Origin of the sequence: Streptomyces sp. NPDC058308, from assembly GCF_042880275.1 — a bacterium.
GTDB lineage: Bacteria > Actinomycetota > Actinomycetes > Streptomycetales > Streptomycetaceae > Streptomyces.
In genome coordinates this window covers 14572-185086 of sequence record NZ_JBHVZA010000019.1, presented here as the reverse complement: position 1 = coordinate 185086, position 170515 = coordinate 14572, and the positions used below count along the sequence as shown (strand labels likewise).

130 protein-coding genes, 11 pseudogenes and 1 riboswitch are annotated in these 170515 nt (G+C 69.7%); of the genes and pseudogenes, 70 read left to right on the top strand and 71 right to left on the bottom strand.

Annotated elements, in window-relative coordinates; all coding sequences use genetic code 11:
- Positions 1–626: 626 nt before the first annotated feature.
- Entirely contained in the window at positions 627–1187 is a 561-nt protein-coding gene (locus ACFVYL_RS25295) for a cysteine hydrolase family protein (protein WP_389719674.1), read from the bottom strand.
- A 137-nt stretch (positions 1188–1324) separates the two neighbouring features.
- Positions 1325–1774: a carboxymuconolactone decarboxylase family protein gene (locus ACFVYL_RS25290; RefSeq protein ID WP_389719672.1), complete on the bottom strand. Its 450-nt coding sequence runs from the start codon at positions 1772–1774 to the stop codon at positions 1325–1327.
- Between the two features lie 82 nt (positions 1775–1856).
- On the opposite strand from ACFVYL_RS25290, the gene ACFVYL_RS25285 reads away from it, so the two are divergent.
- A complete protein-coding gene (locus ACFVYL_RS25285; protein WP_389719671.1) occupies positions 1857–2750 on the top strand; it encodes a sigma-70 family RNA polymerase sigma factor in 894 nt (297 codons plus the stop codon).
- Positions 2747–3286, top strand: a complete 540-nt coding sequence (locus ACFVYL_RS25280; RefSeq protein WP_389719670.1) for an ankyrin repeat domain-containing protein — start codon at positions 2747–2749, stop codon at positions 3284–3286. The genes ACFVYL_RS25285 and ACFVYL_RS25280 overlap by 4 nt, the downstream gene beginning before the upstream one ends.
- A 158-nt stretch (positions 3287–3444) precedes the next feature.
- Here the strand turns inward: ACFVYL_RS25280 and ACFVYL_RS25275 are convergent, their stop codons facing one another.
- Positions 3445–4029 carry a TetR/AcrR family transcriptional regulator gene (locus ACFVYL_RS25275; protein WP_389719669.1) on the bottom strand — a complete coding sequence of 195 codons (585 nt, stop codon included), beginning with the start codon at positions 4027–4029 and terminating at the stop codon, positions 3445–3447.
- Positions 4030–4248: 219 nt separating this feature from the next.
- On the opposite strand from ACFVYL_RS25275, the gene ACFVYL_RS25270 reads away from it, so the two are divergent.
- Positions 4249–5187: an alpha/beta fold hydrolase gene (locus tag ACFVYL_RS25270; protein ID WP_389719667.1), complete on the top strand. Its 939-nt coding sequence runs from the start codon at positions 4249–4251 to the stop codon at positions 5185–5187.
- 142 nt (positions 5188–5329) lie between these two features.
- Here ACFVYL_RS25270 and ACFVYL_RS25265 read toward each other — a convergent pair whose 3' ends face one another.
- Entirely contained in the window at positions 5330–5710 is a 381-nt protein-coding gene (locus ACFVYL_RS25265) for a MerR family transcriptional regulator (RefSeq protein ID WP_389719665.1), read from the bottom strand.
- 210 nt (positions 5711–5920) lie between these two features.
- Between ACFVYL_RS25265 and ACFVYL_RS25260 the strand changes: the two genes are divergently transcribed.
- The gene (locus ACFVYL_RS25260) at positions 5921–6862 is read left to right on the top strand and encodes an alpha/beta hydrolase family protein (protein ID WP_389719663.1); all 942 of its coding nucleotides are present in this window, start codon (positions 5921–5923) and stop codon (positions 6860–6862) included.
- A 160-nt stretch (positions 6863–7022) separates the two neighbouring features.
- Here ACFVYL_RS25260 and ACFVYL_RS25255 read toward each other — a convergent pair whose 3' ends face one another.
- The 5 genes from ACFVYL_RS25255 to ACFVYL_RS25235 form a co-directional block, all read right to left on the bottom strand.
- The gene (locus tag ACFVYL_RS25255) at positions 7023–7433 is read right to left on the bottom strand and encodes a DUF6010 family protein (protein WP_389719662.1); all 411 of its coding nucleotides are present in this window, start codon (positions 7431–7433) and stop codon (positions 7023–7025) included.
- The gene (locus ACFVYL_RS25250; RefSeq protein WP_389719661.1) at positions 7430–7726 is read right to left on the bottom strand and encodes a DUF3817 domain-containing protein; all 297 of its coding nucleotides are present in this window, start codon (positions 7724–7726) and stop codon (positions 7430–7432) included. The genes ACFVYL_RS25255 and ACFVYL_RS25250 overlap by 4 nt, the downstream gene beginning before the upstream one ends.
- A 2-nt stretch (positions 7727–7728) precedes the next feature.
- A complete protein-coding gene (locus ACFVYL_RS25245; protein ID WP_389719659.1) occupies positions 7729–8229 on the bottom strand; it encodes a hypothetical protein in 501 nt (166 codons plus the stop codon).
- Positions 8226–8543, bottom strand: coding sequence for a hypothetical protein (locus tag ACFVYL_RS25240; protein ID WP_389719658.1), 318 nt, complete (start codon positions 8541–8543; stop codon positions 8226–8228). Before ACFVYL_RS25240 ends, ACFVYL_RS25245 begins: the two co-directional genes overlap by 4 nt.
- A gap of 78 nt (positions 8544–8621) precedes the next feature.
- The gene (locus ACFVYL_RS25235) at positions 8622–9311 is read right to left on the bottom strand and encodes a DJ-1/PfpI family protein (protein ID WP_389719656.1); all 690 of its coding nucleotides are present in this window, start codon (positions 9309–9311) and stop codon (positions 8622–8624) included.
- Between the two features lie 196 nt (positions 9312–9507).
- On the opposite strand from ACFVYL_RS25235, the gene ACFVYL_RS25230 reads away from it, so the two are divergent.
- Positions 9508–10446: a GlxA family transcriptional regulator gene (locus ACFVYL_RS25230; protein WP_389719655.1), complete on the top strand. Its 939-nt coding sequence runs from the start codon at positions 9508–9510 to the stop codon at positions 10444–10446.
- Here the strand turns inward: ACFVYL_RS25230 and ACFVYL_RS25225 are convergent.
- Both ACFVYL_RS25225 and ACFVYL_RS25220 read right to left on the bottom strand, forming a co-directional pair.
- Positions 10439–11392: pseudogene (locus tag ACFVYL_RS25225) on the bottom strand (APC family permease); the annotation flags it as partial. The gene ACFVYL_RS25230 and the pseudogene ACFVYL_RS25225 sit on opposite strands and share 8 nt — an antisense overlap.
- Complete coding sequence (locus ACFVYL_RS25220; RefSeq protein ID WP_389719653.1) at positions 11385–13232, bottom strand: APC family permease; 1848 nt, start codon at positions 13230–13232, stop codon at positions 11385–11387. The gene ACFVYL_RS25220 and the pseudogene ACFVYL_RS25225, both read right to left, overlap by 8 nt.
- A 486-nt stretch (positions 13233–13718) precedes the next feature.
- Here ACFVYL_RS25220 and ACFVYL_RS25215 point away from each other — a divergent pair, with 486 nt between their 5' ends.
- The gene (locus ACFVYL_RS25215) at positions 13719–17648 is read left to right on the top strand and encodes an ATP-binding protein (RefSeq protein ID WP_389719651.1); all 3930 of its coding nucleotides are present in this window, start codon (positions 13719–13721) and stop codon (positions 17646–17648) included.
- Between the two features lie 288 nt (positions 17649–17936).
- On the top strand, positions 17937–19460 hold the full coding sequence (locus ACFVYL_RS25210; RefSeq protein ID WP_389719687.1) for a chitinase: 1524 nt from the start codon (positions 17937–17939) through the stop codon (positions 19458–19460).
- Between the two features lie 136 nt (positions 19461–19596).
- On the opposite strand, the gene ACFVYL_RS25205 is transcribed toward ACFVYL_RS25210, so the two are convergent.
- Both ACFVYL_RS25205 and ACFVYL_RS25200 read right to left on the bottom strand, forming a co-directional pair.
- Positions 19597–20478, bottom strand: coding sequence for a methyltransferase domain-containing protein (locus ACFVYL_RS25205; RefSeq protein WP_389719649.1), 882 nt, complete (start codon positions 20476–20478; stop codon positions 19597–19599).
- A gap of 119 nt (positions 20479–20597) precedes the next feature.
- Positions 20598–21731 carry a tryptophan dimethylallyltransferase family protein gene (locus tag ACFVYL_RS25200; protein ID WP_389719647.1) on the bottom strand — a complete coding sequence of 378 codons (1134 nt, stop codon included), beginning with the start codon at positions 21729–21731 and terminating at the stop codon, positions 20598–20600.
- 793 nt (positions 21732–22524) lie between these two features.
- Between ACFVYL_RS25200 and ACFVYL_RS25195 the strand changes: the two genes are divergently transcribed.
- The 3 genes from ACFVYL_RS25195 to ACFVYL_RS25185 all read left to right on the top strand — a co-directional run bounded on the left by ACFVYL_RS25195 (position 22525) and on the right by ACFVYL_RS25185 (position 31690).
- Positions 22525–30165: an amino acid adenylation domain-containing protein gene (locus ACFVYL_RS25195; RefSeq protein WP_389719646.1), complete on the top strand. Its 7641-nt coding sequence runs from the start codon at positions 22525–22527 to the stop codon at positions 30163–30165.
- A gap of 101 nt (positions 30166–30266) precedes the next feature.
- The gene (locus tag ACFVYL_RS25190) at positions 30267–30497 is read left to right on the top strand and encodes an MbtH family protein (RefSeq protein ID WP_389719645.1); all 231 of its coding nucleotides are present in this window, start codon (positions 30267–30269) and stop codon (positions 30495–30497) included.
- Positions 30494–31690: a cytochrome P450 gene (locus ACFVYL_RS25185; protein ID WP_389719643.1), complete on the top strand. Its 1197-nt coding sequence runs from the start codon at positions 30494–30496 to the stop codon at positions 31688–31690. Before ACFVYL_RS25190 ends, ACFVYL_RS25185 begins: the two co-directional genes overlap by 4 nt.
- Before the next feature lie 124 nt (positions 31691–31814).
- Here ACFVYL_RS25185 and ACFVYL_RS25180 read toward each other — a convergent pair whose 3' ends face one another.
- Together ACFVYL_RS25180 and ACFVYL_RS25175 are read right to left on the bottom strand one after the other, a co-directional pair.
- A complete protein-coding gene (locus ACFVYL_RS25180) occupies positions 31815–32831 on the bottom strand; it encodes an aldo/keto reductase family protein (protein WP_389719642.1) in 1017 nt (338 codons plus the stop codon).
- Positions 32832–33007: 176 nt separating this feature from the next.
- Complete coding sequence (locus tag ACFVYL_RS25175; protein WP_389719640.1) at positions 33008–36121, bottom strand: BTAD domain-containing putative transcriptional regulator; 3114 nt, start codon at positions 36119–36121, stop codon at positions 33008–33010.
- Between the two features lie 229 nt (positions 36122–36350).
- On the opposite strand from ACFVYL_RS25175, the gene ACFVYL_RS25170 reads away from it, so the two are divergent.
- The 4 genes from ACFVYL_RS25170 to thpR all read left to right on the top strand — a co-directional run bounded on the left by ACFVYL_RS25170 (position 36351) and on the right by thpR (position 42488).
- Complete coding sequence (locus tag ACFVYL_RS25170; protein WP_389719638.1) at positions 36351–37190, top strand: hypothetical protein; 840 nt, start codon at positions 36351–36353, stop codon at positions 37188–37190.
- A 16-nt stretch (positions 37191–37206) separates the two neighbouring features.
- Positions 37207–39522: a PQQ-binding-like beta-propeller repeat protein gene (locus ACFVYL_RS25165; RefSeq protein ID WP_389719636.1), complete on the top strand. Its 2316-nt coding sequence runs from the start codon at positions 37207–37209 to the stop codon at positions 39520–39522.
- 2 nt (positions 39523–39524) lie between these two features.
- On the top strand, positions 39525–41723 hold the full coding sequence (locus ACFVYL_RS25160) for a PQQ-binding-like beta-propeller repeat protein (RefSeq protein WP_389719686.1): 2199 nt from the start codon (positions 39525–39527) through the stop codon (positions 41721–41723).
- A 159-nt stretch (positions 41724–41882) separates the two neighbouring features.
- Positions 41883–42488, top strand: coding sequence for an RNA 2',3'-cyclic phosphodiesterase (thpR, locus tag ACFVYL_RS25155; protein ID WP_389719634.1), 606 nt, complete (start codon positions 41883–41885; stop codon positions 42486–42488).
- Positions 42489–42535: 47 nt separating this feature from the next.
- Here thpR and ACFVYL_RS25150 read toward each other — a convergent pair whose 3' ends face one another.
- The 3 genes from ACFVYL_RS25150 to ACFVYL_RS25140 form a co-directional block, all read right to left on the bottom strand.
- Positions 42536–43600 (bottom strand): helix-turn-helix domain-containing protein, encoded by a 1065-nt coding sequence (locus tag ACFVYL_RS25150; protein WP_389719633.1) that lies wholly within the window; start codon positions 43598–43600, stop codon positions 42536–42538.
- Between the two features lie 445 nt (positions 43601–44045).
- Positions 44046–44618: an RNA polymerase sigma factor gene (locus tag ACFVYL_RS25145; RefSeq protein WP_389719631.1), complete on the bottom strand. Its 573-nt coding sequence runs from the start codon at positions 44616–44618 to the stop codon at positions 44046–44048.
- A gap of 378 nt (positions 44619–44996) precedes the next feature.
- The gene (locus ACFVYL_RS25140; RefSeq protein ID WP_389719629.1) at positions 44997–45380 is read right to left on the bottom strand and encodes a hypothetical protein; all 384 of its coding nucleotides are present in this window, start codon (positions 45378–45380) and stop codon (positions 44997–44999) included.
- Between the two features lie 666 nt (positions 45381–46046).
- Positions 46047–46209, top strand: a riboswitch (cyclic di-AMP (ydaO/yuaA leader).
- A gap of 4 nt (positions 46210–46213) precedes the next feature.
- Here ACFVYL_RS25140 and ACFVYL_RS25135 point away from each other — a divergent pair.
- Positions 46214–46978 (top strand): transglycosylase SLT domain-containing protein, encoded by a 765-nt coding sequence (locus tag ACFVYL_RS25135; protein WP_389719627.1) that lies wholly within the window; start codon positions 46214–46216, stop codon positions 46976–46978.
- A gap of 68 nt (positions 46979–47046) precedes the next feature.
- Here the strand turns inward: ACFVYL_RS25135 and ACFVYL_RS25130 are convergent, their stop codons facing one another.
- Positions 47047–47823 carry an alpha/beta fold hydrolase gene (locus ACFVYL_RS25130; RefSeq protein WP_389719626.1) on the bottom strand — a complete coding sequence of 259 codons (777 nt, stop codon included), beginning with the start codon at positions 47821–47823 and terminating at the stop codon, positions 47047–47049.
- Positions 47824–47935: 112 nt separating this feature from the next.
- Between ACFVYL_RS25130 and ACFVYL_RS25125 the strand changes: the two genes are divergently transcribed.
- A complete protein-coding gene (locus ACFVYL_RS25125; RefSeq protein WP_389719624.1) occupies positions 47936–48844 on the top strand; it encodes a helix-turn-helix domain-containing protein in 909 nt (302 codons plus the stop codon).
- Between the two features lie 83 nt (positions 48845–48927).
- Here the strand turns inward: ACFVYL_RS25125 and ACFVYL_RS25120 are convergent, their stop codons facing one another.
- A complete protein-coding gene (locus ACFVYL_RS25120) occupies positions 48928–49542 on the bottom strand; it encodes a TetR/AcrR family transcriptional regulator (protein ID WP_389719622.1) in 615 nt (204 codons plus the stop codon).
- A 109-nt stretch (positions 49543–49651) separates the two neighbouring features.
- Here ACFVYL_RS25120 and ACFVYL_RS25115 point away from each other — a divergent pair, with 109 nt between their 5' ends.
- Positions 49652–49912, top strand: coding sequence for a hypothetical protein (locus ACFVYL_RS25115; RefSeq protein WP_389719620.1), 261 nt, complete (start codon positions 49652–49654; stop codon positions 49910–49912).
- A gap of 42 nt (positions 49913–49954) precedes the next feature.
- Positions 49955–50272 (top strand): annotated as a pseudogene (locus ACFVYL_RS25110) (transposase family protein); the annotation flags it as partial.
- 19 nt (positions 50273–50291) lie between these two features.
- On the opposite strand, the gene ACFVYL_RS25105 reads toward ACFVYL_RS25110, so the two are convergent.
- Complete coding sequence (locus ACFVYL_RS25105; RefSeq protein ID WP_389719618.1) at positions 50292–50540, bottom strand: SCO4226 family nickel-binding protein; 249 nt, start codon at positions 50538–50540, stop codon at positions 50292–50294.
- A 278-nt stretch (positions 50541–50818) separates the two neighbouring features.
- On the opposite strand from ACFVYL_RS25105, the gene ACFVYL_RS25100 reads away from it, so the two are divergent.
- The 9 genes and pseudogenes from ACFVYL_RS25100 to ACFVYL_RS25060 all read left to right on the top strand — a co-directional run bounded on the left by ACFVYL_RS25100 (position 50819) and on the right by ACFVYL_RS25060 (position 58680).
- Positions 50819–51517, top strand: a complete 699-nt coding sequence (locus ACFVYL_RS25100; RefSeq protein ID WP_389719617.1) for an HNH endonuclease family protein — start codon at positions 50819–50821, stop codon at positions 51515–51517.
- A 74-nt stretch (positions 51518–51591) separates the two neighbouring features.
- Positions 51592–52185 carry a TetR/AcrR family transcriptional regulator gene (locus ACFVYL_RS25095; protein WP_389719616.1) on the top strand — a complete coding sequence of 198 codons (594 nt, stop codon included), beginning with the start codon at positions 51592–51594 and terminating at the stop codon, positions 52183–52185.
- Positions 52186–52226: 41 nt separating this feature from the next.
- Positions 52227–53084 carry an alpha/beta fold hydrolase gene (locus tag ACFVYL_RS25090; protein ID WP_389719685.1) on the top strand — a complete coding sequence of 286 codons (858 nt, stop codon included), beginning with the start codon at positions 52227–52229 and terminating at the stop codon, positions 53082–53084.
- 1 nt (position 53085) lies between these two features.
- Complete coding sequence (locus ACFVYL_RS25085) at positions 53086–53589, top strand: VOC family protein (protein ID WP_389719614.1); 504 nt, start codon at positions 53086–53088, stop codon at positions 53587–53589.
- 430 nt (positions 53590–54019) lie between these two features.
- A pseudogene (locus ACFVYL_RS25080) lies at positions 54020–54540 on the top strand (IS5 family transposase); the annotation flags it as partial.
- Between the two features lie 11 nt (positions 54541–54551).
- Positions 54552–55103, top strand: a complete 552-nt coding sequence (locus tag ACFVYL_RS25075; RefSeq protein WP_389719613.1) for a hypothetical protein — start codon at positions 54552–54554, stop codon at positions 55101–55103.
- A gap of 108 nt (positions 55104–55211) precedes the next feature.
- Positions 55212–56004 (top strand): annotated as a pseudogene (locus tag ACFVYL_RS25070) (IS5 family transposase); the annotation flags it as partial.
- Between the two features lie 142 nt (positions 56005–56146).
- A complete protein-coding gene (locus ACFVYL_RS25065) occupies positions 56147–56632 on the top strand; it encodes a hypothetical protein (RefSeq protein WP_389719611.1) in 486 nt (161 codons plus the stop codon).
- 269 nt (positions 56633–56901) lie between these two features.
- On the top strand, positions 56902–58680 hold the full coding sequence (locus ACFVYL_RS25060) for a hypothetical protein (protein WP_389719610.1): 1779 nt from the start codon (positions 56902–56904) through the stop codon (positions 58678–58680).
- A 46-nt stretch (positions 58681–58726) separates the two neighbouring features.
- Here ACFVYL_RS25060 and ACFVYL_RS25055 read toward each other — a convergent pair whose 3' ends face one another.
- Positions 58727–59371 carry an SMI1/KNR4 family protein gene (locus ACFVYL_RS25055; protein WP_389719608.1) on the bottom strand — a complete coding sequence of 215 codons (645 nt, stop codon included), beginning with the start codon at positions 59369–59371 and terminating at the stop codon, positions 58727–58729.
- Positions 59372–59491: 120 nt separating this feature from the next.
- Here ACFVYL_RS25055 and ACFVYL_RS25050 point away from each other — a divergent pair, with 120 nt between their 5' ends.
- A complete protein-coding gene (locus tag ACFVYL_RS25050; protein WP_389719606.1) occupies positions 59492–59629 on the top strand; it encodes a hypothetical protein in 138 nt (45 codons plus the stop codon).
- A 13-nt stretch (positions 59630–59642) separates the two neighbouring features.
- Here the strand turns inward: ACFVYL_RS25050 and ACFVYL_RS25045 are convergent, their stop codons facing one another.
- The 3 genes from ACFVYL_RS25045 to ACFVYL_RS25035 form a co-directional block, all read right to left on the bottom strand.
- Positions 59643–60335, bottom strand: coding sequence for a VOC family protein (locus tag ACFVYL_RS25045; protein ID WP_389719604.1), 693 nt, complete (start codon positions 60333–60335; stop codon positions 59643–59645).
- Positions 60336–60359: 24 nt separating this feature from the next.
- Positions 60360–61838, bottom strand: coding sequence for a carboxylesterase/lipase family protein (locus ACFVYL_RS25040; RefSeq protein WP_389719602.1), 1479 nt, complete (start codon positions 61836–61838; stop codon positions 60360–60362).
- A gap of 86 nt (positions 61839–61924) precedes the next feature.
- Positions 61925–62830, bottom strand: coding sequence for an MBL fold metallo-hydrolase (locus ACFVYL_RS25035; protein ID WP_389719600.1), 906 nt, complete (start codon positions 62828–62830; stop codon positions 61925–61927).
- Between the two features lie 229 nt (positions 62831–63059).
- Here ACFVYL_RS25035 and ACFVYL_RS25030 point away from each other — a divergent pair, with 229 nt between their 5' ends.
- The gene (locus tag ACFVYL_RS25030) at positions 63060–63995 is read left to right on the top strand and encodes a helix-turn-helix transcriptional regulator (protein WP_389719598.1); all 936 of its coding nucleotides are present in this window, start codon (positions 63060–63062) and stop codon (positions 63993–63995) included.
- A gap of 396 nt (positions 63996–64391) precedes the next feature.
- Complete coding sequence (locus ACFVYL_RS25025) at positions 64392–65681, top strand: MalY/PatB family protein (protein ID WP_389719597.1); 1290 nt, start codon at positions 64392–64394, stop codon at positions 65679–65681.
- 69 nt (positions 65682–65750) lie between these two features.
- On the opposite strand, the gene ACFVYL_RS25020 is transcribed toward ACFVYL_RS25025, so the two are convergent.
- The gene (locus ACFVYL_RS25020; RefSeq protein ID WP_389719595.1) at positions 65751–66500 is read right to left on the bottom strand and encodes a GNAT family N-acetyltransferase; all 750 of its coding nucleotides are present in this window, start codon (positions 66498–66500) and stop codon (positions 65751–65753) included.
- 746 nt (positions 66501–67246) lie between these two features.
- Here ACFVYL_RS25020 and ACFVYL_RS25015 point away from each other — a divergent pair.
- Together ACFVYL_RS25015 and ACFVYL_RS25010 are read left to right on the top strand one after the other, a co-directional pair.
- The gene (locus ACFVYL_RS25015) at positions 67247–69109 is read left to right on the top strand and encodes an ABC transporter ATP-binding protein (protein WP_389719684.1); all 1863 of its coding nucleotides are present in this window, start codon (positions 67247–67249) and stop codon (positions 69107–69109) included.
- A gap of 14 nt (positions 69110–69123) precedes the next feature.
- Positions 69124–69423 (top strand): hypothetical protein, encoded by a 300-nt coding sequence (locus ACFVYL_RS25010; protein WP_389719594.1) that lies wholly within the window; start codon positions 69124–69126, stop codon positions 69421–69423.
- A gap of 46 nt (positions 69424–69469) precedes the next feature.
- Here ACFVYL_RS25010 and ACFVYL_RS25005 read toward each other — a convergent pair whose 3' ends face one another.
- The gene (locus ACFVYL_RS25005) at positions 69470–70402 is read right to left on the bottom strand and encodes a LysR family transcriptional regulator (RefSeq protein ID WP_389719592.1); all 933 of its coding nucleotides are present in this window, start codon (positions 70400–70402) and stop codon (positions 69470–69472) included.
- A 763-nt stretch (positions 70403–71165) separates the two neighbouring features.
- Positions 71166–72668 carry an MFS transporter gene (locus ACFVYL_RS25000; RefSeq protein ID WP_389719590.1) on the bottom strand — a complete coding sequence of 501 codons (1503 nt, stop codon included), beginning with the start codon at positions 72666–72668 and terminating at the stop codon, positions 71166–71168.
- 116 nt (positions 72669–72784) lie between these two features.
- Between ACFVYL_RS25000 and ACFVYL_RS24995 the strand changes: the two genes are divergently transcribed.
- The gene (locus tag ACFVYL_RS24995) at positions 72785–73309 is read left to right on the top strand and encodes a MarR family winged helix-turn-helix transcriptional regulator (RefSeq protein WP_389719588.1); all 525 of its coding nucleotides are present in this window, start codon (positions 72785–72787) and stop codon (positions 73307–73309) included.
- A 111-nt stretch (positions 73310–73420) separates the two neighbouring features.
- On the opposite strand, the gene ACFVYL_RS24990 is transcribed toward ACFVYL_RS24995, so the two are convergent.
- From ACFVYL_RS24990 to ACFVYL_RS24980, 3 genes are all read right to left on the bottom strand, one after another.
- Positions 73421–74008, bottom strand: coding sequence for a hypothetical protein (locus tag ACFVYL_RS24990; RefSeq protein ID WP_389719587.1), 588 nt, complete (start codon positions 74006–74008; stop codon positions 73421–73423).
- A 269-nt stretch (positions 74009–74277) separates the two neighbouring features.
- Positions 74278–75894 carry a hypothetical protein gene (locus ACFVYL_RS24985; protein WP_389719586.1) on the bottom strand — a complete coding sequence of 539 codons (1617 nt, stop codon included), beginning with the start codon at positions 75892–75894 and terminating at the stop codon, positions 74278–74280.
- Between the two features lie 405 nt (positions 75895–76299).
- Positions 76300–77064 (bottom strand): aminoglycoside adenylyltransferase family protein, encoded by a 765-nt coding sequence (locus ACFVYL_RS24980; RefSeq protein WP_389719585.1) that lies wholly within the window; start codon positions 77062–77064, stop codon positions 76300–76302.
- 213 nt (positions 77065–77277) lie between these two features.
- Here ACFVYL_RS24980 and ACFVYL_RS24975 point away from each other — a divergent pair, with 213 nt between their 5' ends.
- Positions 77278–77535: a hypothetical protein gene (locus ACFVYL_RS24975; RefSeq protein WP_389719584.1), complete on the top strand. Its 258-nt coding sequence runs from the start codon at positions 77278–77280 to the stop codon at positions 77533–77535.
- A 127-nt stretch (positions 77536–77662) separates the two neighbouring features.
- On the opposite strand, the gene ACFVYL_RS24970 is transcribed toward ACFVYL_RS24975, so the two are convergent.
- Positions 77663–78592: an NADP-dependent oxidoreductase gene (locus tag ACFVYL_RS24970; RefSeq protein WP_389719582.1), complete on the bottom strand. Its 930-nt coding sequence runs from the start codon at positions 78590–78592 to the stop codon at positions 77663–77665.
- A 90-nt stretch (positions 78593–78682) separates the two neighbouring features.
- Between ACFVYL_RS24970 and ACFVYL_RS24965 the strand changes: the two genes are divergently transcribed.
- On the top strand, positions 78683–79066 hold the full coding sequence (locus ACFVYL_RS24965) for a winged helix-turn-helix transcriptional regulator (RefSeq protein WP_389719580.1): 384 nt from the start codon (positions 78683–78685) through the stop codon (positions 79064–79066).
- A 478-nt stretch (positions 79067–79544) separates the two neighbouring features.
- Here ACFVYL_RS24965 and ACFVYL_RS24960 read toward each other — a convergent pair whose 3' ends face one another.
- Positions 79545–79688 carry a hypothetical protein gene (locus ACFVYL_RS24960; RefSeq protein WP_389719579.1) on the bottom strand — a complete coding sequence of 48 codons (144 nt, stop codon included), beginning with the start codon at positions 79686–79688 and terminating at the stop codon, positions 79545–79547.
- A gap of 204 nt (positions 79689–79892) precedes the next feature.
- Here ACFVYL_RS24960 and ACFVYL_RS24955 point away from each other — a divergent pair, with 204 nt between their 5' ends.
- Both ACFVYL_RS24955 and ACFVYL_RS24950 read left to right on the top strand, forming a co-directional pair.
- Positions 79893–83156, top strand: a complete 3264-nt coding sequence (locus ACFVYL_RS24955; protein WP_389719577.1) for a thiopeptide-type bacteriocin biosynthesis protein — start codon at positions 79893–79895, stop codon at positions 83154–83156.
- Positions 83153–84448 (top strand): lanthionine synthetase C family protein, encoded by a 1296-nt coding sequence (locus tag ACFVYL_RS24950; protein ID WP_389719575.1) that lies wholly within the window; start codon positions 83153–83155, stop codon positions 84446–84448. Before ACFVYL_RS24955 ends, ACFVYL_RS24950 begins: the two co-directional genes overlap by 4 nt.
- A 74-nt stretch (positions 84449–84522) precedes the next feature.
- On the opposite strand, the gene ACFVYL_RS24945 is transcribed toward ACFVYL_RS24950, so the two are convergent.
- From ACFVYL_RS24945 to ACFVYL_RS24930, 4 genes and pseudogenes are all read right to left on the bottom strand, one after another.
- Positions 84523–87276 carry a fumarate reductase/succinate dehydrogenase flavoprotein subunit gene (locus ACFVYL_RS24945; protein WP_389719574.1) on the bottom strand — a complete coding sequence of 918 codons (2754 nt, stop codon included), beginning with the start codon at positions 87274–87276 and terminating at the stop codon, positions 84523–84525.
- Between the two features lie 30 nt (positions 87277–87306).
- Positions 87307–88077, bottom strand: coding sequence for an ABC transporter ATP-binding protein (locus ACFVYL_RS24940; protein ID WP_389719573.1), 771 nt, complete (start codon positions 88075–88077; stop codon positions 87307–87309).
- Positions 88074–88934, bottom strand: coding sequence for an ABC transporter permease (locus ACFVYL_RS24935; protein WP_389719571.1), 861 nt, complete (start codon positions 88932–88934; stop codon positions 88074–88076). The genes ACFVYL_RS24940 and ACFVYL_RS24935 overlap by 4 nt, the downstream gene beginning before the upstream one ends.
- Positions 88931–90226 (bottom strand): annotated as a pseudogene (locus tag ACFVYL_RS24930) (ABC transporter substrate-binding protein). Before ACFVYL_RS24930 ends, ACFVYL_RS24935 begins: the two are co-directional and overlap by 4 nt.
- On the opposite strand from ACFVYL_RS24930, the gene ACFVYL_RS24925 reads away from it, so the two are divergent.
- Positions 90123–90410 (top strand): hypothetical protein, encoded by a 288-nt coding sequence (locus ACFVYL_RS24925; RefSeq protein ID WP_389719689.1) that lies wholly within the window; start codon positions 90123–90125, stop codon positions 90408–90410. The pseudogene ACFVYL_RS24930 and the gene ACFVYL_RS24925 overlap by 104 nt on opposite strands.
- On the opposite strand, the gene ACFVYL_RS24920 is transcribed toward ACFVYL_RS24925, so the two are convergent.
- From ACFVYL_RS24920 to ACFVYL_RS24905, 4 genes are all read right to left on the bottom strand, one after another.
- Positions 90403–90630, bottom strand: coding sequence for a ferredoxin family protein (locus ACFVYL_RS24920; RefSeq protein ID WP_055563275.1), 228 nt, complete (start codon positions 90628–90630; stop codon positions 90403–90405). The genes ACFVYL_RS24925 and ACFVYL_RS24920 overlap by 8 nt on opposite strands.
- A gap of 43 nt (positions 90631–90673) precedes the next feature.
- Positions 90674–91441 carry a GntR family transcriptional regulator gene (locus ACFVYL_RS24915; RefSeq protein ID WP_389719570.1) on the bottom strand — a complete coding sequence of 256 codons (768 nt, stop codon included), beginning with the start codon at positions 91439–91441 and terminating at the stop codon, positions 90674–90676.
- 479 nt (positions 91442–91920) lie between these two features.
- A complete protein-coding gene (locus ACFVYL_RS24910; protein ID WP_389719568.1) occupies positions 91921–93213 on the bottom strand; it encodes an MFS transporter in 1293 nt (430 codons plus the stop codon).
- A 360-nt stretch (positions 93214–93573) separates the two neighbouring features.
- Positions 93574–93987, bottom strand: a complete 414-nt coding sequence (locus tag ACFVYL_RS24905) for a hypothetical protein (protein WP_389719567.1) — start codon at positions 93985–93987, stop codon at positions 93574–93576.
- Between ACFVYL_RS24905 and ACFVYL_RS24900 the strand changes: the two genes are divergently transcribed.
- On the top strand, positions 93968–94555 hold the full coding sequence (locus ACFVYL_RS24900) for a hypothetical protein (RefSeq protein WP_389719688.1): 588 nt from the start codon (positions 93968–93970) through the stop codon (positions 94553–94555). The two genes, ACFVYL_RS24905 and ACFVYL_RS24900, sit on opposite strands and share 20 nt — an antisense overlap.
- A 161-nt stretch (positions 94556–94716) precedes the next feature.
- Here ACFVYL_RS24900 and ACFVYL_RS24895 read toward each other — a convergent pair whose 3' ends face one another.
- The 3 genes from ACFVYL_RS24895 to ACFVYL_RS24885 form a co-directional block, all read right to left on the bottom strand.
- Positions 94717–95163 (bottom strand): DUF2267 domain-containing protein, encoded by a 447-nt coding sequence (locus ACFVYL_RS24895; RefSeq protein ID WP_389719565.1) that lies wholly within the window; start codon positions 95161–95163, stop codon positions 94717–94719.
- A 77-nt stretch (positions 95164–95240) separates the two neighbouring features.
- Positions 95241–95636 carry a DUF2267 domain-containing protein gene (locus tag ACFVYL_RS24890; RefSeq protein ID WP_389719563.1) on the bottom strand — a complete coding sequence of 132 codons (396 nt, stop codon included), beginning with the start codon at positions 95634–95636 and terminating at the stop codon, positions 95241–95243.
- A gap of 103 nt (positions 95637–95739) precedes the next feature.
- A complete protein-coding gene (locus ACFVYL_RS24885; protein ID WP_389719562.1) occupies positions 95740–96171 on the bottom strand; it encodes an Hsp20/alpha crystallin family protein in 432 nt (143 codons plus the stop codon).
- Between the two features lie 127 nt (positions 96172–96298).
- Between ACFVYL_RS24885 and ACFVYL_RS24880 the strand changes: the two genes are divergently transcribed.
- Positions 96299–96940: a type III effector protein gene (locus ACFVYL_RS24880; protein ID WP_389719561.1), complete on the top strand. Its 642-nt coding sequence runs from the start codon at positions 96299–96301 to the stop codon at positions 96938–96940.
- Between the two features lie 659 nt (positions 96941–97599).
- Here the strand turns inward: ACFVYL_RS24880 and ACFVYL_RS24875 are convergent.
- Positions 97600–97908 (bottom strand): hypothetical protein, encoded by a 309-nt coding sequence (locus ACFVYL_RS24875; protein WP_389719559.1) that lies wholly within the window; start codon positions 97906–97908, stop codon positions 97600–97602.
- Between the two features lie 482 nt (positions 97909–98390).
- On the opposite strand from ACFVYL_RS24875, the gene ACFVYL_RS24870 reads away from it, so the two are divergent.
- Entirely contained in the window at positions 98391–98822 is a 432-nt protein-coding gene (locus ACFVYL_RS24870; protein ID WP_389719557.1) for a hypothetical protein, read from the top strand.
- A 254-nt stretch (positions 98823–99076) separates the two neighbouring features.
- On the opposite strand, the gene ACFVYL_RS24865 is transcribed toward ACFVYL_RS24870, so the two are convergent.
- Both ACFVYL_RS24865 and ACFVYL_RS24860 read right to left on the bottom strand, forming a co-directional pair.
- Positions 99077–100150, bottom strand: coding sequence for an alpha/beta hydrolase family protein (locus tag ACFVYL_RS24865; protein ID WP_389719555.1), 1074 nt, complete (start codon positions 100148–100150; stop codon positions 99077–99079).
- 64 nt (positions 100151–100214) lie between these two features.
- Positions 100215–100493: a hypothetical protein gene (locus ACFVYL_RS24860; RefSeq protein ID WP_389719554.1), complete on the bottom strand. Its 279-nt coding sequence runs from the start codon at positions 100491–100493 to the stop codon at positions 100215–100217.
- Between the two features lie 245 nt (positions 100494–100738).
- Between ACFVYL_RS24860 and ACFVYL_RS24855 the strand changes: the two are divergent.
- Positions 100739–101167 (top strand): annotated as a pseudogene (locus ACFVYL_RS24855) (ATP-binding protein); the annotation flags it as partial.
- Between the two features lie 91 nt (positions 101168–101258).
- Entirely contained in the window at positions 101259–101654 is a 396-nt protein-coding gene (locus ACFVYL_RS24850; RefSeq protein WP_389719553.1) for a hypothetical protein, read from the top strand.
- Positions 101655–101661: 7 nt separating this feature from the next.
- Here the strand turns inward: ACFVYL_RS24850 and ACFVYL_RS24845 are convergent, their stop codons facing one another.
- The 3 genes and pseudogenes from ACFVYL_RS24845 to ACFVYL_RS24835 form a co-directional block, all read right to left on the bottom strand.
- Positions 101662–103161 (bottom strand): integrase, encoded by a 1500-nt coding sequence (locus ACFVYL_RS24845; RefSeq protein WP_389719552.1) that lies wholly within the window; start codon positions 103159–103161, stop codon positions 101662–101664.
- A 150-nt stretch (positions 103162–103311) separates the two neighbouring features.
- Positions 103312–103626, bottom strand: a complete 315-nt coding sequence (locus ACFVYL_RS24840; protein WP_389719550.1) for a helix-turn-helix domain-containing protein — start codon at positions 103624–103626, stop codon at positions 103312–103314.
- 137 nt (positions 103627–103763) lie between these two features.
- Positions 103764–103934, bottom strand: a pseudogene (locus ACFVYL_RS24835) (site-specific integrase); the annotation flags it as partial.
- A gap of 894 nt (positions 103935–104828) precedes the next feature.
- Here ACFVYL_RS24835 and ACFVYL_RS24830 point away from each other — a divergent pair.
- The 5 genes and pseudogenes from ACFVYL_RS24830 to ACFVYL_RS24810 all read left to right on the top strand — a co-directional run.
- Positions 104829–104990, top strand: a pseudogene (locus tag ACFVYL_RS24830) (ATP-binding protein); the annotation flags it as partial.
- Positions 104991–105940: 950 nt separating this feature from the next.
- On the top strand, positions 105941–106255 hold the full coding sequence (locus tag ACFVYL_RS24825) for an STAS domain-containing protein (protein ID WP_389719548.1): 315 nt from the start codon (positions 105941–105943) through the stop codon (positions 106253–106255).
- 1155 nt (positions 106256–107410) lie between these two features.
- Complete coding sequence (locus ACFVYL_RS24820; protein ID WP_389719546.1) at positions 107411–108943, top strand: GMC family oxidoreductase; 1533 nt, start codon at positions 107411–107413, stop codon at positions 108941–108943.
- Positions 108944–109753: 810 nt separating this feature from the next.
- The gene (locus ACFVYL_RS24815; protein ID WP_389719544.1) at positions 109754–111379 is read left to right on the top strand and encodes a hypothetical protein; all 1626 of its coding nucleotides are present in this window, start codon (positions 109754–109756) and stop codon (positions 111377–111379) included.
- Between the two features lie 132 nt (positions 111380–111511).
- Complete coding sequence (locus ACFVYL_RS24810; RefSeq protein ID WP_389719543.1) at positions 111512–113425, top strand: flavin monoamine oxidase family protein; 1914 nt, start codon at positions 111512–111514, stop codon at positions 113423–113425.
- A gap of 113 nt (positions 113426–113538) precedes the next feature.
- On the opposite strand, the gene ACFVYL_RS24805 is transcribed toward ACFVYL_RS24810, so the two are convergent.
- The 4 genes and pseudogenes from ACFVYL_RS24805 to ACFVYL_RS24790 form a co-directional block, all read right to left on the bottom strand.
- Entirely contained in the window at positions 113539–114465 is a 927-nt protein-coding gene (locus tag ACFVYL_RS24805; protein WP_389719542.1) for a hypothetical protein, read from the bottom strand.
- A gap of 592 nt (positions 114466–115057) precedes the next feature.
- Complete coding sequence (locus ACFVYL_RS24800; RefSeq protein WP_389719540.1) at positions 115058–115873, bottom strand: SDR family NAD(P)-dependent oxidoreductase; 816 nt, start codon at positions 115871–115873, stop codon at positions 115058–115060.
- 218 nt (positions 115874–116091) lie between these two features.
- Positions 116092–116410: pseudogene (locus tag ACFVYL_RS24795) on the bottom strand (winged helix-turn-helix transcriptional regulator).
- A gap of 46 nt (positions 116411–116456) precedes the next feature.
- Positions 116457–116564: pseudogene (locus tag ACFVYL_RS24790) on the bottom strand (IS5/IS1182 family transposase); the annotation flags it as partial.
- A 211-nt stretch (positions 116565–116775) separates the two neighbouring features.
- Here ACFVYL_RS24790 and ACFVYL_RS24785 point away from each other — a divergent pair.
- On the top strand, positions 116776–117516 hold the full coding sequence (locus tag ACFVYL_RS24785; protein WP_389719538.1) for an SDR family oxidoreductase: 741 nt from the start codon (positions 116776–116778) through the stop codon (positions 117514–117516).
- Positions 117517–117735: 219 nt separating this feature from the next.
- On the opposite strand, the gene ACFVYL_RS24780 is transcribed toward ACFVYL_RS24785, so the two are convergent.
- The 6 genes from ACFVYL_RS24780 to ACFVYL_RS24755 are packed head-to-tail and all read right to left on the bottom strand — an operon-like array spanning position 117736 to position 124121.
- A complete protein-coding gene (locus ACFVYL_RS24780; protein ID WP_389719536.1) occupies positions 117736–118365 on the bottom strand; it encodes an isoprenylcysteine carboxyl methyltransferase family protein in 630 nt (209 codons plus the stop codon).
- 55 nt (positions 118366–118420) lie between these two features.
- Positions 118421–119353, bottom strand: coding sequence for an acyl-ACP desaturase (locus tag ACFVYL_RS24775; protein WP_389719535.1), 933 nt, complete (start codon positions 119351–119353; stop codon positions 118421–118423).
- A gap of 59 nt (positions 119354–119412) precedes the next feature.
- A complete protein-coding gene (locus tag ACFVYL_RS24770) occupies positions 119413–120525 on the bottom strand; it encodes a type III polyketide synthase (protein WP_389719534.1) in 1113 nt (370 codons plus the stop codon).
- Between the two features lie 5 nt (positions 120526–120530).
- Complete coding sequence (locus ACFVYL_RS24765) at positions 120531–122690, bottom strand: MMPL family transporter (RefSeq protein WP_389719533.1); 2160 nt, start codon at positions 122688–122690, stop codon at positions 120531–120533.
- Positions 122690–123913 (bottom strand): beta-ketoacyl-[acyl-carrier-protein] synthase family protein, encoded by a 1224-nt coding sequence (locus tag ACFVYL_RS24760; protein WP_389719683.1) that lies wholly within the window; start codon positions 123911–123913, stop codon positions 122690–122692. Before ACFVYL_RS24760 ends, ACFVYL_RS24765 begins: the two co-directional genes overlap by 1 nt.
- Positions 123903–124121: an acyl carrier protein gene (locus tag ACFVYL_RS24755; RefSeq protein WP_389719531.1), complete on the bottom strand. Its 219-nt coding sequence runs from the start codon at positions 124119–124121 to the stop codon at positions 123903–123905. Before ACFVYL_RS24755 ends, ACFVYL_RS24760 begins: the two co-directional genes overlap by 11 nt.
- A 290-nt stretch (positions 124122–124411) precedes the next feature.
- Between ACFVYL_RS24755 and ACFVYL_RS24750 the strand changes: the two genes are divergently transcribed.
- A complete protein-coding gene (locus ACFVYL_RS24750; RefSeq protein WP_389719529.1) occupies positions 124412–124543 on the top strand; it encodes a hypothetical protein in 132 nt (43 codons plus the stop codon).
- Between the two features lie 85 nt (positions 124544–124628).
- Here ACFVYL_RS24750 and ACFVYL_RS24745 read toward each other — a convergent pair whose 3' ends face one another.
- The 6 genes from ACFVYL_RS24745 to ACFVYL_RS24720 form a co-directional block, all read right to left on the bottom strand.
- Positions 124629–125651 carry a cation diffusion facilitator family transporter gene (locus ACFVYL_RS24745; protein WP_389719527.1) on the bottom strand — a complete coding sequence of 341 codons (1023 nt, stop codon included), beginning with the start codon at positions 125649–125651 and terminating at the stop codon, positions 124629–124631.
- A 109-nt stretch (positions 125652–125760) separates the two neighbouring features.
- Complete coding sequence (locus tag ACFVYL_RS24740) at positions 125761–127443, bottom strand: ABC transporter family substrate-binding protein (protein WP_389719525.1); 1683 nt, start codon at positions 127441–127443, stop codon at positions 125761–125763.
- A gap of 70 nt (positions 127444–127513) precedes the next feature.
- Positions 127514–129682 carry a dipeptide ABC transporter ATP-binding protein gene (locus tag ACFVYL_RS24735; RefSeq protein ID WP_389719523.1) on the bottom strand — a complete coding sequence of 723 codons (2169 nt, stop codon included), beginning with the start codon at positions 129680–129682 and terminating at the stop codon, positions 127514–127516.
- The gene (locus tag ACFVYL_RS24730; RefSeq protein ID WP_389719522.1) at positions 129679–130584 is read right to left on the bottom strand and encodes an ABC transporter permease; all 906 of its coding nucleotides are present in this window, start codon (positions 130582–130584) and stop codon (positions 129679–129681) included. The genes ACFVYL_RS24735 and ACFVYL_RS24730 overlap by 4 nt, the downstream gene beginning before the upstream one ends.
- A gap of 1 nt (position 130585) precedes the next feature.
- Positions 130586–131554 carry an ABC transporter permease gene (locus ACFVYL_RS24725; protein WP_389719681.1) on the bottom strand — a complete coding sequence of 323 codons (969 nt, stop codon included), beginning with the start codon at positions 131552–131554 and terminating at the stop codon, positions 130586–130588.
- Between the two features lie 335 nt (positions 131555–131889).
- Positions 131890–132099, bottom strand: a complete 210-nt coding sequence (locus tag ACFVYL_RS24720) for a hypothetical protein (RefSeq protein ID WP_389719520.1) — start codon at positions 132097–132099, stop codon at positions 131890–131892.
- A gap of 386 nt (positions 132100–132485) precedes the next feature.
- Here ACFVYL_RS24720 and abc-f point away from each other — a divergent pair, with 386 nt between their 5' ends.
- The 6 genes and pseudogenes from abc-f (at position 132486) to ACFVYL_RS24690 (ending at position 139875) form a co-directional block, all read left to right on the top strand.
- Entirely contained in the window at positions 132486–134120 is a 1635-nt protein-coding gene (abc-f, locus tag ACFVYL_RS24715; protein WP_389719519.1) for a ribosomal protection-like ABC-F family protein, read from the top strand.
- A gap of 77 nt (positions 134121–134197) precedes the next feature.
- Positions 134198–135668: pseudogene (locus ACFVYL_RS24710) on the top strand (ATP-binding cassette domain-containing protein).
- A gap of 273 nt (positions 135669–135941) precedes the next feature.
- Positions 135942–136451 (top strand): hypothetical protein, encoded by a 510-nt coding sequence (locus tag ACFVYL_RS24705; RefSeq protein ID WP_389719517.1) that lies wholly within the window; start codon positions 135942–135944, stop codon positions 136449–136451.
- A gap of 87 nt (positions 136452–136538) precedes the next feature.
- The gene (locus ACFVYL_RS24700) at positions 136539–137342 is read left to right on the top strand and encodes an endonuclease/exonuclease/phosphatase family protein (protein WP_389719680.1); all 804 of its coding nucleotides are present in this window, start codon (positions 136539–136541) and stop codon (positions 137340–137342) included.
- A gap of 320 nt (positions 137343–137662) precedes the next feature.
- Positions 137663–138811 carry a S1 family peptidase gene (locus ACFVYL_RS24695; RefSeq protein WP_389719678.1) on the top strand — a complete coding sequence of 383 codons (1149 nt, stop codon included), beginning with the start codon at positions 137663–137665 and terminating at the stop codon, positions 138809–138811.
- Between the two features lie 155 nt (positions 138812–138966).
- Positions 138967–139875 carry a helix-turn-helix domain-containing protein gene (locus ACFVYL_RS24690; protein ID WP_389719516.1) on the top strand — a complete coding sequence of 303 codons (909 nt, stop codon included), beginning with the start codon at positions 138967–138969 and terminating at the stop codon, positions 139873–139875.
- 1 nt (position 139876) lies between these two features.
- Here the strand turns inward: ACFVYL_RS24690 and ACFVYL_RS24685 are convergent, their stop codons facing one another.
- A complete protein-coding gene (locus ACFVYL_RS24685; protein WP_389719514.1) occupies positions 139877–141265 on the bottom strand; it encodes an AMP-binding protein in 1389 nt (462 codons plus the stop codon).
- Positions 141266–141580: 315 nt separating this feature from the next.
- Between ACFVYL_RS24685 and ACFVYL_RS24680 the strand changes: the two genes are divergently transcribed.
- Complete coding sequence (locus ACFVYL_RS24680; protein WP_389719513.1) at positions 141581–142051, top strand: DIP1984 family protein; 471 nt, start codon at positions 141581–141583, stop codon at positions 142049–142051.
- A 481-nt stretch (positions 142052–142532) separates the two neighbouring features.
- On the opposite strand, the gene ACFVYL_RS24675 is transcribed toward ACFVYL_RS24680, so the two are convergent.
- Complete coding sequence (locus tag ACFVYL_RS24675) at positions 142533–143042, bottom strand: MarR family winged helix-turn-helix transcriptional regulator (protein WP_389719676.1); 510 nt, start codon at positions 143040–143042, stop codon at positions 142533–142535.
- Between the two features lie 285 nt (positions 143043–143327).
- Between ACFVYL_RS24675 and ACFVYL_RS24670 the strand changes: the two genes are divergently transcribed.
- From ACFVYL_RS24670 to ACFVYL_RS24660, 3 genes are all read left to right on the top strand, one after another.
- Positions 143328–144080, top strand: coding sequence for an SDR family NAD(P)-dependent oxidoreductase (locus ACFVYL_RS24670; protein WP_389719511.1), 753 nt, complete (start codon positions 143328–143330; stop codon positions 144078–144080).
- Between the two features lie 174 nt (positions 144081–144254).
- Positions 144255–144770, top strand: coding sequence for a lytic polysaccharide monooxygenase auxiliary activity family 9 protein (locus ACFVYL_RS24665; RefSeq protein WP_389719509.1), 516 nt, complete (start codon positions 144255–144257; stop codon positions 144768–144770).
- 223 nt (positions 144771–144993) lie between these two features.
- Positions 144994–145809 (top strand): SAM-dependent methyltransferase, encoded by an 816-nt coding sequence (locus tag ACFVYL_RS24660; RefSeq protein ID WP_389719507.1) that lies wholly within the window; start codon positions 144994–144996, stop codon positions 145807–145809.
- A gap of 19 nt (positions 145810–145828) precedes the next feature.
- Here ACFVYL_RS24660 and ACFVYL_RS24655 read toward each other — a convergent pair whose 3' ends face one another.
- On the bottom strand, positions 145829–146254 hold the full coding sequence (locus tag ACFVYL_RS24655) for a pyridoxamine 5'-phosphate oxidase family protein (RefSeq protein ID WP_389719505.1): 426 nt from the start codon (positions 146252–146254) through the stop codon (positions 145829–145831).
- 549 nt (positions 146255–146803) lie between these two features.
- Between ACFVYL_RS24655 and ACFVYL_RS24650 the strand changes: the two genes are divergently transcribed.
- Both ACFVYL_RS24650 and ACFVYL_RS24645 read left to right on the top strand, forming a co-directional pair.
- On the top strand, positions 146804–150523 hold the full coding sequence (locus ACFVYL_RS24650; protein WP_389719503.1) for a hypothetical protein: 3720 nt from the start codon (positions 146804–146806) through the stop codon (positions 150521–150523).
- A gap of 1 nt (position 150524) precedes the next feature.
- Complete coding sequence (locus ACFVYL_RS24645) at positions 150525–154667, top strand: hypothetical protein (RefSeq protein WP_389719502.1); 4143 nt, start codon at positions 150525–150527, stop codon at positions 154665–154667.
- A 118-nt stretch (positions 154668–154785) separates the two neighbouring features.
- Here the strand turns inward: ACFVYL_RS24645 and ACFVYL_RS24640 are convergent, their stop codons facing one another.
- Positions 154786–155520 (bottom strand): response regulator, encoded by a 735-nt coding sequence (locus tag ACFVYL_RS24640; protein ID WP_389719500.1) that lies wholly within the window; start codon positions 155518–155520, stop codon positions 154786–154788.
- Positions 155517–156674, bottom strand: a complete 1158-nt coding sequence (locus ACFVYL_RS24635; RefSeq protein ID WP_389719498.1) for a sensor histidine kinase — start codon at positions 156672–156674, stop codon at positions 155517–155519. The genes ACFVYL_RS24640 and ACFVYL_RS24635 overlap by 4 nt, the downstream gene beginning before the upstream one ends.
- A gap of 395 nt (positions 156675–157069) precedes the next feature.
- Between ACFVYL_RS24635 and ACFVYL_RS24630 the strand changes: the two genes are divergently transcribed.
- The 8 genes from ACFVYL_RS24630 (at position 157070) to murJ (ending at position 170377) form a co-directional block, all read left to right on the top strand.
- Positions 157070–157405: a DUF4190 domain-containing protein gene (locus ACFVYL_RS24630; protein WP_389719497.1), complete on the top strand. Its 336-nt coding sequence runs from the start codon at positions 157070–157072 to the stop codon at positions 157403–157405.
- A 54-nt stretch (positions 157406–157459) separates the two neighbouring features.
- Positions 157460–159172 (top strand): alpha/beta hydrolase, encoded by a 1713-nt coding sequence (locus tag ACFVYL_RS24625; RefSeq protein ID WP_389719495.1) that lies wholly within the window; start codon positions 157460–157462, stop codon positions 159170–159172.
- A gap of 139 nt (positions 159173–159311) precedes the next feature.
- Entirely contained in the window at positions 159312–160022 is a 711-nt protein-coding gene (locus ACFVYL_RS24620) for a restriction endonuclease (protein ID WP_389719675.1), read from the top strand.
- A gap of 147 nt (positions 160023–160169) precedes the next feature.
- Complete coding sequence (locus tag ACFVYL_RS24615; protein WP_389719493.1) at positions 160170–161813, top strand: TIGR02677 family protein; 1644 nt, start codon at positions 160170–160172, stop codon at positions 161811–161813.
- Positions 161810–163135: a TIGR02678 family protein gene (locus ACFVYL_RS24610; RefSeq protein WP_389719492.1), complete on the top strand. Its 1326-nt coding sequence runs from the start codon at positions 161810–161812 to the stop codon at positions 163133–163135. The genes ACFVYL_RS24615 and ACFVYL_RS24610 overlap by 4 nt, the downstream gene beginning before the upstream one ends.
- Complete coding sequence (locus ACFVYL_RS24605) at positions 163132–167370, top strand: TIGR02680 family protein (protein WP_389719490.1); 4239 nt, start codon at positions 163132–163134, stop codon at positions 167368–167370. The genes ACFVYL_RS24610 and ACFVYL_RS24605 overlap by 4 nt, the downstream gene beginning before the upstream one ends.
- Positions 167367–168665, top strand: coding sequence for a TIGR02679 family protein (locus ACFVYL_RS24600; RefSeq protein ID WP_389719488.1), 1299 nt, complete (start codon positions 167367–167369; stop codon positions 168663–168665). Before ACFVYL_RS24605 ends, ACFVYL_RS24600 begins: the two co-directional genes overlap by 4 nt.
- A gap of 23 nt (positions 168666–168688) precedes the next feature.
- On the top strand, positions 168689–170377 hold the full coding sequence (murJ, locus tag ACFVYL_RS24595) for a murein biosynthesis integral membrane protein MurJ (protein WP_389719486.1): 1689 nt from the start codon (positions 168689–168691) through the stop codon (positions 170375–170377).
- Positions 170378–170515 lie beyond the last annotated feature (138 nt).

The window sequence follows — 170515 nt, the reverse complement described above, 5'->3', positions numbered from 1 at the left end:
AGATTCCCCCCGCCCTGTCAATAGAAAACCGCGTAGCTGGTTTCTAGCCGCCCCCCACCCCCCCTCCGCCACCCCACCCCCCACCCCTCCAGACACCCTCAAGAAAACCCCACACCACACCACCCAACCCCCGGCCCGCACCCCGCACCCCGCACCCCGCACCCCCCAACGAACCAACCCCGCACACCCCACCCACCCCACCAAAACAGCGACAAACACCCACTCCAACCCGAAATAACACACAACCAAACACCCCACACCAGAGGACCAAGACCGGGGCGCCAGAGGTACGGAGCACATGAGGTGTAGGGGCAAGCCGGGACAGCGACAGATGGGAGCCAAGCAAGCTGCGCCAGGCGCGGGAGAGGTGGGGGCGAGGTCGGGCAGAGACCGACAGAGGCGAACCAAGCCGCGCGGGGCGCAGGAGCCGGGCACCGGAAGCAGCCAGGGAGCGCAGACGGCCAGAGGGCAGAGACGGCAGAGGGTGGACCGCGCGAGGCATCAGACCACCGGGGCCCCTGGACACACTCGAAGAGGACCGAAGGCCCAGAGCACAGAGCCGGGGACGTCAAAGACAGAGAAACCCGGGAAGCATGGCAAGCCTTGCAGGGGCAGAACGAAACGGCCTATTGCGCCGCGCTCGCCATGAGCCAGTCCTCGACAGTCACCACGTCCGCCCACTGCGGGAACAACCGCTCAATGAGCACCTGATGCAGCTCTGGATCGGTGTCCAGACAAGCGTCGGAGAGAACGGTGAGGCCGAAGTCCATATCGTTCGCCTGACAGAGCGTGGACAGCACCACAGCGCTCGTCGCAATTCCGGTGAGCACGAGGCTGTCGATACCACGCGCCCGCAGCACCACATCCAGGTCACTGCCCGAGAAGGCACTCGCACGCCTCTTGGTGACCACCACCTCGCCCGGCCGGGGCGCGATGTCGGGGTGGATCTCAGTGCCGGGGGCGCCCTCCACATAGAGGCCGGCTCGCGCGATGGCAGCCAGAGCTTTATTGCGTGTACCAACTTCCGGAAAACCGGGGCGCAGTCCGATGACGACGTAGATCACGGGGATCTTGGCTGACCGGGCGCCATCGATCGCCCTCCGAAGGCGTGGCAGGTATCCCGAACCGTCGTCGGCGATGTCCACGATGGCCTGTTGAACGTCCATCACGAGAAGGGCACTGTTCATATCGCCTCCAAGAAGGAAGTCGGTTAGGGGTTCGAAGTGGCCGGGTTCGAAGTGGCCAAGTTCGCCACTCCCGGAGGGTGCGTGCGCGGGCGCGGGCACAACGATGACGCACCCGCGCCCGCCCAACTCACCAGGTCTTACCAGGTCTTTCCAGCCTGCTCCCTGATCGTACGGTTGATGCGGTTGAAGAAGTTGGTCATCGCGATCTCCAGGATGATCGCGCCCAGTTGCTCCTCGGAGAAGTGATCGGCGGCCGAGTCCCAGACCTCGTCGGTCACCCCCGGCGCACCGTCCTGGATCCGGGTGGCGGCCTCCGTCAACTCCAGTGCCGCCCTCTCCTCCTCCGTGAAGAAGGGTGTCTCGCGCCACGCAACCACGTTGTGCAGCCGCTCATCGGTCTCCCCGGCCTTCTTCGCCGCATCGATCGAGGCGAAGACGCACGGGCTGCAACCGTTGATCTGGCTGGCCCGCAGGTGGATCAGCGACAGCAGGCGCTGGTCGACGCCGCCGGCGTGAATCGCCTTGTAGAGGTGCTGTATCGCAGTGGTCAGGTCGGGGTTCATCGCGCTCTTCATACGTGCTTCCATCGGTCCGCTCCTTCATCGGTTACCTGCGCCCTTCCGGGCTCGTCATCACCCATGACGGAGCGGATCCGAGGAAGGTAACAACATGTCCCACACCAGCCCCACGAGCACGAGCCCGAGCCCGACGACCGAGGCGTTCGAGTCCCAGCGGGGGCGGCTGCTCGCGGTCGCCCATCGCGTGCTCGGGTCACACGCCGATGCCGAGGACGTGGTTCAGGAGGCATGGCTACGTCTCTCCCGCCAGGACGCGGCGACCATCGACAACCTCGCCGGCTGGTTGACCACGGTGGTCGGTCGGATCAGCCTCGACGTCCTGCGATCGCGCCGGGCCCGCCCCGAGGCGTCCTATGATGACCAGTTGCCCGAGCTCGTCGTGACCCTCGACGATGGCCCGGCTCCCGAGGACGACGCGGTCCTCGCGGACTCCGTGGGGCTGGCGCTCCTGATCGTCCTCGACTCGCTCGGGCCGAGCGAGCGCCTGGCGTTCGTGCTGCACGACCTGTTCGCGGTGCCGTTCGACGAGATCGGCAAGATCCTCGGCAAATCCACCGCCGCCGCCAAGATGCTCGCGAGCCGTGCGCGCAGGAAGGTTCAGGCAAACGAGAGGCCCGCAGGCGTCGAGCAGGAGCAACGCCAGGTGGTCCAAGCGTTCCTGGAGGCGGCACGCTGCGGCGACTTCGAGGGATTGCTGCGGGTTCTCGACCCCGCGGTGAAACTGACCGTCGACACCCCTGCCGGTGAAGTCGTCATCCTCGGAGCCACCGAAGTCGCCGCCGGCGCACAACTGGCGGCCGGTGCAGCCACACAGGGGCGGGCGGCCATCGTCAACGGGCTGCCGGGGGTCATCTCCTGGCACGACAACGGCACCCCACTGTCGGTCCTCGCGTTCAACGTCATCGACGGCCGAATCGCCGCCATCACAGCCGTGGTCGACCCGGCCAAACTCGCGCTCATGGCCCTCTACAGGATGAGCCAGTGAACGTGGCGGACCGCCTGGTGCGGGCTGCGAGTGACGGTGATGCCGGACTGGTGAAACAGCTGCTCGAGACAGGCGTTGTCGCTGCCGACACGCAGAGCAGCGATCAGTGCACAGGGCTGGATCAGGCGGTACGTCGAGGGCACGCCGGTGTCGTGAGCGCCCTCGTCGAGGCTGGTGCGGATCCGGAGCAGAGGGTGGGAACGTATCGTGAGACCACACCTCTGTGCCTGGCGGCGGTCCACGGGCACACCTTGGTGGTGAAGTGTCTCCTCGATGCCGGCGTCCACGCCGATGCCCGGAACGGAATGGGCCACCTGCCATTGGTCCTTGCGGCCACGGCCGGCCAGGAAGGACACATGTCGACCGTGGACCTGTTGCTGGACCATGGCGCCGACATCGACGCGGAGATGCGAAACCGGACGGCCCTCGGCTGGGCAGCCGGATTCGGACAGGCGAACATGGTGCGGCATCTGCTCGACCGCGGCGCCAGTTCGCCGCCGCGCCAGGCAGAGCGTAGGTGTGTTCCGGGCCGGTGAGGGTCTCGTTCACCTTCCGTAGAGACCGGCACGTGTCGGAGATCGTCCGGTCGCTCAACGCCGCGTCGTCATCGTGGCGCAGTCGGCCCTGGCCCTGGCCCTGGCCCTGGCCCTGGCCCTGGCCCTGGCCCTGGCACCATACGGCCTCATCAGATTCGTTACGCGTGCAGCACCTGCGACAGCGCGTCGACGCTCACGCCCACGATGGCCAGGAGTTGCGCCTGGCTCGCCCCGGCCCTGCTCATGACGGCGAGCGACTGGTTCACGGCCGCCACGTGCAGGGCGAAGGCCTCAGCGTTCTGGTCGGTCAGTTGGGCAGCCTTCAGTGCGGTGCGCAGGCGCTGGCACTGGAGGCCGAGGGCCTGCTTGGCGTGTGCTGCGACGCTCGGACTCAGCACTGGAATTGCCATGGCTGACTGGGCGATCAGGCAGCCGTCAGGCAGTTCGGGATCGGCGATGCGTTCAAGGGTGACGTCGAAGAACGCACGAACAGCGGCAACGGGTTCCGAGGCCGCACACGACAGGGCGGCGTCGTATTTCTCGCCGTAGCGCGCGGCGTAGAGATCCAGGCAGCGCAGGAAGAGCTTGTCCTTGTCGCCGAGGGAGGAGTAGATGGAACTGCGGTTCAGGCCGGTTGCCCGGGACAAGTCGTCCAGTGAGGTGTCGGCGTAGCCGTCGCACCAGAACTGGATCATCGCGGCGTCGAGCACCTTGTCCATGTCGAACTGCTTCTTGCCTGCCACGCGGGCACTTCCTTGCCGATGTGTCGATGGTTCGCACTGTGTTGTGCACCATTCTATCTTGAACTGGTCAGTTCACGATGTGCTAGCTTGCAAGGGTGGTCATGGCCGCCAGGCATACCGTGCACTTCGCGACCACGCGAGACACACACCTCATGGTCCCGGTCACCGCCGTCGGCTGCACCGCCCCAACCACCCACCTGACACCGACGGAGGATCCCCGTGACCAGCCCGGCAACCAGCACTCCGCAGGCCTTCGAGAGCAACCCCGTCCGCGATCTGCCCCTGCAGCACCTGGCCGGATTCACTCACCGCTGGGTCGACGCGGACGGTGTCCGCCTTCATGCCGTCGAAGGCGGGCGGCCGAGCGGTCCGACCGTCGTCCTGCTCGCCGGCTTTCCGCAAACCTGGTGGGCCTGGCGAAAGGTGATGCCCGGCCTCGCCGACCGGTTCCACGTCATCGCGATCGACCTGCCGGGTCAGGGCCACTCCGAGCGTCCGGAGCACAGCTACGACACGCACACGGTCGCCGCGCACGTCCACACCGCCGTGCAGGCTCTCGGCGTCTCGACTTACTCCCTGGTCGCCCACGACATCGGCGCCTGGGTCGCCTTCTCCCTCGCCCTCACCTTCGAGAGCAACCTGCGCGGAGTCGCTCTGCTCGACGCCGGGATACCCGGCATCACTCTCCCGGAGGCCATTCCCACCGATCCCGAACGAGCTTGGAAAACCTGGCACTTCGCGTTCCACATCGTGCCCGATCTGCCCGAGACGCTGCTCGCCGGCCGCGAACGCGAGTACGTCGGCTGGTTCCTGAAGATGAAGGCCCTGTCTCCCGACACGTTCGACGACGCCGAGATCGACCACTACGCGGCGGCCGTAGCCGTCGACGGCGGCCTGCGCGCTTCCCTCGCGTACTACCGGGACGCCGCCGAGTCAGCGCGCAAGAACCGCGAGGCGCTCAAGCAGCGGCGCCTGACCCTGCCCGTCCTCGGAATCTCCAGCAGCCACGGCTCCGTTCCGGACATGGCCGCCTCCATCAGCCCATGGGCTGACAACACCACCCGAATCATCGTGCCAAACGCTGGACACTTCATCCCCGACGAGCAACCCGAAGCCATCGCTGCCGCGATAACAGACTTCATCGCCGCCGACGACTGACACTCGTCGAACCGACCCGACCGCGCCGCCCAAGGCCGCGCGAAACTCGCACCACTCAGACCACGAAGCCTGACTGCTGACTGCCGCACTCGTTTCCCCGGTGCCCACCGCTGAACGTGTGCCGGCCAGTGAGCCGCCTGCCCTAGGCGGGGGTCGACTGTCGGCAGGAAGTGCCGGTGAGCATGTTGCTGGTGGCGGCGGCGATCACCGAGTCGAGCCGGTCCCGGGTGTGTGTGAGGTCGATGAGGCGCTGCTCGACATGCTCGCGCTCCGCTGCCAACCCCTTGAGCAGGGCGGGCGTGGCGCGGCCGGCGATGACGCTCGGCATGAGCTCGACGATCGTCTTGCTGGGCAGCCCGGCGGCGTAAAGCTGCTGGATCATCTGGACCTGGCCGACCGCGCTTTCGGAGTAGTGGCGCTGGCCTCTGGGGCTGCGCTCGGCGTCGAGCAGATCCTGCTCCTCGTAGTAGCGCAGGGCCCGGACACTGACACCGGTCCGGGCTGCGAGTTCTCCGATGCGCATCTCGTCTCCTGTGTGGCACCCACCACGAAGCTTGCCTCTGACGTCGACGTCAGGTTTTAGCGTAATCGACGTGCGCCTCATCGGGGGGACTCTCTGCCGGTGCCTCTCCTGGCGCACAAGGGCCCGAACGAAAGGAGCGTGCGCAACGCAGCCGCCGTCTCCGGACGGCCTGACCCGATCACACGCACCACGCCTGGAAGAAGCATCCGCATGACCCCGTACAAGGCGACCGGCCTCACCGGCCCCCCGTCCGCCCCGGCCGTGTCCGTCAAACCCGTCGTGCTGCTCGCGCCGCAGCGCGGTGAGGACCTGCACGTGCGTGTCTCCGCACCAGCCACCGGCACCAACCTGCCGATCGTGCTGTTCGCGCACGGATTCGGCTCGAACCTGGACGGCTACGCACCGCTCGTCGACCACTGGGCCTCCCATGGCTTCGTGGTGATCCAGGCGACACACCTCGACTCCAGGCGCTTCAACGTGACCGCGGATGACCCCCGCAAACCTCACATGTGGCGCTACCGCGTGCAGGACATGAAGCAGATCCTCGACGAACTCGACCGCCTGGAGGCATCCGTGCCCGGCCTGCCCGGCCGGATGGACCACAGTCGCATCGTCGCGGCCGGACACTCCTTCGGCGGCCAGACCGCGGGCATCCTCGTGGGGCTGCGCGTCATGGATCCGACAACCGGCATGGCGCAGGACATGTCCGACTCTCGGGTCATGGCCAGCATCCAACTGGCCACGGCGGGCCGGGGCGGCGACGACCTGACCCCTTTCGCCATCGAGAACGTTCCCTGGCTGCGGGGCCAGGACTTCTCCCATATCACCGCACCTGGACTCGTCGTCGCCGGTGACGAGGACGATCTCCCACTCTCCACGCGGGGCCCGTCCTGGACGGCCGACCCGTACACCCTCAGCCGGAACGACAAGAACCTGCTGACGGTCTACGGCGGCCAGCACTCCCTCGGCGGCATCTCCGGCTACGAGGCGGCGGAAACCACCGACGAAAATCCTGGTCGCGTCGCCCTCGTCCAACAAGTCACTCTCGCCTACCTGCGCCACATCACCGGCACCGATCACACCGACTGGGAAAGGGCGCAGACCTCCCTCGCCGGTGACTCCCACCCGCTGGGACGACTGGAATCGAAGTAGCCTCCTGCGTCGAACCCGGTTCCCCACCCGCCCTCGAAGCAGAGGTCGGGCTCGGCTCGATGAGGGTCCATTAATCGTTGAGGACCTTGGCGGGAGCAGGAATGTATCCGTGCGGGTCTTCCGGACTCTCGTCCGTGCGGCCGAGCCTGCGAAGCCCGCGTCAGGAGTGGGCGCGGCCGGGCCTGAACCAGCGACCCACGAGCGCGACCGGCGAAGGTCCTCCGCGGAAGCACCACAGGGCGATGACGGGGTCACAGATGGCGCAAGCCATGGATGTGTTGTGTGCGAACGGCAGGATCGGATTGCCCTTGAGCCAGTGGGCCACGTCCCACACGGTGTGCAGCAGCCAGCCGATGCCGATGAAGGTCCAGGACTCCAGTCCCCGGTAGGCGACGTACGCCGTGAGTGCGACGAACGGCAGCTCCCACGGGCCGAATCCACCCCCGCTGAGGTAGGCGGCACCTGCCCCCGCCACCATGATCGCGTTGAAGCGGCGCCGGTGCGGTTCCTTGATCAGGGACATCACCAGGCAGTAGACGATGCCGACGATGATCGGCGACACGTAGATCATGGCTGGATGGCCTCCTTCCGTTGGTTCGGGCCTGGACCGGCCGGACTGAGCCGCCGCAGTGCGAGCAGCCCGCCGGCTCCGGGGACGGCGGCGAGGGCTCTGGCGACGGTCGTTGCCTCGTCCAGCCGCCAGGTCGCGATCACGACGAACAGGTAGGCGCTGCCGTGAGTGGGGCCCATCAAGGACGAGATGGGCTTGAGGTGGACGGTGAACAGGTTGGCCAGCATGACGATCAGCGAGAGCAGCTCGGCGTGGGCGGCAACGCGCAGATGGCGCGGAGATCGCAGGTGCATGGTCACACCCCCGTGGTCGAGCCGGGACGGATGATCATCAGTACGGTGACTGCCGCCCACAGCAGGTTGAAGATGCCGGTGAGCATGGCGAGACGTCCCGGTGTCAAGGGAGTTGGCGATGACGACGGCGCGGCGGAACTCGCCCTCTCGGCCAGGGCGCGGTCCTGAGCGGGCAGGATCAGCAGAACCAGGAGACCGGCGGCGGCCGCGGTCAACAGGATCGAGGTGATGAGCCAGGTGTCGTCGAGGACGCCGAGACTGCTGGCTGTGGCGAAGCCGAAGAGGGGAACGGCGATGCCGATGCCCGCGTAGACCCGGCAGATGCGGTGCAGTGTCCGCAGGGTCGTTCGGGCGTCGCCGTCGCCGCCATCGCGATCGCCATCGCCATCGCCATCGCCGAGGGCGCGGCGGAGCGTCGAGGGGAACATGCTCGCGGCGACGGTGACCGGGCCGACGGCGACTATGGCGGCCAGGACGTGCAGCGACAGAAGAAGTTTGGTCACGCCCGGCGCTCCGGGGCGGGCCGGCGCTCGCCGGTGACCTTCGAGGACGGAAGGTGGCCGGCCTTGGAGGTGCCCTGGAGGGTGTCACCGTCGACCGTCACGTCGAACGCCAGGTTCAGCCGTACGGGCTTGGTGATGGCCTGTTTCCAGGTGAGCCGGTCGCCGTCGAGGGTGATGTCGCTGAGCGGTACTTCCTCGCCCGCTCCGTGTGCGGTGCCGGTCAGGGCGCCGCCCTGCTCACGGAGTTCGACCACGGCCTTGATCTTGCCGATGGGGGTGGAGATGGACACGTTCCAGGTGCCTTCGACCGACATGCTGATGTTCGTCCTGACTGTGCGCTGTGCACTGTGCATGGGATGTGGTGAGCGGCTGACTTGCGAAGCGCCGGGCGTTCAGAGGGTGGCGGGCGTCGGGCCCTGGGCGCGCCAGACGGTGCCGCGCCGCTCGTGGGCGAAGAGGTCCTCGACGGCGTGCGCGACGCGGGGGCCCACCTCGCGTTCCAGCAGGTACAGGGCCAGATCGAGCCCGGAACTGACGGCGGCGCCGGTGACCAGGTCTCCGTCGTCCACGATGCGGGCGCGGACCGCGTGGGCGCCGGTGGCGTCCAGCATGTCGAGGCCCAGGTGGTGGGTGGTGGCGTGCCGTCCCTCCAGCAGTCCCGCCAGGGCGAGTACGAGCGAGCCGCCGCAGACGGTGGCGACGGTGATGTCCGGGTCGTCCATTGCCTGCTTGAGGAGGGCGGGGAGCTCGGTGTTCAGCGTGCGGCCCAGCAAGACCGGGATGAACTCGTCCTGCTTCCAGTCTCCGGAGCCCGCCTCGTCTTCCGGAACCTCGCCGGGTTCGCCTGTGCGGCCGGAGGCGCCGGGCACCAGAAGCACGTCCGCGCGCTCTAGGTCCAGCGTACTGGTGGCGCGCAGTGTCAGTCCGCCGGTGCCGCTGATCACCTCACGGGGGCCCTCCGCGGAGACCATCTCGACGGTCACCGCGCCGTCCGACGCCGAGCCGCCGGCGTACAGCACCTCGTAGGGGGCGATGGCATCGAGCGAGTCGAAGCCTTCGAACAGGACAACCTGGATGTGCATGGACGTTCCTTCGGGGTCGATCTCCAGCGGACGCTCCGAAGTCAACCGGCTGTCACGGTGATCGCCCAGTGGCACTAGTGACAGGTTTCGACGGGAAATCGCCAAGACCTTACGGAGGGCTCAGAACTGCAGCGAGACGGAGCTGCCCGGGTCCCGGGCCGGAGCCATCAAGTCGGCGGGGAGGTAGGTTCTGGCCATGCACACCATCGCCGTTCTCGCGCTGGATCAGGTGATCCCGTTCGACCTGTCCACGCCGATCGAGGCCTTCTCCCGGACCCGCCTGCCCGACGGGCGGGCCGGCTATCAGGTCCGCGTGTGCGCCGAGCGTGACGAGATCGATGCCGGAGCCTTCGCTCTGCGTGCTCCCTGGGGTCTGGAGGGCCTCCAGGGCGCGGACACGATCATCGTCCCGGGCGTCGCCGATGTCGCTGCCCCACTCCCTGCCGCCGTGCGTGACGCGCTGCGGTCCGCCGCTGCCGACGGCACGCGAGTCGCCTCCATTTGCACAGGCACCTTCCCCCTGGCTGCCACCGGACTCCTCGACGGGCTGCGCGTCACGACCCACTGGCGTGCGGCCGGGCTCCTGGCCGCCGCCCACCCGGACATCGACGTCGACCCGGACGTCCTCTACGTCGACAACGGCCAGTTCCTCACCTCGGCCGGCGCGGCCGCCGGCATGGACTTGTGCCTGCACATGGTCCGCCGCGACTACGGCTCGGCCGTCGCCGCCGACGCCGCCCGCCTGTCGGTCATGCCCCTCGAACGGGAGGGCGGGCAGGCGCAGTTCATCGTCCACGACCACGCTCCCACGCCGCACGGCTCCGAGCTGGAGGCGCTGCTCGCCTGGCTACGGGAGAACCTGGCCCGCGACCTCACCCTCGCCGACATCGCCGAGCAGGCCGGGACCAGCACCCGAACCCTGATCCGGCGCTTCAGCGACCAGACCGGCGCCACCCCGCTCCAATGGCTCCACCGGGCCCGCGTCCGCCAGGCACAGCACCTCCTCGAAACCACGGAGCACTCCGTCGAACGCATCGGCAGTCAGGTCGGCTTCGGCTCATCGACCACCTTCCGTGACCGCTTCAAACGCACTACCGGCGTCAGTCCGCAGACCTACCGACGCACGTTCAGCTGAACCAGGAGTTGCTCATCCTGCCCCTCCGCACGCCGTACACGGCAGCGCCGAGTACGAGGACGGCAGCGCCGGAGATCACGGAGGCCACGGGCAGGGCGAAGGCGAGGGCCCCGCACCCGGCAAGGCCGACGACCGGAATGAGGCGGGGCGGCCGGCCCTCTCCAGGAGTCAGGGTCCACGCGGCTGCGTTGGCCACGGCGTAGTAGGCCAGGACTCCGAAGGACGAGAAGCCGATCGCGCCCCGTACATCAACCGTCGCGGCCAGGACGGCGACCACCGCACCGACTACCAGTCCGGCACGGTGGGGAACCTGGAAACGGGGGTGGACCGACGCCGGCGCGTGCAGCAGGTGACGATCGCGGGCCATGGCCAAGGTGGTGCGCGAGACCCCCAGGATCAGTGCGAGAAGCGACCCGAGCGCCGCGACGGCCGCCCCGACACGCACCATCGGGGCCAGCCCCGGGACGCCGGCGGCCCGCACGGCCTCGGCGAGCGGCGCGGCACTCTGGCCAAGGCGCTCCGGCCCCAGCACCACGAGCGCGCCCACGGCGACTGCCGTATAGACGACGAGGGTGATGCCCAGCGCGAGAGGGATCGCGAGGGGAATGGTGCGTGCGGGGTCTCGGACCTCTTCGCCGAGCGTGGCAATCCTGGCGTAACCGGCGAAGGCGAAGAACAGCAGGCCGGCTGCCTGGAGCATCCCGCCGACGGTCATGTCCCCCTCGATGCGCAGGCGCGCGACGTCGGCGGTGTCACTGGTCAGGTAGGCGGCCACCACGGCGGCCAGGACCGCGAGAACAGCAGCGACGATGACGCGGGTCAGCCGTGCGGACTTCTGCACACCGCTGTAGTTGAGGGCGGTCAGCGCCACCACGGCGGCGACCGCAACGGCGTCCGTGTCCTGCAGACCACTGGGACGAGTCCCCACGCGAAGGGCCCTAGCAGGATCCGAGCCGGAACCTCAGCCTGCAGACCACGGCGTCCGTGTCCCGTCGTACGGCGTGGGCGACGACCGCGCCCCGCTGGTTCTGCAACAGCCGCTGCCACAGCCGCTCCGGCTCCGCTTCCGGGATGAGGACCGTGATCCGGGTGTCCGGCTCGGCCGCGCGCAGCCCGCCGATGTACGCGGTGAGGGGCTTGCCGAGCGAGCGCCTCTCGGAGGGGATCCGGACCAGGGGCACACCCGGGTTCCACAGTGCCCAGTCACGTTCGAGGGCCTCGGTGGCCGCCAGGTCCTCGGCGTCCAGGTGGCAGACGGTGAGGGCGCGAACGTCGTCGCCGAGGGATACGGCAGCGGTGAGGGCCTCGCTGGTGAGCCGGGTGAGCGAGGAGACCGGGACCAGTACGAGCGAGCGCTCGCGGTGCGGAGGGGCGGGGATCCGGCCGACGCCCAGGCGTTCCCCGATCCGTCCGTACGCGCGGTGCACGGTCTCGAAGGCGAGGACGAGGACGGGCAGGGCGATGACGATCAGCCAGGCCCCGTCATGGAACTTGGTGGCGGTGACGACCACCGCGGAGGCACCCGTCAGTACGGCGCCGAAACCATTGAGCAGCGCCTTCGCGACCCACTGGCTGCCGCGCTCCCGACGCCAGTGCAGGACCATCCCGATCTGGGCGATCGTGAAGCCGACGAAGACGCCGATCGCGAAGAGCGGGACGAGCGTGTTCGTGTCCCCACCGGAGAACACCAGCAGGCCGGCGGAGACCAGCGCGAGCCAGACGACGCCGTGCCGGTGGACCTGACGGTCGGCCTTGAGGCCGAAGACGTGCGGGACGTAGTTGTCCCGGGCCAGAAGCCTCAGCAGGACGGGCAGGCCGCCGAAGGAGGTGTTCGCGGAGAGCGCCAGCAGCACCATCGTCGCGAACTGCACGACGTAGAAAGCCCAGTTGTCTCCCAGCGAGGCGTCGGCGAGCTGCGCGAGAACGGTCACGTCCTCCACCGGCTGGATACCGAAACGGGAGATCAGCGCCGACAGGCCGATCAGCATCACGCCGAGCAGGGCGCCGAGCGCGACCTCCGCACGCATCGCCCGCCGGGCGGCGGGGGCCCGGAAGGACGGCACCGCGTTGGCGATGGCCTCGACGCCGGTGAGCGCCGAGCAGCCGGACGCGAACGCCTTAAGGAGCAGGAGCGCACCGACGGTGGTGGCCTGGTCGGCGAGCACCGGGGCGTGTCCGGCGGAGGCCTCGGTGGAGACGGGCGCCTCGCGGAAGAGGCCGACGCCTATCACGACGAGGATCGCGCCGACGAACACGGCGGTGGGGACGATGAAGGCGCGGGCCGAGTCGACGATGCCGCGCAGGTTCACGGCCGTGATCAGGGCGAGGACGCCGACACAGATCCACAGCCGGTCGCTGTGGAGGTCCGGGAAGGCGGAGGTGAGAGCGGCGACGCCGGCCGTGACGGCGACAGCCACGTTGAGCACGTAGTCGAGGACGAGCGATCCCGCCGCGACGAGGCTGGTGCGGCGGCCGAGGTGCGCCCTGGCGACGGCGTAGGAGCCGCCGCCGTCCGGGAACGCGGCGATGACCTGCCGGTAGGAGGCAACGAGTACCGCGAGCAGACCGGCGATGGCGAGCGTGACCGGCAGCGTGAAGCCGAGCCCGTGGCCACCGGCGGCGGCCAGGACGAGGACGATCGCCTCTGGGCCGTACGCGACCGAGGCCATCGCGTCGAGCGAGAGCGCGGCGAGTCCGGAGACGGCCGTCAGCTTGTGCCGTGCGCCGGTATCAGGAGGCTCCTCGGTTCCTGATACGGCGTCGTTCTCGATGGTCGGAGCGGTCATGCGGGCGAACTCCTTCAGGCTCGTGTCCGCTCAGCGTGCGTCCAGGTCGGGCAGCTTCCGCCGCTCCTGGCGGGTTCTTTGCGCCCGAGCGGCATCTCTTCACGCGTTTCTGACGGGGCATGTGGTGAGGGAGCGCCGACCGGTGCCGAACGGACGTGCCTGCAGGGGCGGACGGGGGCGAGGGAAGTGAACACGAACCCCTCACGTCAGAAGGGGTCGCTGCGCCCGCCGACTCCTTCATGCCCTCGACGATCCGCTCCAGGAAGGTCCCGGTCCTGACCAGCCCCTGCGCCAACGGCGCTGTCACCCACTGCGGCCAGGGCCGCAAATGACTCACTCAACCCCAAATACCGTTCCTCGCAGCACAGTTGAACAGGGGCCACCACTCGACACTCCAGGGAATCACGCGCACCGCCGCGGCGCAGACTTCTACACTGACCGCACCGTCGCAGAGGCACGAGCCAGGGCAGGGGCAGGGGACGAGCGGTGCACGGTGAGACGTGGAACTCGGTACGCGGTGCGACGGTCGGCCGGCTCGTCCAGGCGCACACCGTCATCCTCCAGGACGGCCGACACGACGACCCCGCCCTCTCCCCCGCCCCGGCCGACCCCTGGGTCGACCTGGCCACCAACTCCACGGTGTGGCACCACGTTTCGGGAGAGCGCGACGCGGACTTCTTCCGGCAGCACGTCACGGACGTCGTCGCGGTGCTGGCCCAGCTGCGGGACGCGGCACGACTCGAACCGGCCGCCGACCCCTGGCGGGACGACAACCAGGCGTGGCGCTTCATCGAGGTCCTGGAGCAGCTGCTCGGCGAGCCCGCCGCCGCACGGCCGCTGGACCTGTTTCCGGCGGAGGCGGCCCTGCTCGTCCTCGTCCCGTTCCTCCACCGGGTGCAGTACCTGCGGCTGACGGCCTCGCTCGCCCCAGCCGTCGATCCGACCCGCCTGAGACCGGCCCGCCCGGAGCCGACCCGCCTGGAGCCGACCCACCTCGGGCGGACAGAAAGGGCCGACCTGGCGCGGTCCGGGTTCGAGGCGTTCGCCGAGAGCCACGACCTGCTGGTCGAGCGCGGCCGGCGGCACACCGACGCGGCCGGCCCCATCGGCTGGTGGCTGTTCCACCGCTGGCTCACCCGGCGGGAGGACGTGTCCGACCCCGCTGTCGCGAGCGGGCTCCTGCGGGACATCGGCGCGCCCGCGGAATCCCTGGGCCAGGTGCTCCACCCCCGTCGCGTAGCCCGGCTGCTGCACGGACTGCGCATCGGTCCCGGTGTCTGCGACCCCGAGCACCTCGGTGCCCTCCCCGTGGACGACGTGGTCCGGGTCGCCCGCGGAGGCCTGCAGCGCGTCCGGGACCAGCGGTTGGGCCTCCTCCTCGCGCTGGCGCATGGGATGAGTCGCGAGATCACGGCGCTGCCCCAGCTCGTGGTGGAGCACGTCGGGATTCCGTTTCCCGTGGACCCTGCGGAGGTCCGGCAGACCCTGGCCGCTTCCCGGTGGGGCGGCTCGCCCGAGCATCCGGTACTCCTGGCGGAGTGCCGGCACGAAGCAGTCGTCGAGGGGCTGCGCGCGTATGTGGCGCACGTGGATGGGCTGTTGGCCACCGTCCGCCACACCGTTCACGAACGTGTCAACCAGCCCTTTCCGTCCCTGCCGGCCCGCCTCTCCGCCGACGGAGTGCTCCCGGCGGAGGGTGTCTTCAGCGGCTGGGCCGCCTTCCGCTTCGACGAGCGCCGCGTGCGCGACCACTTCACGGGAATCCAGCTCTACAAAGAACCCGACCTCGCCGTGCGCGAGCTGTACCAGAACGCTCTGGACGCCTGCCGCTACCGCCGGGCCCGCACTCAGTACCTGGACCGGACCGGCCGTGCGTCCTACGCCTACCAGGGCCGCATCGACATGGAGCAGGACACGGACGCGGCGGGCCGCGCGTATGTCGAGTGCCGTGACAACGGGGTCGGCATGGGGGAGCAGCAGCTCCGTGGTGTCTTCAGCGAGGGGGGATCGCAGTTCGTCCGCGAGCACCACTTCACGGCGGAACGCGCACGGTGGGCGGGGCTCCGGCCGCCCGTGGAGTTCCATGCGAACAGCCGGTTCGGCATCGGCGTGCTCAGCTACTTCATGCTCGCCGACGAGATCCGCGTACGGACGTGCCGGATGGATTCCGAAGGCCGGCTCGGGCCGCTTCTGGAGGCCCGGATCTGCGGTCCGGAGCATCTGTTCCGCATCGTCCGACTACGGGAGCGCGGAGAGGAGGCCGGCACGCAGGTCCGGCTGTATCTGCGGCAACGGCAGAGCGAACGGCCCTGGTCGTGCGTCAACGCCCTGGAACGCGTCCTGGGCCTCGCCGAGTTCCCGACCGAGGCGGTGCACGGCTCCCGGCGGGCACGGTGGGAGGAACAGCGCCTCAGGCCCCGGAAGGCGCCTGCTCGCGAGCAGTACGGAATCGACGCGCACGGCGCGCTGGTGCCGTGGCGTGAAGCTCCCGAGGGTGTGCAGGTGATCTGGTGCGAGCACGGCGGCGGAATCCTGGTCGACGGCCTGGTCGTTCAGCCCGGCGTCCGCCGCGGAGTGCTGTCGGAAGGCGCCGGCGGACTGACGGGTGCGGTGGTCAACCTGACCGGGATCCGGTCGCCCCAGCAGCTCTCCGCCGACCGGCGCACACTCCTCGACGACGTGAGCGATGAGCTCCGCGACGTGCTCGAACAGGCCGTGCCCGCGCTGATGGCGGCGGACGGGCCGCTGCCCGGCTACGCGTGGCTCTGCCGGACAGCCGATCGCAGCATGATGCTGGGCGATCTGTTGACGGCCGCCGCTGTCGAGGCCGCACGACCCATGGAGTTCAAGAACCGGAGCCTCGAAGTCGCGCGGACGGGGTGCTTCCTGGCCGACCCCAAAGTCCTCCCGGAGCTCTTCGGAGGACGGCGCGGCGGCGATCCGTGGACGCACGACCCGTGGAAGAGCCCTGTCGGACATGCGCCCGACGGCGTTCTGCTGTGGCGCCTGCTCGCCCACCGCCCCAACGCCCTCTTGGCCCAGTTGGAGGAGGCGTGCCCCGACATCGCCGAGGTGACGTCCGTACTGCCGGCCCTGCCCTCGGACAGGGACCTGCTGACCGCCTCCTTCGGTGACGGCGACGATCTGTACTGGGGCTGGTCCTCGGACGTCGAGTTCATCACGAACCACCTGAACGACATGTCCGAGGCCACGGGCACACCCCTGCCCGGTCTGGTGCGCCGGGCCAGGCAGTTGGGCGCCCTGCCGCCTCGCAGAACGGCCACCTTCAATGAGCTGATGGGGCAGTCGCGGGATTCCTCGGACGTCCGGTCCCTGGCCGCCGAGTGGCGTGACCACGGCATTCACGTACCGGAGACGTACATCGAACCGGCTGCCGCAGGACGGCTCGACCCCTTGCTGCGACGCTGCCTGGGAGAGGAGGCGGGCGTCAGCGGCTGGGTGGATCCGGCGGAGGTCGTCCCGGCCGGTCATCTCGCGAAGGCGGCCCTGCTCCTCGACCTCCCGGTGAGCGAGATCTGTGCGCGCCTCGCCGCATACGGGTTTCGTGTCGATGCCGCGGGGCTGCCGGAGCGGCCGAGAGCCGATGTGGCCGTTCTGCTCAGTCTGCGCGCGGACGGCCGGTGGCCCTGGCTGAGTCGCTCGAAGAAGGTGCCGCCCGGGCAGGTGCTCGCCGCCGCTCGGGCGTTGCAGTGTCCACCGGGCGCGGTCAGGGACCGGCTGAAAGGACTGGGCTTCGTCCCGCCCGTCGTGTGGCCCGGGGACACACCTGCCGATGACATCGTGGTGCTGGTCAGAGAGAGGCGCGGGGCGCTGTTCCCGGACGAGCCGGTCGCCTACGACCACGTCTTCGACGTGGCGCAGCGTCTGAACCGGCCGCTGTGGCGAGTAGCCGACCGCCTGCGCGCCTACGGGTTCGACGTTCCCCTGCGGCCACCGCGCCACTTCGACCTCCTGGACGAGCAGTTGCTGTGTCTCGACGTGGCGGAGAACCCTCTCGAATGGACCGGGGTCACCACCGCCGACGCCATGCCGTTCGCTCATGTACTGGCGGCGGCCCGCGACATGCCCGAGCACCACTCTGTCCTGGTGGAACGGCTCATCGGCTACGGCCTCGCGGTCTCCTGCCCTGATCTGCCGGAGGGCCTCACCTTCACCAAGGCCGTCGAACTGCTGAGGATCAGCGAGGACAGCGGCCTGTTCCTGAGCTGCGACTGCGACATCAGTCTGCATGATCTCATCGAGAAGGCGGAGGTCATGAGGGTGTCGGTCGCCCGGGTGGCCCGCTGGCTGCGCGAGCTCGGCCTCGACGTCCCCGATCTCGGGCTGCTCCTCCGGGAGGCCCTGGCCGGAGTCCCTCGATCGCTCGAAGGCGCCGATGGTCCGCCCGGGATATGACACACAGGCGCTGGCGCTGAGAGCGCCGGGATCAGCGGATTCGGCGACAACTGGTACGGCGGTCCGCCACAGCAGGGGCTGACGGGATCCGGGTCCGAGGTGCCTGTCTGACCAGCACCCCCACGGCGCGCGGTTTCGTGCGCGACCGTCCGGAGGCGGAGAGCATCTCGAATTGGTCTAGGCCTTACTTGGTTCAGACCATTGACATGCCTCTGATCACCGGGCTATTCCGTAAGCACCTCCCGTGCGTCACACCTGAGTTGACGCCTCTACACCTCTTGGATGGCCATGAGACGTATGCGCTCCCTCCGTGCCACTCTCACCGCGGCGGCCACCGCGGTGGCCGCTCTGGGCCTGACCGCGGTCTCGGGCGCCCCCGCCCAGGCCGCGACCCCGCTCCCCGCCCATGTCTTCGCCCCCTACTTCGAGTCGTGGACGGGCGAGAGCCCCGCCGCCCTCAGCGCCCAGTCCGGGGCCAAACACCTGACGATGGCGTTCCTCCAGACCGCGTCGAAGGGCTCCTGCACCGTCTACTGGAACGGCGACACCTCGCTGCCCGTCGCCGCGTCGTCCTTCGGCGCCGACATCAAGACCATCCAGGGACGCGGCGGGGACGTCATCCCGTCCTTCGGCGGCTACACGGCGGACACCACCGGGACCGAGATCGCCGACAGCTGTACGGACGTCGACCAGATCGCCGCCGTCTACCAGAAGGTCATCACGACCTACGACATCCCCCGGCTCGACATGGACATCGAGGTCGACGCGCTGGACAACACCGCAGGCATCGACCGGCGGAACAAGGCGATCAAGAAGGTCCAGGACTGGGCCGCCGCGAACGGCCGCAAGCTGGAGATCTCGTACACCCTGCCGACGACGACCCACGGCCTCGCGTCCAGTGGTCTCGCCGTGCTGAAGAACGCCGTGGCCAACGGCGCGCGGGTCGACGTCGCCAACCTCATGACGTTCGACTACTACGACAACGCCTCCCACGACATGGCGCAGGACACCAAGACCGCCGCCCAGGGCCTCTACGACCAGCTCGCCAAGCTCTACCCGGGCAAGAGCCCGGCCCAGCTCTGGAGCATGATCGGCATCACCGAGATGCCCGGCGTCGACGACTTCGGACCGGCCGAGACGTTCACCCTCGCCAATGCCAGGGAGGTCTACGACTGGGCGGTCACCAAGGGGATCAACATGATCTCCTTCTGGGCGCTCCAGCGCGACAACGGCGGCTGCCCCGGCGGCCCCGCGGCGGACAACTGCTCCGGCATCGAGCAGAACACCTGGGACTTCTCCCGCATCTTCGCGCCCTTCACCAGCGGCGGCACGGTCCCGAGCGACGACTTCTCGCTCACGGCGACCCCGGCCTCGGCGACGGTCAAGGCGGGCAGTTCAGCCAGTGCCACGGTGAAGACCTCGGTGACCTCGGGCAGCGCCCAGACCGTGAAGCTCACCGTCAGCGGCGCCCCGGCCGGCGTCACCGCCTCCCTCGACCCCGCCTCGGTGACGGCCGGCGGAACGTCGACGCTCACGCTCAGCACGACCACGGCGGCCGTCAACGGCACGTACAAGCTGGTGGTCAGCGGCGCGAGCCCGTCCGCCGCGCACTCGGCGACGTACTCCCTGACCATCACCGGCGGCAACGGCAACCAGTGCACGGCGGCGCCCTGGGCCTCGGGCACGGTCTACACCGGTGGCCAGCAGGTCTCGCACAAGGGCCACAACTGGAAGGCCAAGTGGTGGACGACGGGCGAGGAGCCCGGCACCACCGGAGAGTGGGGCGTCTGGCAGGACCTCGGCGCCTGCTGAGTCTCCCTCGTGAACTCGCCCGCCCCTGTTCCGCCGAAGCGAGGGAGAGGCCGGGGCGGGCAGTTCACCTCTTGCCTCTCCACCCCCGTGCCCGCAGCCACTCCCTCACTCCCGTCACGTCACTCCCGTCACCGCCTCACTTGCGGAGCAGCAGCAGGAAGAAGCGGATCTTCTCCCGGACGAGTGCACGGACGCCCGGCAGGGCCGCGGCCATCAGTCCGGCGAACTCGGGGCCGAACCGTTCGCTCATCTCCTGGCTCCGGTCACGGAAGACGAGCTCCATCACGTCCATGCTCAGGGCGAGGTTGGCCGTCAGGTCCTTGAGCTCCAGGGTGTGGAATCCCGCCTCCTCGACCAGGGCGAAGAACTCCGGCATGCGCAGAGGGAGGTTGCTGGCGAGGACCTGATCGTAGAGAGCGGTGTCCGCCTCGGTCGGCTCGGCGGTCAGCACGGCTTCCAGGACCAGGAGTTCACCCCCGGGCCTGAGCACGCGCCATGCCTCTTTGAGGGCCTTGGCCCGGTCCATGTGCCCGATGCTCTCCACGGCCCAGGCGCCGTCGAACGACTCGTCGTCATAAGGGAGGCAGGTGGCGTCCGCGACCTCGAAGGTGAGTCGTCCGGAACCCGCGGCGCCCGCAGTCTCTGCCGCCAGCCGTACCGCGCGGTCGATCTGTTCCTTGCTCACGGAGATGCCCGTGACGTGCGCCCCGGTCAGCTCCGCGAGGCGGCCGGCCGGGCGGCCCGGGCCGCAGCCGATGTCCAGGAAGCGCTGCCCGGGCCTGAGGTGGAGCACGCTGATCAAGTAGTCCGTGTACCGGTCCTGCGCTTCGGACGACAGGGTCACCAGATCCAGTCCGGCCGGGGGCGGCGCGTCCGGGGGCACCCAGAGCCCACAGTGCAGACTGTCCCCGATGGTCTGGTGGTAGACATCGCCGAACTGGTCGTACCAGGCGCCGACTTGCTTTGGATCGATCGGATCGGCCTGCTGTGCCATGGTGCCGGAGTTCTCTTGTGACACGTGTCCTCCTGATGCGGAATCCGACGTGGAACCGGACGGTTCGGCGGGCGTGGCCGTGCGAGGCCGGGGCGGTGAGTGGTGGTCGGTGGGCGGAACTCTCGGACGGGGCGGCCCGTGCGTCAGGCCGGGCGGTACGTTCCCGGCGCGAGGTAGACCGCGAAGCGCGGGGCCGGGCCACCGCGGTAGGAGAGGAAGTTCTGGGTCACCGACTCCCCCAGCGGGGCATCGGTCAGGGCCTGGAGAGCGGCGGTGTAGGGCGCCGGATCCACGTTCTCCTCGCACATGAAGGCCGCGACCCGGTCGTGCGCGGCCGCGTCGTCACCGTGCACCGGGATCAGCGGCACGTACAGCGTCGCGCTCGGCACGTCTTCGGCGGAGCTGAAGCCCCAGCAGGTGACCGGCGGCTTCGCCCACCCTGGTCCACCGCTCCCGGTGACGCGTTCGAGCGCGCGGGTGAAGGAGCCGGGTGTGTGATCGCGTGCCACGGCGGACTGGGCGTCGATGGCATCGGCGGTCACCCCTGTGTGTGCGAGGTAGACCTTGCAGCGCGCCTCATCGGCATCGGAGAGGTCCAGGGCGAGTGCGGCCGGCTCGTGCGCGACGCCGTGGACGCCGCCCAAGTGGTCGGCGAGGGCGCGCCAGGGGCGTTCGAGGCCCAGCCGGGTCATGGCCTCTTCGGTACGGGCGACGGCCTGTTCGCGGCCGGCGACGGCGGGGTTGAGGTAGATCTTGTAGAGCGGGTGCCCGCCACGCCAGGCGACGCCGTGGGAGAGGGCGAAGTATCCGCGGGGGTCGGGGTCGGTGAAGAGGTCCTCGACGGCGAGGAAGCGCTCGATCGAGACGCCCGGGCGGCCCACGAGGCCACGGGTGAAAGCCCTGCCGTCTTCCTGGCGGGCCCGCGCGGTACCGGGGTGGCTCGGAGGTTCGAGCGACAGTCGCAGTTCGCTCCCGCCGTCGGCCCAGGCGACCGAGACTTCGAACGGCATGCCGTCGATGGCGACCCAGCACGCGCGCTCGGGCGGCTCCCCCGCGGGGAGCCCGCCCCAGGCCCCGAACAGCTCGCGGACCAGGGCGAGTCGTGACCGCCCTTCGCTCTCGCTCGCGCCGAGCACCTCACTCCCGCGCCGGATCTTGTCGCACGCGATGTCGGCGTAGCTGTCGGTCGGTCGGTACCTCCGGGACGCGAAGCACACGGGCCGTCCCACCATCTCGGCGGCGACGCCCGTGTCCGGTGTGAGAGCAGCGGCTTCCATGACTCCCCCTGCACAAGTAGGCACAAGTAGCGGGTGCAAACGATCGAATCGTCTCACTCGATGATCGCTCGTCACCGGTGTCCGGCGAGATCCGTGCCGCCATCGGATATGAAGTACGCATATTCCAGCCACGATCCGCAGACTCCGGAAACGCCCCTGTGCAGGGCGGGCCACGGACGTCACATCTGACCGCCCTCCGTCGCCGGTCGAGCACACACGGTCGCACCTGCGGTTACCGGGAGTCGCAGCGGCCCGCCCGAGCGCGCGCCGAGAACGGCCTGAAGGATTCACCCCGGATCCACCTTTCGAGTCATGGCCGCCCACTGTCACGTCGATGAAGCCGCACTCCAGCGCCCGGTCAGAAGCCACACGCGACGCGCCCGCGATTCCCCGCAGCGGCGCCGCGCACGCCGGAACCGGCGCGGACATTTCCTACGAACCACCCGCCGCAACCGCATTCTGGCCAATCTCCAGAACGCTCGTCCGGTGGATCGCCTCACGACAGCGTGCCGCGCTCCGGCGTCACACCCGGGGGCGACGCCCCGACGGAACCGCCCCAAAACCGAGCGCACCTGCGGATTGACCACGCAGGTGCACACGAACGACCAGCGAGCCACAAGAACGGCCGAATTGAGCACGACACTGATCGACATCGCAACGTTCTGCGACATGATCGCTACGCATCGTTGAATGATGCCTTCACCAGACGACCGAGCGCGCTCTTCCCCCCGTACGGCCGACCGGCAAGTCTGCTCCGCCGTGCGCCGGGAAGCCCGCGCAGAGGAGTTGACGCGTGTCCGCCCAGCACCACTCCCGCTTGCCCCGGCCCCCGGCCGGCACTCCGCGCCCCGACGTCCGCCCCGGGCGTGCCGACCCACTCGACTCCGACGCGCCGCCGGCGACGCTCCCGGAAGCCTTCGCGCGACAGGCCGAGTCGTCCCCCGACGCGACCGCGCTGATCAGCGACGCCGAGGCGGCCACGGCCCTGACGTACCGTGAACTAGACGCTCGCTCAACCGACTTGGCGCTGCACCTCGCCGCGGAGGGCATCGGCCCTTGCACCACCGTGGCGGTCCTGATGGAGCGCTCGGTCACGCTCGTGGTGACTCTGCTCGCCATCGTCAAGTCCGGTGCCTGCTATGTGCCGTTGGACGCGCGCCAACCCGCGTCGCGGCTGCGGTGGATGGTCGAAGAGACCGGAGCCCGCGTGATCCTGACGGACACGGCGCGTCCCGAGGTGGAGTTCGGCGACGGGCCGCGGATGCTGCCGGTGCCCCTCGGCGCGCCGGACGGGATGTCGGACGGGCCATCGGATGCGCCAGAAGAACCCCTGCCCCCGGGTGCACCGGCCGCCGAACCGCGGCAGCTCGCCTACGTGATGTTCACCTCCGGGTCCACCGGTACGCCCAAGGGCGTGGCGGTGACCCACGAGAACGTCGTGGGGCTCGCCCGGGACCCGGCCTGGCTGAGCGGCGCCCAGGAACGGGTCCTGCTGCACTCCCCGCACGCCTTCGACGCGTCCACCTACGAAATGTGGGTGCCGCTGCTGAATGGCGGGACCGTGGTCGTCGCGCCTCCGGGCGAGCTCGACGCCCGCGGCATCGCATCGGCCGTCTCGGCTGCCGGCGTCACCGGACTGTGGGTGACCGCCGGGCTCTTCGCCGTCCTCGCCGAGGAGAATCCGCGGTGTTTTCGCGGCGTCCGCGAAGTGTGGACCGGCGGGGACGCGGTCTCTCCCGCAGCGGTCCGCCGGGTCCTGCGCGCTTGCCCCGGCACGGCGGTCGTCAACGGCTACGGCCCCACGGAGACGACGACGTTCGCCACCTGTCACCGGGTCACCGAGGCCGATTCCCCGGGCTCTGTGGTGCCCATCGGCGCCGCCATGTCGGGCATGCGAACCGTGGTCCTCGACCAGCGGTTGCGCCCGGTGCCGCCGGGTGAGGTCGGCGAGTTGTACGTCGGCGGCTCGGGCCTCGCGCGTGGCTACTGGAACCGGCCGGGCCCGACCGCCGAACGGTTCGTCGCCGACCCCCTGGGAGAACCCGGCGCCCGGCTCTTCCGCACCGGTGACCTGGTGCGCGTCGGGCCGGACGGACTTCTGGAGTTCGTCGGCCGGAGCGACGACCAGGTGAAGATCCGCGGCTTCCGTGTCGAGCCCGGCGAAGTGGAAGCCGTCCTCTCTGAGCACCCGGACGTCGCCCGGGCCGCAGTCGTCACCAGGGAGGACCGGCCCGGGCACAAACGGCTGATCGGCTATGTCGTCCCCGCCCACGCGGCCGGATCCGGGCCGGGCACGTCCACCGTGGATTCGGTGAGCGAGTGGCAGGGGATCTACGACTCGCTCTACAGCGGCGCCGGCCGGGCCCGCTTCGGCGAGGACTTCTCCGGCTGGCACAGCAGTTACGACGAGAAGCCCATCCCACAGGAGCAGATGCGGGAGTGGCGCGACGCAACCGTGGCACGCGTCCGCGAACTGAACCCGCGGCGGGTGCTCGAGATCGGTGTGGGCACCGGGCTGCTGATGTCCCGGCTCGCGCCGCAGTGTGACGCCTACTGGGGGACCGATCTCTCCGGCCAGGTCATCGAGGCACTGACCGGCCTGGTGCGTCGCGACGCCTCGCTCGTGGACCGGATCGAGCTGCGCACCCAGGCGGCCGACGACGTCAGCGGTCTGCCCGTCGGCTACTTCGACACCATCGTCATCAACTCCGTCACCCAGTACTTCCCTGATGCCCCCTACCTCGTGGACGTCCTGGCCAAGGCCCTCACGCTGCTCGTCCCCGGCGGATCCGTCTTCGTCGGCGACATACGCAACCTGCGTCTCCTGCGCACCTTCCACACCGACGTCCACCTGCGCCGCCCGGACCTGCCGGCGCACCCCGACGCGCTGCGCGCGGCCGTCGAACACGGCATGGTGCGGGAGAAGGAACTCCTGGTCGACCCGGCGTTCTTCGCCGAACTCGCGGGCTGTGTCCCCGGCATCGGCGGCAGCGAGGTGCGGGTGAAACGCGGACGGTACGTCAACGAACTGTCCCGCTACCGCTACGACGCCGTCCTGCGGAAGGCGGGAAGCGGGTCCGAACCCGGCGGGTCCGAACCCGGCCCTCCCGCGCCGTCCGCCGTGGCGGTGGAGGAGCTGCGGTGGGGTCAGGACGTCGCGGACCTCGCATCGCTCGCCGCCCGCATCGGCGCCGGGCCGCCCGGCGACATCCGCCTCACCGGCCTGCCCGACGATCGGATGGCACCGGTCACCGCGGCGGTACGGGCCCTGCGGGCGCCGGACGGTGCGGCCGCCCCGGACCAGGTCCACTCACTGACCGGGCGGGACGACGCCGAGTCCCTCGCACTGGAGCAGGTGCACGAACTCGCCGCCGCGTCGGGGCTGCGGGCCTCGGCCATCTGGTCCACCGACGGCGACGGCGTCCTGGACGTCCTGCTGACCCGTCGTCCGCCCGGCGCTCCCGGCATCGCCCCCGCGCCGACCGGCAGGGGCCCCGCCTCGCTGGTCAACGCCCCGGCCGCCCTGCGGGACACCGGCGCCCTCGTCTCCTCGGTCAGCGCCTTCCTGCGCGAGCGGTTACCCGAGTACCTGGTCCCGGCCGCGACCGTCGTCCTCCAGACCCTGCCCCTGACACCGCACGGCAAGGTGGACCGCCGCCGGCTGCCGGAGCCGGACATCCGCTCCGAGCCGGACGGTCGGCCGGCCCGTGACCCGCTCGAAGAACTGCTGTGCGGGCTGTTCGCCAACATCCTCGGAGTCTCCAGGGTCACCATCGACGACAACTTCTTCGCACTCGGCGGCCACTCGCTGTCCGCCACGCGCCTCAGCTCCCGGCTGCGGTCGACGCTCGGCCTCGAACTGCCGGTGCGCAGCGTTTTCGAAGCACCGACCGTCGCCGGCCTGGCCGAGGCAGTACGCCAGGCCTCGGCGGGCGACCGGCCCCCGATGCGACCCATGAAGCGCCCCGAGTGGATGCCGCTGTCCTTCGCACAGCGCCGCCTGTGGTTCCTCGACCGGCTGCAGGGTCCGAGCGCGACGTACAACGTCCCTCTCGTCCTCGAACTGCGGGGCGAACTGGACCGAACCGCGCTCGAGGCGGCGCTCGGCGATGTGCTGGAGCGCCACGAGAGCCTGCGGACGGTCTTCCCCGAGACGGCCGGCGTCCCCCGCCAGCTCGTCCTGGACGGCGCGGCCGCCCGGCCTGCGCTGCACCTGGGCACGGTGACACCCGCGGAGCTCGACGCGGCGGTGGCCTCGGCGGTGCGCCGCCCGTTCGACCTGTCGAGCGAAGTTCCGGTCAGGGCGCACCTGTTGACCGTGGCCCCGGCCCATCACGTCCTGGCGTTGGCCGTCCACCACATCGCCTGCGACGGATGGTCCCTCGCCCCTCTGTGGCAGGACCTCGCCACCGCATACGCCGCGCGCCGTCGCGATGAGGCCGGGGGGAGGACCGAACCCTTGCCGGTCCAGTACGCGGACTACACGCTGTGGCAGCGTCAGCTTCTGGGCGACGCGGACGACCCGGAGAGTCCGGCCGCCCGCCAGCTCGCCTACTGGACCGACGCCCTGACCGGGCTGCCCGAGTGCACCGAACTCCCCCTGGACCGGCCCCGCCCGCACGCCGCGTCCCACCGCGGCGACACCCTGCACTTCACCGTGGACGCCGGTCTGCACCGGCGGATCGCGGACCTCGCCGGACGGTGCGGGGCGAGCCCCTTCATGGTGGTGCACGCCACGCTCGCCGCCTTGCTGAGCAAACTGGGCGCGGGCCACGACATAGCGATCGGCACCCCGGTCGCGGGCCGCACGGATCATGCCCTGGACGGCCTCGTGGGGTTCTTCGTCAACACGTTGGTCCTGCGCACGGACACCTCGGGCAACCCCGCTTTCCGGGATCTGCTCGCCCGGGTGCGGGAGACCGATCTCGCCGCGTACGCCCATCAGGACCTGCCGTTCGACCGCCTCGTGGACGCCCTCGCCCCGGCGCGCGGGACCGCCCACCATCCCCTGTTCCAGGCGATGCTCGCCCTCCAGAACGCCCCGCGGACCACACCGGAGCTGCCGGGGCTGACCGTCCGGGAACGCGCGGTGGGCACCGGCGCCTGCCGCTTCGACCTCTCCCTGAGCCTGCGCGAGTTCCATGGCTCCGACCAGCGCCCGCAGGGCATGGAAGGGGTGGCGGAGTACAGCACCGACCTGTTCGACCGGGACAGCGTGGCGCGTCTGGTCCAGCGGTTCCTGCGCTTCCTCGACGCGGTCACCGCGGACCCCGGGCAGCGGATCGGGACACTCGACGTGGTACTCGACGACGAGCGGGAGAGGCTCCTCGCACAGGGGCGCGACCGGCTGCGGGACGTGCCGCGACTGCCCCTGCCCGATCTGTTCGAGGCACAGGTCGAGCGGACTCCGGGGGCGACGGCCCTGCTCTTCGACCACGGCGCGGACCCCGTACGGAAGGTGACGTACCGTCAGCTCAATGCGCGGGCGAACCGGCTCGCCCGCCATCTCATCGGCTGCGGCGTCGGTCCCGAGCAGTACGTGGCCATCGCGCTGCCCCGTTCGGTCGACGCGATCGTCGCCACCCTCGCCGTCCTGAAGGCGGGAGGCGCGTATCTGCCGCTCGACGCGCACCATCCGGCGGCGCGGCTGCGGCTCATGCTGGAGGACGTCCGTCCCACGCTGCTCCTCACCGACTCCCGCACCTCGCTCCCCCTGCCGGATGGTCCCGGCTCCCCCGGGCCGCGTCGTGTCGTCCTGGACCGGGCCGAGACCCGGCACGCCGTCGCCCTGTGCCGGGAGACCGACGTCACCGACGGCGAGCGGGTCCGCCCACTGACGGACACGAGCCCCGCCTACGCCATCTACACCTCCGGATCCACCGGCCGCCCCAAGGGCGTGGTCGTGACCCACTCCGGCTTCTCCGGTGTCGTCGAGGCACAGGTGCGCCGGTTCGGGGTGACGGCGTCGAGCCGGATCCTCCAGTTCGCGTCGCACAGCTTCGACGGAGCCGTGTGGGAGCTGTGCGGCGGGCTCCTGACCGGTGCCACGCTGGTCATGGCCCCGACGGAACTCATGGCGCCCGGGCCCGGACTGGCCGCGCTCGTCGAGCGGCTCGGCGTCACCCACGCGACGCTGCCCCCGGCCGCGCTGACCGTGATGGAGCCCGCCCAACTGGCCTCCCTGTCGTCACTGATCGTCTCCGGTGAGGCGTCGACCGGGGAGACGGTCCGGCGCTGGTCGGCAGGCCGCCGCTTCATCAACGGCTACGGACCGACCGAGACCACCGTGTGCGCCACGCTCAGTTCCCCGCTCTCCGGCGGCACAACGCCGCCGATCGGCACACCCACGGTGGGCGCGAGCACGTACGTCCTCGACTCCGACCTGCGTCTCGTGCCGCCCGGCATCCCCGGCGAGCTGCACGTGTCCGGAGCGGGCCTGGCCCGCGGCTATCTGGGCAGGCCGGGGCTGACGGCCGACCGTTTCGTCGCCGACCCCTTCGGCGCCCCCGGCTCCCGGATGTACCGCACGGGCGACATCGTGCGCTGGAACGGCGACGGCGAGCTGGAGTACCTGGGCCGCGCCGACGGGCAGGTCAAGATCCGGGGGTTCCGGGTCGAGCCGGGCGAGGTCGAGGCCGCCCTGAGCACCCACCCGAGCGTGGCACAGGCCGTGGTGGTCCCCCGCACGGACGGCCACGGCGCCACCTGCCTCGCCGGATACGTCGTCCCCGCCGGGCGCCTGGCGGACCCGACCGGCCTGGAGCTCCGCTCCCACCTGGCCGCCCTGCTGCCCGACCACATGGTCCCGGCCTCGCTGACGATCCTCGACGCACTGCCGCTCGCGGCGACGGGCAAGGTGGACCGGGCCGCGCTCCCCGCGCCGGACTTCACGACGGTGTCGGCGGGCCGGGCGCCGCGCAATCCGCGTGAGCGCGTGCTGTGCGAGCTGTACGCCGAGGTGCTGAACGTCCCGCGGGTCACCATCGACGACAGCTTCTTCGCCCTGGGCGGGCACTCCCTGCTCGTGACGCGGGTGATCAGCGGGGTCCGCCGACGCCTCGGCGTGGAGCTGCCCGTCCGTACCCTCTTCGAGCGGCAGTCGGTGGCCGCGCTCCTGGAGGCCGTCGACGGGCTCGCCCCGTCAGGGCACAAGGACCGGACGGACAAGGACGGGACGGGTACGTTCACGTCCGGCCCGGCACCGGCCGAACTGGCGGCGGACGCCGTGCTCGACCCGCGGATCACCGTCGGGCCCCGGCGAGAAGAGCCGGCCGGCGGCGCCACGGAACACGAGAACGTCCTGCTGACCGGCGCGACGGGCTTCCTCGGCTCCTTCCTCCTGCACGAACTGCTCGACCGCACGAGCGCCGACGTCCACTGCCTGGTCCGCGCGGAAGACACCGAGCAGGCCGCCGCGCGCATCCGGCGGAGCCTGGTGGAGTACGGGCTCTGGAACGAGTTCACCCGCGGCCGGATCGTGCCCGTGCCCGGCGATCTCGACAAGCCTCTGCTCGGACTCTCCCCCGAGCGCTTCGACGCCCTGGCGGACCTGGTCGACGTCGTCTATCACAATGGCGCGCGGGTCAACGCGGTCGAACCGTACGCCCGGCTGCGCGCGTCGAACGTGTCCGGCACCCAGGAGGTGCTCCGGCTGGCAGCCCGCTCGGTGCCGGTGCCGGTCCACCACGTCTCGACCGCCGCGGTCTCCGTGAGCGCCGACGGCGGCGTCCCGAGCCCCGATCCCGTGCCCGAGTCCCATCGCGTGGGCGCTCAAGCCCTCATGCCGGGGGGCTACACGGCCAGCAAATGGGCGGCCGAGCAGCTCGTGTGGCAGGCGGCCGAGCGCGGACTCCCGGTGAGCGTGTACCGGTTCGGCCGGGTCAGCGGTGACTCGGTGAGCGGGGCCGGCTCCAGCAAGGACGTGCTCTGGCAGCTCGTGCGGGCCATGCTCGTCATCGGGGCCGCGCCCCGCCCGGCCGATCAGGACGCCCCGCCGCCCGTGGTCGACCTGATGCCCGTGGACCACGCGGCCGCCGCCCTCGTCCACCTCTCGCGCCGTCGTGAAAGCCTCGGTCTCGCGCACCATCTCACGTGCCCCGAGCCCCTTCCCTTTGACACCGTCCTGGGCCATCTGCGGGCGTACGGCTACCACTTGGACACCATGGACCCGGACGATTGGACCGAGAGGCTGCGCCGGCGGGCGGACACCGAGGCCGACCGGGCGGACGGCGCGGGACTGCTCGACGCGGCCGTCCTGCTCACTGACACCTTGCCCGCCCTGTCCCGCCTGGGTCAGATCCGCCTCGACCGGACCAACACCCTGGCCGGTCTCGCGGACTCGGGGCCCGCTTTCCCCGCCCTTGATGGCGCGCTCATCCGTGCCTACGCCGACCACTTCGTCGCATCCGGTTTCTTCCCGCCGCCCGCTCGCTGAGCACCACCGACAGGCGGCGGGGGCCCGGCGCCTCCACGCCGTCGCCGCAGTTCCCGCATCCCTGCTCCACTCATCCGGTCACCCACGGAAAGGCACACAGCATGATCAACCCCTGGGACGACACCGAGGGCACCTTCTCGGTGCTGGTCAACGACGAGGGACAGCACTCCTTATGGCCGTCCTTCACCTCCGTGCCCGCAGGGTGGACGACGGTCCACGGCCCCGCCTCCCACCAGGAGTGCCTCGCCTACGTGGAGGAGAACTGGACCGATCTACGGCCCAAGAGCCTCGTCGAGCACTACAACCGGTGGTCGGAGGTGCGATCCGCATGAGCGACCGGCAGGCACTGCGCAACTACCCCTTCAGCGAGGCGGTCGCCCTGGAGGTGGATCCGCTGTACGAGAAGCTGCGCGAGGAAGAACCCGTGGTCCGGGTCGGCTGCCCCTTCGGCGAGGACTCCTGGCTGGTCACCACGCACGCGGACATGAAGACGATCCTCGGCGATCCCCGCTTCAGCCGTGCGCTGGCGGCAGAGCACGACGAGTCCCGGCTCACCCCGCTGCCCATCCACACCAGCATCCTGGGCATGGACTCCCCCGACCACACGCGGCTGCGCCGCCTGCTGGCCAAGGTCTTCACCACGCGCCGCGTCGAGCTGTTGCGGCCCCGGATCGAAGGGGAGGCGCACCGGCTGATCGACGCGCTCGTGGCCCAGGGGCCGCCCGGTGACCTCATGGAAGGCTTCGCGGTGCCCTTCGCCGGCACGGTCGTGTGCGATCTGCTCGGCGTCCCGTTCGAGGACCGCGAGCAGTTCCGCGGCTGGCTGGACGCCTTCTCCGCCACGACCGTGATGACGGAGGAGGAGATCGAGGCGGACACCGAGCGGCTGCACGGCTACATCGCGGAGTTGATGGTCAGCCGCCGTGCACGGCCGCAGGACGACCTGGTCAGCGCCATGGTCAAGGCCAGTGACGAGGAGGACAGGCTCTCCGAGCAGGAACTGGTGGAGCTGGCGAGCGTCTTGCTGATCGCCGGGCACGAGACGGTCTCGTCGCAGCTCATCGACTCCCTGTACGTGCTCTTCGACCACCCCGAGCAGCTGGACCGGCTGAGGAGTCGGACCGAACTGATCCCGCGGGCCATCGAGGAGTTGCTGCGTTATGTGCCCCTGATCTCCCACGTCACCTTCGCGCGCTACGCCACCGTGGACGTCGAACTGAGCGGGACGCTGGTCCGCGCCGGCGAGTCCGTGCTCCCCGCCATACCCTCGGCCAACCGGGACGAGTCCGTCTTCGAGAACGCGGACCGGTTCGACATCGACCGGGAGCGCAATCCCCATCTGGGATTCGGCCACGGAATCCACCGTTGTCTGGGTGCGCCGCTGGCCCGTCTGGAAATGCAGGTGGCGTTGGAGGCGCTTTTCGCCCGGCTCCCGGAGATGCGGTGCGCCGTTCCGCTGGGTGCGCTGGGGTGGAAGGACGGAATGCAGGTACGGAGCCTGCTGCAGTTGCCGGTGGCCTGGTGAATTCCCGGTAATTCCAACGGACTTACGGAAGGGCCGTCCCGCGGACGTGTGGTACGTCCGCGGAACGGCCCTTCCTGACCCTTTCCTGACCCTTTCCGGCCCCTTGCGGCCTCTTGCGGCCCTCTCAGGCCAGCCGCCAGTCGGGGGACGGCGGGTTCATGGCGGCCGTGGCCGCGGGGTCGCGGTGGGCCACCGGGCCGAGTACGGCGTCGATCCTGTCCATGACGTCGCCGTCCAGTTCGACGTCGGCCGCCTTGGCGTTGTCCGTGATCTGCTCGGGCCGGGAAGCACCGACCACGGCGGCACAGACTCCGGGATTCTGGAGCACCCAGGCGAGCGAGAGCTGCGCGACCGTCAGGCCTGCCTCGGCGGCGATCGGCCGCAACTGCCGCACGCGGCCGAGGACGTCGTCCGTCAACCAGGCGGACAGTTCCGCCGAGCCGTCGTTCGCCTCCGTGGCACGCGAGCCCTCCGGCCGCTGACCGCCGGGCGGGTACTTGCCGGTCAGCACGCCTTGGGCCAGCGGCGACCAGACGATCTGCCCGACGCCGAGCTCCTCGCAGGCCGGCATCACCTCGACCTCGGGAACCCTCCACAGAGCGGAATACTGCGGTTGGTTGGAGACCAGGGAGACCTTGAGCTCGCGGGCGAGTGCGTGCCCGCGCCTGATCTGGTCGGCGGTCCACTCGGAGACACCGATGTAGTGCGCCTTGCCGCAGTGCACGACGTCGGCCAGCGCCTCCATGGTCTCTTCGAGCGGGGTCGAGGGGTCGAACCGGTGGGCCTGGTAGACGTCCACGTGGTCCGTGCCGAGACGGCGAAGGGAGTTGTCGATCGATTCCCGTATGTGCTTGCGCGAGAGTCCCTGGTCGTTGCGTCCGGGCCCGACGGGCGCGAAGACCTTGGTGAGAATTTCCAGGCTCTCCCGGCGCTCCCCCTTCAACGCCCGGCCGAGTGCTTCCTCCGCGCGGGTGTCCGCATAGACGTCGGCGGTGTCGAAAGTGGTGATTCCGGCGTCAAGTGCGGCCCGCACACAGGCGAGTTCCGTCTCTTCACCGGTCGATGAACTCCGGGTCAGCCAGTTGCCGTACGCAATCCGACTGACAATCAAACCGCTGCTTCCCAGATGGCGAAAGTCCATGTCCCCAAACTAGCAACGCAGTTGACTACCTTCGGGTGAATGCGTCATCGACCGCGGCACTCCCGGCGGGACGGCGCATTAACGCCGGTCCGTGGCGCCTTTACAGCGGGCGGCAAGGATGCCGAGCACCGGCAGGAGTGAGAGCCGCCGCCCCGCGACCGAGCCGGCCCAGGGACCTACCCCGGGCCGGCCAGGGACCGGGCGATGTGGAACTGCCGCTCGGCCTCGGCCGGGTGGCCCGCCGCCTCGTAGGTGCGTCCCAGCCGACGGCGGACCTCCATCTCCAGGGGCCTGCTGGTGTGCTCGGTGAGCGTGGCCAAGGCCTCCTGCTGGAGGGTGATGGCCAACGGCAGGTCTCCGCGGCCGTGTTCCGCGGCCCCGAGCAGCGACAGGCTCGTCGCACGCAGCTGCAGGTCGCCGACCTCCTGGGCCAGCTCCGCCGCGCGCCGCGCCAGGCCCTTGACCTCGGTGTGCCGGCCGAGCGCCAGGTGAGCCTCGGCGGTGAAGCACAGGGTCTTGCTGATCATCCTGGGGCGGCCGATCTTCTCGGCGAAGGTGAGAGAGGTGGCGTAGTACGTGAGCGCCTTCTCGTGCCGCCCCTCCTGGTCGTGCAGGGCGCCGAGCTGGCAGCTCGACATCCCGGCCAGCCAGTCGTCGTCGAGCCGGGACGCCATCCCCATCACCTCGCTCAGGTGGGCGGCCGCCTCCGGGAGCCGGCCCAGCGCACGCTCTGCGGCACCCATGACGGCGATCGCCCTGGCCTGCTCGCGCAGGTCGTCCCGGTGGCGGGCGAGGCGCAGCGCGTCGGCGCACCAGGCGTGCGCCTGCTGGAAGCGCCCCTGGTAGATGTCCGCGACGGCCAGGCAGTTGCGCAGGGAGGAGGGCATCCGCCGGTCGTCGGCCAGGTCGGCGCCGGGCAGCGCGAGCTCCAGGGCGGAGCGGCACTCGTGGAAGCGGCCCTGGCGGACCAGCGGGTCGACCAGGGACTCGGCGATCCAGCAGGCGTGGTCGCGCTGCCCGGTGGCCGCCGCGAAAGCGACCACGTCGAGCAGTTGGCCGCCCGCGGCCTCCAGCCACGCGTCGGCTTCCCGCCAGTCCGAGAAGGGCGAGTCGCAGACATCGGGTCCTGTCGGGTAGCCCTCGGGGCCCCAGTCGCTGGCGATGCGCCCGGCGGCCGTGTAGAGGTGCAGCACGGCGGCGCGGTCCGCGGCGGCCTCCTCGGGCACGGCGGCGGCGAGGCGGCGCGTGTGGTCGCGTACCAGATCGTGCAGCCGGTAGCGGCCGGCCCGCGGCTGCTGCAGCAGACTCGCGTCGACAAGACGTTCCAGGAGGTCTTCGGTGTCCTGGAGCGGTCGGCCCAGCATGACGGCGGGGGTGAGCCCGTCGAACTCGGCGGTCGGGGCCTGCCCCAACGCCCTGAAGCCGCGGCGCAGTTCGGGCGCGAGCAGGTCGTAGGACATACGGAAGGCGGCTTCCACGCTGCGGTCCTCCGCCCGGAGCTCGCCCAGTCGGCGTTCGTCGCCCGACATCCGGCCGACCAGGTGGGCCACTGTCCAGGACGGGCGGTTCTGCAGCCGGGCCCCGGCGATCCGCAGCGCCAGCGGGAGGCCGCCGCAGCGGCGGGCGAGTTCTTGCGCGGCCTCCGGTTCCCGTCCGGCACGCGCCTCGCCGAGGAGGCGCGTGAGCAGGGTGACCGCCTCATCCGTGTCCAGCGGTTCCACGGTGAGCCGCCGGTCGGCGTCCAGGCCGGGCAGGCGCTGGCGGCCTGCCACGAGGACCCGACTGCCCGGGCCCGCGGGCAGCATCGGGCGCACCTGTTCGGCACTGCGGGCGTCGTCCACGACCAGCAGCAGCCGCAGGGAGCTGGTGGCCGCGCGCCAGGCGGTGACCAACTCGGGCAGCTCGTCCGGCAGTTCGCCGTCGGCACCGTTGACGGCACGGAGCAGTTGGTGCAGGGCGCGCTGCGGGCGCAGGCTCTCGTGGGGGGCGCCGTGCGTGTGCAGGTCCACGAACAGGCAGCCGTCCGGGTACTGGTCCTGCAGTGTCCAGGCGGCGCGGACCAGCAGCGCGGTCTTGCCGACGCCCGCCGTGCCGTCCACGGCGGCCACGGAGACGGAGCCCGCGGGCACCGGCGCGGTGAGCAGGGCGAGTTCCGGCTCCCGGCCGATGAGCCAGGCGGTGTCGCCGGGGAGTTCGTTGCGGCGAGGTCGCGAGGGGGGTGAGGCCGGGGGCAGGGACGGGGACGGGGGACGCTCGGGCGCCGACTGCTGTGCGGGTACGGGCAGGTGTGCGGGTACGGACGTAAGCGTGGGTACGGGCTTGAGCGCGGGCGCGGCCGCACCGAGCAGCATCCGGTCGTCCCGGCGCAGCACGCCCTGGTGCACTCGGCGCAGTTCCTCGCCGGGCTCCACACCCAGCTCGTCACGGAGCCGGCCTCTGGTCTCTTCGTAGGCGGCGAGCGCCTCGGCCTGCCGGCCGGTGCCGTAGAGCGCGCGCATACGCAGGGCGGCGAGCGGTTCGTCATGAGGCTGCGCCATGGGCGCCGCGAGCAGCCCGTCCAGAGCCTCCGCGTACCGGCCCAGGAGCACCAGGCACTCCGCCCGTTCCTGGTGGAGGGTACGCCGCTGCCGGACGAGGCGCTGCCGCTCGGCGTCGGCGAGCGGGCCGGGCAGGCCGGCCAGCGGCTCCCCGCGGAACAGGTCCAGCGCCCGCGTGCAGCTGTCGAGGGCGACGGACAGGTCACCCGCCGCCCTCGCACCGCGTACCGCCGCGCTCTGACCGGTCAACTCCCCGAGGTCCAGGCGGGCTTCGCCGGGTACGAAGCGGTAGCCGCCGCGCTCACCGCGGATCGCGGACGCGCTGGGGCCGGTGCCGGGCGCGTCCAGCGCCTTGCGCAGGGGATAGACGTAGCTGGGCAGTACCCGACGGCCCGTACCCGGAGGCTCAAGTCCCCATACGTCATCGAGGAGTTGCTGGTGGGTGACGAGTGTCCCGGCGCGCAGCACCAGTGCGGCGAGCACCGCCTGCCGCCGCACGGGCCCGAGGTCGAGCGGCACCTCGCCCCGGTGGGCGGTGACCGGACCGAGCAGGGCCAGACGCAGCCGGTCCGCGCCGCCCTCCCGGCCGGCCGCCCCGACCATGCCCGGCGTACCTGTCCTGCCTGCCGTTCCCACCCCAGCCGGGCCCACCGTGCCCACCCCGGCCGGACCCACCGATCCCGCCTCAGCTGTCACACCGGTCGCGCCCGCCACATCCGCCGCGTCCACTCCGCCCGTTCTGCTCGTGCCCACTCCGGACTCCCCCATCGAACTCCCCCGTACTTTCCGCGCTTTCCCGCGGTTCCCCGTCGTCCCCGCGGCAGTCGCATCCGCTGCTTCACCAGAATTTCATGGGCATTGCAGTGTCTCGCGAGAGGGTTCGGCGCGTCGTGTCCGGTCCCGGTCGATCACCGTTCCGGCCTCCCCTGGGACGGGTTCCTGTCGGTCCCGAGGGTGTGAACCGTAGGAAGTGAGCTGTCCCGTGAGTGAGAACCCGCAGGTGGATCCCCGGCAGGGCTTCGGCGGCGCCTACCAGGGCCCCGGCCAGGTGCCGCCCCCGATGCCCGGCCAGGCGCCGCCGCCCGTCCCGCCGCAGGCGCCGGGCGCGCCCTCGGCCTGGTCGCAACCGATGCCACCCGGCGGGCCCGGTGGCCCTGGTCCGCGCACCGGCCGTTCGCCCCTCTGGCTGATCGGGGGCGCCGCGGTGCTCGTCGCGGCCGTGGTCGCCGGCGTGCTCGTCGCCACCTCGGGGGACGACGACGGCAAGAGCGCCGCGTCGGGCAAACCCCCCGGCGTGCCGGGAGGCGCCGCCAAGCCGGAGGCACCGTCGGAGGGCAAGGTGTTCAGCAAGGTGCCCAAGGGATGCGAGCTGATCAAGGCGTCCACCATCGAGAAGATCGCGCCCGGCGGCGTGTGCACGCCCGGATTGATGGACAACAAGGACCTGGCCACGATGATCACCAGGATGCCGAGGTGGGAGGCGCCGGACTCCGGCAGCAACTATCAGAGCCTGGACGTGAACGTCACCGTCGGCCCGTCGGCCGTGGGCATGTACGACATCTACAAGAAGACCGCCATGAAGGACATGGGTCCCACGTACGAGGTGACCGACTCCCGGTCGCTCAGCGGGCTCGGCGAGAAGGCCTTCGTCGTCCACGCCGTCGACGACTCGCTGGTCTGGGTGAAGGTGCTCGTCCGCGAGGGCAACGCCATGGTCCGCACGGAGTTCGTCTACAGCAAGACATCCTCCGACCGCACGCAGCAGCAGACCGAGGCCGATGCCGTCACGGCCGTCCGTGACGTGCTCGGCTCGATGAGCTGACCGCCGCGGCGACGACGTGCACCCTCAGCCCTCCGGCGACAGCGACCCCGCGGCCGCACCCACCGCCGTACAGTCCGCGCACACCACCGTGCCGCAGCCACCGGCCACACCGACGCGGCAGTTCACCGCCGTCCCGCACCCCCCTGGCCAGGCCGCTCACCGGCAGAGCCCCGCCCGCATCGGCCCCTACGAGGTCTTCCAGCTCCTCGGCGAGGGCGGCATGGGCAGGGTGTTCCTGGCCAGGTCGCCGGGGTCGCGGCTGGTCGCCCTGAAGGTCATCCGGCCCGAGTACGCCGAGACGCCGAACTTCCGCGGGCGGTTCCGGCGCGAGGCCGAATCCGCCCGCCGTGTGAGCGGCTTCTTCACCCCGCCGGTGCTCGACGCGGACGCGGACGCCCCGCAGCCCTGGCTGGCCACGGCCTACGTCCCCGCGCCGTCGCTGCACGATGTCGTACGCGGCTTCGGTGTACTGCCCGAGGCCGGTCTGCGGGCCCTGGGCGCCGGCCTCGCGGAGGCGCTGCCGGCCATCCACGACGCCGGCATCGTCCACCGCGACCTCAAACCCGGCAACGTACTCATCACCGAGGACGGGCCCCGCGTCATCGACTTCGGCATCAGCAGGGCGGTGGACGCCACCCAGGTGACCCGGACCGGCGCCGTGATGGGGACACCCGGATTCATGGCGCCCGAGCAGATCATGTCGAGCCGCGAGGCCGGGCCTGCGGCCGACATCTTCTCCCTGGGCTGCGTCCTGGTCTTCGCGGCCACCGGTCGGGGCCCCTTCGGTACGGGAGGGACGGCCGAGATCCTCTACCGGGCCGTCCACCACCCGCCTCGACTGGACGGCGTGCCACCGGCGTTGGGGCCGCTGATCGGCGCCTGCCTGGACAAGGATCCCGCCCGCAGGCCGCCCGCCGCGTCGGTACTGGCCGCGCTGGGGGACACCGACCCCGCCGCGCTGCTCATCGAGGGCCTGCGGGAGGACCTGGCGCGACGGCAGGCGCACGCCGCCGTCCTGGTGTCCGCGCCGCCTGTGCCCATGGCGTCCCTCGCGCCGCCCGACGACCCGTTCGCCGCCGCCGTTCCCCGGGGCCCGAGCCGCCGTAGGTTCCTGTGGATCGCCGCGGCGGGCACCACCGTCGCGGCGGGCGGCGGGGCCGCGGCACTGGCCAGGCGGCGGCAGGAGCCCGGCAAGGCCCCCGCCCACAGCGGCACCAGTACCGGCACCACCGGTCGGCCCGCGGCCAAGGTCCCGGCCGGCCCGCGGCCGCGCTGGTCGGCCCCGCTGAAGAAGCTGGCGAGCGCTCGACTCCAGCTCCTGGGGGACGTGTTGGTGCACTGGGAGCAGAGACGCGCGACCGCCTACGACACCGCCACCGGGAAGGAACGCTGGGCGGGCTCGCTGCGGCTGCCCTCCGGCGTCTCGGGGGACCCGAAGTGGCTGGGCGTGCGCGGGCCGACGCTGTACGCCTCGGCCTGGAGCGGCGAGCACGGCTATCTGCTCGGCGTCGACGCCCTCGGGAAACAGAAGTTCACGCACACGGTCACCGAACAGGGCGCCGACGGCGGGTTCGCCGACTTCGCCGAGAGCGTCCTGTCCGTCGCCGGTTCGGTCGCGGTCGTCGGGACCAGTGGCGACAAGGGGTACGGGGTGCTCGCGGTCGATCTCGGCTCGGGCGAGGTGCTGTGGTCGCGCAAGGTCAAGGGGAGTGACTTCCAGGCGTACGCCGAGGGGAGCCGCTGCTTCCTCCAGGACAACGGCACCCTCCATGGCCTCGCCCTGCGCTCGGGCGCCGAACGGTGGAAGGTCCGGGGCGTCATCAAGCCCGGCGCCTACCCCCACCTGTCCTCCGACGGCGAGACCCTGCTCGTCACCAGCACCAAGGTGCAGGCCTTCCGCGCCGCCGACGGCAAGAAGCTGTGGACGGCCGTCAATGAGACGACCACCATCAGCGCGGCCAGGGTCCGCGGCGGGCGGGCCTACCTGTACGACGGCGCGGGCACCGTGTTCGCCCTGGACATGCGCGGCGGGAAGCAGGTGTGGCACACGGCGAGCCCGGTGCACCTGACGACCACCGGCGGCGCACAGGACCAGGGACCCGCCGTCTCCTCGTCCGTGCTGGCCGTCGCCACCTGGGCCACCGGCGACGTCCCGGGCTTCGTCGTCCTGCGCGCGGACGACGGCAAGCCGCTCTGGGCGCACCAGCCCTCGGGCGGCACGGCCGGGGGCGCCCCCGGCGGTAAGACCGACTGGCTGCTCCAGCTCTCCGGCGGCACTCTCTTCGCCGCCTCCGACACCACCCTCCACGCCTTCCGGAGCGACTCGCCGTGACCATGCCGCCCACACCGCCCATGCCGCCGTCCGCGCCGACGCCGCCCGGTCCGGCACCGGTCACGCCGCCCCCGCAGGCCGCCTCCCCCTCCCCCGCCTCGTACATCGGCCCCTACCGGGTGATCCGGGAGCTCGGTGCGGGCGGCATGGGCCGTGTCCATCTCGCCGCGTCGCGCAGCGGCCGTGCGGTGGCCGTCAAGGTCGTGCGTCCCGAACTCGCGGCCGACCCCGATTTCCGCCGCCGTTTCAGGGCCGAGGTCGACGCCGCCCGCGCGGTGTCCGGCGCCTTCACCGCGCCGGTCGTCGACGCCGACCCCGAGGGGCCGCAGCCGTGGCTGGCCACCGCGTACATCCCCGGCCCCTCCCTCATCGACGCCCTGGACGCCCACGGGCCCATGCCCGAGCCGACCGTTCGCGTACTCGGCGGCGGCCTGGCCGAGGCGCTGGCCGCGATCCACCGCGCCGGGCTCATCCACCGCGACCTCAAGCCGTCCAACATCCTGCTCACCCTCGACGGCCCCCGGGTCATCGACTTCGGCATCAGCCGGGCCGTCGACGGCACCGTGCTCACCGCCGAGGGCCAGGTCGCGGGCTCGCCCGGCTTCATGTCGCCGGAACAGTCGAGAGGGGGCGAACTCACGCCCGCCAGCGACGTGTTCGCCTTCGGCGCCGTGCTCGCCTTCGCCGCCACCGGCGTGCCGCCCTTCGGCACCGGCGCGGTACACGCCCTGCTCTACCGGGCAGCCTACGAAGAACCGCAGCTGACCGGCGTCCCCCACGGCCTGCTCGGCATCATCGCCGCGTGCCTGGACAAGGATCCCGCGCGCCGCCCCACCGTCGAGCAGCTGCAGGCCTGGCTGCGCCCGGAGACCACCGCGGGATGGCTCGGCGCGGTCGAGCTCCGGGTGACCGAGGATCAGCGCACGCTGGACGACACGCTGCGCGCCCCGTTGCTCGGCCGCCGCAGGTTGCTGACCGGAGGCGCCGTGCTCGCCGTGACCGCGGCGGCGGGCGGCACGGCGTGGTTCCTGCGCTCGCGCGGCGAGGACGGCGGGGGCACGACCGCCACCCCCGAACTCGCCTGGGCCAAGGAGCTTCCGCGGCCAGGCATGTTCCTGCGCGCGGTGACCCGGTCCACCCTGCTGTGCACCGAGAAGGCCTCCGGTGCCTGCTTCGACCGGAGCACCGGCAAGCTCCTGTGGAAGGACCTAGGCGGCCAGAACACCGACGCGCTCCCCGACGACAAGCGCGTCTACACGGTGCGCACCGACGGCAAGGTGCACGCGTTCGACGGCCGGTCCGGCAGGAAGCTGTGGGAGGCGTCCCCGGCCGGGGACAGCGCGCCCGAGCTGGACTTCTCGGACGGCGAGGTGGTCATGACCAAGAGCCGCGGACGCGCCCGGGCCCTGGAGGCGTCGAGCGGCGAGGTGCGGTGGACCGCACGGGACGTGAAGGGCGTCAGCATGACCATCGGCGCCACCCCGGCGGGCGCACTGCTCATCTGGGGCGACCCGTCGAAGACCGATCCGGCCGCGATGCTCAGGGGTTACACCGCCCTCGACCGGCGGACGGGCGAGCGCGTATGGACGAAGGACCTCGTCACCCTCGGCACACCGGAGAGGAGCAAGGTCCTCTACGGCATCGACGCCGGCATGAAGTTGCTCGCCCTCGACCCCGACGACGGCCGCACACGCTGGAGCAGGCCCACCGAACTCCCGCCGACGAACAGTGAGATCCTCGGCTTCTCGGGGTCTCTGAGCCTGCTCGAAGGCACCCTGTTCTGCTACCCGAGCACCGGCTTCAGCGGTTCACGGCGCGGCCTGCTCGCCGCCTTCGACCCGGCGTCGGGCAAGACGCTCTGGACGGTGCGGACCGGCGCGCGCGGCAACCGCGGTTTCGCGCGCGCCGGTGCCACCGTCTGCTACCTGGACAAGAAGGTCTTGTACGGCATCGACGCCGGGACCGGCGCGAGACGCTGGACGGCGGGGGCGGGCCTGGACGACCTCGAACTCCTGGGCGCGCTGCGCGGCCTCTTCCTCGCCGCGGGTACGAAGGGGCTGTACGCCTTCCACGCCGGCACCGGCAAGCAGGTCTGGCACCACCGGGTCACCGGTGGCTCCGGATCCTGGTCGGCCGAGACCGTCGGCGACGACCTGTACGCGGCCTGGTCCGGCAAACTCTTGCGCTTCTCGGTGCCCTAAAGGTGTCGCAGAAGGCTGTGTTCGGGCAGGCCGGGCCCGAGCAACCCGGCACGTGGGGAGAACCGACTACATAACGCGAAGGCGCGCGCTCCCTGCCCGGGCGTCCGCTGTGGGCAGTCAGGTTTCGGTCCCGCGGACGCATGAGGTAAGAAGACATCCGTGACCGAACCGCCCCAGACCGCCTCCCAGCAGGCGTTTATCGCCCTCGCGCCGCCCGACGACGCGAAGAACGAGCTGGCGCACGCGCTGAGCCCGGCCTACGCCGCCTATCCCGACCTGCGCTGGAACCGCATCGAGGACTGGCACATCACCCTGGCGTTCCTGGGCGAGCTGCCGGTGCAGGCCGTCCAGCGGCTTCGTTCACCCCTCGCCGATCTGGCGGCTGCCCGACCCTCGCTCGAACTGTCGCTGCTCGGTGGCGGACACTTCGACGAGCGGGTGCTGTGGAGCGGCATCGGGGGCGATCTCGGCCAACTGCACGAGCTGGCCGAAGCGGTACGGGCGCGGGTCAGGGACTGCGACATCGCCTTCGCCGAACGTCCGCTGCGTCCCCATCTCACGCTGGCCCGCGCTCGCCGCTACGACACCGCGTCCGTAACGGCGGCGGCCACCTGCCTCGACGGCTTCACCGGACACCCTTGGCAGACCGAGCGCCTCCACCTGGTCGGCAGCACGATGAACGGTCACCCCGGCCCGCGCCGCTATCAGGACATCGACGCATGGACCCTGGTCACTGGGCAGCCGCCTCGGCCCCACACGCCCTGAACCCCACCCCCACACGCATACAGCCACCCCTCCCCCCCTTCCTCACATCACACCCTGCTCCTAAGACTGATGAGCCCATCGCTGCCACCCCTGAGTGAAGCGATCGCCGTCGCGCCCCGAGCCTGGCTGGGCACCGGACCGTTGTCCGAACCGACGTCGCCCTCCTGCGGCCCCGGCCTCCGGGCGCGGTACGCCGCCCGGTAGGCGGCGGGCGAGGAGCCGAGCTGGCTGCGGAAGTGCCCGCGCAGCGCCACCGCCGAGCGGAACCCGCAGCGCCCCGCGATCTCGTCCACCGGATACTCCGACGTCTCCAGGAGCCGCTGGGCCTGCAGCACCCGCTGGGTGATCAGCCACTGCAGCGGCGCGCTGCCGGTCAGCGAGCGGAACCTGCGGTCGAAAGTGCGCCTGCTCATGTACGCACGCGCGGCCAGAGTTTCTACGTCGAATTGCTCGTGCAGGTGCTCCAGGGCCCACGCGACGACCTCGGCGAGCGGGTCCGCGCCGATCTCCTCGGGCAGCGACCGGTCGAGGTAGCGCTCCTGCCCGCCGGAACGGCGCGGCGGCACCACGAGACGACGGGCCAGGGCTGCCGCCGCCTCGTTGCCATGGTCGGAGCGCACGATGTGCAGGCACAGGTCGATGTCCGCCGCCGTGCCCGCCGAGGTCAGTACGTCGCCGTCGTCCACGAAGAGTTCGCGCGGGTCGACGTGTGCCGACGGATAGCGCTTGGCCAGCGTCGGTGCGTACATCCAGTGGGTGGTGGCCGGCCGCCCGTCCAGCAGCCCGGCGGCCGCGAGCACGAAGGCCCCGGTGCACAGGCCGACGATGCGCGCTCCCTCTTCATGCGCGCGCCGCAGGGTGTCCAGCGCCTCCCGCGGCGGCGGCGAGGTGATGGAACGCCAGGCGGGCACCACGACGGTACCGGCCCGCGCGATGGCCTCCAGGCCGTAGGGCGCGCTGAGTTCGAGCCCGCCGGTGCTGCGCAGCGGGCCCTCCTCGCCCGCGCACACCAGCAGGCGGTACCGGGGCACCCCCGCGTCCTCGCGGTCGATTCCGAACACGGAGAGTGGAATCGAGCTCTCGAAGATGGGGCCACCGCTGAACAACAGCACGGCGACAACCTCCCGGCGACGCCGCCCGCCGGGCCTCCGTACACCTTCTGACCCTGGCGAATACCTCGACCGGTCCCCCGCACGGACCTCTGACCGATCGTGCGGGTGCTCGTACGACCGGTCATGTGCACGGTCATACGGCCGGTCATCCGCCGAAAGCCTCGCCGCCCGCCGTCCTTCGGCGGGCGACTTTGCCGCCTCCGCCGGCCCACCGGCAACGCTCCCCGCCCCGCCGCCGTGTGTCGCGAGTGCGGAAGCCGCCCCGCCCGACGGCATGCCAGGGCCGGGACGGCCGGAATCGGGCCCCGCAGCCTGCCCCAAGCGCGCTCGGATCCCCTCCAGGCCCGCTTCGCTGTCAAAGGTCTCTTCGAGTGCCTGACCCACCGCGTCTTCGGTGGCCTCAAGGGCCCTGGTCAGGATCTCGTCGCCGGTCACATCCGGTTCGTCATGCATCGCTCGCCTCCCCGCTCACGACAGCCAGCCGACTGCGGGCCTGGTGAATCAGGTTGCGTACTGTGCTGTTGGTGACTCCCATGTCCTGAGCCGCCTCGTCGGTCGAACATCCCGCGATGTGTACGAGGACCAGAGCCTGACGCTGACGTTCCGAGAGATCTCCGATGGCGTCCAAGACGTTACGGAACTTCTCTCTCACCGTCACTTGGTCCTCGACCGGCATCACGCCACCGTCCCGGTCCATCTCCTCCCCCAGCAGCACCGTCTCGGCCCCACGTCGATATACCGACATCGCGTGCCGGACCGCGGTTTTGACGAGCCAGCCCTGCCAGTTCCTGATCTCCTCGGCTCCCGGCTTGCGCAGGTATTCCCCAGCTTGCACGAAAGCATGCTGGCAACCTTCCCAGCCGTCGTGGCTGTTCCCGGCCGCGGCCACCGTCGCTTTCCGGAGCACCACCTTGCCGTACTGCCGGAAAAGGGTCTCGACCCGCGCTGCGCACGCGTCACTCCATCCGTCGGGCTCCCCGTCCGCATCAGGCGGCCGCTCATCGGTATCGCTCGTCACTGGCGCCCGCCCCTCCAGCCCCTGGGACGGTGATCTCCCACTCACTCATCGCCCTTCCCTGAGCATCCCGCGCTCTGAAGCGGACCTGCGTCCCGCCGGGTGAAAGCCGCAGCACGGCGACAACCGCAGCCCATCGGGCCCGCTCCCGCACTCGGTACGCGAGCGCGGCCACCATGGTGCCCAGGACGGGCAGGCCCGTGCAGGCCAACAGCCACACATTGTCACCCACGGCGTTCGTCTCATCCATGTCGACGACAACTCCTTCTGCCCGATAGAGAGTTGAGGAGCCCAAAACGTCTAGGCGCCCGAGCCGACATCTATTCCGTACCCGCTCACCCGCCCGGAACGCGAGTCCGAGTGGCGCTCCATCGCTACGGTTCAGCCAGAACCGGCCAGAACCGGCCCGGCGCCGAAACCACCGATGACGGCGAACCGTTCCAGGTCGACGACGGCGATCCGGCGACCGGGAGTGGACAGAACCGGCGGCACGGAGGCGTCGTGGGGGCGCACCAGACTCACCGTGTGCGACAACAAGCCGGTGACAAAAGCCCGTTCGCCGTCCCGGCTGAGGGAGAACAGGTGGGTCTGCACCCCATGGGTAGGCACCACTCTGGTCGGCGCCTCGTCGGCGGTCGGAGCGTCAAATCCGAGCAGTACCGCCTTTTCCAGGCTCAGGGCGTACAGCCGGTCGCGGCTATCGATCCCCATGCCATGGATACGGTTGAAGGGCCGCGTGTTGAACTCGTGCGGATAGTCGGGCAATGGGACCCTCTGCCGACGCTGCACCGAGACACATCGCAAAAACTGACGGCGTGACCGCTTTTCTCGACCATCACTAATTCGTCGGCCCGTTGGTCGACCTGTTCCTCGGCGCGATCCGCCTGGGAGGCAGCTGACACCGGCACGGTCAATCCGCTCGCCAACACCCCTGCCCCCGCCGCTTTCATCACCGGACGACGTGTCGTCACATGGCCCGCCTCGATTCCTCGGCAACCCGCTGGACGCGGCTCGGCTCAACTGGTGACATGTCTATCTTGTGGTGAAAAGCGCCCTATGCGCCACGTGCAATTTGCCCCGTGATGCACACCTCTGCACCCTTGGAGGCGTATATAAAGCATTGCCTGCATTGCGGAGCCCTCGACCGGAATGGCGCACCCGCGCTATGCCATCGAGTCGCCTTTCGATCCGCGCCCCATTCGGTGAAATGAGTCACACCGCTCGTCCTGGCCCGGAGTGAGGACCTGAAGCGCATTCGCGTTCCACCCAAAGCGAGTTGGGTCTAGTCGATCAAAGAAAGCAAGGGCCTCCCGATTGCCCCTGGCCGACCCCGCACATTCCCCCGCCAAATGTGGACCTTGTTCCGTTCTGACTTTCTCGTCTAACGTCACGCCCAATCCCGGATGGAACGCCGAATCCTGCCGCTGTCCGGAAACCTACTCACCCACTCACTTACGCACGGCAGGAGCGGGGAACCCAGGTATGCCGCCAGTCCGGATTCCGGAACGGCTCGGGGTGAAGTCGCCATATCAGCGCGACCGGACATCTCCCGTCCGAACCCGACAGCTCACCTCGCAGGCGACGGAGAGGAATTCGTCATGCCTGCAAAGGGAAAGCACCGCCGCCCCAAGTCCAACTCGCTCAGCCGGGGCATCGCCGCCGCAGGCGCGGGCGGGACGGTGCTCGTCCTCCCGGTGCTCGGCGCGACCACCGCCACCGCGGCGCAGGCCGACGCGGCCGCCAAGCCCGCCGCGGCCCCGACGACCTACGTCGTCGCGGCCGGTGACTCCCTGTCCAAGATCGCACAGGAGCACTCCCTGAGCGGTGGCTGGAAGAAGCTGTACCAGGACAACCGCGGCGTCCTCGGCGGAGACCCGCAGCTCATCCACCCCGGGCTCAAGCTCACCCTCAGCAGTGCGGGCACAGCCGAGCCCGCGCAGAAGTCGACCGCGTCCAACGCGTCCGCCGAGCGGGCGGACCGCTCCGAGCGCCAGGACGACCTCGCCGCCGAGCCCGCCGCTCCCCCGGCGCAGAAGTCCTACACCAACGACCTGGACGGCTGGATCAACGAGTCGCTCGACATCCTGGCCCAGCAGGGCATCCCCGGCTCGTACGAGGGCATCCACCGCAACATCATGCGCGAGTCCTCCGGCAATCCCCTGGCCATCAACAACTGGGACTCCAACGCCGTGGCCGGGACCCCCTCCAAGGGGCTCCTGCAGGTCATCGGCCCCACCTTCGCGGCCTACCACGTGCCCGGCACGTCGATGGACAGCTTCGACCCGGTCGCCAACATCACCGCCGCCTGCAACTACGCGGCCGACCGGTACGGCTCGATCGACAACGTGGACGGCCCGTACTGACCTCGCCCTTCATGCGGCAAAGCGGCAGGGGGCGGGCAGGGCGTACGGAGGATGTGCCGACGCCCTGGTCAGACAACTGCCGCGAACGTCGTGATCGCCTCGACGAGGTCGGCCGGAGCTTCCAGCGGGATCAGGTGCCCCGTCTTCGGAATCACCGTGAAGTCGGCCCCGGAGAGATAGGGAACCAGGTTGGCGAGGAGCACGTCGACGGGCTCGACGCGGTCCTGCTCTCCGGCGATGACCAGGGCGGGGACGCTGATCATGCGGGTGTGCTCGGTGATGTCCTCCGCGATGCCGCGCAGCGGCCACTCTGTGCGGGCGGTGTCGGCGCCCGCACGCGAATCGGTCGCGACCTGCGCCTTGATCGATGCGGGCAGCTCGGTCGCGGTGAGGATGCCGTCCCGTGCGACGGCGACGGATTCGTCGGAATCGTAGGCGTGGGAGAGGCCTTCCCGGTACTCGGGAGTGATCTGCTCTGCGGGCTTCGCCGGACCGGGGCCGACGAGGACGATCCCGCGGAGGCCGGCGGGCCGGGCCGCTGCGATCAGCTGCGCGACCTTGCCGCCCATGGAGTGTCCGACCAGCACGTACTCGGTGATGCCCGCGTCGGCGATCACCGCGAGCGTGTCGTCCGCGAGCCGGCGGAGCGTGTAGGGGCCGGGCAGGCCGCTTGAGCGGCTCCACCCACGGAAGTCGACTGTGAGGACGTCGCGGCCCGGGAGGCGGTCGACGACGAGGTCCCAGGTGCGGGCGGAGCCACCCCAGTAGTGCAGGAACACCAGGGTCGGTCCGGCCCCCGGCCGGTGGTCGTAAGCGGGCAGCAGCGGTTGCTGTGTCGTGTTCATTCGCGATGCCTCGATCAGTGCTCTGCGGCGGATCTCCCTTGTCTCCATTGGATATCCGCGGCTCTCCAGAGGCATCGGCACGATTGGTCGCCCGATGGTGGAAACTGGACACATGGCCGCGATCCGACAGATGACCTACCAGCCCGTCGGGCACGGTGCCGCCGCTGTCGAGACGATGACGTTCGCCCGCCTTCGCGAGCTGAACGACGGCGGCACGCAACGTGCCGACTTCCACGTCCTGGCCGTCGTCGACGCCGGACACGGCTCCGTCACAATGGACTTTCGCCAACTCCCCCTCAGGGAGCGGTCCGTGGTGTGGATCATTCCCGGCGCGGTGCACCGATGGGACGACATCGCCGAGGTGGCCGGGCACATCGTGCTGTTCATCCCGACTGCGCCGGTCACCCACGCCACCCGAGAGCTCGTCGCGTCCCCTGACCTGGTCGCGCAGTGGAGCATCGACGAGGCCGACTGGCCGTTCGTCGACGCCGCGCGGAACCACCTGCTCCTCGAAGCGTCCGCCCGGCCCCGAGACGTGCCGACGGAGTTGCCCGAGATCCTGCTCTCCGCACTCATCGCCCGGATCCGGCCGCCGCACGGCGAAGCGCGGTCGGCGAATGACGAACGGCCGGTGGGTGAAGAACGGCCGGTGCGTGCAGAACGGTCGGCGAGTCCGGTGTTCCGGCTGTTCCGGTCCAGTGTCGAAGCGCACTTCCGGGAACATCATGACGCCGGCTACTACGCCCGGGCCCTGGGATACACGCCCCGCACCCTCTCCAGAGCAGTGCAGCAGGCCACCGGCCTCACCGCGAAGGCCTACATCGTCGATCGCATCATCCTGGAAGCCAAACGCCTCCTCGCACACGACCGCCTCACCGCAGCCCGCTGCGCCGCCACACTCGGCTTCCCCGATGCCTCCAACTTTTCGGTGTTCTTCCGAAAGGCGGCAGGCGTACGCCCGGGTGCATGGCAGGAAGCGGAGATGACGCGGCGTCCGACTCGCTCAGCGCAGGTTCACTAAGGGCTGTCCGGCATCTGCTGACGAGCCCCGAGCAGGCTGGGGCGTCAGAGGCGTGCGCTGCCGACATGTTGGGGCTGGGCGCGTCATCCGTGGCTGGATGCTCTTTGTAGCAGGTGGTCGATGTGCCGTTGGAGGATGGCCAGCGCCATCTCCGGAGAGTGGTGGCCTGCCAGGACGTGGACCGTGAGGCCATCAGCCACAGCGAGGAGGGTGTGGGCCTCGCGGGTGGGGTCGAGGTGCTGTGGAATTTCCTGGGTGTCCTGGCCGTAGCGGATGAGCCACGCGATGAGGTCATGGAGCTTGGCATAGGTGTCGTGCAGGACGGCTGCCAGTTTTTCGCTGGCCGGTGCGCGGGTGACGAAGGCCAGCCAGACGTGCGCCTGCGTCTTCGATTCCTCATCCAGCAAGGCGAGTTCGGCCATGGTGTGTGACAGCAGAGTGGATGCGGCCTGAGGGGCGGAGGCTGTGTCGATGCGCTGGTTGGCGCGTTCGCTGACGTGTTGGGAGACGTGCTCCAGCGCGAAGAGCAGCATGTCCTCCTTGGTGCTGAAACACCGCTGGACGGCGCCCATGGACACGTCTGCCTCAGCGGCGACGTCGCGGAGGCTGACGGCTTCCATGCCGGAACGCGCGATCAGAGTGCACACTGCCTCGGCGATCCGTCGGCGTCGGTCCTCGTAGTCGACCTGCCTAGGCACACTCAGCTCCTCCTCTTTTCTGATGCACTTGCATCATATCCTGCCGCACTGCACGATGTGATGCGACCGCATCGAAAACGATGCGCGCACACTGGGGAGGACGCCCATCATGGGGAAGCAGCTCAAGAAGTCGGACAACAGCTCGGGCCAGGGGCTGCTCTGGCTGTTCGGTGCCATCCTGGCCGTCCAGGGGTTCGGCTCCGCCATCACAGAGGCCGGGTGGGATACAAGCTTCGGTGTCGCCGGCCTTCTGCGGGCAGCCCACGTGCCTGAGTGGGGAACCCTCCTGGTCGGCTTTGCCGGTGCCGCCCTACTGGTGACAGCCGCGCGCCGTCACCATGCGAGGAGGCAGGCGCCCCGCCGTCCATGAGCGGGCCACAGCCCAACCACCGCTGCATGGGAAGCTCTTGTCGTGACCGGTGTGATCACGGCGTCGGAGCCTTCCTGGATCGCGCCGTGCACCGGGCTGAGCCCACGGCTGTTCCGGAAGTCGGTGACAGGGCTGCGCCGCGAGGGCGCTGACGCGGTACGGCGCGGTCGGCCCTGGAGCCTGCCACTGGAGGACAGGGCCGTGCTGGTCGCCGCCTACTGGCGCACCAACCTGACCCTGCGGCAGCTGGCCCCGCTGTTCGGCGTCTCGAAGTCCGCCACCGACCGCAGGCGGAACACAATCGCTCACACAAGAACATTTCTGACGGAGCGTTGGCGGCAAAGGGCGACTCGACCAACCAAGAGCTCCCGCGACCCCCTCACACAGTCAACGGCACCGGATGGATCTCGTCGGCCCGGTGGCCCGCGCGCTCGTGAATACGTTGGACCGCGTCGGCCGACGGAGCTTCCGAGAGGCAGTAGACCGTGCCGGACTGTGGATCCGCCCAAGCCTTCTCGAAGTGAACGCCTTCTTCGTTCTCGATCGCGAGGTCGGCCTGGTGGGCCTCCCGCAGTTGCTCGGCCGTTATGTCGTTCATCCCGTGGTGGACGTCCATGAAGTGGGACATGACGTCGCACCTCCCTTCGACGGGCGCGCCTGGCAGTCTCCAGCTCAAGCTCAAGCCGCGGCGCCAAGCCCGCTATCTCCATCCTGCGCCCGTCCGAGCGGAAGGTCGACAGGAAGCGGAGGGCCGACAGGAAGCCGTAGACCTGGCCGACCACGGAGCTCTCCGCGAGCCCCCGCCCACCCGGCGCAACGTTTCTGCGGTGAATAGCTTCCCCCACTCGGATCAGGCCTCTGCCAGGCTTCCGGGACGTACCGCCGGAGACCACCCAGCCTGGCTTGGTGATCAAGAACTTCATCCGTGGCTTCGCCGCGCTCAGCCTGTCCCTGACCCCTCTCCTCGCGCCGGCACCGGCGCCCGCACAAACCGTCCCGATGAGCGGCCCCTCGGCCACCCCCACCGAGACCACGACCTTGGCCGACGCCGTGCACCGCATCCCGGTCTCCGACGAGCGCCGCGAGGGCTACGCCCGCGCCGCCTTCCAGCACTGGAACGGCGGCGCGAAGAAGTCCGACGGCTGCAACACCCGCGCCGAGGTGCTGATCGCCGAGGCCAGCGAGGAGCCGTCCGTCGGCGCGGGCTGCAAGATCACCGGCGGTGAGTGGCTTTCGTACTACGACGGCCAGGAGGTCGAGGACTCCCGCAGGCTCACCGTCGACCACATGGTCCCGCTCGCCGAGGCCTGGGATTCCGGTGCCTCCACGTGGAGCGCGGCACGCCGCGAGGCCTACGCCAACGACCTGGGCGCACCGGCGTCTCTGGTCGCCGTAACCACCCGTACGGCCCGCAGCAAGGCCGACCGGGACCCCGCGCACTGGCTGCCGCCGCTGCCCACCGCGCACTGCCGCTACCTCTCGGACTGGGTGGAGACCAAGCTGCGCTGGGACCTGGCGGCAGACCCGGCCGAACTCGACGCCATCGCCGTCTTCGCCTCCGGGCAGTGCAAGCGCACCGCGGTCACCTACACCGCCGCCTCGTAGAACACGGCCCACGCCTTGCCATTCCTAGGGGCCTTAGGTTTAACCTAGGGCCCCTAGGAAAACGTGGAGGGCACATGGTGCGGGCAGGACTGACCGCGGAGCGGGTGACGATCGCGGGCGCCGAGCTGGCCGACGAGGTGGGGCTCGAACACGTCACCATGTCCCAGGTAGCACGTCGGCTCGGCGTGAAGGACGCGAGCCTCTATACGCACGTTCGCGGTCTGGAAGATCTGCGCGGGCGGATCGCGTTGCTGGCGGCGGACGAGAAGACCATCCGTATCGCGGAGGCGACCGCCGGACTGTCGGGCAGAAACGCGCTGATCGCCTTCGCGACCGCGTGGCGGGAGTACGCCCACCAGCATCCGGGCCGCTACACGGCGACGCAGACCCCGATCCAGATCGACCCCGAGCTGGCCACGAGCGCGCCCGGACCGCGGCGCGCGGTCGAGCTGACGTACAGCATGCTGCGCGGCTACGGACTGGCCGAGCCGGACCTGACCGACGCGGTCCGGTTGCTGCGCAGCACGTTCCACGGGTTCGTCGCCCTGGAGGCCGCGGGTGGCTTCGCGCACCAGCGTTCGCCGCAGCAGTCCTGGGTCCGCGCCCTCGACGCCTTGCACATCCTCCTGGAGCACTGGCCCCCGTCCCGAGAAGGAGACTCAGCATGAGTGAGACACCCAAGACGACCGGACTGACCGGCACGACCAGCATGGCCGAGCCGACCATCGGCAGCCTGCGCGTGAACGGCGCGACTCTGCACTACGAAGTGCGCGGCCAGGGCCCACTCCTGCTGCTGATACCCGGAGGGACCGGCGGCGCGGCTGCCTTCGACGCCGTCGCCGACGGCCTCGCCGCCGAATACACGGTCGCCACCTATGACCCGCGCGGGATGTCGCGCAGCACGCTGGACGCCCCCGAAGCCGAGCAGAGCCTCGCCGAACATGCCGACGATGCGTTGCGCATCCTGGAACTGCTGTCACCCGGCGAGCCCGCCCGGGTCTTCGGCACCAGTTCGGGCGCTATCGCCGCCCTGCACCTTCTCACCACCCACCCCGAACGCGTCGAACGCGTCGTGGCGCACGAGCCCCCGGTGGTCACGATCCTGCCGGATGCCTCCGAGCATCGCGCGTTCATCGCGCGCGTACAGGAGACGTTCCACACGCAAGGACTCATGCCTGCGATGGCGCTGTTCGCCGCAGGGCTGAAGAAGGGAGACGACGAGACCACCGAGCCGAAGGCGGAGACCGAGGCCGAGGCGAAGGCCAAGCTTCCGCCGCAGGCGGCGGCGAGGGCTGAAAGCACGATGGCCAATCTGCCGTACTTCGTCGGGAGCATTGTTCCCAGCTTCATGACCCACACCCCGGACCTCGACAGCCTGGAGACACTCTCGGAGCAACTCGTGCTCGCCGGCGGCCAGGACTCTCGTGGCGAACTCCCCTACCGCGCGGTGGCGTTCATGGCCGAGCGGCTTGGCGCGGAACTCCAGCACTTTCCCGGCGGCCACATCGGCCTGACAACGCATCCCGCCGAGTACGGCGAGCTCCTGCGCAAGGCGTTCCGCGGATAGCTTGTTCCTCGACCACCGGGCAGCCAGCCGCCAGGTCATCCCACGGACTCCCTGGAACCTGCCCGAGAGTGACGCGACTGAGGAGTGGACCGATCAGAAAGCACGCGACAACTTCCTGTCAATGGTGGTAAGTTGGCGCATGCTTGATCACATCGCTATCCAAGTGCATGACATCGCGGCCAGCGCCGCTTTCTACGACGCCGTACTCGCTCCGCTAGGTGGCCAGCGCAAGAAGCAGTTCGGCGAGAACATCAGCTTCGGGGTAATCGGCCACCCGTTGTGGCTGGTCCCCGCGACCGACCCTGCGCCTGCGCGTGAGCTGCACATCGCATTCGCCGCACCCGACCGCGCCGCCGTGGACGCCTTCTACGCGGCGGCGCTCGCGGTGGGTGCCGAGGTCCTGCACGCACCCCGGCTCTGGCCGGAATACCATGAGTCCTACTACGGAGCCTTTGCCCGCGATCCTGATGGGAACAACGTCGAAGCCGTCTGTCATCGACCCTGAGAGTTCGTAACAGGACTTGTTGAGGTGCCCTGGTCGGGCGTGACCGAGGTAATGAACCAAGGTAATGACTCGGCGGTTCGTCGTGCGTGACGACGCGGCCGTCGATCGTGGGCGTCGAATCCTGGGCTGCTCGAATCGTTGTTGCCATCCTGACCCGAGGAGGCAAGCGCGCACAGGAGCGAGCCCGTCGAGCTTCCAGAGCATCGCCTCTCGCATCACTCGCAGGTCACTGTGCAGGTACTCTTTCGCGAAATTAACGATCATGCGAGACGACTCTGCCAGGATCAGCGGCGGGCCGGGACAGGAACGTCTCACTCACCCCACCGGGCCGTCACCCCTACAAGATCTTGTTGCGAGTACTAAGACGTCGTTGCATTTGGTCTGATCGCCAGTGTTTGAGCGTGACGATCGTGGAGCGTCTGGTCCCTGATGGTCGCGGTGCGCGATCGACTCGGTGAACATGCGGGCTCTCAAAGGGGGGATCTGACAGGTCCGAATCCTGTGGATCGCGGCAAGAAGGGCTCGAAAATCCACTTACTGACTGATCGGTCCGGTCTGCCTCTCTCCATCGGGATCTCCGCGGCAAACACTCACGACAGCTTGGGACTTGAGCCGCTGGTGCGGGGCATACCGCCAATCCGCTCCCGCCATGGCCCCCGACGGCGCCGTCCCGCCAAGCTCCATGCCGACAAAGGATACGACTACGACCACCTGCGTCAATGGCCCCGCGGTCGCCGCATCACGCCGCGGACAGCCCGCAAGGGCGTCGACTCCTCGACCAGGCTTGGCCGACACCGCTGGACCGTCGAACGGACGGTGAGCTGGCTCGGCGGCGTTCGCAGACTCCACCGCCGGTACGAACGCAAGACCGGCCACTTCCTGACCTCCGCGGGCATCGCGGCAATCCATATCTGCCACGGCCGTCTGACCACGGGACGCACTGCTCGCTAGCATCGCCCCTCATGATCGCAGTGGTCGTCACCATCGGGCTGGCGTTCGTCGGCTATGTCGTCACCTACCTCAACGGCTTGCGTCTGTCACAGCGTCAGGAACGTCTTGCTCGAGTGAATCGCCAGCTCGGCGACTTCTACGGGCCCCTGTTCGCTCTCTCGGAAGCCAACAGTCACACCTTCAGCGCGTTTGTGGAACGTCACGCTCGCCCTGGCGGAAAGTCGCCGTTCGCTCATGAGTCCCCGCCTACTCCTGAAGAGCTCACCGAGTGGCGGCTGTGGGTCACTACCGTCTTTCTTCCCAACATTCAGGCCATGCGCGACCTGGTCATTAACCACGCGGACCTGTTGAGCGAACCAGAGATGCCGCCGCTTCTGCTCCAGCTGTGCGCGCATGTGTCTGGCTATGAGATCACAACCGCCCGTTGGGCGCAGGGACACCGCGACCAGCACCTCTCGGTGGTGTCGTTCCCCAGCGAGGAGCTCGCCGCCTACGCACGCCAGGGATTCTCCGCGCTGAAGAAGGAACAGGCCCGGCTATTGGGGCAACGGCAGGGGGCCTGACCAATTGCAACGATCTCTTAGAGCTCCTAACAGAAGTGAGTGATCGTGTGACTGTCGATCTGCCTGTTCGTTGGTCCGGTCGCGGGGAGGTGACAGTCGTGGCCGTGGATCGCCACGGATGAACTGTTGTCGTTGATCGAGCCGCTACTGCCGAAGCCGGGGCCAAAGCGCGTCTTGGGCCGACTGCGGGGGCCGAACCGGCAGGCCCTGTACGGGATTCTGTTCGGATTGCATACCGATATCCAGTGGGCGTACTTGCCGCGGGAGCTGGGCTTCGGTTCGGGCATGGCCTGCTGGCGGCGCCCGGTGGCGTGGAATGAAGCAGGTATGTGGGTCCAACTGCACGTGCTGCTGCGGGAGAAACTGCGGTCAACGGACGAACTCGACTGGTCCCGGGCGGCGATCGCCTCCTCCCATGTCAGGACTGCTCGGCGCGGCCCAAAAGCGGGCCCAGCCCGGTCGACCGCGCGCGTCCGGGCAGCAAGCACCACGTCCTCGTCGACGGGCAAGGCGTCCCGCTCGCGATGTCGCTGATCGGCGGGGGAACCGCAACGACGTCGCCCAGTTGCTGCCCCTGCTCGACAAGGTTCCCGGCGTGGTCGGCCGGATGAGTCAGCCGGCCATGCCGACGGTGGACGACCTACTGGCTGACCGTGGCTACGACCACGACAAGTACCGGCGCTTGCTCTGGAAGCGAGGCACCCGCCCGGTCATTGCCGAACGCAGCCAACCGAACGGCTCCGACCTGGGAGTCTTTCGCTGAGTGGGCGCAAGGACGATCGCCTGGCTGCACAGCTTCCGCCGACTTTGGATCTGATCGGGACAAGGTGACGACGTCCACGAAGCGTTCCTCGGCCTCCCCACATGCCTGATCACCTACCGGCCCTGCACAACGCCTTTTAGGACCTCTAAGCGACGACTTCGGAGGCGACCCGTACGGCACCCTGCGGCACGTCGACGGCTACGTGCCCTCGGCCGAGCGGCGCCTGATCAACCTGTAGGCTGCCCGGCCGGCCGACACGATCCCGGACCCGGAGATCGAGGTGGCGATCACGGTCGCCTGCACGGAAGCCGCCGCCACTCACCGCGAGCGGGAGGGTCTGCGCGCCCGCTACACGGCCGCTGTCACCGACACGGTCGCCGCGATCCTCACGGGCCATATGGGGCGGGCAGCGGATCATCCCGCGCCCTGGCGCACCAACCCGACCGGACGGGGCCTGACGGCCGTGGACGGCGGCAGCGGCCGCTACGAGCTCGACACGCGCCGGGCCAGGATCGCCGACCTCAGCGACGACGGCCTCGGCACCGCCGAGCACATCCTCGGCCAGCACCTGACGGCGAAAGTGCCCGACCTGGACGGGTCTGGTGGTTCACCCGCACCGGCCGCCCGGACGCCCGCCAGCCCGACAACACGGCCCTGTCTCACTTGTTCGGCCAGCGGACGACACGTGTTGTCGAGGAATCCTCACGGGAAGGTCACGGGACTGCATGCAACCGTGACACACATCACAGCCTACACATGGCATTAATAGGTGCATTAGCCACTCGGTGGCATTGCTCCAGCGCTCTCAACCCGCTTAGAACGGCCTATGGCGAGGACCGCACAACTCGCCTACTAGTGAGGAGACATGGGTTGAGGCACAGACAGATATCGAAATTAGTACGGAGGGCAGCCATAGGCGCCGCCCTCGCTCTCCTACTCGGTTCCAGTCCGGCACTCGCCGCCGGAGCCGAGGAAAGCATCGACCCCAATGCGGCACCTTCCAGCCGCCCCGCAGCCGGCCCCGAGTCCCGCACTGTGACTGCAGGCAGCAGGCCAGAGTCCGGCAAGACCCCAAAGGCTGGGCCGGAGTTCAAGCAGGTCGGCGGCGTGTGGAACGTCACCAGCCCCGAGACGGTCCTCCGCAATACTGTGACCGACGCGGACGGCGACAAGAGCACCGAGTCTTTCGAGGTCTGGACCACTGACGCCGACGGCAAGGCGAAGGACCTAGTCAAGTTGAAAGACGATGAGTACGGAGTGCTCGTCTCCCCTGCTGTGCCTTCCGGCAGCACGGCCGAGGTCACCGTTCCCGCCGGCAAGCTGAAGCCGGGCGTCACCTACACCTTCCACACCTCCGCGTTCGACGGCGATCTGTATGAGACCAAATGGTCTCCGTGGGCCAAGTTCCGCATCGCCCCCTACGCGACCTTCCCTGCCCCGCAGGCGAGTTCAAACATCGATCCGGTGGCCCAGAAGGCACAAGAGATCTTCCGCAGCGACCCCGGCGCGTTGGCGATCCGCAAGGCCGGGGGAACGAACTGTTCAAAGGCCGACGCGCAAGGCCGCCAGGTGTGCCTCAAGTTCCACCCGGCATCCGAGAAGCAGAAGTCTCTGCTCTCCCCCAGAGCAGAGGTTCCGGACCTCGTGCCGTGGTGCTCCGACAAGCCGTCGGGCCACGACTACATCAACCGCGCCGATGCCTGCCTGAATAATGTCGGCAGCGCCTCGTTGATCTTCACTTCCGGTGGAGAGCCGGACAAGCCCCCCTTCGGCGTGGCGACGTTCAACTTCCAGCAGCGGCTGAAGGCGTACCCGAACAAGACGTCCGGCGGCAGCGACTTCGCGGAGTTCGACCAGCAGTTGTTCGTCACCCCCACCTCCATCGACCCGCAGCTTCTTGGCGTCCGCCTCACCTGGAACGCAGGAACGGTCTGCGACCACTGCACCAGTACCCCGGTGGCATGGAAGGACTACAAGACGGGGCAGGCCGAGAGGGGGTACTGGCTAGACAGCGAGGTCGGCCAGACGCAGGTTGCCAGCACCACCACGAAGTGGACCGGCACCGGTAAGGAGACCATCGGCCTGACGTGGGACATGGTCGGCGCTGTCGACGTCGATCTTGACCTCGCCGCGCGCGCCAACTTCGGCACCAGCGGTAAAGAACTCAAGGTTCGCTGCGACGATCTCAGCAAGAGCAGCCCCACACCCGGGTGTGTACTTCCGTACTACACCCCGACCTACACGATGGACACCAACCTCTACCCGGCAGCCGGCGCCTATTACTGGTTCATGCAGCAGCGCATGACCGGAAGGCCCGGTACCGGCGACACGCCCATGCACTACCTCGGCTCGGACACCGCCAAGACCACCCCGAACGGCGCGCCGTGGACCAGTGGCGACAGTCGAAAAGTGGTCTGCCCGACCGCTTGGCCAAAACATCCCATGCACGCTTCGACGGGGTCGCCGACCTGCGATGAGTTCGCTATGGCCTCGGCCCACGAGAGCGGTGGCTACCCCGACGCCGGCAACAAGTACCAGGTCTCCTCAGGAGACAAGTGCGCACAGCTCTACGCCAACCCCTCGGGGAGCTCCTTCGGTCTTTTCGCCGACACACGCGAGGACAAGAACGGCCCCTCCAACGCCGAGAAGTGCGGCCGCGCCACGATCCCCAAGGTTCAAAACGAGGGGGCCTTCCACACGTTTCCGGCCCCTGCCTGGCGCATGCTCGACAATGACGCCTTCTACCTCAGTAACCCTGGCTTCGAACACTGCACCGCCACCAGCAGCACCTGCGCGTGGAAGAAGATCAGCTAGATCCTCGTGACGTGTGGGGTGAGTACGTACGCTCACCCCACACTTCTCACCCAGCCAACGGCTCCCATGCCGCTCGCTCGGCCGCACCCACCGGCACCCCCCACACCAAGAACCCGTTCATCAGGCCAACCCCTGCCTGTCCTGCGAGCTCCGGAATCTCCAGGACGTCAGCCATCTCCTCCAAGTAGCCCGTCAGCGACTCGAACTGGATACTGCGCTCCGCATACTCACCCCAGTACCAGATCTTGCCGGTCTCAGCGTCCACACACAGACCAGACAGAGCATCTGAGTCCTTCGCAGCGAAGGGAATCCAGGAGGGCCGCCACACCGTGATCTCTTCTGTACTACCCGTCCGCTGCTGCGCCTTTAGATCTTGCTGACGCAGCAACATCTTTCCCTGATAGACGGAGCGGACGTCCTCGAACGACATCAGTACACACTCCTCCGGCATGAACTGAGGCGTTGAATCCGGTCCCGCACCCGCCCGACGACTCCACAACGCCCTCAGCCCCATGGGCAGACGCACACCCAAAGACGCCTGCAGTTCGTCGAGCTCCGCCTCGGAAGCGCCAGGCAACAGGCTCGCGAATGTCGCCGGAGCGTTCCGTTCAAGCCAGGACTCAATACGCTGCCAGGCGTCGTCTATCTGACGCCACTCGATGTTCTGCTCGCGTGCCGTATGACCATCCATGCCCAACACGCTACCGCCAGCTGTTCACGTGCTCAGTACGGGACGCAAGGGTGCGGGCAAGTTGGCACCAGCTCTGGATAGTTGGCGTCCGATGCGCTGGAGGTGGGGTGCTCTGGGTGAGTGAGCTCGGCGATTGCTGGAGTGCTGCCGCTGTGGTCGGACTGCAGCGGCTGGTGCGAACTGCTTACTCCTGTGCCGTGGCTCGCGGTCTGCTACGAGGCAACCGTTCTCCTCGCGGCGATCAACGAGTGGCTGTGACCAGCATGTTGTCTCAGTTGTCTCGACCTTGCCAGGTGGTGACGCAGGCTTCGTTCTCCTCCAGGTCGGCAAGGACCCAGAAGGCGGGGGCCCGGCTCGCCGACACGAGTCGACCCCCAGCCGCCAGCGCGGCTTCAATCCGCCGAGGTGCCTCGTCATGCGGAACGCTGATGTCGATGTGGATGCGATTGCGCTGCGGACGCGCGCGGTCCATCTGCTGGAACCAGATGGCCGGCCCCTGCCTGACCGGGTCGACGAGCGGATCCTCCGGTCCTTCTGCGCCCGCCTCATCGGCATAGCCCAATACCGCCTTCCAGAACGGCCGGATCGCGGAGATGCTCAAGGCATCGATGGCGATCTCCAGAGCCTGGACCGACCGCGGTGCCCCCGTTCCGAGTCCGGGCTCCGGCAGAAGCCCGGACTCGTCGACGGTGGCGGAGATCCGACGCGCAAGTTCGATATCCCGGGTCGTAACCGCTGCGTGGTCCAACGACTGCAGAGTGAAGACGGCCAGATCCGGGCGGACATCAACCCGGAGATGGCGATCGGCATCGTCGCCACACACTGCGACAGCGTCCGCTGCCAAGCTGATCGCTTGAGCCAACGTCCCGACCAGAACCGACGTCTGCAAGGAGCCCAGCAAGTAGCGCCACCCGTGGTCCCGGACCGCCTCCGACGCTTCCTGCCGACTCAGTATCTGCTCCATGACCGCATCCTTGCAGCCCCGCAGTCAGCCCCGCCTGCCGGTACTTCCGATACACGCCTTGGGTCCTGCGAAGACCTTCACCACCGGTTCTTCCGGGTCATACGCCGCCCAACCGGGATCGCCGTCGCGGGCGAACGCGACCCAGGCTCCGTGCATCGCTTCGGCAAGACCCGCCGGGGCCGGGTCCGGGCCCAGCAGGCCGCTGTCGCCGTGGAGCCACGGCTCGTCGGCGAGGTCGAACACGTAGGGCAGTTCCACTGTGTGCGCAGCGCCCAATCTGCCGCCGAGGGCCATCGAGCGATGGGCGAATGAGTAGACGTATGTCCGGCGCCCGGACAGCCGTGAGTGCGCCCCGGCCATCCGCGTGCTGCCGGCGCCGAACAGTGCGTCGCCGAGCAGTGCCGAGCGCAGCTCACCGGGCCCGGCGTCCGGGCGTGCGGTCCTGTGGGCCTCGAGCGCTGCGGCCGGCTCGGCGTACCCCGCCGTGGCGAGGGCGAGCACGTCCGCTTCGGTGGAGCGCTCCAGCTTGTCCTGCGGCACGAGGTAGAGGTTCCCCTCCTCGGTGTTGGTGCCGATGAGTACGGAGACCTCTGCGGCAGGTCCTTCGGCCAGTGCGTCGGCCGGCTGGGCGGGCAGGACCAGGCTGAACGGGCTCAGCCCGAGCAGTGGATCCCTGGCGGTGGCGGTGTGCAGGTCGAGACCGGTCAGCTCCGGCATGATGTCGAGGAAGACTTCGTCCGGGATGGCGGCGAACTGTTCGACGGTCGCCCGGACACCGAGCGCTTTGGCTGCCCTGGCAGTGGCCCGCTGGGCCTGCTCCGGGGTGAAGGCGCCGGTACCGCTGCCGCTTTGGATGATCGCGCGGCGGAACAGACCCCCGGCGTCCGGTGTCGCGAGCAGCGCCCCGACGAGCGTCGCGCCCGCCGACTGTCCGACGACAGTGACGTTGTCGGGGTCGCCCCCGAAGGGGGCGATGCTGTCTCGCACCCAGCGCAGCGCGGCCAGTACGTCGAGCAGTCCTCGGTTCGGCGGCGCTCCGGGCAGGTCGAGGAAGCCGGGGATGCCGAGCCGGTAGTTCACCGTCACCAGGACCACGCCGTCGCGGGCGAAGGCCCTGCCGTCGTACAGCGTGGCGCGCGTGGAGCCGGTGACGAATCCGCCGCCGTGTATGAAGATCATGACCGGGCGCCGCTCGCGGTCTGCGGCCGGGGTGCGGACGTCGACGGTCAGGTACTCGTCACCCGGCACCCAGCCCGGTCCGAAGTAGGGGGTCATGTCGAGGCGGCCGAAGGTACGGGTCGGTTGTGGTGCCGTCGGGGACGGCTGCGTGGCGTTTCTGACGCCGGTCCAGCCCGGGTGAGGTACGGGTGGGGTGAAGCGTCGAGCGCCTTGCGGAGCCATCGCGTACGGGATGGCCCGGTACAGTTCGCCGAACTCGTCACGTAGACCGCGCACGGCACCTGACGACGTCTCGACCACGGAGCTTGTGTGGTGCTGGAACACGGGAACTCTTCCTTCTCCTTCTATTCGATCTGTTCGAGTCCGGCTTCGGCTTGTTCAGCTTGTTCGGCTTGTTCGGCCCTGGCGTTTCACGCGATACGGGAGAATCCCGCCCACTCCCTGATCGCGAACTTCGAACCGTCCCTCTCCACCTCCGCCGCGCCATGCCCTCCCAGGTGTGCGGGGAAGACCAGGGCGTTGCTCTCCGCCGCGCGGCCGAGGAGCTTGTGTCTCGTCGCCCGTGCCTGGTCCGGGTCCTCGCAGAAGCACGAGTTGGTGTCCGGCTCCATGATCTGCAGCGCGGTGTGCACCAGGTCCCCGACGAAGAGCGCACGATCGGCACCCGATTCCAGCGACAGCACGGAGGACCCCGAGGTGTGACCGGGTGCGAGATCCAGCCGGAGGTTCTTGTCGATCCGGTACGAGCCGTCCCACAGCTCGGTCAGCCCGGCCTGGTGAACCGGTACGACGCTGTCCTCGAACACGTTCTGGTTGCCGCGGCCGAGGAGCGGTTCGTGTCCGTTGGCTGGGTTCCAGAAGTCGAAGTCGCGTCGCGGCATGAGGTAGGTGGCATTCGGAAAGGTCGGTACCCACGTGCGGTCGTCGAGATAGGTGTTCCAGCCCACGTGGTCGATGTGCAGGTGGGTGTTGACCACGATGTCGACGTCCTCGGGCCGTACGCCGGCGGTCGCGAGGTTGTCGAGGTAGTCAGTGTCGAGCCGATTCCAGACCGGCGCGTACGGCCGGTCCTTGTGGTTGCCCACCCCAGTGTCGATGAGGATCGTGCGCCCTTCGCTGCGCAGCAGCCAGGACTGGATCGCCGAGTTGCACTCATTCGTAGCGGGGTCCCAGAAGTCCGGTGCGAGTACGGGGCGGTGCTGCTCCCAGGCACCGTGGGGGCTGTCTGGGAAGAACGCTCCCGGGGCCATTCCGACGGATCCGTAGTACTCCTTGACACGGGTGACAGTGACATCACCCAGGACGATCTGTTCCATCGTCTTCCTCAATGCCTCGATGTTGGGGCGGGTGCACAGGCACGGGACCGGGCACAGGCACGTGGCCAAGCACAGGCACGTGGCCAGGCACCGGGAGCCGTGTGCGCTGGATCCGCGCCCTCCGGATGCCTCTGAGCCTGCTGGCCGTCCCCGTGTCCGGCCAGCCCCGCTGTGTCCTACCCCTCTCAGGGTGTGGCTGCGAACCCCCGTAGCGCTGCACACTTCACACATGAACGGACCTGGCCCACTGGGCGACTTCCTGCAGGCACGTCGGGCCCAGCTCCAGCCGGAGGATGTCGGGCTGCCCGCCTTCGGGCCCCGCCGAGTGGCCGGCCTGCGCCGGGAGGAACTGGCACAGCTGGCGGGCGTCAGCGCCTCCTACTACACCCGGCTCGAACAGGGCCTGTCCCGTGGCGCCTCGGCCGAGGTGCTCGACGCCATCGGACGGGCTCTACAACTCGGCGACCACGAACGCGAACACCTCGCGCGGCTCGCGGACGCTGCACGCCGTACGACCCGGACACGTCGGCCTCGGCCGGAGAAGGTCGCTGACGAGACCCGGGACCTGATGCGCGCGCTGGAGGGTGTTCCGGCGCTGGTTCTCGGCCGGCGCACCGATGTGCTCGCCTGGAACGACCTGGGCTATGGGCTGCTCGCAGGACATCTGGATCCGCTCGCCCCGCAGGACCCGGCCGGCCGCCCGAACATGAGCCGGATGCTGTTCCTCGATCCGCACTGCCGTGAGCTCTACCGGGACTGGAACCGCAAGGCCCGCGCGGTCGTGGGGAACCTGCGCACGGCAGTGGGCCTGCACCCGGATGATCCCCTCCTCGCGGAGCTGATCGGCGAGTTGACGATGAAGAGCCCTGAGTTCGTTGCGCTGTGGCGGGATCACCGTGTGTCGCCCTGCGACGCGGCGTCCTACGAGCTGCAGCATCCGGTCGTGGGATCGCTGACGGTGACGCAACAGACTCTGGCCCTCGTCCGTTCGCCGGAGCAGACCCTCATTGTGTGCACGACGCCCGCCGGGTCCTCGTCGGAGGCCGCTCTCGCCCTGCTCCGAAAGCTCGCCGAACCGGTCAGCCCACGACCCTTGTCAGAAGGGGGAGTTGACGGCACACGTATGGTGGAGAGGAATCGCATCAGCGCCCGCCCCGGGCTGTGAGCCGGGCGGCCGAACGGGGGAAGAAAGGTGCGTGCCCGATGACGGTCGGGCTCCTCTCCACGATTGCCGCTGTGTTCTACGGGAGCACGGTCTCGGTCCTCGCTCTGACTGCCACCTTCGCTCGGCGCCGCACACTGCGGAGTGAAGCGCGCAGCACTCTTGCCGTCCTGATTCCGGGGCGGACGGTGGAGTCGCAGCAGGTGGACCGCGCGGCCATGGGCCCAAATAGCTGAGCGGTACGACGCGTATAGCGGTGCGGTGGTGTTGGCCGGAACCCCGACGGGCACCGGCCAGCATCACCCGCCGACAAGCGCCCCCGCTCTCTTGCAGCCCTCGCGACTCCCGCGGTTCTTGTGACAGCCGCGGTTCTTGCGCCGAGATCGAAATGACGGTCCAATGCTGAAGATGACCACTGTGGGTGGACGCGACTCAGCAGGTGCCGAGGGCGAGGCTCGGGCGAATCCGAATCCGAATCCGAATCCGCTGGAGGAGTTGACGCTCGAGCAGCTCCGTCGGCGCACCAGCATAAAGTGGCGCACACATCCGGCGGATGTCCTGCCGCTGTGGGTGGCGGAGATGGACGTCCCCCTCGCGCCCGCGGTCGCCGACGCGCTCCGCGAAGCCATCGCGGCAGGGGACACCGGATACCCGGCCGGAACCGAATTCGCCGAATCGCTGGCCGCCTTCGCCGCTCGGCGGTGGAACTGGGACGGGGTGGACGTCGACCGTGTCGCCCTGATCCCGGACGTGATGATCGGCGCGGTCCAGATGCTGCGGCTGATCACTGACCCGGGCGACCCAGTGATTATCAACTCCCCCGTGTACGCGCCCTTCTACGCCTTCATCACCCATGACGACCGCCGCGTCGTCGAAGCACCGCTCGGGCAGAATCTGCGCATCGCTCCGGATACGTTGGAGGAGACGTTCCGGCGGACTCGCGAAGCAAACGGCACAGGCAAGATCGCCTACCTCCTCAGCAACCCCCACAACCCGACCGGCACAGTGCACACGTATGAGGAACTCGCCGTCGTGGCGGAACTCGCCCGGCGATACGGAATCCGGGTCGTCGCCGACGAGATCCACGCCCCGCTCGTACTGCCGGGCGCACGGTTCACGCCCTATCTGACCGTGCCCGGGGCTGAAGACGCCTTCTCGCTCATGTCGGCGACCAAGGGCTGGAACCTCGCCGGGATCAAGGCGGCGCTCGCCGTCGCGGGGCTTGAGGCAGCCGCTGAACTGCGCCGGATGCCCGAGGAGGTCCACCACGGCGCCAGCCATCTCGGCGTCATCGCCCATACGGCGGCCTTCCGCCATGGGGACGAGTGGCTCGACACGTTGCTGGCGGGGCTCGACGCCAACCGAACGCTGCTCGGTCGACTCGTCGCCGAACACCTGCCGGGGGTGGAGTACATCAGGCCCGAGGGCACGTTTCTGGCCTGGCTCGACTGCCGGTCCCTCGGCGTCCTCCCGGAACCGGAAGAAGCCGCCACGGGCTTGGCCGTCGTCACGGACCTGGCAGGCCCCGCCCAGCTGTTTCTCGAACACGCCAGGGTGGCCCTTTCCTCGGGCCACATCTTCGGCACGGGAGGAGCCGGACACGTCCGCCTGAACTTCGCCACGTCCCGGGCCGTCCTCACCGAGGCGATCACCCGGATGGGACGCGCCGCCGCACTCCACGAGCGCTAGCAGACCGCAACGGGCCCAAGGGCCGGCGGCGAGGATGCGGACGCGGACGTTCCGGGATACCTGCCACTCTCACGGAGTGCGGAACCCACGGAACGTCACATGCTTGCGCGCTTCGAAACCGAGTCGTTCATAGAGCGCGATCGCGGCGGTGTTCGTCTCGGCAACATGGAGGAAGGGGCGCTCGTCCCGGGACACGACGCGGGCGACGAGCTCACTGACCAGGTGCGCGGCGTACCCTCTCCCCCGCGCCTCCGGGGCGGTGCAGACGGCGCTGATCTCGGTCCAGCCCGGCGGCTTGAGCCGTTCGCCCACCATCGCGACCAACACATCGTTTTCGCGAATGCCGAGATACGTGCCCAGTTCGTGGGTGCGCGGCCAGAACGGACCCGGCTGGGTCCGCGCGACGAGGTCGAGCATCTCGGGCACGTTCTCGGGACCCAGTTCAATTACCTTGCCGTCCGACGGCGCACCGAACTCACCGGGCTCACCGAACTCACCGGGTTCACCGAACTCACCTGGCTCACCGGCTCGGCGACCCCGGGGCCAGATCATCTGGCGACCTTCGAGCACGAAGACCGGCTCCCAACCCTGCGGCGGGGTCGCCGGACAGCTGAACATGTCGGCGAACTCATCAGGGCCGAGCAGTTGAGCCAGCTCTGCCCACTCCGCCGCGTCCGCGTCGGCGGACACCGAGGAGAAGGTGGCGACTCCGGGCAGGTAGGTGACGGCCCGACCGAATCGACGGGCGAGATGCGCGTGAGATCCGCGGAGTGACTCACCCACCGGGTCATCGAGCGAAATGACGTCGCGGTCCACCATCTGTGCTGTGCCTTCCGTACCGTGCGCGGGCAGTCGACCGGCACGAGACACCCCACGCCGACGACCCATGTGGGACAGAACGGCTCAGCCACGACCAGCTTGCGGGCGCAGTCTAATCGGACCATGGAAAGCCCCTCCAGTGCCTCAGACGGTCCAGGGGCGACGCAGGGCCAGCGTCGAGTGGATCTCGTCCATGGCCGTATCGAGTCTCTAGTGGTGCAGCACACACCGGGCAGCGCCACTCGCCGTCAACCATCGAGCCGTCAACCATCGAACGACGCAATACCCCGAAAGCGTGTCCACGCCCGATCGAACGAGTTTGAGCAACCGCCCTCCAGCGCCCGCCCGCCCAATCTGCATGAATAGAAAGCAAGTTCACAGAACGCCCCTCATGCGGGCCGTGACGACCCCGGATCAGCCGCGTTCTTAGAGCACTAGTGCCACTTCACCGCTCAGATGGAGGACAACATGTGCCCTGTCGCCGCTCCCGCACATCGGCCCCCTGGATTCGAACGACGGCCGCGCCTGACCGCACACAGCGTTGACGGCGCGATCGGCTCAGTACGACCGGATACGGGGTGGGCGGCATGAGCGAGCACGCCGATGCATCGCCCGACAGCGTCCCGGGACCGCGCACCACCCCACCCCAGACCTCCACCGCGACGGCGCCCTCCCCCTCCCTCTCCTCCGCCGACACACCCGTCGAGCCACCCGCTACCTCCGACGCCACCTCACCAGAGCCACAAATGCGGTTCGTCGACCTGACCGGCAGCCGTGAGGCGGCCGGACGGTCGATCCGGATGCGTGACATGGCCAAGCGCCTGCCGCAGTTGGTGCGCCGTTCGTTGGCGCTCGCCTGGCGTGTCGACCGGCGCGCGACGGTCGGTCTCCTGCTGTGCCAGGCGGCGGCCGGCGTGATGCAAGCCCTGGGGCTTGTCGCCATCAGCGGAACCCTGACCGCGCTCCTGTCCAGCGGAGACGTCTACCACCGGCTCCTTGAGGCATGGCCGTCCGTGGCCCTCCTGGCGGGCGCATCCGGAGTCCGCGCCCTCTTGGGGATCACCGTCAGCTGGCTCTCCTCCCGGCTGGGCCCACTGATGTCGCGCGAGGCCGAACAGATGCTGCTCACGGCCTGCGCCGAGGTGGAGCTGTGCGCCTACGACGAGCCCGACTTCAACCGCGACCGCGACGCGGCCGACCGCGGTGCCGAGGTCACCGGGGACCTGATCGACGAAGGCCAGGACCTGATCGCCTCGGGAGCCTCGTTCCTCGCCGGGGCGATCGTGCTGGCCGGGGTGCACTGGGTGCTCCTGCCACTCCTGGTGGCGGCCAGCCTTCCTCAAGCACTGGCCCAGGTCAGCGCCGCCCGGGTGCGCTACCTCGCGAACATGCGCAGCAACGGCGACCGGCGCATGCTCTCGGTGCTGCGCTGGCACATCTACACCAAGGAAGCGGCCGACCAGATCCGCGCGGGCACCATGGCCGGTTTCCTCTCGGGCCGGTACCGGCAGACCGTCTCCCGGATCAACCGCGAGGACCGGGCCGCCGCCGACAAGGGCGCGCGCATGTCCCTCGTCGGCGCCCTGTGCGGAGGTGTCGGGTCAGCGGTCGTCTGGGCCGCGGTCGTGATTCTGCTGGCCACCGACCGCATCACCGTCGGGCACGCGGGGACGGCCGTCTTCGCACTCCAGGCCGTGGGCCAGTCGGTCCGCGGGCTGGTCAGCGTCGGGGCGCGCACCATCCGCACGGGGCTGTACATGGACGACTGGAGCGGCTTCCTGGACAAGGCCGGTGGCTTCCGCATGTGCCGGGGTCCGCACCGTGCCGAGCCCCCGAAGAAGATCGAGATCAAGTCGCTCTCCCACCGCTACGCGGGTAAGGACGACAACGCCCTGTCCGACGTCTCCCTCACCTTGCGCCGCGGCGAGGTCACCGCGCTGGTCGGTTTCAACGGCTCCGGGAAGTCGACCCTGTCGAAGCTGGTCAGCGGTCTGTATCTGCCCACGGAAGGGCAGGTGTTGTGGGACGGCACGCCCACGGAGGAGGCCGATCCCCAAGAGCTGTGGCAGCAGGTGGCCCTGGTGCCACAGGAATACGCACGCTGGCCGCTGACCGTGCGCGAGAATGTGACACAGGGGCAGCCGACAGCCCGCGGCGACGCGGCGGTACGGGAAGCGTGCAAGGCAGCCGACGCCGACGAGGTCGTGGACAGGCTCGGCTCCGGCCTGGACACGCTCCTCGCCCGCGAATGGCTCAGCGGGGAGGAACTGAGCGGCGGCCAATGGCAGCGGATCGCCCTTGCGAGGGCTTTCTTCCGCGAGGCCGGACTGCTGGTACTCGACGAGCCGACCGCGAACCTCGACCCACGTGCCGAGTACCGCGTCTTCCGGCGACTGCGCGACCTCGCCCGGGACCGGGTGGTGCTCCTGGTGACCCACCGCATCACCAACGTCGCGGTCGCCGACCGGATCGTGGTCCTCGACGAGGGCCGGATCGTCCAGAAAGGCACCTACCAGGAACTCGCCCAACAGCAGGGCATGTTCCAGCAGTTGCTGTCCTACCAGATCAACTCTGAGCCGGAAGGACAGAAGCAGACGACACGTACGTAAGCCAGGCTAGGTCGGTGCCTCTCGTCAGACGTGTGGGCCAGTGGAACCTTCAGAACGAGGGGCGCCGACTCCGCTCGCGGACCCGCACGATCGGTGAGTCCTCCGCCCACGAGCGACCACTACTGAGACCGCTGCCCAACGAGGTGTTCGAGACGGGACGGTGGTTCACTCCGCGCGTCAACCGCTTCGGCCAGATCACCGTCCGTTCCAACACCTACTCGGGCTGGGTGATGCCGCAGGGTGTGATGGGCCGACGGATACGCCCAGAGTGGCGCGGGCTGCGGCTGTGGAACGTCGGCCTCGTCCTTCCCTGAGGTCGTCATCCTGACCGCGCTCGCGCGCTGATCCGATGAAGCTCGCTCAGGCCGGAGGGACTTGAGCTGAAGGCTGGTGCTTGCGCCGTTCCGCGGCCCGGCGCACAAGGATGGCGTGCAGCTCCCGGGCCGCCGTGGGGATCGGGCGTGCGTGGCGTCGCTGGATCATGACGCGGAGCTCGGTGGAGTCGTCGGCCAACGGACGACACGCGATGGTGCCACTGCGCTCCAAGGGGTCGCCGAGCACGCTGTAGTCGGGCAGCACGGTGGTGCCGAGGCCCTCAGCCACCATCAGCTTGCACATCTCGGCACCGTCGGTCGAGTAAGAAAAGGACGGCGTACGGCCGCTCAGAAGGCGATGGATGTAGCGATGCATGACATAACCGGATCGCATCACGATCAACGGCTCGCCCAGGAGATCGGCGACGGTGACCGCCTTGCGCGCAGCCAACGGGCTGTCCGGACGGACACAGACGACCGGGCGCCCGCGCAGCAGTTCGGTGGTGTGCAGGCCAGGCGGAAGATCGTCGTCTCGAAGGTAGCTGACCAGCCCGAGATCGAACCCGCCCTCGGCCAGATGCCGTTGGATACCGTCCTGCCGGTCCGCGACCACCTCCACCTCAGTCGATGGATGAGCGGCGCGGAACTCACGGATGGCCGGCGTCAGCAGTGTGACAGTGGCTGCGTTGACCGTGCCCAGCCGCAGCCTACGGCTGATGTGGTGCTGCTCGTCGGCGGCCTGGCGCAGCCGGTCGACCGCGTCAAGCACCCCCGCAATGTGCGGCAGCAGTTCGCGCCCTTGGTCGCTGATCTTGGCTCCGGAACGCTTGCGTTCCAAGAGCTCCACTCCTAGTTCCTGCTCCAGGTTGCGGAGTGTCTCGCTCAGCGCCGGCTGCGACAAGTGCAGTACCTCGGCGGCGCGGCGCAAGGATCCCAGCCGTGTGACTGCCGTCAGGTATTCCAACTGTTCCACGCGCATGACGAGCCACCTCCGACGCTCATCATAAACAGACCAATTCCGCTCAGGTGATGGAGGGGTGGAAGGGGCACCCTATCGGGGCATCGGCAATTCCTAATCGACCTGGGTCGAGTATTTGAGTGGAGTCCGGTCGCAGCATAGGTGTGTGACCGTCGGCAGCAGGTGGGTACCGAAACGTCTTGTTGCCGAGCCGCGCCTGAATGGGAAACCAAAAGGGGCGCCGTACTGCAGAACAGGGCTTTCCACCGTCGCTTAGGGGCGGGAGTTGCCACCATCGTCGCCGCGGCAATGATTGGCATCGTAATGTCCGGGGCAGCGGTTGCTGCCGACCGCACGTAAAAGAAAGAACCAGTGGGTACTCGTCGCTGCTCTTGAACGGGCGCGCCCACAGGCTCTCTTCTTGTAAGGCACGGTCATGCGAGGGCCACGATCGTATAGCCCAGGCCCGCAGGGGGCGCCAGGAATTCACTCCGGCCTGGGGTATTACCAGGTCGGCGGCCGGTGTCGCAGCGCTGGGAGTGTCACTGTGGCAGCTGCGCGCGCCGTACCGCGCACCCGCGCCCGCGCCCGCGAGCCGCTGCCCTCCGCCCTCGCCCGCTCCGGGCCCGCCGCCCCGGCAAGTTGAGCCGCTGGTCGGGCAACGGGGGCGACCGTAGCAGGAGAACATGACCGACTCCTCTTCTCCCACGTCGGGCGACAGCCCGGCGCGCGGTCCGTTCGGGCCGGCCGGGGCCGCTCGTCGCGCACGGCCCCCGGCCAGGTCTCAGATGGTGAGGTGCCGCTCGGCGCCTGAGCCGTCGCCCGCGATCTCGGGGGCGATGCCGTGCTGCTCTTCTTCGGGGCGGCCCCTCTTGGGCAGCAGGAGGGTGATCGCGAGGAAGACCACCAGCAGACACGCCTGGACGATCAGCGCACGGTGGAAGCCGCCCGTGAAGTCACCAGTCTTCGCCCGGGCGAAGAACACCGAGCCGAAGACCGCGACGCCGATGGAACCGCCGATTGCCTGGACCGCCGACAGGACGCCGGAAGCGGATCCGATCTCGTCGTCGTCGACCGCGGCCAGGATGAAGCTGAACAGGGCGGCGATCACCATGCCGGCACCGGTGCCCGCCACCGCCACGGCGGGAACGATGTCCCAGATCGAGAACGAGGCGGCATCGAGGCCATCGAGTTCGAACCACAGCACGGCCGCGCCGACCAGCTGGACGAGCGGTCCGATCTGCAGCACCTTGCGGCCGATCTTGTCCGCGAGGAACGCACCGCTGATGGCGCCGCCGATCGCGGTTCCCACCGCGAGGGGCAGGTTGCCCAGTCCTGCGTCACCGGCGGTGAAGTGCTGGCCGATCTGCAGGAACAGGGTCAGTACGAGCTGGGTGCCGATCAGTCCGGCGAAGAACAGGGCGATGCCGCCGAGCCCGACGGTGAAGGCCGGCTTGCGCAGCAGACCCGGGGTCACCAGCGGCTCGCGGCCCGCGGCGGCCGTGCGGCGCTGCTGGAGGGCGAAGACGGCGAAACCGATCGCCGAGGCGGCCATGGACAACCATGTCCACAGCGGCCAGCCGTTCTCCTGTCCCTGGTTGAGCGGCAGCACCAGCAGGGCGCAGGACGCCGCGACCAGGGCGGCGCCGGTCATGTCGACCCGTACTGTGCGGTCTCCCGCCTTCTTGGGCACGAACTTCGCGGCGACGATCAGCGCCGCGGTTCCGATGGGCAGGTTGACCAGGAACACCGATCGCCAGCCCAGGTCGAAGAAGTCGCCTTCGATGAGGAAGCCGCCCAGGACCGGGCCGATGATGCCACCCAGGCCGAGGATGGGTCCGAAGATCGCGAAGACCTTGGTGAGTTCGGGGCCGGAGAAGTTCTCCCGCAGCAGGCCCAGGCCCTGGGGCAGGAGCATCGCTCCGGCGGTGCCCTGCAGCAGGCGGAAGGCGATCAGCGACTCGATGTTCGGCGCGATCGCGCACAGCAGGGAGCTCGCGGTGAAGGCCGCCAGGCCGATCAAGAACATCCGGCGCCGGCCGTAGCGGTCACCGAGCCGGCCGCCGAGCACCAGACCCGCGCCCAGGGTGAGGGCGTAGCCGCCGATCACCCACTGCAGTCCGACCGGGCCGGCACCGAGCGATTCCTCCAGGTCCGGGCCTGCGACGTTGACGATCGAGGCATCCAGGAGATCCATGATCTCCGCGACGATCATCACCACCAGGATCAAGTAGCGCCATCGGTAGGGCTCGGTCGTCTCGTCAGGGGTAGGGGACGGGTCACGCACGCCAGGTACCTCCATGGTGAAGTAATTCCATCATGAAGGTAAAGTGGGGGCGGTAGGTTGTCAAAGCGGGACGACCGTGCGGACCGCGCGGCTGAAGAGAAGGGTGGAGGGTCGGCATGGAGGAAGCCGTGCGCGACGGCGTCGCGGAGCGACGTGAGCAGCTGATGGAATCACTGAGGATCTACGGCGGCCACTACGCCGAACTCAGCCGGCGCTTCGCCGCCTGGCTGGGCCTGCACTCCACCGACGCGACCGCGGTCCTGGAGATCGCCGCCGCCGAGGAGCGCGGCACTCCCCTGTCACCGGCACGGCTGAGCGAGCGGATCTCCCTGTCCACGGGCGCCACCACCGCGCTCCTGAACCGTCTCGAAGCGGCAGGGCACATCACCCGCGCCCGCGAACACTCCGACCGGCGCATCGTCACGCTGCGCAGCGGCGGGCACATCCAGGAACGGGCGGACGAGTTCTTCGGTCCGCTCGCCCACCGCCTCGACGCCGCGATGTCGCACTATCCGCCCCGGCTCCTCGAACAGTTCGAAGTGTTCCTGGCCGACCTGAACACCACCATGGACATCCATCTCACGGAACAGGACGCGGTGACACCGCGGTCTCCCCGTACCCCTGATGACCGGACCCCCTGACCGGCTTGCTTGCCGTCACCATGGCCCGTACGAGGTGGCCATCGAACCAGGCGGCGGGTGCGTCGACTTGTCACCATTCCGTGCTCCACGCCGGATAGGCGACACGACCGTCTACGGGGTCCCAGAGCTGCCGAGGTAGGGCCTCGCCACATCCGCGAAGCGTCTACGCGCAGCCCTGACTTGTACGACATGGCTGGGCACCCAGCCCTCAGCCGCGACCGAACGGACGGCCTCATGCGCATGTGAAAGGTTCTCTTCGCATTCGGCAAGGAGCTCAAGAGCCGCCTCTCTCAACCCCTCCGGCCCGTGCAGTTCAATAACCGCGCAGGCGCGACGCACCTTGGCCACACTCTCCACCAGCCGCGGATAGTCTTGCCGCTCCCGCCGCGCCGCCCATCGACGCATAGCGGACCCCGCATCCGCCCCACCGCTCCAGAAGACGGGGAAAGAAGCATTCACCCCGGGGCCCACACCCTTGTTGAACTGTGTCAGCAGTGTCTCGAACTCCAGGACTTCAGCGACCAGACCAGCACAGGCGTTGACGCGGCTCGACTGAATGAACTGAAGCTGCGCGGCGTCCGAGGCGGCATCCGCCTGAATCTGGGCAGCCTTCTTGGCGGCCGCTGCTTGGGCCCTACCTCCTCTGGCTTGCGCGAACGCGCCCGCCCACCCAATGGCGGCCGCGATGATCGCTGTCACTCCCGGTACGAGTACTTCGCCCCCCATAGTCCGAGTGTTCCCAGCCAAAGGGCTCCGGAAGCAGGGCGCCGGGGGTGGCTAGTGGGCGAGTACGGCCAGCCCGGCCGGGACGCACCTCTATCCAGACGTGCTCGCGGCACCGGAAAAGGGCGCCGCCGAAGAGGAGAAGACCCGCTCCAAGGACAAGGCCGACAACCGGAATAAGAAGGGCGGCCGGCCCGTCACCAACCTCTACGGACAGCACACCTGCCGCTCCCGCACGCGAGGTGCTAACGGACGTCTACGTAGTCCTCACTTCCGTAGTCCGCGTAGTGGGAGGCCACCGTGTCGGTGTAGCGCATCTGCCAGGTGCCGTCCCGCCGCGCGGTGAAATTCTTGCGGAACGTGCCGTCGGCCAGCGTCCTGGCGCTGCCCAGCTCCTGCCACGCGGAGCCGGCCGTCGCGGCCTTGAACCAGACGCGGATCTTCTGGCCGCCGTACGGCCGCCAGGTGGACCCCGTCTTCCGCATCAGGCCACCCTTGGCCGTGAGCGTCGTCCCCTTGCGCACGCCCTCGGGCGAGACGCCGTCGTTCCAGATCTTGGTGTACGTGCGGCCCAGCGTGAAGCTCGGACCGTTTACGCCCGCGTTCACGAGGCGGAGCCGCCACTGGGCGCCCGCATCCGCCTTCTTCGGCGAGGAGGCCGTGAAGGAGGCACCGTACGCGGCGTCGAAGGTGCCGGTGCTCGACCAGGACCCACCCTCCGTACGGCGGTCGATGGACACCTTCGCCTGGGCGCCCGCAGGGTACGAGCCCCGCGTGACACCGAGCTTTCCGGTGAACGTGACCTTGCGGTACTTGCTGACCTCGGCCTTGACGTTCGACAACTCGCTCGTCCGAGGGGGCGTGGCCAGCGTGAAGGAGTACGGGGCCGGCGCCGTGAACCAGTTCGACGCGGTCGGCCGGACGCTCACCTGCCCGCCCTGCTTGACGGTGTACGCCGTGGAGAAGGTGCCGTTCGCACCGCTCGCGGCGGCCCTGTCGCCGATCTGCACCTCGGCGGCCAGCGGCTTCTCGGTGCCGTCGTCCGCGATACGGGTGAGCTTGCCGCTGACGGGGATGTCACTGCCGTACGGGGCGGTGACCGTGCCGGTGGGGGCGTCCACCGTGAGCTTCAGCTCCTGCTTGCGGAAGGGCAGGGTGAGCGACTCGTACTGTTGGTCGAACATGTACTCGTACGTGGTGTCGGTGCTGTGCTCGCTGAAGTGCTGGGAGGACGTGAAGCGCCCCGCCTCGTCCGTCCACACCCAACCCTCGCCGCGGGCCTCCCGGGCGCGGTAGTACATGCCCACCCCGGCGAACGGCTTCACCTCGTGGGTGTGGGGGTCCTCGGCCACCAGGGACCCGGAGACCGCGAGGGAAGCGTTGTCGTAGGAGATCCACGGGCGGCTGCTGGTGAGGGTGAGCCGGGGGTGGAGTCCGTAGTTGAGATAGCCGGTGCCCGGCTCGACGACCTCGTTCGGCTGCCCCTCCCTCGCCACGACGTCGATCACGTAGGCGCCCATGGCGGGCAGGGTGACCGGCTCGGACCTGAAGGTGTCCTCGTAGCAGTCGTCCGTGTCGGGGCAGGCCTCGGTGCCGTCGAGGCGGACGTCGGCGAGGACCTTGCTGTCATTCTTCGCGTGGATCCTGAGCGTGACGTCCTTCGGGTGGAAGCGCGAGGACATGTGCTCATAGAGGGCATAGACCTTGCCCCCGTCCAGCAGGGTTTCCGTACGGCTCTTCGCACCGCCGTCACCCGCGGGCGCGGCGGGCGCGGCGGGCGCGGCGGGCGCGGCGGGCGCGGCGACCAGTGCGGCAGCGCAGACCGCGATGCTCGTGGCCAGCGCTGCCGTGTACTTCTTCAAGACGTGAACTCCCCCATCGGGCGTTGCCATACGTATGTGCGTATGACCGGCGAGGCGGGCGCAGGGTTGCACGACTCGGTGCCGCATTTTGATCGTCCTGGACGCCTTCGTCGCCAAGGTGTCACCAGTACGGGGTGGAGTCGTGCGGCAGCTGGGGTGGCGGCGTCGAAGGTGAGTCCCCAGGCTTCCGGACCGAGCGGGACACGGCGCGCGGCGGTGCTCACTGGCCCTTGGTGGGCTGTCGGGTTGGGTACCAGGCCGGTCCACAGCCACAGACAGGGGCTGATGGTGTGGGCCGCTCCTTCGTTGGCCCGGTCCACTGACCACACCTCAGAGAAGGGCCAACCGTCGTGCTCCGTACACCCAGACCACAGCGGCCACGCGGCGCCTGGAAGTGCCGGCCGTTCACTGCGGTCTGCGGCGCAGATCGTTGATCTGGGTGAGCACGGCCTCGACATGAGGGCGGACCTGGGACCTCAGCTCACTGCTCCATGTCTCGTCTTGGTAGTGGCAGGTGAGATACAAGTTCCGCGCGTGCTCCAGGACGGGGCGATGCCGATGGGGCAGATGGGCCAGAGCCCAGTCGGCGGCAGCATCCTTTGCCTTGATCTCGCCTGTGGCGAGAGTGGTCCAGATACGCGCGAGGGTCAGCAGGACATTGCGGGTGTCCTCATCCAACTCTTCCAGGAGCTCAGGTATACCCGCGACGCTCGCCCGGACGAGGTCGGAGTGCGGTACCGGCGCAAGGACCTCGGCAGGCCGTGGTCCCGTCAGCGGACGGTCACCCGTCAGCACCATCGTGATCACCAAGGCCAGGTCCGGCAGTGGACCGGGCTGGGGGATCCTGCCTCTCTCGTAGTCCGCTCGCAGCCACTCCCCATAGAGCAAATCGGCAGTCGGCGGAAACCTCCAGGGTCGGACCTCCGACTCGACAACGACGGTGACCTCTACCGGCCGGACTTCGGAGGTCAGGCCGGAGATCTCCAGCAGACCTTTCACCAGTGAACGCCGCTGACAATCCCCCAGGCTCCTGCGTGTCACGGCCAGAACGTCCAGATCACTGGCCGGGGCAAGCCCTCCGAGCACGGCCGACCCATGCACATACACGCCCAAAAGCTCGGGTCCTGCCGTGTCGCGGAGGAGTTCGACGGTCCGCTCGAGCTGATCCATCTCGCCAGTCTCGTATACGTTCGTTCGCGGCGACCACACCCCTGTCCCGAACCGGGCGCACCACCCCCACGGGCTTCAGCCCGGCAGATCGCACGAACAGGATCTCCATGGATATCGGCCCTGTTCCTGCGTGAGGTTCAGGAACAGGTTGTGAGCCGCTTCCCCCCGTACGCCGTACGCCACCCCTCCGTACGCCATCCCTCCGAAGGCCCCATGAATACCGAATCCGCCGCAGGTCTGCTGTACCTGATCGCCGCCCACCCGGACCTACTGCCCGCCGCGCCCGCTGTCGTCGACGACGCCGCACTGCACCATCGCGCGGCGCGCGGCGGACACGTGTGTCTGGGCTGCGGCAAGACGGCCACCGCCGCCATCACCGTCAACTCCACCAGCGCGGGCCCACGCTGGCTCGACCTGTGCTCCGACTGCTGGCATGCCGTCCGCGAAGCCAACGACCTGTCGGAGACGTGACCGCACCGAAGCGACCGACGCCGTCAAGCCGGTCGACGTGGTCGACGCCGCGCTGCTCGACGAGGCTGTGCCCGGCCCCGCGCCGGTGCACCTCCCGGCCCACGGTGCCCCCACTCCTGCGGCGAGATCAGACGGTGAGGACGAGCTTGCCCCGGAGATGACCGCTCTCGAGCAGCCGGTGTGCGTCGGCGACGCGCTCGAACGGGAGGGTCTCCTGCACGTGGACCCGGAGCCTGCCCTGTTCGACGAGTTCGACGAGACCTCGCAGGCCGACAGGGTCGGGGTCGACCGCGATGCCGCTGAAGCGCATGCCGGACGCCTCGAACTTCGCGATCAGCTTCACATCTTCCTCGGCGACCGCCGTCACCAGGTGACCGCCAGGGCGGAGCACTTCGAGCGAGCGCTCGACGGTGTCGCCGCCGATCGTGTCCAGCACGACATCGATATCGCGGACCGCCTCAGTGAAGTCGACCGCCGTGTAGTCGATCACCTCGTCGGCGCCGAACCCCTCGACGAACTCCCGCTTGCTCCCGCCGGCGGTCGCGACCACGTACGCGCCGAACGCTTTCGCGATCTGGATCGCGACGTGGCCGACCCCGCCACCACCGCCATGGACCAGAACACGGTCACCCTCGCTCACGCCGCCGAGGTCGACGAGACCCTGCCACGCCGTCAGCCCTACGAGGGGCAGCGCCGACGCCTCGACGTGTGAGAGCGACACCGGCTTGCGTGCCAGATGCAGCGCGGGCGCCGACACGACCTCGGCGTACGCGCTCGCCGCCCGCGGGAACAGCGGCATCCCGAACACCTCGTCCCCGGGCCTGAACCGCCATGTCTGTGGCCCTTCCTCGACCACGCCGCTGATATCCCAGCCGAGGACGAACGGCGGCCGGCCGAGGAGCGGGAACTCGCCGGCGCGCAGGCGCGCCTCCAGCGGGTTCAGCCCGATCGCCTTGACGCGGACGAGGACTTCGGTCGGAAGGGGCCGGGGCTCGGGCGCGTCCATGATGGTGAGCACCTCGGGACCGCCAAGCTCCTGCTGGGTGATGACTCGCATGGCTCTCCTGGCTCTGGAAGGGGGAGAGAACCCAGGCTAGGTTTCCGATAGGAACCAGCAGGTACCTGCAGCGCAGATAGCTTGGGCACCATGAGCGGATTCGGTCCCGGCGATTCCTTTCTCGCCGACTGTCCAGCGCGCCTGGCGGTCGAGCTCATCGCCGACAAATGGACGGTCGTCGTGCTCTACGGCCTCAGCAAGGGCCCGGTGCGCCATGGCGAACTGATCGAGCTGATCGGCGGCATCTCCCGCAAGATGCTCACCCAGACGCTGCGACGACTCCAGGCGCACGGCCTCATCCGCCGCCACGCCTACGCCGCGGTGCCGCCCCGTGTCGAGTACGAGCTCACCCCGCTCGGGGCGACCCTGATCGATCCGATCCACGTGCTGACCGAGTGGGCGAGAACGAATGGCGACGCAGTGCTCGATGCGCTCGACGCCCATTCCGATCCGGTCGTCGCCCATAGCGACTGAGGCCGCGCCAGGGCGCTGAGTAGCGCCTTAGGCCGCTATTCGATGTCGGCCCCGGCCGTCCTGCGTTGATGTGAGTCAGCCCTGACGTGGAGTTCCCCTACCGAGGTAGGGGTTTACTGGTGCCCGATCGTCAGTGCCGGCGCATTCTGCCCGGCTCCGTCACTTCAGAGGATCCGCGCCCTTGGCAGTTGGCGTTCTACGTCGCTCGGCGCTGGTTCAGCGATGGCGAGATCGGTGTTTCCGCGTTAATCGAATCGGTCGCATTGGGTGCGCGCACAAAATAAAAGGTCGCCGATAATCTGTCGACGTGTCAACGGTGCGGGCGCACGTCCGGCAACCTTGCCCATTGGGCCGGACGGCCCGTGCCCAAAAGGGCAACAGGTATTGCCCGCCCGGTTTTTCCCGTCCGGACAAGCGGGCGGAAGGGCCGGTTCCGGCCGCGAAGCACGGCCGAAACCGGCCCTTCACATGGCCTGCGTCAGCAGAGCGAGCAGGTCGTGCACGTGCGGAAACAGGACTCTTCGCCGGAGATCGCTCCCGCGGCGCCGTCCTGGGCGACGTCCTGGATGGCGGTCTCGGTGAGGTCGATGTCAAAGAGGTCCTGAGTCATGCTTTCGGGCATGGGAATTCCTTCCAGTGGAACCTGTGAAACCGAACGAATCGCCACCCTCGGGTGACGAGATCGGAATCTATGTACGGATAGCGAACGGAGTCAAGGGGTTACGGGCGAGAGGATGCCTGGGTAGGGTGACGCCATTCTCCGAGAGGGGAATTGGGGTTTCTTAACTCAGTTTTATGAGCCATCCAGTAAGGGGAAGTGGCACAGATGCGGCGTGACCAGAGCGCGGAACCGGTGTTTCGCTGCGCGGACGGAGTTCTTCTCAGAGCGCCGCTCCTGGCACGGCCGAGAGCCCGTGCGACCTGGCAGGAGGCGGCCCGACAGGATGAGGCCCTGCAGGAGGCCTCCTCGCGGGACTCACGGCACTCGCGGGACGGCGCGAGCAAGGCGCGGGACGAGGCAGGCGACGAGCAGAGCAAGGCCGACGCACTCGGCGAACTCCGCGCCCAGCTCGCCGAACTGGTCGCCGACGCACGGTTCCGCGAGGCCCTGGAGGTCTCCAGCCCCTCGCTCGCCCGCACCCTCGACGCCGTCCTCGCGGACGCGCCCGTCGTCGCCTCCGATCTGCGCAAGGCCCATCGCGCGGTGACCCGCTATCTGCTCCGGGCCGCGTCCCGCCCCACTCCCTTCGGCCTGCTCGCGGGCGTCCTGTGGGGCTCCTTCGGCGCGGCCACCAAGGGCGAACTCACCGGCGCAGGGCACAAGGCCGCGCGGCTGGACGCCGGCCTGCTCGCCCGGCTGATCGCCGAGTGGGAGCGCGACCCGGCCGTGCACCGGGGGCTGAGCGTGGTGGCCAACGGGCTGTGCTTCGTACGCGGCGGGCGCCTGGTCCTGCCGTTCGCCCCCGCAGGACCAGTCCAGGACGCCGCCACCCCGGCCGGAGAGAACCGCCCCAAGTCGCGGACGCTGCGCCACACCCCGGTCGTACGCGCCATCCTGGAGGCCGCGGCCCACCCCATACGCTGCGACGCCCTGGTCCAGGAAGTCGAAGCGCAATTCACCGGGGCACCCGAAGGCGCCGTGGCGCGACTCGTCGCCCAGCTCATCGGCGCGGAAGTACTCCTCACGGAGCTGCGCCCACCTCTGGACGCCCCCGATCCGCTGGCACACGTCGAGGCCATGCTCCCGGCCGGCACCCCCGCCGCCGGGCACATCGCCGAACTGCGCGCAGCCCTCGACGACTACCTCCGCACCCCGCTCGGGGAGGGAAGGGCCGCCTGGCGTACGGCACTTGAGACCGCCACCGGAGCAGTCGCCGGCACCTCAGCCGGCCCCAAGGACACCGCGGCCGGCGGGCACGCGGTCCAGGTGGACCTGCGCCTGGACGGCACCGTCGTGCTCTCGTACGAGGTCGCCCGCGAACTGGAGCGCGCCGCCGCCGCACTGTGGCGCCTCGCGCCCTCGGGGCGCGGCCGTCTGACCCCGTACCACCAGGACTTCGTCGAACGGTACGGCCTGGGGCGCTACGTCCCCGTCAAAGAACTCCTCGACCCCGACATCGGTCTCGGCGCCCCGGCCGGATACCGGCTGCCCCCGAGCCACCGCCCGGACCCCGGGCCCGCCCCTCTGGGAGCCGCACGACAGCGGCTGTTGCTCGGGCTGGCTGCCGAGGCGCAGGCACACGGAGCGCGCGAGGTCGTCCTGGACGAGCAGTGGCTGCGAAGGTTGGAGACCGCGGACGGCGGCGGGTCCGCCGAGCGGGAAGCGGCCGACGTCGGCGTGCGGCCGCCCGCCCTCGAACTCGTCGTGCAGATCGCGGCGACGTCGGCGGCCGCCGTGGACCGGGGCGACTTCACTCTCGTCCTCAACGGCGCCGCCACCGCCTCCGGCGGCCTCATGGGCCGGTTCGCGCACCTCTTCGAACCCGCACAGGCCGAGTCGATCCGGCAGACGGTGCGCACCGCCCGCGAGGACACCACAGGCCGCCTCCCCGTCCAGATCCACCACCAGGCCTCCCACCACCGGCACGCCAACGTCGCCCAGGTGCCCACCTGGCTGGACGGACGCCTGGTCATCGGCGCCCACCCCGGCCCCGCCGCGCCGGGCACAACCGACCTCTCCCTCGACGACATCGCCGTCTGCGCCGACTCCGAAGGCTTCCGGATCGTCTCCCTCCCACTCGGCCGCGAGCTGACCCCCGCGGCGCTGCACGTGCTCAACCGCGAACTGACCGCGCCCAACGCAGTGCGCTTCCTCATCGAAGCCGCCGCGTTCAGCCGCAGACAATGGCGCCTCTGGGAATGGGGCGCCGCGGAGGACCTGCCCTACCTGCCCGCCGTACGCACCGGTCGCACCCTGCTCGCCCCGGCCCGCTGGCGCCTGGAAACGACCGGCCTGCCCCTGGCGGAGTGGCGTGCGCTCTGGCGCGTGCCCGACCACGTCCATCTCACCCTCGGCGACCACCGCATCCCACTGAACCTCACCATCCCCGCGCACCAGGACATCCTGCGCCGCGAGTGCGAGCGGACGGGCACGGCCGTGGTCCACGAGCTGCCCCTGGGCCAGGACCTCGACGGCGGCTGGCTGCACGGCCCCGGCGGCGCCCACGAAGCAGAAGCCGTAGCCACCCTGACGCCACAACACCCGCGCTCCGACGCGCGACCTCCTCGATCCGTACGGCCCGCACGCGCCACACTCCCCGCGACCCGGCAGGGCACCGGCGAGATCCCGCCCGGCGGACCCTGGCTGTACGCGTCGCTCTACACCTCCGCCGAGCGCCAGGACGAACTCCTGACCGGGCCCCTGCACCACTTCCTGACCGCGCTGCCCTCCCCGTCCGACGAGACGGGCGGCGTCGACCGGTGGTTCTTCATCCGGTACGCCGACCCGGACCCACACCTGCGGCTGCGCCTCCACGGCGACCCGGCTCATCTCAACGGCGTCCTGCTGCCCCAACTCCACGACCTGGCAGAGGCGCTGGCCGCAGACGGACTCGCCCGGGGACTGCGCCTCGACAGCTACACGCCCGAGACCGAACGCTACGGAGGACCGACACTGCTCGGCGCGGCCGAAGAGGTGTTCCACGCGGACAGCCAACTGGTGCTCGAACGCCTCGCGGCTCCGACGGGCGAGCGGATCCTGGCCACCGCACACGACGTGACCGGGCTGATATCGGCCTTCCACCGGGGCTACGGCGGAGACTGGCGACGCTGGCTCACTCACACGTATCCCAAGCGGGAACAGCACCACAAGGCGTTCGCGGCACGAAGGAAACAAGCACTCGCACACCTCACGCCGGACGGCCCGGAAGCCCACCCCCTCCACGCGGCGGTCGAACGTTTCGGGCATCTGGTACGCGAGGAGCAGGACCGGGGCGCGCTGAGCGTATCCCCGGACGCGGTACTCGCCTCCCTCGTACACATGCACTGCAACCGGCGCCTCGGCACGGACCGTACGGCCGAGGCGCAGAGCCTGGCCGTGGCCCGCGGCGCGGTCCAGGCCCACCTCGACCGGGAAAGGGCCCGATCATGACCGAGAACCCCGTCGCGCTGCTCGCCGAGCGCCTCACCGATCCGGTCGCGCTCGCCGCGCAAGTAGCCGCGGGCCAGACCCCGGAGCTCGCCGGAACACGTTCCCTGTGGCACCCCCAGTCCCTCGCGGACGGCCACGCCGGCGTCGCGCTCCTCCTCGCGGCACTCGCCCACACCGAACCCGGCTGCGCGCGCGCCACGCACGCACACCTGACGGCGGCGGTCACCGGCGTGTCCAGGCCTGCACGCGAAGGGCTCTACGCGGGACTGCCCGCGGTCGCCTTCGCCGCCCGCACGGCCGTCACCAAACCCGGTGAGTACGGGGCGCTGCTCACCAAGCTGGACAACCAAGTTGCCCTGCTCGCCCGGCGACTTGTCGAGAAGGACACACCCCGAGTGGCGGCCGGAACGGCCGGGGCAAGGATGACCGGATACGACGTGGTGGCCGGCCTCTCCGGCCTGGGGCGCCTACTCCTCGCGGCCGGGACCGAGCACCGCGAGACCGTCGAGCTCGTCCTCAGCCACCTCGTCGCACTCACCCGCCCAGTCACCGAACCGGGCGGCAAGACCGTGCCCGGCTGGTGGACCGCCGACCCGATCCTGTTCAGCGAACCCGACGGAGTCCCCGGCGGACACTTCAACGTCGGCCTCGCCCACGGCATCCCCGGCCCGCTCGCACTGCTCTCCCTCGCCCACCGCGCGGGCGTCCACGTGCCCGGCCAGGAGCGGGCGATCCGCACCATCACCGAATGGCTCCTTGCCCGCCGCAGCCCGGACGGCGCGGGCTGGCCCAACATCGTGCCGCTGGACGCCGAACTGACCGCGGCCTCCGGGGCCCGCCCCGAGCTGGCCGAGGCACGCACCGGCTGGTGCTACGGAACACCCGGCGTCGCCCGCGCCCTCCAACTGGCCGCGCTGGCACTGAAGGAACCGGAATGGAACCGGCAGGCGGTGGCCGCGGTCGCCCTTGCCTGCGACCGCACCGACTTCGCCGACCCCACCCTCTGCCACGGCCTGGCGGGACTTACCACGATCGTCTCCCTCATGGCCCGCGAGCCCGGAGGAGAAGAACTGGCCCGGACGGTCCCGGGGTTGACCGACGCCCTGACGGTCGCGGCGGACCCGGCCCACCCCTTCCTGTGGCCCGCCGCCGCGCCCGGCGTCGGCTCGATCGTCCACCGGCCGGGCTTCCTCGACGGGGCAGCGGGTGCGGCGCTGGCACTGCACTGCGCAAAGAGCCCTGAGGCTCCGCTCGGCGAACTGCCCTGGCAGGCTGCTTTGTTGCTGTGCTGACGACTCCTACGACGCGCCACCGGGTCCTGACCGGCATACAGGCCTGGCGGCGCCTCCGGCGGTTCCGGCCGGTTTCACGAGGTGGCTGCGCCACGGCCTGCGTAGGCGCGCACGTCCGCGTCGCTGTCCGTGGTCGCGGCGGCAAGGGCGGCGCGGGCGTCGGGGTTGGTGGCGTGCGCGAGGAGTGACAGGACCGCGGCTTTGCGGACGTCTGCCTCGGGGTCGGCCGAGGCTTTGGCGAGGCCGGGGACCGCCGAGTCGGCCGGGGCCGCGCTCAGGGCGGTCGCGGCGCCCGCCCGTACCTGCCAGGCGGGATCGCCGAGCGCGGACACGGCCCGTTCGGCATACGGCAGCGGGCAGCCCGTGGTGGCGAGGGCGGTCAGGGCGGCGGCCCTGACCAGCGGATCGGAGTCGTCGATGAGCGGGTCGAGGGGCGCCGGAGCCGGGTCGTGCACCGCCGCGAGGCCACGGGCCACCGCGATCCTGACCTCGCGGGCCGGGTCGGCCGCGGCGGCCGCGAGTTGGATGGTCGCGTCCACGGAGACCAGGGCTCGCACCGCGCGGACGCGAACGTCGATGTCGGTGTCGCCGAGCGCGGCGGCGTAGACCGCGGCGGAGCCGAGCCGCAGCTCCCGCAGTACGTCGAGGGCGGCGCCGCGCACCGCGGGGTCCACCACGTCGAGCGCCGCCCACAGTCCCTGCCGCAGCTCTGGGTCGGCGGGCAGCACCTCGGCCAGCTCGCGCAGTGCGCCTGCGGCGGCCTCCCTGACCTGGGGCGCGGGGTCCCGCAGCCGTGCGGCGAGGGCGGGCCCCACACCGGTGGGCACCGTCTCGGCGAGCACGGCGACAGCAGCCGCCCGCACCGCGGGGTCGGGGTCGGCGAGGTAGCGGGAGAGTGCGTCGAGGCCGGGCGACTCCTCGGCGAGGGCGAGAAGGCCGAGGAGGGCGGGGCTCGACACGGGCCCGGCGTCCGGGGCGGGGCTCGACGCCTCGGGCCGCTGGGCCGGCGCGGCCGGACGCGCCGCCGGTGCCGCGTTCCTCGGGCCCGCCGTCGACACTGGCACCAGGGCGACCTCGCCGAGCGGCCGGTCCGCCCCGGCCACCGGGGCGAACTCCGGCACCGGGACCACGTACGGCTCGACCGCGCGGGCACTGAACTCCATGGCACCCGACGGTCCTTTGTACAGGTCGAGATGGTGCAGCCAGCCCGCGTCGTCCCGCTCGGGATGGTCGAGGCGAGCGTGGTACAGGCCCCAGCGGGACTCGGTCCTGGCCAGCGAGGCGCGGGCGGCCATCTCCGCGCAGTCCCGGATGAACGACACCTCCGCGCACCGCATCAGCTCATGGGCGGTCCGTGCCCCCATGCCGGCGATCTCGCTCCGCATCCGCTCGAAGGCCTCGACGGCCAGCGACAGCTTCGCCCCGGCCTTCGGGGGCGCCACGTAGTCGTTCACGAAGCGTCGCAGTTTGTACTCGACCTGCGGCTGCGGTGGCCCGTCGGGGTTGCGCAGCGGCCGGTAGACCAGCTCGTGCGCGGCGGCGAGCTGGTCGTGGGGCAAGTCGCCCTCGTAGGCGCGGTACTGCGCCGCGTCCGCCCCGGCCAGGTCGCCGAAGACGAACGCGCCGATCATGTAGTTGTGCGGTACGCAGGCCAGGTCACCGGCCGCGTACAGGCCGGGCACGGTGGTGCGGGCGTGCGCGTCGACCCGCACCCCGGATGCCGAGTGCCCGCCGCACAGTCCGATCTCCGAGATGTGCATCTCGATGTCGTGCGTGCGGTAGTCGTGGCCACGCCCCTCGTGGAAGGCGGCGCGCGTGGGCCGTTCCGTGGTGTGCAGGATCGACTCGACGGCGCTGATGGTCTCTTCGGGAAGGTGGCTGAGCTTCAGGTACACCGGGGCCCGGTCGGAGGCCAGTTCCGCCGCGAACTCGGACATCATCTGTCCCGACCAGTAGTCCGACTCCACGAACCGCTCGCCGTGCCGGTTCACCTGGTAGCCCCCGAACGGATTCGCGACGTAGGCGCACGCCGGGCCGTTGTAGTCCTTTATGAGCGGGTTGATCTGGAAGCACTCGATCCCGGTGAGCGCCGCTCCCGCGTGGTAGGCCATGGCATAGCCGTCCCCCGCGTTCGTCGGGTTCTCGTACGTCCCGTACAGATAGCCGGACGCGGGCAGTCCGAGGCGTCCGCAGGCGCCGGTGGCCAGGATCACCGCGCCCGCCCTGACGGTGACGAACTCGCCCGTGCGGGTGTTGAATCCCGCCGCGCCGACGGCGCGCCCGGCCACCGTGAGTACCCGTACCGGCATCACCCTGTTCTCGATGCGGATGCGCTCGCGCATCTCGCGGCGCCTGAGCTGCCGGTAGAGGACCTTCTTGACGTCCTTGCCCTCCGGCATGGGCAGCACGTACGAGCCGGAGCGGTGCACCTGGCGGACCGCGTACTCGCCGTGCTCGTCCTTCTCGAACTTCACGCCGTAGGACTCCAGGCGCTGGACCATCGCGAAGCCGCGCGTGGCGGTCTGCCGGACCGTGGACTGGTCGACGATGCCGTCGTTGGCGCGGGTGATCTCCGCGACGTAGTCGTCCGGTTCGGCGCGGCCGGGGATGACCGCGTTGTTGACGCCGTCCATGCCCATGGCGAGGGCGCCGGAGTGCCGCACGTGCGCCTTCTCCAGGAGCAGCACGTCCGCGCCGCGTTCGGCGGCCGTCAGGGCGGCCATGGTGCCCGCGGTGCCGCCACCGATGACGAGGACGTCACAGGAGATCTCGGTGGCGTCGGCGAGGGCGGGGATGGTGAGGGCAGGGATCGTGAGGGGGGAGTCCACGGGCGCGCCTTTCACGGAAGGGTACGAGGGTTACAGCGACGCCAGGACGCGGCGGCGGAGTCCGGTGGTGCCGGGGGCGTTGCGGGCGTCCCGTTGCCGGGGGTGCGGGACGTCCAGGACGTCCCCGGAGGGCAGCAGGGCGATCCGGTCACCGAGGTGCAGCGCCTCGTCCACGTCGTGGGTGACGAAGACGACGGTCGCGCCGGTGTCGCGCAGGATTTCCACGAGCAGGTCCTGCATCCCGGCGCGGGTGTGCGGGTCGAGGGCGCCGAACGGCTCGTCCATGAGCACCGCGCGGGGCTCCCCGGCCAGGGCGCGGGCGAGCTGCACGCGCTGCCGCTGCCCGCCGGAGAGCTGGCGAGGCAGCTTGTGGGTGTGCCCGGCGAGACCGACCCGCTCCAGCCACTCCTCGGCGGCCCGCCGCCGTTCGGCCCTGCCCATCCGGCGGATGGCCAGGGGGAGTTCGACGTTGGCGCGGACGCTGCGCCAGGGCAGCAGGGCATCCTCCTGGAAAACCAGCGCGCGGTCGGCGCCGGGCCCGCCGACGGGCACCCCGTCCTGGGTGACGTGCCCGCCGAGCGGCGGCAGCAGGCCGGCGAGGGTGCGAAGGAGCGTGGATTTGCCGCAGCCGGAGGGGCCGAGCACGGCGACGAGTTCGCCGGGCGCGATCCGCAGCCGTACGGTCCCGGGCAGCGCCTGGCCCTCCCGGTGGCCGAGTCGCACGTCGTCCAGGCCGAGTTGGGCACCCTTCCGGATGGATGCGTCCGTGCGGGACACGGATTCGGGGCGTACGGGGCTCATGCGACGCGCTCCTTGTCGAGGGCCGGGGCCGGGGCGGGGAGGGAGGCGGCCGGGCGGGCGGCGCGGCGTGCCGCACGGAACGGGGCCCGCTCGGGCGGACGCGGCAGCCAGGCGGTGGCGCGGCGGCCGAGGACCTCCACCGCGGTGGAGGTCAGCCAGCCGAGGGCGCCGATGGTGGCCATGCCGACGAAGACGCCCGGGTAGTCGACGACCGTGTAGTCCTGCCAGGTGCGGTAGCCGACCCCGTACTCACCGGAGATCATCTCCGCGGAGATCACACAGATCCACCCGACGCCGATGCCCACCGAGAGCCCGCCGAAGATGCCGGGCAGCGCGCCCGGCAGCACGACCGAGAACAGCATGCGCAGCCGTCCGCCACCCATGGTGAGCACGGCCTCCTCCCACGCCGGGGTGAGTGCGCGCACCGCGTGCCGGGTCGAGACCAGGACGGGGAAGAACGCCGCGGCGCAGGTGATGAAGACGATGCCCTGTTCGTTGGTGGGCAGGAGCAGTATCGCCACCGGGACCAGAGCGATCGCCGGAATCGGCCGGACCACTTCCACCAGCGGTCCGAGCAGGTCGGCGGCCCACCGCGACCGGGCGATCGCCGTGCCCGCCGCGATCCCGAGGACCGCGGCGAGCAGGAAGCCGACCAGGATGCGGCGCAGGCTGTGGACGAGGTCCTGCCAGTACGGGGCGGTGCCGAGCCGGTCGCCGAAGGCGGCCGCGACCTCGCCGACCGTGGGGAACTGGCCGAACCGCAGCCACAGATCGACGTCCAGGGTGGTCAGGAGCTGCCAGAGGCCGAGGGCGCCGGCGAGCGACGCCACCCTGACCAGCCTGCGGACGATGCTCATGACGCGAGCTCCACGGCCTCCGCGTAGCCGACGACGCGGGCACCCGCGTGCTGTCCTACGTAGGTCTTGGCGTGGCTTGGCGTGACGAAGGCCCGCAGGTCGGAGCCGTGCGCCACCCATACCGCCCGGTCCGCGAACCAGAGGGTCCGGTCAGGGCCTCCGGCACGTAGGCGGCCCGTACCTCGGACTTCCGCGCCGCCGCGACGGCCGCGAGGAGCTTGTTCGGACTGGCGAACGTACGGGTGGTGTCGCGGCCCTTGAGCCACAGCTCGGGCTTGGCCGCGCCCGCCTCGGGACGGGCGCGGGCCTGGCCGGACCGCTTCAGCGGCTTCGGGTCGACGAAGGCGTCCACGTCGACGTCGCCCACCAGCTTGGCCGCCGTGAGGAGGGGGACGTCCTTCTTCAGGGCGGCGATGAGCTCGGGCCGCAGCGCCGGGTCGAAGGTGGCGATGCCGTGGGCGCCGTTGTAGAGGTAGGCCGCCTCTGCGGGCAGCCCGGTCTCCTTCGCCACCGACTCGGCGGCCGCGACCGGCCGTTCGCGCAGGTAGTCGGTGGCCCGCCGCTGGGCGGTGAGGAAGTCGTCGAGCACTCCGGCCCGCTCCTTGGCGAACTCTTCGCGGACGGTGACACCGTGGAAGGTCGGCAGGGTTCAGGTCGGCGCCGTCGTACAGGGCCTTCGCCTTGCCCTCGTACGCCAACTGACCTGGCCAGGCGACGAACTGGGAGAGGGCGTCGACACTGCCGCCGGACAGGGCGGACGCGCCCACGCTGGGCTGCTGGTTGAGCTTGCTGATGTCCTTCTCCGGGTCGATCCCGGCCTGTTTCAGGGCTCGGACCAGGGTCCCGTCGGCAGCCGAGCCGATGCTGGTCGACACCTTCTTGCCGCGCAGTCCCGACAGCGACCGCAGGGTGGAATCAGGCTTCGTGAATACGGTGTTGAGGCCACCGCGCAGGTTGTACCCGGTGACCGAGACCAGCCGCGTCGGCTGCCCGAGCTGCTTGCCGCGGGCCGCGTTGATCAGCAGCGGATAGTCGCCCATCGACCCGATGTCGATCTTGCCGGTGGTCATCTGGGCGGTGATCGGGGCGCCCGTGGCGTAGTCCTGCCACTTCACCTCGTACTTCTTGCCGTCCTTCTTGCCGCGTGCGGCGAGCTCCTCCTCGAAGTAGCCGAGGGAGCGCAGCAGCGTGCCGGCGGTGACGGTGTTGATGGTCTTCGACTGGTACCCGACGGTCACCGTGACGGTACCGGAGTCGTCGGCCCCGGCCACGCCGCCGCACGCGGTGGCCAGGGGTGGCAGCAGGGCGATCGGCAGGGACCGGGCGAGGGTGAGGGTGAGGGCGACGGAGGATCTGCCCGCCGAACCCGCCGAACCCGCCGAACCCGTCGAACCTGTCGAACCTGTCGAACCTGTCGAACCTGTCGAAGCCGTGGAACCTGTCGTGCGAGTCATCGAAGTCTGGCCTTTCACCTGAGCAGGTAGGGCATGTTGACGGTGACCGCGCCGGTGGGGCACCGGGCCGCGCACGGGCCGCAGTACCAGCACTCGTCGACGTGCATGTACGCCTTGCCGTTGTCCTCGCGGATCGCGAGCGAGTCGAGCGGACACATGTCGACGCAGAGGGTGCAGCCGTCGATGCAGCGGGACTCGTCGATGGTCACGGGCACGTCGGCGCGCTGCGGGACAACAGGCATGGCTGACTCCGGGAAGGGCGGGGGAAGGGTCGTCGGCGGAAGGTCAGACGGATCGGCGCAGAACGCCGCTCATGGTGATCCGGTCCCCGCGGAAGCGGATGAACTCCAGGTCCACGGGGCGGCCGTCGGGCAGATGGGTGAGCCGCTCCAGCATCAGGACGGCGCTGCCGCGCGGGGCTTCGAGGACCGCGGCGGAGTGCGCGTCTGCGTTCACGGCTTCGAGCGTCATCTCGGCGTGCCCCAGCGGACCGCCGGTCACGGTCTCCAGGAGGCGGAACACGTCCGTGTTCTCCAGGTCGCAGCCGAGCAGTTCGCCGCCCACGTCCATGGGCAGGTATGACAGATCGAGGGAGAGCGGAAGACCGTTCAGGCGGCGCAGTCGCTCGATGCAGAGCACATCAGTGTGGTCGGGCAGCCCGAGCCGGTGTGCCACCGGGCCCGGCGCGCCGACCGGGCCGACCGTGCGGACTTCGTTGGTGACCCGGCCGTGCTCGTGCAGGATCTCGGCCAGACCCTGGAGCCGGTCGAGGGCATGTGGGTATTTCTCGCACACCACGACGGTGCCGACACCGGCCTTGCGGTCCACGAGCTGCTCGCCGCGCAGCAGGTCGAGGGCCTGGCGTACGGTGTTGCGGCTGGCCCGGTAGTCGGCGGCGATGGCGTCCTCGAGCGGCAGGACGCCGCGCGGGAAGCCGCCCGTCAGGATCTGGTGCCGCAGCAGATCGGCGAGCTGCCGTGCCTGGTCAGCACGGAGCCGCCGACGCCGCGCGGCGGCGACCGGAAGTGAGGCGTGGCTGTGTTCGGCTGCCATGGCAGGGAACGTACCGGCGCGTCGGCCGCGGCGGTGTTGCGGCAGCATTGCGCCACCTGACGCACACCAACGCAGGGCTCTGACCTGCATGTTCGGCGGGCGGCGACGAAGATCCGCCACCCAGGCGTCCACCAGGTGGACGGCCTCGGCGGGGGCACCGTCGGCGTACTGAAACCTGAACGCGCGCTTTTCGGCTCAGCTGCGTCCGCTCCGGGCGCAGCGGCGTCCTTCCCCCGCGAAGCGGCTTCCGCTCCGGCCGAAGGTGTCCCCGGGGCGGCCCGTGCGAGCAGACTTCTCCGGCATACGCAGCACGGCGCCCGGACCGTCGCCCGGCTGCGGAGGCCGCCGTCCTCCACGTGTGCGCTGTCTGCTCCTTCGGGACGCCTGCTGAGTATGTCGATGACGGGGAACAACGCCTGTCGGTGGGTTCCAGCAACGGCTGGGTGGGGTGGGGTGGGCGTCTGGAATGTCGGTGAGTTTCAGCAACACCGCCGGGGCCGCGGAAGCGCCCTCTCTCCTGTCGTGGGGAGAGCGGTGCTGTCCATCTGTCTCCAGGCCGGAAAGATCACCGGGCACAGTGTGGCGAGCAGATACACACCGCCTACCGTGATCAGCGTGGAGGGCAGTCCGACCGAATCCACGAGGAAGCCTGCGGCCAGTCCGCCCAGCGGAGTGACCAGTTGGAGCGAGGCTGTTGTCGCGCTCAGCACGCGGCTGCGCAGTTCCTCCGGCACCGTCTCGTACGTCACTGTGGCCATGATGGGGTTGAGCACGCCGCAGGCGAGGCCCTCGACCGCCATGATCGCGGCCAGCGGCGCGAAGGTGTCAGTGAAGGCGGCTACCACGAAGCGCGGCAGGCCCACGATGAGAAACGCGATCGTGAACACGGGCCACCGCCGAAAGCGGCCGCCCACTACCCCGTAGACCAGCGCCCCCGCGAGTGCGCAGACCCCGAACGCCGCGTTCAGCAGACCGAGATCGATGGAACCATCAAGCTCCCCACGGGCATCCACGGGGAGGAGCACGGCGCTCCATCCCTGGTCAAGGCCCCTGGTGACCAGCGTCATCAGGCACAGACCCAGCAGCAACGGCGTGGCCGCCACGAAGCGATAGCCTTCCGCGAGTTCACGACGGTAGGCGAGCAGCGACGCTGGCCCGACCCGCCGCTGGGCCTGTGCCTCAGGCAGGCCGCGCACCCCGAACGCGAACAGCGGCGCTGCCACGGCGAAGGTCGCGGCATCTATCAACAGGACGTTCTCGGCTCCGAGTCCGGCGATCAGCACGCCGCCGAGAGCGGATCCGGTCAGCGCCGCGCAGCGTGCCGCACCGTCGTACAACCCGGCAGCCCTGGTCAGCGGCATTCCGGCGCGTTCGGCGAGCGTGGGCAACAGCACGCCGCGGGCGGTTTCACCCGGCGAACGGCACAGCCCTGTCATCGCCATCAGCACGCACAGCGTCCAGAAATGCAGGATGCCGGCGAACTGCAGCAGTGGGATCGCCGCAACGGCGACTCCGCAGGCGAGATCCGAGGCGACACTCACGCGGCGTCGCCCGATCCGGTCGATGACCGGACCACCGACGAGCGCGGCGAGCACTACGGGCAGCAGTGTGCAGAACGCGACGATCCCCACCTTGGCGGCGCTGCCCGTGCTCTGTAGCACGGACCACGGCACGCCCATGTACGTGAGGCAATTCCCGGTGATCGAAACGAGGTTGGCAGCAAGAACCGCTGTCAGCGGACGGCGATCACCGGCCAAGAAGTCTTCGGGCACTACGGTGGTCTCCCATGAGGGAAAGCGCCCACCGCGAACGAAGCAAGTCAGCCGGTGGGCGAAGCGAAGTGGTCAGCGTCTGGCGCGCACAGCGAGGCGCACCGCGATGCGGTGTTCACAAGCAGCGCCTCCAACACTTCGCCGGGAAGACCACCCGGCACCTCCACGCATTGTCACCTCGGGCACCGGCCCTCCGCAACGGCGATGCCGCTCGCAAGGATCGCTCGCGCAGGGAGTCGTCCGAGATCGCAGATGAAGGCAGAACCTGCTGACGACCTGGATCCGGGGCGACGCGGGCCTTGAGTGTTCGCGGTCGTGGAACATCCACCGATGGGTCACACCATGCAGGCTGGGGACCTATCAACGTGTGCGTGGGAACTGCCAGGGAAACCCGGAGCCGTGGGCGCCGCGTCCGGCTACGGCCCGGATTTCGCCCCGGCGCACCGCAACATAGGCCCGGACGATGCCGTAGGAGAGCCCGTCCGCATGATGCCCATCGACGAGACGATCGAAGACACGCTTGGCGGTGTGTCGTTGCTTGCGCGGGGCGTCCAGGTCCGGCCGCAGCATCTCGTCCACCAGCGACTTGAACGGATCGAGCCGGGTCGCCCGGGGCGGGAGCTTCTTCCGCGGCTGCGGCCACGCGGACTCCAACGCCTTCTGAACCGTGGGGTGTCCCACCCCGTGCTTGCGCATCAGAGCGCGCTTGCCCAGCCTGGCACGATGGTCACGGCGGATCGCCGCGTACAGCTCGGTGCTCGACTTCGACGTCATCGGCGACCCCAGCGGTATGGAGCACCCTCATGCTCCCCTCGCAAGCCCCTGGCTGTTGCTGGAACTCGTCAACACCGTTCCCCGCGAACATCGGGTGTCGTGGGGGCCGCTCTATGTCTTCGGGCTGAGCGTGCTGACCGAGGCACTGGCCCTGCTGTGCACCGGTCTGGTCAGTAGGTGGGGCGAGAAAGTCCCGGACTGGGTTCCTCTGATCGGCGGTCGGCGGGTCGCGCCGCCCGCCGCGATCGTCCCGGCTGCCCTGGGCGGCCTGGGCCTGGTCGCACTGTGGGACACCATGCCGCTCGGTTGGTTCGGCCTGCTGGGCTTTCACGAGGTCGCCTTCACCAACGGGTGGTGGCTGCTCCTGGCGCGGGTGTGCATCAGTCCGGTGATGCTGTGGGGACCGATCGTGCTCGCCCTTACCTACGCCTACTATCGTCGGAGTCTTCCGGGCCCAGGGCGGAAGGATCACCGAGGGGAACCGCCTGCGCTCGCCCGACTCGGCATCGACGCGCCGGTCGTTGACCCGCGGGGACCCGCGGGGACCCGCGCAGGCGACGCCCCGTGATCCGGGGTCTGCGTGCGTCACAAGTTGGGCAGCGTCACCGGTACTGAGGCCCTCCCGCTGCTCCACCGCCGTCTCAATGAAAGCCTTCGCCGCTGACCTGCCATGAGCAGCCGTGCCGTGTCCCGTCGCTTCTCCCGCCGAGCCGACAGGACACGGCCAGGTTATGCGGCGCGGTTGATGAGTTCGGCTTGGCCGAACAGCAGGGCATAGCCGGTGGGGAGTTGGTGGAGGATGCGGGTCATGAGATCGGGACCGGCGTAGGCGGCGACGGCGGAGAAGACGGAGCCGGTGTCCCAGCGGGTGGTGGCCAGGGAGGCGCCGGTGCGGGCGGCGAGGTCCTTGACGAAGGCCCAGCCGGTCAGCTGCTGCGTAGCGGGGATCTGCGTGGTCAGGACGCGTGCGGCCTCGAAGGGCAGGGCGCCGGCCAGGGCGACGCGTTCGTCTCCGGTCAGCTGGCGCCCGAGTCCTGCGAGGACCAGGCGGACGGCTTCGTCGGCCCGCTCACGGGTGGGGTAGGCGCCCTCGTAGCGGACCTTCTCCAGCATCTGCTCGTACGCCGTCCCGTACGGCTGCTGGCGCTCAAGCGGTGCGCGTACGTCGGTGATCACTGCGGTGCATGCCTTTCATGGAGCCGGGATGGGGCGGTGCCGGTGTGTGGCACCGCGGTATGGATCAGGGATATGGGTCAGGTGGGCTGGGGGCGGCCGAAGAGCAGGTCGTAGCCGGTGGGAAGCTGAAGCAGGATCTGGCCCAGCAGTTCCTCGCCGACGGCGTCGGCGACGGTGGACAAGACGGCGCTGACGTCCCACGTCGCGGTCTGCTCGGTGGCGCCCTCGATCCATGCTGCGGTCGCGCGGATGAACCGCTCCGGTGGTAGTGGTTCGGCGCTCTGCAGCGGGTTGAGCAGGATCAGGGCAAAGCCCTCCGGCAGGCGTGCCGCGAGCTGGGCGCGGACATCGCCGACCAGGTGCGCGCCGAGCAGGGCGAGCACCACGCGGGCCGCACGCTCGGCCTCCTCGACAGTGCCGTATTCGCCGCGTTCCTTCACGTGGTCGAGGAACGCTTCGCGTCGCAGAGTCATCTCAGCCGTCACCCCTTCATTCCTTGGGAATGCCCGAGGGGGTGCGGAGGGCGGGGTGAGGGGGGAGATCAGGCGCCCGCTCTCCGCACCCGTCCGGCCGGTGTCAGCCGGAGATCTCCTTGCGGCCGGAGCCGACGCCGACGGAGATCTTGCGGGGCTTGGCGCGCTCGGCGATCGGGATGCGCAGGGTGAGCACTCCGGCGTCGTAGTCGGCCTGGATGTGCTCGGTGTCGAGGCTGTCGGCGAGCACGATCTGGCGGGAGAAGACGCCCAGCGGCCGCTCGGACAGTTCCAACTTGACGCCCTCGGCCTTCGCCACCGGCCGCCGCTCGGCCTTGACGGTGAGCATGTTCCGCTCGACGTCGATGTCGATCGCGTCCGCGCTGACGCCCGGGAGGTCGAAGACCACCACGTACTCGTCGCCCTCGCGGTAGGCGTCCATCGCCATCGCTGAAGGCTTCGACCAGGTGCCCGGGCCCATCAGCTGCTGCGTCAGCCGGTCCAGCTCACGGAAGGGGTCGGTGCGCATCAACATCGTGAAAACACCTCCAGAAGTTCGGGCAGTTGCTGCCAATGCGCTTCACTGACTCTGTTGTAGCATGTCATCACATGGATGACAAACAAGGTGTCGTCTACCTGATGACAAAGAGATGGAGGTGCCCGTGACCGCAGCCGACCAGCCAACCCCTGCCGGCGCCCCTGCCGAGACCGATGCCCACAGCCCGGCTTCATTCCTCGCCGCGGCGGCGGCCCTCGATGCCATAAACGACGCCCTGCGCACCGCCCGGCACACGGCCGCCGACGCTCCTGGCACCGAGCCGGGCCCGGAACAAGCCCTGGCCTCCCTGACGCTGCTGCGGCAGATCCGTGAACAGCTCGCCGGATGGGAGACCGGGCTGATCGACACGGCCCGCGACGCGGGCGCCAGCTGGGCCGACCTCGCCCATCCCCTGGGCGTCGCCAGCCGCCAGGCCGCCGAACGCCGCTACCTGCGCAATCGCCCCGGCCCCACCGGGTCCACCGGCGAACAGCGCGTCCAGGCCACCCGTCAGGCCCGGGCCGCCGAGCGCACCACCGCCACCCGGGCCCGCCGCAACGCGGCCGACCTGCGCCGTCTCGCCGGCCAGATCACCGCACTCACCGACCTGCCCACCGAAGCCCACAGCCCGCTCCGCGAACTCCACGCGGCACTGGCTCACGACGACCCCGCCGAACTCATCACTCCCCTGACCGCCGCCCGCCCCCACCTGGCCGCCGCCCACCCCGACCTCGCAGCTCGGCTCGACTCCCTCACATCCCCGTAGTACGCACGGACTGACACCCGCACCGCGGGCCGACCTCCCACACCTTCGGGGATGGCCCGTCGCACAGGGCCAGATAGCGGTTGTCCCCGCTGACAGCCACGTTCCGTATGTCGTCGCTCTCGTGCTGGAAGGCCAGGCGCCCTCGCCGCAGCTCCCACAACTCCGCCGATGTGCCGCTCTCCGCCAGCACGGTGCGTCCGCGGGGTGTGGAGCAAAGATCTCTCTCCTCGGAGGAGGTGTATCAGCAGCCACTGCCCGTCCGGGATAGACCCAACGGCCTCTCCCCTCGGACAGGCGGAACCCGTCGACGCACCGATGGCTGGCCACGCCGCAGGCGTCCACTCGGCGGCCGACCCCCGAGGCTGCGACCATCGTCCGTCCGTCTTTGCTGAGCAGCACCGCGTCGTCAGTCCGCCCGCCCGGGACGGCAAACGCGCCCTGCTCGCGCTGCGTTGTCGCCCCAGCAGCGCCGCCTTTGCTTCATCCGTAGGTCTGATCCACCACGCCGTCGCAATCAACCGCGCATCGCCGTCCCGGGGTAGGAGGCGCGCAGGTCCTCTCCCCCGGTCCAGGGTTCCGGAGTCCTTGCCCAGTTCCTCCCACGTTTGCGTGTCCTGTCGGAGGCGACCGTGCAGGTCGGCGTTTCGGGGCATCCGCGCTCAGCAGCAGGTCTGTGAAGGCGGCGAACTCACCGGGGTCTCGGCAGAGGGTGAACACCTCCTCGTAGTAGTCGATGTACTCGTCGATGACCAACCACGCGTGTCGTGGCTCCCCGGCACGGGCGCGAGCACATCGCCGTGGGTGCGTACGGGCTGTTCGCCGGGTGTGAGGACACGCAATGCGGCCGGGCGCAGGAGAGGATCCGGCGTCCGCTGGAGGAGAGGGATCAATCCGGCACGCAACAGGGAGGACTTGTCTCTTCCGGAGAGGCCGACGAAGGCGACGCACCGGCGCGCGTAGCACCTCACACAGATCGTCCACGAGCCGCCCGCGGCCGAATAGGCGCTCGTGGTCGGCTACCTCGCAGCACATCAGGCCCTGGTGCGGCGCCTGCCCCTCCTCGTTCCGGTCCGGCCGGGCCGCTCGGCATCCGCGCGTACGGCCCCCTCCAACGCCGCTCTCACGCAGCTCGCGCAGCTCGCGCAGCTCGAACACGAAGCGCTGGCCCGGCCCGCCGCCGGATCCACCGGATCCCCCTTGCGCCCCACCGGTCCATCCCCCTCATGCCCCCATGATCTACGGCATCAACCTACGGAACCAACGGCGAGAAGGAAGGTCCCGGTCAACCGGCCGCCGCGCGACCGTCGCAGACACCCCAGATACCCCTGGGCGCCGCACCCACGGGATTGTTCGGGGGCTCGGACCAGGGCTGACGAACAATCCACGAGCCGGTGAAGTCGTCCACGGATGCCTGGACGGGCATCTGTGATCGAGCACCAGAAGGAGAACCGTGCTTACTCGTACGAAGTTCACCACCGCGCTGGCGGCAAGCCTCCTCACCGCCGGAATACTCGGCGGGGCCACCGCGACCGCCGCGCCGTCCGGGCCGCCGGCCTCGCCGTCGGCGGGATCTGCGTCGGCCGCCGCCTCCTGCCTCGGCGGGGATTGGTCGTACGACGGATACAATTACGCGCCCCAGGGTGACGGCTACTACGTGACCACGAACCGGTGCGATGACATTCAGGTCAAGCCGGACCGGGACACGAAGATGAAGCTCTGCTACCTGAAGAACCGGAACCCCGAGAACAAGGTCTGCAAGGGCTGGGTCACGGCAAAGGCCGCCAAGTGGACCATCCTCGGCACTGACTTCGACGACGGCACCTACTTCTACCTCGACTTCCCCAACTCCTCCTACCTCAAGACAGGGTGGGTCGCTGCCTGACGGCTTGACGTCTGCCCCCGCCTTCCTGGCGGGGGCAGCGCCATGCGGGGCCCGCCCCGCCGGACGGTCATGCTGGGCGCGGGCTCCTGGGACCCCACCCGCCGAGGAGGGCTCGGCGTGGGATGAGCAGAGGAGGTCGGGTTCGAGTCGGTGCGGTGATGTCGCTGTGTGAACGCCGACGTTGGGACGAATCGACGATCTGGTCGAGCGCCAGAACTGGTTTCCATGAACAGAGACCCCTCATCGAGGGCCTCTTACTGCAGGTACCTGTCGAAGAAATCGGTGGCGTAGCGGATCGCGGTTTCGCGTTGCTCGGCGGGCTTCAGCCGCTGGGGGTTGCCGGTTCCGTTCGTGCTCTTGCAGTGGCCGCCGGGCAGGTTTCGGTGGTCGACGGCGACATCGTCCGTCGCGAAGCGTGGTCCGGTGCCGGGGGTCCAGACCGTGTTGAAGTAGTTGTGGTTGGCGCCGGCCACGGCGTGGTGTTCTGCGTGCGGGTTCTTGGTGGCCATGGCGAGGGGGACTTTGCTGTCGTCCCACATGGCGTCGCAGGTCCCGGCGACGACGGAGACGGGAGTCCGGCTGATGCTTTCCTTCTTGGCGTCGATGCCGTTCATGGCGGGCGCGAACGCCAGCGTGCCGCGGATGTTCACGCCGGGGAGGTGTTCGTGGCTGTCGAGGGCCTGGGTCAGGACGCCACCTCCGCCGCGTGAGTGCCCGAACGTTCCGACCCTGTCCAGGTCCACGTGGCCGCGCAACTGCTTGAGGTCCTTCAGCGGGCCTTTCCCAGCGGCCAGTTCCTTCCATATCTGCAGGTGCTTGTCCAGCAGGGCGGCGCGGGCGACGTTGCCCCGGTCGTGTTCCTGGGCCTGGATGCCGTTGGCGGACACCGACACCACGATGTAACCCTGGTCGGCCAGGGCGTCGGCGAGGTAGGAGTAACCCAGGTAGTTGTCGACCGGCTTGGCTCCCTTGCCGCACGGCCAGGCCGACGGACGGGCGGGTTCGTTGCCCTTGGCGCAGATGTCGGCCCAGCCGTGCAGCATCATCACCAAAGGATGCTCGCCCGTATCGAGTTGGCGCGGATAGGTGACGGCGGCCTTCAGCTCGGTGCGCTGTCCGTCCAGGCCGGGTGGGGCGTAGGCGGTGTCACCGAGGTCATAGGTGACCTGGGCCGCGCGGTCCGTGCCTGCCTGGGCTGAGATCTTGGCGGATCCCGTGGTGTCGGGCTGGGAGGTGCTGCAGGCGGTGCCCAGAGTGATCACAGCGGCCGTCGTCGCAAGAAGGAAGCTGCGGCGCAGCGGGCGAGAGGTCGTACGTGTCGTACGCATGGAAGCGGTCCTTTCGGGCCATGGTCGTTCGGTTGTGATGGCCCGTCGGGACCGCGTCGTCGGTTCAGGGGCGCTGCCGGCCCTTGACGACAAGTCGGGTCAGCAGTCCGACGATCAGGAGCGTCCCCCCGACACACAGGCCGAGAAGGCCGGGGATACCGGCGGGCTGCCAGGACTCACCCGCCGACGAGTCCGTTGCAAGGGCGCTGCCGACCAGGAACACGGACACAGCGGTGATGACTGCTCCGAGTAGCCAGACGACCCGGAGCAGGGCGATCTGTGCTCGGGAGGCGAACGAGTGGGCTTGCGTCTGGGCGGAGCCGGTGTGGCCGGAGGTGCTCATGGGTCTGCTCCTGGGGGATCATCGGGTCGAGGGACGTTTCGTGCGAAAAAGTGAAGCCCGTCCGCGCCGGGTGGGGACTTACGAAGAGTGTCCGGCGATTGCATCGGTTCGGGTGCGACCGTGTGTGGATGAGGGCTCCGTCCCGTAGCAATGGGGTTGCTGCGTGGCTATGAAGATCAGTTGGGGAGTCGTTTCGCGATGAGTGCGGATGTCGCGTTCTGACCGACATTGCGATGGCGGTTTGTAAGGCCGCGGCGTTCCCGCGGGAGAAGTCGTCGCGGGCCTTCGACTTCGAGGCCCATCCGAACGTCGACCCGGCCACCGTCAACACCCTCGCGACCTGCGACTGGGTCAAGAAGAGCGAGCAGCTCTGCCTGATCGGGGATTCTGGCACCGGCAAGTCTCACCTGCTGATCGCGCTGGGCACCGAGGCCGCGCTGCATGGCTTCCGGGTCCGCTACGTGCTGGCCACCAAGCTCGTCACCGAGCTGGTCGAGGCCGCGGATGAGAAGCAGCTGTCCAAGACCATCGCCCGCTATGGACGCGTCGACCTTCTGGAAATCGACGAGCTCGGCCACCTCGAACTGGACCGGCGCGGCGCGGAGATGCTCTTTCAGGTGCTGACTGAGCGGGAGGAGAAGAACAGTATCGCCATCGCTTCGAATGAGGCGTTCACGAAAGCGCACATGTTCCGGCGAACCCGTGCCAGGCGGCGCCGAAACTTCACGGGTTCCGGCAGCGTTGCGGATGCTGCATGATCGGGGTGTGTTGATCGAATTGGTGAGGGTCGCAAAGTTTCCCGGAAGTCCTTGGCTTGCAGATGTCCGGACCTCGTTCGGCCACACCGCAGTCGGATGGTGCGGGAATCGTGCCGCGGAGCCCGGCGAGTACCACGTCGAGTGGACGATCGACGAGGACATTGTTTGGGGGCAGAACGCCAAGTTGGCTGTTGGCACCGGTCCTGGCCTCCGAACTGGCGGGCACTGCGTAGTTCTGCGGGGAAGGCTGAGCCTCACGGAGGACGGTGCCGCCCTGCTGGACTTCGACGGCACGAATATCCTGCTGGACCTTGCTCATCCGCTGCCCGAAGATGTCGCCAGTACGTGGGTCGAGCTCTTCATCGAGCGCGACAAGGTCAGTCTCTATCCCTACGCGCTCTGACCAGCGATCAGGTTCTGTCCATCTCCCACTGCGACAAGCAGTTCTCGTCGATGCGATCGGACAGATAGATCAAGGTGGCCTGTGGGTCCATGCCGAAGGCCGCGGCGACGAGCTTGGGGTCCATGCTGTTCACCAGGTCGAGCAGGCGGGTGCTGCGGATCATCCGGGGCGGGAATCCGCAGTCGTCAAGGACGTGCGAAAGATAGGCAGTTGAGGCCGGGCGCTGCCCGGCCTTCGTTTCTTTGGTGACCATGACATGCGGGTTGTCGGTTCGCCAGCTTTCGCGGTGGGCCAGGCAGCGATGCAGGACTGTCCAGGACGCCGGGTCCATCGGCACGGGATGGGGCCGTTTGCCAAGGCGGAGCCACTGGGTGGTCTCGTCGACGTCGTCGATCTGCAGCAGGCGGGTCTCGGTGCTGGAGGCGCCATGCAGCAGAGCGAGCATGCCGACCAGGGCCTCGTGGGGGTGCACGGTGTCGTCCGTGGTCCAGCGCCGGAAGAGGTCGCGCTGCTGGTCAAGGGTGAGCGTCACGCCTCGGAAACCCCGGGCTTCGCCCCCGGTCAGTCCGCGTGTCGGGTCGACCAGCACCAGATGCTGGGCACGGGCGAAACGGAAGAACTGTCGCAGTACGGTCAGCCGTCGCTTGCGCGCTCTGGGTAGCGTGTTCAAGAACGCCCCGATGTCGTGCACGTCGACCAATTCCCAGCTGTCCTTGGCTCGTTCGGGGATGAGGAAGAGAGCAAGATCGCGCAGGATGGCCAGGGCTGTCTCCAGGGTGTGGTTGCTGCGGGGCCGGGTGCCGGCCCGGCGGGCTCTCTCCTGGGCCCGCATCCGCGAGGCGTCGAAGGCCGTCACGGCCTGCCGCAGAGGATCAGGCACAGCATCGAGACGCCGGCGACGGCGGCCCGCCGCGAGGCGTTCGCTCTGGTCGGTGGGCAGCGCCGGGCCGTGACGCGTGAAGAAGTCCTCCAACGCGCGGGCGAAGGATCCCATCGACCTGCCCGGTCTGCGGGATCGCTCCAGCAGGGCTTGCGGAGAATTCGAGTGTTCATCCCGCAGGAGCCGCCCCAAGTCGGTGACGAAACCGCAGGCCCGCGAGACACAGTGCCGCCTCGCGACGTGCGCCACGAAGTCATCCAACCACCATGGCGGTTCAGCGAGTTGTTCCCGCAGGTGATCGCCGCGGATGAACGGACGGCCGGGATGCTTCTGCCAGCACGCCGAGCACAGGCCGAGTCCGGCATGGCGCCGCAACTGCCCGCACTCGCGGCAGACCTGCGGCGGCTTCTTCGCCGGCGGGGGCCGTGAGCACGACCCGCACCAGCTGGTCGACTCACGCAGATAGCCAAGCTGGCCGCAGCGCGGACACGGCTGCTGGGCTGCCAGTCGCCGGGCCTTGTTCCGGCAATCACGGCACAGCCGACTGCCCGCCGCCCGCACCGGATGGTCGCACTGTTCACAGACACGCGAGCGCAGGACACACCGGCCGGTTTCCTGCTGCAGCACTCTCTCCAGGCCGCAGGACGGACACGTTGATCGCGCGGCCTCTTCCTGCATCCGGCGCCATCACCGGCAGCAGAGCTCGCGGTCGAGGAACCCGACCGGGGCGCCACACGTGACACAATCCCGCTGCTTCTTCCCCACATCGGCCGCCGCTCACATGGGTGGCATCGACCGGCCGCGCGCGGAGGCGGCCCGAGGGAGTTCGGCGACCGGACGGGGCGGGACAACGGGCCGTTCGACCGGCGTGGTGTCGACTTCAATCAAATCGTTGGGAGTGCAATCCAGCGCCGTGCACAACGCCGCCAGGGTCGTCATCTTCACCTGGGAAGGCTCCTTCGTGAACAGCGCGGACACCGACGCCGAGGACAGCTCCAGGCCAGCTTTCTTGGCCAGCAGACGCCGCAGTTCGGTGCCGGTCCAGACCTCGCGCTGAGCGGCGGCCATCCGCAGACGCCATTGGATCTTCATTCCGTGGACTCCTTCCCGGCCAGTTCGGCGAGCGTGCTGGCCACCGCCCGCTGATAGGCGTCCTCGATGAAGGTGGCCGAGGGCCGGACATATCTCATGGTCGAGCTGACCGTCCAGTGACCGAGCAGCTGCTGGATCGCCGCCAGGTCGACGCCGCGTTCGTAGTTGTGGGTCGCGCACGCTCGGCGCAGGGCATGCGGGCTGAACCACTCGGCTGCAGGACGGCCTTCGAGTTGCATGAGATAGCGCAGCCGGTTGCGGATCGTCCCCCGGTGGAGACTGCCGCCGGACTCGTCCGCGAACAGCACCGGTGAATCAGGGGCCGCACGTCCTCCAGGAACCAGCGCAGGACCAGGTCGAGGCCGTCAAGCATGGGCACCCAGCGCGGCCTGGGACCGGAAGTGTGGGCGCCCTTGCCGAAGCGGACATGGAGCTTGCCGAACGGCCCACGGGTAAAGTGCAGATCATGCCGCTCCAGCAGGGAAGCCTCTTCCGAGCGGAGCCCGGCGTGATAGAGCGTCCGAAACATCGCATAGTCCCGGGCGGCCGGGCCGTACTTCCGCGCGGTCGCGATCCGCTGCTTCATGAAGTCGAAGAACTCCCCGACCCGTTCCGGGGTCGGCGGCGGCACCAGGGCCGGTGAGCCATCACCGACATGCCGCGAGGCGTTGAACTCGTCGATGGGGCAGACCAGCCGGACGCCGAAAGCGGCCTCTATGTCGACAGCCTTACGGGCCTGGAGGAACCGGTGGAAACCCTTGAAGATCTGCACGTACTCGCGGCGGGTCGATGTCTTGCGGCCCTGGACGGCGAGGTCGCCGACGACCCGGTCGATGTCCTCCGGGGTCACCTCCCACGCGGGCCGGCCCAGAGCCTTGAGCGTCCGCTCCAGCAGGCCGATGTCGTTGTCGATGGTCACCGGGCTGAACCCGCCGGCCCGCCACGAGGCGACGAACGCGTCGACGCACATCGTCTGGAACTGCCAGGGGTCCGTACTCAACGGCTCCTGCGGAACCGCCCCTCCGGCTATGACCTGCAGTCTCTTCCCGGTCACCGGCAGCACACCTTCCTCGCGCCTGAACCGTCAAGGTGGCACCTGGAGAATCCGAGCCCCACCAAGAGAACCAACGAGAACCCCAGGAGATGGATACGGGCCGGTGGCAGCACAGATTCCCGGGAACGAACAAGTGCCAGCCCCAGATGGGTGGACCAAGACCTTCACCAATCCCCGGCTCTGCGCGGCCATCGTGGACCGGCTCACCTTCAACGGCGCCATCATCGAGACCGGCACCGACTCCTACCGCCTCGCCCATACCAAGGCCCCAGGGCGCACAGAACAAAACCAGCTGAAGCCCTCAGCATGACCAGTTCCCGCTTCCGATCGACCCTGGTTGCCTTCTACCCTCAGGACAGGTGAAGTTGGGCTTCGTCCCGCACCGCAGGCTCCCAGCCCCCGAGCCGTGACCACCGAGGCCGGCTGGAGCCGCATCGCCGACTACACGGCTCCAGCGTCCGCTCTCCACGCGTGACCGGTCGGCGGGGCAACTCCCGCAGCCTCGCCCTCACGCCAGGAGGGCACCTCGCGCGAGGACCAGGGGGAGCCGTGGTCCCGCGCAGGGCCCGGTCGCCGCCCCGTCCACGGCGCGGCGACCGGGCATCTACCAGCTTCCCACCGCAGGAACGCGCTGTCCGCCCTACGGCCCATTCCCTCGCCGTCCAGTGGCTTCGCGGTGTCTTCGGAAGTCGTGCCGAGGTGCCGGCCAAGGTCAATGTCATTTGAAGGTCACCCGACGGGCACATGGCTCGCTGCTGGGGAGGCGGGTGCACTCTCGCGTGAGGGCAGTGCATGGCGAGCACCAAAAACGGCTGTGCTGGAAAGACGCTCTTCGTACCAATATTGGCAACATGGGTATGGTCTTCGCCCCCTCGCCCTATGTTCAGATGACAGCCTCTCCGCACCACTCAGGTGCTGTCATACAGAGGTTCTCTTCCGCAGCAGAGTGAGCCTGCGGAGCATGAGCGCCGGGCTCCGCATCCAGTCCCGCGGATGGCCCTGAGGCCCGGACCATCCCTCGGAGCAGATCAACGCCGGACTGCCCCATGCCCCCGGCAGCTTCGAGGGAGTGCTCCGCGGCATCAGGGGGGCCGCGGAGCACATGGCACGAGGCCGCTGCACCCGAAGCGGCGGCCTCCGCCACGACACCAGACGTGCGGTTCCTTATCTCTTCGCGTTGATCGTGCCTGTGGTGCAACACGCAAGGAGAGGAACCCGATCAACAACTCATGGCCCGTCCCCCAAGCCGCCTGCCGCGTGGTGCGTCTGAGCGGAGAACTCGACATCGCCAGGACTCCCGAACTCGCCACGCTGCTGCGCGGAACCTGCCAGCAGACACGGACCGCCTGGTTCATCGTCGACCTGCGGCCCGTCACCTTCATGGACTCCACCACGCTCCGCGAACTGCGCACCGCACAGGAACGCTGCGAACAGTCAGGCAAGGGGCTGCGCCTGGTCTACGACCAGCCCTTCATCAGCCGGCTCCTGGCCCTCCACGGCGCGACGGCGCAGTTTCCGCGATACGCCAGCACCGACGACGCGTGGGCAGGCCGCGAAACACCCCCGAAGAACTGACCGCCCACCGCCCTCCAGGGCACTCGTGCATAGAGGCGCTGCGGTCAGACCACGAACTCCAGGTCCGCGAAACGACCCCACACTCACTGGCCACCGCCCCGGGGCCGTTCACACAAAGGGGAGTGAACGGGCGGCGGCCGCCGGTGCGAACGGCGGCCGCGTGCCCCGTCCTGGTGGCCGCTCCCCGGCCACTGGAGCACTCCCTCCAGGCAGCCGGGGGCGTGGTTCTGCCCGGCCTCAAAGGTGCCCCGAGGGACTGGCCGGGCTGTCGGCGGCTTCCGCGGGAGAGGAAGGCGAGCCCGGCGCTTATGGGCTGCGCCGCAGGCTCACTCTGCTGCGGGATAGGCCCTCGCGGGTGCGTCAGAAAGACGGTGGAGGACTGCTTTCAGCCTAGGCCGCCGCCACGGCTCCTGACCGCCCCAAGCGTGAACTGTTACGCGGAACCGGCATCAGATGCGGCACGCTCCACACCCAGGCTCTGAGCCGGCCACGACGGGACCCTAAGTGCCTGTGTCAGATCCCTTGATCGGTAACGTGCTCTAACGGATGGAGCGCCGGTTCGTTGAGTACCGGGGCAGCTCAGAGTGGACAACGTGTGGGGAGGGCCGCTGACGGCATGCGCTTCCTGCGAGATGTGCTCGACCTCGTCGTCCCGAAGGTCCGCGCCGGTGCCGTGGTGGCGGTGTCGCCGTCCTTATGGACGCGGCGCGAGCAGTGGTCAGGGGTGGAGCTGGCCTTTTGGACCAGGCGTCAGTACAACGCAAGGCGGTGGTGGCCAGGCCGATCGCCTGCGGCCGGAGGCGGATGCGCAGGGGCTTGGGCTGGCTGGCCTGTAGGCCGTGAGGGTGCCACGGGTCGGGGCGAACGCCTCTGTCATCCCTGCTGCCATCCCGACTGCTCTCCCTGAGTCCTCTCGCGCACCATGACCATCTGCTCCTGGATGAGGTCGTATCGGCCCAAGACGCGGCCTTGATCACCTGTTTCGTAGCGCGCCAGCCCCCAATACCGCGCCTGGTCGGCGGTGTTTCGGACCATCACTGTGGCGGAAGCAAAGAGCGCGTAAACGTCTCCCCGCCATGCGACCGCGATGCTTCGATACCTGATGGCGGCTAGGCGAAGCCGTGCAGGAGTGACGACGCTCCGAAGGAGGACCGCGTGCCGGAATTCGACTTCGCCATCGTGGGCGCGGGGACGGCTAGCTGCGTGCTGGCGGCGAGACTGTCGCAGGACGCGAACACTCATGTCCTGCTGATCGAGGCGGGTGGCTCGGAGGTGCTACCCGCGCAGACCTCGCCTCCCGCATGGCCGACCCTGTTCCAGACCCCCGCGAACTGGGGAGACTTCACCGTCGAGCAGTCGGCCACCGGCACATCCACACGACTGCCGCGAGGCCGCGGGCTCGGCGGATCCTCGGCGATCAACGGCATGGTCTTCGCCCGAGGCCACCACTCCGGCTACGACCAGTGGCCCAGCCAGGGTGCCAAGGGCTGGGGCTTTGACGATCTGCTGCCGTACTTCCGGCGCAGCGAGAACGCGGTGGGCCGCGATCCGGCACTGCGCGGGATCGACGGCCCCCTCACTGTGAGTCCCGCCAACCCGGCGCATCCGGTCATCGAAGCGTGCCTGGAAGCGGCCGTCGAGACGGGGTACGCAAGGGCCGCCGACATCAGCGGCGGCCTGGAGGAGGGCTTCGGACTGACGGACCTCAACATCGTCGACGGCAGGAGGCAGAGTGCCGCCGACGCCTATCTCGCGCCAGCCCTGGAGCGGCCCAACCTGACCGTCGTGACCAACGCCCTGGTGCAGCGGCTGCGCATCAGCGGCGGGCGCTGTGTCGGCGTGGAGTACCGCACCGGCACCGACGAAGTGACCCTCGCCCGCGCAGGTGAAGTCGTCCTGACTGCCGGTGCCATCGGCTCCGCGCAGCTGCTGCTCCTGTCGGGGATCGGCCCGCACGCCCATCTGGCCGACGTGGACGTCAAGACCGTCCTCGACCTGCCGGGCGTCGGCGCCGAGCTCCACGACCATCCGATCATCAGCCTCATGTCGAGCGCGGCCCGCCCGCTGCCGCCAAGGCGCAACAACCACGGCGAAGCCATCGGTCTCATACGCAGCGGCCCCGGCGTCGAAGAGCCGGACCTCCAGGTCGTCTTCGTCGACTGCCCCTCCCATCAGACCTCGGCCAAGGACCCCGAGGACGGCTACACCATCGCTGTCTCCGCGATCCGCCCGTACAGCCGCGGCACGCTACGCCTGGTAAGCGACGATCCCGGTGCGGCGCCAATGCTCGATCCGGGTTACTACACCGACGAGCGTGACCTGGCAGCGGTCGTCGCCGGTGTTCGGCTCGTCCGGGAGATCGGCCACGCCCCGGCGCTCGCGCCGTGGCGTGGTCGGGAGGTGGTTCCCGGGCCGGACGCGGACGACGACGATGCCCTGCGCGAGTTCGTGCGCCGGACTCACGCCTCGTACTGCCATCCGGTGGGCACCTGCCGGATGGGGACCGATCCCCTCTCTGTCACCGGGCCCGATCTGCGGGTCCATGGCATCGATGGACTGAGGGTCGCCGACGCCTCGGTGTTCCCGTCCATTCCGTCGGCGAACACGGTCGCCACGGTGTACGCCGTGGCCGAACGAGCTGCGGACCTGCTGCGCGGTACCGACTCCAGCATCGGCACCCTGAGCTGAGCCCTTCCCCGCGGGCTGACGCTGAGCGGCTTGCGGCAAGACCGCATCCTCAACGAACCTGCCCAGTCGTCACAGCACGTCACCGATCAAGGGTGGTGACACAGGGACTAACGTCATACACGGCCTGGCATGTCGGCTTCACGAGCCGGGTTCCGACATCAAAAGTCATCGCGATTGATCATGCCTAGATGCGCTCCGTGGCTCCCCAGCACATCGCGAAACGACTCCCGCTCAGACCTCCACAGCCACTGCGGGGCCGAGCACGCGCTGGGCACGCGGGCGGCGAGGAGTGCTGCCACGCCGGGAAACCCTGACGCCTGCCTCCCCGGACAGGCCCACTCCTCCCCCGCCGCTTCAAGGGGGCGCCACGCGCTCGGCCTCTCGGTCGTCGGCATGGGGCGGATGGATGAACGGAGTGGTCCGAGCGGGCGATCGCGCCCACGCCGAATGATCAAGCCTCAGGGCGGGGCGCAAGCTGTGCTGAGCCCGGGTGGCGGAAGGGACGCGGGCCGGGGCCGAGGTCGAGGGGCGACGTTGCTTCAGCGGTTGCGGTACAGGTTCGACAATGTCATGGCGCGCGGGACACCGGCACTCATCGGAGTACTGGCCGTTGCCTGCTGTGTACTCGTGTTGCTCAATGGGGCGCTGTTGTTGTTGCTCGCTCCGGCGGGGGTGCCTTCGGGGGGTGGGGACTCGTGGCTGTGGTCCGGTTTCCTGCGGGTCATCAGCCCAGCGGTGATCGCCAGGGACAGGGGGTCGGCTCCGTTCCTGGCCACTGCGGCACTGATGGCTTTCGGTGGGATCTTTCTGATGAGCACGCTGATCCCAGTGATCAGCGCGGGGCTCCAGAACCAGCTGGCCCGCTTGCGCCGCGGCCGTTCGGCCGTGGTCGAGAGCGGGCACACGGTCATGCTCGGCTGGTCTCCCCATGTCTATACCGTGCTCCGCGAGTTGGTGGAGGCCAATCGCAACCAGCGCCGTGCCTGCGTGACCATCCTCGCGGAGAAGGACCGTCCGGAGATGGAAGCCGCGATCCGGGAACGGGTGGGGCATACCGCCACCACCAGGGTGGTGTGCCGCAGCGGTGACCCCACCGACCCGGTCGACATCGCGATCGTCAATCCTTCGAGCGCACGCTCGATCATCGTGATCCCGCCGGAGGGCGACGATCCTGACATCGCGGTCGTCAAGTCACTGCTGGCCGTGGGGAGCAGCCAGGCTGCTCGCGGGCGGGGCGGGGACAGCGCCGCACCGGTGATCGTGGCCAGCGTCCAGGAGGCACAGAACCTGTCCGTGGCGCGGCTGGCGGGCGGTGCCACTTGTCACGTCATCAGCGCTCAGGGGTTCATCTCCCGGTTGATGGTGCAGATGAGCCTTCAGTGCGGGCTGTCCGCGGTCTATACCGGCCTGTTGGACTTCGAAGGCGATGAGATCTATATGCAGCCGCAGCCCGAGCTGGTCGGACGGACCTTCGGTGAGACGCTGGCGGCCTACCGGACCTCGTGCGTGATCGGGTTGATGGACGCGTCCGGCCGCGTACGGCTCAACCCCCGCCACGACACAGTGCTCCGCGCGCAGGACCAGATCGTCGCCATCAGCGAGGACGACGGCACAGTGCTGCTGTCCGAAACGGTGCCCGTCGTCGACGAGACGGCGATCTCACCACCCGATGGTCCCGAGCGGCCGGGCCGCCAGGTATTGATGGTGGGCTGGAGTCGGCATGCGCCTGACATCGTCCGCCAGCTCCAGACGCAGCTGCCTGCCGGATCCCGGGTGAACGTGATCGCCGAAACAGACCTCACCGACGCCGAGAAAGTACTTGCAGGCGCGGGCGACGGTGTCCCGGAGGTGTCCTTCCGCCAGGCCGACACCACCCGTCGGGAGGTGCTGGAGTCCGCCGACCTCGGGGCCTACGACCACGTCATGGTCATCTGCCCGAATGAGCGGAACCCCCGCGACTCCGATGCCCGCACCCTCACCACCTTGCTGAAGCTGCGCGATCTGGCAGCCCGGCACTCCTACGACTTCTCTCTGGCCACGGAGATCGCCGACGACCGCAACCGCGCCCTGGCCCGGGCGGCGAAGGCGGACGACTTCATCGTGAGCAGCGAGCTGGTGAGCCTGTGCCTTGCCCAGCTCTCCGAGAACCCTCATCTGGGCCAGATCTTCGACGAGTTGTTCGGACCGCAGGGCGTCCAGATCAGCCTGCGCCCCATGGGGGGCTATGTACGGGCCGGGGCGGACACCGACTTCTACACAGTGACCGCCGCGGCCGCCCGGTGCGGTGAGATCGCCATCGGCCACCGGATTCACAGCCGGGCCCAACTGCCTCCTGACTACGGTGTTCTGATCAACCCCGACAAGGCGGAACGCGTCAGCTACACCGAGGGCGACCAGATCATCATCCTGTCGGCAGGAACACACGGCGAATCCTGAGCGCGGCAGGCAGTCCTGCGCCGCGCGGGCCCGCGGGCCCGGGAGAAGGGCGTGTGTCCGACCGGGTGACCCGCGCTGTCTGGCGTGGTGTCCCGGCCAGGGACAACACGGTCGCCGGGCGAGGCTGTGACCATGAACGCCCAGCCTTCCAGACGCTCCGTCATGGCCGCGGCCGGCAGCACCACTTTGACTGCCGGCCTCGCTGCCTCCGCCCCGCAGGCGGCCACCGCGTCCGCGCTCGCGCCCCCGGCCTCGCCCCACGCGCCGGCCAGGGGCGCCGACTGGCAGACCTGCCTGGCAGTCGCCCGGGCCATCCTCGTCCTCGACGAGGACAACCGGCCCCTCATCCCCGCGTACACCGACATCCTGCTCGGCAAGGGCCTGCCCCGTGGGGGCGTGAGCAGGAAGGTCCTGGTCATCGGGGCCGGACCGGCCGGGCTCGTGGCCGCCCACCTGCTGCGCGAGGCCGGGCACGACGTCACCGTGCTCGAAGCCAACGCCAACCGGGTCGGCGGGCGCATCAAGACCTTCCGCACCGGCGGCCATGAGAACGCCGAGCAGCCGTTCGCCGACCCCGCTCAGTACGCGGAGGCCGGAGCGATGCGGATCCCCGACAGCCACCCTCTGGTCACCGGGCTGATGGAATCGCTCGGCCTTGAGCGTCGCCGTTTCCACCTCATCGACATCGACGCCTCGGGCAGACCCGCGAACCGCACATGGATCCACGTCAACGGCATCCGGGCCCGCCGCGCCGACTACCAGGACAGGCCCCGGCGGATCAACCGTTCTTTCGGTGTCCCCGCGCAGTACGAGAACACCCCGGCGGCCGACCTGCTGCGCGCCGCGCTGGCTCCGGCCCGGGCACTGGTCGAGGGCAAGAGCGGCCGCGAACTCGTCGAGGGCTGGGCGAGCGTGCTCCACACGTACGGGCACTGGTCGATGTACCGCTACCTAAAGGAACGAGCCGGACTCGACGAGAACACCATCGACCTGATCGGCACCCTCCAAAACCTCACTTCACGCCTGCATCTCTCCTTCCTCCACAACTTCCTCTCCACCGCCCTGATCAGCCCGACCACCGCCTTCTACGAGCTGCCCGGAGGCACCGCCACTCTCGCCGACGCCCTCTACGAGCGGGTGAGTGATCTCGTACACCTGGACCGGCGCGCCGTGCGCATCGAACACCGGCCCGGCAGTGGCGTCACCGTGCACACCGTCTCCGAGAGCCGCACGAGCCAGCCCGTGACCGAAGAGTTCACCGGCGATGAGGCGATCATCACCGTGCCCTTCTCCGGGCTGCGCCACATCACCTTCACCCCCGCCTTCTCCTACCGAAAACGGCGTGCCATCACCGAACTCCACTACGACGCGGCCACCAAGGTGCTCCTGGAGTTCTCACGCCGCTGGTGGGAGTTCACCGAACAGGACTGGAAACGCGAACTCGACGCCGTACGCCCCGGTCTGTACGAGGCGTACCGTGCCGGGAAAGCGCCTACGGACGGCTCGTTGCTCGGCGCCCACCCCTCCGTCCCCGAGGGCCAGATCCCCGAGCGCCAGCGCATCCACTACGCAGCACATCGTGGCCCCCAGCGAAACCAGCCCGAAGCGGCGCAGGTAATCGGCGGCGGCTCGATCACCGACAATCCCAATCGCTTCATCTGGGAACCCTCACACCCTGTTCCCGGCAGTCCGGGAGGAGTTCTGCTCGCTTCCTACAGCTGGTCCGACGACGCCCTGAAGTGGGACGCCTACGACGACGAGGAGCGGTATCCCCTGGCACTCACCGGTGTTCAGGAGGTCTACGGCCAGCGCACCGAAATCTTCTACACGGGAAAGGGCCGCACCCAGTCATGGATGCGCGACCCCTACGCCTACGGGGAAGCATCCGTCCTGCTTCCCGGTCAGCACACCGAACTCTTCCCCGACATCCCTGCCTCCGAAGGCCCCTTGCACTTCGCGGGCTGCCACACCTCCCTCAAGCCCGCATGGATCGAAGGAGCCCTCGAATCCGCGATCCGCACAGCACTGGAAGTCCACACCAGGTGACAGGTGGCGGTGTGGCAGCGGTGGTGGTGGTAGGTCTGGAGGAAGTCTGCCAGGGCTGTGGTGCGTTCGGTGTTGCCGGCGCAGGGATCGTGCGGGACCCCCGGCGGGGTGGATCACGGTGTTCCGTTGGCCCCGTTCGCGCAGGGGCTGCCGGAGCCGAAGGTGCCACCGCTCCCGCCAGCGCCGCCGTGGTAGAGGATGCCCCCTGTGGCGTTGCCGCCCGCGCCGCCGATCCCGCAGACCCCGTCGCTGCTGGCGCCCGACTTGGCGCCGCCGTTGCCCCCGGTGCCGCCCTTGCCGCCGAAGTTGTTGATACCTCCGAAGCTCACGCCACCGGCCCCACCGACGCCTGCGGCACCGCCCGGGTAGGCGCCGCCGAAGCTGCCGTTGCCACCGTTGCCGGCCTGACCGCCCTGGCCGCCATTACCTGCGCCGTTGATGCCACCGGCGCCGCCGTTGCCGCCCCCACCACCGCCGTGGCCGATGCCGCCGTTACCCGCATTGCCGCCCGCACCGCCGTCCGATCCTCCAGCGCCACCGAGGCCGCCACGGCCGCCTACTCCGGCGCTGGCGCCGGAGTTGCCGCCGAAGCCACCGGTGCCGCCCGCACTGGCGTGGGTGCCCATGCCGCCGGCGCCGCCCGCACCGCCTGAACCGTTCAGACCGCCGGTAGCACCGGTGCCCCCGTTGCCGCCGACGGCACCGTCGGGTCCGGCGTTGCCGCCGATAGCGCCCGCACCGCCGGAACCGCCGCCGAGGCCCAAGCCACCGTTGCCGCCCGCACCACCGACCCCACCAAGGACCCCGTTGCCGCCAGAACCTCCCGCGCCGCCGGCGCAGTTCCCGGTCCCGGTCGCGGGGCCGCCCGCGGTGCCGGGGAAGCCGTTGGGGTGGACGGTAGTGCCGTTGGCGCCAGCGATGCCGGCAGTACCAGCGGTACAGGCGAGAGCGGAAGCGCCGGCCGGAGAGCCGACGAGGAGTGTCGCGCCGGCGAAGAGGGCGGGCAGGGCGAGAAGGGCTGTGGTCTGTTTCCTGTTCACGACGAGGTTTCCTTTGGATCGGGTGAAGCGAGGGTGCGGGGGCGCTGCGGCAGACCGATGCGAAACCGACTAGGGAATAGTCGTTTTCCTGCAAATTTCCGTGCCGCGTGCCGCGTGCCGCCGAGGAGCCGGTTAAATTCCGGCCCACTCCCATAAGACACGCAGTTTCTGATATCTGCGATAAATAGGGAGTGTAATATTCATCGACATATGCCCGAGGCGGCAGCCCTCTGTCTGCAGTACACAAACTCATCGAAAATGAGCGCTTGGCTGGGACTCGATGATTCGGAAACGAAGCCCCGTCTCCTCCAGGATTTCTTGATCCGTAGCCCCTGAACTGTGGGTTCTGCCAGGTCAGGGGGATGAAGGGCACTTTCGGCTACCTGGTGCCGGGGTGTGGTAAGCGTGCCGATGCAGAGCCGGAGCGAGACTAAAGCTGGCTGGTGACACACCATTGCATCGGCTGCGCAATTTTCCTGTTCTGTATCCGACGTTGCCGACTCAAGAAATTTTCGGCATGCATTTATGCAAGAGGCGTTGGCGTACCGCGCCATTGAACTGTAATGAGCGTAATGTCGGTCTGAGTGTTTAGCTACCGGCTCGAGGTACGCGGCTCGATTCGGTAGTCGAAGGCGGCGCCGCCGACGCCGACCGTCGTGACTCCGCCGTCGACGGTCAGGACCGCCCCGTTGACGTAGGAGGCGGCGGGTGAGAGGAGCCAGTCGATTGCCTCGGCGACCTCCTCCGGATCACCTGGCCGCCCGGCGGGAGTCAGCCGGTTCGCCTCCTCGTACGCCGCCTCGGCACCGCCCGACAGGCCCGCCTCCGCCGCGAACCGTGCCATCCGCTGGTCGGCCATCTCCGTGCGCACCCAGCCCGGGCACACCGCGTTGGCCCGCAGTCCCTGCGGCCCATAGTCGACAGCGAGGGAGCGGCAAAGATGGAGCAAAGCCGCCTTGGATGTCGCATAGGCCGCGTTGCCGACGCTGTTGCGCAGCGCGGCGACCGAGGCGACCGCGACCACCGCGCCGCGGGCCGCCAGCAGATGCGGCAGTGCGGCATGCAGCAGCAGGAACGGGCCGGTGAGGTTGGTACGGATCAGCGCCTCCCAGTCCTCGACCGAGGTGTCGCCGATGGCGCCGCCCCGCCCGATTCCGGCGTTGAGCACCACGCCGTCGAGTCTCCCGTAGGCCTTCACCGTCGCCTCGACGAGTTCGCGCACGGCATCGGGATCGGCGGCGTCGGACGGGTGAGCCAGCGCCCCGGTCTCCTCGGCCACTCGGTGCAGCGGCTCAGGCCGCCGCCCGGAGATCACCACCTGGTGGCCTGCCGCGCGCAGCAGCCGCGCGGTGGCAGCCCCGATTCCCGTTCCCCCGCCCGTGACCAGGACAACACGCTGCTCCGCCATACCCGTTCGCCTCCGAAGATGGTCAACTTCCTGTCCCTGCCCCGCGAGCATACGAAGCGCAGGCACCAGCGGTGCCGACCGGGTAGATCTTGGCTTTTGCCGTGTTCGCCTTCGCCGACCATTCGCCCGATCAGGCGAAGTGCGGGCCACGTCGGTGGCCACCAACGTGGGATCCATCAAGGAGTTGCGCAACGCGCGAGGACATCGCTGCGTACCCGTCAGGCGTCGAAACGGCCACGCGCACTCTCGATGTGACCGAGATGCTGGTGAGTCCAGCCGCATATGGCGTCGACAGCGATGCGGAAGCCTGCCCGGCTCGGTAAGGGTGTACGCGACCCGCGGCGGCACGGTGGGATGCACCTTCCGGTCAACCAGGCCATTGCGCTCCAGCATGCGCAGGTTCTGCGTGAGCATCTTGTGGCTGACGCCCTCGACCTCGTTTCGCAGCTCGCTGAAGCGCAGAGTGCGCTCGCCGAGCGCCTCGATGATCAGGAGCGCCCACTTGTTGGCGACATCCGAGAAGATCTCCCGCGCCAGGGAGTCTGCGTGTCCCCCAGCCCTCTGGGTCCGACGGCCGCGGCGGCTCGTACCAACTTGCGGTACCTCGCCAGGCCTTCAGCTTGTTGATCAGTCGTTCGGCAGTGTTGCGGTCCTTGTAGCCGTCCTTGCCGTGGGCGACGGGTCGGCTTCCCCCCGGCGCCCGCCCGTCGGGGCCTCCTGGCCCCGGAGACCGCGCTGACCTCCCACTCCGTGTCGCGGTTCACCTTTCGGACCGCGCGGTACGACGCCCGGTGCGCCAGGAATATGGGCGGTCCCGCGCGCCTTCTTTACTGCTGAAAGATCATCGGGAGGCCGTCAATGAGCGCTCCCGACCGTCAGCCATACGTAGAGGAGCCCGCAGCATGACGACATCCCCCGACAGTGAGGCGCTCGACGGCCGTACGGTCGTCCTGATCGGCGGAGGCTCGGGTATCGGGCTGCGGGTGGCCCACCGGGTCGTCGCCGCCGGCGCACGCGTCGTCCTCGGCGGACGTTCCCCGCAGCGTCTCGCCGACGCGGCGCGTGAACTGGGCGAGGCCGTCGCGACCTGGCGGACCGTCGACGTCACCGACGACGCCTCGCTGGCGTCGTTCTTCGACGGCATCGACCGCGTGGACCACCTGTTCACCTCGGCCGGCACCTACCGCGTCGGCCCCTTGCGGGAGTTGAGCGCGCAGGACGCGGCCAGCCCCTTCACATCCAAGTTCTGGGGCCAGTACCACGCGGTGCGGCACGCGGCGCCGAAGCTGTCGTCCGACGCGTCGGTGGTGCTGATGGCGGGCGCCGCCGGCGCGCGTCCGCCGGGGCCCGCCCCCGCCTACGCGGCCTGCAACGCGGCGCTCGAAGGGCTCGGGCGCGGCCTCGCCGTGGAACTCGCGCCGGTCCGCGTCAACGTCGTCTCACCCGGGACCATCGACGGCAACCTGTGGGCGGGACGGCCTGCGGCGGACCGGGAGGCGGCGTTCGCACAGTACCGCCGGGACACCGTGCTGCACCGGCTGGGCAGCGAGGATGAGGTGGCGCACGCCGTGCTGTTCCTGTTCACAAACGGGTACACCACCGGCTCGACCCTCTACCCCGACGGCGGCTACACCCTGCGCTGACACCGGACGCCATCTCTGCGACGCTGCCGCGGTGACCCGGTCGGGCCCATCTCCAGTCAGAGCTCGGGGAGGGCGCCACGACCGGGTGATCGCGCCGTTGCTGCCGTCCGTGGGCCGAGGCCGGGGCCGCTGGCGTGAGGAGCCGTTGTCCCGGGGCCTGCGCGCGGCGGCCGAACGCATCCCGCAGGTTCACGGCGCGGGGGCCCCGCCGGTCGACGTTCACGACGATGTGCGGGTAGGAGACGCGCAGCGCGAACAGCAGGGGTCCATCGACGAGGTCGGCGAACAGCTCCACGGACTGCACCGCACCGCTGGTCTCACCGCAGGCCATAGCACGGCGTTCTCCGTGCGGACACGGACGATGAGCCAAGGCGTGTTGGCGATGGTGAAGAGCATGGCGGTAATCCATGCGGTGTGGACGAGGGGCAGGGCGATGCCTTCGAACAGGACGATGAGGTAGTTGGGGTGTCGCATCCAGCGGTAGGGCCCGGTGGTGACCAGCGGTAGCCCGGGCACGACGATGACGCGGGTGTTCCATCGGGGGCCGAGCGCCCTCATGCACCAGGCCCGGCCTGCCTGCACGAGGATGAGGACAGCCAGTGCCGGCCAGCCGATCAGGGGCACGAAGGGGCGGTCGGTGAGGGCGACCTCTGCAACGCTCCCAACGAGCAGGCAGACATGAAGGGTGATCATGACGGGGTAATGGCGTTGCCCGTACTCGATGCCGCCGCGGTCGATGGCCCATCGCGCGTTGCGGCGGGCGATTGTCAGTTCGACCAGGCGCACGACGGCCACAGCGGTCACGAGAACGCACAGACTTGCGGGGATCGTTACCCATCCCAGGGACATGTCGGATCGTCCTTCTCACTTCCGGACGGACACTTCCGGACGGCGGATTCCTCGCTTACGCGGTCGCAGTGCGGTTGAGGCGTTCGGCCAGGGCGCGGTATCTGCCGGCACGGTCCGCTGATTCCTCCATGTGGGCGGCGATCTCCTCCTGGGCGTGCTGTCCGACCGGTGTGACTCCGGTGGTGTCGAGGGCGCCGAGCATGCGGACGAAGGGAAGGGCAATGTCCTTGTAGTAGATATCCGGTGAGAGGATGCCCGACCTCGCCATGGAGCTGATCAGCCGGCCGAAGCCGGGTGCGGCGTGGCCGGGGGGACGGATTGTCCTGAGGACTTTGGCCACGGCCTGAAGCGTTCGGTCGGGGTGCATACGCATACACGCCTGGAGGGTGGTCCGGTAGAAGAGCATGTGCCGGTTCTCGTCGTGGGCGATGCGCTGCATCAGAGCCCCGCACGCCGGTTCGTCGCACAGTCGGCGGATTCCCTGGTAGCTGACGCGGGTGCCGAGTTCCTGGATGGTGACGTAGACCAAAGAGGCGATGAGGTCGCCGCGGTAGTCGATCTCGTAGCCGTGCTGCACATGCGCGGCACGGGTGTCCTCCAAAAGCACCGGATCGGCACTGCGGGTGACCACGAGGTAGTCACGGATGGCGGTGCCGTGCCTGGCCTCCTCCATGGTCCATCGATTGACCCAGACACCCCAAGGGCCGTCGAGCGACAGCATTTCCCCGATCACCCGGTGGTAACTGGGCAGGTTTTCTTCGGTGAGCAGACTGTAGAGGAGGCCGTCCCGGGCGGCCGCGCTCAGTTTCTGCTGGGAGGGGTCCCATGGCTCCCCTTCGAGGAGACCGTCGTAGTCACGGCCCTGGCTCCATGGGATGTACTGGTGCGGGTACCAGTCGACGGTAGTCCGGAAGTGCGTGTCGAGGGCGTCGGTGACGACCGGTTCGAGGTCGATCAGGATGTGTACGTCTGCGGGGATGGCGGGCACGGTCCGTGGCACCTTTCTTGTCATGCGGTCGCCAGGTTTCGGTGGTGGCGGGCGGCCCCCTACCAGCGGAGGAGGACCAGTTCGATGGCGAACCCCGGCCCCATGGCGGCGACCAGGCCGGATGCGTTCGCGGGGGGCGGTGTTTCCATGGCCGCGTGCAGGATGTCCAGTACGGAGACGGACGAGAGGTTGCCCCGCTCGGCCACGGAGCGCCGGGTGAGCTCCAGGACGCCAGGCTGCAGGTCCAGGGCCTGCTGTACAGCGGTGAAGACCTTCGGTCCGCCGCCGTGGATGATCCAGCTCGCGACCTGGTGCGGCGTCAGTGCGTGCCGTGCGAGGAGGGTTTGGACGGCCGTGGGCAAGTGTTTCTCCGTGAGCGTCGGGATCTCGGGCGACAGCAGGATCCGGAAGCCGTGGGAGCCGATGTCCCAGCCAAGGACGTCCTCGGTGCCGGGGACCAGCAGGCTGTGGGTGTCCACCAGCTCAGGCCCGGCGGGGCCGCCGTCCCGGTGGGCTCCGACGGCCACGACGGCGGCCGCGCCGTCCCCGAAGAGGCTGCCGGCGACGATGTTCGCCACGGAGCCGTCCGTGAACTGGTACGCCAGTGTGCACAGTTCCACGGCGAGCAGGACGGCCACCTGGTCGGGGTGGGCCCGTAGGTAGTCGTGGAGCCGGGCCAGACCTGCGGCGCCTCCGGCGCAGCCGCTGCCGAACAGCGGGATACGTTTGACGTCCGGCCGCAGCCCGACCCGGTGGGCGAGCCGTGCCTCCAGTGACGGCACGGCAAGACCGGTGACGGTGGTGCTGATCACCGCGTCGACCTCCTCCGGCTGGACACCTGCGGTGTGCAGCGCGCCGATCAGCGCCCGTTCCCCCAGGTCCATGGCGGTGTCGAGCCAGATACGGTTCTGCTCGGTGAAGTCCTCCCGGCGGGCGAGATCGACGAGCTTGTCCAACGGCAGGGACAGCGAGCGGGTCTCCACACCCGAGCTGGCCTGGATCTTGCGGAGTACCAGAGCGCCCGTCTCGGACTCCAGCAGCGTCGTGCGGGCCAGGGCTGCCAGGATCTCTTCCTGCCGGTATTGGTACGGGGGGAAGGCCGTCTGGATCGCCACCACCTGTGGTGCGGCAGCTGCCGACTGCCGGGTGCGGGCATGTGTCGTCTGACGCATCGACGTCAGCTTCCGCCTTTCTTCACGGGTGTACTGATCAACAATGGGAACCTGGTACGGGCCGGAGCCCACCAGCTGGCCGGACCAAGGGCCGCCATGACCGCGGGCACCAGAACTCCCCGCACCAGGACGGCGTCCACGAGCGCGCCGAGCGCGACGCCGATGCCGATGAACTTGAGCAGGGCGACGTGGGAGGTGGCCATGGCCGCGGTCGAGATCGCCACGGCTGCCGCGGCGGACGTCATCAGCCGGCCGGTGCGGGCGACGCCCTCGATGATCGAGGTGCGGTTGTCGCCGCAGCGGTTGTACTCCTCCCGGATGCGGCCGAGCAGGAAGACCTCGTAGTCCACCGACAGGGCGAGCGCGATGAACAGGACGAACAGCAGCGTCGAGGCGTCCAGCGTTCCCGTCGCCGTGAAATGGCCGAGCACTGCGCTGCCGTGGCCGTCCTGGAAGAGGACGACGAGCGCGCCGAGGCTCGCCCCGAGGCTGGCGGCGGCCACGATCAGAGCTTTCAGGGGAGCGATCAGGGAGCGGGTGAAGGCGCTGAGGAGGACCAGGAGCCCCACAGCCAGGAGAAACAGGCACCACGGGAGGGCGCCCAGGACGGCGTCCGCCGTGTCGACGACCTCCGCGGCTCGCCCGCCCACCGCCACGCTTCCCGGGGCAGAGGTTTGCCGTACCTTGCGCACCGCGGTGTCCGCCTCCGGCGTGCCGGGGGCGGCGGATGTGGCCGCCAGCATCACGACCGCCTCACCGGACGGAGCCACACGCACCACGCGGACCCCAGTGATGCCCGGGACACGTGCGAGTCGGTCACCGTACGCCGGTACACCGTCCGCCGCCCGCGGTCCGGTGACGACCACGGTGAGGAGCCGCTCCGGTGGCGCGGTGAACTCGGCGCGCACACGCTCGGCCGCGGCGGCAGCCGGAGCCGATGAAGGCAGCGTGCGTTCATCCACGATGCCGAGTTGTGCGCGGGTGAAGGGCAGGGCCAGCAGGACCAGCAGCAGCACCGCCAGGCCACCCGCCAGGACGGGCCGTGAGGTGACCGCGGACGTCGTGCGATGCCAGAAACGACTCCGGTCCCCGGTACGGGCACGCCGCCACCGCGCCAGCGGGTCCCATGCCTGGGCCCGGGGGCCGAGCAGCCGCAGACAGGCGGGCAGCACGGTCAGGGCGAGCAGCGCCGCCAGCACGGTGACGGTCATGCCCGCCAGGGACAGTGCGCGCAGCATCGGCACTGGCACCACAAGGGCGGCGGCGAGGCATACGGTGATGGCGGCGGCAGAGAACGCGACCGAACGCCCGCTGGAGCAGCGGGCGGCCGCCAGCCCCGTGTGAAGGTCCGCGCCCCGCGAGGTTTCCTCCCGTACGCGGGCCAGCAGGAAGAGGCTGTAATCGACGGCCAGGCCGAAACCGATCGCCGATGCGGCGTTCACCGCGACCCGCGACACGTCGGTCACCTGCGCCAGCAGGCCCAGGATTGGGATGGTGCAGCCGATGGCCAGCGCGGCCACGGCCATGGGCAGCAGCGCGGACACCACGGACCCGTAGGCGAAGACCAGGACGACGAACAGTACTGGCGCGGCCAGCAGTTCGGCTCGGCTCAGATCGTGCTCGATGGTCTCGTCGATTGCCCGGTTGGCCCACACCTCGCCGCTGGGCTCCACCCGCATCCCCGGGACGGCCGAGCGGGCCGCCGCCACCACACCCGGCGCCACCTGTTTGCGTTCCTTGTCCGTCCCCTTCAGCCGTACGGCGACCAGCAGGGTCCGTCCGTCTTTGGAACGCAGCCACGGGTCACCGGTGCTCTGTGCCGACCACACGGCCTTGACGTCGCGCTGCCCGGCCAGCGTTTCCACCAACTCTGTGGCGCCGTCCCGGACGCGGGCCTCGCTTTCACCGCCGGTGCGCCGTGAAACGGCCAGAAGCAGATCAGGCGAGGGCACGCCGAGCCGCTCCGCCTGCCGTCTGGCCTGCGTCGCCTCCGTGTCCGTCGCAACCGCGCCGCCCGTGCTCAGCGTCGAGAAGGCAACCGGGGCCAGCAGTCCCGCGCACACCGCCGCCAGCAGGGCGCTCACCACCACCAGCCAGGCCCGGCACCGCGTCCAGCCCTGTGCCTGCGTCTCGCACCCGATCCGGACACTTCGTCTGGCTCCCACTAGGAAGCCGTGAACAGCAGAACGGCGTTCTGGCCGCCGAAGCCGAAGGAGCAACTGATCCCCGCATCGCCACGCGTGGGGCGGGGACGTCCGGCGACGATGTCCAGCTTGTGGTCCCCGTCCTGGCCCTCGAAGTTCGCCACCGGCGGGACGGCCGCATGGCGCAGCGCGAGCACCGTGTACGCCGCCTGGATCGCCCCGGCCGCCCCCAGCGCGTGCCCGATCACGCCTTTGGACGCGGTGACCGGCGGCCCATCGTCACCGAAGACGCGGACGAGAGCTCGCGCCTCGGCCGCGTCGTTCAGCGGGGTGGAGGTGCCGTGCGCGTTGACGTGGCCGACGTTCTCCGGCCCGCACCCGGCGTCGGCGAGAGCGGCGTGGATGGCGCGGACCGCGCCGTCGCCCTGCGGGTGTGGGGCGACGGGATGATGCGCGTCGGCACCGGCACCGTAACCCCGCAGCAGCGCCAGGACGGGAGCCCTGCGGGCCCGAGCCGCGCAGGCGCGTTCGAGGACAAGGATGCCGGCGCCCTCGCCCAGGACGAAGCCATCGCGTTGCGCGTCGAACGGCCGGCTGGCCAGGGCCGGTTCCGCCCCGCGCCGGGACAGCGCCCGCATCCGTGTGAAGCACGTGGCCGTCATGCGCGAGCGAGCCGACTCGCTGCCGCCCGCCAGCACGATGTCGCAGGTACCGGACCGCAGCAGGTCCCGGGCCACTCCGATCGCGGTGGCGCCCGACGCGCAGGCGCTGGCGGTGGTGAAGTTGGGGCCGCACACGCCCAGGTCGATGGCGACCTCGCCCGCCGCCATGCTCGGAACGCTGCGCGGGAGCGCGAGCGGCGAGACCCGCTCCGGCCGCCCGGCGCCGAGGTGGCCGAACTCAGTGACGTAGGCACTCAAACTGTTCGATCCCACGCCCAGCACGACACCGACTCGCTCCGCTTCCCAGGTACGACGATCGAGGCCCGCGTCCGCGACGGCCCGCCGGGCGGCGACGAGGGCGAACTGAATGAAGCGGTCCACGCGTCGCGCCGACGCCCGGCCGAGTTCCCTCTCGGCGTCGAAGTCCGTCACCCGGCAGGAGAAGTCGACGGGCAGTCCCGTCAGGCCGGGATCCGTCGCGGCCAGCGAGCGCCCCCGGCACAGGGCCGCCCAGTTCGCCTCCGCCGTATGCCCGGCCGGAGTCACCAGGCCCAGCCCGGTGACCACGATCTCAGCGCACATGCTCAAACGCCCGAGCCACCTCGCCCAGGGTCGATGACGGGCGCAGGTCCAGGACGTTCTCGGGCAGGACGAGCCCGTACTCCTCCTCCGCCGCCACCACCAACTCCATCAGCGACAGCGAGTCCAGACCGAGACTCTCGAACGTCGTCCTGCCGGAGAATTCACCGGCATCCGCCTGCACGTTGAGGTGGCCGGTCAGCAGGGCCACCAACTCCTCGGGCAGGGCCGACTGCCGCGCCTTCCGCCGTCTGCGTCATGCCTGGGTCTCCTGTTTCCTCGCTGCGAGAAGCCCTGCGGCGCTGCCCGCGTTCATCCGTTCGTCAAGGCCACGCGCGCGCGAAGCCCGCGTCTCAAGCCACTCCACGTGCTGCCCGAGCCGGTCCTGCGCCTGTCTCCCGGCCGCCGCGACCCGCGCCTCCCCGTGCCACTGTGTGAACGCCGACGGGGGGTGGAGGGAACGACCTGTCACTCCTTAGTGTTCGTAAGGCCGTTTAAGCCATGGCCATCCATGACGCCGAACTGCTGAACGCGCTGCCCTACCCGGCACTCGACCTTGTCCACACGACCGAGGACCCGGTAGGGCCGCATGCCGAGGTTGCAGGGCTGACCAGCGCTGCCGCGCCAAAGTGACGGCGGCCGAGCGCTTGGTCCTCTACGGCGGCCACCTGGTCCCCATACCGTGGGAGCGAGCTCCACCATGGCGGCGGACGGGGCCCTAACAGGCCGTCAGGCCCGGGTCCACCCCGGCACCCGGCACGGGCGGTGCCTCGGTGACGTCGAGGAACACCTGGTCGGCCTGTGGCCAGCGTTCGACTATGTCCGACTTGATGCGCTCCATGACGAGTTCCACGACCTCGCTGTCCCGGCCGGGTGCGAGGTCGATGCGGGCGGCGACGAGGGTTGAGTCCATACCGAGCCGCATCGTGAGCAGGCTCGCGACGCGGTCGATCTCGGGCTGCTCGGCGAGGAAGTGGGCTATTTCCCGGCGCAGTTCGGGGTCGACGGACTCGCCGATGAGTTGCTCCCTGGTCTCTTGGCCCAGGCGGTACGCCACCGCGATGAGCAACAGGCCGATCGCCATGGAGGCAGCTGCCTCGTAGACGACCTCGCCGGTCTCCATGTGCAGGCCCATGCCGATCATGGCGAGGGTCACGCCGAGCACGGCGGTGCCGTCCTCGGCGATGACAGTGCGCAAGGCGGGGTCGGAGCCGATGCCGCCCTCCTGCCGCCGCACCTGCCACAGCGCGCGGACCAGGGAACCGCCCTCGGCGAGGAAGGCGATCCCTAGTACGACGAGACCGATGGTGTAGCCGGTCGTGGTTTCTGAGCTTTCGGAGCGCAGTGCCTCGACGCCCTGGAAGATCGAGAAGCAGCCACCGGTGACGAAGATGCCGACGGCGGCGAGCAACGACCAGAAGTAGCGTTCCTTGCCGTAGCCGAAGGGGTGCTGTGGGTCGGCCGGTTTACGGCTGCGGCGCAGCGCGGCCAGCAGAAAGACCTCGTTCATGCTGTCCGCGATCGAGTGGGCCGCCTCGGAGAGAAGCGCGGGTGAGCCCGCGAACAGTCCGCCCGCCATCTTGGCCAGGGCGATGACCAGGTTTGCGGCGAGCGCCACCCAGACGGTGGTCTTCGTCTCCTGGTCCTTCGACGGCTTGTCCCTCGCGGCCTGCTCGCTCGGCGCTCGTTCGGCCGACGCTGAGGTGCTCGACACTTGCTCGGTCGACGGCTTGGCGGTCATCTGGCCTCGCAGTTCCGGGGTTCTCAAAGGTGCTTGCAGGGGGCCGGCACGACGTTCAGGTACCCCGGGGGCGATGCTCCAGGCGTGCTGGGCACCGCCCGACCCCGGGCTACCTCTCCCAGCCCACCGTCTCCGGCAGGGGGTTGTGGAAGATGGTCGCGCCCACGTTCGCCAGGCCCTTCTTGACGCTGTACGTCGAGGGGCCGCTGAACATCGGGAGCTTGGCGTACTCCTGGAGGGTCTCCTTCTCGACCTTGTTCACCGCCACCGTCTGCTGGTCCAGGTCGGCGATCTCCGTCGTGGCGCGGATCTTCTTGTCCAGCGCAGGGGATCCGGCCCCCGTGATGTTGGATTCACGGTCCGAGCAGTACGTCTCGCACAGGTAGCGGACTCCGAAGGGATCCATGGAGCGGTTGCCCGAAAGGAACAGGTCGAACTTGCGCTCGTTGATGATGTTGGAGAAGTCCGCGTCGTCCGCCTTCTTGATGACGAGGCGTACGCCGACCGGCTTCAGCATCGCGGCCAGGGCACCGGCGGTGGCCTTGCCCAGCGGGTCGTCGCCAAGGAGCGTGTATCCGACCTCGAGCTTCTTGCCGCCCTTCTCCCGGATCCCGTCGCTCCCGGGCTTCCAGCCCGCCGCGTCGAGGTCCTTCTTCGCCTGGTCGGGCCCGTACTTCAGGACCGCCGAGACGTTGTCCTCGTACCCCTTCTGGAAGCTGTAGAGCACCGCCGAGCCGGGCAGCGGCTCCTGGTAGTCCAGGCCCTGGAACTGGATCTTCGCGATCTGGGTGCGGTCGATGCTCTCCTGGATCGCCTTGCGCACCGCCTTGTCGCCGAGGACCGACGACTTGGTGTTGAAGTTCAGCGAGTACTCGAACGGGCTGCCGCCGCTTCGGATCTCGGTGCCCTCGATCCCCTTCACCTGCTTGAGGCTCTCGGCGTCGACCGCGGAGACATAGTCGAGCTGACCGTTCTTGAAGGCGTTGACCGCCGCGGTCGACTCCAGGTTCACGTAGACGCGTTTGTCGAGCTTGCCCTTCCTGCCCCACCACTTCGGGTTGCGTACGAAGGTGATGTTGCCCGAGTGGGTGTCCCACTTGCCGACCGTGTACGGGCCCGCGCCCCACTCGGGGTGGGCCTTCTTCACGTACGCCTTGTTGAAGTTGTCGACCGTCGCCGCCTTCGGATGCAGGAACGTGGTGAACAGGCTCGGCCAGGACGCGTCGACGCCCTTGAAGGTGATGACGGCCTGCTTGTCGTTTTTGCCCCGCGTGACATCGGTGATCTGGTCGTAGCCGTCCGTGGTCGAGGCCGCGTAGTCCTTGTCGGAACCGTTGTTGGCCTTCCACGTGGCCTTGATCGCGGTCCAGTCGATGGGCGTTCCGTCGTTGAAGGTGGCCTTCTTGTTGATCGTCAGGACGACCTTCTGGTGGCCGCCCTTGACGGACACCTTCACATCGCTGAAGTAGTCCGGGTTGTACTGCACTTCGCCGGTCGGCGAGAAGGTGATCGCGTTGGCGTTGTACCAGGCCCATACCCGGGACGCCGTGAGAGTGCCGTTGACGTTGAAGGGGTTGCCCTGTTCGTCGAACGTCCCGACCGTCGTGTAGGTCCCGCCGTCCTTGAGCTTGTCGTACGGCGTCGGGTTGTAGTCGGCGGATCCGGAGGCGGAGGTCGGGGTGTTCTTGGCGTTCGAACCCGAGGTGCCGTCACCGGATGAGGACTGGCAGGCGGTGGCGGTGACGGAGATGGCCGCTATGAGGGCGACGGGCAGGGCCAGTCTTGCGCGCATGAGGAAGAGTCCTTGAGTTGATGTTGAAGGTGTGGCTCTGTTGAGCGGGGAGTTGGACGTCCGTCGCCGGTTACGCGGCGTGGCAGGCGTATGCGTGGCCCGGCCGGCCCGGCACCGACCTGGGCGCGGGACGCTCCGTGCGGCAGCGCTCCCGGACGTCGTCGTCGGCGAGGCGGTACAAGGGGCACCGGTCGATGAACACGCAACCGCGCGGCAGGTTCGTGGCGCGCGGCTGCTCGCCCTCCAGGACGATCCGTTCGCGGGCACGTTCGCGCTCCGGGTCGGGTACGGGGATCGCCGACAGCAGTGCCTTGGTGTACGGGTGCTTCGGGTCGGAGAAGAGCGTCTCCGTGTCACCGGTCTCGACGATGTGCCCGAGGTACATCACCGCGATGCGGTCGCAGATGTAGCGGACCACGGCGAGATCGTGCGCGACCATGAGATAGGCGAGTCCCAGTTCGCGCTTGAGCCTGCCGAGCAGGTTGATCACGCCGGCCTGTACCGATACGTCCAGGGCGGAGAGCGGCTCGTCCAGGGCGAGCAGTTTCGGGTCCGTTGCCAGGGCGCGGGCGATGCCGACACGTTGGCGCTGGCCTCCCGAGAGCTGGATCGGGAAGCGGTCGCTCACCGAGGGGTCGAGACCGACGAGCGTCAGCAGTTCGTGGACGCGGGAGCGGATCGCGGCGCGGTCGCGGCCGACGGCCCGCAGCGGCTCGGCGAGTAGCTGGTGGACGGGGAGGCGCGGGTCCAGGGCGCCCAGCGGGTCCTGCATGACGATCTGCACGTCGTGTCGCAGGGTGCGCCCGCGCCCGCCGGAACCGGCCGGCGCGTCGTGGGCGGCGGTGGTGCCGTCGGAGGGGGTGGCGCCGGCCACGGTACGGGTGTCCGTACCCGCCCTCGTCTCCCCGATCTCCCGCCCGGCGACCTCGATCCGGCCGCCCTCCGGTCGTCTGAGCCGCAGGACCTCCATCAGCGTCGTCGTCTTGCCGCTGCCCGACTCCCCCACCAGGCCCAGCGTCTCTCCGGTACGCAGTTCGAAGCTGACCTCGTTGACCGCGTGCAGTGTGCCGACCCGGCGTTTGACGAACGCGCCCTTGGTGACGGGGAAGGTCTTGACGAGGTTCTCGACGCGCAGCACCACGTCGCCGCCCTCGGCGCGACCCGTGCCCGGCTCCCGGTCGACGGGTGTGACGCCTTGGGTGGGGTCCAGGGTGCCGGCGGCTATCTCGGCGGCGCGAAGGCAGGCCACGTCCCCGTGTCCCGACACGTGGCGCAGCTCCGGTTCTTCGGAGGCGCACGCGTCGAGTGCGACGGCGCACCGGCTCGCGAAGGGGCAGCCCTTCGGCAGACCCGTCAGGGCGGGTGGCTCTCCGCCGATCGGGACGAGGGGGCGGCGGACCCCGCCGTCCACGGTCGGCACGGCGGCGAGGAGCCGTGCGGTGTACGGCATCGTCGGGCGACGGAACAGCGCGTGCACGTCCGTCTTCTCCACGAAGCGGCCCGCGTACATGACGGCCACGTCGTCCGCGTGGCCGGCCACGACGCCGAGGTCGTGGGTGATCAGGACGAGCCCGGCGCCGGTCTCCTGCTGCGCGAGGCGCAGTACGTCGAGAATCTGCGCCTGCACGGTGACGTCGAGCGCGGTGGTGGGTTCGTCGGCCACAAGCACCCTCGGCCGGTTGGCGATCGCCAAGGCGATGACCACTCGCTGGCGCATGCCGCCGGAGAACTCGTGGGGGAAGGCCGAGGCACGGCCCCGCGGGTCGGGGATGCCGACGAGGTCGAGCAGTTCGACGGCCTGCTCCCAGGCCGCCTTCTTGGACAGGTCCTGGTGGACCCGCAGCGCGTCGGCGAGCAGCCTGCCCACGGAGAAGATGGGGGTGAGAGCGGACAGCGGGTCCTGGAAGACCATGCCGATGGATCTGCCTCGTACCCGCGACAGGGCCCGGTCGTCGAGGCCGATCAGGTCCTGATCGCCGAGCAGGACCTGACCGCGCAGGTCGGCGGTGGGCGGCAGCAGGCCCATGACGCCCATCGCGGTGGCCGACTTGCCGGAGCCGGACTCGCCGACGATGCCGAGGGTCCGGCCCGGCAGCAGGTCGAAGCTGACGCCGCGCACCGCTTCGACGGGTCCGGCCTCGGAGGGGAAGGAGACCCGCAGGTCGCGTACGGAGAGCACGGGCGTGACGCCGGCGGGGGAAGCGGGGTGGTCGCGCAGGGGGCTGGTGAGTGTCGTCATCGTCGGCCTCCCGCCGCGCCGGTCACTGAGGTGGGGTCGAGGGCGTCGCGCAGCCCGTCGCCGATGAAGGTCATCGAGACGGTGAGCAGGACGACGAGTCCGGCCGGAAAGGCGAAGAGCCAGGGGGCGCTGGTGACGGTGGTCGCCCCGTCGGCGAGCATCGTGCCGAGGGAGACGTCCGGGGTCTGGACACCGAAGCCGAGGAACGACAGCGCGGTTTCGCTGAGTACGGTCGCGACGACGCCGAGCGTCAGGTTGACGATGAGCAGGGAACCGAGGTTGGGGATGATGTGGCGCAGGACGATGCGCAGCGGGCGGACGCCCATGAACTCCGCCGCCCTCACGTAGTCCCGTTCGCGCAGCGAGGTCGAGACGGACCAGACGACCCGGGCGGTGGACATCCACCCGAACACGGTCAGCACGAGGATGAGGGCGCGCCAGTCACCGGCCAGGCGGTTGGAGACCAGCGCGAGGATGAGGAACGAGGGGACGATCAGGAGGAAGTGGATGACGGCGAGCGTCAGCCTCTCCACCCGGCCACCGAAGTAGGCGGCGCTGGAGCCGATGACCGCGGCGACGACGATCGTCAGCACGGACACGCTCACGGCGATCACGAGCGAACGCCGCAGCCCGTGCACCGCACTGGCGTAGATGTCGTTGCCGCCCTGGTTGGTGCCGAACCAGTGCACGTCGCTCGGCGGCTGGGTGAGGGCGGTGAAGTCGGCGTCGGTGTGGGTGTAGGACGTGAACAGGCCGCCGAGAACGCTGAACAGCACGAGCAGCGCGAAGATCACGACGCCGGCGACGGCGAGGCGGTTACGCAGGAAGCGTCGCAGGTAGAGCCGGCCGCGGCCGAGGTCTCTGGGCAGCTGGACGGTGTCGATGCCGATTGCTGTCGCCATGTCAGTTCACCCGCACTCGGGGGTCGAGGAAGACCGTGGCGATGTCCGCGAGGATCGCGCCGATCGCGGTGAGCACCGCGGCGAATGCAGCCGTCGCGACCGTGCCGTGCACGTCGTTCTTGCTGATGGTCTGGATGAAGTAGCGGCCCATGCCGTTCCAGCCGAAGATCGTCTCGGTGATGACGGCTCCGGTGAAGATGGCGGGGACGCTGAACGCCACGGAGGCCGCCGTCGGGATCAGTGCGGCGCGCAGCGCGTGCCTGCGGATGGCCTGTCCTCGGGTGAGCCCAGTGGCCTGGGCCGTGCGCACGAAGTCGGCGTTGATCGTGTCGAGCAGCAGCGAGCGCTGCGTCAGGTGGTAGCCCACGTAGCCCATCAGCGTCAGGGTGAGTGTCGGAAGGATCAGGTGGAGGAGACGGTCACCGATGGTCGGGAGCAACCCCTCGACGTTGGGCGAGTTCTCCCCGGCGACGTAGAGGAAGTCGAGCCCGGCGTGCTGGTTGAGCCAGATGGCCACGAAGACCACGGCGAGCGCCGCGACGGGTGCAGGGATGTTGAACACCGCGATGGACACGGCCTGTGAGACGCGGTCGGCCGGGCCGTACTGGCGTGCGGCGGTGTAGACGGCGAGCGCGACACCGATCACGACGGACAGGACGGTCGCCGTGACGACCAACTCGGCGCTGACGAGCGCACGGTGACCCATCTCGCCGTTGACGGAGACGCCGGTGGGTGACGTGCCCCAGTCGAAGTCGAGGGTCACCGAGGTGACCCAGTTCCACCACCGCTGCACCAGTGGCTGTCCGGGGTCGAGGTTGTACGGGGCGAGGGCCCGAGCGATCTGCTCCTCGCTGCGGACGGGGCGCAACTCCTTGAAGTTCGATCGCGGGTCCAGAAACCAACTGGCCAAGAAGTACGTCGCGTTGGTCGCGACCGCGATCATCAGGAGCCAGCCGGCCGCCTTACGCATCACATAGCGCACGGTGCGGACCGCCCCCTCACCACACACGCGGGACGCGCCGGGACGGCGCCGGAGAGACAGGTCGAGTACATGTGTGGTGGAGCCTTCTACGGGTGTGCGGGTAACGGAACGTCGCCACGAAGGGGCGAATGTCAGTTTGGTCCGTTCCAGCTGGCCAAGCCAGGTTTTGGCGGGTTAAGCCATGAGGCCGCAATGTTGCCGTAGAGATCGCAATGTCACCGAAACAGAACGACGAGGTGTGGGGCGCGCCCAACGCCTTGGAGGTGCGCTCCCGCAGGAGCGCACCTCCCGGGTGGGTCGCGGTCAGGGGTAGTCAGGGGCGGTCAGTTCAGGGCGTCGTGCAGCGTTTCGACCGCGGAGGACGCGACCTGCTGGACCGCGCCGGACTCCTCTCCGATCAGAACGTCGTTGGACTGGCTCAAGCCCTGGTTGAGGGTGCTGCCCAACGGAGGATTCGCCTCGGTCGCGAGGGCGGGCGTCGCGAGCGCGACAGGTGCGACAGCGAGCGAGACGGCGACGAGAACACGCTTCATGGAATTCATACGCTGCAAACGATCACGCCTCCGCAGCGTCACGCGACGCGCGCGGATCTTCGGCTCCGCGCACACCACCGAGCGATCCACACATGAACAGGTGCGCGGTCACACATGCATGACGCCCCGGCACTCATCTGCACATGCCTCGTCCGCACAGCCGGGCAGAACGAGATACCTGCTACGCTGCGAGTGACCTGAACGATTTGATCGAGGAGTCGCAGACGTGGCGGGTGAAGACGACATCTCCGGATGAGATCCGGATGTGACAGGCCATCGGACGGCGCCGCAAGCGCCTTGTCGCCGTGGCCGTCTTTGTCGTACCCCCTCTCCCCCGCTGCCCAGGGCAGAGCTCTGTCTGCCCTCACTTCATCGAGGTCACATCCATGTCCGATGCCGCCATCCTGTGCTCGAACCTCTCCTTCGCCTGGCCCGACGACACCCCGGTCTTCCACGATCTGTCCTTCACCGTGGCCCCCGGCCGCACGGGCCTGGTCGCCCCCAACGGCTCCGGCAAGAGCACCCTGCTCAAGCTGATCGCCGGCGAACTGCCGCCCGCCACCGGATCGGTGTCCGTCAACGGCACGCTCGGCTATCTCCCGCAGAGCCTCCCCCTGACCGGCGACCTCACGGTCGCCGAGGTCCTGGGCATCGCCGCCGTGATCCGCGCGCTGGACGCGGTCGAGTCCGGCGACGTCGACGAAAAACACTTCGCCACCATCGGCGACGACTGGGACATCGAGGAGCGCACCCGCGCCCAGCTCGACCGTCTCGGTCTGGCCGGCCTCGCCCTCGACCGCACCCTGAACACGCTCAGCGGCGGCCAGGTCGTCTCCCTGGGGCTCGCCGCCCAATTGCTCAAGCGCCCCGACGTACTGCTGCTCGACGAGCCGACCAACAACCTCGACCTGCCGGCCCGGCACCAGCTCTATGACGTCCTTTCGGACTTCACCGGCTGCCTGCTCCTCGTCAGCCACGACCGCGCCCTGCTCGACCGCATGGAACGCATCGCCGAACTCGGCAGCGACGAACTGCGCCTCTACGGCGGCAACTTCACCGAGTACGAGGAAGCCGTGCGCGCCGAGCAGGAGGTCGCAGAGAAGAACATCCGCAACGCCGAGCAGGAGCTGAAGCGCGAGAAGCGCGAGATGCAGCAGGCCCGCGAACGCGCCGAGCGCCGGCAGAGCAACGCCGCACGCAACCTCAAGAGCGCCGGCCTGCCCCGCATCTTCGCCGGCAACATGAAGCGCGGCGCACAGGAGTCGGCGGGCCGGGCGGGGCAGATGCACGCGACCCGGGTCAGCGAGGCCAAGGCCCGGCTCGACGAGGCCGGTCGCGCGCTGCGCGAGGAACAGCGCATCGCCCTCGAACTGCCCGACACACAGGTGCCCGCCGGGCGCAACCTCTTCCTCGGCGAGGGGTTGCAGGTCCACCACGCCGGCCGGGCCGTGTTCGCCGACGGCGGCGTCGACCTGACCGTCCGCGGCCCCGAGCGCATCGCGCTGACCGGGCCCAACGGCGCGGGCAAGACCACCCTGTTGCGTCTGATCACCGGCGACCTCGCTCCCAACAGCGGCGGGATCAAGCGCAACGACGGCCGGATCGCCTACCTCTCGCAGCGACTCGACCTCCTGGACCCGGAGCGCACCGTGGCGGAGAACTTCGCCGCGTTCGCCCCCGAGCGGCACGAGGCCGAGCGGATGAACCTGCTCGCCCGATTCCTCTTCCGCGGCGCGCGAGCACACCTCCCCGTGAAGGTGCTCTCCGGCGGTGAGCGACTGCGCGCCACCCTGGCCTGCGTGCTGTGCGCCGAACCGGCCCCGCAACTGCTCCTCCTTGACGAACCGACCAACAACCTCGACCTGGTCAGCGCGGGCCAGTTGGAGAGCGCGCTCAACTCGTATCAGGGGGCCTTCGTGGTGATCAGCCACGACGAGCGCTTCCTCGCCGACATCGGAGTCGACCGCTGGCTGCGGCTGGCCGAGGGGACGCTCAAGGAGACCGGGGCTCCCGAGGTGTGAGCCCCGGTGTGTGATGTGGCCCGCGCCGAGGCGGTGTGCCCGGCGGGCCGACCACCGACCACGTTGGACGGATTCCTGTGCCTCAACCCCAGCCCCGTTCCCACCCTCTCCCCCAGCTGCGTCTCCCTCCGCAGCCCGCTCTGCTCGCCCACGACCTCGTACGCGACCTCGGCGGCACACGTGTTCTCGACGGCGTCTCCCTGACCGCCTCTCCCGGCCACCGCATCGGTCTGATCGGGGAGAACGGCGTCGGCAAGTCCACGCTGCTACGCGTCCTCGCCGGCGTCGACCAGCCCGACGCGGGAAGCGTCTCGCACCCCGGCGACCTCGGGTTCCTGCACCAGGAGATGCCGTTCGAGAGCGATTCGACCATCGCCACGGTGCTGGACGAGGCGTTGCGCGAGGCCCGCGAGGACCTTGCCGAGCTCGAACGGCTCGGCGACGAGCTCGCCCGTGTCCCCGAGGACGACCCCGGCCACCAAGAGCTCCTCGCCACCTACGGCAGCCGCCTCGAACAGGCCCAGGACCGCGAATCCTGGGACGCCGACCGCCGTGCGGCCCTGGTCCTCGACGGTCTGGGGCTGGGCGCGCTCACGCACGAGCGCACGCTCGGCTCGCTGTCCGGCGGCCAGCGCGGCCGGCTCGCGCTCGCCGCGCTGCTCGTCCGGCGGCCCTCGGCCCTGCTCCTCGACGAGCCGACCAACCACCTTGACGACGATGCCGCCGCCTTCCTGGAGCAGGAGCTCCGCGAGCTGCCGGGCGCCGTGGTGGCCGCCAGCCACGACCGGGCCTTCCTCGACGCCGTCTGCACCGACATGGTCGACCTCGACCCCGCGGTGGACGGACCGGTCCGCCACGGCGGCAACTACAGCGCCTACGTGGGCGAGAAGCGCGCCGAGCGGGCGCGCTGGGAGCGGCGGTACGCCGAGGAGCAGGAAGAGCTGGTGGAACTGCGCCGCTCGGCGGGCGTGACCGCGCACCGGGTGGCGCCCGACCAGGGACCGCGCGACAACGAGAAGATGGGCTACGGCCACCGGGCGGGCCGGGTGCAGAGCCAGATCTCCCGCCGCGTACGCAACGCCACGCGACGCCTGGAGGAGTTGGAGCGCGCCCAGGTCACCGAGCCGCCGCGCCCGCTGCGGTTCGCGGCGGGTGCGCTGGCCGCCGAGGAGGGAGAGGACCCGGAGCCCCTGGTCTCCCTGCGGGGCGTACGCGTGCCGGGGCGACTCGCGCCGACCGACCTTGAGGTCGCGCCGACCGAACGGCTGCTGGTCACGGGCGACAACGGAGCGGGCAAGTCGACGCTGCTCGCCGTGCTCGCCGCACGCCTGCCGGCTCCAGCTGCTGCTCGACGAGCCCACCAACCACCTCTCCCCGCGCCTCTGCGACGAACTGGAGGAGGCGTTGGGGACCGGCCCGGGCGCGATCGTCCTCGCGAGCCACGACCGGTGGCTCCGCCGCCGGTGGCAAGGCCGTGAGCTGCGGCTGGAGCGAGCAGACGGGCGGCGGGAGGGCGACACGGCGAGGAGTTCGACCGCGAGGCACTGACCGTGCTCAACGGCGCCGCGCGGAAGAAGACCGCCACCGGCGTGACGGGGTAGCTCCCGCTCCCTCGCTGTTCACATGTTCAAGGCCCAAGGACACACTCACATGTGTGCCCGGCATCGGCCACGTACAGTGCCACGTTCGCGCTTCCGCCGTGGGCTCACACGTTCGACAAACCCTTCGGCGTTGACATGCGTCTGCACGGCGCCCCTCGACGTAGGTAGCATGCGCAGCAACATTCGTGGAGCAACAGTCATTTCGAGGGAGTGAACGGTTGTGAGCAGCCAGTCAGCCGCGAAGCTCCGATCGCGGTACGTGGAACAGGTCGCGTCGGATCTGGAAGAGAACCGCAGGCGTCAGGAGGAGCTTGCGCAGCGGATCGACCTGCTGAAGCAGGAGGAAACCCTGCTGACAGACATCCTCAACCTCGCCGAGCGGTACGAGGGTTTCGCGGATGTCTCACGTCTGCCGGAGCAGGCCCAGGAGGAACCCGCGGTCGCGAAGGCGAAGGGTGCGGTCGCGAAGGCGAAGAGCACGGCGAAGGAGAAGGCGGGGCCGAAGGAGAAGGCGGGCCAGCCGTTGCTCGGGGACCTGCTGCTGGATCTGCTCGGCGGTCACCACGAGCCCCGTTCCGCCAAGGAGCTGGGAGCCGAACTCCGGGAAAAGCACCCGAGCCGCAATCCGACACCGCAGGTGGTGCGGAACACCCTCGAATCCCTGGTCGCCAAGGCACGCATCCAGCGTCACAAGCAGCAGCGATCGGTCATGTACACCCTCGTCACGTAGCCTCCTGCGGGGAACTGACGCCGTGTGCAGGCAGCTTGAGGAGGCTCGGTGGTGCTCGGAAGGGGCACGAGGTTGCTCGCGGGCGCCATGACCGCGGCCTGTGTGCTGGTGGTCGGCCCCAGCGCGCCGAGCGACGCCTTCCACGCCGGCTCACCGCCCGTCGTCGCCGACCGGGAGATCGTACCGAACCGGATCATGACGTGGAACATCTGCAATCCCTGCGGCGAGAACAACGTCGGCCGGGCGGCGGAAATCGCCACGTACGCGCCCCAGGTCATCGGCCTGCAGGAAGCGTGTGTGCGTGACGTCGAGAGGATCCGGGAGTACCTGGAGGCCTTTTACGGGCTGGTGTACCACGTCGAATACGGGACAGTGCTCCGCAAATGGGGCCGCTGCGGGGGATGGCCGTGGCATCCGGGCGCCTTCGGTCAGGCGATCCTCTCGGCGTCACCGATGTCGGACCGCAAGAGCGTCGAATACCCGGACGGCGGATCCGAGGACCGCGGCTACCTGGCGGTCACCACGGCGGTGGGCGGTCGGCCCGTCCGGGTCTTCAACACGCATCTCGCCCAACGGCGTCAGGAAGCGGTACGAGCGGGACAGACCGGCGTGCTCGCCGCGGAGGTCGCCCGGCACGACCGCGCTATCGTCCTCGGCGACTTCAACTCCGTGCCGGACTCCCCCGAACTCACCAAGATGTGGGCGCTGGCCGCGGACGCGGATCCGCAATGCCATCCCTCGTCCAATGGCACCTGCAAACCGACGACCGACTGGCACAGCAAGTTCGACTACATCTTCCTGAAAGACATCGCCCCGCTCGACCACGGCGTGCACCCCAGTCGGTACTCGGACCATGACCTGCTGCACGCCGACCTGAACCCGAAGACATAAGCGGACCGCACTCCGCCGTGCCCAAGGTGCCCAAGGTGCGCAAGATGGCCACGCCGAAGTACGCCCTTTAACAGTTCCCTTGATGTTCTGTTAAAAGCTGCCGTTGTCATGGACCTTGTAGCCAGTGCGGGCATGGGGCCAGAGTTCATGCCGCGGCCGGCCCCACGCCGGACGCCGGGCAGAAACCCGCCATTCGGTGATACGCCCCCACCTGTTTCACGTATTTCCCGAGGGTTTCTGCCTGCCATTCGGAAGGAATCGGTGTGCCCCTTTCTCGTAGATACAGATTCGCTGCCGTGGCCGTCCTGCTCTCGGCGTCCATGGCCGTGGGAACCCAGGCCACGGCGCAGGCGCAGGACACCGCACCCGCCCCCCGCTATCAGCCTGAGATGGTGCGGGCGCTCGCCGCTTCGCTCGGTGTGAGCGAGAAGGACGCGGTCCGACGCCTGGACCGGCAGGACGCCCAGCAGGCCGAGCTCGCCCAGCTGACGAAGCGTGGGATATCCGAGGACGGCGCCTTCTTCGACGCCGCCGGCAAACTGACCGTCAACGCCGATGACCGTGCTGATGCCGCCGTCATCGAGAAGGCCGGCCTCGACGCCCGGGTACCCGCCCGCGGGCAGGCCGCGCTCGACAAGATCAAGGACCGGCTGGACGCCGCAGCCGCCCGGCGCGCGCCCGCCGGAGTCGTCGACTGGTCCGTGGATCTGGCCTCGGACAAGGTCACCGTCAAGGTCAACAGCGATCGCGGAGCCGCCGCCAAGGCATTTCTGGCCAAGGCGGCGACGTACGGTTCCGCCGTCACCATCGTGCGCGGCCAGGAGAAGTCGGCGCCGCAGGCCGCGATCGCACCCGGCAGCAAGATGACGATCAACGACACCACCGGGTGGTGTTCCGTCGGATACGGCGCCCGCGACCGGTCCGGCAAGCAGTACCTCGTGACCGCCGGGCACTGCGTCGCCGACCTGCCCACCTTGCGCTTCGACGGTGCCGCGTTCGCGAAGGGGGCCGACACCCGCTTCGCGGTCGGCACCGACAGCGTCGACATGGGCGTCGCCGCCATCAATTCCGGCCACTCGATCACGACCAAGGTCGGCACCTGGGGCCAGGCCGGCAACGTCGCCGTCAACGGCAGCCGCCGCGCCGCGTCCGGAGCCGCGCTCTGCAAGTCCGGCGCGACCACCGGCTGGACGTGCGGCACGATCGGTTCCTACAACGCCTCCGTCACCTACGTCGACCAGAACGGCGGCCCCGACACGGTCGTCACGGGGCTCGCCACCTCCAGCGTCTGCACCGAGGGCGGCGACAGCGGCGGCGCGTACATCTCCGGCAACCAGGCCCAGGGCATGACCTCGGGCGGGCCGCTCCGCCAGCAGTGCACCGGCGGTGTGAACTCCCGCGGCTCCTCCTACTTCCAGCCGCTCGACGACGCACTCGCCTATTACGGGCTGACGCTCAACACCAACTGAGCCGTCCTCCAGGGACGACCAGGGGCCGCCCACCGGCTAAGGTGGGCGGCCCCTGGTCGCCTGTGTGGCCCGAAACCGTCGTTGAGCCGCCCTCGTCGGAGCGAGGGACCACCGGTCCGTGGGCCGATGGTGCCTCCTGTCCGCTGAAAGACGCCATGCCGAACATCCCCCACACCGAAGGCCCCGACCCGACCTTCGCCACCGTTTTCCGCCAGGCCCTGCAACAGCGCGGGCTGCCGCTGGAGCGCGTACGCGACCACCTGCGGGCCCAGCAGATCAGCGTCAGCCTAGCCACTCTCAGCCACTGGCAACGCGGACGCAGCCAGCCGGAGAGAGCCCAGTCCCTGCGCGCCGTCGACGCCCTGGAACCCCTGCTCAACCTCCCGAGCGGCGCCCTGCGTTCGTTGCTCGGCCCGCACCGGCCACGCGGTGGATACCCACCCCACGATCCGGCCGCCGCCCGCAAGGTCTACGGCGACAACTCGGACCTTGAACAAGCCCTCGGCGACGCGTTCCCGCGCTTCAACGAGGGCCTGCGGCTCCTGACCGTGCAGGAGACGGTGAGCCTGGACGAGCGCCGCTCCATCCACGAGACGTCGGTCACCACCGTGGTGCAGGCCGTCCGCGACGCCGTCCAGCACCTGACCGTCGTCCACTTCCTCGACTCCCCGCGGGCGGGGACCGTCGACCTCAGCGTCCCGTGCGGGCCGCCGCCGCGGATACGGTTCCTGCCGGAGCTGGGCTGCGTGGCGGCGGACATTCCGCTCGGGCGTCAACTGGCCAGGACGGAGACCGCGGTGGTCGCCTATACGCTCCGCGCCGCGTCGGACGTCTCCCACCAGCACGAACGCCGCATCACCACGGCCCTGCGGACGTATCTGCTGCACGTGCGCTTCCACCCTCGGGCGACCCCCACCAGTTGCTGGAGCTACCGCCGCGAACAGATCGGCGCCGAGCCGCAGCACCGCCACCGCACCACTCTCGACGCCTTTCACACGACACACCTGCTGCCGGCGCACTGCACACCGGGTGTGTACGGGATCGAGTGGAAATGGCCCGACTGACTCAGAGGTCAGCCGGGTGTGCCGGATCGGCCCGCCGCGCGCTGCCGCCCAGGCGGCCGGTCATGATCAGGTTGCCGTCGGGTGTGCGCCGTGCGAGCTCGCCGGTACGGAAGAAACCGTCGGCCGTGAAGGAGCGTGCGTTCCGGTCGGACGCCCGGTAGTAGCCCGGCACCGTGTACGGGCCGCGGGCCAGGAGTTCGCCGGGCTCCCCGTCCGGCACGTCCTCGCCGTCGACGTCGACCATGCGGATCTCGTCGTCGGGTGAGAGCGGTCGGCCCTGCGTGGTGAGCACGGTCTCGTCCGGGTCGTCGGGCCGGGTGAGCGTGAGCACGCCCTCGGCCATGCCGAAGACCCGCTGCAGGCGGCACCCCAGTTCCGCACCGGCCCGCTCGGCGGTCGTCCGGTGCAGGGGCGCGCCGCCGATCTGCAGGAGTCGCAGACCGCTCAAGTCGGCCTGAACCATGGGCAGGGCCTCGAGCCAGCGCAGGGCGTCGGCGGGTGACACCGACGTGAGCGTGACCCGCTCCCGCCCGATGGCCGCGAAGCATGTGGCGGGTTCGGGGTTCTCGACCAGGACGACGGTCCCGCCGACGGAGAGGGTGCCGACGATCCCGGGACAGCCCAGGGCGAAGTTCGACTCCGCGGGCAGCGCGGCGAGATAGGCGTCGTCCTCGGTGAGCGACACGAGCTCGGCGGCGGCCTGCGCCTGGTAGGCGTAGTCGTTGTGGGTGCGCGGAACGACCTCGGGCACCGCGGTGGCGTCGTCGGAGAGCAGCATGAAGGCCACCTGACCTGCGCTCTGCGCGCGCGCTCGGTCGGGCGGGGCGTCGATGGAGCTCAGCGGGAAGTAGTGGCAGCCCGACGGGTCGACCGTGAGGCCGCCGTACGGGGACGAGGTGCCCGACGGCTCGAAGGTGAACACCCGTCGCAGGAAGACACCTCGGGCCGCGATGTCCTCGGCCATCCCCGTGTGGTCGAAGCCGTCGTACGTCGAAGGTCCGACGTAGCCGACGGCCTCGGTGATCCGCACGAGCCGGGACACCACCGGTGCGCGGTGCGTGACGGGACAGAGCACGGGCACCGCGCCGGCCCGCATCAACGCGAACACCGTGATGACGAACTCGGGGACGTTCGGCAGCTGGACGACGACCCGTTGACCGGGCCGCAGACCGCGCAGCCGGAATCCCGCGGCCATGCGGTCGGCGCGCCGGTTCAGGTTCGCGTACGTGATGCGGGTGTCGCCGTGCACGAGCGCGGTCCGCGGACCATGCCGCAGGGCCCAGCCGCGCAGCAGGTTGTCCAGCGTATTGCCACGCCAGTGCCCGGCCGCCCAATAGCGGTCGACGTACTCCTCGGGCCAGGGTGTGCAGCCGTCGAGCATGGAGGTCATGCGCTTCCTTCTGTTCCTTCTGTACCGGCCTCGGAACGGAAAGCCGTACGGGTCCGTGTTTCACCTGTGTCTGGCCGTGGCACCGCGGCCTGGGACCGCGTGCCTCCCTCACTCACCCAAGCCGTCCGCACCCCGTACGGGCAATGTGCTTTACGAACCATGGACGCTCACTCCCCTCAGCGGAAGGTCCAATGAGTTCCGATGCCCCAGTCGCCGTGCAGCTGAGCGGCCCGGAGGGGAGAAATTGCCGTGCGGGCGCACTGGTTCATGTCCGTATACTCGTGCGAACTCAGAGATCAGAACGGGGGGAAGACAGTGAAGCTTGCTGAAGCACTGGCAGAGCGTGCGGAGGCGACGCGTCGCGTGGAGCAGTTGCGAGCGCGCGTCGTCAGCAGTGCGCGGTACCAGGAGGGCGAGACTCCCCCCGAGAACGCGGCGCAACTGCTCGCCGACGCCGGTGAGGTGCTCGACACCCTCGAATCGCTGATCCGGCGGATCAACCGGACCAACGCGACGGTGGATCTGGGAGAGAGCGGCACACTCACCGACGCGCTCGCGCGCCGGGACGTGCTGCGGCTGCGTCACGCGGTGGTCACCGCGGCAGCGGACGCGGCGGCGGGCACGGGTGACCGGGGTTACGGCCGGCAGCTGCGGTCCGAGCTGATGATGCTCGCCGCCCTCCCCGTCGCGGAACTGCGGGACCAGGCGGACAAGCTCGCGCGGGACATCCGGGAGATCGATGTGCGGATCCAGCGCGCGAACTGGGAAGCGGATCTGCTGGACTGACCGGTCCTAGGCCCTGTCGTCAAACTCGCGTCTGCCTCGCGACGCCTGGCACGCACGCTCGCCGCGTTGTCGGGCTCATCCCGGTACGCCCAGTACCGGGATGACCCTCCGCCTTGCGATCGCACGCACCAGACGCCGCGAGGCCGCCCTCCGGGCGAACGACGGGAGTTTGACGACAGGACCTAGCGGACCGGAGCGGCGCCGACGAGTGCGTCGCGGATGAAGGCGATGGGGAGCAGGTAGCTGTTCCGGAGGCGTGCACACACCGAGGGCCGGCGGTTTCCGGCCCACACCTGGCGCGTGGAGAGCAACGCAGGGGTTCAACTCCCCATCGACAGTGCAGCTCAGCACCGCGTACAGGTGATCGTGCACAGTGCACAGCACATCACCACGTGCAGATCCGGGCAGTGAGGGCGGGTTCGGGGTCTACCCACATCGCGGGGCACGGTCGGCGCCGCAGAGCGCCGGCCCTGGCCCGTCATCACTCCATCTGGCCCACTTGAGTGATCCGCTCGTCCCCGAGGCTGCGCTGGACGTCCGTCAGGAGGACGCCAAGGAGTTCGGTGAGCTGGGACTGCTGTTCAGCGGTGAGGCCACTGATCAAGTCGGCCTCCCTGCCGAGGACTTGGTCCACGGTCGCCTCGACGAGCGCGTGACCGGCCTCGGTGAGAGTGACCTGGACGGTGCGGGGGCGCCCTTCTCCCGGCCGCCGGACGACCAGCCCCTCGCGTTCCGCGCGGGCCACCCGCTGGGAGACGGCGCCCGCCGTGACCATGGAACGGTGGCCCAGTTCGCGGGTGGTCAAGGTGTAGGGCGTCCCGCTACGGCGCAGCACGCTGAGCAGATCGAGGGTCGCGGTGTCCACACCCGCGCGGGCAAGGACCCGGCGCCGGTCGTCACCGAAGAGCTTGGCGAGCTGCCAGATCGGCGTGACGATTCCGATCGACGTGGCCGGGGTGCCGGGGCGCTCGCGCTCCCAGGCGGCGGCGATGTCCTGTGCGGTGCCGGTGCGGGCGCCGGTGGCGGCGGTGGCGGCTTCGGTGGGTGGGTGGGGCCTGCTCTCGGCGGCCCCCCTCCCGCCCGGACCTCTCGCGGTCTCGCCTCTCCCGGTCTCGCTCCGGCCTCTCGCGGCGTCTTTCGCCCCGGTCCCGTCTTCCGCCCCGGTCCCTGCCGTCATGCTCTCTCCCACCATGCGCGTCCCCTCTCCCGTCACGTCCGGAAGAGTGTTACGTTTAGCTCTAAATTTAGGCCTCAATGGATGTTCGGAGTTCAGCTTATGGCACGCACCATCCTGATCACCGGCGGTGGCACCGGCATCGGCCGCGCGAGCGCCCTCCACTTCGCCGAGCGCGGCGACACTGTGTTCGTCACCGGCCGTCGGCGGGCACCGCTCGACCGCCTTGCGACGGAGACCGGCATACGCGGCCTGGTGTGCGACCACACCCGGCCCGAGGCGCTCACCGCCCTCCTAGCCGAACTGCCGGAGCAGGTCGACGTCCTCGTCAACAACGCGGGCGGGAACACGGACTTCGACGGCGCCCCGGAGCCGGACCTCGCATTCGGCGGCGAAGCCGACCTGGCCGCGTACGCGCAGGCCTTCCGCGCCAACCTGGACGCGAACCTCGTCAGCGCCGCGCTGACCACCCGGGCGCTGGACAGCCGGCTCGCGGCCGGTGGCGCGGTCGTCCACGTCGGGTCGATCGCCGCGAACCGCGGATCCGGTTCCTATGGGGCCTACGGCGCCTCCAAGGCCGGCCTTTCCACCTGGAACCTGGACCTGGCGCAGACGCTCGGCCCGCGCGGCATCACCGCCAACGTCGTCGCGCCCGGCTACATCGCTGACACCGAGTTCTTCCGGGACCGCCTCAAGGACGACAGGCGCGCCCAACTCGTGGACGCGACCTCGACGGGCCGCGCCGGCACACCTGCCGACATCGCGGAGACGATCGCGTTCCTCGCGTCCCCCGGGGCACGTCACATCACCGGGCAGGTGCTGCACGTCAACGGAGGTGCGTACATGACCCGTTGACGCGCGCCGGCACACGCTGCCCCGCCCCCTCCCCCGACGCATGGCGCGAAACCGACCTTGACCGCGGCCCGCCGAAGTCTATGGTCCGGACTAATCGACCGTCGTGAACATCTGGCCCCACGAAAGCACTTCACGCTGCACACCCCCATGAAGCAATGCAGTGAAGGAGTACGCATGGACAGGAAACGGAAGATCGCCGCCGCGATCGGTGCCGGTCTCGCGCCGGTGCTCGCTCTCACGCTGCCGACCGGTTCGGCCAGCGCGCACGGATACGTCAACGCCCCGGCGAGCCGTCAGGCGCAGTGCGCGGCACGCACGGTGGCCTGTGGCGAGATCAAGTACGAGCCCCAGAGCGTCGAGGGCCCCAAAGGCCTGCGCAGTTGCAGCGGCGGCAACGCCAGGTTCGCGGAGCTCGACAACGACAACAAGGGCTGGAAGGTCAGCGACGTCAGCAGGACTCAGACCTTCACCTGGACGTTCACCGCACGGCATCGCACCCTGAACTACGAGTACTTCGTGGACGGCACGAAGGTCGCCACTGTCGACGGCCACAACCAGCAGCCACCGGCGACCGTGTCGCACCAGATCAACCTCGGCAGCGCCACCGGCAGGCACAAGGTCCTCGCGGTCTGGAACATCGGCGACACGTCCAACGCCTTCTACGCGTGCATCGACGTGAACATTCGCTGACCCGGGAAACGGAACCGGGAACAGGGCCGGGAAACAGGTCCGCGAAACAGATGTCATGTCGTCCCCCGCCCAGACGCAATCGGGCTCTCCCCGTGCGCCTGGGCGTGGGATCGACAGGAATGCGCATGACCCGATGACGTGAACCGACGTGTATCACGCGGCCGTTGCGGCGTAAGTTGTCCACGGAGCACTTCACGCCACGGTTGAAAGACGGACGGTACCCATGACCGACCCTGCCACGACGCCCGGTCCAGGCGCGCACCGGACGATCGACACGACGGTGCCGCACTCGGCCCGGATCTGGAACTACTGGCTGGGAGGGAAGGACAACTACCCCGTCGACGAGGCCGCAGGCGACGCGTACAGCGCCGTCTTCCCCGGCATCGTCACCGTCGCCCGCAGCAGCCGCGCCTTCCTGCGGCGCAACATCACCCACCTCGTCACCGAGGCGGGCATCCGGCAGTTCCTGGACATCGGGACGGGCCTGCCGACGGTGGACAACACCCACGAGGCGGCCCAGCGACTCGACCCGACGGCCAGGATCGTCTACGTCGACCACGACCCGATGGTCCTCACCCACGCCCGCGCCCTGCTCACCTCCACGCCGGAGGGCGCGACCGCCTACGTCGACGCCGATCTGACCGACCCCGACCGCATCCTGGCGGCCGCCCGGGAGACGCTGGACCTCACCCGCCCCACCGCCCTGATCCTCAGCAACATCCTGGGCCACGTAGCCGACTACGACCAGGCACGCGCCATCGTCGCCCGGCTGATGGACGGGCTGCCGTCCGGCAGTTACCTCTCCGTCAACGACGGTTCCCGGGGTGTCGACGCCGCGTACGAGCAGGCGCAGGACGCCTACAACGCATCCGGTGCCGTCCCGTACTTCCTGCGGCCCGTCGACATGATCACGGCCTTCTTCGACGGCTTGGAGCTCCTGGAGCCCGGCGTCGTCTCGGTTCCCCTCTGGCGCCCGGAACCCGGCTCGCCCGCCGGGGAGCCCATCGGCGAGCACGGCGGCCTGGCCCGCAAGCCGTGAGGTCCCGGCCCGCGGACGGTCAGACGGTTCCCAGGTCCGCCGAGTACCAGCGCTCGGGCCGCAGGTAGTAGACGGCCTCGACGCCGTGTTCCTTGACGGCGGACTTCACGTACGGCTCGACCCGGTCGGCCGGGAGGTAGCGCGCCGTCAGCTCTCGCAGCTGCTCGATGGTGGCGTCCTCGGTGCGGACCACCGGGCCCTCCACGGAGACGTAACGGACGGTCGGCTCCAGCCGGTCGACCATCAGCGAGAAGCGTCCCGCGGCGGCGAGCAGCCTCCCCTTCTTGGAGTCGCGGGCGGTCATCACCCACAGCTCGCCGCCGGGGGCGTACTGGTACCAGATCGGGAGCGTGAGCGGAGCCCGTCCCTCGCCGGCCTCCACGGCCAGCGCCCCGATGTGCGGTTCGGCCAGGAACTGCTCGCGCTCTTCGACACTCAGAGGCATGGGGATCTCCTTCGTTCGTGGTGCGGTCCCTTCATGATCCTCAACTCGCCCGCCACAGAGGGTATTCCGCGCATCCGGAGGCGCACACCCGGTCCTTGACCGCCACCCCATTCACTCATTCGGGTGACAGGGGGCTGCCTCCGTGCGGGGCCTCGGGTAAGCCCGAGAGCCTAGGTGGGAGCCATTGTGCGCACCGGGGGCAGGGGGGGCAGAGGCATGGATAAAGCGGTCGCCGTGAGCGGCAGGACTCTGCTGATACTTGGGGCCCTGCTGATACGTGGTGCCTCCGGCACCCACCGCACGCATTTCCCGGCCGCCTTCCTCAGTGACACCTCCGAGGCCTCGTACCGCTGAGCCCGGACGCGACGCCGGGGCCCTCCGGGGCCCTACGTCCATGAGGTCGGCCTCTCTGAGATCGGCGCCACGCCATACAGGACAACCCATCCACCTCGTGCAGGCGTGCGCGGGCCCCTTCCGGTGCCTGCGCCGCGTCCCTGCCGATCGGGGATGGATCCGTGCTTCGAAGCATTCCCTCGACGGGAGAGTCACATGGCCGCCTCCCCATCGCCTCAGCCGTACCGGCTACTGCGGGCGACCGACCTGCTGGATCTGCACTTCGCGTTCCTCGGGCTGCGCCTGGAGCGCCCCCTCCTCGGCCCACGACGGCTGGTCCGCAAGGATCCCGGGCAACCGGCCTTCCTTGTGGTCACGTTCGGGCCCCAACACGTCGTCGAACAAGCCTTCCTGGAGCTGAGCCCCGGACTGCCGGAACCGGCTGCACCGGAGCCCGGCGCGGCCCCCGCCGGCAGCGAACCGCACAAGCCGCCACCGGTCGCGTCCCGCATCGGCGGCCGCAGCCTCCTGGTGTTCGCCGTCGGTGCCGACACCTCCGTCGACTACACCGAGCCGGGCCTGCTCACCGCCATGCGGACGCTCCCGCTGCGAGTGGTGGACGCCGCCGGGGAGCCCGCGTCGGCGGCCCGCGTGGCGCACACCGTGACCGGTCGGCCCCTCGATGTGTTCCAGGCGCTGCGGCTGGCCCGGACAGCCGCGCAACTGGCCGCGCGGCACGGGCCGGACGCGCCCGTCGCCGCCGAGCTCCTCGCGGCGCCCACCCCGCCGGCGGTGCCCGCTCCAGGGGCGGCCCGCGGCGGGGCGGCCGTCGCGGGTCCCGGGCCCGAGAATCCCCTGGCGGACGCCGCCGACCCGCGCACCGGCATCGAACTGCCCTACCGTCTGCTCCTGTCCCCGCCCCCGTCGGCGACCTGGACGCACCTTGTCGAGCTGCCCGACCCGGGTGACCGGGTCGAGCTCTGGCACACCCGGATGCCGGCGGGCCACGCCCGGGCGGTGTGGACCCGCGACCCCGGTTTCGATCCGGCGACCCCCCGCGCCCTCCCAGCCGGCGGCAACGAATTCCGCATGGCGATGGACCGCAAGGACCGGTCGTCGGTGGTGCACCTGAGCTCCAACCACAACCTGGCGGGCGGCTTCACGCCCGCGCCGCTCGACGTCGACCACCTCGTGCTGTCCACCATGGGCGGCTGGCTCGACTCCTTCGGCCGGTGGGAGAGGCCCCCGGACGGCTTCGACGTCACACAGTGGCGGCATCGCGCCGCACTTGGCCGGGACCACTACGTACGCGTCATGTACCGAGGGCGGCTGTGGCCGTTCGGTCACCTGGCGGATCTGGTCAAGGTCACCGAGCGCAAGTTCGACCACATGCGCCCGGACAACGCCGCCTATCTCAACCAGCGGTTCTTCATCATGGTGCGCGAGCCGGTGCGCGGCTACGGAAGGCCGGAGGAGAACGACGACCAGAAGCGGCTGCATCGGCTGTTCCCGTTCACCAGCGTGCGGCTGCTCACCCTGGTCACCCCCGATCTGCAGCCGCCGCAGACGATTCCGGGGCTATCCTCACCCGGCGCCGAACCCGACGAGAAGCTCGCCTTCTTTCCGGTGTCCGCCGCCGAGGACCCCTTCCAGTTCCAGGTGAGCACGGTCGACCTCGACGGTCGTCTCCTGGAGTTCCGCACACCGATGGCGTTCGTCGGACAGCTAGTGCACGCGAACAAGGCCGACGTGCGGACGATCGTCGAGCACTACCGCAGCCTGTGCTCCGATCCGGTTCCGGTGCCACCGGACGTCGGTGACGCGGGGGTCAGGCGGGTCGTGGCGGATGTGCGCGGCCAGTCCATCGCCTACGCCCCGAGCCTCAAGCCCGGCGACACGACGCTGTCCACCGGGCAGCTGGTCTGGGGAGCCGCGACCACCGAGGCCATCCTCGCGCTCGACCCCACCGATCACCCGCGGTTCGTGCCCACCGTGCGCTGGGCTCGGGCCGTGGTCCCGGCGCTCGGTCGGTTCGGCGGCGGCTTCGGAGCCGACCAGCCCCAGTCGGTGTTCTATCCCGAGCCGTACGTGCGGGACGCCTTCTCCGAGGCGAACAAGGGGCAGGTGTTCGTCGAGCTGGCCGAGCCCGTCGGCCTGACCTTCCGTGACGACGGCCAGTCGTCCGGCGCCCTCGCCCAGCCCAACTTCCCGGTCGCCGGGCTCTCCCGGCTCACCGGGCCGGTCGCCGCGACCCCGGAGCGGCCCCTTCGCGCGGGTGTGGACGCCGGCCCGGTGGACAAGTGGGCCAAGCTCGCCCAGGGCAAGTTCAACCCGCTCGACTACTTCGGCGACCTGGCCGGCGCCAAGCTGTTCGGGATGTTCCCGCTCACCGAGATCCTGAGCGAGATCGGCCTCGACAAGTTGAAGGCGCCGAACTTCTTCACCGCGACGGTCGACGCGGTCACCGGCTTCCTCGGCGACCTGCTCGGACTCCGCGATCTGCTCGCGTCCGTCCAGGAACAGTTCCCGGAGACCGTGGACCGGGTCATCCGGGTGATCGACTCCGCCGCCGCCTTCGCGCAGGCCCTGGTCGACTACATCACCAGCCAGCTGGAGAACGCGCCGGAGCCCACCACCATCGGGGACGTCGAGGCCGCCTTCAACACGTTCTCCGCGGCGCTCTCCGCGCTGCGCCTCGGCCTGCCCGCGGCGGTGGACACCGGCGTGCGGCAGGTGCTCCAGCGGATCGCCGAACAGGCCGCCACCTGGGACAGCACGGTCGGTCAGGCCCTCGCGCTGAAGAAGGCGATCGAACAGGCCGCTCTCGGCGCCAAGTTGCCGGACGTCGTGAACTCACGCATGCAGTGGCAGCCCGACATCAAGGCCTGGACACCGGGCAAACCGACGCCGACCCGCGCCGAGGACGCCGTGTTCTGGCCGACGGGCAAGCTGACGCTCGTCACCGACCTGCGCGGCTCGCTGCGACCGGACGTGCCGCAGGCCGCGGACGTCACGTGCACCCTTGGCAAGTTCGACCTGCGCATGGTCCCGGGCTTCGACGCGGTCGTGCTGCACTTCGACCAGATCCGGTTCAGCATGCGTGCGGGCAAAAAGCCCGATGTCGAGGTGAAGTTCGGCGGCGTCGACTTCGTCGGCAACCTGGACTTCGTCCAGACCCTGCGCAACATCATCCCGCTCGACGGGTTCAGCGATCCACCGGCCATCACGGTCGACCCGTCCGGGATCCACGCCAACTACTCCATGCAGTTGCCGAGCGCGGCGGTCGGCGTCTTCAGCCTGGAGAACCTCTCACTCAACGCCGTGCTGTCCGTCCCGTTCATCGGCGACACCCCGCTCCAGGCGGGCTTCTCCTTCTGCCGGCGTGAGGCGCCCTTCCGCCTCACGGTGTCGATGCTGGGCGGCGGCGGCTACTTCGGGATCGTCCTGAACCCCAAAGAGATCGCCGTGCTGGACGCGTCCATCGAGTTCGGGGCAGCCGTGTCCATGAACTTCGGGGTCGCCAGCGGCAGTCTGTCGGTGATGGCCGGCATCTACTTCCGGCTCGATCTGGCCCAGAACAGCGTGACGCTCGTCGGCTATCTGCGGGCACGCGGCGAGGTCGACGTCCTCGGCATCGTCTCCGCTTCGATCGAGCTCTACATGGAGCTCGGCTACCAGGACGGGTACGCGGTCGGCCGGGCCGTGCTGACGATCAGCATCGAAATCGGCTTCTTCGAGACGTCGGTGACGATCCGCTGCGAGCGGAGGTTCGCGGGCAGCGGAGCCCGCACCGCGGCGCTCGCCTCGGGGCTCGCCGAACCCGCCGTCGCTCCGCCCTCGTTCGTGGATCTCATGTCTCCGTACGACGACCCCGTGACCGGCCTCCGCGTGGATCCGGTCTTCGACTACTGCACGGCGTTCGCGGAGGTGCACTGACATGGACAGCATCCGATGGACCGTTCTGCCCGACGGTGTCGGCGACGCCGGCACGGTACGTGTGTCCGTGCTCGTCAGCCCCGCCCTGACCGGGATCAGCACGCTCGGGCAGTCCGCGTACTTCGCGCAGTGGCCGGAGCGGCTCGCGACCCTGCTGCCCGCGCTGTGGCTGGAGTTGAGGAGCCCGGCAGGCACGTTCGCCAGGGAGCTGCGGCCGACCGGCCGCTACCCTGCCGCCGATCCCGCCCTGTGGCGGACCCTGTTCCACGACGACACGTTCGTCCGGCCGCCGCAGGCGCCGACCACGCTTGCCGCACAGGGGCGGCGCACCCTGCGCTCGTACCCCGGCAGGCTGGTGCACGACGAGATCACCGGTCTCTACGAGGCGGTCGCGGTGTACACCACCGAGAGCAGGCTGCGCACCGAGTGGGCCCGTGAGGAACGGCTGTTGTGCGAGGAGCCGCCGACCGACCACCGCGGCTGGGAACTCCCCGCGCTGTTCCGGCTGACCGGCATGATCTCGGAACCGGTGCTCGATCTCGGCCAGGACCTGCAGAACGGGTACGCGATCCTGGAGGACGCCCTGGACCCGCACGGGGCCCGCGCGGCGGACGACGGCCACGAACCCCGCTACATGGACCGCACCAGCGATGTGTACACCGGCGACAACAAGCGGGTGCTGCCCCTCGCGGAAGCCGCCCGCTTCTACGACCGGGGCAAGGAACCGGCCTCGCTCGCCGATGAGCCGGAGCACCGGATCGACTTCCACGAGGCGTGCGGTCTGCTGGGCGACTATCCGGAGCTGCAGCGCCGGTTCGGCCTCGTGCTCGACCTGAGCTTCACGATGCCCGCCGGGGTCGCCGACGGAGCGCAGGTCCGGGTGCACTTCGACGACCGCTTCGCCGACGCGGGCCGCCTCAACGCTCCGGGCACGTGCCCGTGGACGAAGATCCGGTTCACCCCGGGCAGTGTGTTCCAGGCGGCCGTCGAGGACGGCTCGGTAATCACTGAGCGCATGCTGAACCTCGGTGATCCCGAGACGTGGCAGCTCACCGAGCTCGACGTGGACGGCGCGGCGCTCAAGCACATCGACTACGCCCGCTCCATCGCCGGTATGCAGCGGGCCGACCTGCCGTCGGGTCCCGGATCGGTGGCCCAACTGGTGTCGGGCACCGGCACACCGGCGGCCCGCGGCGCCGGGCTCACCCTTCTGCACACCGACCGCGACCGGCACCTGGCCGGACTCATCGGCGCCGACGTCGGCCGCCAGGTCACCCCGGAGGGGGCCGTCCTGACCGCCATGGACCTGTTGCGCGGGTACCGCGTGGACATCGGCGCCGTCGACCCGGCCACCGGCCGCGTCACGCAGTGGCGGTCGCTGCTGCGCCGCCGTGGCCGCTACACCGTGCGCCGTCCGGGACAGCAGCCCGTCGAGATCCAGGTCCGCCCTGACGAGGGCCTGGTGCGCGCCAGCGCGGTCACCGTCGACGCGGCCGACGACCGCCAGCTCTACGGACACCAGGCCGTGTTCGGCTGGCACGGCTGGAGCCTCGCGGCGCCGCGCCCCGGCCGGACCATCGGTCTGGATGACCAGCCGAAGGCGCCCGAACCGCCGGTGTCACCGGACGTGCCGCTGGACACCAAGTTCGCCGCGGAGCCCGGCTCGCTGCCCGCCCTGCGCTACGGCCGCACCTACCGGATGCGGGCCAGGACCGTCGACCTGGCGGGCAACGGCCTCGATCACACGGCGGCCACACCGGACACCGTCCACTCCGACGCCATCACCTACGGCCGCTGGGAGCCGGTCCCGCAGCCCGTGGTGCTGCCGCTCCTGCCGTTCAACGAGGGCGAGTCCACCGAACGCCTGGTCATCCGCAGCACGGTCACCGACGACGGCCGGGAGATCTCCACCGACGAGTACGCCGTGCGGCGCTCGGACGTCCCCGACCACGAGGCCCGCTCGGAGGTGGACGATCTGGACCGGCGGTACAAACCCGTCTCGGAGCGGCATGTGGCACCGCCGAAGACCGCCCTGCAGATGGCCGAGGAGCACGGCGTGTTCGACGCCGTCTTCGGCGCGGGCAAGCCCGACGAGGTCCGCGAGGAGTACGTCACCGTCGCTTCCCGGGAGTCCGGTTCCTTCCTGGACACCAAGGTGCGGGACCCCGAGTGGCCCTACCGCGAGCACGACCTGCTGCGCTCGGGCGACATCCACATCGCCAAGCACAACGTGCACGACCCGCTGCCGGTCACCCGCCTCCCGCTGCCCCGGCGCGGCGCGGACCTTGCGCAGGGCGAGTTCGTGGTGCACAGCGCCGACCAGCTGGTCCTGCCGTACCTCCCGGACGTACTGGCCGAGGGCGTCATGCTGCGCGGCCTGCCCGGCGACACGGAGAACCGCAAGATCCCCTTCCCCGGCCCGTGGCCGCAGGCCAAGCCGTTCAAGCTGCGCATCAGGGAAGGGAACAGGGAGCCGCACTGGCACGACGGCCTGACCGAGCGGGTGCTCGACGTGTTCCTCACCAAAGGTGAGATCGCCACGGTCCGGCTGAGTTGCTATCTGGACGCGCGGAAGCTGCCGCTGCTGCGGCAGTGGGGCCTGCTGACCGCCTCCTCGTTCTGGGCCGGACTGCCGGATGAGGACAAGGCGTTCGTCACGCGGGCGAGCGCCGACGGGGAGAACTGGATGCTCACCCCGTGGGTCGAACTGACCCTGGTGCACGCGGTGGAGAAGCCCGTCCACCGCCCGGAGCTCGCCACTCTCGTCTCCTACCGCACGGCCGACCAGACGGCGGCACAGCTGACGGGGACGCTGAGCAGCCACGCCGCGAGCAGCGGTCATGTCGAGGTGGACGCGCACTGGAGCGAGTGGCTGGACGACGTCACGCAGCCCGCGCCCCGGCGGATCGACGGGCACACCCACCTCGAGGACATCACCCTGGCCTACACCGCGGACGAGGAAGCCGTCGGCCGCGTCCACGAGTTCGGTGACACCCGACACCGCGACGTGCGCTACACCCCGACCGCCGTCACGCGGTTCCGCGAGTACTTCCACCCGAGCATCACCGAGGACCGGGCCAACGTCATCCGCGTCGGTCCGGCGGCCGCTCCCCTGCCCGTGCCCAGTTCTCGCCGGCCCGAGCCGCCCGCGGTGGCGTACGTCGTGCCGACCTTCCGCTGGGAGCGGTCCGTCGACCGGGAGAACGACGCCGTCACCAGGCAGCGCCGCCCGGCGGGCCTGCGCGTCTACCTGAAGCGGCCGTGGTTCTCCTCCGGGGACGACGAGATGCTCGCCGTACTGCTGGACCCGGGCGGCACGACCGTCCCCGACGACTCCGCCGACACCTTCTTCACCCGCTGGGGCGTGGACCCCGTCTGGGCCGACACCACGGTGCTGCCGGTGCCGTCGGCCGCGCACTTCCCGAACGCGGCGCGGAGCCTGCGGGGCCTGCGCCTCGCGGAGTCGCCGGACGCGGCACCGGTGCCGGTCGACGCGGTCGCCTTCGCTCCGACGTACCACCCCGAGCGGCGGCTGTGGTACGTCGACATCGACGTGGACTTCGGCGCGGCGTCGGTGGCCGGGAAGGCGTATTTCCCGTACGTGCGACTCGCTCTGGCCCGTTACCAGCCGTACTCCGTCGAGCCGTTGCACCTCTCGAAGGTGGAGCGCGCGGAGTTCGCCCAGCTCGTCCCGCCGCGTACGGTCACCGGCCGCCGCGAGGGCGACCGGCTCACCGTGCGGCTGTCCGGCCCCGCGACGTACAACGAACTCGGTGAGCTCGGCGGCACAGGGGCGGTCGCCGCCGCCGCGAGCCGCAGGGTCGTCGTGAGCGTGCAGAGCCGGGCGAGCCTGCAGGAGGACGACATGGACTGGAAGGAGGTGGGCGAGCCGGTGGAGCTGACGTGCGAGGCAGAGGGTGGTTCCTTCGCCTGGGCGGGCGGCATCCCCGCTCCGGTCGGCCAGTTGCTGACCTCGTACCGGCTGCTCGTGCAGGAGTACGAGCTCTACCGCACCGACAAGGACACCGCCACGGACACGGTCACCGTCAACGGCACGGCCGTCCCGGCGGCACGGCGTCTGGTGCATGCCGACTACTTCGGGCTGAACGTGGGCCTGCTGGGGCGGATCGACTTCGAGCTCTGAGCTTGAGCTGCCCACGTCGTAGCGGGCGGCGGGGTGCCGGTTCTTCGAGCCGGCCCCGCCGCGAGGGCGGCCGGTTCGGGCCAGCTGATATTGCATCAGCGGAGCAGCTGCTGTTGCGTCAGCCCGTGACCCCGGGCACGACCAGGCCGGTTTCGTACGCGATCACCACCGCGTGGGTCCGGTTCTGCGCACCGAGCTTGGACAGCACGTTCCCGACGTGCGTCTTCACCGTCTCCAGGCTCACCCTGCACGCCTCCGCGATGTCCGGGTTGGACCGGCCGGTGGCCATCAGGCGCAGCACCTCCTCCTCCCGGCCCGTCAGCGCCGCCTGCGGCAGTGCCTCGGCGGATCCCAGCGGGCGGGCGGTGACCATCCGGCGCAGGGCCGCCGGGAAGAGGATCGCCTCGCCCGCCGCGACCACCCGTACCGCCTCCGCGATCTGGGGGACGGGAAGCCGCTTGAGCACGAAGCCGCTGGCCCCGGCGCTGAGTGCGGCGGTGACGTAGTCGTCGTTCTCGAAGGTGGTGATGACCACGACTTTCGGCGGGTCGGCCGGACCGGCGAGGAGCTGCCGGGTGGCCTCTATGCCGTTGCGGCGGGGCATCCGTACGTCCATCAGGACCACGTCCGGCCGCAACTGCCGCGCCCGCTCGACCGCTTCGATGCCGTCGGCGGCCTCCCCCACGACGGCGATCCCGGGCTGCATCGCGAGCAGCGTGCGCAGACCGCTGCGGGTCACCTCGTCGTCGTCCGCGATCAGGAGTGTGGTGCGGTGGGAGGCCGTGCCGGTCGTGACGGCCGCGCTCGCGTCGGGGCCGGTCGCGACCGCTGCGCCCGCTCGTGAGCCGATCATGCGGGCAAGCGTACCGGCAGCCGGACCGCGAGCCGCCAGTGCTCGGGTCCGTCCGGACCGGACTCGATGTCGCCGTGCAGGAGCCGCACGCGCTCCAGGAGGCCGGGCAGACCGTGCCCGGACGTCGGAAAGGGCCCGGACGTCGGGAAGGCACTCTGGCCCGTTCCGCTCCCGGCTCCGGTCCGGTTGACCACGCCGAGTTCCAACGAGTCCGGCGCGGCCGTCACCTTGACCCGGATCGGCCCGCCCGCTCCGTGCCGCAGCGCGTTCGTCAGCCCTTCCTGCAGGATCCGGTACGCCGCCCGGGAGAGCGTCCCCCGCACCTGCGCATAGCCGCCCGACAGCTCCGGCTCCACCACCGCGCCCGCGTGCCGCAACCGGTCGAGCAGTTCGGGCAGGTTGGCCAGGGTCCGGGCCGGCGCCGTCCCCGCCTTCTCCTCGCGCAGCATGCCCAGCACGTAGTCCAGGTCCTCGAGGGCGGCCCGGGTCGACTCCTCGATGCTGCGCAGGGCGGCCCGCGCCGCCACCGGGTCGGCACAGAGCACCTCCCCCGCCACCGCTGCCTGGATCGTGGCGGCCGTCAGGGTGTGCCCGATCGAGTCGTGCAACTCGTGGGCCAGCCGGTTGCGTTCGGCCATTGCCCGCTCCCGCTCGGCCGCCAGCGCGAGCCGCTCGGCCGACGACGGACCAAGGAGCCTGGGCGCCAGCCACCGCAGGGCGTATGTCACCGCCAGGCACAGGGCCGCCGCAAGGAGCAGGCAGCAGAGCGCCGCTGCCCAGCTCTGCCAGCCGCTCTGCGCCCGCAGCGACCAGCCGTTCACACTCACCCCGGCCTCGGCGCCGGCCCAGCCGCCGGGAAGGAGCAGGCCCACGGCGAACAGCAGGACGCTCAGCTGCGCGCCTGCCCACCCCAGCATCACCTGCGACAGCAGCCAGAGCGGTGTCCGCAGGCGGTCGGCGCCCGATGCCGTGGCAGAAGCCGCCCCGTCGCCGGGCGAGCCCGCACGCAGACGCTCGCCCACGGGGTCCGGCAACGGCACCCCCAGCATCCGCCGGGCGCAAGTGATCAGCACCCGCCGCGTGGTGCGGGCCAGTCCGATCACACCGATCAGTACGGACCAGACCAGCACGGTCAGAGCGAACTGCGCTCCCATGGAAGCGGATGGCCACGCCAGCGCCGGCAGTGCGGCGAAAGGCAGCAAGGGAAGGCTCGCCAAGGCGCCGCAATAGGCGAATAGCGCACCCGAATACGTGGAGCCGCGCAGCAGCGGCCGGATTCCTCTGAACATGGCCAGGCAAGTATGACCGGACGGCCGACCGGTGGCCTCCCCCGATCGGGGGAGCGAATTCTCCCGCCTTCCCGCGATGTGTCCGTGGGCCCCCGAAATCAGAATCGGGCTCTCACCAATCGGGCTCTCACCAATTGACGGGACGGAAGGACGGGTTGATGAAATCTCAGGGGATCGAGACGTCACTGAACCACGCGGTGTCCCCGCAGGACCAGGCCGTACGGACTCGAACAGCACCGAACAAGAGGGGACCGAGCACCATGCCACCGGGTCCGACAGCGCCGAAGAACAGCCTGGCCACGGCCGCCATGACACTGGGCATCATCGGCCTGTGCACCTCTGTCGCCCTCATCGGCGGCCCGCTCGCCGTGATCGGTCTGATCCTGGGCATCGCCGCCCTGACGACGGCCAAGCGGACCGGCACGGGCCGGGGCAAGGCCGTCACCGCCGTGGTGACGTCGTCCCTCGCGATCGTGGTGTCCGGGCTGGTCGCCGTCTTCATGGCCTGGTACGCGAACAAGACGCAGGAGTGCTATCAGCCCGACAGCTTCCACCAGTACACGCAGTGCGTCCGCGAGCACCTGAACGGAAACTGACCGGCTTTTCCTTCCTCTCACCGGTGAACCAGCTGCCCTCTCTCCTCGACAAGGATGAGCATCATCGTGCGAAGCAGAAACACCCGCAAGGCCCCCCTACTCGCCGCGGGCCTCGCGGCGGCCACCCTTTCGGCGCTGACGCCCGCAATGATCCCTGCCGCGTCCACGGCATCGGACGCCTCCACCGCCAGTGGCTCCCTGCGGAAGTACACGCAGCAGAAGCTCCAGTGGAAACGCTGCGACGCGAAAAGCCCCGCCACCTTCCAGTGCGCGACGCTCAAGGTGCCGCTGGACTACGGCGACCCCGGCGGCAGGACGATCGGCCTCGCGATATCCCGGCTGAAGGCGGGCAGCGCGAAGGCGCGGCACGGCGTTCTGCTGCTCAACCCGGGCGGACCCGGCGCACCGGGACTGCGGTTGCCCGTCGACCCGCTCCTGAAGTTCCCCGCGGAGGTGAAGCGGCGCTACGACCTCGTCGGCTTCGACCTGAGGGGCGCCGGGCGGAGCTCTCCGGTCAGCTGCGGGCTGACGGCCGATGAACAGGCCGACCATCCGTACAAGGCGGAGACCTTCGCGAAGGACATGGACCGGACCCGTACCGTCGCCGGGAAGTGCCGGGCCAGGGCCGGTGACAAGCTGCCGCACCTCACCACCCGCAACAGCGCCCGTGACATGGACGTCATGCGCGCCGCGCTGGGTGAGAAGACGATCTCCTACCTGGGGAGCTCCTACGGCACCTACCTCGGCGCCGTCTACATGCAGCTGTTCCCTCAGCGGACCGACCGGATCGTGCTGGACAGCGCGACCGACCCGACCCGGATCTACCGGGGGATGTTCCAGGACATGGCGAAGGCGGCCGAGCAGGCGTTCACGCGCTGGACCGCATGGACCGCCCGTCGGCACTCAGCGTACGGACTGGGCGGCACTCCGGCCAAGGTCCGCAAGACCTACTGGGACCTGATCGCACGGGCGAACCGCAAGCCCATCCTCTTCGAGGGACAGACCCTCACCGGCGACGGCATCCGTGCCGACAACCGCACGTTCTTCCACGTCCGCAAGGCCGCCGAGCGGATCGCCGGACTGAAGAAGGCGACCAAGGACACGCACCCGGCCCCGTCCGGCACGCCCGGTCAGGTCCAGGATCCCGACGACAACTACACCTCCGTCGCCTGGTCCTTCATGTGCGCTGACACCCGCACCTGGTCGCACGACCCTGCGCAGTACCGCCGCGAGGCGATCCGTGACAGGGCCCGGTATCCGCTGTACGGCAACTTCGCGGCCGCCATCACACCTTGTGCCTTCTGGGGACAGGGCAGCGAGCCGCAGACCAGGATCGACAACAAGGTCGGTGCGCTGATCACGCAGAACGAGTGGGACTCCCAGACGCCTCTGTTCGCCGCTCAGGCCATGCACCGGGCCCTGCGCGGCTCCCGGATGCTCACCGTCGCCGGCGGCGAGGGACACGGTGTCCTCTACGCGCCGGACAGCAGTCCCTGCGCGGACAAGGCCGCCACGGTCTACCTGACCACGGGCAGGCTCCCCGCCAAGGACCTGACCTGCCAGGCTCCGTCCGGGCAGAAGAAGCGACCCCGCACGTCTCCCGTCCCCACAGCTCCGAACCGTCCGGGAACGGCGCCGGGGCGGGACGCGCGGATGACGCTCCACCACCATGTGCGGCGCCCGGTACGGCGCGACTCACGCACCCGAGATTGTTGTCGATCATGGAATGCTCCATCCGGGGCACTCGTCGCTCGAACATATTCGTGAACGACGTCGAGGAGGCCCCGTGTTCGTCCGGGACACCAACGTTGATACGGGCCGCCGCAAAGCGGCGCGAGCGCTGTCGGGGCCGGCCGTCGCCCTGGCTCTCTTCGGTGCCGTGCTCTGCGCCGCCGTGCTGCTCTTCATGCGCTTCGCCCGCTGGGCGGGGGCCCATCCCATCGCGGCCGTACTCCTCGGCCTGCTCGCCATTCCCGTGCTCTACGTCCTGCTGCGCGCGATGCCACGGGCCAGGGAGCTGCGTCGCGCGGCCCGCGCGGGGATGGCACAGGCCGACCGTGAACTGGCCGAGGCGGCGCAGCTCTGCGACACACCCGCCCCCACACCCACACCCACCGCACTCGCGCCCGCCGCGGCCTCCGGGGGCCAGGAGGCCGCTACCGCCGCCCCCATCGAGGCCCAGGACGGACTCACCGCCGTACTGCCCCCGCCTGCCCCCGACTTCGCGGTTCTCGACCCCGACGGGTTCGAGGCCGCCGTCGCCGGGCTCTGCGAACGGGACGGCTGCCGCGAGACGGAGGTGGTCGGCGGCGCGGGTGACCTCGGCGCCGACGTCCTGGCGATCGCGCCCGACGGCCGACGCGTCGTCGTGCAGTGCAAGCAGTACGACCCGACGAACAAGGTCGGCTCCCAGGACCTGCAGCGCTTCGGCGGCACCTGCTGGTCCGTGCACGGGGCCCAGCTCGCCGTCGTCGTGACGACCAGTCAGTTCACTGAACCGGCCCAGGAGTACGCCGAGTCGTGCGGCATCCGCTGCGTGGACGGCGCCGAGCTCGCCGCCTGGGCGGAAGGCTCGGGACCGGCGCCCTGGGGGCCCGCGATGGTGGAAGGAACCTGAAGTCCTGGACCCGGCGGGTGCGCCGGATCGGGGCGCACCCGGCCGTGCATCGCCGCGCACACCCGACACTGATCCCTCCGGCACATGTGTGTGGCATTTTCAGCCACCCACCGGCGGCGTCCGCATGCACCGCGTAACCTCACGGGGATGGAGGGATCCGCATCCGGCGCAGTTCAGGACGCCGACGAGGAGACGCGCCGACGGCTGAACGCGTACACGTACCTCAGCGCGCCCGAGCGGCTGGAGCATGTCGCGATCATGCGGGTCTTCTGCGGAACGCTGCTGGCGGATCTCGCCGTTGCGGACATCATGGCAAAGCTGCGCCACGACGGTGGTTTCGCCGCGGGGCTCGACGCAGACACCCTCACGGTCCGGCTGGAACAGCTGGTGCAGTGGGGCAATCTGCTGCGCAGCAGCTACACGGTGAAGGCGTCCAGCATCAGCGAGTACCAGCGTTCCCGCTCGCGCTACCAACTGTCGAAACTCGGCGAACGCGTCCAGCGGGACGCCGACGGGGTCCTGGCCGAGGCCGACGCCGCCCGTGAGGTGAGCAACGAACTGCTGGCCCTTGTCGAGCGCGGGCTGCGGGACCTGGCCGACCTCGTGACCGCGCCGGGCGGCGTCGAACCGCAGGACGGACTGGAGCGGATCAGCACACTGTTCGTGCAGTTCACCGAATTCGCGGACTCCATACGAGACTTCTACGCCTACCTCGGTCAGGTGCTGTCCCGCTACGACCTGGACAGCGCCGAGTATCAGGGCTTCAAGGAACTGCTCCTGGACTACGTCGAAGCGATCACGGAGGACGTGGCGTTCCGGGCGCCCCGGATCTCGGGGGCACTGGACACCCTGTGGCCGCACATCCCGGCTCTGCTGGACCGGCTGGACACCCATGCCCAGGGACTTGCCGGGCTGTCCGCACACGGCGAGAACCGTATGGAACAGGGCGAGAACCGCATGGAGACCCGGGTCCAGCGCAGCCGGGGCCGCGCGCTCGCGGACTGGGAGGGCCTGCGCGGCTGGTTCAGCGACATCGATGGCCAGGGCAGCCAGGTCGACCAACTGCGGGACGCCACCCTGCGCGCGCTGCAGTCGCTGCTCGCCAACGCCAAGCGGATGCTGCGGTCGGCCACCGGGGAGATGTCCCGGCGCAAGGACCTGTTGCGGCTGGCCCGCTGGTTCGACGAAGCGGCACCCCAGGACGCACACGACATCGCCGTCTCCGCCTTCGGACTGTACGGAGCCCGCCATCTGGGCATACCCCCGGCCACCGACGAGGTGGTGCCCGCCCATACGAGTTGGTGGACCGGGCCGGTGGTCGAGGTGCCGGTGGCCCTGCGCGAAAGGGGCAGCCGCGCCCAGCGGGGCCGGACGCCCGCGGTGGAGGATCACTCCGCGCAGAAGCAGCGCCTGCAGGAGACCGCCCGTCAGCGGGCGGCGGCCAGGGCAGCGTCGGGGGATGAACTGCGCAGCGCCTCCGGCCGGTTCGCCGACGTATGTCTCACGTCGGCGGCGCTGGGGTTACTGCTGGAGCTGCTGGCCACCGCGCTCGGGAACGCGCAGCTCAGGAGGCGTGCCGGTACGGGCGGGGCGGAGGCGGCGGGGTTCGATCTGGACTCGGCGCACAGCGAGGACGCGGAGCTGGGCATCCGGCTCACCGTGCGCCGGACGGTGGGCACCCGGACAGTGCTGCACTCGGCCGACGGCGACATGCTGCTGGACGATCTGGAATTGGACATCGGCCGTACCTCCGCCGCGGTCGACGGTGAAGCGGAGGCCGATGTTTCATGACCCTCCCCTCTGCTCACGACGTGGCCCTGGCCGCCGAACGCCGCGCCGCCGCCCGGCTGCTGCTCGCCCACCCCTTGGTCGCGTCGGGCGGCCCCCATGCCGACCTCTTTCCACTGATCCGCAGGCATGCCGACTGGCTGGGTAAACGGTTCCAGCAGGTGCTCGGCTACCGTCTGCTGGTCGACAGCTCCTACGCCCGGCTGTTCAAGGCGGGGCTGGGGGCCGACGCGGGGCACCGGCTTGAGCGCTCCACCGGCACCCCCTTCACCCCGCATACGTACGCCTGCCTCGCGCTGGCCCTGTCCGTGCTGGTGACCGCGCCCGAGCAGATGCTCCTGTCGCAGCTGGTCGCCGACATCAGGGCCGCCGCGGCCGACGCCGGGATCGAGCTGGAGGAGACGGGCCGCGCGGCCGGGAAGCGGACCCTGGTTGCGGCTCTGCGTCAACTGGTCGACTGGGGTGTGCTCATCGAGACCGAGGGCCGGGTGACGGCGATCGTGCAGGAGGCGGGCGGGGAGGCCCTGATCACGGTGGACCGGGAGCTGGCACGTGTGGTGGTCGCCGGCCCGCTCGCCCAGGCCCGGGACGGCGCCGATCTGGTCCGGCGGGCCGCGGATCCGGGGTTCGGCGGACCGCGCACCTATGTGCGCCGGATGCTCGTCGAGACGCCCGTCGTCCACCTCGACGAGCTGACCGACGCCGAGCGCGACTGGCTGCGCACCCGGCAGCGCCGGGAAGCCCAGGCCTTCTCCGAACTCCTGGGTCTTGAGATGGAGATCCGTGCCGAGGGCGTGGCGCTGGTCGACCCCGAGGAGGAGCTGACTGATCTGCACCTGCCGGGCACCGGGACGGTCGCACAGGCCGCACTGCTGTTGGCGGAACGACTCGTGGAACAGCTCCGGCCGCAGGAGCCGGGGCATCCGGCGACCGGCGGGGCGCTCGTCATCGGGGTGGCTGTCCCGGACGGCCTGGTGGACGAGGTACTGGCCGGTCTGATCGCTGAGTACGGGCAGCGCAGCAACTGGCAGCGCGGTTACGTGGAGGACCTTCCCTCCCTGCGCGAGGCTGTACTGGACCTGCTGGTCCGGATGCGGCTGATGGCCCGCGCCGGGCGGCTGCGCGCCGAGGGAGAAGGGTTGCCGGAAAGGTACGCCGAAGAGGCGCCGGAAGGACGCACGGTGACCGATGTCCATGGCGCACGGCCGGACGGCGACGGCTGGGTGCTGCTGGCCGCAGCGGCCCGCTACGCCACCCACGTCACCGTGCGCCCGGCCACCTCGGCCGGCAGGAGTACGGACGTTCAAGAGGAGTTGCCGCTGTGACCACCGACGCGCGTGGCCTCGTTCCACTGCCGCGTACCGGCTCCGCGACGACCACCGGCGCCCGCTTCCGGCTGCACCGGGCGGGCATCCAGAACGTCTGGCAGTACGACGAGCAGGAGTTCTCCTTCGGTGACGGAAGGCTGCTGCTGCGCGGCAAGAACGGCGCGGGCAAGTCCAAGGCCCTGGAGATGCTGCTCCCGTATCTTCTGGACGGCGACTCCCGGGCCCTGGACGCGACGGGCACCGGCCGCACCACACTCGCCTGGCTCATGCTGGACGGGTTCGAGCAGACCAACCGTCTGGGATACCTGTGGGTGGAGTTCCGGGGCACGACCGACGACGGCGACCACCGCCACCTGACGCTCGGAGTCGCCATCCGTGCCTCGAAGTCGACGCAGAAGGCGCTGCCGACGTTCTTCGTCACCCCGCTGCGGATCGGTGAGGACCTGCACCTGGTCGAGGCCGGCAGGCCACTGCCGGTCGACCGGCTCAAGGAGATCGTCGGCTCCGACAACGCGACCGAACGTGCGGTCCTGCACCGCTCCCGTGTCGCCCGGGAACTGTTCGGTATCACCGACGCGACGCGCTACCGCAACCTCACCCAGCTCCTCCACCGGCTTCGGCGCCCGACGGTCGGGGACCGCATCGAACACGGGGGCCTGGTCTCCCTGTTGAGTGAGACCCTGCCGGGTCTCGATGAGGACGTGGTCGAGAAGGTGGCGCGCAACCTCCACGACCTCGACGCCGTACGGGACGAACTCGGCCGCCTGGAACGGACCGACGGGGCCTTGCGCACGTTCCTCACCGGTTACCGCGGCTACCTGGCCGGAGTTCTGCGCACCTCCGCGCAGAGAGTGGGCCACGAGCTGGGTGTCCTCGCACAGCGGCGCCGGGCTGCCGGAGACGCAGCACAGCGGACGAGCGACCTGAGGACGCAGGAGGAGGAGTCGCAGGGCCGACTGGAGACGCTTCGCGAGGAGGAACAGGCCGCCCGGACCGACCTGTCCGCCCTGCACGCCGGCCACGCCTACCGCAGCCTGCGCGAACTGTCGGAACGCCGCAGCACGGTGGAGGCCCTGCACACCGCCGCCACGGCCGCGTTCACCACCCTGCGAAGCGCGCACGACACGGAAGAGAGCTCGGCGGAGCGGCTGGCCGAAGGTGTCGAACACCTCGGAAGCCGGCTGGCCGAGCTGGGAACCGAACACCGGGAGCTGCTGACGCAGGCCGAGAAGGCCGGACTCCCCACCGGCCATCTCGGCGAGTCGGTGGCCCTGCCGCCTACGTTCCTCACCCACGCCGCAGAAACTGAGCTGACGGCTCCGGACGGGGATACGCGCACCGTACGACACCGGTCGGTGGTCCGCGTGGACACGGGTGCGACGCAGGAGGGACTGCGGTCCTGGCAGCAGAAGTTGGAGGAGGCCGAGGCGGTCGCGAGAAACCGGTCCCGGATGGTGCAGGAGATGACCCGCCTCATCTCGCGGGCGGACGACGCCCGGGCCGGGGCAGCCCAGGCCGATGGCGAGCGGGAACGGCTGGAGGGCGAGGCGGAAGAGGCCGCCGGCCATCTCGACGGCAGCCGTCAGAAGGTCGCTGAGGAGAGCAGCTCCTACGCCCGCCACGTCGCCGAGTGGGCGGCGCGCATGCGCACCGCACTGGGTTCCGGCTGCCCGCCACTGGATGCCGTCCACGCCACGATCGGCTTCGAGACCTCCGCCGACGCGCCGTTCGCCGACCGCACCCTGCCGCCGGACATCGACAGCCAGGCGCGGCGAACCGCTCACACCGCATTGGAGTCGTACGGCGAGGAACTCACCGGCCGCCGGGACACCCTGGCACTTGGCGTCGGCCGGCTCGGTGAGGAACTCGACCGCCTGGCAGAGCAGAAGCGGGACTGGGAACAGCGGACCGACCCCGAGCCGCCCGCCCCGCACCATCGCGTCGCCGAGAGGACGCCGGGCACGGGAGCGCCCTTCTACCGGCTTGTGGACTTCACGGACGACCTTGCTCCGGGCGAGCGGGCCGGACTGGAAGGAGCCTTGGAGGCAAGCGGAATCCTGGACGCGTGGGTGGGCACGGACGGCCTGCTCCTCGACGCCCGCACCCGGGACACCGTCCTTCGGCCCGGTCCCGTGCTTTCGGAGGGTCCGACTCTCGCCTCGGCCCTGCGTCCTGCGCCTGAATCCGATTGCGGCGTCACCGTCGAGCAGGTGGCGCGTCTACTGGCCAGCATCGCACTCGTACCGGCACAGGGGACTTCTGCTCCCAATGCGCTGTTCTACGACGGCAGTTGGCGGCTGGGTGTCCTCAGTGGCCGTCACGTCAAGGCCGACACCGAGTACGTGGGTGCCGCCGTACGCGCACAGACCCGGCGGCGCATCCTCGCCGAGCTGGAGGAGCGGATCGCACGGACGGAACAGCAGCTGGCCGGTGAACGCGAGGAGCTCGCCGGAGCCGATGCCATGCGTCGGGCCCTCGCGCTCGCGGAACGCGACTTCCCCAGGGCACGCGGTCTCGCGGACGCGTGGAGCAGGACCGAATCGGCGGAGAGGACACTGCGCGACCTGACCGCCAAGGCAGCCAGGGCGGCACGGCTGGCCGAGGAGGCCCGCGCTCTCGCGGTATCGGCACGTGCCGAGGCGGACGCCACCGCGACCGCCCACGATCTGCCCGGCGACCCCGCCGCCCTGGACCGCGTACGCACCGCACTGGCCACGCTGCTCAGCGGTATAGGGCATCTGTGCAGGGCGGTCGGCGGCACGGGCAAGCGGCTCGGCGCGAACGAGGCCGACGCCGACCGGTACGGACGCGCCCGGGAGGACCGGCTGGCCGCGGACGGGAATTACCGGCTCCACCTGGCCGAACTGCGCACCGCCGAGCAGGACCTGCGCACCCGCGAGGAAGCGATCGGGGCATCCGAGGAGGAGATCCTCACCCGTGAGCAGGAGGCCAAGCAGCGCATCGCGGACGCCGTCCGCGCCCTCCCCGCGGCACGACGAACCCGCGACGACCTCCACGATTCGCGCGTGCGTGCGGAGGAGGACGAGAAGCGCCTGCGCGGAATCCTGGCGGACCAGGAGACGGCGGTCATCAACACCGGCAGCGCTCTTCGCGGTGCTCTGGGCCGACCCGAGGTGGTGCGCGGCGCCGGCCTTGACCGGTCCTCCCTGCCCGCCTACGTGCCGGACGATCCCGGCACGGACGTCCGCGGCCGTCTGCGGGCACTGCGCGCACTGGCCGACGCCGTGGAACAGGCCCTCGGCCGCCCGAAGGGCGAGGTGTCGGACAGTGCGCTGCTCAACCGGCACACCGAGCTGCGCGACCAACTGGCCGGCGGGTTCGACGCACAGCTGGAAGAACGTGACGGGATCAAGGTGTGCCGCCTGGTCGACGACCACGGGTCCCATGACGTCGCGGCCGTGGGTGAGCGGATCGCGGCCAAGGCCGCGGAGGCCCGGGGGCGGCTCACCGAGCGCGAGCGTGAGGTGTTCCAGCGTTTCCTGACCGGTGAACTCGGCGACCACCTCTCGGCGCAGGTGATCACCGCGGCGAATCTGGTCACGGCGCTCAACGAAACCCTGCGGCCCGTACGCACCTCCCACGGTCTCGGCGTCGAGCTGTTGTGGCAGCTCGACAAGGACGTGGACGCGGACGTGCACGCGGCCGTCGAGCTGCTGCGCAGTCCGTCGAGCCTCAGGACGCGCGAGCAGACCGAGCAACTGCGCGAGGTTCTGCAACGCCGGATCGAGGATGCCCGCCGTGCCGACCCGTCAGCCGGTTACGCCGCCCATCTGCGGACCGCGCTGGACTACCGCGACTGGTTCCGTTTCCAGGCCTTCGTGGTCGAGGACGCGGCCCCGGGCCGCCGTCGGAAGCTGACCGGCCGGACGGGGCTCAGCCAGGGCGAGCAGCGGGTGCTCTCCTACCTCGTACTCTTCGCCGCGGCTGCGGCTCACTTCACCGGCCTCGCCGAATCGGCACCGCACGCGCCGCGGCTGATCCTCCTGGACGATGCCTTCGCAAAGGTCGACGAACCCACCCACGGCCGCCTCGGGCGCATCCTCGTCGACCTCGATCTCGACTTCGTCCTCACCAGCGAACGGCTCATGGGCAACTGGACCGAGGTTCCCTCCCTGCACATCTACGAGTGCCTTCGCGATCCCCATGTGCGCGGGGTGGCCACCCTGCACTACACCTGGAACGGTCGGCACCGGCGGCTGGTGCCGGTATGAGCGCGCTGCCCGCCGCGACGCGTGACTGGCTGTCGGGCGCTGGACTCGCCCGACTCTGGGAAGGGGTACGCAAGCGCCTGGAGAGCAACGGCGTGCAGGCCACGGGTTCGCTCCGGCTGACCGCGATGAACGCCCAGGAACGCAACGATCTGTCTCTCCTGCTGGGCAAACCCCTCACAGGTCCTGCCGTGACCGTGCGGCTCGACATGCTCGACGCCCGGCTACGCGCCTCGGCCGCCGGTCTCGGCCTCAGACAGACCCTGGAGGAGCTCGGTCCGCCACTGACCGACCGCCGTGCGGCCCGCGCGGACGTGGCGGCACGGCGGGAGCAGGTGTGGTCGTCCCTCACTGCGTCGCTGGACGCGTCACCGCTCGCCGACCACGAATGGTCCCGGCAGTGGTACGACCTGTTGCGCCGCACCGGCGTTCCGAGAGGAGTGCCACCGCAAGCAGCGATACGGACACTTCAGCAGGCGGTCCACATCCTCACCTCTCTCCTCGGACCCGAGCGGGGCGGCGCACTCGGCCGGGGAGAACTCGCCGCCATGGCCACCGGCTCCGCGCACGGCCTGGACGACGGCACCTGGCTCGCACGCCTTGTCCAACGCGGCGTGGCCCTCGCCCATGGCACCGAGTTCCCCGACGACGCGGCCGGCCGACGCGCACTGTGGCGGTTGGTCTCCGTCACGCCGGACGAGGTCTCCAGCACGGTGCTGACCTACGGGTTACGCCCCGAAGGTCAGGGCTGGCGGGAGCGTGCTCTGACGGAACGGGCCGAGCATCACGCCGAAGCCCACCTCACACCGCGCGACCTGCACGCCCTGCGCCTGCAACTGCCCGCAGGAACGCTCGTCCACATCTGTGAGAATCCACGCGTGGTGGAAGCTGCGGCGGACGCGTCCTGCGCACGGCCTGTCGTATGCACTTCCGGCAGCGCCGCGACGGTGGTCTTCACACTTCTCGACGCCCTCGCCGCCACGGGCTGCCGCTTCGCGTACCACGGAGACTTCGACTGGCCGGGGATCGCTCTGGCCAACCGGGTCATCCGCCGTTATGAAGCCCTGCCGTGGCGCATGGGCGCCGCGGACTACGAACACCTGGCCACCCGCAGTCAGGCCGCGGGCACCCCTCAACTCGCCCTCGACGGCCTGCCGGTGAGCGCGGACTGGGATCCGGATCTCACCCCTGCCATGACCGCTCTCGGCGTCGCACTCCACGAGGAAGCCACGCTCGACCTCCTGGTGGACGATCTGTCACACCATCGCCCGCCCGGGGGCAGGCAGCGCTGGTCCTGATCTCCGGGCCGTAGATTGGGCCCATGACGGAAGGGACGCAGGCCGGGGCGATAACGCGGTCACGGAGACAGCAGAAGCGAGGGCGGCACGCCGCGCCGAAGTGGGGTGGCGGCAAGGGCGGGTTGATGCGGTCGTCCCTGTTGATGGCGGCGGGGACAGTGGTATCCCGGGCTACGGGGCTGATCAGACTGGTACTGCAGGGGGCCGCCCTGGGAACCGGGCTGCTCGCCACCACCTACAACCAGGCCAACACCGTGCCGACCAGCCTGTACTTCCTGTTCATCGGCGGGGCACTGAACTCCGTGCTCGTGCCGCAGCTCGTACGGGCGCGAGTCGAGCAGCCGGACGGCGGCAAGGCCTTCGAGCAGCGCCTGGTCACCCTCGTCCTGTGCGTGCTGGGTATCGGTGCGGCGCTGGCGGTCTGGGCGGCGCCGCAGATCGTCAGCCTTTATCAGAGCGATACGCCCGAGAACCATGAGGCGTTCGAGCTGACCGTGACGTTCGCCCGGTTCCTGCTGCCGCAGATCTTCTTCTACGGGCTGTTCAGCATCCTGGGGCAGGTGCTCAATGCCCGGCACAGATTCGGGGCGATGATGTGGACGCCGGTCCTCAACAACATCGTCCTGATCGCGATGTTCGGCATCTATATCGGGCTCATGACGGTCCCTGACGAGGTGCAGGACATCACCCGGACCCAGGTGACGCTCCTTGGCCTCGGCACCACGCTTGCGCTGGCCGTTCAGGGACTCGCTCTGATCCCCTTCGTCCGCGCCGCGGGCTTTCGCTACCGCCCCCGCTTCGACTGGCGCGGCACGGGCCTGCGCAAGAGCATCAGCGCGGCTCGTTGGACGCTGCTGTTCGTGCTGGCCAACCTGGCCGCCAGTACGGTCGTGACCCGTTACGCCTCAGCAGCCGACCGGGCACTGCCGAAGGACGGCGTGGGCTTCACCGCGTACTCCAACGCGCAGACAATCTGGATGCTGCCCCAGGCGATCATCACGGTTTCACTGGTCACCGCCCTGCTGCCGCGGATGAGCCGGGCCGTCGCCGAACGGCGCCTGGACGATGTGCGGGGCGACCTGTCCCGTGCGCTGCGGATCAGCGGCGTGGTCATCGTCCCCGCCGCCTTCTTCTTCCTCGCCTTCGGCCCACAGATAGCGCAGTTGCTGTTCGCCCACGGCGCGGCTGACGCCGCATCAGCCCGGCCGTTGGGCCACATGCTCCAGGCCTTCGGGCTCGGCCTGATCCCCTTCTCCGCCCAGTACCTGCTGCTGCGCGGGTTCTACGCCTTCGAGGACACCCGCACACCGTTCTGGATGGCCATGTGGATCAGCGCCGTCAACATCTCCCTGGTCGCCGGCTGCCATCTGCTGCTGCCCGCGCGCTGGGCGGTCACCGGGATGGCCGCCGCGTACGCCGCCTCGTACGCCATCGGACTGCTCATCACCGCCCTGCGACTGCGACGGCGTCTGGAGGGCCGCATGGACGGCAAACGCCTGTGCCGCACCTACGGCAAACTGGCGGCCTCCGCCGTATCGGCCGGTGCGCTCGGCTGGCTCGTCGCCCGCGCCTGCTCCTCGAACCTGGCCCCGGCCACCTGGACCCCCGCCCTGGCCCTGGCGGCGGGCGGTGCCACGATGGCGCTCCTCTTCCTGGTCCTTGCACGCGCTTTCAGGATCAGCGAACTGCGGAGCCTGCCGGGGTTGAGGTGACGTGGGCGGGCCAAGTCACCGGTCAGCCCGGGGCGGGGGGCGGGGGCGGGGGGCCGGCCCCCCCCCCGGGCGGCACCCGGGGGGGGGGGCCGGCCACTGGGTGGGGGTTGTGTTAAAAAAAAACCACGACACCCAACA

Coding starts and splice junctions, on each gene's coding strand:
- ACFVYL_RS25295 (WP_389719674.1), bottom strand. CDS start 1,187: ATGAACAGTGCCCTTCTCGTGATGGACGTTCAACAGGCCATCGTGGAC.
- ACFVYL_RS25290 (WP_389719672.1), bottom strand. CDS start 1,774: ATGGAAGCACGTATGAAGAGCGCGATGAACCCCGACCTGACCACTGCG.
- ACFVYL_RS25285 (WP_389719671.1), top strand. CDS start 1,857: ATGTCCCACACCAGCCCCACGAGCACGAGCCCGAGCCCGACGACCGAG.
- ACFVYL_RS25265 (WP_389719665.1), bottom strand. CDS start 5,710: ATGCGCATCGGAGAACTCGCAGCCCGGACCGGTGTCAGTGTCCGGGCC.
- ACFVYL_RS25260 (WP_389719663.1), top strand. CDS start 5,921: ATGACCCCGTACAAGGCGACCGGCCTCACCGGCCCCCCGTCCGCCCCG.
- ACFVYL_RS25255 (WP_389719662.1), bottom strand. CDS start 7,433: ATGATCTACGTGTCGCCGATCATCGTCGGCATCGTCTACTGCCTGGTG.
- ACFVYL_RS25250 (WP_389719661.1), bottom strand. CDS start 7,726: ATGCACCTGCGATCTCCGCGCCATCTGCGCGTTGCCGCCCACGCCGAG.
- ACFVYL_RS25240 (WP_389719658.1), bottom strand. CDS start 8,543: ATGTCGGTCGAAGGCACCTGGAACGTGTCCATCTCCACCCCCATCGGC.
- ACFVYL_RS25235 (WP_389719656.1), bottom strand. CDS start 9,311: ATGCACATCCAGGTTGTCCTGTTCGAAGGCTTCGACTCGCTCGATGCC.
- ACFVYL_RS25230 (WP_389719655.1), top strand. CDS start 9,508: ATGCACACCATCGCCGTTCTCGCGCTGGATCAGGTGATCCCGTTCGAC.
- ACFVYL_RS25220 (WP_389719653.1), bottom strand. CDS start 13,232: ATGACCGCTCCGACCATCGAGAACGACGCCGTATCAGGAACCGAGGAG.
- ACFVYL_RS25210 (WP_389719687.1), top strand. CDS start 17,937: ATGAGACGTATGCGCTCCCTCCGTGCCACTCTCACCGCGGCGGCCACC.
- ACFVYL_RS25200 (WP_389719647.1), bottom strand. CDS start 21,731: ATGGAAGCCGCTGCTCTCACACCGGACACGGGCGTCGCCGCCGAGATG.
- ACFVYL_RS25190 (WP_389719645.1), top strand. CDS start 30,267: ATGATCAACCCCTGGGACGACACCGAGGGCACCTTCTCGGTGCTGGTC.
- ACFVYL_RS25185 (WP_389719643.1), top strand. CDS start 30,494: ATGAGCGACCGGCAGGCACTGCGCAACTACCCCTTCAGCGAGGCGGTC.
- ACFVYL_RS25180 (WP_389719642.1), bottom strand. CDS start 32,831: ATGGACTTTCGCCATCTGGGAAGCAGCGGTTTGATTGTCAGTCGGATT.
- ACFVYL_RS25160 (WP_389719686.1), top strand. CDS start 39,525: ATGCCGCCCACACCGCCCATGCCGCCGTCCGCGCCGACGCCGCCCGGT.
- ACFVYL_RS25135 (WP_389719627.1), top strand. CDS start 46,214: ATGCCTGCAAAGGGAAAGCACCGCCGCCCCAAGTCCAACTCGCTCAGC.
- ACFVYL_RS25130 (WP_389719626.1), bottom strand. CDS start 47,823: ATGAACACGACACAGCAACCGCTGCTGCCCGCTTACGACCACCGGCCG.
- ACFVYL_RS25125 (WP_389719624.1), top strand. CDS start 47,936: ATGGCCGCGATCCGACAGATGACCTACCAGCCCGTCGGGCACGGTGCC.
- ACFVYL_RS25115 (WP_389719620.1), top strand. CDS start 49,652: ATGGGGAAGCAGCTCAAGAAGTCGGACAACAGCTCGGGCCAGGGGCTG.
- ACFVYL_RS25105 (WP_389719618.1), bottom strand. CDS start 50,540: ATGTCCCACTTCATGGACGTCCACCACGGGATGAACGACATAACGGCC.
- ACFVYL_RS25095 (WP_389719616.1), top strand. CDS start 51,592: ATGGTGCGGGCAGGACTGACCGCGGAGCGGGTGACGATCGCGGGCGCC.
- ACFVYL_RS25090 (WP_389719685.1), top strand. CDS start 52,227: ATGGCCGAGCCGACCATCGGCAGCCTGCGCGTGAACGGCGCGACTCTG.
- ACFVYL_RS25075 (WP_389719613.1), top strand. CDS start 54,552: ATGATCGCAGTGGTCGTCACCATCGGGCTGGCGTTCGTCGGCTATGTC.
- ACFVYL_RS25055 (WP_389719608.1), bottom strand. CDS start 59,371: ATGGATGGTCATACGGCACGCGAGCAGAACATCGAGTGGCGTCAGATA.
- ACFVYL_RS25045 (WP_389719604.1), bottom strand. CDS start 60,335: ATGGAGCAGATACTGAGTCGGCAGGAAGCGTCGGAGGCGGTCCGGGAC.
- ACFVYL_RS25035 (WP_389719600.1), bottom strand. CDS start 62,830: ATGGAACAGATCGTCCTGGGTGATGTCACTGTCACCCGTGTCAAGGAG.
- ACFVYL_RS25030 (WP_389719598.1), top strand. CDS start 63,060: ATGAACGGACCTGGCCCACTGGGCGACTTCCTGCAGGCACGTCGGGCC.
- ACFVYL_RS25025 (WP_389719597.1), top strand. CDS start 64,392: ATGCTGAAGATGACCACTGTGGGTGGACGCGACTCAGCAGGTGCCGAG.
- ACFVYL_RS25020 (WP_389719595.1), bottom strand. CDS start 66,500: ATGGTGGACCGCGACGTCATTTCGCTCGATGACCCGGTGGGTGAGTCA.
- ACFVYL_RS25015 (WP_389719684.1), top strand. CDS start 67,247: ATGCGGTTCGTCGACCTGACCGGCAGCCGTGAGGCGGCCGGACGGTCG.
- ACFVYL_RS25005 (WP_389719592.1), bottom strand. CDS start 70,402: ATGCGCGTGGAACAGTTGGAATACCTGACGGCAGTCACACGGCTGGGA.
- ACFVYL_RS24995 (WP_389719588.1), top strand. CDS start 72,785: ATGGAGGAAGCCGTGCGCGACGGCGTCGCGGAGCGACGTGAGCAGCTG.
- ACFVYL_RS24980 (WP_389719585.1), bottom strand. CDS start 77,064: ATGGATCAGCTCGAGCGGACCGTCGAACTCCTCCGCGACACGGCAGGA.
- ACFVYL_RS24975 (WP_389719584.1), top strand. CDS start 77,278: ATGAATACCGAATCCGCCGCAGGTCTGCTGTACCTGATCGCCGCCCAC.
- ACFVYL_RS24970 (WP_389719582.1), bottom strand. CDS start 78,592: ATGCGAGTCATCACCCAGCAGGAGCTTGGCGGTCCCGAGGTGCTCACC.
- ACFVYL_RS24965 (WP_389719580.1), top strand. CDS start 78,683: ATGAGCGGATTCGGTCCCGGCGATTCCTTTCTCGCCGACTGTCCAGCG.
- ACFVYL_RS24960 (WP_389719579.1), bottom strand. CDS start 79,688: ATGCCCGAAAGCATGACTCAGGACCTCTTTGACATCGACCTCACCGAG.
- ACFVYL_RS24955 (WP_389719577.1), top strand. CDS start 79,893: ATGCGGCGTGACCAGAGCGCGGAACCGGTGTTTCGCTGCGCGGACGGA.
- ACFVYL_RS24950 (WP_389719575.1), top strand. CDS start 83,153: ATGACCGAGAACCCCGTCGCGCTGCTCGCCGAGCGCCTCACCGATCCG.
- ACFVYL_RS24940 (WP_389719573.1), bottom strand. CDS start 88,077: ATGAGCCCCGTACGCCCCGAATCCGTGTCCCGCACGGACGCATCCATC.
- ACFVYL_RS24935 (WP_389719571.1), bottom strand. CDS start 88,934: ATGAGCATCGTCCGCAGGCTGGTCAGGGTGGCGTCGCTCGCCGGCGCC.
- ACFVYL_RS24920 (WP_055563275.1), bottom strand. CDS start 90,630: ATGCCTGTTGTCCCGCAGCGCGCCGACGTGCCCGTGACCATCGACGAG.
- ACFVYL_RS24915 (WP_389719570.1), bottom strand. CDS start 91,441: ATGGCAGCCGAACACAGCCACGCCTCACTTCCGGTCGCCGCCGCGCGG.
- ACFVYL_RS24905 (WP_389719567.1), bottom strand. CDS start 93,987: ATGACGTCGAAGTCGAGCACCGAGCTGTACGCGGCGATCCGCCGTGAC.
- ACFVYL_RS24890 (WP_389719563.1), bottom strand. CDS start 95,636: ATGACTCTGCGACGCGAAGCGTTCCTCGACCACGTGAAGGAACGCGGC.
- ACFVYL_RS24885 (WP_389719562.1), bottom strand. CDS start 96,171: ATGTTGATGCGCACCGACCCCTTCCGTGAGCTGGACCGGCTGACGCAG.
- ACFVYL_RS24865 (WP_389719555.1), bottom strand. CDS start 100,150: ATGCGTACGACACGTACGACCTCTCGCCCGCTGCGCCGCAGCTTCCTT.
- ACFVYL_RS24860 (WP_389719554.1), bottom strand. CDS start 100,493: ATGAGCACCTCCGGCCACACCGGCTCCGCCCAGACGCAAGCCCACTCG.
- ACFVYL_RS24840 (WP_389719550.1), bottom strand. CDS start 103,626: ATGAAGATCCAATGGCGTCTGCGGATGGCCGCCGCTCAGCGCGAGGTC.
- ACFVYL_RS24815 (WP_389719544.1), top strand. CDS start 109,754: ATGAGCACGCTGATCCCAGTGATCAGCGCGGGGCTCCAGAACCAGCTG.
- ACFVYL_RS24810 (WP_389719543.1), top strand. CDS start 111,512: ATGAACGCCCAGCCTTCCAGACGCTCCGTCATGGCCGCGGCCGGCAGC.
- ACFVYL_RS24800 (WP_389719540.1), bottom strand. CDS start 115,873: ATGGCGGAGCAGCGTGTTGTCCTGGTCACGGGCGGGGGAACGGGAATC.
- ACFVYL_RS24785 (WP_389719538.1), top strand. CDS start 116,776: ATGACGACATCCCCCGACAGTGAGGCGCTCGACGGCCGTACGGTCGTC.
- ACFVYL_RS24780 (WP_389719536.1), bottom strand. CDS start 118,365: ATGTCCCTGGGATGGGTAACGATCCCCGCAAGTCTGTGCGTTCTCGTG.
- ACFVYL_RS24770 (WP_389719534.1), bottom strand. CDS start 120,525: ATGCGTCAGACGACACATGCCCGCACCCGGCAGTCGGCAGCTGCCGCA.
- ACFVYL_RS24760 (WP_389719683.1), bottom strand. CDS start 123,913: ATGTGCGCTGAGATCGTGGTCACCGGGCTGGGCCTGGTGACTCCGGCC.
- ACFVYL_RS24750 (WP_389719529.1), top strand. CDS start 124,412: ATGGCCATCCATGACGCCGAACTGCTGAACGCGCTGCCCTACCCGGCA.
- ACFVYL_RS24745 (WP_389719527.1), bottom strand. CDS start 125,651: ATGACCGCCAAGCCGTCGACCGAGCAAGTGTCGAGCACCTCAGCGTCG.
- ACFVYL_RS24740 (WP_389719525.1), bottom strand. CDS start 127,443: ATGCGCGCAAGACTGGCCCTGCCCGTCGCCCTCATAGCGGCCATCTCC.
- ACFVYL_RS24735 (WP_389719523.1), bottom strand. CDS start 129,682: ATGACGACACTCACCAGCCCCCTGCGCGACCACCCCGCTTCCCCCGCC.
- ACFVYL_RS24730 (WP_389719522.1), bottom strand. CDS start 130,584: ATGGCGACAGCAATCGGCATCGACACCGTCCAGCTGCCCAGAGACCTC.
- ACFVYL_RS24725 (WP_389719681.1), bottom strand. CDS start 131,554: ATGCGTAAGGCGGCCGGCTGGCTCCTGATGATCGCGGTCGCGACCAAC.
- ACFVYL_RS24720 (WP_389719520.1), bottom strand. CDS start 132,099: ATGAAGCGTGTTCTCGTCGCCGTCTCGCTCGCTGTCGCACCTGTCGCG.
- abc-f (WP_389719519.1), top strand. CDS start 132,486: ATGTCCGATGCCGCCATCCTGTGCTCGAACCTCTCCTTCGCCTGGCCC.
- ACFVYL_RS24700 (WP_389719680.1), top strand. CDS start 136,539: ATGACCGCGGCCTGTGTGCTGGTGGTCGGCCCCAGCGCGCCGAGCGAC.
- ACFVYL_RS24695 (WP_389719678.1), top strand. CDS start 137,663: ATGGCCGTGGGAACCCAGGCCACGGCGCAGGCGCAGGACACCGCACCC.
- ACFVYL_RS24690 (WP_389719516.1), top strand. CDS start 138,967: ATGCCGAACATCCCCCACACCGAAGGCCCCGACCCGACCTTCGCCACC.
- ACFVYL_RS24685 (WP_389719514.1), bottom strand. CDS start 141,265: ATGACCTCCATGCTCGACGGCTGCACACCCTGGCCCGAGGAGTACGTC.
- ACFVYL_RS24670 (WP_389719511.1), top strand. CDS start 143,328: ATGGCACGCACCATCCTGATCACCGGCGGTGGCACCGGCATCGGCCGC.
- ACFVYL_RS24665 (WP_389719509.1), top strand. CDS start 144,255: ATGGACAGGAAACGGAAGATCGCCGCCGCGATCGGTGCCGGTCTCGCG.
- ACFVYL_RS24660 (WP_389719507.1), top strand. CDS start 144,994: ATGACCGACCCTGCCACGACGCCCGGTCCAGGCGCGCACCGGACGATC.
- ACFVYL_RS24655 (WP_389719505.1), bottom strand. CDS start 146,254: ATGCCTCTGAGTGTCGAAGAGCGCGAGCAGTTCCTGGCCGAACCGCAC.
- ACFVYL_RS24650 (WP_389719503.1), top strand. CDS start 146,804: ATGGCCGCCTCCCCATCGCCTCAGCCGTACCGGCTACTGCGGGCGACC.
- ACFVYL_RS24645 (WP_389719502.1), top strand. CDS start 150,525: ATGGACAGCATCCGATGGACCGTTCTGCCCGACGGTGTCGGCGACGCC.
- ACFVYL_RS24640 (WP_389719500.1), bottom strand. CDS start 155,520: ATGATCGGCTCACGAGCGGGCGCAGCGGTCGCGACCGGCCCCGACGCG.
- ACFVYL_RS24635 (WP_389719498.1), bottom strand. CDS start 156,674: ATGGGAGCGCAGTTCGCTCTGACCGTGCTGGTCTGGTCCGTACTGATC.
- ACFVYL_RS24630 (WP_389719497.1), top strand. CDS start 157,070: ATGCCACCGGGTCCGACAGCGCCGAAGAACAGCCTGGCCACGGCCGCC.
- ACFVYL_RS24625 (WP_389719495.1), top strand. CDS start 157,460: ATGAGCATCATCGTGCGAAGCAGAAACACCCGCAAGGCCCCCCTACTC.
- ACFVYL_RS24620 (WP_389719675.1), top strand. CDS start 159,312: ATGCGCTTCGCCCGCTGGGCGGGGGCCCATCCCATCGCGGCCGTACTC.
- ACFVYL_RS24615 (WP_389719493.1), top strand. CDS start 160,170: ATGGAGGGATCCGCATCCGGCGCAGTTCAGGACGCCGACGAGGAGACG.
- ACFVYL_RS24610 (WP_389719492.1), top strand. CDS start 161,810: ATGACCCTCCCCTCTGCTCACGACGTGGCCCTGGCCGCCGAACGCCGC.
- ACFVYL_RS24600 (WP_389719488.1), top strand. CDS start 167,367: ATGAGCGCGCTGCCCGCCGCGACGCGTGACTGGCTGTCGGGCGCTGGA.
- murJ (WP_389719486.1), top strand. CDS start 168,689: ATGACGGAAGGGACGCAGGCCGGGGCGATAACGCGGTCACGGAGACAG.